At 37.2% G+C, this 230,686-nt stretch carries 237 protein-coding genes, 1 tRNA gene, 2 pseudogenes and 4 riboswitches (2 of these 244 only partly in view); of the genes and pseudogenes, 65 read left to right on the top strand and 175 right to left on the bottom strand.

All coding sequences use genetic code 11. The annotated features are described in order from the left end of the window. Both ACQKN3_RS04780 and ACQKN3_RS04775 read right to left on the bottom strand, forming a co-directional pair. A protein-coding gene (locus tag ACQKN3_RS04780) for a GDSL-type esterase/lipase family protein (RefSeq protein ID WP_251687807.1) crosses the window boundary here: on the bottom strand, positions 1–724 show its 5' portion. It extends 188 nt beyond the left edge of the window; only the first 724 of its 912 coding nucleotides appear in the window; its start codon is at positions 722–724; its stop codon lies off the left edge, out of view. 156 nt (positions 725–880) lie between these two features. After that, positions 881–1,726, bottom strand: coding sequence for a DegV family protein (locus ACQKN3_RS04775; protein WP_251687805.1), 846 nt, complete (start codon positions 1,724–1,726; stop codon positions 881–883). Positions 1,727–1,923: 197 nt separating this feature from the next. Between ACQKN3_RS04775 and trhA the strand changes: the two genes are divergently transcribed. Continuing rightward, positions 1,924–2,568: a PAQR family membrane homeostasis protein TrhA gene (trhA, locus tag ACQKN3_RS04770; RefSeq protein WP_251687803.1), complete on the top strand. Its 645-nt coding sequence runs from the start codon at positions 1,924–1,926 to the stop codon at positions 2,566–2,568. 53 nt (positions 2,569–2,621) lie between these two features. Here trhA and ACQKN3_RS04765 read toward each other — a convergent pair whose 3' ends face one another. The 3 genes from ACQKN3_RS04765 to ACQKN3_RS04755 form a co-directional block, all read right to left on the bottom strand. Beyond that, entirely contained in the window at positions 2,622–3,092 is a 471-nt protein-coding gene (locus tag ACQKN3_RS04765) for a dihydrofolate reductase (RefSeq protein ID WP_251687801.1), read from the bottom strand. Positions 3,093–3,104: 12 nt separating this feature from the next. After that, positions 3,105–4,082, bottom strand: a complete 978-nt coding sequence (locus tag ACQKN3_RS04760; protein WP_427709780.1) for a thymidylate synthase — start codon at positions 4,080–4,082, stop codon at positions 3,105–3,107. A gap of 236 nt (positions 4,083–4,318) precedes the next feature. Next, positions 4,319–4,510: an ABC transporter permease gene (locus ACQKN3_RS04755; RefSeq protein WP_251687797.1), complete on the bottom strand. Its 192-nt coding sequence runs from the start codon at positions 4,508–4,510 to the stop codon at positions 4,319–4,321. Between the two features lie 437 nt (positions 4,511–4,947). Between ACQKN3_RS04755 and ACQKN3_RS04750 the strand changes: the two genes are divergently transcribed. Next, positions 4,948–5,289 (top strand): DUF378 domain-containing protein, encoded by a 342-nt coding sequence (locus ACQKN3_RS04750; RefSeq protein ID WP_251687795.1) that lies wholly within the window; start codon positions 4,948–4,950, stop codon positions 5,287–5,289. Between the two features lie 656 nt (positions 5,290–5,945). Here ACQKN3_RS04750 and ACQKN3_RS04745 read toward each other — a convergent pair. Further along, complete coding sequence (locus ACQKN3_RS04745; protein ID WP_427709778.1) at positions 5,946–6,539, bottom strand: YpjP family protein; 594 nt, start codon at positions 6,537–6,539, stop codon at positions 5,946–5,948. A 671-nt stretch (positions 6,540–7,210) separates the two neighbouring features. Here ACQKN3_RS04745 and ACQKN3_RS04740 point away from each other — a divergent pair. Next, positions 7,211–8,266, top strand: a complete 1,056-nt coding sequence (locus tag ACQKN3_RS04740) for a nucleoid-associated protein (protein WP_427709776.1) — start codon at positions 7,211–7,213, stop codon at positions 8,264–8,266. 65 nt (positions 8,267–8,331) lie between these two features. On the opposite strand, the gene ACQKN3_RS04735 is transcribed toward ACQKN3_RS04740, so the two are convergent. The 4 genes from ACQKN3_RS04735 to rsgA form a co-directional block, all read right to left on the bottom strand. After that, entirely contained in the window at positions 8,332–10,128 is a 1,797-nt protein-coding gene (locus ACQKN3_RS04735; RefSeq protein ID WP_427709774.1) for a M3 family oligoendopeptidase, read from the bottom strand. Between the two features lie 123 nt (positions 10,129–10,251). Next, a complete protein-coding gene (cls, locus tag ACQKN3_RS04730; RefSeq protein WP_427709772.1) occupies positions 10,252–11,700 on the bottom strand; it encodes a cardiolipin synthase in 1,449 nt (482 codons plus the stop codon). Positions 11,701–11,923: 223 nt separating this feature from the next. After that, entirely contained in the window at positions 11,924–12,553 is a 630-nt protein-coding gene (locus ACQKN3_RS04725; protein WP_251687784.1) for a hypothetical protein, read from the bottom strand. Between the two features lie 150 nt (positions 12,554–12,703). Continuing rightward, positions 12,704–13,735, bottom strand: a complete 1,032-nt coding sequence (rsgA, locus tag ACQKN3_RS04720; protein WP_427709770.1) for a ribosome small subunit-dependent GTPase A — start codon at positions 13,733–13,735, stop codon at positions 12,704–12,706. 365 nt (positions 13,736–14,100) lie between these two features. On the opposite strand from rsgA, the gene ACQKN3_RS04715 reads away from it, so the two are divergent. The 6 genes from ACQKN3_RS04715 to ACQKN3_RS04690 all read left to right on the top strand — a co-directional run bounded on the left by ACQKN3_RS04715 (position 14,101) and on the right by ACQKN3_RS04690 (position 17,492). Next, complete coding sequence (locus ACQKN3_RS04715; RefSeq protein WP_251687780.1) at positions 14,101–14,616, top strand: GNAT family N-acetyltransferase; 516 nt, start codon at positions 14,101–14,103, stop codon at positions 14,614–14,616. A gap of 9 nt (positions 14,617–14,625) precedes the next feature. Continuing rightward, the gene (locus ACQKN3_RS04710; protein WP_427709768.1) at positions 14,626–15,228 is read left to right on the top strand and encodes an FMN-binding negative transcriptional regulator; all 603 of its coding nucleotides are present in this window, start codon (positions 14,626–14,628) and stop codon (positions 15,226–15,228) included. A 133-nt stretch (positions 15,229–15,361) separates the two neighbouring features. After that, entirely contained in the window at positions 15,362–15,889 is a 528-nt protein-coding gene (locus ACQKN3_RS04705; protein WP_427709766.1) for a YceI family protein, read from the top strand. A 115-nt stretch (positions 15,890–16,004) separates the two neighbouring features. Beyond that, positions 16,005–16,550, top strand: a complete 546-nt coding sequence (locus tag ACQKN3_RS04700; protein WP_251687773.1) for a DUF5412 family protein — start codon at positions 16,005–16,007, stop codon at positions 16,548–16,550. A gap of 5 nt (positions 16,551–16,555) precedes the next feature. Then, complete coding sequence (locus ACQKN3_RS04695; RefSeq protein WP_427709764.1) at positions 16,556–17,227, top strand: HAD hydrolase-like protein; 672 nt, start codon at positions 16,556–16,558, stop codon at positions 17,225–17,227. Between the two features lies 1 nt (position 17,228). Continuing rightward, positions 17,229–17,492, top strand: a complete 264-nt coding sequence (locus ACQKN3_RS04690; RefSeq protein ID WP_427709762.1) for a translation initiation factor 2 — start codon at positions 17,229–17,231, stop codon at positions 17,490–17,492. Between the two features lie 56 nt (positions 17,493–17,548). On the opposite strand, the gene ACQKN3_RS04685 is transcribed toward ACQKN3_RS04690, so the two are convergent. The 7 genes from ACQKN3_RS04685 to ACQKN3_RS04655 all read right to left on the bottom strand — a co-directional run bounded on the left by ACQKN3_RS04685 (position 17,549) and on the right by ACQKN3_RS04655 (position 24,061). Further along, the gene (locus ACQKN3_RS04685; RefSeq protein WP_427709760.1) at positions 17,549–18,232 is read right to left on the bottom strand and encodes a hypothetical protein; all 684 of its coding nucleotides are present in this window, start codon (positions 18,230–18,232) and stop codon (positions 17,549–17,551) included. Positions 18,233–18,437: 205 nt separating this feature from the next. Beyond that, on the bottom strand, positions 18,438–19,172 hold the full coding sequence (locus tag ACQKN3_RS04680; RefSeq protein ID WP_427709759.1) for an alpha/beta hydrolase: 735 nt from the start codon (positions 19,170–19,172) through the stop codon (positions 18,438–18,440). Positions 19,173–19,181: 9 nt separating this feature from the next. Further along, entirely contained in the window at positions 19,182–19,967 is a 786-nt protein-coding gene (locus ACQKN3_RS04675; RefSeq protein ID WP_427709757.1) for an ABC transporter ATP-binding protein, read from the bottom strand. A gap of 6 nt (positions 19,968–19,973) precedes the next feature. Next, on the bottom strand, positions 19,974–21,002 hold the full coding sequence (locus ACQKN3_RS04670) for a FecCD family ABC transporter permease (protein ID WP_427709755.1): 1,029 nt from the start codon (positions 21,000–21,002) through the stop codon (positions 19,974–19,976). Beyond that, positions 20,992–22,002: a FecCD family ABC transporter permease gene (locus ACQKN3_RS04665; protein WP_427709753.1), complete on the bottom strand. Its 1,011-nt coding sequence runs from the start codon at positions 22,000–22,002 to the stop codon at positions 20,992–20,994. The genes ACQKN3_RS04670 and ACQKN3_RS04665 overlap by 11 nt, the downstream gene beginning before the upstream one ends. Before the next feature lie 131 nt (positions 22,003–22,133). After that, positions 22,134–23,132 carry an ABC transporter substrate-binding protein gene (locus ACQKN3_RS04660; RefSeq protein WP_427709751.1) on the bottom strand — a complete coding sequence of 333 codons (999 nt, stop codon included), beginning with the start codon at positions 23,130–23,132 and terminating at the stop codon, positions 22,134–22,136. 119 nt (positions 23,133–23,251) lie between these two features. Then, positions 23,252–24,061 (bottom strand): helix-turn-helix domain-containing protein, encoded by an 810-nt coding sequence (locus tag ACQKN3_RS04655; RefSeq protein WP_427709749.1) that lies wholly within the window; start codon positions 24,059–24,061, stop codon positions 23,252–23,254. A 239-nt stretch (positions 24,062–24,300) separates the two neighbouring features. On the opposite strand from ACQKN3_RS04655, the gene ACQKN3_RS04650 reads away from it, so the two are divergent. Next, entirely contained in the window at positions 24,301–24,639 is a 339-nt protein-coding gene (locus ACQKN3_RS04650; RefSeq protein WP_427711589.1) for a GlpM family protein, read from the top strand. A 79-nt stretch (positions 24,640–24,718) separates the two neighbouring features. Here the strand turns inward: ACQKN3_RS04650 and ACQKN3_RS04645 are convergent, their stop codons facing one another. After that, positions 24,719–26,071 (bottom strand): TraB/GumN family protein, encoded by a 1,353-nt coding sequence (locus tag ACQKN3_RS04645; RefSeq protein WP_427709747.1) that lies wholly within the window; start codon positions 26,069–26,071, stop codon positions 24,719–24,721. 321 nt (positions 26,072–26,392) lie between these two features. Between ACQKN3_RS04645 and ACQKN3_RS04640 the strand changes: the two genes are divergently transcribed. Continuing rightward, complete coding sequence (locus ACQKN3_RS04640; protein WP_251687755.1) at positions 26,393–26,866, top strand: YusW family protein; 474 nt, start codon at positions 26,393–26,395, stop codon at positions 26,864–26,866. Between the two features lie 129 nt (positions 26,867–26,995). Here ACQKN3_RS04640 and ACQKN3_RS04635 read toward each other — a convergent pair whose 3' ends face one another. Next, a complete protein-coding gene (locus ACQKN3_RS04635; protein WP_427709745.1) occupies positions 26,996–28,789 on the bottom strand; it encodes an S-layer homology domain-containing protein in 1,794 nt (597 codons plus the stop codon). Between the two features lie 259 nt (positions 28,790–29,048). Between ACQKN3_RS04635 and ACQKN3_RS04630 the strand changes: the two genes are divergently transcribed. Beyond that, positions 29,049–31,556 carry a sensor domain-containing protein gene (locus ACQKN3_RS04630; RefSeq protein ID WP_427709743.1) on the top strand — a complete coding sequence of 836 codons (2,508 nt, stop codon included), beginning with the start codon at positions 29,049–29,051 and terminating at the stop codon, positions 31,554–31,556. Between the two features lie 66 nt (positions 31,557–31,622). On the opposite strand, the gene ACQKN3_RS04625 is transcribed toward ACQKN3_RS04630, so the two are convergent. Genes ACQKN3_RS04625 through ACQKN3_RS04615 form a run of 3 tightly spaced genes read right to left on the bottom strand, consistent with a single transcriptional unit; the run spans position 31,623 to position 36,365 of the window. Continuing rightward, positions 31,623–33,437, bottom strand: coding sequence for an ABC transporter substrate-binding protein (locus tag ACQKN3_RS04625; protein ID WP_427709741.1), 1,815 nt, complete (start codon positions 33,435–33,437; stop codon positions 31,623–31,625). A 19-nt stretch (positions 33,438–33,456) separates the two neighbouring features. Next, positions 33,457–34,953, bottom strand: coding sequence for an ABC transporter permease (locus ACQKN3_RS04620; RefSeq protein WP_427709739.1), 1,497 nt, complete (start codon positions 34,951–34,953; stop codon positions 33,457–33,459). A gap of 14 nt (positions 34,954–34,967) precedes the next feature. Continuing rightward, the gene (locus tag ACQKN3_RS04615; protein ID WP_251687749.1) at positions 34,968–36,365 is read right to left on the bottom strand and encodes an ABC transporter permease; all 1,398 of its coding nucleotides are present in this window, start codon (positions 36,363–36,365) and stop codon (positions 34,968–34,970) included. A 170-nt stretch (positions 36,366–36,535) separates the two neighbouring features. Here ACQKN3_RS04615 and ACQKN3_RS04610 point away from each other — a divergent pair, with 170 nt between their 5' ends. Next, positions 36,536–38,272: a dipeptide ABC transporter ATP-binding protein gene (locus tag ACQKN3_RS04610; RefSeq protein WP_427709737.1), complete on the top strand. Its 1,737-nt coding sequence runs from the start codon at positions 36,536–36,538 to the stop codon at positions 38,270–38,272. A gap of 52 nt (positions 38,273–38,324) precedes the next feature. On the opposite strand, the gene ACQKN3_RS04605 is transcribed toward ACQKN3_RS04610, so the two are convergent. The 13 genes from ACQKN3_RS04605 to ilvD all read right to left on the bottom strand — a co-directional run bounded on the left by ACQKN3_RS04605 (position 38,325) and on the right by ilvD (position 53,481). After that, positions 38,325–39,452: a Ger(x)C family spore germination protein gene (locus ACQKN3_RS04605; protein ID WP_251687746.1), complete on the bottom strand. Its 1,128-nt coding sequence runs from the start codon at positions 39,450–39,452 to the stop codon at positions 38,325–38,327. Further along, complete coding sequence (locus tag ACQKN3_RS04600; protein ID WP_427709735.1) at positions 39,427–40,542, bottom strand: GerAB/ArcD/ProY family transporter; 1,116 nt, start codon at positions 40,540–40,542, stop codon at positions 39,427–39,429. Before ACQKN3_RS04600 ends, ACQKN3_RS04605 begins: the two co-directional genes overlap by 26 nt. Then, positions 40,539–41,882 carry a spore germination protein gene (locus ACQKN3_RS04595; RefSeq protein ID WP_427709733.1) on the bottom strand — a complete coding sequence of 448 codons (1,344 nt, stop codon included), beginning with the start codon at positions 41,880–41,882 and terminating at the stop codon, positions 40,539–40,541. The genes ACQKN3_RS04600 and ACQKN3_RS04595 overlap by 4 nt, the downstream gene beginning before the upstream one ends. 226 nt (positions 41,883–42,108) lie before the next feature. After that, complete coding sequence (locus ACQKN3_RS04590; RefSeq protein WP_427709731.1) at positions 42,109–42,237, bottom strand: hypothetical protein; 129 nt, start codon at positions 42,235–42,237, stop codon at positions 42,109–42,111. 80 nt (positions 42,238–42,317) lie between these two features. Continuing rightward, positions 42,318–42,884 (bottom strand): ABC transporter substrate-binding protein, encoded by a 567-nt coding sequence (locus ACQKN3_RS04585; RefSeq protein ID WP_427709729.1) that lies wholly within the window; start codon positions 42,882–42,884, stop codon positions 42,318–42,320. Between the two features lie 123 nt (positions 42,885–43,007). After that, on the bottom strand, positions 43,008–43,598 hold the full coding sequence (gene leuD, locus ACQKN3_RS04580; protein WP_427709727.1) for a 3-isopropylmalate dehydratase small subunit: 591 nt from the start codon (positions 43,596–43,598) through the stop codon (positions 43,008–43,010). Positions 43,599–43,610: 12 nt separating this feature from the next. Then, on the bottom strand, positions 43,611–45,020 hold the full coding sequence (gene leuC / locus ACQKN3_RS04575) for a 3-isopropylmalate dehydratase large subunit (protein ID WP_427709725.1): 1,410 nt from the start codon (positions 45,018–45,020) through the stop codon (positions 43,611–43,613). Positions 45,021–45,090: 70 nt separating this feature from the next. Continuing rightward, the gene (gene leuB / locus ACQKN3_RS04570; protein WP_251687735.1) at positions 45,091–46,191 is read right to left on the bottom strand and encodes a 3-isopropylmalate dehydrogenase; all 1,101 of its coding nucleotides are present in this window, start codon (positions 46,189–46,191) and stop codon (positions 45,091–45,093) included. Between the two features lie 126 nt (positions 46,192–46,317). Beyond that, positions 46,318–47,862, bottom strand: a complete 1,545-nt coding sequence (locus tag ACQKN3_RS04565) for a 2-isopropylmalate synthase (protein ID WP_251687733.1) — start codon at positions 47,860–47,862, stop codon at positions 46,318–46,320. A 1-nt stretch (position 47,863) separates the two neighbouring features. Beyond that, positions 47,864–48,877 (bottom strand): ketol-acid reductoisomerase, encoded by a 1,014-nt coding sequence (ilvC, locus tag ACQKN3_RS04560; protein WP_079526917.1) that lies wholly within the window; start codon positions 48,875–48,877, stop codon positions 47,864–47,866. A 228-nt stretch (positions 48,878–49,105) separates the two neighbouring features. Next, the gene (gene ilvN, locus ACQKN3_RS04555) at positions 49,106–49,621 is read right to left on the bottom strand and encodes an acetolactate synthase small subunit (RefSeq protein ID WP_008403681.1); all 516 of its coding nucleotides are present in this window, start codon (positions 49,619–49,621) and stop codon (positions 49,106–49,108) included. Beyond that, positions 49,618–51,363 (bottom strand): biosynthetic-type acetolactate synthase large subunit, encoded by a 1,746-nt coding sequence (gene ilvB / locus ACQKN3_RS04550; RefSeq protein ID WP_251687731.1) that lies wholly within the window; start codon positions 51,361–51,363, stop codon positions 49,618–49,620. Before ilvB ends, ilvN begins: the two co-directional genes overlap by 4 nt. A 447-nt stretch (positions 51,364–51,810) precedes the next feature. Next, positions 51,811–53,481: a dihydroxy-acid dehydratase gene (ilvD, locus tag ACQKN3_RS04545; RefSeq protein WP_251687729.1), complete on the bottom strand. Its 1,671-nt coding sequence runs from the start codon at positions 53,479–53,481 to the stop codon at positions 51,811–51,813. Positions 53,482–54,155: 674 nt separating this feature from the next. On the opposite strand from ilvD, the gene ACQKN3_RS04540 reads away from it, so the two are divergent. Both ACQKN3_RS04540 and ACQKN3_RS04535 read left to right on the top strand, forming a co-directional pair. Beyond that, positions 54,156–54,698, top strand: a complete 543-nt coding sequence (locus ACQKN3_RS04540; RefSeq protein WP_427709720.1) for a cysteine hydrolase family protein — start codon at positions 54,156–54,158, stop codon at positions 54,696–54,698. Between the two features lie 171 nt (positions 54,699–54,869). Beyond that, positions 54,870–55,127 (top strand): GlsB/YeaQ/YmgE family stress response membrane protein, encoded by a 258-nt coding sequence (locus ACQKN3_RS04535; protein WP_251687726.1) that lies wholly within the window; start codon positions 54,870–54,872, stop codon positions 55,125–55,127. A gap of 58 nt (positions 55,128–55,185) precedes the next feature. Here ACQKN3_RS04535 and ACQKN3_RS04530 read toward each other — a convergent pair whose 3' ends face one another. Then, entirely contained in the window at positions 55,186–55,869 is a 684-nt protein-coding gene (locus ACQKN3_RS04530; RefSeq protein ID WP_427709718.1) for a lytic transglycosylase domain-containing protein, read from the bottom strand. A gap of 141 nt (positions 55,870–56,010) precedes the next feature. Here ACQKN3_RS04530 and mscL point away from each other — a divergent pair, with 141 nt between their 5' ends. The 3 genes from mscL (at position 56,011) to metC (ending at position 58,862) form a co-directional block, all read left to right on the top strand. After that, a complete protein-coding gene (gene mscL, locus ACQKN3_RS04525; protein ID WP_427709716.1) occupies positions 56,011–56,403 on the top strand; it encodes a large conductance mechanosensitive channel protein MscL in 393 nt (130 codons plus the stop codon). Between the two features lie 183 nt (positions 56,404–56,586). Continuing rightward, on the top strand, positions 56,587–57,702 hold the full coding sequence (locus ACQKN3_RS04520; RefSeq protein WP_251687719.1) for a methionine biosynthesis PLP-dependent protein: 1,116 nt from the start codon (positions 56,587–56,589) through the stop codon (positions 57,700–57,702). Further along, a complete protein-coding gene (gene metC / locus ACQKN3_RS04515) occupies positions 57,699–58,862 on the top strand; it encodes a cystathionine beta-lyase (RefSeq protein WP_251687717.1) in 1,164 nt (387 codons plus the stop codon). The genes ACQKN3_RS04520 and metC overlap by 4 nt, the downstream gene beginning before the upstream one ends. Before the next feature lie 55 nt (positions 58,863–58,917). Here the strand turns inward: metC and ACQKN3_RS04510 are convergent, their stop codons facing one another. Beyond that, positions 58,918–59,655, bottom strand: a complete 738-nt coding sequence (locus ACQKN3_RS04510; RefSeq protein ID WP_427709713.1) for a DUF4362 domain-containing protein — start codon at positions 59,653–59,655, stop codon at positions 58,918–58,920. A 240-nt stretch (positions 59,656–59,895) separates the two neighbouring features. Here ACQKN3_RS04510 and ACQKN3_RS04505 point away from each other — a divergent pair, with 240 nt between their 5' ends. Both ACQKN3_RS04505 and ACQKN3_RS04500 read left to right on the top strand, forming a co-directional pair. Continuing rightward, positions 59,896–60,834 carry a ring-cleaving dioxygenase gene (locus tag ACQKN3_RS04505; protein WP_251687713.1) on the top strand — a complete coding sequence of 313 codons (939 nt, stop codon included), beginning with the start codon at positions 59,896–59,898 and terminating at the stop codon, positions 60,832–60,834. Positions 60,835–60,847: 13 nt separating this feature from the next. Then, entirely contained in the window at positions 60,848–61,903 is a 1,056-nt protein-coding gene (locus ACQKN3_RS04500; RefSeq protein WP_427709711.1) for an LLM class flavin-dependent oxidoreductase, read from the top strand. Positions 61,904–62,052: 149 nt separating this feature from the next. Here the strand turns inward: ACQKN3_RS04500 and ACQKN3_RS04495 are convergent, their stop codons facing one another. From ACQKN3_RS04495 to ACQKN3_RS04430, 14 genes are all read right to left on the bottom strand, one after another. Next, complete coding sequence (locus tag ACQKN3_RS04495) at positions 62,053–62,967, bottom strand: 3-hydroxyacyl-CoA dehydrogenase (RefSeq protein WP_427711587.1); 915 nt, start codon at positions 62,965–62,967, stop codon at positions 62,053–62,055. Between the two features lie 134 nt (positions 62,968–63,101). Continuing rightward, entirely contained in the window at positions 63,102–63,635 is a 534-nt protein-coding gene (gene ssuE / locus ACQKN3_RS04490; protein WP_427709709.1) for an NADPH-dependent FMN reductase, read from the bottom strand. Positions 63,636–63,647: 12 nt separating this feature from the next. Then, on the bottom strand, positions 63,648–64,970 hold the full coding sequence (locus tag ACQKN3_RS04485; protein ID WP_251687704.1) for an LLM class flavin-dependent oxidoreductase: 1,323 nt from the start codon (positions 64,968–64,970) through the stop codon (positions 63,648–63,650). Between the two features lie 11 nt (positions 64,971–64,981). Continuing rightward, complete coding sequence (locus tag ACQKN3_RS04480; protein ID WP_427709707.1) at positions 64,982–66,109, bottom strand: LLM class flavin-dependent oxidoreductase; 1,128 nt, start codon at positions 66,107–66,109, stop codon at positions 64,982–64,984. Positions 66,110–66,121: 12 nt separating this feature from the next. Beyond that, complete coding sequence (locus ACQKN3_RS04475; protein ID WP_427709705.1) at positions 66,122–66,493, bottom strand: chemotaxis protein CheY; 372 nt, start codon at positions 66,491–66,493, stop codon at positions 66,122–66,124. Positions 66,494–66,508: 15 nt separating this feature from the next. After that, positions 66,509–67,807 carry an O-acetylhomoserine aminocarboxypropyltransferase/cysteine synthase family protein gene (locus tag ACQKN3_RS04470; protein ID WP_251687698.1) on the bottom strand — a complete coding sequence of 433 codons (1,299 nt, stop codon included), beginning with the start codon at positions 67,805–67,807 and terminating at the stop codon, positions 66,509–66,511. A gap of 15 nt (positions 67,808–67,822) precedes the next feature. Then, positions 67,823–68,314, bottom strand: coding sequence for a redoxin domain-containing protein (locus ACQKN3_RS04465; protein ID WP_427709703.1), 492 nt, complete (start codon positions 68,312–68,314; stop codon positions 67,823–67,825). Next, positions 68,311–68,664 carry a FixH family protein gene (locus tag ACQKN3_RS04460; RefSeq protein ID WP_251687694.1) on the bottom strand — a complete coding sequence of 118 codons (354 nt, stop codon included), beginning with the start codon at positions 68,662–68,664 and terminating at the stop codon, positions 68,311–68,313. The genes ACQKN3_RS04465 and ACQKN3_RS04460 overlap by 4 nt, the downstream gene beginning before the upstream one ends. Next, positions 68,661–69,431, bottom strand: coding sequence for an ABC transporter permease (locus tag ACQKN3_RS04455; protein WP_251687692.1), 771 nt, complete (start codon positions 69,429–69,431; stop codon positions 68,661–68,663). Before ACQKN3_RS04455 ends, ACQKN3_RS04460 begins: the two co-directional genes overlap by 4 nt. A gap of 13 nt (positions 69,432–69,444) precedes the next feature. After that, on the bottom strand, positions 69,445–70,515 hold the full coding sequence (locus ACQKN3_RS04450) for an ABC transporter substrate-binding protein (RefSeq protein WP_427709701.1): 1,071 nt from the start codon (positions 70,513–70,515) through the stop codon (positions 69,445–69,447). A 12-nt stretch (positions 70,516–70,527) separates the two neighbouring features. Continuing rightward, positions 70,528–71,403 (bottom strand): ABC transporter ATP-binding protein, encoded by an 876-nt coding sequence (locus ACQKN3_RS04445; protein ID WP_427709699.1) that lies wholly within the window; start codon positions 71,401–71,403, stop codon positions 70,528–70,530. A 4-nt stretch (positions 71,404–71,407) separates the two neighbouring features. Continuing rightward, positions 71,408–72,547, bottom strand: coding sequence for an acyl-CoA dehydrogenase family protein (locus ACQKN3_RS04440; protein ID WP_427709696.1), 1,140 nt, complete (start codon positions 72,545–72,547; stop codon positions 71,408–71,410). A gap of 259 nt (positions 72,548–72,806) precedes the next feature. After that, complete coding sequence (locus ACQKN3_RS04435) at positions 72,807–73,025, bottom strand: hypothetical protein (protein WP_251687684.1); 219 nt, start codon at positions 73,023–73,025, stop codon at positions 72,807–72,809. Between the two features lie 22 nt (positions 73,026–73,047). Further along, positions 73,048–73,416 carry an SLAP domain-containing protein gene (locus tag ACQKN3_RS04430; RefSeq protein ID WP_251687682.1) on the bottom strand — a complete coding sequence of 123 codons (369 nt, stop codon included), beginning with the start codon at positions 73,414–73,416 and terminating at the stop codon, positions 73,048–73,050. Positions 73,417–73,527: 111 nt separating this feature from the next. On the opposite strand from ACQKN3_RS04430, the gene ACQKN3_RS04425 reads away from it, so the two are divergent. After that, positions 73,528–73,911 (top strand): SET domain-containing protein, encoded by a 384-nt coding sequence (locus ACQKN3_RS04425; RefSeq protein WP_427709694.1) that lies wholly within the window; start codon positions 73,528–73,530, stop codon positions 73,909–73,911. 21 nt (positions 73,912–73,932) lie between these two features. Here the strand turns inward: ACQKN3_RS04425 and ACQKN3_RS04420 are convergent, their stop codons facing one another. Continuing rightward, positions 73,933–74,682, bottom strand: coding sequence for an alpha/beta hydrolase (locus tag ACQKN3_RS04420; RefSeq protein WP_251687680.1), 750 nt, complete (start codon positions 74,680–74,682; stop codon positions 73,933–73,935). A 156-nt stretch (positions 74,683–74,838) separates the two neighbouring features. Here ACQKN3_RS04420 and ACQKN3_RS04415 point away from each other — a divergent pair, with 156 nt between their 5' ends. Next, on the top strand, positions 74,839–75,402 hold the full coding sequence (locus ACQKN3_RS04415; RefSeq protein WP_427709691.1) for a copper resistance CopC family protein: 564 nt from the start codon (positions 74,839–74,841) through the stop codon (positions 75,400–75,402). Next, positions 75,399–76,478 (top strand): copper resistance D family protein, encoded by a 1,080-nt coding sequence (locus ACQKN3_RS04410; protein ID WP_427709689.1) that lies wholly within the window; start codon positions 75,399–75,401, stop codon positions 76,476–76,478. The genes ACQKN3_RS04415 and ACQKN3_RS04410 overlap by 4 nt, the downstream gene beginning before the upstream one ends. A 61-nt stretch (positions 76,479–76,539) precedes the next feature. Here ACQKN3_RS04410 and ACQKN3_RS04405 read toward each other — a convergent pair whose 3' ends face one another. The 6 genes and pseudogenes from ACQKN3_RS04405 to ribE form a co-directional block, all read right to left on the bottom strand. Further along, positions 76,540–77,265: a TspO/MBR family protein gene (locus ACQKN3_RS04405; protein WP_427709687.1), complete on the bottom strand. Its 726-nt coding sequence runs from the start codon at positions 77,263–77,265 to the stop codon at positions 76,540–76,542. Positions 77,266–77,376: 111 nt separating this feature from the next. Continuing rightward, the gene (locus ACQKN3_RS04400) at positions 77,377–78,009 is read right to left on the bottom strand and encodes a LysE family translocator (RefSeq protein ID WP_251687672.1); all 633 of its coding nucleotides are present in this window, start codon (positions 78,007–78,009) and stop codon (positions 77,377–77,379) included. Positions 78,010–78,337: 328 nt separating this feature from the next. Then, positions 78,338–79,534: a DUF2812 domain-containing protein gene (locus ACQKN3_RS04395; RefSeq protein WP_427709685.1), complete on the bottom strand. Its 1,197-nt coding sequence runs from the start codon at positions 79,532–79,534 to the stop codon at positions 78,338–78,340. Between the two features lie 239 nt (positions 79,535–79,773). Next, positions 79,774–80,238 (bottom strand): 6,7-dimethyl-8-ribityllumazine synthase, encoded by a 465-nt coding sequence (gene ribH, locus ACQKN3_RS04390; RefSeq protein WP_427709683.1) that lies wholly within the window; start codon positions 80,236–80,238, stop codon positions 79,774–79,776. A gap of 18 nt (positions 80,239–80,256) precedes the next feature. Continuing rightward, positions 80,257–80,865: pseudogene (ribB, locus tag ACQKN3_RS04385) on the bottom strand (3,4-dihydroxy-2-butanone-4-phosphate synthase); the annotation flags it as partial. A 15-nt stretch (positions 80,866–80,880) separates the two neighbouring features. Then, positions 80,881–81,516, bottom strand: coding sequence for a riboflavin synthase (gene ribE, locus ACQKN3_RS04380; protein ID WP_427709681.1), 636 nt, complete (start codon positions 81,514–81,516; stop codon positions 80,881–80,883). Positions 81,517–81,636: 120 nt separating this feature from the next. Next, a riboswitch (FMN riboswitch) is annotated at positions 81,637–81,771 on the bottom strand. A gap of 98 nt (positions 81,772–81,869) precedes the next feature. After that, positions 81,870–82,006, bottom strand: a riboswitch (FMN riboswitch). Positions 82,007–82,328: 322 nt separating this feature from the next. On the opposite strand from ribE, the gene ACQKN3_RS04375 reads away from it, so the two are divergent. From ACQKN3_RS04375 to ACQKN3_RS04355, 5 genes are all read left to right on the top strand, one after another. Continuing rightward, complete coding sequence (locus tag ACQKN3_RS04375) at positions 82,329–83,012, top strand: VC0807 family protein (RefSeq protein ID WP_427709679.1); 684 nt, start codon at positions 82,329–82,331, stop codon at positions 83,010–83,012. Between the two features lie 106 nt (positions 83,013–83,118). After that, a complete protein-coding gene (locus ACQKN3_RS04370; RefSeq protein ID WP_427709677.1) occupies positions 83,119–83,499 on the top strand; it encodes a group-specific protein in 381 nt (126 codons plus the stop codon). Positions 83,500–83,506: 7 nt separating this feature from the next. Further along, on the top strand, positions 83,507–84,022 hold the full coding sequence (locus tag ACQKN3_RS04365; RefSeq protein ID WP_427711585.1) for an RNA polymerase sigma factor: 516 nt from the start codon (positions 83,507–83,509) through the stop codon (positions 84,020–84,022). After that, positions 84,006–84,254: a hypothetical protein gene (locus ACQKN3_RS04360; RefSeq protein ID WP_427709675.1), complete on the top strand. Its 249-nt coding sequence runs from the start codon at positions 84,006–84,008 to the stop codon at positions 84,252–84,254. Before ACQKN3_RS04365 ends, ACQKN3_RS04360 begins: the two co-directional genes overlap by 17 nt. A gap of 45 nt (positions 84,255–84,299) precedes the next feature. Next, positions 84,300–84,503 carry a transcription initiation factor TFIIIB gene (locus ACQKN3_RS04355; RefSeq protein ID WP_251690010.1) on the top strand — a complete coding sequence of 68 codons (204 nt, stop codon included), beginning with the start codon at positions 84,300–84,302 and terminating at the stop codon, positions 84,501–84,503. Between the two features lie 377 nt (positions 84,504–84,880). Here the strand turns inward: ACQKN3_RS04355 and ACQKN3_RS04350 are convergent, their stop codons facing one another. From ACQKN3_RS04350 to ACQKN3_RS04325, 6 genes are all read right to left on the bottom strand, one after another. Continuing rightward, complete coding sequence (locus ACQKN3_RS04350; RefSeq protein ID WP_251687660.1) at positions 84,881–85,060, bottom strand: hypothetical protein; 180 nt, start codon at positions 85,058–85,060, stop codon at positions 84,881–84,883. Between the two features lie 16 nt (positions 85,061–85,076). Further along, a complete protein-coding gene (metE, locus tag ACQKN3_RS04345) occupies positions 85,077–87,347 on the bottom strand; it encodes a 5-methyltetrahydropteroyltriglutamate--homocysteine S-methyltransferase (RefSeq protein ID WP_427709673.1) in 2,271 nt (756 codons plus the stop codon). Positions 87,348–87,509: 162 nt separating this feature from the next. Further along, a riboswitch (cobalamin riboswitch) is annotated at positions 87,510–87,689 on the bottom strand. 360 nt (positions 87,690–88,049) lie between these two features. Continuing rightward, the gene (locus tag ACQKN3_RS04340) at positions 88,050–88,661 is read right to left on the bottom strand and encodes an SCO family protein (protein WP_427709671.1); all 612 of its coding nucleotides are present in this window, start codon (positions 88,659–88,661) and stop codon (positions 88,050–88,052) included. Positions 88,662–88,767: 106 nt separating this feature from the next. After that, entirely contained in the window at positions 88,768–88,908 is a 141-nt protein-coding gene (locus ACQKN3_RS04335; protein ID WP_251687655.1) for a YvrJ family protein, read from the bottom strand. Between the two features lie 63 nt (positions 88,909–88,971). Continuing rightward, a complete protein-coding gene (locus tag ACQKN3_RS04330) occupies positions 88,972–89,193 on the bottom strand; it encodes a DUF2922 domain-containing protein (RefSeq protein ID WP_251687653.1) in 222 nt (73 codons plus the stop codon). A 30-nt stretch (positions 89,194–89,223) separates the two neighbouring features. Further along, the gene (locus ACQKN3_RS04325) at positions 89,224–89,442 is read right to left on the bottom strand and encodes a DUF1659 domain-containing protein (protein ID WP_251687650.1); all 219 of its coding nucleotides are present in this window, start codon (positions 89,440–89,442) and stop codon (positions 89,224–89,226) included. Between the two features lie 164 nt (positions 89,443–89,606). On the opposite strand from ACQKN3_RS04325, the gene ACQKN3_RS04320 reads away from it, so the two are divergent. After that, entirely contained in the window at positions 89,607–90,041 is a 435-nt protein-coding gene (locus ACQKN3_RS04320; RefSeq protein ID WP_413078878.1) for a DUF2621 domain-containing protein, read from the top strand. Between the two features lie 51 nt (positions 90,042–90,092). Here ACQKN3_RS04320 and ACQKN3_RS04315 read toward each other — a convergent pair whose 3' ends face one another. From ACQKN3_RS04315 to ACQKN3_RS04275, 9 genes are all read right to left on the bottom strand, one after another. Further along, positions 90,093–90,584 carry a CcdC family protein gene (locus tag ACQKN3_RS04315; protein WP_079527013.1) on the bottom strand — a complete coding sequence of 164 codons (492 nt, stop codon included), beginning with the start codon at positions 90,582–90,584 and terminating at the stop codon, positions 90,093–90,095. A 125-nt stretch (positions 90,585–90,709) separates the two neighbouring features. After that, positions 90,710–91,420, bottom strand: coding sequence for a cytochrome c biogenesis CcdA family protein (locus tag ACQKN3_RS04310; protein ID WP_427709668.1), 711 nt, complete (start codon positions 91,418–91,420; stop codon positions 90,710–90,712). A 215-nt stretch (positions 91,421–91,635) separates the two neighbouring features. Then, complete coding sequence (locus ACQKN3_RS04305; protein ID WP_251687646.1) at positions 91,636–92,013, bottom strand: hypothetical protein; 378 nt, start codon at positions 92,011–92,013, stop codon at positions 91,636–91,638. Positions 92,014–92,127: 114 nt separating this feature from the next. Continuing rightward, positions 92,128–92,760: a hypothetical protein gene (locus ACQKN3_RS04300; RefSeq protein ID WP_427709665.1), complete on the bottom strand. Its 633-nt coding sequence runs from the start codon at positions 92,758–92,760 to the stop codon at positions 92,128–92,130. A 144-nt stretch (positions 92,761–92,904) separates the two neighbouring features. Next, the gene (cbpA, locus tag ACQKN3_RS04295; protein ID WP_251687642.1) at positions 92,905–93,546 is read right to left on the bottom strand and encodes a cyclic di-AMP binding protein CbpA; all 642 of its coding nucleotides are present in this window, start codon (positions 93,544–93,546) and stop codon (positions 92,905–92,907) included. Between the two features lie 94 nt (positions 93,547–93,640). Beyond that, positions 93,641–94,972, bottom strand: coding sequence for a dehydrogenase (locus tag ACQKN3_RS04290; RefSeq protein WP_427709663.1), 1,332 nt, complete (start codon positions 94,970–94,972; stop codon positions 93,641–93,643). 15 nt (positions 94,973–94,987) lie between these two features. Beyond that, entirely contained in the window at positions 94,988–95,611 is a 624-nt protein-coding gene (locus ACQKN3_RS04285) for a serine protease (protein WP_427709661.1), read from the bottom strand. A gap of 122 nt (positions 95,612–95,733) precedes the next feature. Further along, positions 95,734–96,921 (bottom strand): NAD(P)/FAD-dependent oxidoreductase, encoded by a 1,188-nt coding sequence (locus ACQKN3_RS04280; RefSeq protein ID WP_427709659.1) that lies wholly within the window; start codon positions 96,919–96,921, stop codon positions 95,734–95,736. A gap of 35 nt (positions 96,922–96,956) precedes the next feature. Beyond that, positions 96,957–97,385: a DUF1641 domain-containing protein gene (locus ACQKN3_RS04275; RefSeq protein ID WP_251687634.1), complete on the bottom strand. Its 429-nt coding sequence runs from the start codon at positions 97,383–97,385 to the stop codon at positions 96,957–96,959. 538 nt (positions 97,386–97,923) lie between these two features. Between ACQKN3_RS04275 and ACQKN3_RS04270 the strand changes: the two genes are divergently transcribed. Further along, positions 97,924–98,763 carry an aldo/keto reductase gene (locus ACQKN3_RS04270; RefSeq protein WP_427709657.1) on the top strand — a complete coding sequence of 280 codons (840 nt, stop codon included), beginning with the start codon at positions 97,924–97,926 and terminating at the stop codon, positions 98,761–98,763. 62 nt (positions 98,764–98,825) lie between these two features. Here the strand turns inward: ACQKN3_RS04270 and ACQKN3_RS04265 are convergent, their stop codons facing one another. Then, entirely contained in the window at positions 98,826–99,209 is a 384-nt protein-coding gene (locus ACQKN3_RS04265) for a winged helix-turn-helix transcriptional regulator (protein WP_251687630.1), read from the bottom strand. 109 nt (positions 99,210–99,318) lie between these two features. Between ACQKN3_RS04265 and ACQKN3_RS04260 the strand changes: the two genes are divergently transcribed. Both ACQKN3_RS04260 and ACQKN3_RS04255 read left to right on the top strand, forming a co-directional pair. Then, on the top strand, positions 99,319–100,542 hold the full coding sequence (locus ACQKN3_RS04260; RefSeq protein ID WP_427709655.1) for an MFS transporter: 1,224 nt from the start codon (positions 99,319–99,321) through the stop codon (positions 100,540–100,542). 196 nt (positions 100,543–100,738) lie between these two features. After that, complete coding sequence (locus tag ACQKN3_RS04255; RefSeq protein WP_427709653.1) at positions 100,739–101,539, top strand: M15 family metallopeptidase; 801 nt, start codon at positions 100,739–100,741, stop codon at positions 101,537–101,539. 85 nt (positions 101,540–101,624) lie between these two features. On the opposite strand, the gene rarD is transcribed toward ACQKN3_RS04255, so the two are convergent. From rarD to ACQKN3_RS04240, 3 genes are all read right to left on the bottom strand, one after another. Continuing rightward, a complete protein-coding gene (gene rarD / locus ACQKN3_RS04250) occupies positions 101,625–102,551 on the bottom strand; it encodes an EamA family transporter RarD (protein WP_427709651.1) in 927 nt (308 codons plus the stop codon). Positions 102,552–102,637: 86 nt separating this feature from the next. After that, a complete protein-coding gene (locus ACQKN3_RS04245) occupies positions 102,638–104,404 on the bottom strand; it encodes an ABC transporter ATP-binding protein (RefSeq protein ID WP_427709649.1) in 1,767 nt (588 codons plus the stop codon). Beyond that, positions 104,394–106,157 (bottom strand): ABC transporter ATP-binding protein, encoded by a 1,764-nt coding sequence (locus tag ACQKN3_RS04240; protein ID WP_427709647.1) that lies wholly within the window; start codon positions 106,155–106,157, stop codon positions 104,394–104,396. The genes ACQKN3_RS04245 and ACQKN3_RS04240 overlap by 11 nt, the downstream gene beginning before the upstream one ends. Positions 106,158–106,431: 274 nt before the next feature. Here ACQKN3_RS04240 and ACQKN3_RS04235 point away from each other — a divergent pair, with 274 nt between their 5' ends. Then, positions 106,432–107,010, top strand: coding sequence for a copper resistance CopC family protein (locus ACQKN3_RS04235; RefSeq protein WP_251687616.1), 579 nt, complete (start codon positions 106,432–106,434; stop codon positions 107,008–107,010). A gap of 62 nt (positions 107,011–107,072) precedes the next feature. Here ACQKN3_RS04235 and ACQKN3_RS04230 read toward each other — a convergent pair whose 3' ends face one another. From ACQKN3_RS04230 to ACQKN3_RS04170, 13 genes are all read right to left on the bottom strand, one after another. After that, the gene (locus ACQKN3_RS04230) at positions 107,073–107,807 is read right to left on the bottom strand and encodes a glucose 1-dehydrogenase (RefSeq protein WP_251687614.1); all 735 of its coding nucleotides are present in this window, start codon (positions 107,805–107,807) and stop codon (positions 107,073–107,075) included. A 76-nt stretch (positions 107,808–107,883) separates the two neighbouring features. After that, positions 107,884–108,516, bottom strand: coding sequence for a TetR/AcrR family transcriptional regulator (locus ACQKN3_RS04225; RefSeq protein WP_427709644.1), 633 nt, complete (start codon positions 108,514–108,516; stop codon positions 107,884–107,886). A gap of 123 nt (positions 108,517–108,639) precedes the next feature. After that, on the bottom strand, positions 108,640–108,828 hold the full coding sequence (locus ACQKN3_RS04220) for a hypothetical protein (protein WP_008403793.1): 189 nt from the start codon (positions 108,826–108,828) through the stop codon (positions 108,640–108,642). Positions 108,829–108,843: 15 nt separating this feature from the next. Then, positions 108,844–110,040 (bottom strand): class I SAM-dependent rRNA methyltransferase, encoded by a 1,197-nt coding sequence (locus ACQKN3_RS04215; RefSeq protein ID WP_251687610.1) that lies wholly within the window; start codon positions 110,038–110,040, stop codon positions 108,844–108,846. Between the two features lie 154 nt (positions 110,041–110,194). Continuing rightward, positions 110,195–111,190, bottom strand: a complete 996-nt coding sequence (gene bioB, locus ACQKN3_RS04210) for a biotin synthase BioB (protein WP_427709641.1) — start codon at positions 111,188–111,190, stop codon at positions 110,195–110,197. Between the two features lie 249 nt (positions 111,191–111,439). Continuing rightward, the gene (locus ACQKN3_RS04205; protein ID WP_427709639.1) at positions 111,440–112,681 is read right to left on the bottom strand and encodes an ABC transporter permease; all 1,242 of its coding nucleotides are present in this window, start codon (positions 112,679–112,681) and stop codon (positions 111,440–111,442) included. Then, on the bottom strand, positions 112,665–113,567 hold the full coding sequence (locus ACQKN3_RS04200; protein WP_251687605.1) for an ABC transporter ATP-binding protein: 903 nt from the start codon (positions 113,565–113,567) through the stop codon (positions 112,665–112,667). Before ACQKN3_RS04200 ends, ACQKN3_RS04205 begins: the two co-directional genes overlap by 17 nt. A 218-nt stretch (positions 113,568–113,785) precedes the next feature. Then, positions 113,786–114,196 carry a VOC family protein gene (locus ACQKN3_RS04195; protein ID WP_427709637.1) on the bottom strand — a complete coding sequence of 137 codons (411 nt, stop codon included), beginning with the start codon at positions 114,194–114,196 and terminating at the stop codon, positions 113,786–113,788. 21 nt (positions 114,197–114,217) lie between these two features. Further along, positions 114,218–114,364: a hypothetical protein gene (locus ACQKN3_RS04190; RefSeq protein ID WP_427709635.1), complete on the bottom strand. Its 147-nt coding sequence runs from the start codon at positions 114,362–114,364 to the stop codon at positions 114,218–114,220. A gap of 38 nt (positions 114,365–114,402) precedes the next feature. After that, positions 114,403–114,660 carry a hypothetical protein gene (locus ACQKN3_RS04185; protein WP_427709633.1) on the bottom strand — a complete coding sequence of 86 codons (258 nt, stop codon included), beginning with the start codon at positions 114,658–114,660 and terminating at the stop codon, positions 114,403–114,405. A gap of 13 nt (positions 114,661–114,673) precedes the next feature. Continuing rightward, the gene (locus ACQKN3_RS04180; protein WP_427709631.1) at positions 114,674–115,120 is read right to left on the bottom strand and encodes an aspartate aminotransferase; all 447 of its coding nucleotides are present in this window, start codon (positions 115,118–115,120) and stop codon (positions 114,674–114,676) included. 115 nt (positions 115,121–115,235) lie between these two features. After that, positions 115,236–117,128 (bottom strand): N-acetylmuramoyl-L-alanine amidase, encoded by a 1,893-nt coding sequence (locus ACQKN3_RS04175; protein WP_427709629.1) that lies wholly within the window; start codon positions 117,126–117,128, stop codon positions 115,236–115,238. Positions 117,129–117,430: 302 nt separating this feature from the next. Continuing rightward, a complete protein-coding gene (locus tag ACQKN3_RS04170; protein ID WP_079527068.1) occupies positions 117,431–117,667 on the bottom strand; it encodes a hypothetical protein in 237 nt (78 codons plus the stop codon). Positions 117,668–117,891: 224 nt separating this feature from the next. On the opposite strand from ACQKN3_RS04170, the gene ACQKN3_RS04165 reads away from it, so the two are divergent. After that, positions 117,892–118,518: a LysE family transporter gene (locus tag ACQKN3_RS04165; protein WP_427709627.1), complete on the top strand. Its 627-nt coding sequence runs from the start codon at positions 117,892–117,894 to the stop codon at positions 118,516–118,518. A gap of 92 nt (positions 118,519–118,610) precedes the next feature. After that, on the top strand, positions 118,611–119,840 hold the full coding sequence (locus tag ACQKN3_RS04160; RefSeq protein WP_427709625.1) for an MFS transporter: 1,230 nt from the start codon (positions 118,611–118,613) through the stop codon (positions 119,838–119,840). Positions 119,841–119,886: 46 nt separating this feature from the next. Here ACQKN3_RS04160 and ACQKN3_RS04155 read toward each other — a convergent pair whose 3' ends face one another. Beyond that, the gene (locus tag ACQKN3_RS04155; protein WP_420820144.1) at positions 119,887–120,150 is read right to left on the bottom strand and encodes a YqhV family protein; all 264 of its coding nucleotides are present in this window, start codon (positions 120,148–120,150) and stop codon (positions 119,887–119,889) included. Positions 120,151–120,344: 194 nt separating this feature from the next. Between ACQKN3_RS04155 and ACQKN3_RS04150 the strand changes: the two genes are divergently transcribed. After that, on the top strand, positions 120,345–121,595 hold the full coding sequence (locus ACQKN3_RS04150; RefSeq protein WP_427709622.1) for an MFS transporter: 1,251 nt from the start codon (positions 120,345–120,347) through the stop codon (positions 121,593–121,595). Between the two features lie 96 nt (positions 121,596–121,691). Here ACQKN3_RS04150 and ACQKN3_RS04145 read toward each other — a convergent pair whose 3' ends face one another. Both ACQKN3_RS04145 and ACQKN3_RS04140 read right to left on the bottom strand, forming a co-directional pair. Then, positions 121,692–122,585, bottom strand: a complete 894-nt coding sequence (locus ACQKN3_RS04145; RefSeq protein WP_427709620.1) for a stalk domain-containing protein — start codon at positions 122,583–122,585, stop codon at positions 121,692–121,694. 55 nt (positions 122,586–122,640) lie between these two features. Next, positions 122,641–123,444 carry an N-acetylmuramoyl-L-alanine amidase gene (locus tag ACQKN3_RS04140; protein WP_427709618.1) on the bottom strand — a complete coding sequence of 268 codons (804 nt, stop codon included), beginning with the start codon at positions 123,442–123,444 and terminating at the stop codon, positions 122,641–122,643. A 190-nt stretch (positions 123,445–123,634) separates the two neighbouring features. Here ACQKN3_RS04140 and ACQKN3_RS04135 point away from each other — a divergent pair, with 190 nt between their 5' ends. Further along, the gene (locus ACQKN3_RS04135) at positions 123,635–124,561 is read left to right on the top strand and encodes an EamA family transporter (RefSeq protein ID WP_427709616.1); all 927 of its coding nucleotides are present in this window, start codon (positions 123,635–123,637) and stop codon (positions 124,559–124,561) included. A 313-nt stretch (positions 124,562–124,874) separates the two neighbouring features. Here the strand turns inward: ACQKN3_RS04135 and ACQKN3_RS04130 are convergent, their stop codons facing one another. Together ACQKN3_RS04130 and ACQKN3_RS04125 are read right to left on the bottom strand one after the other, a co-directional pair. Beyond that, on the bottom strand, positions 124,875–125,894 hold the full coding sequence (locus ACQKN3_RS04130) for a serine hydrolase domain-containing protein (protein ID WP_427709614.1): 1,020 nt from the start codon (positions 125,892–125,894) through the stop codon (positions 124,875–124,877). 287 nt (positions 125,895–126,181) lie between these two features. Next, positions 126,182–127,060 carry a helix-turn-helix domain-containing protein gene (locus ACQKN3_RS04125; RefSeq protein WP_427711583.1) on the bottom strand — a complete coding sequence of 293 codons (879 nt, stop codon included), beginning with the start codon at positions 127,058–127,060 and terminating at the stop codon, positions 126,182–126,184. A gap of 191 nt (positions 127,061–127,251) precedes the next feature. Here ACQKN3_RS04125 and ACQKN3_RS04120 point away from each other — a divergent pair, with 191 nt between their 5' ends. Next, positions 127,252–127,935 (top strand): VOC family protein, encoded by a 684-nt coding sequence (locus ACQKN3_RS04120; RefSeq protein ID WP_427709612.1) that lies wholly within the window; start codon positions 127,252–127,254, stop codon positions 127,933–127,935. Positions 127,936–127,966: 31 nt separating this feature from the next. Here ACQKN3_RS04120 and ACQKN3_RS04115 read toward each other — a convergent pair whose 3' ends face one another. The 9 genes from ACQKN3_RS04115 to ACQKN3_RS04075 form a co-directional block, all read right to left on the bottom strand. After that, positions 127,967–128,536 carry an AAA family ATPase gene (locus tag ACQKN3_RS04115; RefSeq protein ID WP_427709610.1) on the bottom strand — a complete coding sequence of 190 codons (570 nt, stop codon included), beginning with the start codon at positions 128,534–128,536 and terminating at the stop codon, positions 127,967–127,969. Positions 128,537–128,566: 30 nt separating this feature from the next. Next, the gene (locus tag ACQKN3_RS04110) at positions 128,567–128,971 is read right to left on the bottom strand and encodes an HIT family protein (RefSeq protein ID WP_427709608.1); all 405 of its coding nucleotides are present in this window, start codon (positions 128,969–128,971) and stop codon (positions 128,567–128,569) included. A 57-nt stretch (positions 128,972–129,028) separates the two neighbouring features. Beyond that, positions 129,029–129,529 carry a DUF402 domain-containing protein gene (locus ACQKN3_RS04105; protein WP_427709606.1) on the bottom strand — a complete coding sequence of 167 codons (501 nt, stop codon included), beginning with the start codon at positions 129,527–129,529 and terminating at the stop codon, positions 129,029–129,031. A 147-nt stretch (positions 129,530–129,676) separates the two neighbouring features. Then, positions 129,677–129,886, bottom strand: coding sequence for a hypothetical protein (locus ACQKN3_RS04100; RefSeq protein ID WP_251687572.1), 210 nt, complete (start codon positions 129,884–129,886; stop codon positions 129,677–129,679). 418 nt (positions 129,887–130,304) lie between these two features. Further along, complete coding sequence (locus ACQKN3_RS04095) at positions 130,305–130,496, bottom strand: DUF6366 family protein (RefSeq protein WP_427709604.1); 192 nt, start codon at positions 130,494–130,496, stop codon at positions 130,305–130,307. A gap of 60 nt (positions 130,497–130,556) precedes the next feature. Further along, positions 130,557–131,156, bottom strand: coding sequence for a protein kinase (locus ACQKN3_RS04090; RefSeq protein ID WP_427709602.1), 600 nt, complete (start codon positions 131,154–131,156; stop codon positions 130,557–130,559). Between the two features lie 100 nt (positions 131,157–131,256). After that, a complete protein-coding gene (locus ACQKN3_RS04085; RefSeq protein ID WP_427709600.1) occupies positions 131,257–131,616 on the bottom strand; it encodes a DUF4440 domain-containing protein in 360 nt (119 codons plus the stop codon). A 45-nt stretch (positions 131,617–131,661) separates the two neighbouring features. Next, positions 131,662–132,447 carry a GNAT family N-acetyltransferase gene (locus tag ACQKN3_RS04080; protein ID WP_427709598.1) on the bottom strand — a complete coding sequence of 262 codons (786 nt, stop codon included), beginning with the start codon at positions 132,445–132,447 and terminating at the stop codon, positions 131,662–131,664. An 86-nt stretch (positions 132,448–132,533) separates the two neighbouring features. Next, entirely contained in the window at positions 132,534–133,796 is a 1,263-nt protein-coding gene (locus ACQKN3_RS04075) for a M48 family metallopeptidase (RefSeq protein ID WP_427709596.1), read from the bottom strand. Between the two features lie 160 nt (positions 133,797–133,956). Here ACQKN3_RS04075 and ACQKN3_RS04070 point away from each other — a divergent pair, with 160 nt between their 5' ends. The 4 genes from ACQKN3_RS04070 to ACQKN3_RS04055 all read left to right on the top strand — a co-directional run bounded on the left by ACQKN3_RS04070 (position 133,957) and on the right by ACQKN3_RS04055 (position 135,751). Next, positions 133,957–134,178 carry a hypothetical protein gene (locus ACQKN3_RS04070; protein ID WP_251687559.1) on the top strand — a complete coding sequence of 74 codons (222 nt, stop codon included), beginning with the start codon at positions 133,957–133,959 and terminating at the stop codon, positions 134,176–134,178. A 124-nt stretch (positions 134,179–134,302) separates the two neighbouring features. After that, a tRNA-Val gene (locus ACQKN3_RS04065) sits at positions 134,303–134,375 on the top strand. A 365-nt stretch (positions 134,376–134,740) separates the two neighbouring features. Then, positions 134,741–135,304: a GNAT family N-acetyltransferase gene (locus tag ACQKN3_RS04060; protein WP_427709594.1), complete on the top strand. Its 564-nt coding sequence runs from the start codon at positions 134,741–134,743 to the stop codon at positions 135,302–135,304. A gap of 228 nt (positions 135,305–135,532) precedes the next feature. Then, positions 135,533–135,751 carry a DUF3923 family protein gene (locus ACQKN3_RS04055; protein ID WP_427709592.1) on the top strand — a complete coding sequence of 73 codons (219 nt, stop codon included), beginning with the start codon at positions 135,533–135,535 and terminating at the stop codon, positions 135,749–135,751. A 391-nt stretch (positions 135,752–136,142) separates the two neighbouring features. Here the strand turns inward: ACQKN3_RS04055 and ACQKN3_RS04050 are convergent, their stop codons facing one another. The 7 genes from ACQKN3_RS04050 to ACQKN3_RS04020 all read right to left on the bottom strand — a co-directional run bounded on the left by ACQKN3_RS04050 (position 136,143) and on the right by ACQKN3_RS04020 (position 143,288). Continuing rightward, positions 136,143–136,727, bottom strand: a complete 585-nt coding sequence (locus tag ACQKN3_RS04050) for an inositol monophosphatase family protein (protein ID WP_427709590.1) — start codon at positions 136,725–136,727, stop codon at positions 136,143–136,145. Positions 136,728–137,144: 417 nt separating this feature from the next. Beyond that, positions 137,145–137,525 (bottom strand): hypothetical protein, encoded by a 381-nt coding sequence (locus tag ACQKN3_RS04045; RefSeq protein ID WP_427709588.1) that lies wholly within the window; start codon positions 137,523–137,525, stop codon positions 137,145–137,147. 596 nt (positions 137,526–138,121) lie between these two features. Next, on the bottom strand, positions 138,122–138,583 hold the full coding sequence (locus ACQKN3_RS04040; RefSeq protein ID WP_427709586.1) for a GNAT family N-acetyltransferase: 462 nt from the start codon (positions 138,581–138,583) through the stop codon (positions 138,122–138,124). Positions 138,584–138,941: 358 nt separating this feature from the next. After that, entirely contained in the window at positions 138,942–139,280 is a 339-nt protein-coding gene (locus ACQKN3_RS04035; RefSeq protein ID WP_427709584.1) for a YunG family protein, read from the bottom strand. A gap of 327 nt (positions 139,281–139,607) precedes the next feature. Beyond that, positions 139,608–140,225 carry an HAD family hydrolase gene (locus ACQKN3_RS04030; protein WP_427709582.1) on the bottom strand — a complete coding sequence of 206 codons (618 nt, stop codon included), beginning with the start codon at positions 140,223–140,225 and terminating at the stop codon, positions 139,608–139,610. 427 nt (positions 140,226–140,652) lie between these two features. Next, a complete protein-coding gene (locus ACQKN3_RS04025) occupies positions 140,653–141,960 on the bottom strand; it encodes a sensor histidine kinase (protein WP_427709580.1) in 1,308 nt (435 codons plus the stop codon). Between the two features lie 557 nt (positions 141,961–142,517). After that, positions 142,518–143,288, bottom strand: a complete 771-nt coding sequence (locus ACQKN3_RS04020; protein ID WP_427709578.1) for a MerR family transcriptional regulator — start codon at positions 143,286–143,288, stop codon at positions 142,518–142,520. A 281-nt stretch (positions 143,289–143,569) separates the two neighbouring features. On the opposite strand from ACQKN3_RS04020, the gene ACQKN3_RS04015 reads away from it, so the two are divergent. Continuing rightward, on the top strand, positions 143,570–144,070 hold the full coding sequence (locus tag ACQKN3_RS04015; RefSeq protein WP_427709576.1) for a hypothetical protein: 501 nt from the start codon (positions 143,570–143,572) through the stop codon (positions 144,068–144,070). Between the two features lie 297 nt (positions 144,071–144,367). Here the strand turns inward: ACQKN3_RS04015 and ACQKN3_RS04010 are convergent, their stop codons facing one another. Continuing rightward, positions 144,368–144,757, bottom strand: a complete 390-nt coding sequence (locus tag ACQKN3_RS04010; RefSeq protein ID WP_427709574.1) for a VOC family protein — start codon at positions 144,755–144,757, stop codon at positions 144,368–144,370. A gap of 535 nt (positions 144,758–145,292) precedes the next feature. Between ACQKN3_RS04010 and ACQKN3_RS04005 the strand changes: the two genes are divergently transcribed. Both ACQKN3_RS04005 and ACQKN3_RS04000 read left to right on the top strand, forming a co-directional pair. Further along, the gene (locus tag ACQKN3_RS04005) at positions 145,293–145,499 is read left to right on the top strand and encodes a helix-turn-helix transcriptional regulator (protein ID WP_014823680.1); all 207 of its coding nucleotides are present in this window, start codon (positions 145,293–145,295) and stop codon (positions 145,497–145,499) included. Then, positions 145,496–146,176: a hypothetical protein gene (locus ACQKN3_RS04000; protein ID WP_427709571.1), complete on the top strand. Its 681-nt coding sequence runs from the start codon at positions 145,496–145,498 to the stop codon at positions 146,174–146,176. The genes ACQKN3_RS04005 and ACQKN3_RS04000 overlap by 4 nt, the downstream gene beginning before the upstream one ends. A 275-nt stretch (positions 146,177–146,451) precedes the next feature. Here the strand turns inward: ACQKN3_RS04000 and ACQKN3_RS03995 are convergent, their stop codons facing one another. After that, positions 146,452–147,216 (bottom strand): VOC family protein, encoded by a 765-nt coding sequence (locus tag ACQKN3_RS03995; RefSeq protein WP_427709569.1) that lies wholly within the window; start codon positions 147,214–147,216, stop codon positions 146,452–146,454. Positions 147,217–147,270: 54 nt separating this feature from the next. After that, positions 147,271–147,816: a PadR family transcriptional regulator gene (locus tag ACQKN3_RS03990; protein ID WP_427709567.1), complete on the bottom strand. Its 546-nt coding sequence runs from the start codon at positions 147,814–147,816 to the stop codon at positions 147,271–147,273. Positions 147,817–148,390: 574 nt separating this feature from the next. On the opposite strand from ACQKN3_RS03990, the gene ACQKN3_RS03985 reads away from it, so the two are divergent. The 3 genes from ACQKN3_RS03985 (at position 148,391) to ACQKN3_RS03975 (ending at position 151,811) form a co-directional block, all read left to right on the top strand. Further along, positions 148,391–149,533: a winged helix-turn-helix domain-containing protein gene (locus tag ACQKN3_RS03985; protein ID WP_427709565.1), complete on the top strand. Its 1,143-nt coding sequence runs from the start codon at positions 148,391–148,393 to the stop codon at positions 149,531–149,533. A 95-nt stretch (positions 149,534–149,628) separates the two neighbouring features. Next, entirely contained in the window at positions 149,629–150,900 is a 1,272-nt protein-coding gene (locus ACQKN3_RS03980; protein ID WP_427709563.1) for an MFS transporter, read from the top strand. A gap of 470 nt (positions 150,901–151,370) precedes the next feature. Further along, a complete protein-coding gene (locus tag ACQKN3_RS03975; RefSeq protein ID WP_427709561.1) occupies positions 151,371–151,811 on the top strand; it encodes a hypothetical protein in 441 nt (146 codons plus the stop codon). 306 nt (positions 151,812–152,117) lie between these two features. Here ACQKN3_RS03975 and ACQKN3_RS03970 read toward each other — a convergent pair whose 3' ends face one another. Continuing rightward, positions 152,118–153,452 (bottom strand): MATE family efflux transporter, encoded by a 1,335-nt coding sequence (locus ACQKN3_RS03970; protein ID WP_427709559.1) that lies wholly within the window; start codon positions 153,450–153,452, stop codon positions 152,118–152,120. A 29-nt stretch (positions 153,453–153,481) separates the two neighbouring features. After that, a complete protein-coding gene (locus ACQKN3_RS03965; protein ID WP_427709557.1) occupies positions 153,482–154,627 on the bottom strand; it encodes an FAD-dependent oxidoreductase in 1,146 nt (381 codons plus the stop codon). A 143-nt stretch (positions 154,628–154,770) separates the two neighbouring features. On the opposite strand from ACQKN3_RS03965, the gene ACQKN3_RS03960 reads away from it, so the two are divergent. Next, positions 154,771–155,394: a TetR/AcrR family transcriptional regulator gene (locus ACQKN3_RS03960; protein ID WP_427709555.1), complete on the top strand. Its 624-nt coding sequence runs from the start codon at positions 154,771–154,773 to the stop codon at positions 155,392–155,394. Between the two features lie 436 nt (positions 155,395–155,830). Here the strand turns inward: ACQKN3_RS03960 and ACQKN3_RS03955 are convergent, their stop codons facing one another. The 6 genes from ACQKN3_RS03955 to ACQKN3_RS03930 form a co-directional block, all read right to left on the bottom strand. Then, entirely contained in the window at positions 155,831–157,480 is a 1,650-nt protein-coding gene (locus tag ACQKN3_RS03955) for a catalase (protein ID WP_427709553.1), read from the bottom strand. A gap of 380 nt (positions 157,481–157,860) precedes the next feature. Then, positions 157,861–158,166, bottom strand: a complete 306-nt coding sequence (locus tag ACQKN3_RS03950) for a cAMP-binding protein (protein ID WP_427709551.1) — start codon at positions 158,164–158,166, stop codon at positions 157,861–157,863. Positions 158,167–158,288: 122 nt separating this feature from the next. Continuing rightward, entirely contained in the window at positions 158,289–158,921 is a 633-nt protein-coding gene (locus ACQKN3_RS03945; RefSeq protein WP_427709549.1) for a histidine phosphatase family protein, read from the bottom strand. 284 nt (positions 158,922–159,205) lie between these two features. Continuing rightward, complete coding sequence (locus ACQKN3_RS03940; RefSeq protein WP_427709547.1) at positions 159,206–160,222, bottom strand: LLM class flavin-dependent oxidoreductase; 1,017 nt, start codon at positions 160,220–160,222, stop codon at positions 159,206–159,208. Between the two features lie 6 nt (positions 160,223–160,228). Further along, positions 160,229–160,513 carry a DUF3219 family protein gene (locus ACQKN3_RS03935; protein WP_427709545.1) on the bottom strand — a complete coding sequence of 95 codons (285 nt, stop codon included), beginning with the start codon at positions 160,511–160,513 and terminating at the stop codon, positions 160,229–160,231. 39 nt (positions 160,514–160,552) lie between these two features. Next, a complete protein-coding gene (locus tag ACQKN3_RS03930) occupies positions 160,553–160,708 on the bottom strand; it encodes a hypothetical protein (protein ID WP_251687487.1) in 156 nt (51 codons plus the stop codon). A gap of 193 nt (positions 160,709–160,901) precedes the next feature. Between ACQKN3_RS03930 and ACQKN3_RS03925 the strand changes: the two genes are divergently transcribed. The 3 genes from ACQKN3_RS03925 to ACQKN3_RS03915 all read left to right on the top strand — a co-directional run bounded on the left by ACQKN3_RS03925 (position 160,902) and on the right by ACQKN3_RS03915 (position 164,962). After that, a complete protein-coding gene (locus ACQKN3_RS03925; protein ID WP_427709543.1) occupies positions 160,902–162,155 on the top strand; it encodes a flavin-dependent oxidoreductase in 1,254 nt (417 codons plus the stop codon). 94 nt (positions 162,156–162,249) lie between these two features. Further along, entirely contained in the window at positions 162,250–163,623 is a 1,374-nt protein-coding gene (locus tag ACQKN3_RS03920; RefSeq protein WP_427709541.1) for an MFS transporter, read from the top strand. A gap of 148 nt (positions 163,624–163,771) precedes the next feature. Continuing rightward, complete coding sequence (locus tag ACQKN3_RS03915) at positions 163,772–164,962, top strand: cupin domain-containing protein (protein ID WP_427709539.1); 1,191 nt, start codon at positions 163,772–163,774, stop codon at positions 164,960–164,962. A gap of 55 nt (positions 164,963–165,017) precedes the next feature. On the opposite strand, the gene ACQKN3_RS03910 is transcribed toward ACQKN3_RS03915, so the two are convergent. From ACQKN3_RS03910 to ACQKN3_RS03895, 4 genes are all read right to left on the bottom strand, one after another. Continuing rightward, positions 165,018–165,392: a hypothetical protein gene (locus tag ACQKN3_RS03910; protein WP_427709537.1), complete on the bottom strand. Its 375-nt coding sequence runs from the start codon at positions 165,390–165,392 to the stop codon at positions 165,018–165,020. Positions 165,393–165,877: 485 nt separating this feature from the next. Continuing rightward, positions 165,878–167,788, bottom strand: a complete 1,911-nt coding sequence (locus tag ACQKN3_RS03905) for a PTS fructose transporter subunit IIABC (RefSeq protein WP_427709535.1) — start codon at positions 167,786–167,788, stop codon at positions 165,878–165,880. Positions 167,789–167,800: 12 nt separating this feature from the next. Then, the gene (gene pfkB / locus ACQKN3_RS03900; RefSeq protein WP_427709533.1) at positions 167,801–168,703 is read right to left on the bottom strand and encodes a 1-phosphofructokinase; all 903 of its coding nucleotides are present in this window, start codon (positions 168,701–168,703) and stop codon (positions 167,801–167,803) included. Beyond that, the gene (locus ACQKN3_RS03895) at positions 168,700–169,455 is read right to left on the bottom strand and encodes a DeoR/GlpR family DNA-binding transcription regulator (RefSeq protein WP_427709531.1); all 756 of its coding nucleotides are present in this window, start codon (positions 169,453–169,455) and stop codon (positions 168,700–168,702) included. Before ACQKN3_RS03895 ends, pfkB begins: the two co-directional genes overlap by 4 nt. 169 nt (positions 169,456–169,624) lie before the next feature. Here ACQKN3_RS03895 and ACQKN3_RS03890 point away from each other — a divergent pair, with 169 nt between their 5' ends. Together ACQKN3_RS03890 and ptsP are read left to right on the top strand one after the other, a co-directional pair. Next, on the top strand, positions 169,625–169,888 hold the full coding sequence (locus ACQKN3_RS03890) for an HPr family phosphocarrier protein (RefSeq protein WP_251687480.1): 264 nt from the start codon (positions 169,625–169,627) through the stop codon (positions 169,886–169,888). Next, a complete protein-coding gene (gene ptsP / locus ACQKN3_RS03885) occupies positions 169,888–171,573 on the top strand; it encodes a phosphoenolpyruvate--protein phosphotransferase (RefSeq protein WP_427709529.1) in 1,686 nt (561 codons plus the stop codon). Before ACQKN3_RS03890 ends, ptsP begins: the two co-directional genes overlap by 1 nt. A 163-nt stretch (positions 171,574–171,736) precedes the next feature. Here the strand turns inward: ptsP and ACQKN3_RS03880 are convergent, their stop codons facing one another. Then, positions 171,737–172,108, bottom strand: coding sequence for a hypothetical protein (locus ACQKN3_RS03880; protein WP_427709527.1), 372 nt, complete (start codon positions 172,106–172,108; stop codon positions 171,737–171,739). A gap of 181 nt (positions 172,109–172,289) precedes the next feature. Between ACQKN3_RS03880 and ACQKN3_RS03875 the strand changes: the two genes are divergently transcribed. Beyond that, on the top strand, positions 172,290–172,475 hold the full coding sequence (locus ACQKN3_RS03875) for a histidinol-phosphatase (RefSeq protein WP_427709525.1): 186 nt from the start codon (positions 172,290–172,292) through the stop codon (positions 172,473–172,475). 192 nt (positions 172,476–172,667) lie between these two features. Beyond that, on the top strand, positions 172,668–173,297 hold the full coding sequence (locus ACQKN3_RS03870) for a LysE family transporter (protein WP_427709523.1): 630 nt from the start codon (positions 172,668–172,670) through the stop codon (positions 173,295–173,297). On the opposite strand, the gene ACQKN3_RS03865 is transcribed toward ACQKN3_RS03870, so the two are convergent. Continuing rightward, positions 173,279–174,634 carry an amino acid permease gene (locus tag ACQKN3_RS03865; RefSeq protein WP_427709521.1) on the bottom strand — a complete coding sequence of 452 codons (1,356 nt, stop codon included), beginning with the start codon at positions 174,632–174,634 and terminating at the stop codon, positions 173,279–173,281. The two genes, ACQKN3_RS03870 and ACQKN3_RS03865, sit on opposite strands and share 19 nt — an antisense overlap. A 301-nt stretch (positions 174,635–174,935) precedes the next feature. Here ACQKN3_RS03865 and ACQKN3_RS03860 point away from each other — a divergent pair, with 301 nt between their 5' ends. Next, positions 174,936–176,414, top strand: a complete 1,479-nt coding sequence (locus tag ACQKN3_RS03860; protein ID WP_427709519.1) for an aldehyde dehydrogenase family protein — start codon at positions 174,936–174,938, stop codon at positions 176,412–176,414. A gap of 590 nt (positions 176,415–177,004) precedes the next feature. Beyond that, positions 177,005–178,435 carry a carbon starvation CstA family protein gene (locus tag ACQKN3_RS03855; RefSeq protein WP_427709517.1) on the top strand — a complete coding sequence of 477 codons (1,431 nt, stop codon included), beginning with the start codon at positions 177,005–177,007 and terminating at the stop codon, positions 178,433–178,435. 164 nt (positions 178,436–178,599) lie between these two features. Here ACQKN3_RS03855 and ACQKN3_RS03850 read toward each other — a convergent pair whose 3' ends face one another. From ACQKN3_RS03850 to ACQKN3_RS03825, 6 genes are all read right to left on the bottom strand, one after another. Beyond that, positions 178,600–179,049, bottom strand: a complete 450-nt coding sequence (locus tag ACQKN3_RS03850; RefSeq protein ID WP_427709515.1) for a YtxH domain-containing protein — start codon at positions 179,047–179,049, stop codon at positions 178,600–178,602. Positions 179,050–179,376: 327 nt separating this feature from the next. Beyond that, complete coding sequence (locus ACQKN3_RS03845; protein ID WP_251687475.1) at positions 179,377–180,576, bottom strand: MFS transporter; 1,200 nt, start codon at positions 180,574–180,576, stop codon at positions 179,377–179,379. A gap of 134 nt (positions 180,577–180,710) precedes the next feature. Then, on the bottom strand, positions 180,711–181,874 hold the full coding sequence (locus ACQKN3_RS03840) for an acyl-CoA dehydrogenase family protein (RefSeq protein WP_427709513.1): 1,164 nt from the start codon (positions 181,872–181,874) through the stop codon (positions 180,711–180,713). A 148-nt stretch (positions 181,875–182,022) separates the two neighbouring features. After that, on the bottom strand, positions 182,023–183,015 hold the full coding sequence (locus ACQKN3_RS03835) for a VOC family protein (RefSeq protein WP_427709511.1): 993 nt from the start codon (positions 183,013–183,015) through the stop codon (positions 182,023–182,025). 59 nt (positions 183,016–183,074) lie between these two features. Continuing rightward, a complete protein-coding gene (locus ACQKN3_RS03830; protein ID WP_427709509.1) occupies positions 183,075–184,646 on the bottom strand; it encodes an MFS transporter in 1,572 nt (523 codons plus the stop codon). Positions 184,647–184,657: 11 nt separating this feature from the next. Beyond that, entirely contained in the window at positions 184,658–185,524 is an 867-nt protein-coding gene (locus ACQKN3_RS03825; protein WP_251687467.1) for an alpha/beta fold hydrolase, read from the bottom strand. Between the two features lie 188 nt (positions 185,525–185,712). Here ACQKN3_RS03825 and ACQKN3_RS03820 point away from each other — a divergent pair, with 188 nt between their 5' ends. Then, positions 185,713–187,506 (top strand): V4R domain-containing protein, encoded by a 1,794-nt coding sequence (locus ACQKN3_RS03820; RefSeq protein ID WP_427709506.1) that lies wholly within the window; start codon positions 185,713–185,715, stop codon positions 187,504–187,506. 158 nt (positions 187,507–187,664) lie between these two features. Here the strand turns inward: ACQKN3_RS03820 and ACQKN3_RS03815 are convergent, their stop codons facing one another. Beyond that, complete coding sequence (locus tag ACQKN3_RS03815; protein WP_427709504.1) at positions 187,665–187,880, bottom strand: hypothetical protein; 216 nt, start codon at positions 187,878–187,880, stop codon at positions 187,665–187,667. 448 nt (positions 187,881–188,328) lie between these two features. Between ACQKN3_RS03815 and ACQKN3_RS03810 the strand changes: the two genes are divergently transcribed. After that, complete coding sequence (locus tag ACQKN3_RS03810) at positions 188,329–188,634, top strand: DUF5658 family protein (protein WP_353056552.1); 306 nt, start codon at positions 188,329–188,331, stop codon at positions 188,632–188,634. Positions 188,635–188,733: 99 nt separating this feature from the next. Here ACQKN3_RS03810 and ACQKN3_RS03805 read toward each other — a convergent pair whose 3' ends face one another. From ACQKN3_RS03805 to ACQKN3_RS03730, 16 genes are all read right to left on the bottom strand, one after another. Then, positions 188,734–188,994 carry a small, acid-soluble spore protein, alpha/beta type gene (locus tag ACQKN3_RS03805; protein ID WP_427709502.1) on the bottom strand — a complete coding sequence of 87 codons (261 nt, stop codon included), beginning with the start codon at positions 188,992–188,994 and terminating at the stop codon, positions 188,734–188,736. 72 nt (positions 188,995–189,066) lie between these two features. Further along, positions 189,067–191,430 carry an EAL domain-containing protein gene (locus ACQKN3_RS03800; RefSeq protein WP_427709500.1) on the bottom strand — a complete coding sequence of 788 codons (2,364 nt, stop codon included), beginning with the start codon at positions 191,428–191,430 and terminating at the stop codon, positions 189,067–189,069. Between the two features lie 323 nt (positions 191,431–191,753). Continuing rightward, a complete protein-coding gene (locus ACQKN3_RS03795) occupies positions 191,754–193,277 on the bottom strand; it encodes a class I adenylate-forming enzyme family protein (RefSeq protein WP_427709498.1) in 1,524 nt (507 codons plus the stop codon). A gap of 247 nt (positions 193,278–193,524) precedes the next feature. After that, positions 193,525–194,121, bottom strand: coding sequence for a CAP domain-containing protein (locus tag ACQKN3_RS03790; RefSeq protein WP_427709496.1), 597 nt, complete (start codon positions 194,119–194,121; stop codon positions 193,525–193,527). 188 nt (positions 194,122–194,309) lie between these two features. Beyond that, a complete protein-coding gene (locus tag ACQKN3_RS03785) occupies positions 194,310–195,815 on the bottom strand; it encodes an S-layer homology domain-containing protein (protein ID WP_427709494.1) in 1,506 nt (501 codons plus the stop codon). A gap of 669 nt (positions 195,816–196,484) precedes the next feature. Continuing rightward, complete coding sequence (gene glpK / locus ACQKN3_RS03780) at positions 196,485–197,978, bottom strand: glycerol kinase GlpK (RefSeq protein ID WP_427709492.1); 1,494 nt, start codon at positions 197,976–197,978, stop codon at positions 196,485–196,487. Positions 197,979–197,998: 20 nt separating this feature from the next. After that, positions 197,999–198,796 (bottom strand): MIP/aquaporin family protein, encoded by a 798-nt coding sequence (locus ACQKN3_RS03775; protein ID WP_427709490.1) that lies wholly within the window; start codon positions 198,794–198,796, stop codon positions 197,999–198,001. Positions 198,797–198,966: 170 nt separating this feature from the next. Then, positions 198,967–199,533 (bottom strand): glycerol-3-phosphate responsive antiterminator, encoded by a 567-nt coding sequence (locus ACQKN3_RS03770; RefSeq protein WP_427709488.1) that lies wholly within the window; start codon positions 199,531–199,533, stop codon positions 198,967–198,969. A 113-nt stretch (positions 199,534–199,646) separates the two neighbouring features. After that, positions 199,647–201,290, bottom strand: coding sequence for a glycerol-3-phosphate dehydrogenase/oxidase (locus ACQKN3_RS03765; RefSeq protein WP_427709486.1), 1,644 nt, complete (start codon positions 201,288–201,290; stop codon positions 199,647–199,649). A 219-nt stretch (positions 201,291–201,509) separates the two neighbouring features. Continuing rightward, entirely contained in the window at positions 201,510–201,713 is a 204-nt protein-coding gene (locus ACQKN3_RS03760) for a zinc ribbon domain-containing protein (protein WP_008403962.1), read from the bottom strand. Positions 201,714–201,836: 123 nt separating this feature from the next. Continuing rightward, positions 201,837–202,256 (bottom strand): DUF4279 domain-containing protein, encoded by a 420-nt coding sequence (locus tag ACQKN3_RS03755; protein ID WP_427709484.1) that lies wholly within the window; start codon positions 202,254–202,256, stop codon positions 201,837–201,839. Positions 202,257–202,324: 68 nt separating this feature from the next. Further along, a complete protein-coding gene (locus ACQKN3_RS03750; RefSeq protein ID WP_427709482.1) occupies positions 202,325–202,798 on the bottom strand; it encodes an NUDIX domain-containing protein in 474 nt (157 codons plus the stop codon). Positions 202,799–202,825: 27 nt separating this feature from the next. Next, positions 202,826–203,386, bottom strand: a complete 561-nt coding sequence (locus ACQKN3_RS03745; protein WP_427709480.1) for an NUDIX hydrolase — start codon at positions 203,384–203,386, stop codon at positions 202,826–202,828. 188 nt (positions 203,387–203,574) lie between these two features. After that, positions 203,575–204,432 carry a PhzF family phenazine biosynthesis protein gene (locus ACQKN3_RS03740; protein ID WP_427709478.1) on the bottom strand — a complete coding sequence of 286 codons (858 nt, stop codon included), beginning with the start codon at positions 204,430–204,432 and terminating at the stop codon, positions 203,575–203,577. Between the two features lie 115 nt (positions 204,433–204,547). Beyond that, complete coding sequence (locus ACQKN3_RS03735) at positions 204,548–205,843, bottom strand: NCS2 family permease (protein WP_427709476.1); 1,296 nt, start codon at positions 205,841–205,843, stop codon at positions 204,548–204,550. Positions 205,844–205,951: 108 nt separating this feature from the next. Further along, a riboswitch (purine riboswitch) is annotated at positions 205,952–206,051 on the bottom strand. A 110-nt stretch (positions 206,052–206,161) separates the two neighbouring features. Continuing rightward, a complete protein-coding gene (locus ACQKN3_RS03730; RefSeq protein ID WP_427709474.1) occupies positions 206,162–206,866 on the bottom strand; it encodes a CPBP family intramembrane glutamic endopeptidase in 705 nt (234 codons plus the stop codon). Between the two features lie 86 nt (positions 206,867–206,952). On the opposite strand from ACQKN3_RS03730, the pseudogene ACQKN3_RS03725 reads away from it, so the two are divergent. Beyond that, positions 206,953–207,225: pseudogene (locus tag ACQKN3_RS03725) on the top strand (MerR family transcriptional regulator); the annotation flags it as partial. Between the two features lie 9 nt (positions 207,226–207,234). On the opposite strand, the gene ACQKN3_RS03720 reads toward ACQKN3_RS03725, so the two are convergent. The 5 genes from ACQKN3_RS03720 to ACQKN3_RS03700 form a co-directional block, all read right to left on the bottom strand. Further along, positions 207,235–207,924 (bottom strand): polysaccharide deacetylase family protein, encoded by a 690-nt coding sequence (locus ACQKN3_RS03720; RefSeq protein ID WP_427709472.1) that lies wholly within the window; start codon positions 207,922–207,924, stop codon positions 207,235–207,237. A 75-nt stretch (positions 207,925–207,999) separates the two neighbouring features. After that, positions 208,000–208,422, bottom strand: a complete 423-nt coding sequence (locus tag ACQKN3_RS03715) for a DUF4181 domain-containing protein (protein WP_427709470.1) — start codon at positions 208,420–208,422, stop codon at positions 208,000–208,002. 25 nt (positions 208,423–208,447) lie between these two features. Further along, the gene (locus ACQKN3_RS03710) at positions 208,448–208,996 is read right to left on the bottom strand and encodes a GNAT family N-acetyltransferase (RefSeq protein WP_427711581.1); all 549 of its coding nucleotides are present in this window, start codon (positions 208,994–208,996) and stop codon (positions 208,448–208,450) included. Between the two features lie 54 nt (positions 208,997–209,050). Continuing rightward, the gene (locus ACQKN3_RS03705; RefSeq protein WP_427709468.1) at positions 209,051–209,602 is read right to left on the bottom strand and encodes a GNAT family N-acetyltransferase; all 552 of its coding nucleotides are present in this window, start codon (positions 209,600–209,602) and stop codon (positions 209,051–209,053) included. Between the two features lie 47 nt (positions 209,603–209,649). Continuing rightward, positions 209,650–210,186 carry an AAA family ATPase gene (locus tag ACQKN3_RS03700; RefSeq protein WP_427709466.1) on the bottom strand — a complete coding sequence of 179 codons (537 nt, stop codon included), beginning with the start codon at positions 210,184–210,186 and terminating at the stop codon, positions 209,650–209,652. Between the two features lie 100 nt (positions 210,187–210,286). On the opposite strand from ACQKN3_RS03700, the gene ACQKN3_RS03695 reads away from it, so the two are divergent. Beyond that, on the top strand, positions 210,287–210,757 hold the full coding sequence (locus tag ACQKN3_RS03695; protein WP_427709464.1) for a DinB family protein: 471 nt from the start codon (positions 210,287–210,289) through the stop codon (positions 210,755–210,757). Positions 210,758–210,882: 125 nt separating this feature from the next. Continuing rightward, positions 210,883–211,155, top strand: a complete 273-nt coding sequence (locus ACQKN3_RS03690) for a YesK family protein (protein ID WP_427709462.1) — start codon at positions 210,883–210,885, stop codon at positions 211,153–211,155. Positions 211,156–211,288: 133 nt separating this feature from the next. Here the strand turns inward: ACQKN3_RS03690 and ACQKN3_RS03685 are convergent, their stop codons facing one another. From ACQKN3_RS03685 to ACQKN3_RS03675, 3 genes are all read right to left on the bottom strand, one after another. Beyond that, positions 211,289–211,489: a phosphate starvation-inducible protein PhoH gene (locus ACQKN3_RS03685; RefSeq protein WP_427709460.1), complete on the bottom strand. Its 201-nt coding sequence runs from the start codon at positions 211,487–211,489 to the stop codon at positions 211,289–211,291. 354 nt (positions 211,490–211,843) lie between these two features. After that, positions 211,844–211,969, bottom strand: coding sequence for a hypothetical protein (locus ACQKN3_RS03680; protein ID WP_427709458.1), 126 nt, complete (start codon positions 211,967–211,969; stop codon positions 211,844–211,846). A gap of 56 nt (positions 211,970–212,025) precedes the next feature. Next, the gene (locus ACQKN3_RS03675; protein WP_427709456.1) at positions 212,026–212,640 is read right to left on the bottom strand and encodes a kinase; all 615 of its coding nucleotides are present in this window, start codon (positions 212,638–212,640) and stop codon (positions 212,026–212,028) included. A gap of 170 nt (positions 212,641–212,810) precedes the next feature. On the opposite strand from ACQKN3_RS03675, the gene ACQKN3_RS03670 reads away from it, so the two are divergent. Beyond that, entirely contained in the window at positions 212,811–213,215 is a 405-nt protein-coding gene (locus ACQKN3_RS03670; protein ID WP_427711579.1) for a DUF4440 domain-containing protein, read from the top strand. Positions 213,216–213,256: 41 nt separating this feature from the next. Then, positions 213,257–213,706, top strand: a complete 450-nt coding sequence (locus tag ACQKN3_RS03665; RefSeq protein ID WP_427709454.1) for a histone acetyltransferase — start codon at positions 213,257–213,259, stop codon at positions 213,704–213,706. Positions 213,707–213,768: 62 nt separating this feature from the next. Here ACQKN3_RS03665 and ACQKN3_RS03660 read toward each other — a convergent pair whose 3' ends face one another. The 16 genes from ACQKN3_RS03660 to ACQKN3_RS03585 all read right to left on the bottom strand — a co-directional run. After that, entirely contained in the window at positions 213,769–215,568 is a 1,800-nt protein-coding gene (locus ACQKN3_RS03660; protein ID WP_427709452.1) for a prolyl oligopeptidase family serine peptidase, read from the bottom strand. 213 nt (positions 215,569–215,781) lie between these two features. Continuing rightward, a complete protein-coding gene (locus ACQKN3_RS03655; protein WP_427709450.1) occupies positions 215,782–216,387 on the bottom strand; it encodes an ABC-2 transporter permease in 606 nt (201 codons plus the stop codon). Continuing rightward, positions 216,380–217,246 carry an ABC transporter ATP-binding protein gene (locus ACQKN3_RS03650; RefSeq protein ID WP_340718554.1) on the bottom strand — a complete coding sequence of 289 codons (867 nt, stop codon included), beginning with the start codon at positions 217,244–217,246 and terminating at the stop codon, positions 216,380–216,382. Before ACQKN3_RS03650 ends, ACQKN3_RS03655 begins: the two co-directional genes overlap by 8 nt. 5 nt (positions 217,247–217,251) lie before the next feature. Then, a complete protein-coding gene (locus tag ACQKN3_RS03645) occupies positions 217,252–217,623 on the bottom strand; it encodes a GntR family transcriptional regulator (protein WP_340718555.1) in 372 nt (123 codons plus the stop codon). 391 nt (positions 217,624–218,014) lie between these two features. Then, on the bottom strand, positions 218,015–218,629 hold the full coding sequence (locus tag ACQKN3_RS03640; protein ID WP_427709448.1) for a TetR/AcrR family transcriptional regulator: 615 nt from the start codon (positions 218,627–218,629) through the stop codon (positions 218,015–218,017). Positions 218,630–218,670: 41 nt separating this feature from the next. Further along, entirely contained in the window at positions 218,671–219,840 is a 1,170-nt protein-coding gene (locus tag ACQKN3_RS03635; protein ID WP_340718558.1) for a thiolase family protein, read from the bottom strand. A gap of 84 nt (positions 219,841–219,924) precedes the next feature. Next, positions 219,925–220,323 (bottom strand): MaoC/PaaZ C-terminal domain-containing protein, encoded by a 399-nt coding sequence (locus ACQKN3_RS03630; protein WP_427709446.1) that lies wholly within the window; start codon positions 220,321–220,323, stop codon positions 219,925–219,927. Continuing rightward, entirely contained in the window at positions 220,320–220,769 is a 450-nt protein-coding gene (locus ACQKN3_RS03625) for a MaoC family dehydratase N-terminal domain-containing protein (RefSeq protein WP_008403997.1), read from the bottom strand. The genes ACQKN3_RS03630 and ACQKN3_RS03625 overlap by 4 nt, the downstream gene beginning before the upstream one ends. 17 nt (positions 220,770–220,786) lie before the next feature. Then, positions 220,787–221,551, bottom strand: coding sequence for a 3-oxoacyl-ACP reductase FabG (fabG, locus tag ACQKN3_RS03620; protein WP_427709443.1), 765 nt, complete (start codon positions 221,549–221,551; stop codon positions 220,787–220,789). A gap of 100 nt (positions 221,552–221,651) precedes the next feature. Continuing rightward, positions 221,652–222,653, bottom strand: coding sequence for an MBL fold metallo-hydrolase (locus ACQKN3_RS03615; RefSeq protein WP_427709441.1), 1,002 nt, complete (start codon positions 222,651–222,653; stop codon positions 221,652–221,654). Between the two features lie 66 nt (positions 222,654–222,719). Further along, complete coding sequence (locus tag ACQKN3_RS03610) at positions 222,720–224,342, bottom strand: ABC transporter substrate-binding protein (RefSeq protein ID WP_427709439.1); 1,623 nt, start codon at positions 224,340–224,342, stop codon at positions 222,720–222,722. A gap of 37 nt (positions 224,343–224,379) precedes the next feature. Continuing rightward, positions 224,380–225,219, bottom strand: a complete 840-nt coding sequence (locus tag ACQKN3_RS03605; protein ID WP_082990822.1) for an ABC transporter permease — start codon at positions 225,217–225,219, stop codon at positions 224,380–224,382. A gap of 110 nt (positions 225,220–225,329) precedes the next feature. After that, the gene (locus tag ACQKN3_RS03600; RefSeq protein ID WP_427709436.1) at positions 225,330–226,277 is read right to left on the bottom strand and encodes an ABC transporter permease; all 948 of its coding nucleotides are present in this window, start codon (positions 226,275–226,277) and stop codon (positions 225,330–225,332) included. Next, on the bottom strand, positions 226,274–228,313 hold the full coding sequence (locus ACQKN3_RS03595) for a dipeptide ABC transporter ATP-binding protein (protein WP_427709434.1): 2,040 nt from the start codon (positions 228,311–228,313) through the stop codon (positions 226,274–226,276). Before ACQKN3_RS03595 ends, ACQKN3_RS03600 begins: the two co-directional genes overlap by 4 nt. A gap of 32 nt (positions 228,314–228,345) precedes the next feature. Beyond that, complete coding sequence (locus tag ACQKN3_RS03590; RefSeq protein ID WP_340718566.1) at positions 228,346–229,893, bottom strand: long-chain-fatty-acid--CoA ligase; 1,548 nt, start codon at positions 229,891–229,893, stop codon at positions 228,346–228,348. An 81-nt stretch (positions 229,894–229,974) separates the two neighbouring features. Continuing rightward, positions 229,975–230,686, bottom strand: the 3' portion of a protein-coding gene (locus ACQKN3_RS03585; protein ID WP_427711577.1) for an MFS transporter. The gene runs 500 nt beyond the window's last position; the window shows 712 of its 1,212 coding nt (coding positions 501–1,212); its start codon lies off the right edge, out of view; it ends in the stop codon at positions 229,975–229,977.

Genomic DNA, 230,686 nt, shown 5'->3' with positions numbered 1-230,686 from the left:
TGGCAGCAAGCTTTTCGATTTCACCATTCCACTCCGAAATAATCGGATCGAAAGGTGTAATCTCATCGACTACGATTGAAAAAGGATTGTAGAACCCAACTAAAATAATCGGCGCATCAGGATTTACTTTACGAATTTCTGCAATGACTTCTTCGTAGCGCTCAGCAAATTTGGGCAATTCCTTATCAAACATAGACTTTTTCATTGAAAATAAATTCTTTTTTACAATTTTCATTACATCATTACCGCCGAGCGTAATCGTGATCAGATTTGCTTTTTGCAGTTCTTCTTCATAGTGGCCCCGCTCAAGTAAACTTAACAGCTGGTCACTGCGTCTACCGTTTTTACCTCGGTTATCGAGTTCCACTTCCTCTACCATCGGCCATTTTTCCAGCTCCTCCTGTAGGCGAATTGTATAGCCATAATCCTGGGTTTCGTCTCCAACACCCCTTGTTAGCGAATCACCTAATGCTAAATAAAAAACCGATTGTGCATCTTCTTCCTTACGATCAGACCAGTCTAGTTGAAATACATCATTTATAATATCAAAAAAGCTCGTATTGATTGTTTCTTCGTTTTCGGCTTCTTCTTCTGATATAGACAAATCATTATTATCATTGGATGAATTGTCGGATTGTTGTGCTTCTTCTATTTGTGGGTCAATTGTAACGGAGCATGCGGACAAGAAAATGACAGCTAATGATGTGAGTACTAACCGCCACATGCAACTTCCCCCTTTTTATTTTGTTATTTCATTATAAAATATTTTCCTCACCTTTAGGAATGATTTGCCTATAAAAATAGTGATATATTTGAAAATATTTTTAAATTTATAAAAAAAGTAATTCTAAAGTTAATATTCTTTAGAATTACCTTTGATCTATTCTGTATAATAAATAAAGCCGATTGCACCTTCACCTGTATGTGTACTAATAACCGGTGAAGTAAAGGCAACTTCAACTTGTCCTGTATAACCTGTTGCTTTTACCTGCTCGATCAACGGATTCACTAACGTATCCATTGCATTCGCATGAGAGATGGCAACACCTGCCACTTTTTTACCTTTAGTATCCTTTTCAAATTCACTCATTAAATATTTCACCACTTGCTTATAGCTGCGCGGTTTTGCACAAATCGTCACTTCCCCAATATCTAAGTGACCAATTGGCTTAATATTCAATAAAGAACTAACGACTGCCTTACCTTTTCCGATTCGACCGCCTTTAACCATGTTCTCCAACGTGTCCAATGCAACAAAAAGACGTGTGTTTTCACGTACACGATTCACACCAGCAACAATTTCCTCCAATGTAGCACCTGCATTACGTAGACGGATCGCTTCACGAAGCTGGAATGCCAACCCGAAAGCAATATAACGCGAATCTATTACGGTTACGTCAGAATCAGTCATTTGTGAAGCTTGATTGGCTGACTGATATGTACCGCTCATACTCCCTGTCATATGGATTGATATAATTTTTGAACCATCTTTTCCAAGTTCATCATATAACTCTTTAAATATACCAGGAGACGGTTGAGAACTTTTCGGAAGTTCTTTTGCTGTTTTTAATAATTTAATAAATGTATCCGGTTGCAAATTTACACGATCTGTATACGTTTTATCATCAATTTGAACTGTTAGTGGTACTACATGAATTCCATGTTCCTGAATTTCCGCGTCTGTTAAATCGCAAGTTGAATCTGTTACGATATGAATTTGACTCAAAGAAAACACATCCTTTTTCTATCTTCCTTACTATTATAAAGAAATCATATTTGTTTACCAATATGACATTTGTCATTGAAGAATGACCCAGTTTATCACTATTTTCATATGACATATAGCAGTATAACATCATGACATCCATCTATCACGAATATTTCGCTAAAGAATTATACTAATATAAAGGAGCGTGATGACTCATGCACAATTTAGACGCATTTGATTATAAAAACTGGAAAGAAGAACTTTGGAATGCCATAACACATGGTGTAGGACTTGCCATTAGCATACCTGCATGCATTCTATTAATTATTCATTCAGCAGCTAACGGCACAGCAGTACATATTACTTCCTACGCTATTTTTGGCTCATCCTTGATTTTACTGTTTTTAATGTCGACATTATTACATAGTGTTCCGGAAAAATATAAACGGTTCTTTTCAATACTGGATCATTCTTCAATATATATATTGATTGCTGGTACTTATACCCCGTTTTTACTTGTAGCAATCGGAGGTGTGACAGGCATTGTCATGCTGTGTATTATTTGGTTTATTGCAATATTAGGCGTTGTGTTCAAATGTTTGTTCATTCATCGATTCGAAAAATTATCATTGGTGCTTTATATTTTAATGGGCTGGCTTATCATTTTCGCCATTCGACCATTATATGCATATTTGACGTTTGATGGTTTTATGCTAATGCTTATTGGCGGTCTGCTATTTACATTTGGCGCAATTTTTTATGCATGGACCCGCCTTCCGTACAATCACGCGATTTGGCATTTATTCGTTATTGCAGGCTGTGGATGCATGGTGGCTTGTGTATATATGTATCTGATATAAAAGAAAAGGACATGCTGAAGTTTTGATTCAGCACGTCCTTTTGTTTTTAACAGCTATTTTTCGTAAATACAGTACTGGAACGTATATCCATCTTCGGACTCGATAGGCTCGAGGCATGAGATCTTCTTCCAGTCATCGTATGACGGAAAATAAGTATCCCCTTTAAAACTATGGTTGATGAATGTAATATATAACCGATCGGCAATGGCCATCGACTGCTCAAATATTTGGGCACCGCCAATGATCATCACTTCTTCTTCACCTTCAACTAGCGCCAATGCTTCTTCCAGGTTTCCTACTACTTCAATTCCTTCTGCTGTAAAGTTTTCATTTCGAGTAATGACAATATTTCGGCGTCCCGGCAAAGGTCGTCCAATTGAATCGTAGGTTTTACGGCCCATAATCATCGGTTTTCCCATTGTCATTTCTTTAAAGTATTTCAAATCACCCGGTAAATACCATGGCAAATCGTTTTGATAGCCAATTACCCGGTTTTCATCATGCGCAACGATTAATGAAATCATCGTGCCCCCCCTTTATACTGCAATCGGTGCTTTAATTGTTGGATGCGGATGATAGCCTTCAAGCAAAATATCTTCCATTTCAAAATCAAAGATCGATTGCTTATCTTGATTTAACTTTAAGATCGGCAATTGCTTCGGCTCACGAGTAAGCTGTTCTTTTACTTGTTCAAAATGGTTTGAATAAATATGGGTATCGGCCATGCTATGCACAAACTCACCTACTTCAAGTCCACATTCATGGGCAATTAAATGCGTCAGCAATGCATAGCTCGCAATGTTGAAAGGCACCCCTAAAAATGTATCTGCACTGCGCTGCGTAAGCATACAGCTCAATTTACCCTCAGCAACGTAGAACTGGAACATCACGTGACATGGCGGTAAAGCCGCTTTACTGCCCTTTCCTCCAGCATCGATCACATCTTCCGGGTTCCATGCATTCACGATAATACGACGCGAATCCGGATTATGTTTAATCAAATCGATTGCATCTTGCAATTGATCTATCGATTCACCCTCTGAAGTTGTCCAATTACGCCACTGTTTCCCGTAAACATTACCCAAATCTCCGTATTTTGAAGCAAATTCATCATCATGTAAAACACGTTCACAAAATGCAGAAAGTTCTATTTGATACTGTTCATTAAACGCTTCATCAATTAGGGAGCGTCGTCCAAAGTCACTCATATCAGGTCCGCTGTACTCTTCTGATTCTACCCACTTTTTAAATGCCCATTCATCCCAAATATGGTTGTTGTTCTGAAGTAAATAGCGGATATTCGTATCACCTTTAATAAACCAAAGAAGTTCACTTGCAACGAGTTTAAACGGTACGCGCTTAGTCGTTAAAAGCGGAAAGCCTTCCTGTAAATTAAAGCGCATCTGATAGCCGAAAATGCTGCGTGTCCCTGTTCCTGTACGGTCAGATTTATCGGTCCCGTTGTCCAAAATATATTGCAATAAATTTAAGTATGTATGATCTGCATGTACCATTGTTTTTCACTCCTAAAGAATGTTCTCCGTTTATTATATAGACTTATGGTGAGAAAAACACGTCAATCTGCAAAATCGCTCGAAAATCCTACTGAGCGAAAATTTACTAATGATTCTAAAATAATATGTATAAAAAAGGGTACAATAAAAGGCGCTACTCGTATTTCGTCTGCTGAGTAGCGCCTTTAGTCAAATGTGTCTAAGTCATCGTATAGCTCAATCGTTTGCGTCAATTTTTATGTTGCCTCCCTAAGAATTGTTTTGTTGTTTTCCAGAATTTGAATCATTTGCAGTAAAATTTTGTCCTCAATTTTTTGAGCACCATTTACTTCTTTTGCAATAATTTTCGTTAATTCCAAAATTGTATTTACGTCGAGCTTATGTTTTTCCGCTAATTGGAATGCTCGCCCTAACTGACCGGTTATCATCGGCAGTCCTCCTTTTTACTATAGTATACAAATATTATACCTCGAGTTACATAAAAATTCACCTTTAATTTTTAAATTTTTGTAAATTACACAAAAAAAATTAAGGTCCTTTTATCAACCGCATAGTAATATTATGATAAATCGCCGGATACTCTATTCCCAACGTTAAATAAATAACTTTCGCTTTATTTATTACGAAATCAGAACTATATATTTCCCTCTTTGTTGCTGCAGATATTATTTCCTATTTTTAATTATTTTTATTTTCAAAGGGACATTTTTATTCGTATTTTGATACATTTTCTTTTTAAAAAAAGAAGTATAAACAATCGGTTCCCGGGAAAAATACGAGCAGAAATAGATACTTGAATTTCTTTTGTATGTGTTTTTTACATACCGAATGAACTTCTTTATCTAAAATAAAGGAGATGTTTTAAATGGGAGCATTATATAGAATTGCCCTCGTACTTGTAATTATTGGAGCAATTAACTGGGGACTTATCGGCTTTTTCAAATTTGATTTAGTCGCATCATTATTCGGCGGTCAAACTGCCGGGTTATCACGGATTATTTATGCACTTGTCGGTCTTGCCGGTCTTGCATGTATTCCTCTGTTAATGAAAAATCTTGACGAAGAAGACAATGCAACCGTTACTCATACAAGAGCAACGAACAGACCGAATTATAATATGGAAGCTGGTAAGGAAGCCGATTTCTCAGAATATGCAAAGCAAAAAAACAAAAACAACAATAACAATAACGACAATAAAGAGAAGTAATTCAGAAATATTAACAAAAGCAAAGCACAAGACCAGGCGCTCGATAATGAGTACCTGGTCTTTTAGCTTATTCGGTACTTTAATCTTGGGATTAAGTAAACTTATTTAAATAAAGTTCTTCTCTTCGCATATTTTATAATACTTAAAATAAACCTGTTAATATCTTTATCCATCCAAAGATAGAGGTCCATAATATAATGCTTAAAATCAGGCCATTAAATAAACCTAAGAAAAATCTGTTTTCCAAGATTACCACTCCCTAAATTAAAGGTTGGCCAATCACAGATTATTTAAGCTTTGATCGCTTATGTTTCTTTTGGCAAAGGATGGAAGAATAAGCACCAAATTTTGGAGCTCCTTGCTAAAACTTTAATATGGAATCTCCCTTTTTCGTGGAAAAAAAAGTGTATTGTTGATAATTCATCAGTAATCGTTTATCGTTTTTTGGAAATAACCTTCCAAAAGTTGTATAGTGTAAGGAGAGATTAAATTTAACGAGGTGAAATTATGAGTTTTTGGACATGGGTAGCAATCATTATTGCATTAGCTAGCGGAATTTTTGCCGCTAATTCCGGAAAGAAGAAAATCGAAAAATAGAATAAGAATTTTTAAAGCTTTAAAAAAGCACCCGACCAGTTGGCGGGTGCTCTATTTTGCTATGATAACCACTTAGGCGGTGTGTTTTTGCTCCAGTAAATCTCGCCAAGGTCGTAATGCTTTGAATAGTTGTCTTCAAACGTATGATAGTGGAAATTGTAATAGTAGCCATCAAAAGGACGGTTCTCTGTTCGCACATGGAAGCGGATTACGTCTGTTTTTGATTTGCTGTCAACAATGTGGAAGATTTTTTCTGAATAATCTCCACTCGGTTTTTCGGAAACCGTTAAGTTACGCAGTTTTTCATCACCAACTCGTTCCACAGTCATTGCAATAGCTTCTTCGATTTTCGGGAAAATATTCGTTTCGAATTGTTGTTCAATAACCGGTCCGACTTTTGTTCCAAATTTTATGTATGATTGTTCTTTTGCAGCAGACACAAAGTCATCTGTAGTTGGCAGCGGTTTTTCATCAACGATAATATCATCCAACTGATAGGCAGCTGAAATATGGTTGTCGCTTGGACGATCCAATGCCGATTTGCCATGCCGGTCTTCATCAAAATTGGCCCAAATTTCATGCTTTGGTGTAATTAAACCAAACGATAATAACGCAACGGAGACAACAAGAGATTTGTAAATCCATTTTTTCAAGTCTATCACCCACTTTTATTATGTATAATTTAAAACGCTCTTCTTAATATATACGAATATTATAACAAATAGTTTCATCTTTATTGTAATCATTGTACAATAAAAAAGGAAGATATTGTAGGTTATATTAAGGGAGGTTCTAAAAAATGGACATTGTTATGGGTCTTGGATTATTACTAATGCTTGGGTATATGACTTCTTTATGTTTCACGGACTAATATTTTTTTAATGTGCCATCCAAACCGATTTGGATGGTTTTTATTCGGAGAATTGGACAAGGGGCCCCCAAATATTGGGGACCCCTTTAGTATTTAATAGATAGATTTATAAATAAATGAAAGTCTCAACCCGATCATCCGGGGAATTTATATTTATTCGGAGTGCACAACTCCAGTTTTAACCGCGGTAAAATTCTACTAATCTCTTCTAACTTAAGCAACATAGTCCCAACCTGCTACTATGTCCTTGCAGCCCTGAAGCTTGCGCCAGTGTGAATAAGTATCTTCAAAAACACTAGCAGAAATGCCAATTCATTTATAGCACTATCTAAAATAGCACAAAAACAATCATAACACATATGTTCGCGTTTGTAAACTGAATTTGAGTCCGTGCAAATTTTCATGATGTCCGCTATACTTGAAAAATCGGAATTTAAAAGGAGTTATGTAAAGATGAATGAAGTTGAAACAACATTATCAATCCAAATGAAACGGATGGCTGTTACATTGCTGGATATGCAGCAAAGCCGTTTTGTATCTGCAAGTGAGACAATGGATTTATCCGCACTTCAATCTGAAGTGTATAATCAGTTCTTTGAATCATACATAGATGCAACGATGAATAGTCCGAAATCTGTTGCATGTAAATTTTTAGACCGTGACAATGATATTCTGACTAAAATGAACCGTTATGTAGAATATCCTGATGATACCCATTTCTTATCGCTAGCCAATGATTTATCAAATAAACTGTATCAAATTATGCAAACGGTATCGAACAGTAACGGCTCGGTCTTTGTCGCGCATATCGAACTTATTGGCGAAGACTATATTCTACTGTTAAAGCTGGATCCAAAAGACGCGGTACAGATTGATTTGGAAACACTGCATTTGAAAACAATCGAAAATATTTTGCCTGATGCATCGAGTCGTGTACAAAAATGTGCACTCATTCGAATGAATTATGATCCGCTCGAAGAAAATGTTTATGTATTGGATAAACAATCGGATGGCGAACCGGCGAAGTTTTTCATGGAAACTTTCTTGCAGGCCACTCCGATCGCGTCCGACAAAAAGAAAACAAAAATGCTCATGAAGGAATTATATGAGAAAATCGCGGAATCGATCAATGAAGAGGAGACTCTCCACCTACAAAGAGCGATTGACGAGGAATTTGAACATGGCAAATATATTGAACTAGACGCATCGGTGCATAATATTTATGAAGCAATTGCACCACCTGAGAATCGGGAAGATTTCGTTGAACAAGGTGCCAAATTGTTTATCAATGAATTCACCGACCGCAATCCAGACTTCACGCCTACATTCGAAGTGAAACGGGATGATTTGCATGTTGTTTATAAATCGGCAGAAGGTGAAATTCTCTTCCGTTATGATAAAGGATTGGACAATATTGATGTAAAGCATGATCAAGTAAGCGGTACGTATACGATTACTATACGTGATGCGGATACAGTAGGATTTACGCTGCACAAAAAACCGCTATAAGTTTAATAAAAGTATAATAGAACATAAAAAGGGGCTGTGTGTTTTGCACTGCCCCTTTTTTCAACCTATTTCGATGTTAACGCAATAAATTCCTCGACATCTTTTTCGCAAAGTGAGATTCCTTTTAACCAGAAATCTTCTTTCGTAATGTCTTCGCCTAAATGCTTCATTGCCAATTCTTCAACTGTCATGATCGCTGTGTCACGCAACAGAGCCATATACTTCTCTTCAAAGCCTTTACCTTCTTCTTTTGCTTTCGCGTAAATGCTTAATGAGAATAAATAACCAAATGTGTACGGGAAGTTATAGAACGGTACACCTGTAATATAGAAGTGCATTTTTGATGCCCAGAAATGCGGATGTGTTTCCCCTAACCCGCCTGCATGTGCTTCAATTTGAGCTTCTTCCATCAGTTCGTTCAAGCGTTTCGTTGATACAATGCCTTTTTTGCGCTCATCATAAAAACGAGTTTCAAACAAGTAACGCGCATGGATATTCATAAAGAAAGCAACTGAACGCTGAATTTTATCTTCCAGTAACGCAATCTTTTCCTGTTCAGTTGTTGCTTCTTCAACTGCTGCATCTGCAACAATCATTTCTGCGAACGTTGAAGCTGTTTCAGCAACATTCATTGCATAGCGGCGGTTCAATGGATGAACAGGGCGCAGTGCATACGAATGGAAAGCATGTCCCAGTTCATGTGCCAGTGTGGAAACATTTGACATCGAGCCGGAGTAAGTCATGAAAATACGAGATTGCTCTGATAACGGCATTCCTGTGCAGAAACCGCCTGGACGTTTATTATCACGGTCTTCCGCTTCAATCCACCCGTCTTCAAACGCTGTACGTGCAAAGCTTTCCATTTCTGAACCAAAGCGGCCGAAATGCTTCAGGATAAACTCAGCGCCTTCCTGATATGACATTGTAGCTGTTGAATCCGTGACCGGTGCATCAAAGTCAAACCAGTCTAAATTCTCTGTACCTAACAGATTTGCTTTATGCTGCAAATAACCTGCAAATGTCGACTTACGAGATGTAATGGCACCCCACATCGCATCGATTGTTTCCTGTTTCATGCGGTTAATTTGTAGCGGCTCTTTTGTTACTGAGTCCCAGCCGCGCTTTTTATAAACGGCTAACCGGAAACCTGCCAAGTGATTTAATGTTTTTGCAAAGAACTCTTCACGCTCTGTAAACACTTTTTCCAATGCTTCAAATGCCGCTTTTCGCACTGTGCGGTCTTTATGCGAACTTAAATTGTTCGCTTGTCCAACTGAAAGTAATTTCTTTTCGCCGTCCACTTCTACTTCCACTTTAATATCGCCGATCAGCATGTTATAAAGCTGGCCCCAAGAACTGTATCCATCAACACCTAAAGTTGAAATTAGCGCTTCTTCTTCTTCGGATAATGACTCTTTCGATTTTTCGCGCCATTCCGTTAAGATGAATTCGAATTGAGCCAATTCTTCTGTCTGCAATAATGCTTCGAAAGTTGACTGTTCGATTTTACCCAATTTTTGATTGAAGCTTTCCAGAATCGGCGATGAATTTGCCGCTATCCCTGATAATTGGCCTTGCAATAGTAATGCATCACGATCCGTCGTGTCTTGTGCAGTTAAGCAAGAAAGCATCGCCCCTGCCTGGGAAATATGCAGCATTACTTCTTTGATGCTTTCCAATACCGATTGGATTTCTAATGCAGCATCACTGTTTTGTGGTACTTCGAATTTGTCGATTTTCTCTTTTAATACTTCCAGTTTAGGTGTCAAACTTTCAATATGCTCGATTAATTGTGAAGAAGCACTACCACCAGGGAAAAAAACATCCAAATCCCAAACTTCAGGATATTTAACATTTACCATTCTATTACCTACTTTCTGAATTTTAGTTCAATTCTTATTTTACTAAAAAATAAGTTAAAGTGCTCGAAAATATTTCGGATTTAGAAATAAAAAAGCTAGCCTTGTAACCGGCTAGCTCTAGCATTATAAAATCGGTGATAATAAACGCGAAACGGATTCCCGAATTTTCGTCCAAGTTTTGCGTGCGTCGTATTGCTCCTTCGTTAATTCAAAACTGTTCTTAATATCTGCTTCGAACAGCTCTCTGCATTGTATCGCTAAATTTGCATCATATAGAATGGCGTTAATTTCAAAATTCAGGCTAAAACTTCGGACATCTATATTAGCCGTACCAATTGTCGCCACTTCATCGTCAATGACAATCATTTTTGCATGAAGGAAGCCCTTTTTATAACGGTATACTCGACCGCCAACTTCCAATAAGTCGCCGCTGTATGCTGAATTGGCTCCATATACGAAAGCATGATCGGTTACTTCGGGCGTCATTATGCGCACATCAACACCTGATGAAGCAGCAATTTGAACCGCATGCATAAATGGTTCGTCCGGTACAAAATATGGTGATTGAATATAAACATACTTTTTGGCACTTAAAATCATTCGGATATAACTGTTTTTAATTGATTCAAAGTCCGTATCAGGACCGCTCGACACAATTTGAACAGGTGTGTCTGCATCTACGGTAAACGTCGGGAAGTACCTTTGTTCGATTTCAGTCAGCTCTTCTTTTCTCGCCTGGTACCAGTCAAATAGAAAATGAGCCTGCATATTATAAACAGAATTACCTTCGATTCTCAAATGCGTATCGCGCCAATACCCGATATCGTCATCCAGACAGGCATATTCATTCCCGACATTAAACCCGCCGATATATCCGACCCTTCCGTCAATAATAATAAGTTTCCGGTGATTCCTAAAATTAATACGTGGATTAAACAGCTTAAAATACGATGAAAAATACGCTTCTACCTGCCCTCCGGCATCCGTTAATTTTTTCAGATCCTTTTTGCGTAATGTACGTGAACCTAAATCGTCGTACATCATCTGCACTTCAATGCCTTCTTTCGCTTTTTTGACGAGCGCATTGAAAATACTTTTACCGACATCATCCATTTTATAGATGTAGTACTGAATATGAATGGTCTGTTTTGCATTTTCGATATCTTCTATGACCGAACGGAATTTTTCTTTCCCTTCCGACAGTATTTTGACATCATTTTTTGAACTCAATAAAGAATGGTTATAATCGACGTTCATCTTAATTAAGGCTTCATGCTTTTTTGTAATAGCATTCGGAAAATCGTATGTCCCTTCTTCCAACGCATTCTTTTGATCCTGGAATGATTCCAGTGTTTCCTCCTGCTGGACCGCATGCCACCTTACAAAATGTTTCTTCTGTAAATTCCGACCTATTAGTAAATATAAAATAAAACCAAAAATCGGTAAGAAAAAGAGTACAAATAACCAAGCCCATGTAGATGATGCGCTTTTTCGGCTGATGAATATTAATACGAGGGCAAACAATATGTTTAATACAAATAAGGTGACGGTTAAAATACCAGTGACTGTCATGAAATTCATCTCTTTTCATTATTTAATTATTAAGAGAAAGCAACTATTAAATGTTATAAATTACTAGTTTTTTCTACTATTTTACTATTCCCTGTAAATCTGCATTTAAGACATGCAAATGCATATTTTAAAGGAATCGATTCACTTTTCGGGTGAGATTTGGAACTACAGTGAAAATGAAAATACCGCTTACCTGATAAGTAAGCGATAACATGGTTCAATACTATTTTCCCCACTCATGTTCCTGTTTGGCCTTCTTCAAACTGAAATATAATGAGTAACGTTGTAATCCTTTAGCACCCTCAATTGCTTTCGCTGCGGATTGATCAAATAGCTCAATGTTATTTTCTGCTAATGCTAATTGGGCATCAACCGCATCGTTCATCCACACCTTCTTTAATGGGTAACTTTTTGCCAAGTCTCGATTACCTAATAACGCTGCAATACTGGCCTTTCCATATAGACCATTTGGTGTATCCAGCAGTTTGTCTGCAAATTGCTCCGCACGTTCAAAATCATTAAGACGGAGTGCCCGGTTCATTTCATATGTATGTTTAATAACAGGTTGCTTGTAATGTGCGATAATGCGATCCATAGCCCCGATTTCTTCTTCTTTTGTCCCGTTTTCTACGGCAAGGATATAATTTAGCATTGGGTCTTTTTTATGCTTTTCGATGTATTTTTTTATTTTCAACAGATTCGTCGAAGCAAATGCAATGTAATACATATAGCCGATGGAACAAAGTGCAAATAGGACAATAATAGATATACTTACAGAGAATGGCCAATCCAACATAGCACTGATTAGCCCTACTGTTACCCCTAAAATAATGACATAAATCCAGTTAATCAATTTTTCACTTCCTCTTCTACTTCATTCATTATAGCTCAATCTTCATTACAATCAATGACTGTTCAAATTTCCCGGTTACATAAAAAAGCAGATGCACAAAATAAGTGCATCTACTATAAATTATCTCATTTTCTTTATGCTTTTTGATAGTTACTTCCATTTACGTTTTTCAGCAAGCTGGGCATCCGTATTCGCCTTTTTCTCAATATAGGCAAGTTCCCGCTGCAGTTTAAAAAAGCTCGTCAATCGTGCAGCATCAAGTTCTCCTTTTTCAACTGCCTGCAATACAGCACAACCGGGTTCATTTTTATGCTTACAGTCGCGAAATCTGCAGTTTTCTGTAATCTGTTCAATATCGGAAAAACTTGCAGTTAGACTGTCCCCCTGATCCCAAAGCTGTAACTCCCGCATTCCAGGAGTGTCAATCAGGCAAGCACCGGATGGTAAAACAACAAGTTCCCGGTGTGTCGTCGTATGGCGACCTTTTGCATCATCTTCACGGATTGTCGACACTTTCATTTGTTCTGTGTTTAATAAAGCGTTTGTAAGTGTTGATTTCCCTGCACCGGAAGAACCGAGTAATGCGGCAGTTTTCCCTTCAGTTAACAGCGCATGTAATGAAGCGATTCCTTCACCAGTATGCGCACTCACCGTCATAATATCCACACCGAAAGCAACCGATTCAATTTCTTTTAAATACGGTGTGACATCCTCGCATAAATCCGCTTTCGTTAATACAATAGCCGGTGTTGCCCCTGAATCCCATCCAGCAACTAAATAGCGTTCTAAACGGCGTATATTGAAGTCATCATTTAAACTCATAACAAGTAATATGAGATCAACATTTGTTGCCACAATTTGTTCATCGACTTCTAGACCTGCCATTTTTCTTGTAAATTTGGATTTCCGATCAAATAAATAATGAATAATGGCACGTTCTTCTCCCGGCATTTGTTCAATAACGACAAAATCGCCTACAGCCGGGTAATCTTTTCTTGAAAAGGCGTGGTATGCAAAGTTTCCGGATACCGTTGCCAAAAATTCGCCCTGTTCTGTCAGGACACGGTAAGAGTGTTTATGTTCGAGTATGACGCGTCCAACAAGCTTTGTCGTCATATCAATCGATAATGTTTGTAGTTGTGTTTCAAAAAATGCTGTAAAACCTAATTGTTGTAAATTCAATGGAATTGCCTCCTAATGGTGTATGGTAGTATTTTTGTTTTTTAGGCAACAAAAAAACCTTATGATAGCAATTTTGCCGTCATAAGGTTTCATACGCACAGTTAAGAAGTGTGACTCTTCTCTATTAGAAGGCACTTTTGTGGCGAATGTCATATGACAGGCATAATTGCATTGATTCAATCTCATGTAATTTAGTCATATTCATCACCATCTCTCTCCATTAATTATTCCAACTATAACAATAGATAGAATGTTTTGTCAATACTTTTCTTAACTATAATTTACCAAATTATCGGTTTACATCTCTTTAAAAGATTGGGAAAATGTAAAGCGAGGGTTAAACGCAAATATTAAGGAGTTTTTTAATGAACATTCAACTAATACAATGTACTAACGAAAATTTAGACGCTTTACAAACAATCAGCCGGGATACGTTTTACGAAACGTTTCATGAGCAAAACAGCGAGGAAAGTATGACGGCTTATTTGAACACAGCTTTTTCAGCAGAAAAACTGACAGCTGAGCTTGAAAATAAACACTCATTATTTAAGTTACTGTTTGTAAATGAAGAGCTGGCAGGTTATTTAAAGGTCAATACAGATGAAGCACAGTCCGAACTGTTAGGGCCGGACACTCTGGAAGTGGAACGGATTTATATTTTAAGCTGTTTTCAGAAACTCGGTTTAGGGAAAGTATTGATGGATGATGCGATCAAACTGGCCAATGAAATGAATAAAAACAAAATATGGCTCGGTGTGTGGGAAAAAAATATGAACGCCATTGCATTTTATGAAAAAGCGGGCTTTGTAAAAACAGGCTTCCATTCATTTTTCATGGGTGAAGAAGAACAAAACGATTTTATTATGACAAAACATTTGTGAGGGAAAATGATGTATATTCCAAAGCAGTATCAGTTAACAGATGAGCAAAAGATTCATCAGATTATTAATGAATATAGTTTTGCGACAGTTGTTTCCATTCATCAAGGGGTACCGAAAGCCACTCATTTACCGCTCTTTTTATGTGAAGATAGCAAGTTTCTTTACGGCCATTTTGCACGTGCCAATACACAGTGGAAGGATATTCTCAATCAACAGGTGCTCGCGGTTTTTAATGGCCCCCATAGCTACATCTCCTCTTCCTGGTACGAAACAAAAGATTCAGTACCAACGTGGAACTATGTATCTGTCCATGTAAAGGGGTTTATCGAAATGATGGAGGACGAGGAAGAAATCCGGAGATCTCTTCACCATTTAATTGAAAAGTATGAAACTCCGAATAGCTCCTATGATGTAAATGATGTTGACTCCAAATATATGACCGGCTTATTGAAAGGCATTGTGCCGTTCAAATTACGAATAAGCTCCATTGAAGCTGCGGCAAAATTGAGCCAAGGTCATTCGAAAGAACGCCAAAAACTTGTCATCGATGAATTACTAAAACGGAATGACGGTTTTGATGAAATTATCGCTAAATTAATGCTGGAAAATTAACATATTATAAAAAGTTGGAATTATTTAAATAGTCTTGTATTTCAATTGACACCTATACCCTAATATGGTAAATTTATCTCGAATTCAAGGTAAAGAATTTCTTGGGTTTCATAATAGTTGGGAGGAATTTATCATGGCAAAATGGCAAATCGATCAGGCACACTCAACAATAGGTTTTGAAGTCAAGCATATGATGGTGTCGAAAGTTAAAGGTCAGTTTACGAATTATTCAGCGGATGTAGAAGTTGATAATTTAGAAGATTTAACATCGGCACAAATTGAAATTACTATCGATACGACAAGTATTAATACAAATAATGAAGATCGTGACAACCACTTAAAATCAGCGGAATTCTTTGATATTGAGCAATTCCCTGACATTAAATTTAAATCAACAAGCATCACAAAAGACGGTGACGACTATAAAGTCTCGGGCGATTTGACAATTAAAGATGTAACAAAACCGGCCGTATTTGATGTGGAATATGGCGGTAAAGGAACTAATCCATGGGGTGTTGAAGTTTACGGTTTTGAAGCGGAAACGAAAATTGACCGTGAAGAATTCGGCCTTACATGGAATGCTGCACTAGAAACAGGCGGCGTTTTAGTCGGCAAAGATATTAAAATTAAAGTAGAACTTGAATTAAACCCAGCACAATAATTATTCATGAGCAGCCGTAGCTATTTTGGAAACGGCTGTTTTTTTGTGCAACTTCCCATTTTATATAGCGTCAAATATTAAAACATTATTTTCCAGTTAGTTAAGAGGTGCTTTTTTGCGGAATTTTTGGTCTGCCATTACGATCTTCAGTCTATGTCTTGCCTTTATCGGGGTTTGCTTTTATTTGATGAGTACAACATTATGGACGTTTTCCTATACAACACTTATTGTTGTTGCCCTCCTTTTTGTGCTCATTATATATGCACTACGGCAGGAATATAAACAATTGTCACGCTTAAAGAAAGTGGTTGCGTTTTTCGTAAATACTATCTCCATTTTATTTGCATCGTTTATTATTTTATTTTTCTCTTTAAAAATCGTTGTCTATTCATTTGGCGGGACTGAACATCTGTTTACATCCTATTCACCGAATATGGACTATTCATTGGATTTTTATGCTTTCGATGCAGGAGCAATGGGATCATTTGGTATCCGTGGAGAACTTGATGGTCCTTTTGGATTTAAGAAACAGGTTTATTATGAAAGACATGCCGAAAAAGCGAATATTCAATGGCTGACCAATGAGATTGTCGTTATTAATGGACACGAAATCAATTTAAAAAACGGAGAATCATTCGGCTATAAAATTAATACGAGGTGAAGTTAATGCAAACAGCAATTATATTTGATATGGATGGCACTTTATTTCAGACAAATCTTATTTTAGAGCCGGCGCTCGAGCGTACATTTGAGTATTTACGTCAAAATAATCTTTGGTCAGGTGCTGCTCCTATCGAGCAATACCGAAAAATAATGGGTGTACCGCTTGAAGTCGTTTGGAAGACGTTGTGTCCCGATCATTCCGATAAAATTCGTGAAAAGAGCAATCATTTTTTTCAGGCATCACTTATTGAAGAAATCCGACAAGGTAACGGTGCCCTTTACGAAAACGTATTGCCGTCACTTCAATCGTTGAGTGAATATTACCCATTATTTATTGCCAGTAATGGCGAAACGGCTTATTTACAAGCAATTATGTCTACATATAATTTAGAACGTTGGATAAAGGGATGCTATAGTATTGATATAATTCCATCAAAAAATAAATCCCAACTTGTTGAACGAATAATAATGGAACAGAATATAGTCAGCGGTTTTGTCGTTGGTGACCGCGCATCCGATATTAACGCAGCGATTGATAACAATTTAATAGCAATTGCAGTGAACTTTGATTTTGCTCAGCTTGCAGAAATAAAAAAAGCCCATCATATCGCTGAACAATTTCCTCAAATAATTGACATTATGAACACCTATCGAATACGTTCAGTGGGGGGATAACATGTTAAACTCGACAAGAAATTCGGATTTGCTTAAATTAAGCAGTATATTTGCGCTCATTGGACTACTATTAATTTTTTTTAACGGACGAATTGCCAATTCACTTAGCTCTATTTGGATACAATTTCTTGGTGGTATGTCAGATACGAATGAATACATATTTATTAAAACAAGCTATGCCAATGCATCTCTTGTTGTCGGCGGGATATTATTGAGCATCAGTTTAGTCGCAATGCTATTCAGCTGGTATCAGCTTAGAAGCTAAACAAAAAAGCATCGATTTTAAATTCGATGCTTTTCGTGCGTATAATGATATGAAATTTATTTGTTATTACTTTTATATTTTTCATGCACTAATGTTTCCTGAACCGGTTCGTCAGGTATACGATTGTACGATTCTTTCTCGGTCTCTACATTCATTTCTTGTTGCTGATTGCCTTCTACGTGACTGCGTTCATTATAAGATTTCATCACTTCGTCATTGCGTTCATCTGGTAAACGGTTATAGGACTCTTTTACGGTTTCAACAGGTTTGTCCGTATGTCCGTTCCCTTCCACATGACTTCTCTCATTATAATTTTTCATATCTTCATCATTACGTTCATCCGGCAAACGGTTATAGGACTCTTTCACCGTCTCGGCGGTTGTATCCTGCTTAATGTTATCTTCTACATGGCTTCGTTCATTGTAGTCTTTCATTTTTGCTTCATCACGCTCATCCGGTAAGCGGTTATACGATTCTTTATTCGTTTTCAGGCTTTTTTTTTCCTCGTTCCCTTCGACATTACTGCGTTCATTATACTTCTCCATTTTTTTATCATCACGCTCATCCGGTAAACGGTTAAACGATTCTTTATTCGTTTTAAGCAATAAATCATCTTTCATTGATTCGTTTTGTACATTTACATGATTCGTTTCATCAAATTTTTCTACTTTCTCGTCTTTACGTTCATCAGGTAAGCGGTTATATGATTTTTTATTTGTTTCAGATTCTTTGTTTCCCATTTTGCATTCCTCCTACTATATCCATGTAGCTAACGATGTATGAAGCGTGATAGTCATCTCTTCCCGTAAACAACTACATAAAAACATGTTGTGCAAATGGCCCGCTGTTTTATTTAACATAAAAGGCGGTTCTATGGATTTGAATTAAACTAAAAGAGTTCAATTAGTTATAAAGCAGCCGGTTCGTTCCACCTACTTAATTCATTTAATCATCTGATTTTAAAAATCGCAAAACCCGACTCATCGTAGTTGGAATGACAGATGCGTGATTTTCGCTTTCTGCTATATAAAATTCAAAGTTAATCCATTTCTCAGAAGCCATTGCAACAAATTTCTGCGCATCATCAACCATATCGCCCTCTTTACCTCCGACTCCTATGAATATAGGTGCTTCAATAGGATTTTCCACTTGTCGAATTGTCCGAAAAAGCTCATGATTATTCCACCAAATCGATGGACTTAAAGCTACATATTTATAAAAGCTGTCCGGATAAATCAAATAACTCCACAAGACAAATAATCCGCCTAACGAGTGTCCATACAGCGATATTTTCTGATCGTCAACTGCATATTTTTCCTGAAGCATCGGTACAATTTGCTGCAAAATAAAATCCAAAAATTGTACTGCTCCTCCAGCCGGAAGCTCCTGCATCACTTTCCCCCTGCGAACAGGAAAATGATAATGAAATGCCGGTGCCGTGAAATCATAAAATCGCTGTTTTGGAATATCCTTATCATCATGGCCGATACCAACAATAATTGCAGGATCAACTAATGTTTTTTTCCTGTTTCGCAACTGCATTGCCATTGTTTCGTACATCAGTTTACTGTAGCGTGTTCCATCCAACACGATGATTAACGGAAACCCTTCTGCGGGAGGTATTTCATTCGGTACGTAAATGTCCAAAATATAAGAATAGCCATTGTACTTTGATTGCATTAACTTCACCTATTTCATTAAATTATATGAAAAACAGACGGGTACCTGATGTTCATGATCAACCATAATCTTAGCATCAATCTGGAATACATTTTTTAATATGTCGGCTTTCATTATTTGTACGGGTGTGCCTGTATGAAGCACTTCCCCCTTTTTCATCGCGATCAGTTCATCTGAAAATCTTGCAGCATGATTCAAATCATGGAGCACCATAATTATCGTACAGCCAAACGTTCTATTGAGTTGCTGAACTATTTCAAGCACTTCCAGTTGATGTGCCATATCCAAGTATGTCGTCGGTTCGTCCAACAATAAAATATCGGTCTCTTGCGCCAAAGCCATCGCCAGCCACACACGCTGCCGTTGCCCACCTGAAAGTGCTGCGATTTCCCGATTTTGGAATTCCAAAGTATTTGTGACTTCCATCGCCCAATTGATTTTTTCGTTGTCTTCTTTCGTAAGTCGTCCAACATTTTTCCGGTGAGGATAGCGTCCATACGAAATAAGCTCATGTACTTTCAACTGTCCTGGTGCTGCCGGAGACTGTACGAGTAATGCCAGCTTTTTTGCGATTTCCTTAGTAGACATCTTATTCATGTTTTCATCCTGCAGAAAAATTTCGCCACATTCCTTTTTTAATATACGGCCGATTGTTTTTAATAAAGTAGATTTACCGCAGCCATTTGGTCCGATAATCGTCGTAATCTTACCTGTTTGAATGCTCACATTTAAATTTTCGATAATTCTTGTATTCTCATAACCTGTCGTTAAGCTTTCAACTTCAAATGCATACAATATATCTCACCCTTTCGATTTTACAAGTAAATACAGAAAATACGGAATCCCGACAAGTGATACGACTATCCCAACCGAGAGCTCTACAGGTGAAAAGACCGTTTTTGCTACATAGTCTGAAAACACAAGCAATACAGCCCCTATAAAAAGACTTACCGGCATCATATAGCGATGATGAATACCGACTAGCTGTCTTGCGATATGCGGTGCCATTAAACCAATGAACCCTATGCTTCCCGAAACTGAAACACAGGCACTGACAAGTCCGACACTTGCAAGCATTAGTTTAATTTTTTCTTTCTCAATACTAATTCCAAGACTAGTTACCGTCTCTTCCTCCAATTGAAAATAGTCGAGCAAATAGGTTTTCCGGTAAATATAAACACCTAAAATAATCAGCCATGGGAGCATTGCATTGACAAAATACCAGTTGGAATTATAGATCGAGCCATTCATCCAAATAGCAGCGGCCTGATAATCCCCTTCATCCATTTTCAGTGACCAGAATAAAGTAACTGCACTAAAGCCGGTGTTAATGGCAATCCCTGTTAAAATCAGCCTTTGCATATCCATTCGTCCATGTTTATATGAAATGACCAATATTATTGCTGCAGCTATTGCTCCTCCTACAAAACCAAAAATCGGAACTATTAATATTTTTACAAGGCTGTTTATTTCCACATTAATAAGTTCCATATGGAAGAAAAACATGAAAATAACAATTGCACAGCCAGCACCGGCGTTAATTCCGATAATTCCCGGATCAGCAAGCGCATTTTTTGTAATCCCCTGAAGTACAACGCCAGCCATCGCAAGGCCCATACCGACAAGTGCAGCCGTAATGATTCTAGGCAGCCTAAAATCAAAAATGACTAAATCAAATTGTTCTGTTGAATCAATCCTCAGTAAAGTTTTAAATACTTCAGGTGTCGTCATCGTGAATACGCCACTTGTTAAATGGATATACATTGCAAATAAAAGCGTAAAAAACAGTGTGCCCATTATAAACAGCCATTTTGTTTTATTAAGCGGCATATTTTTCCCCGCCTTTACGTCGTATTAAATATAAGAAAAACGGTACCCCGATTAATGCCGTTACTACTCCAATCGGCGTTTCAAATGGAAAATTGATGTACCGGCTTAAGAGGTCACAGCCTGCAAGGAAAAAGGCACCCATAACAGCCGAACAAGGAATGATTACACGATAGTCGACGCCCACAAGCATTCTTACAATATGAGGTACGACTAATCCTACAAAAGCAATTTTTCCAACTAGAGCTACAGCAGTACCCGTCAAAATAGCAACAGCTAACATACTCAATACCTTTACTATTCTTGTGTTTTGCCCCAATCCGACCGCAACATCTTCGCCAAGTGCTGTAATTGTCACAGCGCGCGCCAATGAAAGGGCCAGTAATAGTCCGATCATTCCAATTGGAACACATAAATAGATTAATTCCATTTCTACCATATGTACTTTCGAGTTATACCACATTGTAATCGTTTGTGAAATTTGATGATACATCGCAATGGCAGTTCCGATGCTGCTTATAAATGTACCGATTACCGTACCGATAATTGCCAGTCGAACTGGAGATAGCCCGTTTTTAATTATGGATGCGAAACCAAATACAAGTGCACCGCCAAAAAGTGAACCTAGCATAGAAAGGAGGACTAAATTAAAACTTGAAATCCCTGGCAAGAAAACAAAGGCCATCGTAATGAAAAAAGCTGAGCCGTCCGTTACGCCCATAATTGATGGAGACGCAAGAAAATTTCGTGTAATCCCTTGCATAATTGCACCTGCTGTTGCTAAAAATGCACCGACAAATAAAACAGCGAGCGCTCTTGGTAACCGACCAGACCATATGATTTGGTGATCTATATTTTCTTTGTCGTAACGGATAAATGCATCATTAATAGTTTCAAGAGAGATTGATTTTGTACCCATCGAAATCGACATGATTGTCACAACAACAATCAGAACAGGCATTATTGATGAAAATAAAATGAAATGCCGGTATGAAAAATTCAAAAATATAGGCCTCCTTTTATTGATTAAATGAAAGAGGCTGCCCGGAAAAGTCTTTCCGGTACAGCCCTTTCACAGAAATATTGTACAGTCTGTTCTACCTTCTCTGAAGCTGTCTATTGAATAATTCGTAATTATTTTAATACGTTTTCATTAAATGCTTTCAGGAAGTTAATTTTTGACCAAGCTGTCCCTCCCTGTGCCATTGCATCTATAAGATTAACATGTACATTATTTGTTTTAGCAGCAGTTGTACTGTTAAATATGGGATTATCTAAAATCTCTTGTAATAACTCAGGAGTATCCTTATTTTCATCATCGGCAAATTGAAGGAAAATCATATCCGGGTTCCACTCTGCCAATGTTTCATATGTAATCGTTGTTTGTGCTTCAATTGAATTCAATTCTTCTGGCACTGAAAAGCCAAAATCTTCATAAATAGAAGGGTTTAAATATACTCCTGCTGGATAGACCGACAAACCGCCACGTACACGGATGATAACAACCTTTTTATTTTTCAGCTCACTGTTGGAAATCGATTCTTTCGTACTGGCTATTTGCTTATCATAGTCATCCAGTGCTTTCTGTGCTTCTGATTCTTTGCCGGCTAATTGGCCAAATAATAATAAATTTTCTTTCCAGTTTGTAGAAATATGAGAATAAGGGAATGTCGTTGCTATTTTGTTGTAATTCGACATTTGTGCTTCATCCCATTTGCTCGTTCCTATAATTACATCAGGGTTTAAAGAAAGCATGGCCTCTGTACTCGGTTCTTTTTTGGACCCGACAACAGTTGCTCCTGCCAAATCCGCCTCCAAGTATTTAGGAATTGACGTGCCATCAGTAGAAATAACACCTGCAGGCTTTACACCGAGTACTGCAGCATCTTCCATCGCTTCCAGACTTGCTGTAATAATTGTTTCCACATTTTCAGATACTTTGTAGTCGCTTCCTAAATAAGATATTTTTTGTTCTGTTGCTTCATCTGCAACAGGTTTTTCTTCATTTGAAACTTGTGCTGTCTTATTTTCTGATTCAGCTGCAGATGACGAATCCACCTCTTTATCCGCATTGCATGCAGCAAGCATTAATGCAATTGCCCCTGCACTGATTAATGTACGATATTTTTTCATCATTTTTCCTCCCGCTTAACCGATAATGATTATCATTATCGTCTCATTTACAATGTCGATAATATCAAACGGTTGTTTTTACGTACATAGAGTTTTTTACAAAATGCATGGATTTTTGCTTAAACAGTTAAATATTGCTTACGGAAATTTGTCGGTGTCATGTGATATTGCTTTTTAAAAACTCGGCAAAAGTAGAATGCATCTTGGTAACCGATTAGTTCAGCAATCTCCTTAATCGGAATTGATGTGGTACGCAGCAATTCCCGGGATTGTTTTAATCGGATCTCCGTTAAAAATTGAATTGGTGACATGCCTATTTGCTTATCAAACAAATAGGCAAATCTTCGACGATCACACCCTACCGCCTCCGCGATCTCTGCTATTGTTATAGGTAAATTATAATGTTCGGATATAAATGTAATCGCCTGGTCCACTACATTGTTTGAAGTTTGTATTTTTGCGCAAATAACAATAAATTCCACCAACTGCATAAACAGAGACTTACATTTCAGCCGGTTCATATCGCCCGGTATTTTTTCGAAATAGATCAATTGATGGACTAAATAATCCAATTTATGATGATGACCAGTAGCGATTTCAAAATGGCCTATATCCAATGAAATAGGACGGTTTAACATTTCATAATGCAGTACCGTATAATGCCATGGTTCCTTACTTGTAACTTTAATATCAATAGCCATATTAGGTCCGGCATGGAGGATTACCCCTTTATGTATAGCGTATACTTCCCCATTCAGTGAAAAATCTGCACTACCCGACAGAGTAATAACGAGTCCATTTAAACATGGGGCTGTATTACGATTGTGATCATGTACATTGGGATCTAAACTAGTTACAAATAAATCAGTATATTGAATCGATGTGTTTGCAAAATATTTTATTAAATCGTTCGTTTGAATTCTCCTCACCCCTTTACCATTGCGGTAATGATAATCATTTTCAATAAGGGTACACTACTATGACTAGAAAATTCAACATATTCTTACAACTCGAGAGAATTAATGCAATTTTTTATAAAACTAAATGGAAAATCTACCTAGTAAATCTCGTTTTAATTAATAAATTCTATTTTCCGAAAATGAGATTGATAGATTCAATTCGATGATTTATAGTTATTGTATTTTAATGGAATTGAGGTATGCGAAACGTGTTTTATGTCATTCAGTTTATTCTTGGTGGTACAGTTATGCTGTTGGCTTCTTGGTTAAGCAAATCGAATCTGCACTTTTTGTCCGGTATTATAACATTGCTTCCGATCTTAACGTTGCTCAATATGCGATTGCAAATGAAAAATATGACGGAAGACACTTTTCATATTGTCCAGCAAAACGCCATTTTTGGTGCTGTCGGCATGGTGTTATTTACTGTACTTGTTTTTTATTTGTCGGGTTTATGGAAGCCTAGTTATGCTATTTTAGGAGCACTTTCGGTTTACATCGTTTTCATGGTTGCCGGAAGACCTGTGCTAGGGTTATTAAATGCTTAGTAACAGTTTTATTATGAATTCCCAAAAATAAAACGCATGGAGCAGCTACTTTCGTAACCAGCCCCATGCGCTTTTAATTTTATTGATAAAATGGTTTTACTTCATAACCGCTTTGTTCTAAATGATAGCGAATATTTTTATCGACTAAGAAGTGACCTGCGCCAACAACGACAAAGAATGTCCCTTTTTGTTCTTCCAATACATCAACAAGCTTGGCGGCCATATCTGCATCGCGTTTACCAAACAGCATCTGATTGAACTCAGATGTGTCCCCTTCCATTTCAGTTAAGCTTTCCGCAAACTTTTCCACATCACCTTTGAACCAATTCGTGAACCAGTCTGCCATTAACTGAACATCTTCTTCAGACTGTTCAGTTGGCTCCAAAATTCCGTCAAGTGCGGCTACTAACGATTCTTCCTGTGCTTCTGGCGATAATGCTTCAAACATATCGACTTGTGCATTGATACCTTCCAGCTCATAAATAGGTTTTTGCTGTAAGTAAGCTGTTAATAAAAACTGCATATCTACTCCATGCATCGCCATTTCTTCTGCTGTTAAACCAAATGCCCCATCCATCATCATCGACGAAAAATTATTTGAAAGCAGCCATGGCTTTTGTATTTCCAGCTCTTCTATTGGCATTTCTAGCTGTGCTGCAACCTTTTGAAGTTTCGCATACGTTTCTTCACTTACAACATCTTTAATCGTACGTCCATCATTAAACATTGCCTTTTCAATATAATAATCCATCCCGGTAGGATCTAATAAATTCGCCTCAACAAAAAGACCGTCCGACTCATCAAAGGCTTTTGTTAATTTTTTATGCATTGGGTACATATCCGGTGTTCCTACATGAATTGATCCAAGCATATACACTTTTGTATCTTCATCTTCCACTATCCATGCAACACCTTTCGCGCCGGCATTTGCCTGCTCAAATGTATCCTGGATTAGTCGTACGGCGAAAATAACTGCATGTTGTGTTGTAGCTTTTTGATCGAGCATCAAGCCCTTTTCCGAGCCTTGTAAAATTTTATGTTTCTGCATATATGTAACAGCATCTTCTACTGTATCTAATTTGTATTGTCCGACAATATTATAAAGACGGTTAATAACATCACCGCGTGTGCCACCACCTTTTATCGGAACTGGCTTAAATTCTTCATTTTTATCCAAATTTAAACTTGCAATTTTTAGTGCAGTTAGCTCAATTAATGAATCTAAACGCTCCGTTGTAATCGCTGTACGGAACCCATCATAGTACCATTCGATCGGGAAAATTCCGTATTTCTCACCTTCATTTAATGTACCGAGTGCCCAGCTGCTTATATCAGGTGTTACTTCCTCAGCTTTAACGGCAGGCATAATCGATGTTAGCATCAATGTAGTCCCCAATGTTGTAGCCAAAACGGTTTTACTCATCTTTTTCATTCAAACATCCTCCTGCATTAGAAAGTCATTTCCAATTGGTTTTATGAAATAAATTGGAGAGACAATGGAGAAATTCAGTTTAAGTTCATTTTCCATTAAAATCTATTTCACGTGATAAGTGTAACATAAATTTATTTAAATATAGAATATTTTGGCATTCAATTATTTATTGAAGTACCTATTTTATTTTCAGCTAATGATTCGCTATAGACAATATGACATAAACAAAAATAACTATATTTTTCAAAATAATATTAAATTGATTAATTTTTATTTTATCGGGTATTTTAACAGTAGTTACAAGAAAGGTGGTTTCAATTAATGAAAAAATTTGCATTAATTTGCGCATTGAGTACAACTGCATTGTTAGTAGGCTGTGGTGACAGCGAAGAAGCAACAAATTTGCCTGAAAATGCGCCGACAGAACAAAATACAATGAATCAGACAAGTACTGTAACCGAAACTTCTGATGCCCCATTTAACTTTACTCACTTTGATTTGGATATCCAGTATGCGGATGATAAGAGTTATGAAGTGAGTTATGAAAATGAAGCATCCCGAGCAGAAGCACAAATTGAAGATGAAGTTAACAAAACAAAATTAGAAGGTAATGAAGCAACGAACAAATTGGTCCCAATTTTCGAAGGATTTACATTCGATAAGGATACACCAGATGATGAAGTAATTGATGAAGTACTTCAAAAATTCGAACAACCCGACAGCTTTTTGGAAGTGGAAATAGAAATTAAATTTGCTGATGGTACAGTAAAAGAATACCGTCGTGTAGCACAGTAATAATATATAGGGTTGGGACAGAAGCTGAAATTTATAAATACCTAAAAAGGCCGTTTATCTCCCAGAGAAAAACGGTCTTTTTGGCTTAGGTCCTACCCATTTCATTTTTTAACTCTTAATTTGATTCAATTAAATCATCTTTGCGATCTGTAATGTTTTGTACAATACTTTTGCCATTTGAGAACGCGTCAGTTTTCCATTCGGATCAAATTGGCCATTCTCCTTACCACCAAAAATGCCCAATTCATATGCGGCTGCAACAAAATAACGATCAGATGTTGAAAGCTGTTTAAAATCAGTAAATGGAATTTTATTTAAAATTGGGTCTGAAAATTGAATCCCTGCATATTGAAGCAATCGTACCGATAAAACAGCCGCTTCTTTTCGTGTGACAACTTTTTCAGCATTAAAGTAATTTGAATTTGGTTGCTCTAGTATTCCCGCTTCCAACAGCGCTACTATTGAGCTTTCATACCACTTCCCATGTACATCTTGATATGTAGAGCTTTCATTTGTCGTAATATTCATCGAACGAGCAATCATAGCAGCGTATTGTGCTAATGTTACTTTGGCATTCGGTTTGTAATAGCTGCCCTCTACTCCTGATACAATTTTACGTTTTGCCAACTGCTCAATTTCATATCGATGTCCATCTGCATGAATATCAAAAAATCGCACTCGACTATTTAAAGCTGTAAACTGTGCGGATGTTTTCGTTTTTATCATAAATTTATTTGCTAGTTTTCTGTATGGCGTTGCTATATACTCGCCACCTTCATGCAATCGCACAATTGTTGCTGATGAAGGCAAGCCTTTTACCTCTATATCAATATAGGAAGAAAATTCGAAGCTTTCATCATACATATTTGCGGTAAACAGTATGGATTCTTCATTCATTTCTTCAATTGTCATTGTCAAAACATCACCATTATTTGTTTTTTGCACCGCGTCTTTCGGGATTGAGAGTGTAATAGTATCTGAAACAATTATTTTTGTGTTTGTATAACGTTTCATTTTGGAAACAGGCATTACTACCGTGTACAATTGATCTTTTTTTGTAACTTCTATGTTTGTCGAATACTCGCTTTGCTTGTCCTTTTCATCCTCATGATAAGGGTCCCAACCAAAAGACGTATTGCGTTGTACTTCTTCTATATACAGTAAGTCATGGTAATTGGAAACAAAGGTTTGCTGTAAAGTAGTTAACCCGTTGTACCTTACACGTACGGATGCTACTTGTTCCTGTGAAGAGCTTGTCGATAATTTGGAAATTTCATTTATTACTTGCTGTGCGATTGTACGATTGTTTGTTGGTGAAAAATAAGTCTCATACTCTCGCTTTTTCTCATTCATAAGTGGTGTTAACAACGTTCGAAAATCATAAGGCAGTAATTGATACTCCTGCATGGTAGTTTCATAATTGTAAACATAACTGCTGTCCTGTACAGATAATTGTTCAAGTTTTAGTTGTACTGCTTTCATTTTTGTCATGTTTTCCATATAATTTTGAAGCTGTAAGTATAAATAATTTGGGATTATCGCTTGTTGAGTAGTCGTCAATGAATGGTAATACCGATTTGTTTCCTCTATATCGCGCAAGAATGTACTGTTTCGTGCAGAGATGGCAGCGATTTTATTTGAAAACGTCGTCAGCACATATTGATGATCATAATCACTTCCTAAATAATAGAAAAGTGTTGTCGAATTGCGGACTTGGTTTTGCTGATAATTCGATAATAAATAATAAGCATTTTTTGCCTCATTTAAATAATAATCGTATGTAGTGTTATATGGATTAATCTGATCAATGAGATTTTCCGTATTTTCGACTTGCCAGTCATATGCAGCATCTATGAATGCAGGTGCGGTAACGATGATAGCTGGAATTGTAAAGAGTGCCATATATTTTGTTGTTTTTTTCATACGTATAAACTACCTTTCTTTTATAAACTGTTAAAATCAGTTTAGCACGAAATACCTAGTCGTTGTATATTTTTCCAGATTTTTTTAAATACTCACATTACCTACATTTGGTTAAGTTTTATGATTAAATATATTATAATATCCAAAAAATAGTATTTTTTATCAGATAGTATTAAATTATATTGACAATTTGGTGTTATGAACATGAATCATTACGTATCAAAGAAATGGATTTTATAGATGGATGGTGGAAAAATTAATGGAAAATGATATGAACTATCATAAATTCAATCAATTATTTTTAGATCGAAATCTCAATCAAGAAGTGAATAAAGATTTTTTCAATTATTTCACATCTCTTACGAATAATCATCCGAATATTGTCATTGTATTATCTAAAATTGGTAAAGTACTTTCATTAAATGATAATAAACTCCATGCTTTACTTGGTAAGCCAATAGTAAATGACGAGGACTTCCAACAGTTTGTGTGGGGGGATAACTTAGATTTACTCGAAAATACATTTAATAAAACATTACAAGGCCATGCTGAAAAATGTAGTATTGAAATAAAAAATAATCTTAATAAAACTTTATTTCTCGATCTGACTTTTATTCCGATAATCATTGAAGAAGATGTTGTCGGTGTTTATTTGATCGTTACCGATAATACAGATAAAACGGTGATGAAACAGGAACTGATGTTATGGGAAAATCACTTGAACTATGCTCAGCAAATAGCTGAAATCGGAAGCTGGGAATATTATTTCAATGAAGATAAACTTATTTGTTCCAAAAATTTTTATAATATGTTCGGCATTGATTATCAAAAATATATAAGTATTGAGGAGCCGTTCAAGCAAATACACCCTGAAGATTTGAATATATCTTTACAATATTTAAAAAAATCCATTAGTGACGGCGAAAATTATACGCATAAACTGCGGGTTTATCATAGAAAAACAAAAGATTTAAAACATTTCAAAGTACATGCAGAAGTGTTTTGGGAAGAAGGAAAACCAGCTAAAATCTTCGGAATTATTAAAGATGAAACCTATCAAACATTGCTGAAGAAGCAGCTGATCGAGCAGAATGAAGGCTATAAATCGATTTTTGATAATTTGACATCAGGCATTTGGATGCGAGAAAAAATAGGAGGTAAATTTCTTTTCGCTTCGAAAGGATTGGAAGACATATTAGAGATCCCCCTTTCGACCCTATATGAGGATTCAAAAGCTTGGTTTAACATGATCCAACCCGTCCATCTTTCGGAGTTGGAAAACGGTAAAAAGAAAATGATGAACGGGCAAAGTTTCCAGTGGATTTATCGGATTAATTCCGGAAAAGGTAATACAAAGTGGCTGCTTGAAGAAGTTGTGCCCCGTCTTAATGATCATGGCAAGATAGCGAATATATTCGGTTTAGTTACAGATATTACTTATGAAATAGAAAAGGAACATAAAATAAATTACTTATCCAACTACGATAATCTTACAGGTCTGCCAAATCAGCAAAGTCTATTTAATAAATTGGATCTCATGTGCGAAAGTGATGACCCATACGCCATTTTTTATTTCGATCTGGACCGCTTTAATATAATCAATGATTCACTCGGCTATTTTATCGGGGATGAAACATTAAAATTCGTTGCAGACCGTCTTGAAAAAATAATGCCTAAAGACAGTTATCTTGCACGTTTAAGCAGCAATGATTTTATTATGATCATAAGAAATTTCGAAAATAAAAAAGAAGTGCTTCAATATGCCAAAACGGTCATCAAAAAAATTAGAGAACCGTTCACTATTCAGGATTACGAGTTAAACATCTCGACTAGTATCGGCATTACCTTCTATCCTGAAGAAGGCAGGGAAAAATTGACCCTTTTGAAAAATGCTCACACGGCACTTTATAAAGCTAAAAAGGAAGGGAAAAGTACTTATCAGCTTTCATCTGAAGAAGAGGATGTATCAACTTATAAAAAGTATGCTTTGGATCGCGATATGCGAAAAGCGATTTCAAATGAGGAATTTGAGTTACATTTCCAGCCGCAAGTAGAAACGAGCAATGGTTCTCTTTGCGGAGCCGAAGCACTAATTCGCTGGAACCATAAAGAATGGGGATTAGTGTCCCCTGGTGAATTTATTCCGCTTGCGGAAGAAAATCATATGATCAACGGGATAACTGATTGGGTGATTGAAAAGGTGTGCGAGCTTCTTAAAGAATGGAAAGAAAAAGGACTGCCGATCATTCCGATAGCAATTAATATCCCACCCATCCGATTTATGAAAAAAGGATTGTTTCAACATGTGAAAACACAGTTGGAACATTACGGCATTGATCCGTTCTATTTGGAATTCGAAATTACAGAAGATACATTGCTAAATATAGAATCGAGTGTGTATTCAACGATTCAAAGCTTAAAAGACCTCGGGATTCGAATCGCGGTTGATGATTTTGGTACCGGCTATGCATCTTTAGCCTCGATTCGAAAGTTTAAACCGAATAAAATTAAAATCGATAAAATATTTATAGATAATATTAATAATGAAGACAAAGTAGATAACGGGATTATTTGCGCTACATTGCATTTAGCGAAATCGTTGGAGATGAATGTAGTTGCTGAAGGTGTAGAGGAGTTTGAACAGCTTAAATTTCTTAAAAAAAATGACTGTGATGTAATTCAAGGATATCTATTTTCCAAACCCCTTAAGAAAGAAGAGTTTGAAAACATCCTGAAAGTCGGCTATTTATCACCACAAGTTTCATAATCAATCATTTACTGTATTTAAACAAATAAACCGAAGCAACTTTCATAGCTGCTTCGGTTTTTAATGTTATTTTGATTCGTTATATGCTTTTAAGAACTCTTTTACTTTTGCACTGTCTGCATCCAGTTTTAAACCTGTGTCAATTAAAGGTGAAACTGTTGATACAGCCGGCTTTTTCTTACCTTGGTAGTAGCTGATGAACTCTTCTTGATTGATTGAGTGCAGAACTGCTTTACGTAAGTCTGCAGATTTCGCAGTTTCACGACCGCTTGTATTGAACAATAAGTAAGAAACGGCGTTACTGTCAGCTGTTTTTAATTCTAAGTTTTCATCGCCTTCAACTACATCTGTTTTCGTTTCAGGAACTGATTGTAATACGTGGATTTCACCATTACGTAATGCTGATAGTGCACTGTCATTATCCTGGATGAAACGAACGCTGATGTTTTCAATTTTCGGCTCGTTTTCTGTTCCCGCCTGGTATGCAGGGTTTTTCACGAATGTTGCTTCATAGTCATTTTTCTTCACTAAAATATATGGACCTGATGCTGCTAAATGGTTTGCATAGCTTGCGCCTTCTGTAACTGTCGATTGATCACCGTAAGCGATATCCGTATTAGGATCATAGCTTGCTACATCAAATGTATTTACTGCAGTTACCGCAGCTTCAGATACAATACCGCCAGATTGGTGCGCTAAGTAGTTTAATACTTGCGGGAAAGGATTTGGCGTTGTTAATTTAACAACTTGGTATTTACCTGCTGCATTGTCTACATCTTTTTCATCTGTCACTACTTCAGAAATCGCTGCAGGCAGCTCATCCGATAATTCTTCTAAAACAGACTTGCCATCTGCTGTTTTCACTGATTCTAATGATGTAATATCCGATACGATTTCAACTGTATCAATATTTTCATGGATTGAATATGTGCGGTGATCCGGTACCGATGTTTCGTCTTTTGCACGGTTTAATGAGAATACAACATCTTCTGCTGATACTAAATCCCCTGTATCAACTGCTTTTTCGCCTTCCACTTTTGCAAAGTTAATATCATCGCGCAGTACGAAATAATATTCTTCATTGTTTTCAGCAATTGCATGGTCGTAAGAAAGTGAGCCATCTGATACGACTTCATCCGTATCTGATAAATTCACTAAACGAACATACATATTTGTGTTCAATGTATTGATCGAGCCATCGTTTGCCTTAACCGGGTCAAGTGAAGTCAATGATGCCAATGCTTGGTGAAGTACCAATGTTTCTGATGCATTTTTCCCTTCATCATTGAATGAAATTGTTTCCCATGCTTGAGCACGTGATTTTGGCAGACGTACTGTATCCGGATTAACTTCCGCTTTATAAATACCTTGGAATTTTTGAGAAATATACAATGGCGCGATATAGGCATTGTCGAATACTAAAGCCTGTTCAAGCTCTTTATATTTATCCTTTGCTTCATCACCAGTTAATGTACTCGCTTCATCGATTAATTTATCGACTGTTTCATCTGAAGTACGGCTGTAGTCCCCACCCGTTTTGAATAAGCCACGTACTGCATAGTCTGGGTTACCAGTTACAGTCGTCCAGCTTGAAATGGCAATGTCAAAGTTGCCCGCATCTTGCTGTGCTGTGAATGAACCGTAATCCGGTTGGATATTCAATTTCACATCGAAACCGTTCTTCACTAATTGGTCACGCACGATATTCATGTCCTGCTCTGAAGAAGCCATACCAAGTAATTCGATGACTGGCTTTGCCCCAGCCGTTTCAGTAGTTGCTGAATCGTTTTCTTTTACATCTGATTTTGTTTCGACACAGCCTGCTAATGCTATTGCTGCCACCGTTGCTGTTGATGCTAACGTAAATAATTTTTTATTCATGAAAAATTCCTCCATAAAGTTAATTAGATTTTGGGTCCAATGCGTCACGCAGTCCATCGCCGAAAAAGTTAAACGATAAAACAAGCAGCATAATACATAGCCCCGGGAAAATCGCTAAATATGAATGTGATTCTAAATACGTACTTCCAACTTTCAAAATATTGCCCCACTCCGGTATATGTGGTTCGATACCTAATCCGAGGAAGCTTAAACTACTAGTTGAAATAACAGCTCCTCCGATTGTTAATGTTGCTTTGACAATCATAGGCGCCAACGCATTTGGAACAATATGCTTGAAAATAATCGAACGGTCATTTGCCCCTAATGCGCGGGCGGACTCAACAAATTCATAGTTTGAAATCTGCAGAACATTCGCACGCATCGTCCGCGCATAGGTCGGAATGGCACCCACACTTAATGCGATAATCAAGTTTGTCGTATTCGCGCCAAATGCGGCAATGATTGCAATTGCCAGCAGAATTCCTGGAATCGCATATAAAATATCCAATGCACGCATAATAATATTGTCGGTATTTTTTCCGTAATAGCCGGAAATCGCACCGAGCGCCCCGCCAATTATTGCCGGGATGATTGTTGCACAAAAACCAACTATTAATGAAATTTGCGCACCGAACACAATGCGGGAAAATAAATCCCTGCCGAAATTATCTGTACCTAATGGATATTCAAGTGTCGGTGTTTGCAGCAATACCGCATAATTGTTTTCAACCGCAAAGTCATAATCGAATGTCCATGAGCTGACAACAGATAAACTGAACATGAAAACGATGAAAAACAGGCCAAATACTGCCATCGTATTACGCAGGATCTTATTCCATGTAATTTGCCATTTCTCTACTGCGGACGGATCTGCATTTCTTGCTTTACGAATTAACGTAATACCGAGTAACAGCGAGAAGAAATTGCCTGTCAATGTTGGGATAAGCAGTACTATTCCAAGCGGCAGCATCCATTTCGGCGCTGTATCAATTGTTACAAACTTCGCGATTAACACAGCCACTGCTAAATACAGCAATGCCAGTAGGATAAATGCGCCCATTGCAAGAACAAATGTATCCACTACATATGGTTTGAACAAATTTAATCCCGAAATCAGGATAATGAATATTTGCGTCATAAAAGCATAAACAGCAAAAGTATATTCTGCCGTTTTGTTTTTCGATGCGAGCATAAAACCGAATCCAGCAGCAAATACATTCCCGACAAAAATCGTAAGTATCAACGGGATACCAAGTAGGCGTGTACGCTTTGTCAGTTCCCTGTGCTTTGCTAAATCCTTCTTAATAAGCAGTGATGTAAGCCATACATATATTGTTGTACCAATATAAATCGCAAAAAATACAACTACATAAGGCCGCCATACACCTTCTGAAAAATTAAAACTATAAAGTAAAAACAGCAATGAAAAAATCGCAGAAAAAGCAATGGTAAACTGTGCATTTACATACTCTTGTGTTATTTTCAACAGCAGTTTTACGTCTGATATAAATTTCACGTCGTTACCCTCTCCTAAGATTTTTTCATTTTCGAACGAATTCTCGGGTCAAAGAAAGCGTATAAAATATCGATCAGCATGTTCACAATGGAAATGGTGATTGCAATATAAACAACTCCACCCAAAATTGCCGGAATATCCGGAATAAACTGCTTGTCGACAATATAACTTCCTATACCGCTAATATTAAATACTTTCTCTGTTACTGCCGCACCGCCGAGCATTCCGCCAAACAACAGTCCAATAACTGTAATAATCGGAATCATCGCATTACGGATTGCATGCTTAGTAATTACTTTCCGTTCACTTAACCCTTTTGCTTTCGCTGTAATAATATAATCTTCATGGATTACTTCCAGCATACTTGATCTGGTCATACGGGCTATCGATGCAGTGATCGATGTTCCCAGTACAACAATCGGCAGAACGAGCGACATCCAATTGCTCGGATTATACGTTGCCGGGAACCATTTTAATTCAAGCGAAAACGTTAAAATAAAAATCAACCCTTGCCAGAAACTTGGAATCGATAAACCGATCAATGCGATTAACATAAATACATAATCGATAAATGAATTCGGACGTACTGCCGAAACAATACCGACCGGAATTGCAATGGCAATCGCCATCAGTAATGAAAACATTGCGATTTCAAGTGTTACCGGAAATTTGTTTAATATGCTTTGCGTGACATCTTCCTTTCCGGCAAAAGATGTTCCTAGATCGAATGTGAACAGGCCTGACAGTGAATGCCAAAGCTGCACTAAATAAGGCTGATCCAACCCGTATAGCTTGTTAAAGTTTTCGACTTGTGCAGGAGTTGCCTCCACCCCAAGCAAATTGCGGGCGGGATCAAACGGTGAAATATACAAAATCGTAAACACGAGTGTCGCCACCCCAATGATAACGAACACACTTTGTAATAAGCGCTCAAAAATAAAGCGAGCAAATGGATTACTCGTAATGAGTAGTAAAACATACATCAAAATACCGGGAATTATCGTAATCAGTAAAAAGTTGGGACGTTTTAATAGTGTACTAAAATAATTTTTGTAGGAGTTTTCCACTACTCCATTTAACGCAAGTCTTTTTTCAACTTCCCTATCCAACTTTTGCTGAGCAAGCGCTTTCGCCGTTAGAGTGATCGTTTGCTCATCGACCTTTTGATTGAAAAACTGAGCTTTTGTCCGTTCCTCTACTTCATATTGCTTATGCCATTCGAATACTTTCTCGTCTTCTATTAATTGTCTCTTCACATTCATAGCTTTTTCCGCATACGTTGATTTAGATCGATTTACTAAATAGAACGGAATTGTAAAAATGTGTACGAGCAGACCGAGCAGCACGAAAGCAAAATAATAACTTTTTTTCGAAGCATTTTTTTGAAAGCTTTCAAAAAATAAATGCTGCATGTAACTAAAGCAGCTCCTTTCTTACCAATTCTTCCCACCATTAAAAAGGTGTAAAGAATCTTCACACTTTTAATATTGTATAATCCCTACCTGTATAGTAATGTATTATGTAGAACGAACATTCAGAAGTCAATGAAATTATTTTATTTTTATTAAAGGATGAGCATTTTATGAGTAAAAAGTTGCTTCAAGTAAAGGATTTACGTGTATCTTTTATAACTGGCGAGCAGGAATTCGAAGCCGTTAAAGGCGTAAGTTTTCATGTAAATGAAGGTGAAACAGTCGGAATTGTAGGAGAATCCGGTAGTGGTAAAAGTGTAACGGCCCGTTCAATTATGCGTTTACTTCCTTCCCCTCCTTCGTTTTTAAAGGATGGAACGATTGAATTCCAAGGAAAAAATTTAATTACCCAAACGGAAAACCAAATGGAAGCAATCCGCGGAAAAGACATTAGTATGATCTTTCAGGACCCGATGACCTCAACAAACCCTACTATTCGTATTGGAGACCAAATTGCGGAAGGTATCATAAAGCATCAAGGACTTTCAAAAAAAGAAGCGTATATAAAAACAATTGAACTACTAAAATTAGTCGGAATAAAAAATAGCGAAGAACGTTATAACCAATACCCCCATGAATTCAGTGGCGGAATGCGACAACGCGTTATGATAGCAATGGCATTAGCATGTAATCCTTCCCTTCTTATTGCCGATGAACCGACAACAGCGCTTGACGTAACAATCCAAGCACAAATTTTATCTTTGATGAAGGATATGCAACAGCGATTTGGTACGTCTATTATATTGATAACTCATGATTTAGGTGTCGTAGCGGGAATGTGCGACCGGGTTGTTGTTATGAAGGAAGGCGAGGTCGTCGAACAAGGTACAACGGAAGAGATTTTTGCCAATCCGCAGCATCCTTATACAAAACGACTATTAAACGCTTTGCCTAAGCTTCATGAACCGAAACAGCCAAAAGAACTGCCCAACTTGTCGCCTGACTTGAATATTAATGTGCCGTTAGTCGAAGTTAAAAATATATCCAAACATTTTGAATTAGCAAAAGGCAATGTATTAAAAGCTGTGAACGACTTATCGTTCCAAATTTTCCCGGGTGAAACATTAGGGCTTGTTGGTGAATCAGGTTCCGGAAAATCAACAACCGGACGTACGTTATTGCAGTTGCATGAGCCAACAGACGGTGAAGTTCTTTACAAAGGTGTACCCGTTAGTCGCTTAACGAAAAATGAACTGAAAAGTATGCGACGTCATATGCAAATTATTTTCCAGGATCCATATTCAAGTTTAAACCTGAGAAAAAAAATACTGGATATTATTGGGGAAGCATTGGATGTCCATAAACTGTCCCCTTCCAAGGAAGCACGCCGGGCAAGAGTGGAAGAATTGTTAGAGCTTGTTGGTTTGAATAAGGAGCATGCACTTCGCTATCCGCATGAGTTCAGCGGCGGTCAGCGCCAACGAATTGGAATTGCACGTGCACTTGCTGTGGAACCACAATTTATCGTTTGTGATGAACCATTATCCGCGCTTGATGTATCCATTCAAAAACAAGTCGTGGATTTATTAAAAGATTTGCAGCAGCGACTAGGTTTAACGTATTTATTTATTGCACATGATTTGTCGATGGTGAAGCATATTAGTGATCGTGTAGCTGTTATGTATGGGGGAAAAATTGTTGAGCTGGCAGAAAGTGAAGAGCTGTATGCCAATCCGCAGCATCCTTATACGAAAATGTTGCTAGACTCGATTCCCATTCCGGATCCGGCTATCGAAAAACAGAAAAAACGTCATGTTATGACAGACGAGGAACTGGCAGCAAACCGGTTCGATGTAGAAAACACAGAGCTTGTTGAAGTTACAAAAGGCCACTGGGTAGCTATTTAACAGTAAAAAGACTTCAAACAATCGATTTGAAGTCTTTTTTTATACCTATTGCTTATTGGATTGATCCGGTACTTTTTATTCCTGGCTTAACAGTTAAGTTGACTTTAGCTTTTTTATAGGCCTCCATCCATTCTTCATCGGTCATGCGCCGATTATGCAAAACCTTTGCTTTGTAATCGATGCCGAAACCTAAAGGATCGTAGCCATTTTTTTTCATCTTCGTTATAAATGCCGTAAATTTCTCTTCCGATTCCTTCTTCAATTCCTCATTATACCGTGGAAGATCTTTATTTATCATTGGTTTATGAGATTCTGCTATCGAGCCGTATAAACTAATATTAATAGCAAGTTGGATTTCAGACGGATTTTTAATATCTACATGATATTTCGATTTGACCGTATCGATATTGGCAATGAAATGATCTCCGTCCTCTTTAATAAGTAAATTCGCGTGTTTTACACTTCTTGAAAGCATATTATAAATCGATGTATCTAAAGAATCCAATTCTAATGGCTCTTTATTCAATGCAAGCAATAGGGATTTGTTAACTTCGAAATGCTGATCTTCCTGATTTATTTCAATGATCGGCAGAACACTATCGATTCCACTTTCTTTTATATTTCTTCTGAATTCAAATAAGTGTGTCGTCACAATATAAGGTGTTGTCGTACCATTACTGTCAAAGTAGTTAAACAATTCCGGATAGGCCGCCGATTCCCCCTGCGGAATCATTTTAATAATTTCTTCTGCATTAGGACGCCCGACTGCTATCCAGGAAATCATCTGTATATCAGGTCTGCGCAGTAAAAAGTCCAAAATCTCCTTATTTTTATTATCTTTTACTAATTCCTCACCGAGAATAATTAGCTTTGAATGACCAAATTCAAGCTCCTTATCTGAATAGGATTCCATCATACGAATTGCTTCTGAAAGAGTTTCTCCATTTTCCGATAAATAGGAATACTGAGGTTCTGTTGCCTCATTAAAAGATCCGGTCGGTTCATATAACTTCAATGTAACTTTGTACGGTTTCTCCTCATCATCAGAAACATCCAATGCGATCATTGCAACAAATACACTTTTATCAATGTCTTTAAATGCGCAGCCCGATAATAGAACACTTCCTAGTACAACAAACAACAGAATCGTTCCTTTAATTTTCCGGGGAAGACTCTTCATTTTTCATCCTCCTGTTAATGTAAGTAAACAATAGGATCATGCCTGGAAAAATAAAAACCAAAACATCATAAAAATAACTCGAATACTGAAAAAGCTGATATTCAGTTAATACGGTTACAAAGTATAAAGAGATGGCAACAAAAATAGGAAGCGGCAAAAAAATCCCGATAACTTTATCTTTGTATTTAATTTTTTCCAGCTTAAATATAAATTTCAAAAACTCTACTGCCGCATGCCAGTGAATAAGTATGCTTAAAAAAGCAATCCCTAAATAAAACAGTAAAAACATGAATAACACACGTTCAATAATAAAATAATCCATCCTGATCGAATCAGTCGTCGATATCCACGGATAGACTAAATCATTAATTCCTTCAAATCCATTAAAGCCTATCGGTATGAAATACGTTGTAAATAAAGTCCCGATCGATATTAAAACGATAAACATAATCTGTCTAAAGCCAAACTTCTGTTTATCCGTAAAAAATCGATTGAATATAAATAGATTGGCAGCACCCAAAAATAAAAAAAAGCAAGCAGAAAATGAATGCCAGTTTGGTAATTGATTAATATATAAAGCCGCTTCCCTAACAAAATCCCAATTCAAGCTTTTGCTGCTGTATGCTTTAAAAAATATGAAAAGTATTAAAGGACTTGTTATAATCATAATCATCTCAACGGTGTACATTATACGGTCTGTTTTTAAGATACTGCCAAAAATTACCGATAATATAAGCGTCAGGCAAATTAGAATAATCGGCATTTCGGGACTTAAATAGCGAATTAGTAAGAATGTAAATGTTATTAGTGTAATAAGCCCGGCTACAAACCATAATACAGCAAGTAGAAAAACGAAAGGCAGGTAAAACCATTTGGAAGTAGTCTTTTCCAGCAGTTCAGGTAAAGTTTTACCTGGATACTTTAGAAAAAACTTTGTATATAGAGTGACAAGAAGTACCCCTGCAGCTATCGATAGGAGCATGGAAATGATAGCACCATCATTATGATAATGGAGAAGTATAGCAGGTACAGACGCAATAATGTTCGCAACCATATTAATGCTAATTAAATAGTAATAAAACCTGCTCATATTTTCTCCCCTGCCTTCGTTTTACTTGTCTTCTTTTCGTTAAATTTCAGATACGGTTCACCAAAGCTGTCGATACTCACTAAATACATAATCATCGCGTAAAGCGCTAACGTTAGTCCCGCCAAGCCGAGTAATGTTGCTGCAAGGATGAAAAAGAAGCGAATTACGCGTATGGTAAATGCCATTTCATTGATCGGAATAACAAAAGTTGATATTGCTACCGCCGACACAATAATAACCATAATATCCGATGCAAGTGATGCTTCTGTTACAGCCGTCCCTAAAATTAAACCCCCAACGGTAGTAGCCGTTGCACTGATAGTTTTCGGCAGCCGAATACTCGCTTCCAGCAGCATTTCCATAAAAAACAGCATGAACAATACTTCTACAAATGAAGAAAACGGAACCCCAATACGGCTTCCTGCAATTGTCAGAGCAAGTTCGGTTCGGAAAACTTCCGGTGCAAATGAAGTAATACCGATATATAAGCCCGGTAAAAGGAGACTAATAAATAGCCCGGTATAACGAAGGAATTTAAGGAAAAACGATATATAAAACGAATGGTAATTATCCTCCATCGATGTCATGAAATCGAAGAAATATACAGGGGCAATCAATGCTTGCGGGTTACCGTCCACTAATAATATTACTTTGCCTCCAGCCAAGTTATAGACAATCCTGTCCGGCCGCTCTGTCATAATTAATTGTGGAAATAACGAATACTTTTTATTGTTGATATAGTTACTTAGCTGAACTGTTGATGTAATGACCTGCTTATCTACTTGCTGCAGTTTTTCCGTGATAATGTTTAGGGCATTTTTATTTACTTTTTCTTTGTCATAAATGATAGCCAGTTTATGATTGTTTACTTCTCCAATCGTGGAATATTCAACATACAATGTCGGCTGATGGTAATCGGATCGAATAATATTAATATTGGTCGCAATATTGTCGCTAAGTGCCAGCTGTGAACCATGAATTGTTGTTTCAACTGATGCTGTATTCGTCTGATCATTGAAAGAAAATTTCAGGTCCAGCAAATAAAACTTATTCTGTATGAAAAGGACCACATTGCCGTTAAGCACTTCAGTTTTCAGCTGCTCCTGCGACTTACTGTCCTGAAATTGGGGCAAGGCTTTTAAATATCGAATGTATTTCGTTTCTGATTGCATTTCAAAATAAGGTTTGATCACAATTTGTTGAAGCAATCCCACATCGATAAGCGGCTTTATGTAAAATAGCTCGGCTTTCTTGTTTTCATCTTCCAGCGTCTTCATCGTTAATTCATTTGTATCTTTGAATTGTTCATTAATCCACTTAATGTTCTCTTCCGAAGACATAGTATTTCTCCAATCTCAGCTAAACTTTTTTATAGAATGTCCAATATGAGAAATAATATTCAGGAAAGGTTAAATTTGGTTAAGATACAACTAAAAGAGGTTCATACATAACCCCAAAAAAGCTATTCTTCTCTGAGAGAAAAATAGCTTTTTTTCTGAGCATTAAAATTGATTTCCATTCCGGGACGCTTTCCGCGGGTGTGGCCTTACACGAACGTCTCAGGCGTCAGTGCTCCTGACGCTTCGCTTTCGTCGCAAAATAAATTTTGCTATTCCCGCTGGAGGCTTTGCTTGTAGCGAAAGGCGTAGCCGTCAGCTGGTATTTTAACAGTGCGAAAGGTGATACCGTCAGCACGAACACTCGCCCTCCATTCCAATCAATTTTAAATTCTATCCACAGTATTTCTATTTCTACTGTTTCAACCTCTTGCCAATTTATTGTTTACTTGCTTTTAATAAGCGGTATGCATCCATATTAATTGTTTTAACTGGGCTGATATCTTCCATAATTTCCACTACATCTATTAGCAATGGTGTTAAATTTTCTTCGATAAATTCCTTTTTCACCGCATCTGTTACTTCGATTTCCAAGTTATCCATTCGGATTAGCAGTTCATCGCACATAATATGCAATACTTCTTCTTCGCGGTAAGTTGGCGTATCGTTCAAAATAAGCTTCGCTCGCAAATCCAAATATTTATACCAGTAATCCCTTAAGTCCAGCTGTTGCTTATTTTTATATTGCTGACGCTTAAAACTATTCGGATCCGTATTATTCGTCAAAGTAAGCAGTCTTTCCATTTTATATTCAATAGTGGACTGATTTTCGTTAATTTTCAGTTGTTCGGCTTCTGAAATTCTTTGTTTCTTTTTCTCTTTAGAAAATTTTATGATTTTTTTAACCGCATAATACAATACAACTGCTCCAACGATAAACATCCAGTAGCTAATAATAAATCCAATGATAAATATTATGCCTATCCAAATCCATACATTTTTCATTGATACACTCCCGATACTTAAACAATTTGAAGAAAATTATAGCATCGGAAAATTGCCACAACAACCGGTAAAATAAGACAAAGCCTCTTGCTAAGGGTGAACCCAAAGTAAGAGGCTTGTAGATTAGTATGCTACTCGGTTTTTCTCGTATGCTGCAATTTGCTCTTCATACTGGAATGTAAGAGAAATTTCATCCCATCCATTTAATAACATTTGTTTATAATATGGATCGATTTCAAATGAATACGTTTTGCCGTAACCTGTAGTAACTGTTTGCTGTTCTAAATTAACTTCAATTGCCTGTGCTTCTGCTAAACCTTTTTCTAAAATTTCATCACATTCGTTTTCCGTTAATTTAATCGGTAAAATACCGTTTTTGAAGCAGTTATTATGGAAGATATCCGCAAAACTTGGTGCGATGACAACTCGGAATCCGTAATCAAGGATAGCCCATGGAGCGTGTTCACGAGACGAACCACAGCCAAAGTTATCTTGTGCCACTAAAATTTCAGCGTTTTTATATTCCGGTTTATTTAATACGAAATCCTCGATTGGATTGCCGTTTTCATCAAAACGCCAGTGATAGAATACGAATTGTCCGAATCCTGTACGTTCGATTCGCTTTAAAAATTCCTTCGAAATAATCTGGTCTGTATCGACGTTTTTACGATCAAGTGGTGCATAGATACTATTTACAATATTAATCGGTTTCATGCTGATCTCTCCTTATGCTTCCTGCTTTTGTAGCTTACGAACATCGACAAAACGTCCGTGAATTGCAGCTGCTGCTGCCATCGCCGGTGATACAAGATGTGTGCGTGCACCTGCACCTTGACGTCCTTCAAAGTTACGGTTAGATGTAGAAGCACATCGTTCACCCGCTGGAATTACATCTTCATTCATCCCTAAGCAAGCAGAACAGCCTGATTCACGCCATTCAAAGCCAGCATCAAGGAAAATTTGATGTAGACCCTCTTCTTCTGCCTGGCGTTTTGTCGACCAAGAACCAGGAACAACAATCCCTTTAACCCCCGGTGCAAGCTTTTCACCTTTTACAATTTCAGCGGCTGCACGTAAGTCGTTAATACGGGAGTTCGTACAAGATCCGATAAATACATGTTGAATTTCAATATCTGTAATTTTTTGGCCTTCTTGTAAATCCATATACTTCAGTGCTTTGTTTAAAGCGGATCTATCAGTTTCATTGTCATAATCAGCAGCAGTAGGAACTGTTTTCGAAACGCCGACACCCATCGCTGGATTTGTACCCCATGTTACAATCGGTTCAATATCCTGAGCATCAATTTCAAGGACAACATCATATGTTGCATCCGCATCAGAAGCAAGACTTAACCAGTATTTTGCCGCTTCCTCAAATTTTTCACCTTGAGGAACATGACGGCGACCGCGTAAAAATTCAACTGTCGTATCATCCGGTGAAATCAGGCCTGCTTTTGCTCCTGCTTCAATTGACATATTACAGATTGTCATACGCTCTTCCATAGAAAGCTTGCGGATTGCTTCACCTGTATACTCTACGATATGTCCTGTACCGACACCGATTCCCCATTTTGCAATGATGGCTAAAATGATGTCTTTAGCTGTTACCCCAATACCAAGTTCACCGCTAACACGGATTTCCATTGTCGGCGGTTTTAATTGCCATAATGTTTGTGTCGAAAGTACATGCTCTACTTCCGATGTACCGATTCCGAATGCGATTGCACCGAATGCACCGTGAGTTGCTGTATGTGAATCACCGCAAACAATTGTTTTACCAGGCTGTGTAAGACCTAATTCCGGTCCAATTACGTGAACAATCCCTTGATCCGGATGACCGATATCCGCTAGTTCGATACCGAATTCTTTTGCATTTTCAGCAAGTGTCATAATTTGTTTTTTTGCGATTGGATCGTTAATCGTCGGCAGGTTTTTTGTAGGTACGTTATGATCCATTGTTGCGAACGATAGATCTGTACGACGCACTTTCCGTCCTGCCAGGCGTAGTCCTTCGAATGCTTGAGGACTTGTAACTTCATGAATTAAATGCAGGTCGATATAAAGTAAGTCCGGTTTTCCTTCTTCACGATGTACGACATGCTGTTCCCACACTTTTTCAATAATATTTTTCCCCATAGTTCTCACCGTTCCTTAACCATATATAGTGTTGATTAAAAACCAACTACTTTTCTTTTTATCTGAATTATTAGTTATATGAAATCATAATGCTGTCTGATACGAAGCTTGCATCGATTTCGTTTAGTACTTTTTCTGTCCATTCTTCTGTTGACAATGTACGTGTATGTTCCTGAGCTAAATCGGCTGTGTAGTAGCCATCTTCGAATACGGCTGCAACAGCACGCTCGATTTCTGCAGCTTCTTCTTTTAAGCCGAATGAATATTGAAGCATCATTGCTACTGAAAGAATGGTTGCTGCCGGATTCGCAACACCTTGGCCTGCGATTTCAGGAGCTGAACCATGTACAGGCTCATAAAGCCCAAAATTATCGCCGCGAATTGATGCAGAAGGTAATACACCAAGTGAACCCGTAATAACAGAAGCTTCATCACTTAAAATGTCGCCGAATAAGTTTTCTGTAACGATGACATCATATTGACCAGGGTTAGTAATCAGTTTCATAGCCACTGAGTCAACTAAGTTGTGTTCTGTTTCTACATCTGGGTACTGCTTTTTCTTTTCTTCTACAATTTCACGCCATAAACGGGATGTATCCAGTACATTTGCTTTATCTACCGAGCAAAGTTTTCCTCGGCGTAAACGTGCTAATTCGAATGCATTTTCGACAATACGTTCGATCTCTTCACGGGAATACACACATGTATCAATAGCACCTGCATCTGTTTTTTTACGTGGCTCTCCGAAGTATAGCCCTCCTGTTAATTCACGGACGATCATTAAGTCTACATTTTCCGCAACTTCACGCTTTAATGGAGAAGATGCAAGTAAACTTGGGAATGCTTTCACAGGACGTAAATTCGCAAATAAATCAAAGTGCTTGCGGATTTTTAGTAAACCTTTTTCCGGACGCAATGCTGGCGGGTTGTTATCCCATTTCGGACCACCTACTGCACCTAATAAAATGGCATCACTTGCTTCACACATCGCAATTGTCTCTTCCGGTAATGGATTATTGTACTGATCAATTGCAGCTCCGCCGATTGCCGCATAGTTTAAATGAAATGTATGGTTAAAACGTTTCCCGATTACTTGTAATACTTTTACTGCACTTGCAACAACCTCTGGACCAATGCCGTCACCTGGTAGTACTGTAATTTTCTTTTCCATTTGTAAAACACCTTTCTTTCTACGTGAAGTAACTTGATGTAGAAGCGCCACCGATTAAGATGGCGCTATTGTTAATATAAAGAGCTTAAAGTTGTATTCCTTTACGGGAACAACCTTATTATTCTGTTAAACTGTAATTGCCTGTTTATCGCGTATTTGCTGTTGGATCAATTGTCTGTTTACTGCATTTAAATACGCTTTTGCGCTTGCTTCCAACACATCTTGTGCTGAATCACGTCCTGTTGATGTATAGTCGTTATATTTCAAATTAATGACCGCTTCTCCAAGTGCATCGCGTCCTTTACCGACTGATTGTACTCGGTAGTCCAAAATATTGACTTTACCTCCAACAAGCTGTTCAAGTGTATTAAAAATGGCTTCGACTGAACCTGACCCTGTTGATGCGATTGTTTTTAACTCACCTTCAGGAGTCATAACTGATGCAGTAGCTGTTGGAATATTTTCTGTACCATATTGAACTTGAACGGATTTAAGTTCAAATAACGGAACATCTTCTATTGAAACTTGCTGCTCAGTTAAAATCGTTGTTAAATCTTCTTCTGTCACTTCTTTTTTGCGGTCCGCTAATTTTTTGAACTCAGCGAAAGCTTTGTTCAGTTTTTCATCAGACAGCTGGAAGCCCATTGTTTCAGCACGGTCACGGAATGCTGCGCGGCCTGAATGTTTTCCTAAAACTAATGGGATATCGTCTTCACCGATCAGTGCCGGTGAAATGATTTCGTATGTCTCAGGATTTTTAAGTACACCATCCTGGTGAATACCCGATTCATGTGCGAATGCATTTTTACCGACAACCGCTTTGTTCGGTTGAATGACTACATTTGTTAAACGGCTAACCATCTGTGATGTACGTTTAATTTCTTTTAAGTTCAAGCCAGTTTCAACACCGTAGAAGTCATTACGAATATGTAGAGCAACACCGATTTCTTCCAATGCGGCATTTCCTGCACGTTCACCTAGACCGTTAATCGTACATTCTACTTGGTCTGCACCATTTTCGATGGCTGCCAATGAATTTGCAACTGCCATTCCTAAATCGTCATGACAATGGGCAGAGAATTTAATTTTTTCTGCACCGATTACGTTTTCACGTAAATAACGGAATAAAGCGCCGTATTCTTCCGGTGATGCGTAACCAACTGTATCTGGAATATTAATCGTTGTTGCACCAGCTTTAATAACTTCCTGGCAAATACGAACTAAAAATTCTTTGTCTGAACGGAAACCATCTTCTGCAGAAAATTCTACAAGCGAGAATTTTTCTTTTGCATACTTTACCGCAGTAACAGCTTGCTCAATTACTTCATCTGGGTTTTTTTTAAGCTTATATTCCATATGAATCGGACTTGTTGCGATAAATGTATGAACATGTGGCTGCTCAGCATGGCGAATTGCTTCCCAAACTGCATCGATATCGCTTTTCACAGCACGTGCTAAACCTGTGACGATTGAATTCTTCACTGTTTTTGCGATTAACGATACCGCCTCCAAGTCACCTGGAGATGAGGCAGGGAATCCCGCCTCAATGATTGTGACACCTAAACGCTCTAGTTGTTTTGCGATTTCTACTTTCTCTGCTGTATTTAAATTAATACCAGCCGATTGTTCTCCGTCGCGCAATGTTGTATCAAAAATGTCAATTTTTCTCATATTATTTCACTGTTACCTTTTGTTTTCCTTGGTTGATGAATGGCATCATAGCACGTAATTTTTCGCCAACTTCTTCGATTTGGTGGTTTGCGCCAGCTTCTTTGAATTTTGTATATTCAGGACGACCATTTTCGTTTTCAGCGATCCAGCGTTTCGCAAATGTACCATCTTGGATATCAGTTAATACGTCTTTCATACGAGCTTTAACTGATGCGTCGATAATACGTGGGCCTGAAACATAATCGCCCCACTCTGCTGTATCAGAAATTGAGTAGCGCATTGTTGCCATACCACCTTCGAACATTAAGTCAACGATTAATTTAAGTTCATGTAATGTTTCAAAGTAAGCTAATTCTGGTTGGTAACCTGCTTCTACTAATGTTTCGAAACCTGCTTTAACAAGTTCAGTTGTACCACCGCAAAGTACTGCTTGCTCACCGAATAGGTCAGTAACTGTTTCTTCAGCAAATGTAGTTTCAAGTAATCCGCCACGTGCTGAACCGATTCCTTTACCGTATGCAAGAGCTAAATCACGAGCTTGACCTGTCGCATCTTGGTGGATTGCGAATAATCCTGGTACGCCAGCGCCTTCAGTGAATTGACGACGCACTAAGTGACCTGGGCCTTTTGGAGCTACTAGGAATACGTCTACATCTGCTGGTGGTTGAATTTGACCGAAGTGTACGTTGAAACCGTGTGCGAACATTAATGCTTTACCTGGTGTTAAATGTGGTGCGATTTCAGCTTCGTATACTGCTTTTTGACGCTCATCCGGAAGTAGGATTTGGATTACATCTGCTTCTGCTGCTGCTTCTGCTACTGATTTAACTTCTACGCCATCTTCTTTTGCAGCGTCATATGATTTACCTGGACGGATACCTACTACTACATCAAAACCTGATTCTTTTAAGTTAAGCGCATGAGCATGGCCTTGTGAACCATAACCGATGATCGCGATTTTTTTCCCTTGTAATACTTGCTCGTTAATTTCGTTTTCATAATACATTTTTGACATTTTCATTTCCTCCAATTAATTGAATGTTTTTTTATTTTGTAATTCGGGCTTCAGATGACATCCTCCACCCTGTTTAAAACCAATTGAGTAATGTTGTATTCCGTTGCGGTGGACGCTTTCCAGGGGCACGGCTCGAGCCTAAAGTCTCTCCCTCGTGCTTATCCCCTAGGAGTCGCCACCTCCACTACATACAACGTATCCATCTTTGACATAAAATTGGCCGTTTGCTTATTTTAAAATCGATAATTGCGGGCTTTCGATTTTTTGTGCTTCACGGATAGCTGCTGTTGCACCTGTACGTGTTAACTCTTTAATGCCATATGGACGAAGTAACTCGATAAATGCATCGATCTTTTCCGGGTGACCAACTACTTCATATGTCACGACATTTTTTGATGTATCGACAACTTGCGGACGGAATGGCTCAACGATTGCATTCATTTCCAGGCGCAAGTTTGGCGGTGAAACTACTTTAATAAGCGCCAGCTCACGAAGAACGATTGCTTTTTCAGTAATATCATTTACTTTTAATACATCAATTTGTTTCGAAAGCTGTTTGATTAATTGTTCGATTTTATTTTCATCTTCAACATGGACGATGAACGTCATTTTCGAAAAATTAGGCTGCTCCGTATGACCTACTGTAATCGATTCAATATTGAACTGACGTTTCATTAATAAGCCAGTCACTCGGTTCAATACGCCGCTTTGGTTAATTACTGTTACTGTCAGCACTCGCTTCATGGCTTCATCACTCCAATCATTTCATGTAACCCTTTACCAGGCGCAACCATTGGGAATACGCTCACAAGTTGCTTCACTCGGCAATCAATAACAACCGGTTCGTCTGAATTGATCGCTTCGTCAAAGATCGCTTCCGCTTCAGATATATTGTCAATCCGGTAGCCTTTAATGCCATATGCATCGGCAAGTTTTACGAAGTCCGGCTGGATAGGCATTAAACTTTGTGAATAACGCTCATCATAGAATGTTTCCTGCCATTGACGTACCATTCCTAAACAGCTGTTGTTAAGGATTACTACTTTTACTGGCAAGTTAAATTCTTTGAGTAATGCAAGCTCTTGATTTGTCATTTGGAAGCCTGCATCTCCTACAATCGAAATAACTTTCTTCTCAGGTTTCGCAAACTGTGCACCGATCGCTGCCGGGAAACCGAAGCCCATCGTTCCTAAACCGCCTGATGTTACCCAGTTATGCGGATTATTTAAATGATAGTATTGGGCTGCCCACATTTGATGCTGTCCAACATCCGTTGTGATAATCGCTTCTCCGTCCGTCAATTTATGAAGGATCTCAATTGCTTGCTGCGGTAATACTTCTTCTCCTGCATCTTCATACCAAAGCGGATATTTATCACGGCTATCATTTAAGTAATGGATCCATTCTGTCGTATCCGGTCCTTGGAAGTCTTTTTTCAACAGTGCAAATAGTGCTTCTTTTGCATCCGCAACAATCGGAATATCAGTTGGTACATTTTTTCCGATTTCTGCCGGATCGATATCGATATGGATGATCGTAGCGTTCGGTGCGAATGTTGCTAAATTTCCTGTTAATCGGTCATCAAAACGTGCACCGATATTAATTAATAAGTCGCATTTTGTAATCGCGTCATTTGCCGTTGCATATCCGTGCATCCCAGCCATTCCATAGAATTGTTTGTGCTGTCCGTGAATGCTGCCTAAACCAAGCAATGTATTAATAACCGGTAAATTATATTTTTCAATAAATTCTGTCAATTGTTCACGTGCATCTGCGAATAATACACCGGCACCTGCTAGCACTAAAGGTTTTTTAGCTAAACTTAATGCTTGAATTGCCTTTTGGATTTGAAGATAATTCGGTTTTGTTGTCGGTTGATAACCCGGTAAATAAATATCTTCCGGAGCTTTAATTTCATCCAGGAACACTGTTTGTGAGATATTTTTCGGGAAGTCAATGACAACCGGTCCTTTACGTCCTGTGTTGGCAATATGGAATGCCTCTTTTACGATACGAGGGATATCCGCTACGTCCTGCACCTGATAGTTATGTTTTGTGATCGGTGTTGTAATTCCCATAATGTCCGCTTCCTGGAAAGCATCTGTACCGATTACGGATGTCGCAACCTGCCCTGTAAAAATAACTAACGGAATCGAGTCAATCATCGCATCGGCAATACCTGTAACGAGGTTTGTCGCTCCCGGTCCTGATGTTGCAATTACTACACCTGGTTTATTCATAACACGTGCATATCCTTCTGCCGCATGAATCGCACCTTGTTCGTGGCGTGTCAGAATGTGACGAATCGGGTTACGGTAAAGAGCATCGTAAATTTGTAAAACTGCCCCACCCGGATAACCGAAAATAATATCAACATCTTGTTCATGCAGTGCCTGCACTAAAATATCCGCACCGTCTCTCGGTTTTGTTACTTGTTGTTCTTCGGGCTTTTCGATTTCTTGATTTACTGAAACGTTTGCACTCATAGTAATTTCTCCTTCCTTTTTCAAAACTTTATATATGAAGTCATTTTTTAAAATTTGATAAAAAGAAAAAGCCTTGTTCTCCGCACGCAAAAGAAAACCTCTTACGTAGGGATGAAAAAGACTTTTCATGGTACCACCCTCATTTATAACATCGATGAACATGTGCTTCTATAAGAAACAGTGTCCACCTAGTTACCTCGCGAACCGCCTGAGCCTCTTTATTTCAAAATTCCCATTAGGAAATTTGTGCAACTAAACAAAGAGCACGGTTCATTAATAACGAGCAATTCGAATATGCCCGGAGCTATCTAATAGCGAATGCGTTTAACAGCTCACTCCGAGGGGATGTCGGATATAGTTGTATCGCCGGCTTCCACCACTACCGGCTCTCTGGTAAATACAAGACTCTATATCCTTTAACCTCATCAACGTTTTAATATATTCAGATTATATTTTCATTACGCCGCCTTGGGAAGCATTTGTTACTAATGCAGAGTAACGTGCCAACCAGCCGCGCTTAATTTTTGGTTCAAATGGTTTTAAGTTTTGACGACGCTCTGCAAGAAGTTCGTCGGAAACTTGTAAATTAATTGTTCTGCTTGGCAAATCAATAATAATTGTATCGCCATTTTCGACTAATGCGATCGGACCGCCTTCAGCCGCTTCCGGAGAAATATGGCCGATTGAAATGCCGCGTGATGCACCTGAGAAACGGCCATCTGTAATGAGTGCGACTTTCGTTCCTAGCCCGCGCCCTTGAATCGCAGAAGTTGGTGCCAGCATTTCCGGCATACCTGGCCCGCCTTTTGGACCTTCATAGCGAATGACAACTACATGTCCTTCACGTACTACGCCGTCATCGATTGCCTGCTGTGCTTCTTCCTGTGATTCGAATACAATCGCTTCGCCTGTAAAGGTTTTAATAGAAGGATCAACCGCACCGACCTTAATTACCGAGCCTTCAGGGGCAATATTTCCGAATAATACGGAAAGTCCGCCTACAGCACTATATGGATTATCTTTTGTGCGAATGACACGATCATTCGTAATTTCATAGTCTTTCACAAGCTCTCGCATTGAAACTCCTGCGATTGTTGGTCTGTCAGGGTGAATTGCCCCTGGAATTTTTGTTAATTCATTAATAATCGCCTGAACACCGCCAGCTTTTGCAATGTCATCCATCGAAATGTCCGATGCCGGCATAATTTTTGCAATGTAAGGAACACGTTCTGCTACTTTATTAATATCTTCAATGTTGTAGTCAATTTCTGCTTCATTGGCGATTGCCAGTGTATGAAGCACTGTATTTGTAGAACCGCCCATTGCCATATCAAGAGCAAAAGCATCATCAATCGCTTCTTTTGTAACAATGTCGCGTGGTTTTACATCTTCTTTAATCATGCGTACTAAATGTTTCGCTGCTTCGTAAATCAGTTCTTTACGTTTTTCGCTTGTTGCAACGATTGTACCGTTACCCGGTAATGCTAATCCTAGCATTTCCATTAAACAGTTCATTGAGTTAGCTGTGAACATTCCCGAACAAGATCCGCATGTTGGACATGCATTGTTCTCGATATCAAGGAGCTCTTCAGCCGTCATCGTACCTGCCTTATGTGCACCGACCCCTTCAAAAACACTCGTTAATGATAATGTTTTACCTGAAGAAGAAGTACCTGCTTCCATTGGTCCTCCTGATACGAATACTGAAGGAACATTTGTACGAACAGCTGCCATTAACATACCTGGTGTAATTTTGTCACAGTTTGGTATGTAGAACACTCCGTCAAACCAGTGTGCGTTAATTACCGTTTCAGCTGAATCGGCAATAATCTCACGTGATGGTAATGAATAGCGCATCCCTATATGACCCATTGCAATTCCGTCATCGACTCCAATTGTATTGAATTCGAATGGAATTCCGCCTGCTTCAATAATGGCCTCTTTTACTACGTCCGCGAATTCTCGCAAATGGACATGGCCTGGAATAATATCAATATAAGAATTACATACACCGATAAATGGCTTTTCTAAATCTCTCGCCTTTACTTTACCTGTAGCGTATAAAAGACTACGGTGTGGAGCTCGGTCCACTCCCATTTTAATCATATCACTTCTCATTTTAAACGCCCCTCAACGTAATGCTTTTACTCTAGCTGTATTTTTATATGTTCGATTTTTCATATAAATTTCGAATATTCGAAATTTTATAATCAGAAAGTATCGAATGTTTTACACCTTGCAAGCTCACATCAAAATGTCGCTTGAGTGATGTGGTGTACTAAATTGTTGTTATCATAGTACGAAATGAACTAGAACGTCAACACTATTTTTTGAATTTTTTATACAATTCAAAAAGTCTGAATTTAATGCAATCGCTTTCATCCTTATTGATGTTGCTTTTTTACTCTTTCGTCACACTTTTTATAAAAATTGAATTTTTAAAATTTTTTGTACATAATTATTGAGTCCGAATCTTTTTCTCCATAAAAAAGAACCTAGCACCTATTCAGGCTAGATTCTATTAAGTATCGTAATCTATTAGAGTAATAATAATTCAATAGCAAAATTCAAAATGATTAAACTGTGGATTCCTACAAAAATTAACCCTTGACGGTCCAGCTTCTTCTTTATTGCCATATCCATATTAATCACCCCATTTATTTGATAACCTAACTATACATCATCAAACATTAAAAATCAAAATATTTAGAATGTTTAATTAATTGTTTTACCTACATTTTTTCATTAACCATGGCATAATAACGTTACAACTAATAAGGAGTGAAATACAGATGAAAAAAGCTTTAATTGTAATTGATTACACGTATGATTTTGTAGCGGATGATGGAAAACTGACTTGCGGTAAACCGGGACAGGCAATAGAAAATAATATTAGCACTTTAATAGAACAGTTTATTGAACAAAATGATGTTGTCGTATTCGCTAACGATTTACATGTGGAAAACGATCCATATCATCCAGAATCAAAATTATTTCCGGCCCATAATATTGTAGGAACTAAAGGTCGTGAACTTTATGGTTCAGTAAAAGATCAATATGAAACATACAAAGATCGCGTCATTTCATTTGATAAAACCCGTTATAGTGCTTTTGCAGGGACGAATTTGGATATTTTACTTCGTGAACGCAATGTGGAGGAAGTTATACTTGTTGGAGTATGTACTGATATTTGCATTTTGCATACCGCAGTGGACAGCTATAATTTAGGCTATAAAATTACGATTCCTGAACATGCCGTTGCGAGTTTTAATGAAATCGGTCATAAATGGGCACTTGGTCATTTTAAATCATGTTTAGGTGCATCAATTATATAAAATTAAATACATTACCTAATTACTATTCAATATAAAGTAATTTTACTTCCATAATTTCCGGATCTGCTTAAAAACTTCCAGCTAAAAAAATGTTTAACCTTTTGCCTGATAGGAAATAAATAACTAGATGCAATTATTATTCAATAATTTTAAACAAAGGAGTTGGAAAGTATGATGAGTTTCATTTGGTTTTTAATTATCGGAGGTATTTTAGGTTGGTTAGCGGGTGTCATTTTAGGTAAGGATGTACCTGGTGGCATTATCGGTAACATTATTGCAGGTATTGTCGGATCATGGATTGGTAGCATGATTTTAGGTAACTGGGGCTGGAAAGTTTCAGATTTCTATGTATTCCCCGCATTAATCGGTGCCATTGTTTTAATCTTTATCGTAAGCTTTATCATGCGCTCTATGCGTAAAGCGACTTAATTGGAAATCTGCATCTGGAATAATCAGCAAAAAGTGTGACATTACGTCACACTTTTTTTTATTTGTCCCCTTCAAGAGCAATTTGTTTCAACTGATTGCCGTAATCCCGGTACAGCTTATAGTAGTATAAAATGTCTTCCACATAATCATCACTATGATTATACTGAAAAATCGCTTTTTTCAATTGCCCATCATTTACACCGGCAATGGATAAAAATTTGGCTGCACTGAATACGGCATCTTCTATATCAAATGGATCTGCTATACCGTCGCCATTCGCATCTACCCCATACCCCCCATATTTTTTTATGATCGCTGGATTCGTTTTATCATGATCCGGGATGTCCCCCAGCCCTAAATCTTTGCAGGAAGGATGTTGCCAGCCGACAAATGTACAAGGCATAAACTGAAAGTGTCCTTCTGCGCCAACCGGTGAAATAAGTGTTTTCATTGTGGAAAAACGGGTTTCTACGCGGTGATGTGCTGCCAAAAGCGTCCATGGAACACCGTATTTCTGTTCGGCTGCGACGTAAACAGGGATATATTCGATTGGAATTTCCAAATCAAATTGTTCCTGAATTTGCTGGTACACTGTTTTATCAGTAAATGGCCAACCACGGAGTTGCTGCCAGCTGAAATAAGCGACAATATAAACTATTAAAGTGATGGGGATAAGCAAAATAATTAATACTATTTTAGTTTTTGGAGAGAGTAAAGGGTTCTTTTTCTTGCTTTTTGCCATATAAGCCACCAATCTTTAAAACGAAATAATGTTGTTAACTTTCATTCTACTAAAAAAGCAGGTAATTTTCACTGTTGAAAATTAGAATATCAATGTATAAAATTAAACTTTGTTTAAAAAAGATAAAAGGAGTTTTATATTATGTGGAAAGATTTTAAAGAATTTGCGATGAAGGGCAATGTTATCGATTTAGCGGTTGCAGTTGTTATTGGTGCAGCATTCGGTAAAATTGTTACATCATTGGTTGAAAATATTATTATGCCACTTGTCGGTATGCTTACAGGCGGAATTGATCTGACAAACGAATGGAAGTTTGGACCAGGTGAAGCACAAGTTGCGCTAGGCGTATTCGTTCAATCGATTATCGATTTCATTATTATCGCATTTGCTATTTTTATGGCTTTACGATTACTGACGAAACTGAACCGTAAAAAAGAAGCACAAGTTGCCGAAGAACCGACACCGGAACTGGATGCTAAAGAAGAACTGCTGAAAGAAATCCGTGATTTATTAAAAAAAGAGCAATCTAAATAAAAATATCTAATCCTAGTTTACAAATCAAATGTATTCTAGGATTTTTTATATTTTAATTCAATTAATCCCCTATTCTACTTAATACTCGTTTCTCCTATTGTCCCTTTGATCTGTTCATGATAAATTGATGTAATACTCGATTCATTCGAAATGTTTAGTAAATTCATGTAAGGAAGTGTATTCATGTCACAACGTTCAATTGAAACAAAATTAGTACAGCTCGGAAATTTAAGTGATGCCAAAACAGGTGCGATCAACCCGCCGATCTATATGTCGACAGCATATCAGCATACGGGCATTGGTGAATCGACAGGCTATGATTATACACGTACAAAAAATCCAACTCGTACAATCCTTGAACAAGGAATCGCAGAGCTGGAAAACGGCGATGCTGGATTTGCCTGCAGTTCCGGAATGGCGGCAGTACAACTTGTCATGTCATTATTTAAACCTAACGATGAATTAATCGTTCCGGAAGATTTATATGGCGGAACATATCGTCTATTCAAAACATTTGCGGAAAACTATAATATTAAACCGGTTTATAATCCGTTTACTAATGTTGAAGAAGTTGAAAGGTTAATCAATGAAAATACGAAAGCATTGTTTATCGAAACTCCGACAAATCCGTTAATGCAGGAAATCGACCTTGTGGAATATGCGGCTTTGGCGGAAAAACACAACTTATTGCTAATTGTTGACAATACATTCTATACTCCTTATTTCCAGCGTCCTCTTGAATTAGGTGCACATATTGTTTTACATAGTGCAACAAAATATATTGGCGGACATAATGATGTATTGGCAGGTCTAGTCGTAGCAAAGGGTGCTGAATTATGTGAAAAGTTAGCATTCTACCATAACGGGATTGGTATGGTGCTTTCGCCGATGGATTCATGGTTGCTCATTCGCGGACTGAAAACATTGCATTTACGTTTAAAACAGCATGATGCGAATGCAAAAAAAGTGGCGAAATACTTAGCCGATGAACCTCTCGTGACAGATGTACTGTATACAGGAAAAGGCGGTATGCTGTCTTTCCGTGTCAAAGATTCGTCAATGGTCAACCCGTTTTTAAAAGGTATCAAACTGATCACATTTGCAGAAAGTCTTGGCGGCGTTGAGAGCTTTATTACTTATCCTGCTACTCAAACACATGCCGATATGCCATATGATGAACGTGTTGCACGAGGTGTTTGTGACCGATTACTCCGATTCTCGGTAGGTATTGAAGAAGCAGAAGATTTAATCGCTGACTTAAAGCAAGTTTTCGATTCGTTACGAGGTGAATTTGCATGACAAACCGCATTGAAACAGCATTAGTTCATGGGGCGATCCGTGAAGGCTATGCCGATAAAAAAGGTGCTGTGAACGTACCAATGTATTTATCATCGACTTTCCATCAGGAATCGATCGATGAATTTGGTGAATATGATTATGCTCGTTCGGGAAACCCGACACGTGCCGCATTGGAAAAAGCGATTGCCGAACTTGAAGGCGGTAATCGAGGTTTTGCATTTGCAACTGGTATGGCAGCTGTATCAGCTTGCTTTATGATTTTATCTGCAGGCGACCATATTGTCATTACCGAAGATGTTTACGGTGGTACGTACCGTTTCGTTACAAAAGTATTGCCGCGCTACGGGATTACCCATACATTTGTGGACTTTACAGATACTGAAGCAGTAAAAGCAGCTGTACGTCCTGAAACGAAATTAATTTATATGGAAACACCTTCGAATCCTACATTAGGCATCACGGATATTCGTGAAGTAGTTGAAATTGCAAAACAACACGGTGCACTCACGTTTTTAGATAATACGTTCATGACACCGCTACATCAAAAACCGCTCGAATTAGGTGTCGATGTTGTGATTCATTCCGCAACGAAGTTTTTATCAGGACATTCCGATATAGTAGCGGGCCTTGTAGTAACAAAAGATGAAGCGCTGGGCAATGAAATATATTTCGTTCAAAATTCATTCGGTTCTGTACTAGGTGTGCAGGATTGCTACACATTAATTCAAAATATGAAGACGACGGCTGTACGTTTTAACGAGGAATCACGTGTTGCAATGCGCATCGCACAATTTTTACATGCACATCCGTTAGTGGAAAAAGTCTATTATCCTGGACTCCCTACTCACCCGGGGTTTGAAATTCATGCAGCACAGGCAACTTCAGCGGGTGCGGTCTTATCGTTTAGTTTACCGAATTATGAGATTGCAAAAGCTTTTGTCGAAGCGATGAAAATTCCGGTATTTGCGGTTAGTCTTGGTGGTGTTGAATCAATTTTATCGTACCCTGCCAAAATGAGTCATGCAGCGATGGAGCCCGAAGAACGTGCAAAACGCGGAATTACTGATGGTTTGCTGCGCTTTTCAGTCGGATTGGAAAATGAAGATGATCTGATAGAAGATTTTACACAGGCATTGGAAATCGCCAGTAAAATTAAATAGTTTGAAGGCCGACATAATTTCCTGATACGGATTTTGTCGGCCTTTTGTTATGTGCTTATTCACTTATTACCGATAATAAATTGATTTCAAAGCCTCCTTCACATGATTTAAAATTATAATCAGTTAAAGAACCTGTAACATCTTTACTTAATTTATCACATGTATAATTTTCAATATTTTTACTTCCAAAATTATCTTCTCGATTATCGACTTCGATTTTATATTGCCCTTCTTGAAAATCAACTTTCCAGTAAATTGGTGCCCCCTCAATCGTATAGCGCGTCATCTCCAATGATGTTTGTTTGTTTTCGTCGGTAGCTTTTAAAAACTGATGGAATAACTCCAAATTTTCCACCTGACCATGTTGATCAATTACACGATTCTTCCCCATTATGTTTTGTTGAAGCAAATCTTTAAAAGGTTTTCCGAATTTCCCTTTTAATTTACCAAACCCCTCTGATTTAAAATTGCTCATTATAGTCATCGAGTTGTCTTCTTCAAACCAGATTTGATATTCGTTAATACGTTCGGGCATGTTTTGTTCAACTTCAATAAATAGACTTAAAAGAAGATCTTCATGCGTTGCCATTTTAGCTTCAGTATTCGGCTGCCAATCTACTTTCGATAAATAACTACTGATTTCTTCCAGTTCTTTTGGATCGTGTATTATTATTTCTTCGGCAGCTGAGTTTTTAACGTTAATGACGGCCCATTCAAGCGTTTCTGATAGCTGCCCATTATCATTACATCCGACTAATAGAAGCAGCAAGCCAAATGCGAGTAATCCCTTCAATAAATCCCCACCTCTAACTGATTATTTTTTATACAGAACAATTTTTGAATTCTATTATTAATAGACGTATAAAAAGGTAAATAGTTACAATAAATATTTATTTCGAATTCGAGATATTTTCCTTGTCGTCGAATTAGTTGAGTAGTAAAGTAATAGGAAACAAATTTCTTGATTAATTGCCTTTTTGAAATGTTGTTCAATGAAGATACAGCACTGTAAATAATTATTGGAGGAATGAACATGTATACAATTCCAGGACATCATCATATTTCGATGATTACAAAAAATGCACAGCAAAACAACAAATTTTACCGAGATATTTTAGGATTACGCCGTGTTAAAGTGACGGTCAATCAGGATGACACATCAATGTACCACCTTTTTTATGGTGATAAAACAGGCAGTCCGGGTACAGAGCTTTCGTTTTTCGAGATTCCGTTAGTTGGACGCACTCACAGAGGCACAAATGCCATTACAAAAATCTGTTTGATTGTACCAAGCGTCGATAGCCTTCAGTATTGGGCAAAACGTCTGGATGAATTTGGCGTTAAACATGAAGACATTACAACATTTACAGGTCGCCCTGCCCTCCTTTTTGAAGATGAAGAAGGTTTACGTTTGGCACTTATAGCTGCACCAAATACGAAAGCAGGACATTGGGAAACGTATGAAAAATCCCCTGTTCCGGTTCAACATCAAATTCAAGGGATGGGAACTGTTGAAATAACCGTGAAGAATAAAGGAAAACTGGTTCGAACATTAACAGAAATTTTTGGTTTTGAATTGAAAACGCAAGATGAAACAACTGCCCTGCTCCAATCAATCGGTGATGAAATGTTTGGGGAGATATACATTATCGAACAGGAAGGACCTTCGGAAAAACCTGGTCGCGGCAGTATTCACCATTTGGCCATCCGTGTGAAAAATGATGAAGAACTGTCGTATTGGGATGAGCAAGTAAAAGCTCGAGGTTTTATGTCCTCGGGTATTGTCGACCGCTTTTATTTTAAAAGCTTATATTTCCGTGAATCGAATGGAATCTTATTCGAAATTGCGACGGATGGACCAGGATTTTTACGCGACGGCGATGTGACATCGCTCGGTGAACAATTGGATTTACCGGATTTTTTGGAACAACAGCGTGAAGAAATTACAGCAAAATTGAAGCCTATTTTATAAGGGGGCAATAATCATGGAACAATATCGAATCAATGAAAAAAGTGGGATGGAGTTTGGACTATATACGTTAGGTGACCACATTCCAAACCCTTTAACAGGGTCACGCATCCCTGCGCAGCAGCGCATTCAGGAAATCATCGAAGCGAGCCAATTAGCGGAACAGGCAGGAATTGATGTATTTGCAGTCGGTGAAAGTCATCAGCAATATTTCACTACACAGGCTCATTCAGTCGTACTCGGTGCAATTGCACAGGCAACGAAAAGCATTAAACTGACAAGCTCTGCGACCGTGTTAAGCGTAGCGGATCCAGTCCGTGTTTACGAGGATTTTGCGACAATCGATCTAATTTCGAATGGCCGTGCAGAAATCGTTGCAGGTCGCGGTTCACGGGTCGGCGCACATGAACTGTTCGGGGTCAGTCTACGTGACTACGAGGAAATTTTTGAGGAAAAACTCGCTCTGTTAAAACAGTTAAATGACAATTCGGTTGTAAACTATAACGGAAAATTTCGTCCGACTTTAAAGGATGCACATATTTTACCTCAGCCTTTAAATGGTTCGATTCCGATTTGGAGAGCTGTTGGCGGTCCTCCCGGCAGTGCGATAAAAGCCGGCTATATGGGCATTCCCATGATGCTGACTACTTTAGGCGGACCTTCGATAAACTTTAAAGCTTCTGTTGATGCATACCGCGAAGCAGCAGATCGCAGTGGTTTTGATGCAGCATCTTTACCGATTGCAACGACGAGTCTGTTTTATGTTGCGGAAACGGAAAAAGAGGCGGTCGATGGGATGCACCCGCATTTAAGCAGCGGTTTCCAGGCGATTCGCGGTCAAGGCTATCCGCGCTGGCAAGTGGAACAGGCACCGCAAGTGGAAGATGCACTCATGGTCGGCAGTCCGAACCAAATAATCGAAAAGATACTGTACCAATACGAATTGTTCGGCATGCAACGCTTCATGGCCCAAATCGATTTTGGCGGTGTACCGTTTGACAAAGTAATGAAAAATATCGAACTGATCGGTAACGAAATCATCCCAGCGATTAAAAAATATACGGCGAAATAACATAAAACCCATCCATTTTCTTTGAATTAAATGGATGGGTTTTTGCGATAATACCTATACAGAATCAGCATTCATCCGGTTCAACAAAAAAACCGTGAAGTATGAATTCCTTCACGGGATAGAATTGGTTGTTATCCATACTTTTGGTATTAATTCGATTTTAAAAAGTCTGGATCCATATAGGCCGGATTCGGGTATTTGTAGAAACCTTCGCCTGTTGAAACGCCCATTTTACCATGATCAATCATCTCGCGTTTAATTTTTTCTGCCACTAGTTTTGCTGCTGGATCATGTTCTGCGCGCATTAAGTTTAAATTATACGGTGTCTCCATCCCTACGATGTCGTATATTGCAAATGGCCCGCGTGGTGATCCTGTTGAAACCATCCAGTTTTTATCGATTGTATGCGGATCTGCGATATCTTTTACCCAAAGCTCCATTGCCGCAGATAAAAATGGTACTAATAATGAATTAAGAATATAGCCAGGCTGCTCTTTTTTCAGCACAAAAGGAATCATGCCGATATTACGTGCAAAATCTGCCACTTGTTCAACATACTGCATATCTGTTCCAGGATGTCCCATTACTTCCGCCGTATTGTTTTGCCAAATAGAGTTCGCAAAGTGTAATGCCAGGAACTTTTCCGGGCGGCCCGTAAACTCGGCAAATTGACTTGGTAATAATGTTGAGGAATTGGAAGCAAAAACTGTTTTTTCAGGTGCCACTTTTCCAAGGTTTTCATAGAAATTCTGTTTGATTTCTATACGTTCCGGCACTGCTTCAATAACGATATCTGCATCTTTTGTTGCTTCTGTTAAATCAGTGTAAAACTGAAGACTGCCAGACGCTTTTTCAGCACGGTCAACGTCTTGAAAATATTCGCCATATGTTGTTTTTAATGTGGCCATTCGCTGTTTTGCCTTAGTAATTGCCTCTTCATTAATATCATAAACATTTACTTCAAATCCGAAAAATGCGGATTGGAATGCAATTTGACTACCTAAAACACCGCTCCCTGCAATTGTTACCTTTTTATACTTCATAGGAACCTCTCCTTTTAAAATAAACTCAATCCACAGAGAGTATTCCCGGTTTTGCCGTAAATGAAAAGCAGTTACTTCATAAATTGACAATGAGTTAGAGTTATTCATTCAATAAAAAACCCCCGCGAAGGAAATGACACTTCGCGAGGTTCATTTTATACAGTTACTTTACTTTTAGGTGCAACACTTTCCCACACCTTTTCGATGCGTTCTTTTGCTGCTTCCTCTATTGTAAAGCCATTGTCAGATTTCGTTACTTGTGAATCAACGATATAAATCGGACTAGAAATTGTAGTCGCCCCTAAAATCGAAAGGACCGGCTTCAATGAATATTCCAGTGCCAATAAGTGTGCGATTGACCCGCCGATTGCAACTGGTACGACAATTTTGTTTTCCAGCCCTTTTTGCGGCAGTAAATCGATGAATGTTTTCAAAATGCCAGTATAGGAACCTTTATAGATCGGTGTAAGGAAAAATACGATATCGGCCTCTCCTACTTTGACAATTTCTTCAGCAATCGCTTCACTCGCATAGTTTGCAGTAATTAAGTCTTCTGCAGGCAACTGATGAACCTGAATTGTTTCATGAGAAATGCCCTGCTGCTCAAGCAATGATTCAATTGATTGCTGAACGCCTGTTAATCGGGATGTCACACTGTTTCCCCCATTAATTAAAATCGCTTTTGTCATGATTCACTCCTCCTAAATATTTTGTAAAGTATAACGGGATGGGACTTGTTTTAACCCTAAATTTTCACGTAGTGTCTTACCTTCATATTCTGTACGGAATACCCCGCGCTTTTGAAGCTCCGGAATAACTAAATCAATAAAATCGGTAAAACCGCCCGGGAAATACGGAGGCATTAAGTTGAAGCCATCCGCAGCTTCCTGATCTACCCACTCTATTAACTGATCAGCTATTTCACTTGGTGAACCGAAAATAATGCGATGACCACGTGAACCGGCGATACGTAAATACAGCTCACGAATCGTCAGATTTTCACGTTCCGCCAGTTCGATAATCAGCTGCTGACGGCTACGGTTACCGTTTGTCGGAGGAATATCTTTTGGCAATGGGCCATCCAGGTCATGTTGTGACAGATCAACACCTAAATAGTCTGCTAAAAAGTCCAGGCCAATTTCCGGTGTAATTAACTGTTGCAGTTCCTCATATTTGGCATAGGCCTTTTCTTTCGTTTCCGCCACGTAAATCGATACGCCCGGCATGATTTTAATATCATCACGGTCACGGCCTGCAGCAACTGCCTTGTCTTTCAGTTTTTTATAAAATTGTTGTGCGTCTTCAAGGGTCTGCTGTGCTGTAAAGATAACATCCGCTTGTTGTGCAGCAAGTGTCGTACCGGCTTCCGATGATCCTGCCTGCACTAAAACCGGTCTTCCTTGAGGCGGACGCGATGAATTTAACGGACCGCGTACAGCGTAATATTCACCTTTATGGTTTAACGTGTGCAGCTTCCCTTTTGTAATATATTCACCCGTCTGTTTGTTGCGTGCCAATGCATCATCTTCATAAGAATCCCATAATCCTTTAACTACTTCGACAAATTCTTCTGCCCGTTCATAGCGTAGAGAATGATCCAGATGCTGATCCTTATTAAAGTTGCTCGCTTCTGCTGAATAGTAACTTGTTACAATATTCCATGCAGCACGCCCGCCGCTTAAATGGTCAAGCGATGAAAACTTACGTGCGATATGGAATGGCTCATTGTATGTTGTTGAAGCAGTAGCTGTTAAACCGATATTTTTAGTCACTGTTGATAAGACACTTAGTAATGTAAGTGGTTCAAAGCGAACTTGTTCTGCCGGGTGTGAAAGCTCGTTAAAAGATAAACCATCACTTAAGAACAGCATATCCAATTTCCCTTGCTCCGCTTTTACAGCAACTTCTTTAAAAAACTCGACATTTTCGCTTGCGTCAGCCTGTGCATCCGGATGACGCCATGAAGCGATATGATGCCCTGTACCCATTAAAAAGACGCCTAATTTCATTTGTTTTTTCGTCATTTACGTACCTCCTAAACTAACTGTTCTTCGCGTTTAGCCAATATTTCATGAACGAGTGGAATGACCTTTTCGCCAATCTCTTCAATTACTTCCAAGTGCGGGAAACCGCGTAACAACACTTTGTCGAAGCCTAAATCAACGAACTCCACGATGCGCTCCGCTACCTGCTGTGGCGTACCGACAAGCGCAATCGAGTTGCCGGATAACACTTGTGTTAACCCTGCCCAAATATTCGGTGCGATCACGAAATTATTGTCTTTTGACTCAAGCATCAACTGATGAAGGCGACTCACACCTACTGCTCCGTTGCTTACTGTATTAGCATGTTTTGCTTCCAATACTTCCGGGTCCACTTGGCTAATAATTTTGTTAGCATTTTCAAACGCAGCTTTTTCTGTTTCACCCAATACAACCTGGAATGAAACACTGTATGAAAGATCGCGATTTTTTTCTTTTGCCAGTTTAACTACCGTTTCCAGCTCTTCTTTTGTCGTTTCCAATGTTTCGCCCCAAAGCATGTAGACGTCAGCCACATCTGTTGCGACATCTTTTGCAATCGGTGATGAACCACCGAAGAAAATCGGAGGTGCATTTTTAACAGGCAATGGTAAGTTCGCTCCTTTTAATGTGTAGAACTCGCCATTATAATCAAACGTTTCCCCGTTAAACAGGCGTTTTAAAATTTCAATATACTCACGTGTACGCTTGTAACGATCAGTATGTGATAAGAAGTCCCCGTCATTTTCTAGTTCCTTTGGCGCTCCGCCTGTTACGACATTGACAAATACACGGTTATTCGTCCAGTAGTTGACTGATGAATACTGTTTTGCCAGTTGTGTAGGCGCAGTAGACCCTGGTCGAACAGCAATCAGGTAATTCAATGTCTTCGTATGTGCAGTCAAATGCGATGCGGCAACCAATGAATCTACACAGCTTCCGCCAATCGGTAACAATAATGTCGAGAAGCCTGCTTTTTCAGCAGCCTGTGCCACTTTTGTAATATAATCTACAGATGGTTCACGATCCGAATCAACACCGACACCTGACCATGTTTGTGCACCTTTATTTGACGTTTGGTTTCCTACATATTCACTATCGCCTGAAGTTGGCGCCATCGTAATAAACTCTACTTTTGTCATTTTAATTCCCCCTTATTTTGTAACCGGTGCACTTGCTACTACTTCATCAGCCGGTAATTCGTTTGATTGTTGAATTGTGCCTGATTTCAACTGTTCTGCAACCTGTGCAAATAATTGATTTGCCGGAATGTTAATAAACGAAATTTGCTCTTCCTGTGCTTTTTTGTAAGATAATTCGCAGAAAGTTTCAGGCGGTGCAACAAAAGTTGTCGCCCCCAGTTCAATTGCTTTACGTAATGTTGCGCCACGACGTCCTTCTGTTAAATCAAGTGCCGGATTACGCAAATCTTCTACAGTATGGTCCTGCTGAATAATACGTAAAATTGTTCCTTCCACAATCGGTGTTACTTTACCTTCATCATTTACTACAACTGCAATCGCCATGTTAAAATCCCCCTGTTATTTTGTTATTTGAGCAACTTCGGCAGCTTTCTGTAAGCTTTGTGCCAAGTCGTTTTTAATATCTTCAATGTCTTCCAAACCAATTGATAAACGGATCAAACCCGGTGTTACACCACTTGCCAATTGCTGTTCCGGTGATAGTCGTGAGTGCGATGTACTTGCCGGATGGATGACAAGTGACTTCGAGTCGCCAACATTTGCAACATGTGAAAGTAGCTGAACATTATTAATAAATGCCTTCGCTGCTTCTAGTCCGCCTTTGATACCAAAGCTGAATATTGATCCCGCCCCTTTTGGTAAATACTTCTCTACTAAATTGTTTGGATCATTTCCAGGTAGTGTCGGATAATTTACCCATTCCACTAAATCATGCTCTGCTAAATATTCAGCAACTGCCTGTGCGTTTACAACATGCTGACGAACGCGCACTGCCAGTGATTCAAGACCTTGAATAAAAAGCCATGCATTGAATGGTGATAATGTGGCGCCTAGATCATGCCCCAGCTCAAAACGTGCCTTCGTAATGAATGCTTTTTCTCCAGCAGCTTCAACAAATGAACGATTGCCAATTAATTCATTCGGTTCCACGAAGCTTGTGAATCGAGGCGCTTTCCATTCAAATTTACCGCCATCAATTATCGCACCGCCTAATGATGTTCCGTGACCGCCGATAAATTTCGTTGTAGAATGTACAACGATATCTGCTCCAAATTCAATCGGTTTTGATAAGTAAGGTGTCGCAAATGTATTATCAACAATAAGCGGGACATCATGGCGATGGGCTACTTGTGCCAATCCTTCAATATCTGCAATTTGCAAACTCGGATTGCCAATTGTTTCAGTGAATACGGCGCGTGTTTTATCATTGATTGCTGCTTCAACTTCCTGTAAGTCAGATCCTTCGACAAAGCGTACCGTTACACCGAAGCGAGGCAAAGTCTTAGAAAACAATGTATACGTGCCGCCATAAAGGGCGTTCGTTGCTACAATTTCATCGCCTGCCTGTGCGACAGTCAGTACAGCAATTAAGATTGCCGCCTGTCCGGAAGCGACCGCAAATCCTCCGACACCGCCCTCCAATGCAGCAAGACGCTCTTCAAATACAGCATTTGTCGGGTTGGCATTTCGCGAATATAAATAGCCGCTTTCCTGTAATTTAAACAAGTTTGCCGCATGTTCCGTGTCATCAAATACATACGAAGTTGTCTGATACAGCGGAACTGCACGCGAGCGTGTTACCGGGTCAACTGTCTGACCTGTATGGAGAGCGATTGTTTCCTGATTAAAAAATGTCATATGAAAGATTCTCCTTTAATAAAGAAATTTTTGGGTATGTGTAAGCAATTCTTGTTCTGTCAGTTCACCTTTTACGGTGTGTACTACTTTTCCATCTTGCAAAAATAACGTCGTCGGCAATGTTAAAATTTTATAGTTTTCTTTCAGCTGCCCTTTACGGTCTAACAGAATCGGAAAAGGCAAATCGAATTTCGTTAAGTATTGATTGACCAGCCTTGTCGGTTCTTCCACATTGACTGCATAAAGCTCAATGTTATGTGACTGAAGTGTTTCATACGCCGCTTTAAAGGCGGGCATTTCCCTTTCACATGGGGGGCAGTAAGTTGCCCAGAAGTTAAGGATATAGTTGCCTTCATCCGGAATGGCAAATTGCTCACCGGAAGTTGACTGGAGCACAATTTCCTCGGTTTTCGCTTCTGCCTTCTGTTTGGACGTATTTGAAATAATGGCATAGCTTAGTGCGACTATCAGGACCGCGGATAATGATAACTGGATCCATTTTCTCAATTCAGCTTCACCTCGATTTCAGGCATTTCGTGCTGTTCCCCATAACTAACATGTGAAATCACTTTATAAGTGCCGGTACCGTCAAAGCTCGTTTCGATCGTAAACTTCCCGTCCCCGCTAGTATCTGGTGTCACGGAACCAATGGCATTGCCGGTTGGATTGATCAGTTCGAATTCAATTTCCACATCGTTTTGAATTGGTTCACCGTTGTACGTTACGGTTGCTGTGATCGTTACAGGTTCGAATGCTTCGAGCTCAGATTTACTGGCATTTAATGTTACATCGAGCGTTTCATTTGCTTGTGCACTACAGCCGGTAAGCAGTAGCACTGTAAGTAAAAGTCTTTTCATTTACCATCAGCCTTTAAATTTGTCCAGAACAGCAGGCGTTTTTTTAATTTTTCAAATGCAATCATGATAGCGACAATTATAATACTGTTAAAAATAATGCCTGCAAGCACGTAATGATATTGTGAGAAGTCACTGTAATACTGGATGAAAAAGCCCATTCCTGATGAAGCACCGAACATTTCGGCGATCGTTAAAATCAGGAAGCTCATACCAAGTGATGTACTCGCACCACTTAAAATATGGGGTGCACTTGCGGGCAACACGACTTTCAGTAAAAACGTTGGTCCTTTTAAACCAAGAGATTTCGCATTGTCAAGATAATGCTTTTCAATCAGCAGTACGCCATGAATCGTTCCTAAAAATACTGGCCAAAATGCGCCGATAAAAATAAGAGACATCGAAGCTGTTTGGAAAGTCGGTAAAATTGCAATGACATATGGTATGAACAGCGTTGGCGGAATCGGACTTAGTGCATGAAAGTAAGGCATTAATATTTCACGTGACCGTTTGTTCAATCCGAAAAACAGACCGCCTACAATACCTGTCACTAAAGCTCCGAAGAACCCTGGTATCAGTAGTTTCATCGAGCTCACAACACCGGTTAATAGCTCCCCGATTTTCGCGGAAAATGACTCAACGACCGTTAGAGGCTGCGGGAATATTACCGGATTGATCCATGTCGCATATTTTGTGACAAGTGCCCAAACCGCAATAAATATTATTCCTATCAAAATAGTAAGATTATAGCGTTTAAAAAATGTGAGCATTCCATCCCACCCCTTAAATGTTTTGTTCATTAAAACGAACGAGCTGATCTTTGTAATAAGCATCATCCGGATATTGTTCGATTAACTCAGTTAATGCTTTTTCGTATAGATCGATATTTACATATTTGTTTACATCAATATCATCCACATTTTCAACATAGCCGATTTCTTTCATTTGCTCCCACATTTGAACCACTTTCTCTCTGCTTGGATCAGAAGAATAATTCGAGTGGCTGTCGTTTACAATCGTATTAATTACTTTCTCATCGACTTTCATATACTCTTTCGCTGCAGTTACTGCTGATTGCGGATCTTCAATCTTTTTACGTTCAGCGCGAATAAGTGCCTTTAAGAAACGTTTATATGCTTCCCCGTCTTCTTCCGCCAATAATTCCGAGCGTGTTACAACACGACAGCATACATGCCCTTCCTGTAAATCATTGCTCCATGCAACTGCTTCAAGACCCATATCAACTGCTTGTGCGTAGAATGAGTTTGCCGATACTGCAACGTCCACTTTTCCTGATGCTACCGCTTCAAGCAGCATACTACCTGTTTTGAATTCAACAATTTCCAGATCTTTTTTCCAGTCGATACCTGCATCTTCAAGCGCAGAACGGAAAACGATATCCGATGTAAAGATCCTGATCGTTCCAACTTTTTTTCCTTTATAGCTTTCAAGTGAAGTATATTGCCCCGCGTTTTCCTTTTTCGTTAAAATCGGGTGTCCGCCCTCCAAATGCCCTCCAATAATGGAGAAATCCGAGCCGTTTGCGATAAACGTTAAGGGGCCAGCTGTACCGAATGTTAATCCGACATCAATTTTCCCCGCCTGCAGTGCATTCAGTCCGTCTGCCGAGTTTGCAAAGCCAACACGATTGACCGTAATATGTTCTTCTTCAAAATAGCCTTCCTGATGAGCAATGTCGACAAGTGTTCCACCTGCAGACTGACTTAAACCAACCGTGATTTCATAATCGTCAGAGGCTGCCCCTTTTGAAATTTGTTCATCATCTCCGCATGCAGCAAGTAAACCTACTGTTAAAGCGAGTGAAGCGATCCATTTCTGATTTGTTTTTTTCATTCAACGATCCTCCTATATTCCTGCGCCATCTGCTATTTCTGTTTTTAAACTATTGACGATCTGTTCGTTCATCTCATTTAAAAGGGATTCACGAAATGCACGGAACTCCTTGTTTTCAAATAGTTTTTGACGATCCGTCCCTTTTTTCTCAATTGGTACTTGAATGCTTTTCGTCACCGCCCCGTTTTTCCCGGGAGCAAAGATGACAATACGGTCCGCCAAATAAATGGCTTCGTCAACATCATGTGTAACAAATACGACTGTACGTTTTTGTTCGGCACTAATTTGAACAAGCAGATCCTGCAGTTGAATACGTGTGACAGGATCCAAAGCGCCAAATGGTTCATCCATCAGCAGTAAATCCGAACCGTAGCTTAATGCACGCGCAATGGCTGCACGCTGTTTCATACCACCTGACATTTGGCCAGGATATTTTTTTACGGCGTGCCCTAAATGGACAAGTGTCAAATATTGCTCTGCGATGTGTGCCAGCTCTTTTTTCGGCATTTTTTTATTACGCTGTTTTAATGCAAGCATGACATTCGCCTGTGCCGTCAGCCATGGAAATAAGGAATAATCCTGGAAAACGACTCCGCAGTCAGGGTGAGTTTGCTTTACGGATTTACCGTTTATTTCGATATTGCCATTTGAAAATGGTTCAAGCCCTGCCATCATTCTGAGCAATGTACTTTTCCCGCATCCGGAAGGTCCCATAAATACGAGAAACTCGCCATCTTGCACTTCAAGCTGAATATTGTTTAAAATTTTTGTCGTCGCATCATAACTGAAATCGATATTCTGGACTTTAATCTTCGTTTTTTTCTCTGTACTATCTTTCGTAGATATAGGGGTTTGTTGTGGCACTGGACGTTCCAATAATTGAACCATGTACTCACTCTCCTAACAGAAATTTTCTACCTAATGATTGGATCGATGTATCAACCGGAACATGCAGTGTCATCGTCCGCAAATTACGCCAATAGCGGTCAAACCCATAACGGCCTGCAGTAGCGCGGCTACCCATCACTTCGAAAATTTTTGATGTAATATCGAGCCCTACTTGCGTTGTGAAGATTTTCGCTGTTTGCAATGCATCATCAAGATCACTGCGATGCTTAGGGGTAATCTTTTCAGGTTCATCCCAAAGCTCCTGTAATAATTGATCCGCTTTTTTCACAACCAGGGCTGCTGCTTCTACCTGTACGTAAAACTGGCCGTAATGATGCTGGATAATCGGATCTTCAATCGCCGAAGTCTGTGTAACGGCGCGCGGTCTTGTTTGCTCTCTTGTATATGTAAGCGCTGATTGAAGAGCACCTTCTGAAATCCCTAAATAAACATGGTTTAAAATAAATGTAGCGATATTCAGACGCAGCTGTGAAAACTCGCTTGCGTAAAAGCCTTGCTGCAACACTTCTTCATCATGTACTTCAACATCGTTGAAAAGAATCGTTCCACTGTCTGTCTGGCGTTGCCCCATATTGTCCCAATCGCCTTTTATATCTACACCTATCCGTTTACTAGGAATAACGACCAATAATGGCTCATCCTGCTCTTCTACTAACGCCGTTACTAATAATACATCCGAATCGACACTACCAGAACAGAACGTTTTTACGCCGTTTAACAAATAGCCTGTTGTTGTTTTTTCAGCCTTCAGTTGAATAGCCACCGGGTTGAACGCATTCCCCCAAAAATAATTGTGCTTGGCTGTTTCGCGATAATAAAATTCCTTTTGCTCTTGTGAACCACATAAATGCGGTGTAACAAGATTGATAAAATGATAGCCTATAACATGTGCCAGTGAACTATCCGCACGTGCAATCGTCCGAACGACTTGAAACACATCATACCAATTCCCACCTAAACCACCGTATTCTGTCGGAATTAAAAGTTTCAAAAGTCCGCTTTCGCGAATTAGATCTCGCTCAGTTTTAGCATTGCCTCCAATTTTATCTCTTTCTACTGCTGTTTGTTCAAACTGTTCGGCAAGCTTTTCCGCGATTTCATCAATATGTGCAACTGCTCCCATAACACCTCTCCTTTACTAGTTATAGAATTTTCTTGCAATTCAGTATTCTTAATTCGTTAGTTTACAGATGCATGTATTTAAAGTCAATAGTTAATTTGAATAATTCATACTGGAATAGTATGCTTTTAGCGAATTAACGTAAAAAACCGCATTTATTTGTATTTTTTTACAAATTAATTGTGTGATTTATAGGGTGATTTCGAAGTTAGAAGAAGAAAAAACCACTATTTCCATAGCGGTCTTTTGGTTTTTGGCATGTTTAGTAATGCATGACTTGATAATAAACAACAATTTGATAAATCGCCGGTACAATTAATGCAATCGCCAAAGAGATGACTGCACCCCACTTCGATTGTGTCATTAATCGATCATTGTCGATTTTCAAGTGCTGTAAAAATGACAGTGTAAAATATAACGCACTGACTAAAAAGATAGGGGTTACGAATGTGAGCCAAATTCCTGCATTCATTTCATGCATCGATTCCTTCACCTCAATCTCATTATATTTCAATATCCATCTGTTTTATTTCTGTGAATTGAAAATTAATACTTTCGTCGAAAATAAAAGTCCACGGCATTGAACAATAAGGAGGAATTTCAAGTGCATCCATTGTAAAATTTTGAGCAATTTTCCCCGCTTCTGTTATAATACTTACTTCCCTATTATGGAAATTAAGTTGTTGATCAGTCCGGTTATGAATAAGCGTTGTAATGAGCAGCTGTTTTCTATGATTCATGGCCGTTCGAATTACGTAACAGGAAATATGCTCATCCTGTTCTTTTGTTTTTTGAAAAGCTTGTTCGATTAATAATCGGTCCTGATCTGAAATCGTTTTATCCCATGCAGCTTCAAATTGCAGTTTTTGCATGAACTTCACCCCTTCAATGAATAATTTATGTAAATAAGCAATAAAACAACCTTTCTTCTATAATACATGTTACAGTAGGAAAGAATCTTAAAAGTTAGAAGGCGAAAAAATATGATCGAAGTAAAGAATTCCCCGATAAGTGATGGGGAATATAATCGCGGTATTTTTGCGATTAATGCAATTCCTAAAGGAACGTTATTCCACCAAGCACCGGTACTAAGCTATCCAAATGAGCAGCATGAACATATTGAAAAAACAAATCTTGCAGATTATGCGTTTGAATTTGGCATTGGCCGTTCTGCACTCCTATTGGGCTACGGAATGCTATTTAATCATTCATATGAGCCGAATGCCACGTATGAAATTAATTTCGACAATGAAACATTCGATTTCTTTGCTTATAAAGATATTGAAGCCGGTGAAGAGATTTTTATTAATTATAATGGCGATGTAGATGATAATGACCCACTATGGTTTAACAACGAAGAAGAATAACAAGGGGGAGCTGTCTAAAAATTAGACAGTTCCTTTTTCTATTCCTTCGATAAAGCGAATGATATCTTCCGTCAGTAATTGGCGTTCTTTTCCTAATGTAATAAGATGACCACTGTTATCGTATTGTTTTTTCGTAATGACGTTGCTAATTGCATTCTTTTCAATCATGTCAATGCTTTGATGGAAAACCGGCTCGTCCAGCATACCTTTTGCCAAGAAAAGAGGCTGTTTCAGCAAATGAAGCTGTTTGCCTGTTTCAACGATAAACTGCTGCAGCGCAATCAGTTTTCCGGCAGGTCTTGGGAAGTGATTATCTAAAAACGCTTGCAGTTCCTGTTCAGAGCTTCCTCTATTTTGTAAATACCTCTTGGAATAATAGACGACACGCTGTTCCAAACCTTCCACTGGCCGCTCCAATACTGGTGAAGAAATAATACATAAAGCTTTCACTTCAGGGAATTCATTTGCCAGTCTTATTCCAAGTACACCACCTAATGACTGGCCAATTACTGTAATCGCTTCATATTTTTCATCGATTAAAAACTGTACTGCTTGTCTGCTATGTTCCCATACGCGTTTCATAGAACTTGCAAATAATTGTTCCGGTGATGCTCCGTGCCCTGCCAGATTTGGCGCATAACTCGTATACCCTTTACTATGAAGCATTTTTGCCAAATAGTGCATCTCCTTCGCATTGCTCGTAAAACTATGTAAAAGCAGAACGGCCTGTTTATGTCCTTTTAAATAAATATCCTCGACAAACTGTTGCATATTAATCCCCTTTTCATTTGTGACAATATTATAGCATAATAATTCTCTGTTACTGTCATTTCCTCAAGTTTAAAAAGCGGAAACAGTGCATTTGTTTTATTGTTCGGCTACAATATGGTTGAACAAAAAAACATATGAAAGGAGAATCATATTAATATGAGAACAATATTATTATCGATTCTTGCTGCACTATTTTTAGCTGTACCGAGCGCAGCAGCACATACGTATTTAGACACGACTAATCCCGAGGATGGAGCAGTTGTAACTGAACCGTTGCAGTCGATTGAACTTACATACGCCGGGAGAATTGAAGCAGGCAGTACATTTAACGTCATTTCAAGTAACGGTGAAGAAATAGAAACAGTATCGATGGATTTAGTCGATGGTGTATTGACGGGTACTTTTGAAACTCCATTACCAAATGATGACTATACCGTTGAATGGAATAGTATTAGTGCAGATGGCCACCCATTGTCAGGTCAATTTTCCTTTACGGTTGATGCACCTGTAGCAGAAGAACCGGCCGAAGAAGAAGTTACAGAAGAAAATGAAGAGCAAGCGGAAGTAGACGAAACGGTAGAAAACAACGTAGCGGAAACAACTGCGGCAGATAATGAAGAAACATCAAACGATACATTACTATACATCGTTGGAGCCCTTTTACTTCTTATTATATTAGTAAGTATTTTCACTATTGCAAGACGGAAAAATACAAAATGATGTCATTGACAATTTTTAGTCAATTTTTACTTTATGTAAGTTTAGCTCTTCTTATGGGAACATTTATCTTATACTGTATCCCTGAAACAATTCGCCCAAAAATCGATATTTCAGCCAAGTGGCTTATTGTTAGTGCGGTCATTTTGCCGATTGTCACATTTGTACCGAATATTCAATTGCTGACAATTTTGACACCACAGTTCGGCTTCATCGAATCATTGGGCATGCTCCTTTTGAAATTTAAAGTTGGCCATTCATGGCTCGCGGTCGTTGGCTTTACGATTATTTTGCTTATAATGCTTCGCCAGTTTATGAAAAAACCTTCGAAGCTTATATCGGTCATGTCAATTTTTATTTTAATCGCCATTATGGCGGCAATTGGCTATATTAGTCATGCAGGTTCGATGACAGGCATTGTCGGATCGGCATTGGATTTTGTTCACCTTCTAGCTGTCAGTGTATGGCTCGGCATCTTAGTTCTGATGAGCTTTTTCTCAAAAGATGCGCAAAACTGGGATGCCTTTCTGAAGTGGTTCTCCCCCGTGGCACTCGTAGCTTTTACGGCAGTTGCATTAACAGGTGTCCTTATGACTGACACAATCGTGCCGGGCTATGTGACAAGCTGGTCGAGCAATTATGGACAGTTTTTATTCATTAAGCATGTTCTGCTCGTACCTTTGACTGTTATTATTTTGGCAAACAGTCTGCTCATTAAACTGAAGATGGACAAGCCATTATTTGAACCGCGTACGTGGGTACGAATCGAAACAGTTTTGCTCGTAATGATATTATTCATTACAGCGCTCTATAGTGAACAACAGCCCCCGAGTTTTTATGTTCAGGAAATTTCTCCGTTTTTTGAAATGTTCTACCGTAGCTCGATTGAAGCTGGCATGCGCGGGTATTTACAAATGACGGGTATCGGGTTAGGATTTTTCCTGTTGACTGCACTGTTCATCGCTCTTGTCATCGTAAGTTATATTAAACAGCTGCCGGTTGTTGTATCGGCTGCCATGACTTTTGCGCTGGCATTATGTTTTTACATGGGCTTTATGTCGATTGTGTTCTTTAAATAACGTCAAAAAATAAAGGGTTGTAGTAAAAGTCATTTCCGACTAATACTACAACCCTTATTCATTAGGCGAGCCTTTTTGTCTTCATACGCATATAGCGAACAAGCGCCGCGATGATTAATATTACTGTTAACACTATTGTACCGTTCTGCATTGTTGGCTCATCTGTTTTTACAGCAATACCGATGAGTGCCCAAACGATAACAAGAGTAAAGAAAATATCTTTTGAAACAGCAACCGCCAAATAACCGAGAATGACCGCAACCCCGACAAGTACGAGTGATCCGATCACCTCTGATATCCCCAAATCGACTCCATGATGTTTTAAGACATAGCTTACATTAGCGATTGTCGCTACGGATATCCACGCTAAGTAAAATGAAAACGGAAAGCGTTCTGAAATACCTTTTTCCGTGTTTTTATACTGCAGGTAAATCGCAATGAGTGTAAATAACAAAAAGAACATTACAATAATGGATAGTATAAATTGTTCATAATGCCAGCTGAACAGCCAAGCAATATTAAATATACAGCTGATGATAAATAAAATACCTACTTTTCCTTTAAAACGATTGTCTTTCACTTTGCGGTATATCGTAATCAGCCATATGACAAGCAGTACATAAATTAACGACCAAATAGAAAATACGTAGCCTGCTGGTGTAAATAACACTTCTAATCGATTCGTAATTTCTGATGCCGTTTGCCCGTTTAAAGGCAGTGTATTGGATAGCGCATTTACTACGATTACAGCAATCATGGCTATCCACATTGTAATATACAAGCCCATTTTTCATCATCCTTTTTTCTAGAATTAGGGAACTATACCCTTCTTTAAAAAAGAATAAGCGGTAAATGGGCTATTGATTGTAAAGGTAATGTGATTTATGCAAAGTTATTTTTAAGTCTGCTTTTCAAAGGCAAGTTTGATCCCAAAACCGATAAGAACAGCTCCAGTCAACGTTTCGATTACCGATTGTGTAGCAGGTTTTTTCATGAAATTGCGGATTTTGTTTAATAAAAAAACATAGAGCGCAAACCAAATAAATGTTAAAACAATATAGATGATTCCCATCGTCAAAAATGGCCAAAACGGTTCTGCGCCTTTAGATAGGAATTGCGGTAAAAACGTAAGGAAAAATACTGCTACTTTAGGGTTGGTGATATTCGTAATGAGTCCCTGCTTAAAATACGAATTGCCTTTAGCTTCAATTTCCGGAATGTCCGTCAATTCCTCTGAGTCAGCTTTTTTAGCACGCATGCTCATCAATGTTTTTATACCCAAATAGCATAAATAGGCTGCTCCTACGTATTTCAACACTGTAAATGCCACGGCAGATTTTACGATAATCGCCGATAGCCCTGCCACCGCTGCAATTGTATGGACCGTTAATCCTGCGCAAGAGCCGACCATTGTTTGAAATCCGCCCTTTTGTCCGTTAACGATTGTATTTTTCGTAACGATCGCTGTATCAGGACCCGGCAATACAATCAGAAGAACACACGCAATGATAAAGAACACAACATTCTCCATTTACTCACCTTCATTTTCTGAATTTTTAAATATGGTAACATGTTCATCTGAATGAAGCTAGGGGAATTTATAGTTTAATGGATTGCTTTTGTATCGTTAATTTTATGTATCCCGTTAAATTTTGTAATCAGTGACTTGTTTTATTAGAAGAGTTTTATGTTTATTAGAAAACTTCATCTGTTTATTAGCATTTTCAGAATCTTTATTTAAACATCTAAGTACGATATTAGAACAATTGCTAAATATATTAGAAAACCGATAACTTATTAGAAAATGTCAAATCGATATTAGATGATTTATAATTTTATTAGAAAATCTGGATCAGCAATCAGTTCTCCGTTAACAACCTAATTTTCTCGGCAGCATTCCCGATAATGACATCCGCCTCAACTTTCCCCGAGTAGTCTATATACATGACCACCTGTTCTTTTACGAAGATGAATTCTTTGTTTTGGTCACTTTGGCGCATAAGTAATTGATCAAATCCGTCATGCTCTCTTTCCGTAAATAATTCTGCTTCATCATCAAACGTATGCTCAGTGATTAAGTCATCAACCAATGGTGCAACAAGGGAGTGAAAGCTTAACCGGTAAATTTCAGCCGAGATACCAGGGTTGTAACTGTTGTTCGGGTCAGACCATTGCCCTTTCTTTTCAATAAAATTTTCCTTCATTTTATATTGCACAGGAGCAACTATACTCCAGTTTTCCCAGTAACTGTTTCTCCAATCTTCTCCATCAATTATAAAAACATCACGTTCAAGATGTGAAGCATTTTCGATTGCTGCAAGCCTGACAAACGGCAGTGTTGTATCTTCTTTTGGTAATGTAACCGTACCTAAATGCAACAACTGGTAAAATGGAATGCAAACGGCAATTAATGATATAGCCAAAGTCATTACATAAGTTATTATGTTATTACGATAAAAATTCTCCCATGGTCTTGGCCGACCATCAGAACTCCCCTCTTTCAAATCGCGTTGTATGCGTGCAATACCTAGTAGCCCCATTCCCATTGAGAATAAGTAAAATATGTTTAATAAATAAAGAAACATCGTGCCAAACAAATTGCCTTCAATTAATGTTAATATTGGTGTATCGTCTGTAAACCAAAGGCTGCCTATAAGCCAAAAAAGAGCTGCCAAAGCGAATAATATAAAGATGAAACTTATCAATGTCTTCTTGAAAAGAGCATTTGCCACAGTTATTTGCTCTTCCCGATCTATCGGAGGTTCACTAGCTTTACGATCAACCGGTGCCGCAAATACGTGAAAATTGCGGTCACTTGCAATATAATCCCAGCCGCTTTCTTCAAATAACCGGATTTTTTCACTCGATATATATTTGCTTTTCGCCAGTTCCAGCCGGTAATCCATTCGTTTGCGATCCCCTTTTTTAAACTTCGCAAAATGTGTGCCAATCTCATAAAAATGCAGCCCTTGCTCGGACATATCCGAAAACCAGCTTTCATGTTCCTTAATACGCCAATACTGCCCGGGTCTTATTCTGCGTACTATTTCTGCCATCGCTCTCCCTCCTCATATGTCTGACCTAACAATAAAATAGAAGGGAATGTTTGTAAATAAATAATTAGAATCAGCAAACTATTTCAGCACTCTCTGACGCAATAAAGAATATTGAAAATGTTCACAGTAAAAAGGCAACCCTACCAATGCAGGATTGCCTATTACACCGCTTAGAACTAACTTTCCGCAAGCAGCAATATTTTCTGAGCTGCATTTTGAGTGGCGTGCACTAATCTTTATTAAAACATTTTATTCAAGTTCGCCATTTCAATTGCAGACATTGCGCTGTCGTAGCCTTTATTGCCTGCTTTTGTACCAGCACGTTCGATTGCCTGTTCGATATTTTCAGTTGTGACAATGCCGAAAATTACCGGTACGCCTGTGTCCAACCCTGCTTTGGCAATTCCTTTTGCCGCCTCGTTACATACATAATCGTAATGTGTAGTTGATCCGCGAATGACCGTACCTAAACCGATTACTGCATCATAATTATTTGTTTCAGCCATTTTTTTTGCAACAAACGGTACTTCGAAAGCACCTGGAACCCATGCTGTATCAACGTTTGCTTCATCAACACCATGACGTTTTAAGCCGTCAATTGCACCGCTTAATAATTTATCATTAATAAATTCATTAAAGCGCCCTACGACAATTCCGATTTTTAGATCTGTTCCGACTAATTGTGCTTCAAATGTTTTTCCCATTTTAATTGCTCCTTTTTATACCAATACGGTAGTTAATTTTATATATTGAACTAAGTCTTCGATTGTAATAAATTTCAGGTTATGTTTTTGTGCAATCTTTTCGAGCTGTGGCATGCGGGCCATTGAACCATCTTCGTTCATAATTTCACAGATGACCGCAACTTCATTCGAACCGCATAGTTTCGCCAGATCAACACCTGCTTCCGTATGCCCGCGACGTTCCAACACGCCTCCCTGTTTAGCAATGAGCGGGAAAACATGGCCGGGACGATGAAAATGCTCCGGTTTTGTTGCAGGATCCAGTAATGCTAACATCGTTTTAGAACGCTCAAATGCACTTATACCTGTCGTTGAATGGATATGATCGATACTAATCGTAAAAGCTGTTTGATATGTATCGGTATTGCTTTGCACCATTGGATGAAGGGAAAGCTTTTCTGCAATTGCAGATGAAACTGGTGTACAAATTAACCCTCTTCCATAAAGCGCCATGAAATTAATATTTTCCGGTGTAGCGAATTCTCCTAACACAAGAAAATCCCCTTCATTTTCACGGTTCTCGTCATCTGACACAATAATAATCTCGCCGTTTTTCAATGCCTGAATTGCTTCTTCAATTGTATTCATTTTGTCACCACTCCTTTAAAATCCTGTACGTTGCAAAAAGTCCATTGTAATTGTACTTTCCGTTTGATTTTGTAAATGTTTTTTTACATATTTTCCGATTAGATCTGTTTCAATGTTCACAACATCTCCCGGCTTTTTAAAGCCTAATACAGTCTGTTCATACGTATGAGGGATTAAGGAAATGGTAATGAATGTGTCCGTCACATCAAAAATTGTTAAACTCGTGCCGTCCACTGTAATTGAGCCTTTCTTAATACATTCAGCAACCAAATGCTTTTCCATTGCCAAATCAATATAAACTGCATTGGCAACAGGTCTTTTCCGTTGTATTGTTGCAATTCCATCAACATGGCCCGATACGATATGTCCACCGAATCGACCATTTGCCGACATTGCCCGTTCTAGATTGACAGGCATCCCAGCAGTTAATTGCTGTAGGCTTGTTGCTTTGACGGTTTCCGGCATGACATCTGCCAAAAATACGGTCGGCGAAAATTGTTTCACTGTCAGACAGACACCGTTAACGGCAATGCTGTCCCCGAGTTGAACATCCTCTAGAATTGTGCTTGCGCGAATGGCTAGTTCCATCGCTTGTGTGGATTGGCTGACTGTTTCAACCGTTCCAAGTTCTTCAATGATTCCTGTAAACATCCTGCTCACCTCTTTTTAAGATTAAAAAAGAACCCCGATTGAATTCGGAGTTCGATGAGAGGAAAATTGAGCATCATCAAATAAGCTTCTTGAAGTAAATTTTCAAAAAACTGCTGACATTGCTTCCTTCTCCCATCCAGACTGTAACTGTCGGCTTTGGACTTGCACCAAATCCTGCACACATAAGTGGCTCACGGGCTTAGAGATAAACTCATCACCGTCGATTGGGAATTTCACCCGACCCCGAAGGAAATTATTTTTTTCAAATAAAATAAAAAAACCCGTCACAAGGTGCGACAGGAAAAGTGTATAGCAAAAAAGCACATTTAAAATCAAATTTTTAAAATGCGTTGCCATTCCTTCTCCCATCCAGACTATAACTGTCGGCTTTGGATTTGCACCAAAATCCTGCACACATAAAGTGGCTCACGGGCTTAGAGATAAACTCATCACCGTCGATTGGGAATTTCACCCGACCCCGAAGGAAATTATTTTATTTGAAAGTTATTGTAACATAAATAATTTAAAAAGCTAATAGTATTTTAGCACCTACTTACTTTTTGTTCCATCAATCCTTTTACCTCTATCCCCTCTGTTAAATTATAAAAATTTTGAAACTTTACTAAAGATAATACGTAGAAGAATATACATAATATTACATAAATTAGAAAGGAGTTATTGCAAGCTTTTTTTAAGTGTCTTTCGTTTACTTGGTTGCTTTTTTTCGTATAACTATTTCATAAAATATAGTGTCGGATAATCTTTAGTAATATAAAAAAACAAATACTTTTTTAACGGTAATGGAGGCTTTTATGGCGAATAATTCACAGTCGAATAAATATCTTATCTTTCTAGAGCTACTGTTTTATGCAGCATTACCTTATGTAATCTGGAAGTTTGGGCGAGAGCCTTTTGGTGACTATGCCGCAATGCTGCTGTCCACTGTTCCCGGGATAATTTATACGGTTTACCGCTTTGCTAAAGACCGGCAATTCAATGTGACAGGCCTGTTTATTTTAGGCTCAATGCTTATAGGTACAGCGGTCGATTTACTGTCGGGTTCAGCGGAGCAGATGATTTGGAATAACGTTTATTTAGGTCTTTTTTATACGTTGCTCTATGTAATTTTATTCATCGTAAAACAGCCTTTTTCCCTGTATATTGCAGTTGATTTTGCTTATTTGCAAGGACATGCACGAAAGGAAAGTAAAGCATTATTCTTTCAAAAAGGGATCTTCCGATGGTTTCAGCTGATCCAGGTTGTCTTCATTATTCGAGGACTGGTTATGGCAGGAATTACGGTCTTCCTGCTTCGTAAATATGGAATTGACAGTTATGGTGACATGCTTATTTATAAACGGGTAGCGAGTTGGGTGTTTTCCGGAATTTTAATGGGGATGTTCTTTTACATTAATGTTGTTGTACAAAACTATATGAACCGATTACATGAAAATAATCTGCAAAAGCGGCAGGAACCGGAAATTGTCGCAGAATAAATATTAAAAAATTTTTGAACCTTTTTCCTCTCCTGTTTGTATAGTCAGTGAATGCATCAAAAGTTGCAGCTTGTTATAAAATTTAACTAAGTAAGGAGAAATCGATATGGGGATTGGTTTTAAAATTTCGTTAATTGTGAGTGCAGTTGAAATGGTTGTATTATTTACGATTTTGATTCCGTTTTTTAGAAAACATATTATCAGGGAAGGTAAAAAAATTAATTATGCGAAAACAACCGTTTATTTACGCTGGAATATATTTGACACGATTACTCTGATTTTAGCGGTTTATACGATTATCTGTGTGCAAGTTTTGAACATTTTACTTTCATCCGGTGAAACAATTGAAAACCCTTATGTTCAGTTTTTTACGAACCAGGCACAGGCATGGGTCATTGTAATGGTTGTGTATTTGGTCATGCGCATATCGGCTACACTAAAAAGTATTAAAGCACGTTTCGGTGACGTTTATGATAGCGAACAATGAGCAGTTGATGATCGCGTTTCAAATTGGCGATTCGGAAGCGTTGGCACAACTGTACGACCAGTTGCATGAGCCGCTGTTCTGTTTTTTGTACCGTTATACAAAAGATGAGCAATTGAGTGTCGATATTGTTCACGACAGCTTTGAAGTGCTGCAATCAAAAAAATTTCAGTATGAACAGCAACGTGGTACGGTAAAGTCCTTCTTGTTTCAGATTGCCTACCGCCTTATGATCAATAAGCTGAAAAGGCGCAAACGATGGCAGACACTCCTGCCTTTTCTCATCCCTATTCAGAAAAAAACGCTGCAAACCGAAGACACACTCGTCATTCAACAAGCGATTTCCAACTTGCCGGATAAACAGCGGGCTGTAATTTTGCTTGCTTACTATGAAGATTTGCCGCAAGAAGAAATTGCCTTAATATTGGATGTTCCGATCGGTACGGTAAAATCACGGCTTCATCACGCTATTAAAGCTTTAAAGGCTGAATTAAAGGAGGATTTCCAACATGAACGAGGAATTTAAAAAGGAAAAAGAGCTATCCGGTTTGCTTGATTCCTATAAAATCGACATACCTGTGACAAAACTTGCAAAAAAGCAGTCACCATTTCAAAAGTTTATTCGCTATCTTGGTTCTCCGACGAAAGATCCATTTGAAAAATGGACAATTCAATCAAAGGGCTATCTGTTTTTTAAAATTTTCCCCGTTTCCCTTGGTTTGTTTTTAGCAATTTTACAGGGATTCCTAATGAACTAATGGTAATTCCTTTGCTGGCTACCTAACTATGAAAGGGTGATAGAAATGAAGAATACGACAACCGTAAAAGAATGTCCAAAATGCGGCTGCTCTGAATTAGGGAAAGGCAAACATAGCGGGTACAGTGTTATGTCACCTGTCAATAAAATGAGCTTAGGTTCCAATATCGAATATATTATTTGTACACAATGCGGTTTTATTATTGAAGGCTATGTCGTAAAGCCTGAGAAATTTAAAGGAACATTTTAATTCGATATCGGGATTACAAATAGAGGGTGGGACATAATCCAAAAATGCAATTTTTCTCTTAGAGAAAAATTGCATTTTTTTGCTGAGCGTAAAAATTGATTTCCATTCCGGGGCGCTTTCCTCGGGCGTGGCCTTACACGAAAGTCTCAGGCGTCAGTGCTCCTGACGCTTCGCTTTCGTCGCAAAATAAATTTCGCTATTCCCGCAGGAAGCTGTGCTTGTTGCGAAAGGTGATACCGTCAGCACGAACACTCGCCCTCCATTCCAATCAATTTTATAAAATATCCGTTTCTTAATAAGGTTTTTCTCCTTAGTTTATGAAATTTCTACTTCTGTCCCGGCCTCATTGTATTTTCTACCTGTTTCTAAAGATCACTTCAACCTACTAATTCCGCTTTTACAAAATAATATGCTTTTTGAATTTCCTTTTCATCCGCTGGGTATGACGTCATCAACTCATCACGTAACTCTTTAAGGCTTTTTGTATTACTTTCTGTAAAGCCATTCATTACAGCCGTCAAAAACACGGGGTTGTAATTTCTTTTCATTTGACTCATAGTATCCGCCCCTTCATTAATTCAACAGTTTTAGTCGCTCTTTTGCGGCCACCATATTTTTCAATGATGCAATCGTCTCTTGCTCCGTGCGAGTTTTCAGTCCACAATCGGGATTGATCCAAAATTGTTCTTTTTCGATCACTTCTTTACTTTCTCCGATAATAACGGCCATTTCTTCCACTGTTGGTATACGGGGGCTATGAATGTCATATACACCTAAACCGATGCCCAGTCTGTACGGTGTCTCTTTTAGTATTTTTACCAGTTCTCCATGGCTTCGTGATGTCTCAATCGAAATCACATCCGCGTCCAATGATTCAATTACATCAATAAAGTCATTAAATTCACAATAACACATATGTGTATGAATCTGGGTCGTATTCCGCACACCGCTTGTCGCTAATTTAAATGCATTTACACTAGATTCGATATAAGCCCGATGTTGATTTTTACGGATCGGCAGCCCTTCTTTTAATGCAGGCTCATCAACTTGAATAATATTGATTCCTGCTTTTTCAAGCGCATATACTTCTTCCCTTAATGCCAGGGCGATTTGATAAGCAACTTCCGAGCGGTTCAAATCATTTCGCACAAATGACCAGTTCAATATTGTAACGGGTCCTGTCAGCATCCCTTTGACCGGCTTATCCGTAAGTGATTGTGCGGCACTTACTTCCCTTACCGTCATCGGTTCCGTCCATTCAACATCTCCGTAAATAATAGGCGGTTTAACACAACGTGAACCATAAGAAACAACCCAGCCATTATTCGTAAACGCAAAGCCATCCAATTTTTCACCAAAAAATTCGACCATATCTGTACGTTCAAATTCTCCATGAACAAAAACATCAAGACCAAGCTGCTCCTGAATCGCAATCCATCGTGCTGTTTCGTTTGCATTAAATGCTTCGTACTCCGCTGTTGTAATTTCCCCTTTACGCCACAAACTGCGATTTTTCTTAACTTCAGCCGATTGCGGGAAACTCCCGATTGTTGTTGTCGGGTAATCCGGCAACTGTAAAAAGGCACGCTGCAGTTTACTGCGCTTGTTGTAGTTATCTGCTCGTTTAAAAGCTTCCTGTGTTAGTGCGTTCACCTTGTCATGTACAGCTTGTTTCCGTCTTGATTTATGCTGCGCCAATGTGCGGATTGCTTTTTGACTTTCTAAAATTGCATGTTGATAAGGACCTTCCAACTGAAGTATTTTTCCTTTAATCATTTGCAGTTCCTTTATTTTTTCATCGGCGAATGCTAAGACGTTTTGCAGCTCAGGTACAACCCCTTTTTCTCCTGCTGTTGTAACAGGCACATGCTGGAGGCTGCACGATGTTTGTAGATGGATAGGTGAATATGGTACGTAGGAACGAATTTCCGCTACTAGTGCCAACTGCTTCTGCAATTCGGCTCTCCATATGTCACGTCCATTAATAATTCCTGCATATAGAACTTTATCTTTTGGGAAAGTAAATTTTTTTAACGATGCTATATTTTCAATTTTTCCATGAACAAAGTCCAGTCCAAAGCCATCGACTGGCAAATTAATCATTGTTTCATAGTCGGATAACGCTTCAAAATAAGATGTGCAGATCGTTTCAACTGTAAGTCCTTTTAATACTTGATGATAGAAATGCTGAACTAATGCAATATCTTCGGAAGTAAGGTCTTTTGTAAGGCTTGGTTCTTCAAGCTGGATTGTCGTTGCACCACTTGCTTCTAACGACTGAAGCAACTCTTTATACACAATCACCAGCTGCTGAATATAGTGTTGTTTTTGTTCTTGGCCAACACCTTTTGTCAGTTTATAAAATGTAAATGGACCAATAATTGTCACACGAGGGGACATGCCGAATGCTTCGATTGCCTCCTGGATATATTGCGCGTAAACATTGTGCTGCAATGCGAGTTGTTGTCCCTCATATTCCGGTACAATATAGTGATAATTCGTGTTGAACCATTTCGTCATTTCACATGCCACCACATTTTCAGCTCCACGGGCCATTGCAAAGTATGCCGTAAAATTATGCTGCAAAGAAAGATAATCATAACGCGATGGAACCATATTGAACATTACAGCCATGTCCAGCATACGGTCATAGTATGTAAAATCACCTACTGTTAAAATATCCAGCCCTAAATCTTTTTGTTGATATAGCTGAGCAAGGCGTAAGTTTTTCATTTCCTGTTCATAGCATTGCAAAGTCAGTTGTTCTTTCCAAAATGCCTCTGTCACACGTTTCCATTCACGATTTTGTCCAATATACGGGTAACCAATTACTGCTGTTTTCATAAACAATTCCTCCTTAAATTTGTTACATAAAAACCAAAACCCCTCTTTCTAAGTGAAAGAGGGGTGTGAATGTTTAAGAGATTGACAAAAGAAACCTTTGTAAACTCAAAGGTTGTTGTCTCACTATCGCACAAAATCACCACCTATTTCCACGTAGGTATTGGCGTGTACTAGTTTCCGGCAGGTCTCCTGGCTCATCATCAACGTTCTTGTGATCCTTCCCATCAATAGACAGTGGTTGAATATCACGAACTCCGATTTACAGTTGCGGGACAGCACCAGACTTTCACTGGTTTCCCTTTTCAGCTTGTTCTCACAAGCACCGTAACTTACACAGTATGTAATTTTGTATACTATATCACAGAATTTGAGTTTTGAAAATTCTTTTTATTTATTGCTTTATCAATATAATGGTTGAAACAATTTGGGTTGATGCATTGTGCTTTTTATTAGAAGGAATTTATTTATTTTAGCACTTTTGCAGGTGATATTAGAAAATTTGGCGTGCTTATTTGCTAATCAAGAACTGATATTAGCATATCAAGCATATCCAGTTCCTTTGTTAGAAGATCCGCAACTTATTAGAAAATTTGTAGTTTTATTAGCACAATTTCAATTTTATTAGAAAAGCCCTCACTCCACAAAAAAACTTGCTTAAAAAGCAGCTACACTTTTTTCGCAAGTTAATCTTACATTTCACTATTATTTTAGACGCTCGTCAATGAGTGCCTCCATATCACTAGCAATCGTTTCATATGGAACACCATCTTCTCCTGTGCCATAACCTGAATAGTTTTTCACGGCAATTCCTTTTTCATCTACTAGGAAAAATGTATCAGCGTGGATAACTTGGTCGTTTCCTTCAATTGACTGAACAGGTGTTTTAAATGAGTTTCTGCCAAACTGCTCGATAAATTTTTGATCGTACCCTGTCAGCATATGCCATTTTGATTCATCTACCGGTTTATGGCGCGATAAATATTCTGTTAAACGCTCCGGTGTGTCGTAGTCCGGATCTACTGAAAACGCGACAATTTTATAATCTTCCAGCCCTTTTTTCTCAAGGTGATCTTGTACTCGGGTCATATTCATTGTCATTGGCGAGCAAATGGTTGTACAGCTTGTGAAGATGAACATTGCCAGCCATGGTTCCCCTTTTAGGCTTTCCAGTGTCACTTCTTTGTTACGGTGATCGGTCATCGTAAACCCGCTAATTTCAAAGTTGGTCGTCGGTTTAAACTGATAATTGCTGCATGCAGTGAGAACTGTTGCTGCCAAGAGCATAAGTGCGAATACTATTTTTTTCGTTTTCATTTCTCTCTCTCCACTCTTTGAACATTACTCTCATCTTACCCAATATTTAGTATATTCTCAATAGTTATCGGAAGAAAGGAAGTGTGTCAACATTGTGAAGAGTTTTTCATGCTCTGTCTGCAGGATGATGTAATGATACGAGTGCTGTATGAATCGCTTCAAGTTTTGTTTCTATCCGATACAGTAAATAAAAAGAAATAAAGATCGGAAATGTTACTTCCTGAAGAATTGCTATCCACTGCTCCATTAAAATCCCTCCTTTTTTCATTTGAAAAGGCCGGCAAAGCATCACACTTCACCGGCCTTGCTTTTAGCTATTCAGTTCGATTGCTGTGACATTACGTTCAACGATGCGAGCTGATTTTTTCACATTGTACAAAAATCCGTCCTTCGAAAACACTGCCTGATCAATAATTGTTTGCATCGCAGCATTCACTTCAGCCTCCGTTAAATTCGGCTTCGGATCATTAATATTAATCGTCATCGTATCCCCTGCAATGTTGGCAAATGTTAATTGTAAAACTTGTGCCATGTGATCACCTCCAATTCATGATAATGTTAATTAAGCGGTAATACTGTCTTTTTGCGTTTTCACAGATTCAATATAATTGTAATCTGTTAAGCCGACGATTGTTGTTGCAACAGTGTATAGTTGCTGAGCTGTCGCATTTCTTTCCAAGTTACGGAATGTGGAACTTTTAATAATCGGCTCATTAAATTCATCAAGGCCTGTCTGATAAAATACTGTCAATGTTGCAGATAAAAATCCGAATTCGTTCATGTTTATCACCTCCTTGCCCTATATATGTCATGATTTACCGAAAAAAGGGACAATGACGATGAAAAATTTTACAAAACCTTATATAATAGACAATAATGAGGTTTATCACCAGTAGTTTAGTAGAAGGAATTTCATAAACAATATTTAGTAATGAGGTGAACATTGTGGGCTTAGATGGCTGGTTTTTATGGTTTATTTTATTTTGGGTTGTAGTATTGATTTCGCTTATGGGGATTGGCGGCTTTTTTATGTTCCGCAAGTTTTTGAAGGCCCTGCCGAAACAGGACGGAAAATCGGATCTAGATTGGCAAAACATATACTTAGATAAAACGATTCATCTTTGGGGTGAAGATGAAAAACAATTACTTACCGAGCTTGTCAGTCCTGTACCAGAGCTATTCCGCCAAGTTGCCAAAGAAAAGATTGCCGGTAAAATCGGTGAAATTGCACTGAATGAGCGTGCCTCAAAAATCGATTTGGACTTAATTATTCGTGGCTATATTATTGCTTCGCCAAAACGCGACCATAAGTTTTTACGTAAAAAACTCGATGAAATGAAAATTGATACAACGAATTATGACCATTTATTTGAGGCATAGACGAAAAGAAGACTGTCTTTAAAAGTATAAAACTTTTAGAGACAGTCTTTTCTATGCGACAATATGCGATTTTTCAAGCTTCTTATATTTAATAAGCATACCGATTCGCCACGGCAAAATCATCGAGAACGCCAAGATGAAGAACATACCGGCAAGTTCACCGACATCGAATGTTTCGGCAAATATTAATTTTAAAATAATACGTAGTACTAATAATCCCACTAATATGAATGGAAATGCTTTAGATTGCTTCATATAAATTGCGCCGTCTCGCACTTCGAACTTCGACGTTAAGATTAATACAGATGAAAATAACAAGCCTAGTGCGGCCGCTTCTACTATTTGAATTGGCGCTACACGAAACTCCTCAAAAATAAACATCAGCGCGCCTGTTGACATCGCAAAAGGCGGAATGAGTATTTTTTTCGTGGATACCGGCTTTTTTTGTGCACGCAGTCTTATGAACATAACAAAAGAGCCCATTATGACTGCCATAATCGTCGAACCAATTAATAAATAGTGAGAAGGTATACTGTCGAACATCATATTCCTCCTCTTGCATGAACGTATGTAAAATTATCGTGTAAACAAGATAATATGGATCATGCACACTTTTTCACTTATGTTACTTCCCTTAGTATAGCACGGTCTGAATAAGCAGGGAACTGTTAGAATCCTTTAAAACCATCGAAAATCGGCAAGAGAAGATTAATAATGTAAGTCAATCCGTCAAAGAACAATAAAATGCCGACCGCGATCATAATATAGCCGCCAACTACTATGATTTTTTGGCTATGTGTGCGAATCCAGTTCATTCGTGAAATGAAGAATGATAATGTAAAGAATGGGATTGCAAAGCCTAAGTAATATGCGACCATATACAACATTGCCGAATCAGGGTTCGTACCGCCAAGCGTAATAATCGCTGCCAGTATCGGACCTGTACAAGGAGTCCATCCAGCTGCAAAAGCTAGACCGATCAGCACCGAGCCGAAATAACCGGATGGTCGGTTTTTGAACTGGAACTTGCGGTCTTTCATTAAAAAGTCAATCTGCAGAAGACCAACAATCATTAAACCGAATGCGACAATTAAAATAGCGCCGACTTGACGCAGTAGATCCTGGTACTGGAAAAAGAAATCTTTCGCTAATGATGTTCCAAATCCGATAGCGATAAATATAATCGAAAACCCAAGCAGAAAAAATAAAGTATGTAAAATTGCGCGTTTTTGCATCATCCCTTTTTCGGTTTTCAGCTCATCGAGTGTCATCCCGGTTATATAGGATAAAAATGCAGGATATAGCGGTAGCGTACATGGTGAAATAAAACTTAAAAACCCGGCACCGAACGCTAAAAGGACATTTAAATCTGTAGTCATGCTGCTTCATTCTCCTTAACATTGATACCTTCATCGTATCAAATTTCCCCATACATTACTTGCTTTTTTAAATGAATATTTTTTGTCAGTGATTTGTGGGTAAGGTAAAAGATAAATGTGCGAAAGTGCCGCGTTATTTGTATTTGAAAATAAATGCTCCTTCTTTATACATGGAAGGGCTCTATCGCACATTTGAGAAAGGAGGGGTGATTTTATTATCGAATCATATCAATAATAAAAAGACTGGAATAAATAACCGAGGTAAACAAGACCACTATTGAAATAGTAATTAGTTGGAATTTTAGCGACCAGCGCCATACACATTCCTTAGGATAGCTTTTTTTCCATCGAAGTGCTGCTTTAAAGTTAATAAACCAGCAATGCAATGTTACAACGATGGAAGGTACCGTATACAGGGCAATCAACAACAAAGACTGCTGGAATACGTTTGTCGTATATTTTCCGTAATTAATCATGAAGTATGGAAGTACGAACCAGAATACGGATGTAAATACTAATACGACAGCCGCCAAAAAATGCAGCCATTTATATTCGCTGTGTGTTTGCCTGTAATGTTTTAATGCTGCCTGCATGATCATCACCTACTTTTTTCACTTACTATTCCGTTTTTTGTCGAAAATGAAACCGGAAAAATGTAGTAAAATGAAAAATTCTGCCTTTATCTATAAAGATTAAGGCAGAATTATTTATAACGAAGCCGAAGATAATTCGAAAACTTCTCTGTTGGACCGTAAATTCCATTCAGGTTCGAAGCGCTTCACAATCGCATTCTTCAATTTATTCATCGCTTTTTCGTTCTCCATTGGATAGATTGCAAAATGTACATCGCTCGCAGGCAAAAGCTGTGTTATCTTTGCGTTAACATGGCAATGAGTAGATGTTCCATCCCGATAGCAACCTTTTGCATATATACTGCCAATATGCTGATTAAAACGCTCTTTAAATGTTCTTGCACATACACCGCAAAATTTCAGTTCATTGTTCGCAATAATTGTATACACACCCCGTTTCTTCAATAAATCCTCTTCACCACTGACGACAAACCGAGAATATATAAGATCACCGTAGTTATTCAAAAACTGCCTGTAAAAATGATTCCCTTCTTTTTTTAGCGCCTTTATTGCTGTCCCGGCCGGCTTATCCTTTAAGTGTGTTTGTTTGTTAACAAAGTCATATAAGTGCTCATATTTCTTTTGTTTCGCAAGTTCGCCAAGCGTCTTTTTATCAAAACTCTCGTATAAGTCGGCAATTCCCTGTTCTAGTACAATTATCTCGATTTTAGTGAACTCTATTTTTTCCTCGTTTATTTGGATAAACATTATTGTTCTCCTTTCAGAAAATCCCCTTTTTACATACATTTCTATATAAATCAGCAAATCCCTCTTAATTTTTCCGATTTCTGTATTAGTACACAATTAATTAAAGAAAAAGCGATTCGCTCTATTGAACGAATCGCTTTATAACTAAAAATTTTCTTTATCAAATACTTCCAAATCAATAATACGGGCACCCTGTTTTAAGATGGCTGCCTCCAGCTCGTCCACTGTCGATTGTTTCGCACCTTTTGCCAGAGTAATAATCACTCGACGTAAATAAGTCGTATCATCATCAAGAGAGAACACACAATGCAGTGGCCACACCTTTTTAACCGCAGTCAGAACTCTAATTAAGATACCGTCTGTGTCCGGCAATGCAATTGTAATGGCACAGCTTCCTGTACGGTAGCCCCACGCCTCTTCCAGCAACTCAAATACTTTAGAATGAGGTAAAATACCGGCAAAGTTCCCTTTCGTGTCAACAACGGCCAAATAAGGCAATTGTTTAATTGAATGGAATACTTCAAAAAATGAACTGTTTTCGTGGACGAAAGCATCCGGTTCTTCAGTAAGTGCTTTAACCGGGGCTTTCATGTCGCCTTCTTTTAATTTATATTCGAGTACTTGGACTTTATAAATATTTCCGACGAATTTTTCCCCCGCTTCATCCAATACAGGGATGCATCTGTAGCCGTTGTCATTTAACTGACCGAGAACGTCTTTGATAGGATCCGTCTCTTTCACATAACTTACATCTTTTTTCTTTACATATCTTTGTTTCACTAACATGGCATTACCTCCTTGATGTTCTACTCTTATTTTAAAGGTAGTCCTTCAAATACGAAAGTAATTTTTAGAATATTTCGTATTTTACAGTTAAATCTTATTTGTAAATTTCATAATAAATATACGCATATGCTAAATCAAGGCATTTTTGGTAGCTCGGTAAATTATTTTCTTTATTATTTACCGATGCAAAATAGATGGCCTCCAGTACGCTTTCGTTTTTCGGGTAATGTTCACGGATTTTATAGAAGACCTTTGCGCACAATGTATCGGTACATTTTTCAGATAGCTGAATAATATAGCCGATTGTAGATTCATCAAGGCGTGTACTCGTTATGATGACCTCTTTCATCTCTTTCATCATTTCTAGATTGATTAAATGGATGATTTCATTTAACTTCTCTTTTTCAGACTCCACCACTTTACAATCAACTAGTACGAGCGTAAACCCTGCATCTTTTGTCGATTTTAATAGATATGTACCCGCGAGCTGAAACTGCTGTAATGGCGATATAAAACTTTTATCCAATTCAAATTCGTTAGTTATTGACGTTTTAATATATTTTTCCATATAGCGTTTATCTGTTTCAATTTTGCGGTAAAAACGCGCTTGGTACTGCTCCATCTTTTTTAGAAGAGTTTCTTCATTTATCAGCTTATATGATTGGGTAATATATTTATAGCACTCCTGCACTAAATCCTTATGGCTGTTGGCTTTCATACAAAGAAGGAGCACCTCATGAAGTACTTCTATTGCACATTCAAATCGGTCATTTTCAAAAAGAATTTTTCCCCTTAGTACACGGACATGCAAATCTATACGAGAAAACTTTTCGAATGGGTACTCTTCAAAATAGTCATTAAATAACTTTTTCGCATACTCCACTTTACCAATCTGCAGGGACAATTCAATATGAGTGATAAAACGGACGAGCAAAAACCTCTCATCTTCCGGGTTCCCCATCTTTAAAAAAACAGCTGGAATCTTGCTAATATCCCAAAAGATATCTTTTGGTAATTCATCCATTTGTGTTGCATAATAATTATTCATTGCAAGTGACAGTAATGAAAAATTTTCATCTTCCAATGCGAAACTGCTCGCCAGTCTGTAATATTTTTTTGCCTGTTCAAAATCAATACTGAAATAATAGCAATGTCCAATGACCAAATAGAGGCTTGCTAAACACCCTTTTAAGTTCTCTTTTATATGCTGTTCAGTGTCCAATAACAATTGTAAAATCTTCATATTGCTATTGGCTAATATAAAAGGCTCACTATCAAAACGAAGGAAGGCATTCACCTTTTCAATATTTGCCTCTACTACTAATGTTTCTAACATTGCTATATATGCCTCATAATGTGCATCGATTGATGAAAATGTTTGTGAACGATAATGATCAAGTTGCAATGACTTAAGTTGCTTCCCCATCGTTATATCCACCTCCTACTTTTTCAAAGATAACGGTTCGTACAGCTCTCGTTTAATAATTGAAAATTGATCCATAAAACGAATGACTTTATATTTACTGTCAGCATATTTCGTTTCGTTGTCTACCAGGTAATCACGTAAACTCTTTATAATTTTTGTTTCGATTTGGACGAGTTTTTTTGGATAATGTTCGTATTCATAGAAGCGATCATGAAATAATTGCTTCGAACTGTTTTCAAACTTCATATATAAATCATATTGTTCTTTTGGTAATATTCCGAGTACTTCACGCAAATAATCCAAAAATAGATTGACGGTCATTACCGAAGCCATTAAAGCTTTAGTATACGACCCAACCGTGGCTTTTTTCAGTCGTTTAAATTTCGAACTTATTAGTACTTCATTCAATATAAAATTACGAAGCAAAAAAATGAGTGCATGCTCTGAATTGATGACCGGCTCTTCTTCAAAATAAAAGTAAACCCAAACATCGCTTACAATGTATTTCGCGAAAGATAATTGCGCAAAGTCATGGCGGATTAAATGGAAGAAATAGTCGTAGTGTTCGAGCAGGATTAATTGTTCGAGCTGCTGTTCATTTAAAATAAACAAAGAATTTGATGTATCAAAATCTTTCATCTTCACACCTCTTTCTCGACATTTACTACCATTATAATAGTTTTTTGTTAAAATTTGTTGTTTTTTGCAGAAATAAAAAGACATACCCGAAAGAAAGTGACTTTCGGGTATGTCTATATTAATTAATATGCTAGGCCAAATAACGCTTTAATATGAGTCATATAGCGGATATTTGAAGCTTCTTTCATTAATGAAGCTGGTAAACCTACTAATTGAGTATTGTTTGCCCCAACTGTAGCAATACCGTCTTTGCGGCCTAAAGAACCTAACGTACCTGAGTTAGTAAATTTGAATTCTTTTAGGTCAGCACCTTTAATTTGTGCAAAAATATTGTAACCAGCAATTTCACCTTGCTGCCATGCTACTTGAGCAGTTGGCGCATAGGTTGGACGGTCACCTGGGTTTGGAATATGTGCTGAAGCATCACCAATAACAAATACTTCAGGATGTGAAGTAGATTGTAAGAAGTCATTGATTGTTGCTTTACCGCGATCTGCAGCTAAACCTGATTCTGCTACTAATGGAAGTGGAGCAACTCCACCTGTCCACACTAATGTGTTTGCAACGATTGGCTCACGGTCTTTTAATTGAATAACATTACCTTCAACGCCAGTAACAGGTGTTGATGTAATGAATTCTACACCGCGTTTAGATAATGACTGAGTTGCACGATCGATTAAGTTTTCTGGGAATACCGGTAAGATTTTTGGACCTGCTTCAACTAGTTTAATTTTAAGATCTTCAAATTTAACACCGTATTTCGCCGCAACTTTAGGGAAGTGGTCTACGATTTCACCAACAAGCTCAACGCCTGTTAAACCGCCACCGCCGATAACGATTGTCGCATCTGCTTCGTCTTTTGTTGTTGCATATGCTTTAATGCGTGCTTCGATATGCTCGCGAATTGCATTAGCTTCATCAACTGATTTTAATACGAAAGAGTTTTCCTCTAAACCTGGGATTCCGAAGAAACCAGTTTGGCTACCTAGAGCAACAACTAATGTATCGTATTGTAATGTTTTGCCGTTTGAAAGTACTACATTTTTGCTTTCAACGTTAAAGCTGTTTACTTTTGCGATTTCCAAGTTGATGTCATAACCTTTGAAAATCTTTTCAAGTGGCAATGCTACAGCACCTTCAGCAATTGTACCGCCAGCTAAACGGTGTAATTCAGTAATGATTTGATGTGTAGGGAATTGGTTTACAACTGTAATACGCGCTTCGTCTTTATTTAAATATTTACGAGCTGTTTGTGCTGCTAATACACCAGCAAATCCAGCACCTAAAATAACGATTTCTTTAGTTACCATATTAAAAATCCTCCAATAAAATTAGATTATACAAATTATTTCATTTGTTTACGTTCAGATGCTACTTGTAAAAATGCATTAGCAAAACGTAATGCCCCTTGAACTTGTGGGTCTTTTAACATTTTTAATAAGCCGAATACGCCTACTGTTTCATTGTTAACTTCAGCACGGTCTTTTGCTTCGATCGCTGTTTGTGCCAATGATTTTGCAGTACCAACGACTGGACTAGCCATTTCTGTTACAGCAGCAACTGTATCATTTTTTAATGTTTCGTCAGTTGCAACACTCGTCGCGAAATCATATGCTTTTGTTAATAATGTAGTCATCTCAGCCAATTTCGGTAAGTTATCTACTAAAGTAGTTAATGAAGCTTGTACCTCTGGCTTTAGTAACTGGTCTAATACATCTAATTGCTCTTGTGTAACAGCCATTTTTTCTACCTGCTGATTATTCATTTCTGACATAATAACTCTCCTTTGCCATCACTTAATATTATTTTTTTTTCGAAAATTTTATACCGATTGTAAAAACTTTCACATACCATTCAATAAGCAACGATAGCACAAAGATTCGTTTGTTACAATTAGAAAACGGAAATAAACGACCGAAAAACTTAATTCAAGAATATTCTGTTATATTATTATTTAAAAAAATTTTGTTTTTATGTATTTAGCGTATTTTTGTGTATTTTATAATAAAAATTTCCCTTCATTATTTTTAATATTGGAATTATTTAATAAGTTGTTTCTTATCATTATTAAAGGTTAATTAGGTATTTATATGATAGAAAACAAAAATTCTTTACTAGTAAAAGTGATTCGCCCCCTCCTCTATTTCCCACCATGTTATTTTTCTAAAAAAACTTACTCTCCAAACGGTTGATTTGACTCAATAGGAACCTCCACGTTGCTATGAAACGAAAAAGTGCGTACTTTTTTTAATTTTTAACTGGATCCATAATAAAAAAGCAACGAAATACTTATTCAATTGGAGGATCAATAAATGATTACTAGTTTACAGGATACAATCAAATTAAATAATGAGGTAAAAATGCCAGCAATGGGCCTTGGCGTCTTTCAGGTGGAAAACGACACAACAGTAGAAATTGTTAAAAATGCGATTGAGCTAGGTTACCGCAGCATTGATACAGCCGCTATTTACGGAAACGAAGCGGGTGTTGGCGAGGGCATTAAATTAGCACTGGCCTCTACCGGGTTAAATAGAGAGGACTTATTCATCACATCTAAAGTTTGGAATGCCGGATTAAATTATGAGGAAACTGTTTCAGCTTACGAAGAGAGCTTGGAAAAATTAGGGCTGGACTATTTGGATCTATATTTAATCCACTGGCCAGGTAAAAATAAATTTGCCGAGTCTTGGAGTGCTTTAGAGGATCTGTATATAAAAGGTAAAATCAGAGCAATCGGTGTTTGCAATTTCAATATTTCGCATTTGCAGGATTTAATGAAAAACGCTCGGGTAACACCAGTCATTAACCAAGTTGAGTTTCACCCGCGCTTACAACAACAATCATTACGTGCATTTTGCAAAGAGCACAATATTCAATTGGAAGCTTGGGCTCCATTAATGCAAGGCGGTCTACTCGAAGATCCGACGATTGCAAAGATTGCCGAAAAGTATGGAAAATCAAATTCACAAGTTATTTTACGTTGGGATATTCAAAATAGAGTTATCACGATTCCTAAATCCGTTCGTAAAGAGCGGATGGCGCAAAATGCCGACATTTTTGACTTTAGTCTTACTGATGAAGAAATGCAGATTATTAATGCGATGAATTTAGATAAACGGGTCGGTCCGGATCCGGTAGTTTTTGATTTCTAATTTGAATGGAAGATTTGAAGAGACGAAAAGCCTCAAGTTTTTTGAGGCTTTCATTATTTTCATTAGGATAGTTTTTGCTCAGCAATATCATCATCACGCTGCATAAGAAGAACTTCTTCACCATTCTCTTTTAATTTATCGATATGTTTCTCCCCCCACGTGCAAAGTAAGTTGAGCACCGGCTCCATCTCGTGTCCATATGGGGTTAAGGAATATTCCACTTTCGGCGGTACTTGGTTGTACACCTTACGATTAATTAAACCGCATTGCTCAAGTTCGCGTAATTGGGACGTCAGCATTTTCTGTGAAATGCCGGGAATTAACCGGCGAAATTCATTCGTCCGGATTTGACCATGGTGATTGAGGTGACATAGAATGACTGGTTTCCATTTACCCCCAATGACTTCGAGTGTTGCTTCGACACCAATATTATAAACTTTTTTCATTTTGAAACCCCCAGTATTATCAAAAGTAACTAAAAGTACTGTACATGCTTTTTTTGTATGTATGAATAATACTATACCCTATAAAATAAATCAAAGGAGTTATTTTAATATGTCTACATTAAAAACACCAAACGCCAGATTAACACTTCTTGCGTTAGCAATCAGTTCGTTTGGTATCGGTTCCACAGAATTTATTAGCGTTGGATTGCTCCCGCTTATCACAAATGAGTTTGGTATTACTTTAAGTACTGCAGGATTAACAGTATCAATCTATGCATTAGGCGTTACAATCGGAGCACCAATTTTAACCGTTTTAACATCCCGGCTTGACCGTAAAAAGGTGCTGCTGATCGTAATGGTACTTTTTATCGTCGGTAATTTATGGGTAGCGATAGCACCAACATTTACTTTACTGTTGATCGGACGCATTATTTCTGCTTTTGCCCATGGTGTATTTATGTCGATTGCGGCGGTTATAGCTGCTGACGTTGTGGCACCAAACAAACGGGCAAGTGCCATCGCTTTTATGTTTACAGGATTAACTTTGGCAACTGTCAGTGGAGTACCTTTAGGAACATTCATTGGCCAAGTAACGGATTGGCGGCTATCATTCATCTTCATCGTCGTTATTGGCATAATTGGGTTAATCAGCAATGCATTCCTTGTACCAAATAATTTAACAAAAAGTAAACCGATTTCATTAAGTGATATTGGAAAAGTATTAAGCAATTTCCGTATGCTATTAATTTTATTTATTACAGCAATGGGTTACGGAGGCGTATTTGTTGTTTACACATATGTGTCCCCTATTCTTGAAAATCAAATGGGCTACTCCCCTCATGCGATTGTCGTAATATTAGTTGTATACGGAATTTGTGTCGCTATTGGTAATACAATCGGTGGCCACTTTGCAAATATTAATCCACTGCGTGCGATATTCATCTTCTTTATTGGACTAGCCTTAACGTTACTTGGTGTATACTTCTCATTTGATTCCAAAGTAATTGGGCTCGTAATGGTATTAGCAATGGGACTGTTTATGTTTATGAATGTGCCAGGCTTACAATTGTATGCCGTTCAGCTATCCGAAAAATATGTACCAGCTGCTACTACAATGGCTTCTGCTTTAAATATTTCAGCTTTCAATATCGGGATTTTCCTCGGTTCATATGTCGGCGGTTTGATTGTACATTATCAGTCACTGGACAATACTCCCCTATACGGATTTTTAATGGTAATCATTGCAGCAAGTATTACATTAGTTTGGATGATAGTAGAAAACAAACAAAATGTTTGTACTAAGAATGAATTCTCGCCATTTTTCAAAAATTAACATTTATAAAATATGATAGAAACCTCTCCTAACATTAATGTTTGAGACGGTTTCTATTTTTGTTTATAATTCCATATGGAAATATTCAAAAGGAGCTCAATCAACCGTATTTTCGTAGTTCTTCGGAATATCTCCACAATTTAACCTTCAAAATTCCATTATATTTGCTATGCTTAGATTGAAGGAGCGTTATTTAATGAAAAAGATTATTTTTATACTGATTTTGGCCGTTATTGGCTTTCAATTTTTTACGACTGAACAAGTTGGTGCTCCCGACTTACCTCAGCAGCTTTCACTAGCATCGTACTCCGTCTCAAACGGGGATCTTGTCCTTGTTAACCGGGACATCGCATTACAGAATGAACCAGGCAACTTAGCCACCATTCCAGATGATATTGCTGAAAATGTAATCGTCAATTCAGAGTATTTTCTTGAAGAACAGGCTATTGCACCACTCAAGCAATTATTTGATGCGGCAGCGAAGGATGGAATCGAGCATTTCATAATCAATAGTGCCTATCGCAGCGGAAAACTTCAGAAACAGCTTTTTGAACAAATCGGTGCCGATTATGCCCTGCCAGCCGGCTATAGTGAACATCAGACGGGCTTATCGATTGATATTGGTTCGACTGTCGGCAAAATGGAGAATGTTGCAGAAGGAAAATGGATGGAAGAACATGCAGCGGAGTTTGGCTACATTCTACGCTATCCTAAACACAAAGTCGACATTACCGGTATTGAGTATGAACCTTGGCATTTCCGATACATAGGCTTGCCCCATAGCGTGATGATGACGCAGCACGACTTCGTTTTTGAGGAATATATCGCTTATCTAAAAGAGAAGCAATTTTATAAAATGAAATTAGATAATACAACTTATTTCGTGCATTATACCGATAACAAAACATCTGTTAACACACTTGAATCAAACAACATCAAAGTATCGGGTGATAATGTCGGAGGATATATTATTACTTCCGTATTGGAGGAAATATGATAGGCGTTCGTTAATGTTAATGGGATAAATAAAAAACGACCATTTGCAAGTTGCAAAATGGTCGTTTTTCATTTTTATTGCTAGATTATACTTTAACTTCATTCTCTTTATTATACGTTGCATGTTGTTTTCTCGCTTCGAGCACTTTGGATGCCGAAAAGATAAATACTGCCAGCCAAATACATACGAAAGTGATGAATTCTGTCAGTGTAAAAGGCTCCTTGTATAAAAAGATGCCGAGCATTAAGCTGATCGTTGGTGCCAAAAATTGAATAAAGCCCAATAAATATAGTGGAATTTTTTGCGCACTTTTTGCAAATAGTACAAGTGGCACGGCCGTCACGATCCCGCCGCCCATTAACAATAGATTGGTTTTCCAGTCCACATGCATAAAGGCAATTTCCGACGTATTCATTAAATAAATGTATATTGCAACGGCAATCGGTAAAACAAACAATGTTTCGATTGCGAGTCCGCGTGTCGCATCGAGCGGAATCTGCTTTTTAATTACACCGTAAAAAGCAAATGTCAGCGCCAGCGCCAGTGATACCCAAGGAATCGTTCCGCCTAATATCGCCTGATACCCTACCCCAATGGCCGCAATGATAACCGCTACTGCAGTTGCCCGGGAAATTTTCTCTTTAAAAAAGATCAATCCGAACAATACGGATATAAGCGGATTAATATAATAACCTAAACTTGTCTGTAGTAAATGTCCATTGTTTACTGCCCAAATAAAAATTCCCCAATTGAGTGAAACAAAAACCGATGCTATGAACAGTAAAAAAAACTGTTTCTTATTTTTCCATAGCATTTTTATATCTGCTATCATCTGTTTGTACTGACAGATCAGCAACACAAACAGAACGGTGAATACAAAGGACCAAATTACACGTCCCACTAATATTTCTACACTGCCCACATGCTGCAGCTGCTTCCAGTACAGGGGAATGATTCCCCACATTAAATAGGCGCCGATTGCTAATAAGACGCCCTTCTTTAGTTCTGACATTGGTGCACCTTCTAATTTTTGATACTCTCATTATAGATGTCCATACTTGAGAAGTAAATAATTGTAGCTTAATAGTGACATTAAAATTATTCCACTATACCATTTTGCAGTAAGTACATTTTGTGATATAACCCTTTATGTGCGATGAGTTGCTGGTGTGTACCACGTTCAACGATCTCACCTTTATGCAATACTAATATTTGCTCGGCATCCTGAATTGTTGAAAGTCTGTGGGCGATTGCGATCGTTGTACGGCCTTTGCGCATTTTTTCCAATGACTGCTGAATGCCGACTTCTGTTTCGGTATCGATCGCTGCCGTTGCTTCATCGAGTACAAGGATTTTCGGATTTGTCGCAATTGTCCTCGCAAAAGCCACCAGTTGGCGCTGACCGCTTGAAAACGTTGAACCACGTTCTGTTACACGGCTTTCATAGCCATCCGGAAGCGATTCAATGAAATCATTTGCCTGCACAAACTCTGCCGCTTCCTTCACCTTCTGTAATGTTAGATTTTCATTATACAGTCGAATGTTCGAATCAATCGTTCCGTAAAACAGGAAAGGATCTTGCAGTACAAGCCCCATTTTTTCTCGCAGTTCCCTTTGTTCGTAATCTTTGATCGACTGGCCGTCAATTAAAATTTCACCGCGCTTAAACTCATAGAAACGCATTAGGAGATTGATAATTGAACTCTTTCCGCTGCCGGTATGCCCGACTAATGCAACCGTCTCCCCTGGATTGACCGTGAATGAAATATTTTTCAGCACGTCTTGTTTGCCGTCATAGCTAAATGATACATTTTTAAATTCGATTTGCCCTTTTGAAACTTGAACCGGCTTGTTTTGCTGTGCTGGCTCGAGCTCTTCATTATCTATCAGCTCAAATACACGGGATGCCGCTACAATCGCTTGCTGGAACAGTGCGAGACGTTCCATTACTTGATTGATCGGATCAAAGAAACGGTTCATATATGTAATGAACGCATAAACAACCCCGACTTCCACTGCTGTTTCAAATGATGTCCATCCAAAGTAAAACAGTAAAATAACGATTGCTGTAAAGTACACTAAGTCAATAATCGGACGAAGCAAAAGACTGTTCATTTTCGTATTGGCCATCATTGACTGGAAATGCTCTTCATTGACACGGTCAAATTCGTCATTGAAACGAGGTTCTTGACGGAAAGCCTGCACGATACTCATTCCTGATAATGTTTCAGAAAGTTTCGCATTAAGCTCACTCAGTTTTTCCCGCATGCGCATATACACAACCGAACTCATTTTGCGGTAGAGCCAAATAATATACATAATGACCGGCAGCAAAAGCAGCATGTAAAATGCTAGCTTTGCATTTAGGAAAAACATCGCAAAATACACCCCGACAATTAAAAACGCCGCCTGTACAAAGCTGATGAGTACCGACACGAACATATCTTTAATCGCTTCCGTATCATTTGTTGCCCTGGACACGATTGAACCGGCCGGAACCTGATCAAAATAGCGCATGCCAAGTCGGTGAATTTTTGAAAACACATCAATTCGCAGTTGTTGAATAACTTTTAGTGCAAGCTCCTGGAATTTAATATTTTGATAATATGTGATAATAACGTTCAGCAATTGAATAATAAAGTACCCAACCCCGAGTGTGACGATTGGGGTCATATCAAAATTGCCGATCATTAAATGGTCGTCGATATAGACTTTGATCAAATACGGACCGATAATATCTCCGAGCACGGTTAAAACAAGAAGAAACAGCGCAATGGCCAATATCTTTTTATGTGGCTTTAAATACGTAAAGAGGCGCTTTAAAACGAGGCGCTGTTCTTTACTTGAAATCGTCTCATTCGCCATCGTGGTCACCCCCCTGTTCCACTAACTGCTCAAGTTGCTGTAACTGGTACATTTCATAATAGCTTCCTTCTAGTGCCATTAACTGTTCATGGGTTCCTTTTTCAATAATTGTACCTCCATCAAGAACGATAATGACATGTGCCTGCTGGATTGCGCTTAAACGGTGTGATGTAATAATCGTTGTCGCATTTTTCCGCTCTTCTTTTAATGAATGCAAAATCGCTTCTTCTGTCCGCGCATCAACCGCAGATAAAGAATCATCCAAAATGAGCAGTTCAGGTTTCATAAGTAATGCTCTAGCGATGGAAATACGCTGTTTCTGTCCACCTGAAAGGGATACCCCTCGTTCTCCGACAATCGTGTCATAACCATCTGTAAAGCTCATAATATCTTCATCAATATTTGCAAGTGCCGCCGCTGCACGAACTTCCGCCATGCTTGCACGTGGATTGGCAAAGGCAATATTGGAATAAAGTGTTGCCGAGAATAAAAAATGATCTTGCGGTACATAACCAATCGCCTGACGCAGAGAACTTTTCTTATAATCATTTATATTGTGTTCACCAAATTGTATTGTTCCTTCATATCCTTCAAACTCACGAAGCAACAGCTTTAAGATCGACGTCTTCCCCGCACCTGTTTTACCGACGATTCCGAGTGTTTCGCCGTGTTTCAGCTCAAAATGCACATCGTGTAATGTCGGTGCTGCATCTCCCGGGAATGTAAATGAAGTGACATTGAATAGAAGATCTCCTGAAGGATTTTCTTCAATTGCGTCAACCTTGTCATCGATTTCAATCGGGGTATTTAAAATGCGTTCGATCCGGTCATATGAAACACTGCCTCGCTCGACAATATTGAACAGCATTCCAATTGCCAGCATCGGCCAGATCAGAATACTTAAATACGTCGTAAAAGTAACTAAATCACCGACTGTCATCGCATCTTCCAAAATAAATTTCGTCCCGAATCCAAGGCTTAGCATGAAACTTAACCCGACAACAAAGCTGATTGTTGGGTCAAATAATGAATCGACTTTTGCTACACGCATATTTTTTTCCACAACTTCATCGGAAAGCTTCGTAAAATCCGTAACGTCCTCCTGTTGCTGACCAAACGTTTTCAGTACTTTCATTCCGCTGATACTTTCCTGAGTTTTATCGTTTAAATCGGAAAATGCAGCTTGGGCATGACGGAACCGCTCATGCAGAAGTTTGCCGTAATAGCTCGTCGATAAGGCTACTAGCGGCATCGGAATGAGTGCAATTAATGTCAGACGCCAGTCAATCGTGATTGCCATTGCCAAAATGACAAAGCCCCCTGTTGTAAGCGAGTCAAATAATGTTAAAACCCCGCCTCCAGCTGTTTGCTGTACTGCACTTATATCATTTGTTGCATGTGCCATTAAATCCCCGACACGGTTTTTTTGATAAAATGACGGAGACATTTGTGTAAAATGGCGATGGAGCTTCTCGCGTAATGTTCGCGCCAACAAGTTAGACGATCCAAAAATCATTTGACGCCAATAGTAACGCAGTATGTACATGGCAATTGCTACACCGATAATGACAGCGAGCCATTTAAATAGGCCTGCTTTTGTTAATGTCCGTGCTCCGATCTCATCAATAGTAAAGCCAATAATTTTCGGTGGCACGAGTTGCAGGATGGCTACTAGTACAAGCATTAGAAGTCCGACTGTGTATTGGTATTTTCGCTCTTTAAAAAACCAACCTAATTTAAGAAATACCTTCATTCTTTCACCCTCTTTTTTTACTCAAGTTCCACCATTTTACCAAATATTTTAATTTTCCGATATATTTCACAAATATTTTTTTCGGATTCCGAATTATTTTTCTGATAAAAAGTTTACTGATGATTGTAACGGTTTTTGCATTTATATTTTCGCATTCAATATTTCTGTATCTTTTTGTCCATACTACAATCAATACTCCATTTACAGCAGATTTATTTTAATTTTTCTGCAGGAATGGGAACTGCTAAATGAATATCGAAAGGAAGTTTTTTTATTGAGGAAACAATTATTATTATCGTTTGTTGCTACATTTTTATTATTTGTACCGGGAGCATTCGCACATACACACTTGGTATCAACAAATCCTGCAGAAGGTGAGTCGGTTAACGAAAATATAAAAACGATTGATTTAACGTTTGAAGGAAAAATTGAAGAAGGCAGTCTATTTAAAGTAATAGCAAGTGATGGTAAGGAGATGGCGATTCATTCTATTTCTGTAAATGATGGAGTTCTATCCGGAATTATGCTTGATCCTCTTCCAAATAACACTTATACCGTTGAATGGGATAGTATTAGCGAGGATGGCCATCCGTTATCAGGTTCATTTTCATTTGCAGTAAATGCGCCTGCGGAGACAAAGAAAGAAGAGGATAATGCAGCTGATACAACTGAAAAAATTGCAAACGATGTAGATTCACTTGTCGATACATTAAAGGATGAAACGAATTCAGATGATAATGACGAAGGATCATTTTGGACGCTCGTTATTGTCATTACGCTGATTGTACTTGTGCTGGCAGTGATAACGATGTACAGCTATAAGAGATGGTTAGTTAAGAAAACGAAAAAATAAAACAAATAAAAACTGCACTCTAACTGTTTAAAAGTAACAATTAGAGTGCAGTTTTTTACAAATTACTGTGCTGTTATTCCGCCATCTACTACAAACTCTGCACCTGTTGAGTAGCTTGACTCGTCAGATGCTAAGAAGACTACTAATTGAGATACTTCTTCTGGTTGCGATACGCGTTTCAGCGGGATATGTTTAGCAAATTCTTCAATCGCAGCTTTTGCATCTTCCTGCATAATCATTGGAGTTGCAATAACACCCGGGTGTACTGAGTTTACACGAATACCCATTGGCGCCAAGTTTAATGCAGCTGCTTTCGTCATACCACGAACAGCAAATTTAGTATCTGTATAACCTACAGCACCACCAACTAAGCCATTGATTGACGAAATGTTGACGATTGAACCTCCACCAGCTTTCATCATTGAAGCCGCTACTGCTTTCATACCTAAGAATACAGATACTTGGTTAATATTAACGATTTTCATGTATTCATCTAAAGACATTTCCAGCATGTTTTTGTTCATCGAAATACCTGCATTGTTTACTAGTACGTTTACAGGACCAAATGCTTCTTCTGTTTTCGCGATAACAGTTGTCCAATCTTCCTCTAAAGTAACATTTTGTTTTACGAAGATAGCATTTCCCCCTAATTCTGCAGCAAATGCTTTCCCTTTTTCTTCATTTAAATCTGTTAAAACTACTTTTGCACCTTGTTCTACAAATGCCTTTGCATGGGCAGCACCCATACCTTGAGCAGCACCTGTAATAATTGCAACTTTACCTGTTAATCGAGTCATCAAAATCATCCTCCTAAAAATATGATAGTTAACTATCACTATCTTAATTTAACAATAACAATGTTTGATCGGTCCGTCAATTTTTAGTCGCTATAAATTGTAAAAACATCTTCTTAATAAGTTGTAACTGCTTTTTAGGATCTAATTTCACAGGTAGATCAGGGTCATGCTCGGTCAAATAGGATTCTACAGTAAAATAACTTATATTTTGTACGACAGTAAACACATACTCCGGAATGTCAATGCCAGCTCGGATTGATTGATCTTCCATTCCTTTTTTTGCAATAGAATACAATACATTGGCCATTTCTCTTCGAATATCTAGAAATTCCTTGTACTCGTACGTCTCTTCAGATATCGGTTTATATGCTTCGAACGCTTTAAAAAACTTCACGAATTGATGCTCCGAATCATCGATTAACTCAATATAATAAGTTAATATCCGTTCAATTTGTTCATAAGCGTTCATTGGTTCATTTGCAATGTGCTTGATAGAATTTGTCATTTCCCTAGTTATTTCATTATTGATTGCTAAAACGAGCAATTCTTTATTGGCAAAATAACGATAAAATGTCGCAATACCAATACCTACTTCATTTGCAACGTCCTGTAATTGAACTTGTTGAATTCCGTTATTTAACATCAATGTTTTTGCTGCCTGAATGATTTGTTCCCTGCGCTGTTGTTTTCTTTGTTCTCTAATGCTCAATAGTATTCCCCTCAATTTTACATATTATAGCTGTATTGTATCATGATTATGTACGCTTATTTTTATAGTAAGATCAAAAAAAATACACCACAACAATTGTATTCAATCGTTGCGATGCGTATATTAGCGTAAACGTTCCAAGTCCTGATAATCTTTCATATATGGGCCATCTTCTGCCACAGCTGAATGGTACAGCGCTTTAACGGCGAAGTTTTTTTCCAGTCCCATTTCCGATTTCAGTTTTTTCAGTTCGTCATGCAGTTCGCGATGCTCGTTGATTAATTTCAGCATCGTTGTTTTATTGTATTTCATCTAATATCACTCCGATTAGTTCATCACTTGAATGATGACTACTTTTAAATAATTGAATTCCGGGAAATTATGCGGCACCGTGAAATCTTCCGGCAACTGGTGCTCTTCTAAAATTTTATAGCGTGCACCATAATCTTTAAACGCTTTGTCGATAAATGTTTTGAACTTTTTCATATTAAAGCTTGCATTGTTTGTCGATGCGATAATAACGCCACCATCGTTTGTAATAGTTAACGCATCCTTGAGCAATTTCGGATAATCTTTTGACGTACTGAACGTCATTTTTTTCGTCCGGGCAAAGCTTGGTGGATCCAGTACAACGACATCGAATTTCAAGCCTTTTCTTGCTGCATAACTGAAATAGTCAAATACATTCATCACTTTAATATCTTGTGATTCATAGTCGATTCCATTCACACTGAATTGCTCAATTGTTTTCGGCAAGCTGCGTTTAGCCAGATCGACACTCGTCGTACCTGATGCACCGCCTAAAGCTGCGGCAACCGAAAACGCACCTGTGTACGAGAATGTATTTAGCACCGTCTTATCAGTTGAATAGCGGTCACGTAATGCTTTGCGTACATTTCGCTGATCCAGGAAAATTCCTGTCATTGCCCCATCATTCAGATCAACCGCAAAATTCATGCCGTTTTCCTGAACGATTAGCGGGAATTCGCCTTTTTCACCGGATACATAATCATCCTGATCAATATATTGACCATTTGTATCAAAGCGCAGTTTTTCATAAATACCGCGTGTATTCACTGCCGCATTCAATGCTTCATAGATATCATTACGGAATGAATAAATTCCTTCACTGTACCAGCTCACCATATAAAAGCCGTTAAAGAAATCAATTGTCAAACCGCCAATGCCGTCGCCTTCACCGTTAAACACACGGAAAGCAGTTGTATCTTCAGAGGCAAAAAAGTCTGCACGTTTTTCAGCAGCTTCACGGATTTTTTTCGTAAAGAACTTCACATCAATTTGCTCTTTTTCTTTACGAGTCAGTACCCAGCCGATTCCCTTATTTTGAATCCCGTAATAGCCAGTTGCAATATATCCGCCGCTTTTATCAACTAAATGAAGAAGACTACCTTCTTCAATCGATACTTCCGGCATTACAACAGTATCTTTTAAAATTAATGGATTGCCATTCGTCAAATCCTTAATCGCTTTACTTTCTACTTGTAGTTCTGTTTTTTTTCTCATGCTTTCATCCTTACTACTGTTTTTCGTTCATAAAAAAGAGAGACTTGTTATAGATACAAATCTCTCCGTACAATATAAGTTTACTACGAATGCTTGCGAATAGCTACTCGCATGTTGAGTTGTGCTTACTTTTGGATGAACTCTCGTATACAGCCTACTTTTGAAATGCTGCTTGCTTCTCATTAATTTCAATTTCAAAGCCTAAATCTCTGATTAATGCATAATCCGCATTTTCCTCTTGCCCTTCTGTTGTTAAATAATCCCCTACAAAAATACTATTTGCGGCATACAACCCAAATGGCTGTAACGAACCTAAGTTGATTTCACGTCCTCCAGCAATTCGTATTTCCTTTGTTGGATTAATGTAGCGGAATAAGGCGAGTACTTTCAAGCAATAGCGGGGATCCAGCTCCTTTGTACCTTCTAGCTTTGTACCGTCAATTGCATTTAAAAAGTTGATCGGAATGGAGTCTGCATCCAGTGCATGAAGTGCATAGGCAATATCAACAACATCCTGTTTCGTTTCACGCATCCCAATAATGGCCCCCGAACAAGGTGACATTCCATATTTTTTAGCAATTTCAACTGTATCGACCCGATCTTTATATGTATGTGAAGTTGTAATATAATCGTGATGCTTTTCGGATGTATTCAAATTATGATTATAGCGGTCGACTCCAGCTGTTTTTAATTGTTCGGCCTGTTCATCTTTTAGCAGCCCTAAACAAGCACATACTTTTAAACCATATTTTTCTTTAATTTCCTGAACCGCTTCACTTACAACCTTTACATCTTTACGTGTCGGTCCGCGTCCACTCGCAACAATACAAAACGTTCCAATCTGATTTTCAAATGCTTTTTTAGCTCCGGCAATAATTTCTTCTTTTGTTATAAACGGATATTTTTCAATTGGTGCAGTGGAAATGGATGATTGTGAGCAATAGCCGCAGTTTTCAGGACAGTAGCCACTTTTAGCATTCATAATCATATTTAGTTTTACCTTTTTACCGTAATAGTGTTTCCGAATAAGGAAGGCCCCTTGCATTAATAGCAGCAATTCATCGTCTGGTGCATGGACAATGGCTAACGCTTCCTCATTCGTAAGTATTTTTCCTTCGAGAACTTCTTCAGCTAATTGAACCCAATTCATTAATACTTCCCCCTATTGATCAGTTCGATTTATTTTATAATCATTAAACAACTGATTTAAAATTCTTCGCTTTTGTTAACCTTTAATTTTATAAGGTTAACGTAAATATAAAGTAATCACCTTTTTACGTCAACTATATTTTTTATTAGGTTAACTTAAAAGATGATTTTGTTAAGGGAACGTATAAAAAAACTCCCCATTAAAAGGAACAGTTTTCCTGTCCACATAATGGGGAGCATATTTTAAAAGTTACGTTGTTACTTTAAATACTGTTTTCATTTTTTCAATAATTCCGCCTGATGAATATGTCAGTACACTTCGTTTGTAGAATGACAGACTTAAGAAGTATAGTGTCAGAACTGTCACAACTAAAAGAGCAAAGCTAATGATTGGTTCAATGGCATTCATATCCGTCGCACCTAAACGCATCGGCATAACCATACCTGATGTAAACGGTATGTACGAGAATACTTTAATCAGCATTGTATCCGGGTTACCCATACCTGTCAGCATTACGTAGAATCCTACAAGTGTCAGCATCATTGCCGGCATCATTACTTGCCCTGCCTCTTCTACTTTTGACACTAGGGAACCGAATAATGCGCCAATAATTAGATACATGAAAATCGTTAAGAATAAGAACCCGATAATATACAAGAAGTAACTGATCGATAATGAATTAAGCAGATCGGTTACAATTGACCATTTGTTTCCGCCATCCGAAAAGCGAAGTAATAATAATAGGCCTCCGAATAGAATGACGAATTGGGTAAGTGCGACTAAAAATACACCGACAATTTTTGAACGGAAATGCACTTCAGGCTTCACGCTCACTAATAACATTTCCAGTGCACGAGACCCTTTTTCCGAAGCAACATCTGTTGTAATCATTGATAAATACGATGCGACAAAAATATAAATAATAATCCCAATCGCATACGAAACCCAAACACCCGCCATTTTTTCTTCTGCAGATTTACCGTCATCCGCAGCTTCATTCAATGAATTTAACGTAATGACCGGTTCTGACGATAAAAGTAGCTGTTGCTGTTCTGGTGATAATTCCATTTGGCTCATCGCATACAGCTGACCTGCTGCACTTAGCGCACTTTGGAAATCTTGCTGGTCATTTAGCGGAAGCGGATCATATGATTCAATTTTCGCCGCTAGTTTGCCCTCTGCATCTGATAAGGTAAAGGCAGCATAATAATCTCCATCTTTCAATTTATCCGCGATATCTCCCGATTCAACATATACATATTCCACATCATCGGTATCCTGCAGTACTTGCGCGATATCAAAATCAGTTTCATTTACAACAGCTACTGTATCGGCATCCCCAGAGAAAATGAGGTCTTTGATTTCAGACCAGAACATAAACCCGCTTAGCACAACTAAATAAAGCAATGTTGTTAAAATAAAGGACTTCGATGTAATTTTTTGTTTATATAACTTTTTAATGAGCACTTTAAATTTAGACAAGGCCGGCACCTACTTTCTCTTTGAAGATTTCATGCAGGGATAAATAATCTAAACTGAATTTTTCGATGTAATTGCCGTTTGAAAGCAGGTCAAAAATTTCAGGTGCATATTTTTCATCTTCAAGGGTCAGTACTGCCTGTGAATCCCGTTCCATTTTGACATGATTCACACCTGGGTAGTTGCTTAATACTTCAAAAGATTTGTCAGTACGTACAGTCAGTTTCGTTTTACCGTACTGCTTTTTCAGATCAAGCAGCGAGCCTGAAAACAGGGATTCCCCGCGCTTTAATAAGCATAAGTGATCACAAAGCTCCTCAACGTTATCCATTTGATGACTCGAGAATAAAATTGTCATACCTTGGTCGCGCAAATACAGAATTGCATTTTTCAGCAGCTCCATGTTTACCGGGTCCAATCCACTAAACGGTTCATCAAGAATTAAAAATGCCGGTTTATGAATAAAGCTGGCGATTAATTGGACCTTTTGCTTATTCCCTTTCGATAGAGTCTCGGCTTTTACATGTCGTTTTTCTTCCAGATCAAAGCGCTCGATCCAAAAGTCGATATCTTTTTTCAGCTCGTTTTTATCCATTCCATGCAGCTCGCCGAAAAAGTAAAGCTGCTCTTCCACTTTCATTTGCGGGAAAATACCGCGTTCTTCCGGTAAATAACCTAAAAAGTCACGGCTTACCGATTTAATCGGCTGCCCATCCCATGTAATGATACCTTCTGTTGTATCCTGTAAATCCAGAATCATTCGAAATGTAGTCGTTTTACCTGCGCCGTTTTGTCCGATCAAGCCGAATATTTCGCCTTTTTCAATTGTAAAGTTCAATCGGTTTACCGCAACAAAATCACGGTAACGTTTCGTCACATCTTTCAGTTGTAACACCATGAGCGTACCTCCTGTTTATAAGAACTAGCGAAATTCCATTATATAGCAATTATTCGGATTATAAAATGAGTAAAAAAAATATGTAATAAACACAGCATATAAAAATACTTAACAATTTCATTCGCCACTATGTTTATGTACGGAACAGAACAAGAAAAGATTCATTATTACGAAAAAAACTTAGTAAGGAATTTATCCATACTAAGTCCATAAAGAAGTTATTTAAATTTTTCTTTAAAAGTAGGGCTCAGTTCGCTCCATACATCGAATTTGTTTTTATCCAAATCATAAAAGACAAAGTTTCTTCCGGCATGCCCTCGATCTTCAATCTCACAGACTTTTACACCGCTTTGCTGAAATTCTTTATGCAATTTTGCTAAAGCGTGTAATCCATCAACTTCAAATGTTATTGAAAAACGTTCGTTTCCATTTTTATCTTTAAAATTGGCAGTGACATTTTCATTCGATTTCACTAGAAAGAAACTTTGATTCGCAAAGTTTAATATGGCTTTATCCGTGTCTTTGTAACTTAAAGCCGCTTCCAAGTTCTTCACATACCATTCAGCAGATTGATCCACATCCGTTACCGGTATGTAAGTTGTTCCGACTCTCACTAATTTATCGCCCATTTTTCTTCTCCCTTTTAAGTTCTACGCAATGATTGGTAAATAGATTTCTACTTCTTCCCCTTCGCTGACAGGGTGATAAGTTTCGATAATATAAGAATCAAGATCTCTTTTAAAATCTTGCGCTGTTCCCCAATTCAGCAAATTTTCATGAAGTTTATCCAACTCCATTATGTTCCCTCTTGTCGTGATATAATGGTTATTCGTCTCTAAATAATCCATTCCTGTCGGGATCTCTTCACTCTCTCGCGAACGATAAGTCCTACATAGAAATTACCTGTCGTATGATCGGCACTCTTTTTAGGCTCATATAATGCAATTTCACTTTCAGTCGGGAAGTCGATCTCACTAAAACGGCTTAATAACCCTTTTGCAAGCAATGGTACTTCACTTCCAAAGTTTTCATACACCCCACTGCCCATTAAGCCAATCAACTTGAATTCTTTTTTTAACATTTTAAATGTCAATTAAATCACCGCATTATTCATTATTTTTAATCCACTCTTCCAGCAATTTACGGTCAAACGGTTCATTTAATTTTAGATAACCGGTTGACCGTAAATTTGTTCCCTCTTTTTCCCGTTTTACTCTATCATTATCGTAAATCGTATAGGTGACCGTCTTCCCGAGCGATTGGTCGGAGAATTTAATTGTATAATAGGATGTGGTTTCTTTTACTTTACGTACCCTTTCGGATGGCATTGTCTCCAGCATAAGGTAAAGTTCACTTACTTCATCCATATTGTAAGAAACTGATGAATCATTTGATGGATATTTAGCGACTGTGACCTTTGTTAATTCTTTACTGTCCACTGTATGCAATTCATCGAACCCTTTAGAAAACTGGTACATTTCATATTGATTCCACAAATAATAAACACCTAAAATAAATCCAATTAATAAGACTATTTTTATTGAATGCTTCATTTCATCCCCCAATATGCAAACGTTAATTTTAATAAATTTTACCATATTTTCCTTTTAACCTTAAATAAAAATGGCTTAGTCCTTTTAAAAGAACTAAGCCATCAAACAGCATATTTTATTTTCTGTAGTAATCAACAATCCCGTTGTAAATAGATTGTGCATAGATTTCTACATACTTATCATTGATTAATTTTTTACGATCTTCTGCATTGGAGATGAACCCAAGTTCGACTAATACAGAAGGAATGATCATATTGCGTGTCACATAATACTGTGCTTCTTTTACCCCTCGGTTTTTCATATCCGCATTTTTGACGATTTCATTATTGATATACGTCGCAAGCTTTTTATCCTCTTCATACTGATCACCTGTTGTAATGCTGTAATACGTTTCCGTACCTTTCGCACTTGTAGATGTCGCTGAATTTACGTGAATGCTTACATAAACTTCACCGAACTTATCCTTTGTAAATTTCACACGTTCCTGAAGGGATGGATACGTATCTCCTGAACGTGTAGTAAATACTTTTGCGCCGTTTGCTTCAAGTTTTTGTTTGACAAGATTGCCTACTTTTAAAACGATCGCTTTTTCCGTACTACCTGAGTTCACAGCACCTGGATCTTTACCACCGTGCCCTGGGTCTAAAATAATAATACGGTCTTTGATAGGGCTGCCTTTTTCGTTTACTAGTTTAATATACGATTTGTGCACATATCCTGTATCTTTGCCCGCTGTCACCTTTGCCCAATAGCCATCAATGGAATGAACCGCAATTACTGATCCTTTTGATAACTTTTTAATTGTGGCTGATGATCCTGAAGCCGATTTGCGCATGTTTAAACTTGCAACCGTTACCTTGCCTGTTGTGCCGGATGTAACGACAGGATCGTTATTGTCGGAATCCGTTTCTGATGGTGGCGGATTCACACTTGAACCACCAACATCCGTTGTGCTATTTTTTACAATATAGCCTGGAATTCCACCTACTGTTGTTAAATAATAACCGTCAATTTCTTTATAGACTGACAATGTTGAACCGGCTGAAATTTGTTTAATTTTTTTCGATGACGATGTCGGTTTGTAATACAGATTTATAATTGTATTTGTCTTGACAGCTTTAATTGATGGTCCAATGGCACTGCCGTCTTGTTCAAGGAATTTAGCATATGATTTACTGATATAACCGTAATAACCTTGATAAGAAACTTTTAACCAATTACCTTCCACAGCATACACCGATAACTTACCGCCCGAATTTACTCTGCCAATCACTGCACTTGATGTTGTCGGCTTTGTACGAACATTTAAGCCATCTGTTGTTATTGAAACAAGACCAATTACTTGTTTCGTATCAACGGAATCAAGGTGTTCGGGTAAGGCTAGTCGGAATTCATCGCTTTTTGCTCTTGCGATAAATGATGCAAACTGTGCTCGTGTTACCGAGCCTTTTGGCATATATTTGCCGTCACTACCTTTTGTAATCCCATTATAGTAGATTGCTTTAATATACGGAGCATATGTATTCGAATTCGATACATCTGGGAAGTACACCGGTAAATCTTTATAGTCACTAACATTTAAATTAAATGCGATAGATAGAACGTGACTCATTTCTTCACGAGACAAAGTGGCATTAGGAGAAAATTTCCCTGATGTTTTAGTAAATAATCCAAGTTGACGTGCACGTTCGATGTATGTCGATTGTTCTGTCCCGACTTTAACATCTGTGTACGAGGAATTACTTACTTTTAGTGGACTTTTACCTGCAGCAATGACTGCCATCTTGGCAGCTTGTGCACGCGTCACACTCATGTTGGGTTTGTAGTACGTTTTGCCCTTTTCCTGATATCCTTTAATTGCCCCTAGGCTAATTAAATACTGGATCTCGTCGTAAGTGGCATCGGTTGTCGCAACATCTGCAAATACTACTTTAGCTGATGTCGGTGTAACAGCTAGTGTACAAACGAGGAAGATTGCAACAACCAATGTAATCAATTTTTGATTCATTGTTCCCTATCCTTTCATAAGCTGTCCACCTCATTGTATAGTACAAAACCGGAAAAAAATAGAGGTAAATCCATATTTAATGTCAAAATCTTGTTACAGTCTAGTTACAAAAAGATTACATTGCATAATAAATTAGGTTTGTAAAGTGGAAGTAAGGGGTAAATAGTCTATTTAACATTGTTGTAATAGAGCGAATTATCGATGTTTTGTGATGGGTAAAAAAAAGAATCCTGTCCGTAATATTTCGGACAAATGGATTCTTTGTAAGTCTATAATTTTTTTATGAATTCGTCTTTTTTTTATTAGAAATTGATAGAAAATTGTTTTGCGATTGTACGAATCTCTTCAATTTTTTCCGGTTTTAAGTATTCCATCATTTTTGGAACAAACTGTTCAACATCCTCTTTAGTAAATGTACCTTCATCCTGCTTTTTAAAATTTTCAGCAAGTAAAGCTTTAGCTTCCTCCATCTTGTCCTCTTTTACTCGTTGTAAAATAAAGTTCGAAAACATTTCCTGCATATTTTTATCTATTTGCATAATGACTGCCTCCCTATAATTTAAATATCATCATTACTTTAAAATTATAACAATAAATCCATTTAATAATCTATTTATTGAATATAAATCTAAGTAAACTTCCTCCCCTTAATCGCTGCAAATAAAATTCCTCAAAATAAATAATCAGCTCAGCCTATTACTAGTCCTAAAAAACCCCACCATCGAATAAAATGCACAAATATGTAATTAATGGAGGACATTTTATGAATTCAATATTTACCTATATCTTTTTAGGCATAACGATGGCCGCTACATTTGGACCTGTGAAGAACGTCCTTTTAAATACAGGTTTAAAGAACGGGTTCTTTCATGCCTGGTTTTTCAGTCTTGGTGCTTTGACTACTGACATTGTCTATATGTTCGTCGTTTATTTTGGAGTGGGAAAATTCATTGATTCGATACTTTTACAAACAATACTATGGTCTTTTGGGTGCTTTGTTCTTTTGTATACAGGGATAGAAAGCTTACTCACTCTACATAAAATTGAGATGAACTCTAAAACCGGCAAAATAGTTAGATTGAGACATTCGTTATTAGCTGGATTGTTAATGTCATTGTTAAATCCGATAACAATTCTTTTTTGGCTGGGGATATATGGCTCCATCCTCGCAAAAACAGCGGGTATCGCTTCTGGATTTGACATCATAATAATAAGCAGTGCCATATTGCTCGGCATTATATTAGTTGATTTTCTATATTCATTTTTATCCAGCGTCGCTCGCAAATTATTATCCATTAATCTATTGAAAACTGTAACGGTTATTTCATCTATCTTTATGATTGGATTCGGAATTTACTTTGGAAAGCAGGCTTTTCATTTGTTATTTTAATTATTGTAGCTTAGACAAAAAAGCCTTGCGTATAAAATGAACACGAAAGGAAACCATACCTAAATAAATATAAAATTAGCCGAGGTGTGGTAATGGATAAAAACAAGGGACATGTAAGTATATGGTGTATTGTAAGTCTGACTTCTATTCCTCTCATCATGACTTTAGGAAATTCAATGCTTATTCCAGTGCTCCCAATACTAGAGGAGAAAGTCGGAATTACATCATTTCAATCGAGCATGATCATTACAAGCTATTCAGTCGCAGCAATTTTTCTTATTCCAGTAGCAGGCTATTTATCTGACCGCTTTGGCCGGAAAGTCGTCATATTACCGAGTCTGATCTTAGCTTTAATTGGCGGACTAATCGCAGGGTTTGCTTCATGGAAAATGGATGACCCTTTCACAATGATTATTATCGGCAGGATCATTCAAGGTATAGGTGCTGCCGGAGCGATGCCAATTGTTTTACCTCTTGTAGGTGACCTTTATCAAGATGACGATGAAAAAATCAGTTCAACTTTAGGGATAATAGAAACTTCAAATACGTTCGGAAAAGTATTGAGTCCTATTTTAGGCTCAGTTTTTGCTGCTATATTATGGTTCCTTCCGTTCTTTTCTATATCAGCACTCAGTTTAATTTCCATTGCACTTATATTCTTCTTTGTTAAAGTACCTAAAGATAAGGATGAACCTTTGAAGTTTAAGGAATTTATACGTAATACAAAGGAAGTTTTTAAAGACGAAGGAAAATGGTTGTATACGGTATTCCTTAACGGTGTCCTTGTTATGCTCATATTATTCGGCATGTTATTTTTCTTATCAGAAAATCTGGAAAAAGTTCATGATATTAAAGGGATTAAGAAAGGTTTTGTACTGGCCATCCCGCTTTTACTTCTCTGTATTTCTTCTTATATTTCCGGTCGGAAAATTAAAGGAGATTTAAACAGAATTAAGAAAATTATTATATTTTCCTTGATTGCAATGTCTGTCAGCATTATCTTTGTCGGGTTCACAAGCAAAAAACTCATCCTTTTGCTGATTGTCACAAGTATAGTCGGAATAGCTATCGGTGCTCTATTGCCCGCGCTTGACACCATTATTACGGATAATATTAGAAAAGAATTACGTGGTACTGTATCCTCATTCTATAGTTCCGCGAGATTCATCGGTGTTGCAGCAGGTCCGCCTATCATGTCACTTGTCATGAAAGAACACCTCAATATTAGCTATATTACTGCAGGTATATTAGGATTTATTCTTCTATTTTTCGTTATAAAGTTTATCAAAGTAGAGGATATTGAGCCAAAAGAAACAACATAGAAATAAGGACCTAACAGCAATAGCTGCATAGGTCCTTTTTTATGTTTCATGCAGATTTCAAACTAAAAAGTATGAGGGAAATCCCGCAGAAAAGACATATTATTCGTGTCAGCGAAATTTTTTCTGCCAGGCCAAGCAATGCTAGTGCTGTTGTCACAATTAAGACAACCGGACCGACCAGGGCTAGTAGCGTATTAATATAAAAGGCTTTTTCTAAATCATTGAATTTAAACATTAATGCAGCTGCCGTTAATTCTATACTTCCGGACATAATTCTTAAAGCAATAATAATAATGAGTGCCTTATCCATAAATGTAACCACATCCTTGCTAGTGTTGTTACCTAACATATGCAATCGAACCTAGAAATATATTTATAAAACATATGGAAATCTTTAGTTAGCAAAAGTCCGTACAATATTATCGAAACAATCTGAAAATATAATTTTACATATGATCCATTTCTATTTAAAATTAAAATATAGTAAATAAAGGCGGTGTTCAGTTGAAAAAAATTCATTATAGCTGGATTATTCTAGCTATATCATTCTGCTCCATTATTGCCGCCGGGATTGCGATGGCGTCATCCGGGGTTTTCTTAACTCCTTTTGAAAAAGAGTTTGGCTGGGATCGTCAAGTGATTTCTCTAGCCTTTGGAATCAGCTTGTTTTTATACGGATTTGCTGGACCATTCATGGCTGCATTGCTCCAAAAATTCGGATTAAAGAAAATGATGCTTGCTTCAATGGGGACGTTACTGACTGGTCTTCTATTAATTTTCCTGATGAATCAATCATGGCAACTGATCATTATTTGGGGTGTAATTATCGGACTTGGCTCCAGTCTGTTTTTAACAGTTTTAAGTCCATATGTAGCGAATCACTGGTTTAAAGAAAAAAGAGGACTTGCAACAGGGATTCTGACTGCGAGTACGGCAATGGGCCAGTTAATACTCCTCCCTGTATTAGCCACAATTATCGAAAATTACTCGTGGCGATGGGCAATTGGTTTAATTATAACGATTAGTTCCATAATGTTTTTCCTTATCTTTTTATTTATGAGAAACACACCGAAAGAAATCGGCATCCTTCCATTTGGTCAGACAGAGGATGTAGAGGTCGCGGATGATCAATCAAAAGGCAATCCCATTGTTCTCGCATTTAAAGGGTTGGCCGATGCTGTACGCGCTAAAGAATTTTGGTTATTGGCAGGAAGTTTCTTTTTTTGCGGCTTTTCAACAAACGGGCTCGTCGGGACACATTTTATTTCATACTGTATCAGCTTCGGCATACCTATCGTGACTGCGGCTTCCTTGCTATCATTTATGGGCGTTTTCAATATGGTAGGAACAACACTTTCCGGTTGGCTGTCCGATCGTATTGATAATCGCTGGCTACTGTTTTGGTATTATTTGTTTAGAGGTGCTTCTCTTGTCTTGCTGCCTTTTGCGTTAATGGAAGGCAATCTGACTTGGATCCTTGTTTTCACTGTATTTTACGGATTGGATTGGGTGGCGACTGTACCGCCGACCATCAATCTTTCGAGACAAATATTTGGAGTACATAAAAGCGCGATTATTTACGGGTGGATTTTTGCATCTCACCAAGTAGGTGCCGCAACTGCCGCATATGGTGGGGGTATGTTATATTCCTATTTTAATACTTATACTTGGGCATTTTTTATGGCCGGTGTCTGCTGTGTCATGGCAAGTTTATTTGTAATATTAATAAAGAAACAGCCTCGCTTTATACATTAAAAACATGGTGCTTTGAGTTTTCAAAGCACCTTTTTAATATAAAAAATGGCTAAAATCCATATGACGAATGAATTTTAGCCCTTGCACTATTTAATTTTATTTCAGTAACTCTTTAACAAAATCATATTCTACATATGTTTTGTTTTCTTCCAGTAATGCTGGTGCAACGTCAAAATGTTTAAGTGCACGGTTATGGCCATATGTTTTCTCGCCACGTGTAATTGTGTACGACAAAGCATTTTTTGAAATGACCGCGCCATTTCCTGTTGAAGTGACTTTAAAGCCAAGTTCTTCTGTGACAATGCGTAACGGCACCATGATTTTGCCATCGACTTCTTTGTAATCTTCCCCAATTATTTCCTGTATTTCTGGTGCTATTTCAGGGTTTTCTACTTCTTCTTCAAGTTTTGGGAATACAATGATTTTTTCTGGTGCTGCCTGTGCTGGAATACTCTTTGTTGTTGGTCCGTAAAATACAATTGCGCTATAGTTTTTCAATTCCTTTGCAGACACTTTTTCGCCTTTTGAATTAATAATGACCGATTCCTCATTTAAATTCAGTTTTAACTTTCCATCATCACTTAAGAAGTTATCATCAAATTGTGTGATCTTTGCTGAGTTGGCAGTATCATCTTTTTCCACAATCACTACAGGTGGTGCATATTGCGGAGGATAGATTAAGATCATTGGCTGATCCGCATAAATTGAAAGTGAAATCGTATCACCAATTTTCAGTTCCACTTCATTGCCATGTTCATCAAAAACAAGTGTTTTGTCATCTACATAGAAATTGAACACATTGTTTTCAAGTTCTGCCGTAAATAATTTGGCATTTCCCCTCTGTTCGACTGCAGTAATATTCCCTCTGTGCTGGATAAATGTCCCTGCTTTTTCCACTTCTTCAGTCCCTTCTGTTGTTGGCTGATCAGCGTAAGCAGTAACGGTTCCAAGTAGCAGTACAGATAATGCTAAAGGTGCAATTTTTTTCATATAGTTCCATCCTTTCGGTAATTTCACTACATTAGTCGATTTAAGGGGGAAAAGGTTACATATTCAAGTTATTTTTTTGATATTGCAATGTTGTGAGCGCAATATAATCGTATAACGTTAATTTACCCAGATCAAAGTTTTCCAACCATAATGGCTGAAAAGCGCCTATTTGTACACCTTGTTTAAGTTGTTCACGTACAGCTTCTTTTTCATTGAAAATTGCTTCCACTTTTTGCTGTAATGCCTTGCTCGTAATCGTTTGCGGGTCCGGTATTGGTGCCGGTGGTGTCGGTTTTACTGGTGGTGATGGTGTCGGCGATGGTGGTGCCGTATTTGGAAAATAGCTTTTCAATGTCTCGGCAATTGCTTCAATTATTTGGTCTTTATTGGACCGGTATAACTTTACATCTTGCTCCGAATTGACAAAACATACTTCTATGAGAATGGCCTTTTTCGTTGTGCCATTTAAAAATGCCAAGTTCTTTCGCTGTTTTGCCCCGCGATTTTTAAATTTTCCTGCTTTCGCAATTTCGGTGCTCATCTTTTGCGCAAATGATGATATAGAAGGATTTACATACAGCACTTCTGTCCCGATCCCTTCTTTTTGCTGTGTTGGTGCAGAATTAAAATGAATGCTGACATCAAGTTCGCGCTGTGATGCATTATGCTGCTTCACTAAATACGTCAAATTTTGCTGCTGGCTTTTAGATTGTTTATCGATAATTACGTTGACCTTCACACCTTTTTGCTGTAATTTTTTCCCGAGTTCCTGCACAAGCGAGGCAGTTTCCTCTCCTTCATTCATGTAACCTGATGCGCCTGTCCCCTTTCCGTAGTGACCTGCACTAATTGTTAACATCGTTATTCACCTCCTTTTTCTATCTATATGTCCGTTTGTGTACCGAAAAAGGGACATCGCGGTTTTTTATTATATTAAAATAGCAGTTAGTTTTTTAACACATTGAAAGACAGTCGTTCAAATAGCGATATAGCAATTCGAATAATAATTCGTTACAATGAAGTAATTATACATAATGTGAGGGTTTGGCATGAAAAACAAACGAATGATTGGCTTTTTATTAGTTGTGTGTGGCAGTTTTTTCTGGGGTATCGGCGGAACGATGGCACAACAACTGTTTTCTCTTGGCATTGAAGTGAACTGGCTTGTGTCAACACGCCTTGTCATTGCCGGTATTCTTCTTTTAATTGCCCAGGCAATATTTAAAGATCGGGGGCAAATTTTCAAGATTTGGCGTGAGAAACGAAATGCATTCCGCTTACTCGTTTTTGCGATTATTGGAATGCTGGGGGTTCAGTATACATATATGGCTTCGATTAAAGAAGGCAATGCAGCGGTCGCAACATTATTGCAATACTTGGCACCGGTCATGATTATTATTTGGGTAACGGTGCGTGGCCTGTCCAAATTCACGAAAAAAGATTCGGTAACAATTGTGCTAGCTCTTAGCGGAAGCTTCTTTTTATTAACAAACGGTTCACTTTCCGCATTTGCTGTACCGCTCCCTGCAATTATTTGGGGGTTATTGTCCGGTGTGACGTTGGCATTTTATACACTCTATGTCATTCCACTATTAAAACGCTTCGACTCGCTTGTCGTTGTTGGCTGGGCGATGTTTATAGCGGGATTGACAATGAGTTTTGTGCAGCCTCCATGGGATGTGGATGTATCGGTTTGGACAAGCGCGACAGTATTTTATTTAGTAATTGTGATTATTTTTGGCACGATGCTGGCATTCTGGTTTTACATTGAAAGCCTACAAACTCTTACCGCGAAGGAAACAAGCCTGCTTGGCAATATTGAACCGCTGACTGCCGTGCTGGCAACAGTTTTATGGCTGAAGGAACCGTTCGGCGGATTCCAGTGGCTCGGAACTTCACTGATTTTGGTGATGATGATTTATATAGCGTTGAAGGCGGATCGGGAGAAGGTTGAGGATGAGGCAGTAGACGTTTGATAGAGGAAGTGCTCGCATGGAGTGTGCGGGCGCTTTTTTTCCGAAATCTGCGGAAGAATTCGGAAGCGTATTTGAAAACTGTGGTAAGGGGTGTGATTTTCAAGTTAGTTTCCGGGAAATATTAGGGTTTGATGAAGCTGTTTTGGTTTTTATTAGAACATTGGCGACTTTTATTAGAAGAGTTGAACCGGTATTTGAACATTTTGATGGTTTATTAGAATATTGAACGATTATATTAAAAGATCAGAGCTGGATATTAGAAAACTGTACCCCCAAAATAAAAACCAACTAGCCCCAGCTAGTTGGCTCAAAACTAAATGTTTTCAATTTCCTTAAATACGTCAAAAGCGCCTTCACTTTTATTCGAACAGACGACACTAACCAAACCACTTTCCGGATAATATGCTGAGTGGAAACTTACGCCGGGGTCATAGCCCATCACATGGTATTTCGAGATACAATCTTCCTTCTTATCAATCCATACACCATAGCCGTAAAAACGGTCATAATCATCATCCGTATTTATATATGGCGTTAACAATTGCTGCGTTATCGCTTCGCCTAAGAGTTCAAATTTCATCAATGCTTGCCAGAAGCGATGCATATCTTCCACAGTGATAAAAGCTCCGCCGTCCGCCCCTCCTTTTACGGGAACAGAGTAAATATTCGATTTCCATGAGCCGTCTTCCTCATCAATATAGCCGAGTGCCGTATTTCGAGGCAGTGCATCCAGTTCAAAGTATCCTGACTGCTCCATTTCTGCACGCTTGAATATATTTTCCGTCACATAAACATCAAAGTCTTTGCCACTCACCTGTTCAACGACAAGACCGAGCAGTATATAGCCTGCATTATTATAATGGAAGCGCTCGCCTACTTTAAACTTCATCGGTTCAAGCTGGAACAACGGTAAAAAATCAAGGCCGTTTCGCATCAAATACATCGGCTGACTTACCCATAAATCCGCAAAATCCTCCATTACTTCTTCGTCAAAGTAATCCGGGATTCCGGCTGTATGTGTTAACAGATGGTGGATAGTTATTTCCTCATCGAATCGGGGAAATGGAATGTCCAAAATATCGGATAACTTCGAATCAAATGAAAGCTGGCCCTTCTCTGCAAGCTGACAAATCGCTACTGCTGTAAAGATTTTACAACCGGAAGCAATCCCGAATCGCGTTTGCTCATTATTCAAAATGCTATGCGTACGATTCGCAAAACCGTCACTATGTTGCTGTAATAAAACATTATTTCGTTTTACTAAAACATTGCCTGAAAAATTAACTTCATTCATAACTGCTATTACTTTTTCGTTTAACATATTCATTTTCATCTTACTTCCCTTCAAATTTGAATGAGTTCAGATAAAAACTGGTTAACTAATATTTCCGGAATGGTATTTTCGGAATAACAAAACTTGGCAATTCCATTTTAACATAGTAGCCATTGTTCCATATATAAAAGGTTCAAATAAAAAAGGATCGCTTTTAATAGTCCCCAAAACACCCCTCTGTCTTGTCCATTTCACTTTTAGTTTACATAAAATGCTTATCGTCTGCCTAAGAAATAAGAAAAAAAACGCAAATCCACTTACACTGGAAATGCGCTTAATTTCTATTATTACTCATTAAAATCTAAATTACTTGGTTGTTTGGGCAAATGTTCAACGTCCAGCATATTCGTTGTCGGCACTTTTTTCGTTACTTCTTCAAAACGGAAGCCATCAGCCCATACCTTTCCCTGCCCTATAAGTAAAACGCCAAAATAAATAGAAGAACTTTCTTCCGGAACATCTAATACGATTGAATAGTGGTTCCAATTTGATGTTCCATGTATCGATCGATTGTCCATATTGTCAAATTGAATAGTATCTCCCATGGCATTGTCAATTCGAAGCCAAGCCCCGCATTTAAAAACATTCTCTGTTTTCAGGAAACATGAAAGCTTTAACCGTTTCCCCTTATAGTCATCCGCTTGAAAACCTTGCATCATTGTAGCAAAGTACTGCTCCTTTATATCACCTTTAGAATAAAGTAGTCCTGATTTTGTCCCTGTATGAAAAACATCTGAATCGACCGTTATTTCATATAACTCAGGGTTCGATCCACTTAAACTCCACCCTTTAACTTCTTTACTTTCATTCATTTCTTTTTCCTCCTCCATCATTTGTACGGATCGCATAAGCTTTCGGTATTTTCCCGGTGGCAAGGTGTACATTTCCTTAAAAGCTCTAGTAAAAGCTTCCTGTGATTGAAAATGAAATATGATGGCAATCGTCAATATAGATTCATTTGAATGCAGAAGAAGCATTGCAGCGGTAGCTAATCGCCGCTCACGAATATATTCACCAATTGACTTACCAGTTTCATGCTTAAAAATGCGCAATAAATGATATTTTGAATATCCAATGACTGATGGGAAAGTATCAAGTTGAATTTCTTCAGTTAGATTACTTTCAATAAATGAAATGACTCTTTGCGTTACTTCACTGTAATACAACTTGCTCACCTCACAATCATCATAACGAATGTAGAGAAGAATTTTTTGATAAATCTTGCTCAAGTTTTATATCCATATTTTAACATAAACTTTCGCATGCGATAGAAGCGAAAATTCAGTCTATTTAACGATTCGTATTTGACGAATACATGGTAATTTAGAGTTATCACAGATTGAGAGAAGGAAATGTTATGAAAATTAAACATGTTGCGATGTACGCTTCAAACTTTGATGCAACAAAACAATTTTATTTAGATAACCTGCAATTCCCTATACTTTCAGAAGAACTGAATCGCTTTACAATGAATGTTGGAGAAACGTCAGTCACTTTCATAGAGGCTCCTTTGAATGAAAAGCCATTCTATCATTTTGCTTTTGATATCCCTTCAAATCAATTTGAAGAAGCGAAAGAATGGACTAAAGGAAAAGTAACATTATCGCAAGAACAAGGTGAAGATGAAGTTTACTTTGAAGGGATTGATGCGAAATCGATTTACTTTGAGGACCCTGCAGGAAATATTGTAGAATTTATTTGCCGCCTTTCAGATGCTAAACAAAGTGCGGTACCGTTTACCGCTTCATCTCTTCAAAAGGTGTCGGAGATGAGTATTGTCGTAAAGGATAAATTAAAATCAGTATCAGCGTTTCATGAAGTATCTATTTTTGAACGAGACCATAAAGAAATTACGGCAGAAGGTTTAACATTTATGGGGGCACGTGAAGATGCATCCTACCTTTTATTCGTAAATGAAGGCCGCACATGGTACTTCTCAAATAAGAATGCTGATATTTTCCCAGTTGAGGTTTTATTAACGGATGGAGTATCGTTGAAAATTGATGAAAATCTGGAATTGGTGAGTTCAAATCGAGTTTGAAAATGCTCACTATAATAAAACGAGCTTGGTCCTACAAGCTCGTTTGTGCAATATGTATTTTACTCTTAATTACTAAATCCATATCATTGTCATCCTTAACGACAAATAAATGATCGGCCTCCTGTTCTGTTGGATCCACTATATCTTCTTTGAGAGATTCTTCGTGCTGTCTAACAAGCAGTTCATCAAAATTTTTAATTGGACCCCTAAATATATTTGTACTTCTTTGACTATGTTTTACTCTGGAATGGAGTACATCATACGATATATCAAAGTGAACCAATATCCTTACAAAATCTTCAGCTGGGAATAAATCCTCAAGTAAATACTTTCGACCTTTGAGGCTTCGATTCGAGTTGCAAATAATAAAATGAAAATCTGTATGTTCTTTAGCATAATCGACCATTAACTTAGAGAGTGAATGTTTAAGTATATTTGGTCCTTCATCTCGTTGTAACTTCTTATAATAAGTATTAAGAAATTGAGCGTGGTTATCCTGGTCGACTACAAAAGAATTGATTAATTGTTCTTCTAAAGCATGAGCAAATGTAGTTTTTCCGGAATGGGTTTTGCCCACTGTTATAATTACTAATCTTTTCATAGTTAAAACCTCTTTTATTAAACTTTAATATTATCCATTTCCCCTTCTATTCGTCTCACCTTTAAACATGTACCGGATGCCTTTACCTGCAAGCGGTTCATCTGTATACCTTGGTAAAACATGAAAATGAGCGTGAAAAATATGCTGTCCTCCAATTTCTCCACAATTCCACCCCAGATTATATCCTTGAGGTTGGTACATCTTATCCAAGTAATCTTTGACATCTTGAAGAAGTGTATATGTGGCATTCCATTCATCAATTGTTAAGTCAAACGCAGATTCTCGATGGATTTTAGGTACTATTACGCCAGAACCTTCAAGTTGGATTCCTTTCTGTTGGGATTGTTCTAGTTGTAAAAACCAACAATGTTCATTGCTTAAAATAATATTTTGAGTTGGCTCTAATTCTGGATGACAAAATATACAATCATTCATTCTGTTTCACACATCCTCACTAATTTACTATCTTGTTCTGAAATAGTTTAGCGTTTATTATGGTTTTAAAATAGAAGGAAATTCTTTTATAAAAGGAAAGTTCCCTTCATTAACTTCTACTTTCAATCGTTCTAATGCCATGATTGCTTCTTGTTTTAACTCTTCAGGGTACAGATATTTTATACTGTTTTCTTCAAATTCATCTTCGTCCACAACTTCCCAATCGTGATTTTCCCTTTTTATAAAATCTAAATCCAAATCTACAAAACAAAGCTCGTTTTGATTTAAAATTGAAGGCATTGCGACATTACAATATGCTGAAACAACGGCCCCTTCTTGAACTTCCAACGCTGCGGTAAACCATTTATTGAAAGGAAAATATTCTATTGACGTATTATTAATCGTGTAAACTTCATTTTTAGAATGATGCACTAACTTCCTTCCTGATTTGCATAAAACAAGTATGTATTCAGGTGTAGTTTCTAGTATTTCCCCTTCCCATTCATAATGAGGAATATCTGGAAACTTCAACGCTTTAATTTTCAAGATATTATTCAAATAACTCTCCTCCGAATACATTTTAAATTTATCACACTAAGTATTTTAACTCCTATTCATATTAACATAAATTACCAAACTGAATTTATGACATTTTTGGAACTAAAAAAGCATTACCCGTCTCAAGGTAATGCTCCTCATTTTAAATCAAATATTATCATTTTTCTTTTGATGAATCAGTTGAATTAACTGATCGATTTTTTCATTTTTTTCTTGATCCAATTTTTGTTTCATTTCCATAAATTTTATCGCTTTGACAATAAAATAAATCACAAAAATAATGATAACTAAGTTAATTAGAATTGGTAATAACCCGAACAAAGCAAACACGCCCATACCACCGCCATCATATAACATTTCCATCACTCCATCTCGATAGATCCTTTTATTATATCATTAAATAAAGTAGAGGTATTTATTAGCATAAATCTGTTCGTTCACTTCAATATAAATAAACCGACCAGTATTAACTATTTTATATTTATCTCCACGACATTCCATATAAAACGATGTAGAAAGTAAGCTACTCCCCCAAAAATAAGAAGTATCAACTCGATTTTGATTAAAGACACCTGTTCCATAAGAGGGGTATGCGTTGAGCGATTCGCTGAAAAAATTGACCACCAGCTCGGATCTGGATATTGATGTGAAATCCCAATCCAGAGCAGAAAAAATAGCAAAACTAAAAACCAATAGATTTTCATCTAAACCACCTTTAAAATACTTTTATGTAAGATTCCAAAGTTTGTATTCCTCGGTCTATAAGAATGCGCCTTTAGTTGAAAAATGTTAAATAAATTACAATAGCGATTACTATTATAAGAAAAAGAATTCCTGTACCTTTCCACCCTAAATCCCCGATTAAATCTTGAAGGCCGCCACCATGCATAGCTGCCGGATTTCTCTTTAATTCTTGTTGCCTTAATCTTTCTCTTCTTGCTTCTGGAGTTTCTTGATCTTTATTCAATATAGATTCCTCCTACAAACAACACTTGTTTACGTTTTAACATAATTATCCAGTATAAAATTAATAATCTTTTCCACAAGTCATACAGCGATTATCTGTATCTTTTTCTCCATACATCCGAAGTTCTTTTTCTATGTTACAGACACGGCATTTTTCAAATCGTATTTGAGGCAATGTCCCAGCCTCTGCTAATGGGACCCATTGTTCTTCATATAATTTTTTTGTCATTCCATAGTCAATTAAAACAAGATACCCCTCTTCATTTAGCCCGTAATTTCCACTATCTTTAAAATCAAAGCCATCGAGTTCTTGATCGATGACTTCGATTGCGGTTTTTAAATCTTCCATTATTCTTGGGTCGTTCTCTAAATCAATATCGTAAGAGCAGTGATTGTGTAGAGGGAGTTGTTCATAAAAAGGCTGAACGACATATTTCTCACTCAAAAAAAGAATTGGCGCAATATGCTTCTCCAGCCCCTGCATTTCCAATGATTTGTACATTTGATCCTCATTTTTACTTTGGGCGTACCCGATTGGGTGTAAAAATGTTTTTATGACAATATCTTCGAAACGATAAACTTTTCTCGTTGAACCGATTCCTATCATGTCAGCTTGTTTAAGCAAACCTTCTATGTTTTCTACTACTTTAGAAATATTCAATTCTCCATCCCCGAATCATCTATGTATTTAGTTCCAGCTATTGCAACTACTGTTTTAAAAAATTAAGCGCTAATCCTTTAAAAAGAATAGCGCTTGAAAACTATAGTGGGATTTTTGTTCCTTGATGGAAATGCATTTTCCACTGTCCATTAACTAATTTCCAAATTGAGCTCCTTAGTGAATGCTGGTTGTTTAGCTCATTATAAATTCGATAAGTTGCTAGAACGATTTCATCAGACATTAAATGTATTTCAAAATCACTCATTGTCATTTTTACAATTCCAAGAGTCGCTGCGCTAATTTCCTCATCTTTGTACAATACTTTCCCTGAGCTTCCAAATTCAAAAAAATTGTCTGAAAGTAAGTTCGTAAGCTCCTCTTTTGATGTCCGAATTTCCGGTAACAACAATTTGTTTTCTAATTGAAATAAATGTCTTTCTAATATTGATTTATTCTCCACTTTCCAATCACCTTTTCTGTTCATGTTAATGTAAAAAGTATTATCCTAATCTGGTACAGGAATACTAGGTGATTGGCAACCATAAGAGTATGCTAGACAACTAAAACCAGACTTTTCAAGGATCGGTTTACTCATCGGACTGGCATCAACTGTCAGGAAAGAATACCCCTTCTCATAAGCTTTTTGTGCACGAACAGCCAAGAGTTTTGAATAATAACCATTGCCTCTGTATTGCGGAAGCGTTGAGCCTCCCCATAAGCTGGCAAAGGACGAATTATTCTCTAAGTACATCCAAGCAGCACTTACAAGCTGACCATCTACATAAATCCCATAAATATATAGCGAGTCCGGACTATTTTGCTTATCTCTCCATAGCCTTTCCCCAAGCTCTGTATGGGATTCATTCCAGATCGCCTCTTCTAGCACAATAACATCATGGATGCCCTGTTCATCCGTTATTTCCTTTACTGCATGCAGATCGTAATTTGTAAGAAAAGGATGACTTTCCGATAATTTCACGACCATGAGTGCTTCTTGATCATCAATCGTAAATCCCTCTTGTTTAAGTAATTCAGTCAAATTATCAGGTTTGTCATAGCTGTACACTTTCCATTCGAAACTTTGCTTAAGGTTCCCGAAAAAAGTTAGCTCCTTTCGAATTACTTCTCTTGCCGACCTTTCATTTACATTAGAAGCTAATATAAATCCGCTTTCGTTAAATTTTGAAATGTGCCGAACAACATGGTCGGTTTCTTCCCTTATAAATCCTGGTGTTACAGCTTCTTGGCGCAATTCTTTGTGAAAAAGTGAAATCCATTCGTTTTTGTCCATAGCCAGTTCCTTTCAACGCCTCAAATATTTATTACAAAAAATTGAAGCGTTTATAGATATAGTAAACTAATTATACATGTTTTTATTTAATCCTCATCAACTTCTTCTGCAATTTTATCGATTCTTTCTAACATTGGCGGATGTGTGTAGCGGAACCATTTCACAAGTGCTGGCGGGTTTACTTCACTAAGACCGGCTTTCGTCAACTGTTGAAACGATGAAATCGCTGCTTCAGGGTTTTCTACAAGCTCAATAGCAAATTCATCTGCACGAATTTCCTGATAACGTGAAATCGCATTGGACAATGGGCTAGAGAAGAAAAGTAAAAATGATGAGATTAACAAAAATAACGGCAATGAATTTAAATTGCCCATTTCTTTAATTTTCAGGATCGGTCCGTAACGACGAATCATCCAAGGCATGATTTTTGCGATCAGCCAAAGTCCAATGAGCGTCATAAATATATAAACCGCGATGTTAATATAAATATCCTTCAGCAAATAATGCCCCATCTCGTGCGCCATGATAAACAGGATTTCATCATGGGTTAACCGGTTTAATGTCGTATCCCACAGCACAATCCGGGAATTGTCGCCGATTCCTGTCACATAGGCATTTAAAGCATTCGTTTTCTCCGACATATTCACTTCAAACACATGGTCTGATGGAATGTCCGCCTGCTCAGCGAGAGATAGAATTTTCGTCTCTAATTCCTTGTCTGTTAAAGGCGAAAAATCATTGTAGATCGGATCGATGACGACAGGTTGAATAAACATTAGAAAGATTGAAAACGGTACAGTCAAAGCCCATGCATAGAGCCACCATTTTTTGGGGCTTTTTCTGATAAGCCAATAAAGAACTGCTATCATGATGACCGACATCCCAAACTCCAGCCAAAAATCAATTATATTTTCCCGCATCCATGAGGAGAAAATCTGCGTACTGATCCCATAGCTTTTGCTAAGCGTATAGCGGTAATAGTCCATCGGGAATTGGAGGATGAACAACAGCAAGGAAAGGTAGAACAGATACATTGTTGTTCTGAATATGGACCATTTAAATTGTTCTGAACTCCATTTCTCAAACAAACGTGAAATTCCCGTAATTAAAATAACGAAGTAAAGCAGCCATTCCAACGGCGTCGTGATAAAGAACAGGAAATTTCTTACTTTCGATAACTCCTCACTTAATAACAGCTCCTGTGTTGTAAGAAAAGTGCTTGGATCTGCTGCCGTTCCTTGAAGAGCGGCTGGAATCCCACTATTTTGTCCATGGAAAAAATACAAATACATTGCGACAACATACAGTCCAAATGCAAAAACAGCCAGTAAACCCCATTTTTTTGTCATTCCTTCTACACCTCAATTCATTCGTTACCATATCCTATTATTGAAATGTGGAAATCATTTCTATCGAGTTGGTCAATTTCAATTTTTGATGGTTCTATACATCTTGGAATCTTCATAAATTGACTCAATTTAAAATCGAATTAACAAGGAGCGCTTAATCATGTTGTTTGCTGTTCATTATTTGGAAAATAATACGCCTGTCCTAAGCCAGTGTTTGGAACGTATTCCTGAAGTAGATGAGGATTTAAAAATAAAAGGTCGTAAAGGAAAGGTTGTAAATGTTGTTCAAATCGAAGAGAGTAAATACCACGTCTATGTCGTCCTGGAAAAAGTAAATAAAAAACAAGCTTTATTAAAAGACGATAAAAAGAAAAGACGTTGATCTATGGGGAAATTGTAGGATTCAATAAAAATAAAAGTAAAAATATAACAGTTTTCTATATACCGCTCCCTCTGAAACTGCTATAATAACAGGTAAGAACATTGTTATATATGTTCCTTATCACGGTCTTGTAGCTCAGCTGGGAGAGCACCACCTCGACAAGGTGGGGGTCGCAAGTTCGAGACTTGTCGAGACCATTATTTCAAGTGCCTGTAAACGTTGGTATATCAGCGTTTACGGGCTTTTCATTTTTGAGAGACTTTCTCCCTTACGCCTGATTTTTTGGATTTGTCCGCAATTTGGCTACTACACTACATTGAATAAGTGAGCGTCATATTCGTCTGGTTTATGACCTTACGCAAAAGATGTTAACAAACGACGCGTTGGGAATGTTTCGTTCTATATTATTTTTACAGAATTAGGTAAATATGCTATATTTATAGGGATTTTATATAGAAAGGATTGATTAATATGAAACAGGTAACAAAGGTGATTGAAAAGTAGATATATCTTCTCTTTTCAAATCTCAAAGAAACGAAAATAATTGAAAAGAGGATAAGGAATGTACTCAAATAAAGAATTAACAATACGACCAGTAGTCGAGGAAGATTTATTTCGCTTGTGGGAACTCATTTATAAAGATGAAAAGCCCGAATGGAAAAAATGGGATGCCCCTTATTTCCCACATCATCCGAAGCCATATGAAGAATTTTTGTTATCAAAAGATGAATGGATTGGTGATGACGATAGCTTCTGGGTAATTGAAGTAAATGGAATAGTTCGTGGGATTATCTCTTATTATTGGGAGCATAAGCCCTCAAAATGGCTTGAAATAGGGATAGTATTACATGAAGCAGGCTCATGGGGAAAAGGCATAGGTACACGAGCATTAAAATTATGGATGAATCATCTCTTTACAACAATGCCATTAGTTCGTGTAGGTTTTACAACGTGGTCTGGAAACGAAAGAATGATTCATGTAGGAGAAAAACTTGGTATGCAGATGGAAGCACGCATTCGTAAAGTCCGCTATCATGAAGGTGTTTATTACGATTCAATTCGTATGGGTATTTTAAGAGAAGAATGGGAAAATGCTATGTTGCATACAGAATACATTAAAATCTAATTAAACCTTCCCAATGAAAGTTGGGGACACATTAAAAAGGCACGAACGTTTTAAAACAATGTTTATTGCCTTTTTGTATGAATCATTAGCTCGTGCTGCATTTTATACAGATGATGCAAACCATAGATGGAACGGTGTTTTGAGATTGTATATTTATATTTTGAATAAAGAATTATTGCAATTATGATTTATTTCTTTTCGTAGATTTATTTACAGGGAGGAATAAAAATGATTAAAAAAATATGGTGGACGCTTACAGTTTTTTGGATTGTCGTATTTGGCGGTCTAGCTACATTTATTTATATTAGAGAAGTAGATGCTACTGGTGTAGTCCAAACACCTGAATTAAAATGGTTTTCTCTAGCATTGTTAGGTGCTTTATTTATTTTCATTGCTATATACCATCTCATATTTTTATTTATTATTAATAAAAGAGCATCTATATAACCATACACATAAAGTAAAAAAACTTTCTCAAATCAAAGTTTGGGAATACAGAAGAAAGACGTGAATGTTGTTATATCAACATTCATGTCTTTTCTATTGAAATGAGGGTACTCTCTTCTAACATTCTCTTAAAAAATCTTATTCAACAATATGGCCCTTTAACGGGAAATCGCGATCTTCATAATGAATAATCGCGTTCGAATGTTAAACATTAATTTATCCACGGTTCATTAAATTAATAACTTCTACATGCAAATAAGCAATTTATAAAAAAAGAAGGTTCCACACATTGGAATACCTTCTGTAGTATAAGTTTTAAATTTTGTAACATTTTCCTCATTAAAGTAATTAATTCCAGATCCTTCTTTTATCTAGAATTTATTATCTATTTTTAGACAATATCAATTAATGCTTTAGTATGGCTTAATCCTTCACTTACCATATTTAAGAAATACTCTTTATTATCTGGATGGCAAGCAATTAGATACGGTTCATTGCTCATACCTGTAAATTCATTTCCTTGAAAGTCAATTACAATTCCTCCAGCTTCTTTTACCATAAGTACGCCAGAATACAAGTCATCGCCTTCAGAATTATAAATGATAATTCCGTCTATATCACCTTTAGCAAGCATACACCATTGCAGCGTTGGAGCCCAAAGCCTCATCATCCTTTTACAATTTACATCGATATATTGTCGTAGCTTAACAGCTTTATCTTCATTCTGAACTCTATGCCCCTGTATCCAAGCAATAATAAATTTTTTAGGATTATCTTTCTTTTTAATTTTTAATTCTACATCATTACAGAATGCACCATCGTTCAAACTAGATGTAAATAACCTATTAACCAAAGGTTCGTATATAACTCCAAGAACTGGCTCGTGTTTATACAAAAGCGTTATAGAAGAAGAAAATACCGGTAATCCAATAGCAAAATTATTAGTACCGTCTAATGGGTCTATTTGCCAATTCATAAATAATTGCCCATTTTAATACTAGAAAAAAACAGCAATTTGTATTCAGATTGCTTGTTGTTCTTTTTTAATAAATACTTTAAAATATCATTTTTCCACAATGGGATGTATGTTTTTCTTGATGCTAACCATTTCTGTAAAAATGCTACACTCAAAGAAACCTTCGATATGTTGATGTAATAACACTTCGAAGGTTTTGTTTCGTTTCTTAAGTATCATTAACATTTCTTGAAAGATAGTTATTCAACAATCTGGCCCTATAATTGAATTTAGCACTTTTCTTATTCAAGAAAAGCGCCGCCATTTAATTATATTCCATTTATAAAGGTGAAAAGGAGTTATCAGTAATTGCTACTTATTCTCTATAAAATGTATCCAACTAAGTGTAGTGTTTCCAAATAAATCCTCTTGGAGAAGTTACTTATTCTTATAATTTATGGCCTCTTTAAATTCTTCGCTAGCTCTGATATTGTAAAACATATTTCTACTTTTTATGTTCGCTATTGTTCCTGTTTTTGTATGGTCTATCCACAAATAATATTCACCATCGCTTAGTTTGATTTTATATTGCGGAACTATTTGGTTATCTACTTCACCAAATTCTCTAGCCTTTTTAAATGTTTTCTCTATAATTTTAATATTCTTCACATCAGATATTAATTGTAATGTATCTGGTTTTTCTTCTTCAAAATTAATTAATTCTTGAATTTCTATAGTGTTTATTGTTTCTCTAGTGCTGTCACAACCTACTAACCACATAGTACAAATAATTACAAATAAAATTGTCTTTATATTCATCTTACGTTCACCTCTTTTGTTATTTTAATTTTACCTATATACTATTCGGATTTATTGTATCAGTAAAAAATTCTATATTTCCCCATTAAGTCCTTCTTCAATAACTAAATGCTGTGTTAGTTGAACAAAAAAGCTAGCAAAGTATCGTTTAGTAACTCCCCTTAACAGATTGCTATTCCACAATATGGCCCTTTAAAGGAAAAACGCGATTTTCTCATTGAAGAATCGCCCCCGATCGTATTATTAGGTCAGCCAGAAATTATTTCTGGTTGACCATTTTTTATATCGATATAGGAAAACGGTAGCCGGGGTAGAACGTTCGCGACCGTGGGGCAAAGACCTCGTCCGCAAAAAAGTTCACCCCCTACTTGTAGAAACATGTTTGAGGCTGGTTGGGACAGTGATCTCGTATAACAAGCGAAGCTATGACACTACAAAGGGGATATAGGGGTTCTAACCCCCAAGACTTGGGCTTGCTACAATTAATGTTACAAAACCAGGGCTTGGGGACATCTTATCTTTATATATAGTAATGGCGCCCGCTCAAAAAAGCTGCGAATCGGTTGTAGATAAAAAAACTGATTTCACTAATCCTCTCAGAATAAGAAACTCATCACAATTAATTCACCCTTAGGCCCTTGACGGCGCACACCGTAATCCTTAAATCCACACTTCTTATAAAGATATTGTGCAGCTGTGTTTGCAACATTAACTGCAAGTACGATTTCATTAATATGAGGGAAATTCTTTTGTACATATGCGGGTAGTAACTGCAATGCATGCTTTGCATAGCCTTTCCCTTGTTCATTAACCGCTGTTGAAAAAGCACGTACTAAAATCGCATTACAATTATCCGAATATGGTGCTACTCCTTCCTGCTGATGTAAATCAAAATATGTCACAAGCTTTCCTTCAACTATCGCTAATATAGGTGTTCTGCTATTACTGGCCAATTTTACACATTCACGTGGGTGTCCTGTAAATTTTAGCTGGCTTTCAACTAATTGATATTCGTTAATTAAATTTTGGTATGATTGAATGAATGATTGTAATTTCAAGATTAACGCCTCCAGATAAGAACTTATGTTTCTAACGTATCTTTCCGTATTTAATATCGCAATATTTTTTGGAATTATGTGCCAAATAACGCTTTGGTGCGTTTCATATTTTTGATTCTACACACAAGTTAAGTTAGGATTACCCCAGAAAAAATGTTCCTCAACAATATGGCCCGATTTTTGAATAACGTGTTTATCAATAAGGGATTAAAAATAACGAAATAAAAAGAAGACCGTTGTCACACAATGGTCTTATACATATGTATTGTAGGGGTGGTGGGACACTACCGCCACTGTATCGGTTTATACCTTAAGGAATGCTGAACATTACATCTTGATTTGTTCAACAATACAGCCATTAGTATAATAAGGAGTCTAAAACCTTTTGTTTTAAATAAGAGTATTGGCCTTCATTAGTATCTGCATATGCTTCATCTCTATTAGAGGTAATGTCCATATATAAAATTCCTTCTCTAAATTGGGAAGCTGTGAAATCATATCTTTTGTTATTAATAAAATTATAAAAGTGCCACCCATCAGGTAGTTTAGTTTTTTTTATTTCACCGCCCAATAAATCATTTACAACCAATGCAGTAACTCCACACTGCCCCGCCGAGGGAGTATCTCTGCTCCATTTTGTACTTGATTCTACCGACCAAGATTTAGACAAAGCATTCGCCATTCGAGCTATTTCCATATTAATTCTCCCTCCCTTTCATAAAACACCCATTTCCCTTCCATTACCGTAAATGTTAAATCACATTTTGAAGCCAGTGCCTACTGGTTAATCTTAAGATAATCTTCTTGAAGAATTCCCCATACAGCACAGTCCTTTATATTGATATTTTAAATTACGTATCATATGTTTAATAATTCCTTCTTGTACCATCCCTACAATAGAATAACTTACCTTACAATTTCCAGTGGAATTGTCAAAATTATATAAGTCGATTTCTCCAATTAGTTCATCACTTGATTTCAATTCAATTCCCAATTACAAAATTCCTTGGTTTTATCACCATCACTAGAATATACTTAAAAGTTCATCAAAACTTTCAATTTCATTATCATATTGACTTACTTGCCCAAATCCGTATTTAGCAAATATAAAAGGAATTTTAGCAAATCTGGCTGCATTTAAATCACCTTCCGTGTCACCTACATACACTGGATTTAATAAGTTGTTTCTATCAATCACTAATTTAATATTTTCACCTTTTGACAGGGCTGTTCTTCCATGACTTTCAAAATCCATAAAATACTTTTCAAGTTTATGATATTTGTAAAATGATTCTATGTAGCCATCTTGGCAGTTACTAACAATATATAGTTTATATTTTTGAGAAAGCTCTTTTAGGACATTTTCTACATTTGGATAGAGGACTCCGCCGTGTTTTTCTAAGAAAGATTGTTCTAATTCGCAACAAACTTTTACTAGTTGTTGCCGCTCCGTATAACTTAAAGCGGGAAAGAATTTTCTACTTATTTCATTCATCTGTAATCCCATTGTACCTTCAAAGTCTTTCCTAGTTAATTGACTTATTATTTGGTTATTGTTTCTTATAACGCTGTTCCAAGCATTGAGTACTGTGTCAATTGGATCCCAGAGAGTGCCATCTAGATCAAAAATTACACTATCCAATTAAATTTCACTTCCCTCTAAACTAGTTTAAAAACTAACTTTGCTACATCCTAATATTACCATTTTAAAATCGATTTATATAGTTGCTTTTTAAATGACTTATTTTGATAATTGGTATTGAAAAATTTAGCAAATCACTTTTGATACATACGTTATTCAACAATCTGGCCCGTTTGTTGAAAAAAGCAAAGATCAAATTTAAGTACTTATATCCTTGTTCAAAAATATGATTTGACAGAACTGATTATATTTGAACCTTGAGTTACATTAAAAGCCACCTGATTTTAAATTAGTAATAGCTTATACAGAAACCCCTACCTATCCAGACAAAAAGTTGTAGCAGCGCTAGACACAGCTTAAAAAGCTTCTTTTCCACTAAAAAAGGCTATGGTACGTTTTTTGAATTTGTACCATAACCTTTTACTATTTATTTAATAGGGATTTTCACAATCGCTCTTGTCTCTTTTTCATTTATTGTATCAAACGTAATCGTTCCATTGTATTTATTAATTGTTTCTTTAACAATAAACAAACCTTGTCCTCTAACTCTTCCTTTCTCTACTTTTTTCGTAGAGAAGCCTTGTTTATAAATTTGATTTATGTCAGGTTGCTTTCGCCCAGCATTCGTAATGGAAAACGTATAATATAACTCGTCTGCTTTACAGCTAACTGTAATTTTACGTAGTTCCTCTGGCAACTCCATTGTCGCTTCTATCGCATTATCAATTATGTTCGATAATATATTGATTAAGTCAATTGTTTTTATGTTATCAAATGGATTATCATCAACGGTTATCTGTATATCAATTTGTTGATTTTGACAAGTTAGTTTTTTTGTTTGCAGTAATATCGCTAAACCTGGGTGATCAAGATTCAATTTAATGGATTCAATTGTCTGTATGTCTTTAGACAAAGAATCGACATACTTTGTCGCTTGATCTACCTCACCTATATGCAGAAAGCCATGTAAAACCTGGATATGGTTAATATAATCGTGCCTTAATGATGAGACAGAAGCAATTAACGTTTTAATTTCCTTTTGATATGTATCCTCCGTAGTTCCAACTTCTTTTTGATACCACTTTTGTAAAAGTAAGAAAGAAATAATAACAATAATAACAAAAAGTCCACTGAGTACTAATATAAAAATATTACTATTAATAACTGTTTCTGTAATCCCGTCAAGCGTCTCCGTACTAATATCAATGCCAAGGTAGCTAATGATTTCCCCATTTTCATTCATAACAGGTGTACCAACCGTTATATAATGATGATCATATTTCGTATCTTCTAGGATCCCTGTTACAAATTGCCTTCCTTCCTCATACGCTAATTTTACTTGGGCTTCCGGTACAGTACAAACTTCACCTATTAGAAATTCATTTGGATTATCCTTGTTTTCAGGATAACCTACAATTAATGCTTTCGATGTAGTAGGATTATCTATTTCCAGAGTATAGACGTATAATACACCTAGTTTTTCTCGGGCATCATTCAAATAATGCCGTATTGTCCAATAATCTTCATCACGATTCCGTTCTTTTAAAAATCGCTCATACGTTTCCAGATCAATCGCCTTTGCAATGGATTTGGCAGCTTCAAGATTTTGGTTAGCAATCGCCTCTTCCACTGTATCTTCAATCTTTATATAGGAAGTATACATACTTATTCCAATAAAGAATATGACTAATATTATAGATAACACTATTATTAGCTTTAATTTAAAACGTTTCATATCAAAATAATCTTCCTTACTATTAAATACAATATTTTGCTGTAAATTAAACAATTAAATTATTTTCCTGAAATTGAAATAGCCCTTCCCACCGACTGTTGAAATAAGGGCTATTTCATTTAATTTCTTTATTCTTTGTACCAATAAAAAACACTTCAATACCATTAAGTCCTTACCTTTCAATTAGTAATCTGTTATAAAATCTATAATTATTACTATTAATTCGATATAAAGGAACAAAAAACAGTATAAACGTTCTAAATGCTTTTGTCCAAAAAACTTTAATATTACCAGGAATGCAATTATTTACTTTTTTCACAAAGTTACTCCATTTTTTATAGAATCCTGCTATTTATATCCTCAAACATGGTTGGTAACCTTTCATAAATAAAAATCTACAACAATAGCGGTATATACTGGCTATAAGAAAATCCAAACAAAAAAATCCTAATTTCTCGGTTAATAACTGAGAAATTAGACTTTAGTTACTTCATAATGGAAAATCAAGTGTGTTGTTTTAAATGAGATAGACCATATAATTCAAGAGTATTGCTCAACTATTCCATTTCTTCTTGCTGAATATAATATTCTATCGCTTGATCAAACCATTTTTGTTCATCTTCCGTAAAAGGAGAAGGTGTCATATTTTCAAGTTCTTGAATATCAAGTTCTCCTTCTATATTCGTATCAGCGAGTTTTTGCATCAAATCCTCACCAAGAAATGAAAAAAATTCTTCTACATAGTTCTTAATCATTCGTTGTACTTTCGGGTCTTCTACGGGTTTACCATATAATTGTTTCACCTCTTTAGACACTTGAATAAACGTTTTATCTAAAGAGATTTTATCTTCCTCCGATTTCTTTTCTAACTCTTCCGCGATATCCGTTAACATATGGCGATCCATCCATTCTTCTTGTATATGTTGAATACGCATACCGTGAATAAGGTTTAGTATTAAGTTACTATCCACTGATCCCTCTTCCTCAATTAACCTAATTACTCTATTAATAGATTTCATTGACTGTTCGATTTGTTTTTTCTTTTTTTCTAAAGCTTGAAAATGGAGGGACAAGCTTTCGTTTAAATCAACGGTAAAGCTTGTTTTATTTAATAAATTTTTTATTTCATCCAGACTATATTCTAGGAATTTTAAACTTAGAATTTTTTGTAATATTATAATATCTTGATAATTGTAAATGCGATGCCCTGAAGAAGGATGCTTTTCTGGTCGTAATAAACCAATTTCATCATAGTAATGTAAAGTAGGAATAGGTACTCCTGTTTTTTCCGAAAACTCCCCAACAGAAAACTTGTTATTGTTATTCATCAAAATTCCCCCCAACAAAAGTATAAGTTCATTATAAATCCTCAAGTAACTTGAGGTTCAATGGATAAATTTGAAATTGAAATATTACTTTCTTCCCAAAATTTTGTTCACTAATTTTACGCTCCAATAAATAAAGCACTTTCCTTATTCAAGGATAGCGCCTATGAATTGAAGAAGTTATTTAATTAGAAATCTTTATGCCATTCTTCATCTAAAATGACACCTTTTTTAATGATAAGGTATTATTAGGGCTGATACCTATTTGAAGGGAGAATTAAACGATGTTTTCAATTGATAAATATATTGTTTCAATACAGACTAATTTAGAAAAACATACAACTACATTAGTTAAAGAACTGGAAAAAATTATTTCTTACAAATTTGATGATGCTGTTGATTTGGTAGATTTTTCTGTATTTACAGATCCTACAAGATTTGAACTATCTATTATGATGTTTTCGATGGATAGGAATGCAAATGAAGTATTTGGTGAAAACCTTACAGATAAAATTTTTGCAGGAAGTGTTGAGGTTCTTGGAGTCACGTCATATTATCAGTTGCAAGACAATCAACAAGATACTTTTTGGGATTTCTATGATCAAAATGATGAAGATTTGGCTATTGAGGAACAACAATTATTTACGGAGTGGTTTATTGGATGCTGGGAGAAAGTAGGTGGAAAAGAATTTAACTTACCTGTTTATATTGGGTTCCATGACGAAACATCTTCATATGACTTGCAGAATGCAAAGTTTATAGAGGATGAGGAAAAATGGATTTAGGAATCACTATACATAGCACTTATTTAAGAAAAGCGCCCGATTGTTTATTAGGGTGGCATCATATTTAACCATTTATATTCTTAAATACCCCCCACTTTGATGACTGTAACTGAATAAAGCACAATTCAAGAATTGTGCCTTATTGGGGAAGATATTTTTCAATTAAAGCCACTAATTGAAGTATACAGGTTTAAACAAAACCTAAGGTATGTTATTACAGCACTCCTTGAGTTATTGTAATGCCTCAAAATTTCACTTTGGGGTGTTATTTTTTATGTATGAATATTAAATCATAAATTATATACCTTGATTATTACGCAACTCTATAATAGTTCCTTCTGGTGCTATTAATTTACAGAGTTCACCATTTTCAACATGGTAAATTATCTCTTCATTTTTCTTAATAAAATTTAAGTTCATGCTTTGTAATCGGTCAACTTCTAAAGATAGGTTTTCAACCCAAATGCAAAAATGAACAAGACCTTCACTATTTAAATTAACTTTAGTCAATGTTCCCCCTTGTTTACTTGTTTGTAATTCAATATAAAAATCACCTAATCTTAACCACGAATTATAATCACGCCCCTGAAAATTAGGGGATTCTTGAACAACTTCAAATCCTAAAGCCTTTGTATAAAATTCGATTGTTTCAAAATACGAATTTGTCTGTATACATAAATGATGCACGTAGCTATTCCTCATTAGATTCCAATCCCTCTATTCCCATAAATTTCAACAAGTCAATTTTTCCTTTTAGTTTAATCTAACCTATAATATTTTTCCACATTTATCCTAGCGCTAAAACAGCAATTGAAACCTACTACATTTAATTTACATTAACAAATAGTAAAACCCGTTCAGAGCATTTGAACGGGTTTTAAAAGTTTACATTTGGTAACCTGCTGTTCATAAGCAGCCAAATTCAGCCCCCATTTAATTAAATGGGGATGATTGGCGTCAGTTGGGTACCTTGCATAAAAAGAAAGTTATTCAATAATATGGCCCTTTAACGGAATAACGCGATCTTCTTATTGAAGAATCGCGCCGGATTGTTGTATAAGGATGACATAGAACTAATTTATTTACTATGTTATGCAAAAAGATGTTACCAAACGACGTTAGAGAGTATTTTTTCAAACCAAATGACAATGATAGGTTTCTTTTTGACTATTATCATTGTCATTATGACTTTTATCATTTACAATTAATTTGAGGTGATGAAATGAAAAACAGATTAAAGGAGTTGCGTGCTAGAGAAAGTATGAATCAAACTGATTTAGCTAAAAAGGCAAAGGTCTCTCGCCAAACAATTAGTCTGATTGAAAGAAATGAATATATGCCTTCTTTGTTAATCGCCACAAAAATCGCTTATGTATTTAATGAACCCATTGAACAAATTTTTATTTTTGAGAAGGAGGAATTAGAATGATCTTGTTAACATCTGCATTAATTATTACTATTTACAGCCTACAACAATTGTGGGTATCCCATTCCGTTATTTCTACAACTGAAACGCTTTTATTTCTTTGCAATATTAGTAGCGGATTTTTATTAGTTTTTGCAGCTACCTATAATATCAAAATATCACGTGCTTTGAGCTATCCATCTACCGACAATGAAGACACTTTTTTTGATTCTCTTGAACGAAAATATTATCGAATCCCAAACTCAATCATAACAGCACTGGTCATTGCTTTTATAGCAACTGTTATAGGCTTTATTTTTTTACGAGACGGACATCCGCAACTTGTATTAACTTCATTAATTATTGGTGTTGTTTCATTATTGTTCTCCATGTCAGATTCAAAAATGGCATCTATAATTTTCCCGAATTATTCGCCGCCTGTACCAAATACAAAGGAGCCTATTTTAGATTCCTTAAATATGTACGATGACGGTCAAAAATATGTATTATTAAAATCGTTATATAAATTATATTTCCTTATCATATTTCTACTCGTCTTACTTATTTTCGGACTCATGTATTACTCTATTTTATCCGATAATAACCAAACTGTAAGTATTATTGGAATCGGTGTGATTTTATTGATCAGCTTAACGATCTTTACAAGTAGTTTGAAACCCCAGAAAACCATTAAAAAATAAAGAATCAGATTGAAAGATTATTAAATTGTTACAATATAAAAGATTATTGACATAAGAAAAATCGGTAAATGCTGTTACAACAACGTTTACCGATTTTCTAACACTTCTCCTTAAAAATGTTGCTCCACAATCTGGCCCTATAACGGAAAACGCGATCTTCATATTGAAGAATTGCGCCCGATTGTGGAATATCGTTTTTTCGAATTTTGTATTCTCATAAAACATTCACAAAGCGTGTTTTAGATTTTCTCCTTTTCCGGAAGGACATATCAATCTCAAAAATTCAGTATTCTTAGGTTTTCTATCAGTAACGGGGTTAATACTTTACCCTTAGAATTAAGTAACACGCGTGTTTCTATAGTCTCGCTAATATAAAAATGTATTGACTGATCATTTTTAAGTGGAATATTAAGTTGATTGGTATCTTCTTTAATACAGTAGAACACATTTTTTAACCATTCGAAGTCTCGACTTGTAAACGGGCCGAAAAATTGGACTGATTTTATTCCATCTATACCATTAACTTTACTATTTGGTACCATTCGCTTACGCATTTTCTCTTCAATTTGTGGAGTATCGACTTGCTGAAAACCTAATTGAAATGGTAATTCGTCAAAATACGGGAGATATGCATTTTGCCACTTAGCAGAAAAATTAATTAGTTTAAAGAAAAAAGGAAAACTTATTCTTTCAGGATTTGATATGCCAAATCTTTTCAATAACTCCGTAGTTTTTTCAATATTATTTGTTTTGAGAAATAGTCCAATGACACCTCTGTGACCATAATTATACTTATCAACCCAGTCTTTGATCCAGCCACCGCCATCTTTCGATTTAATATAGATAAACTCGAAATATTCATCTCCTATCCATAAATTAGAGGCTTTGAATCCTTTATTTCCTTTTCCTTTTGCTGGTATATAAGGTAATCCTAACCGATTAACTTCCTCAATAAATTGAATATTTTTTTGATATTTCTCATCGACATTTACCACAATATGGTCGATAGAAAATGGGTTTATTTTAGAAACCTGTTCCATATAGTTCCTCCTTATATAGTCAACATTGAATATATTGTTAAAAATAAAACCGATTTAATCGGAGTTATTTTCTTTTTTTATTACACCAATAACACTTTCAATCAACTGACTCTGCAATTCAATTGTTTTTATCATGTGATTGATCACAATTGAGGATAGTTCAGATAACTCGCCGTTAGTCGCAATTTCTTTCTGTTTCTTTCCAGCAATAATTTCTTTTTTTTCTTTGTTTAAAGCGCTCATATTGTTCTGAAGTATAGAAATCGCAGACTGATGATCTAATTGATACGCAAAACCAATCCCTGAATATAAATCGCCATTGTAAAGAACGGGTGAGTATAGGGCATCTTTTATAAGTGATTGTTGATAATCTTTACCCTTTTGGGTAATTTTGAATTCAGAACGTTGCCGATTGCCTGTCATTTCAATGCTTGAAATGATGATATATCCTTCCTTTTCCAATTTCTTGATTGCATTATAAATCGAACCAGGTAATACACCACTCCACCGTTTGGCATCAGTATTTTCAAGTATTTGTTTCATCTCATAACCTGACATGGGGCGTCGATTTAACAGCTCTAGTACCAATAACTTAATCATTTTATCGCTCCTATATTCAACGTTGAATATATTATCATATAAGATCACTGAAAATGTCAACATCCCCAATCTTTTACATTATGAAAGAACCATTATAAGAATCATTCTTATTTATTCATTAGTAAATCAGTGCTGCTTTATTGGATATTTAGTAGTTCAAAAAATGTTGGACTGTTTCAAACTTCTGTTAATATTCACACAAATAATCCGTTTAAATAAAATTGTTATTCCACAATATAGCCCTTTAACGGAATAACGGGATATTCTTATTGAAGAATTGCGCCCGTTTGTTGAATAACTGACAATTTAGTACAGTTACTTCATCCATAACTTATTTCCTCTCCTATTTATGCATAATAAGATTAGAGTGTATAACTATATAATAGGATTTTCCAAAGAAATCTCCATCTCGATAGTTTAGTCCAGCTGTACCAGACTCGCATATTTTTAAAGTAAAAAGAACGGCAATCCCTTACATTTAACGACACCGTTCTTTTAAGGTATATTTAATGAGAAAGAGGTACCATGTTAAAATCAATTATAAAAAATTATCCCATTTTGTTGAGGTGAAAGAATGGAGAAGATCAAGTTTTCCAATATGGGTTTTAAAGTAACATACCGTTCCGAAGAAATAATTTTTTTACCGAGGGAATATCGATTATTTAAATTTTTATATCAAAATCCTTACCGAATTTTTTCAAGGGAAGAACTCTTAGACGCTGTTTGGCCAATGGAAGATCCAGTCGATAGAACTGTAGATGATCATATTTATAGAGTTAGAAAAAAAATTGAATACCTTTCATCTGTTGTTGAAATTGAAACAATCAGAGGTCAAGGATACCTTCTGTCATTGAAAGAGGTACATGAAAGTCCACTATTAAAGGATAACGAGGTATCCACACAAGTTAAAAACCTTTTTCACAAATATCATCGCTACGGACAGGGAGATGCCCTAAAACTTTTAGAAGAAAATCAGAATGTATTCGGCTTCCACATCGATTTACCGAACCTCCTTTATCTCCAATTCATGAAAGGAGATTTCAGCTGGTTCCTTGAGGCACAGGAAATTACTTTTTGGGAAAAATGCTTTTATTTATTACATATCTATTCATTTATTGAATTAGATAAGATGAAATGCCTAGATTACTTTACGTGTGCTTTATCTGCTGAAGAAATACCTGAATATCAACGCTTAGAAATGAAATTGTTAAGTCGTCTATCATTATTAATTTACACAAAACAGCTCGATGAAGCAGCTACCCTTCTTCATCAATCTAAAAAAGAGATTGATGAAAAAAAAATCGAAGGATTCATACCGTTGATCTTTATTTCAGAACTATGTCTTGCCTTACTTCAAAAGGACCTTCAAAAGGTAGAGGTAAGGATGGAAGAAACGAAAAAATACCTCGTAAATTATCCTTATCTAAGAGAAATTGCGAATTTTTCAATTGTTAAAGGTATTTATTGCCTTCTTAAAAATAATGAATCCAAAGCTGAAGATTATTTTGATAAAGGATTTCAACTACTCCAGGAGGCTAAATTCATACCTGGGGTGTTAATGAATATAAATATGATTCTGTTTTACTTAGACGAGTTTGGATTGCACGGAAGACTACAAACTTACTATCGTGAATTAAAGAAAAAGTATCTACAAGAGTACAAATTAAATGAATTACATAGCAAAATCGAACTTCAGTTAAAATATCACTTAAAATAATTGCTCCAAATTTTTTTATTTCCGTTCCTCTGATAGTCCTCTGATAATTTCTCGTTATGCTCATTATTAAAGACACTATCGTAGGAGGATTATTTATGAACAAAGAAATATCAATATGGCGCAATGGCAACTTTATTAAATTCTTTTCTGCTAACACTTTAGCCAACTTAGGAAACTGGTTTGATTTTGTTGGGGTACTTATCTTATTCAGGTATACATGGAAGGCTGACCCGATGCTGATTGCTCTGATCCCTATCATGTATGCCATTCCTAGTATACTTTTAGGACAATTTGCGGGCGTATTTGCCGACCGAAGAAATAAGAGAAAAATCCTTATCTATTCTAACTGGTTTCGTGCAGTATTAACTTTGTTGCTTGTCTTTACACCTACGCCCTGGCTTGCTTTGCCAATCCTGTTTTTACGAAACACTGCGGGAGTGATAAGCCTTCCTGCACAGCAGGGATTGATGAGAAATATTGTTGAAGAAAAAAACATCATGCAAGCAATTACTATTAATGGTAGTCTGTTTCAATTGGTTAAGGTGATTGGCCCGTTATTGGGAGGTTCAGTGGCTGGAATATTTTCTCCGAATGTTTCCGTTGCAATAAATGCTATAGCTTTCACTATATCTGGAATACTCCTTACACGAATCAAGGTACAAGAAATCGAAACAAGTGTAGAAATAGAAGCTACACAATCAGGGTTTCTAGGTTCTTGGAAGGAAGGTTGGCAGATTGTTTTAAATAGCAAAATTCTTTTGGCAAGTATCATATTTGGGATTTTTAGCGTCCTCACAATACAAATGATTGACGCACAGATTGTAACTTTGTTCAGTGAAGTGTTCCCTAGCAAACCTGAATTTACAGGCTGGGCAATTTCAGCTATTGGCATCGGATCGCTCTTTGTGGTCATACTTCTAAACAAACTTAAAAAAATCTCTAAATTTGGTTGGTTTTTCGGTACCGGAAGCCTTCTAATCGGTGTCATGACTTTAGGTTTTGGGTTCCTATCGGACTTCAATTTCATAGTACTTGCAATCTTTCTTTCTATTATTGGCGGGATTGGAAATGGGTTAACTTTTACTGCCGTAAATTACATTATTCAAACTGAACCACCCAAGGAAGCTATAGGAAGGGTTACCGGTATAATAGATTCCTTAATGAGTATCCTTTTTATTGCCGGACCGCTTCTCGGCGGGCTATTAATAACACAATATGGAGTACTAACCGCCTTTAAAACAATCGGTCTGGCACTTTCCATTATTGGTATAGCTGGTATATTTCTGCAAAATCTCATTTGGAAGCAAAACAAACCTGCAAAAGTACAAATTGAAGTTAAAATTAAAGAGGGAAATGAATCGTTTTGAAGTGTAGGAATGTTTTTAATAAAATGACCTGTACCGGGTGCAAACACAATTTAGACAATCAACTATTTTACTAACTCCAACCAAGCGACAGCTTCACAATGTTTAGAGTATATAAACACATTTAGTTAATTATATAGATCTGGCTCCTATTAAGCGTGGTTTTAGGAGTTATTTAATTATTGAAAGGTACCTTTCATAAAAGAACGTTATTCAATAATATGGCCCTTTAACGGAAAAACGCGATCTTCTTATTGAAGAATCGCGCCCGATTGTTGAACAATGAATGATCTTAATTTTATGCGTTCACAAGGTTAAGAATAACATTATTCCCTAACAACGCTTTGGGAATCATTAAAGGAATTTATTGGCATTTTCTAGAAATATAATTATATCGATTTAGAAGGTGTCTTATACTTTAATGACGTAATTTAGTGGAATAAGCCGTCTTTAAAAACACAAAGGAGGCATGTATGAAAAAGGTATTAATTTCTTTATTAGCCGTAGCTGTGTTAGTAGGTGGACTGTATTTTGCATCTAACTCTGAACCACCTAAACCAGTCATAACAATAGAAAATAAGACTGTAAAAGTGGCACAAGGTTCTTATTGTTGGAACGGGCTTATTAACGCACAATGTGTTGATAAGATTTCTCCACCTGATCTGATTAAACATCACGAAATTAAAACCGTTGTTGTATCACCTGGAGCTGAATTAAAAATAAAATTTAATCGTAAACCACTAGAGAATACGTTAAACGCATCTATATGGTTCAGTAACAATGAAGTAGAAAATGCTCCATTAAATGAAAATGTATTATCAGTTCCAAAAGAAAAAGGTGTTTATATTTATAGTATTTCTGCATATTGGGAAAAGGGAAGTTCAAGTTATGTCTTTATAATTGAAGTTAAGTAAGTTTTTCACTTAAATGTACTTTAGTGAAAAAGTATTTACAATGTATACATAAATAAATCTAATAACGTTTCCAAATCAAAGTTTGGGAGTGCAAAAAGGGACAAGCGTTGATGTGACAGCGCTTGTCTCTTTTTTAGAGTAACTTTGTTTATACAAATTTTTATACTTCCCTATTGCTGAAAATGGTACAATTCGTCTTCAAGAATTGCGCGCGATTGTTGAAGAGCATATTTTGTTTCCCAAACCTCTCACTCGGAGACACCTCCCTAATATATATAGCAAGGTACAAAGCTATGCTGCTACTCTTTAGATCAATGTTTGCTTTACACGTTTTCGTACAAACATCACAATGACAATAGCCATTGTTAATTCCGCAAATGGCATCGTTAGCCAAATCCCATTCACGCCAAATACTTTTGGTAAGACAAACAAATAAATTAAAAATACTATATAGCTTCGCATCACAATAATAACAGTTGCTGACCATACTTTACCAACCGATTGGAAATACGTCATGTAGACGAAACTTATCCCAATAAATAAGTAACCAATAAAGAATAGACGAATTCCTTCAACCGCTAGTTGAACAATCGCTGGATCATCCACCCCGAATAATTGAACAAGCTGCGGTGCAAGTAAATAGCCGATGACAAATAGTGTGACACCTAAAATCAATGCTGTTTTTTCCGCTAAAGCAAGTGTCTCCTTTAGCTGTGCCTTCTTTTTCGAGCCGTGATAATAGCTTACCATCGGTTGCATGGCCGTCTCAATGCCAAAGAACGCTAAAAACATGAAGCCGTGTAAATAGTTGATAACCGAAAAGGCTGTAACTCCTTCTGTTCCAAGTGCCGCAACAACGCTTAAATTGTAGCCAACAACTAACACAAAGGCACCCGATTCAGCTAATAAACTTGGAAAGCCAATCGCAAGAATACGTCGACCAAGTGGCAATGACCAGTTGAATCGCCATTTATTAAGTACCACTTTTTTGTTGAAGAAGTGAGGTACGAATACGAGTACCCCGACAACTCCACCAAGAATTGTTGCAAGTGCCGCTCCGTAAACACCCATGTTTAGTACAAAAATGAATACATAATTTAGTATTACATTGACAACAGATGTTAGCCCAAGCGACACCATGCCAAGCATTGGACGTCCATCATTTCGGATGAAAATGCTAAGGAGTTGCTGTAACCCGAGCACCCATCCAAGCGCAAATAATACACCTAAATAGTCCGTCGTCGATGCAAGTGTTTCCTCATTTGCTCCAAGCCAACCTGCCACTGTTTGTAAATTTAAGTAACCTACAATACTAATAGCGCCTAAAATAGCAGTGAAAATAGCCAGCGATAGCGTAAAGCTGCTTCTTGCTTCATCAGCCATATCTTCACCCATTGCCATTGAAAAATTCGTTGCGCCGCCAATACCGATCCATAGACTAATTGCTAAAATAATCGTGAAAATTGGTGCCGCTAAGTTCACACCTGCTAGCCCCACTTCTCCTACACCATGCCCAACAAAAATGCCATCGAGTAGCAGGTTGATAGACATAAGTAGCATACCGAACACTGCTGGAAAGAAGAAATGGAAAAATAGCTTTTTCACCGGTTTATTCATTAAATCTTGCTGTAAAGTTTCCATAACTCTGATGTCCTCTTTCTATTAGTAGACTATTTTTCCCAGCTTACATCAATTCCTACATCAAATAATGCATAATTGTCTGCATTGTCTAGTTCAAGTGATTCTAAAAGATTTGCACTATGATATACTTTCTCCGCTCGGTCTTTACGTACCTCCTGGAATTGGGCAAAGGCTTGCACATAGTCATTATCACGTAAAAGCTTAGCTAACACCATTGCATCCTCTAATCCAAGTGTTGTACCCATTCCTGCGTTTGGATCTGCTGTATGCAGGGCATCTCCTATTAATACGGCACGCCCTTCTGAATACTGCTGCATTAGTTCAATGCGGAATAATGACTTCGCAATTAAATGATCCGTACTTTCCACTAGCTGCTGAATCGGCATTTCCCAACCTGCGAAACGCTCACCAAGCTCTTTACGAAGCTGTTCGATTGGCTTTTCATCAAACGCTGCCACTGACGGCTGCTCCGGCTCCGTAGTAATAATCGACCAAGAAATTGCCTCGTCTGTTGGATGATGTTTTGCTACGAAAAAGTTAAAGTTCTCATGGAAATACATGAGCGCTGCATCCTGGGCAAAGTACTGCTTAAGTTCGCCTAGTTTGTCATTTTCCACAATCGCATACACACCTGTTTTCCCTAAATAGCGCAACTCTTTTTCTGGGAAGAGCTGCTGGCGAGTTTTAGAACGTACACCATCTGCTCCGATTAAAATAGAGCCAATCGCTTCTGTACCATCCTCGAATTCAACAACAACCTGTTTAGTGTCCTGTGTTAACTGCTTTAATCGCTTATTAAACTGAACGTCGATCCCTTGTTTTTGTACTTCTTTATATAAAATCTCAATTAAATGGTAACGTGTAATATTCACAAATACCGGCATATCTGCAAGCTCGCCCTCTAGCTCTTCTTCCATTTCACCTAATACCGAGTTGTTGTCTTTATCGAGCACAGCGAAATCCGTTAATGCATGACTATTGTTCATGAGCTCCTCTCCTAAACCTAGTAACTCCATCATCGCAATGCCGCTTGGGTGCATGACGAAGTGACCTCCCACCTTTCCATATATTTTTGCTTGCTCATACACGACACTTTCAATATTTGCTTTTTTCAAAAATAACGACATTGCCAACCCTGCAACGCCTCCACCAATAATGATTACTTTTTCATTCATTTCAATCGCTCCCTTCGAAAAAAACAATAACATTATTCGGACGAACGGTCAATTAAAATGAATGAATATCATTACTTACTAAATTTGATAAAAAATTAACAAACCTTTGTCCGATTAATTCGCGTTATAAAATAGAATACGCTATGATAGAGATTAAAAAGGCAGGAGAGATAATGAGTAGACCTATTGGAGTAAATAGTGAGGATACGAAGCAATTCATTGTTGATATAGCAACAAAATGCTTCGAGCAAAAAGGCTATAGTGCCACATCAATGGCCGATATTAAAAATGAAACAAATATGAGTAAAGGCACAATCTATTACCATTTTAAAAATAAAGAGGAATTATATTTATATTGTATTCAACAAGTTTCCAATGAATTTCTTCATAATTGGACTATGATGTCTAAAACTGAACATTCAGCTGAAAAGAAGCTTTATATTTGGGCAAATTTAAATAATTTAGTTGTGCAAAAACCAATTATGAACACATTGCATGAATATTTTGTGGCAACAAATAAAAATAACTATGACGCCGTTATAAAATTGTACGAGCCTGAATTTCAAATAGTGAAAGATATTTTGGTTGAAGGTATTGAGAGTGGTGAATTTAAAAATGATTTACAGGTAGATGATATTACAGTACTTTTATTTAATTTTATGACTTCCCTTGACCATCTCGATTTATTCGACTACAGCACCCCACAGAAGCAAAAAAAAATTTATAGATTAGCAATCGATCTAGTATTACCGGGCCTGAAAAAGTAAGCATACTTAAAATTAATAGTAATGACTTCAATTCAAATGAATAACGGGAAAGATAAAAAGTAAATGCTATAATACAAATTTTACTTATTCTTAATATCAAACTTATTGGTGTATTGTTATTTCTAAAGATAAATAAAGCGCCAGAAATTTATATTACATTGACCACACCTAAACAAAAATAAAAAAGACAGAGCATAAAAAGCCATTTTACTCGGTTTCTCTGCGAATAGTTTGGAATTTGAATACAGCCATGATTTCTGCAATAATTGCAACTACAACACCGCTGCCAGTCGCAGTTAAGATAAAAGACTTAAGCCCGGTTGGTTACCAAACTTAAGTCTTTTAATTTTACATGATTGCATTTTTTAACTTTTAGTCAAATCAAGGAATAGTTTATAACTATTCCTTTTGAATGTATAGGTGTTCTTTTAAATCATTAATACGGGTCTGCTTCATGGCTTTTCTTCACTGCATCTTTTGTTGCCTCATTCGCAGCGATCGTACCCTGACCATATTTAGAAATCCCTGACTCTCTGCCCGGTAATTTACCTTCCTGAGCCATCTTTTCAATTTCTTTCATTTTCTTTTCAGTCGCTTCCTTCACACGGCGGCCGTAATCTTCATCAGCCTGTGTAAAGTGATTAAACATCGCTTCCTGAATACGCTTGTCACAGATTGCCAAAGCATCCGATAAGTTATTTATAAGCTCATCACGTTCCCAGTCTTCAAAACTGCGGTACGTTTCACCTGCTTGGCCATAGTTATTCGGGCGATCAATAGGCTCACTCATTAATGCCGCATTATAAGACGGTTGATGTGGTGGATATGCTTTATCCCCTGCATCACGGTAGCCCCCAATCATTGACGGTTCATAATTGATATGTGGGCTTTCGCCGGATTCTTTCGGATCACGAGTATCCATCTGACCACGCTGCTGATTTGTACGAACCGGTACCTTTGGTGCGTTGACTGGCAATTTCAAATAGTTTGAGCCTACACGGTAACGCTGTGTATCTGAGTAAGAGAATGTACGTCCCTGCAGCATTTTATCATCCGAAAAGTCCATACCGTCTACTAGAACACCAGTACCGAATGCAGCCTGCTCGATTTCTGCATGAAAGTCTTCCGGATTACGATTAAGTACCATTCGACCTACAGGCAGCCAAGGAAACTTATCTTCTGGCCAAAGTTTTGTATCATCAAGTGGATCAAAATCCAATTCTGGATGATAGTCGTCCTCCATAATCTGAACGAACAGCTCCCATTCTGGATACTCACCACGTTCAATTGCTTCATACAAGTCCTGAGTAGCGTGTCCTACGTTTGTAGCCTGGATGGAGTTTGCCTCTTCTTGTGTCAAATTACGGATGCCCTGTTTTGGTTCCCAGTGATACTTCACAAGTACAGCTTTCCCTTCTTCATTAACCCATTTATATGTGTTAACCCCTGAACCCTGCATATGGCGGTATGTCGCTGGAATCCCCCAAGGTGAAAATAGGAACGTAATCATATGCGTCGCTTCCGGTGAACGTGAAACAAAATCAAACATACGCTGTGGATTCGGTACGTTGGAAGCCGGATCTGCTTTAAAAGCATGAATCATATCAGGGAACTTCATCGCATCACGAATAAAGAAAATCTTTAAATTGTTACCTACAAGATCCCAGTTACCATCTTCCGTATACATTTTCACTGCAAAGCCGCGCGGGTCTCGTGCAGTCTCAGGCGAATCCTTTGCACCTGCCACGGTAGAAAAACGCACCATAAGTGGCGTTTGTTTACCGGCACCAGAAAAGAGTTTGGCGCGGGTATATTTTTCTACAGGCTCATCTCCCACCTTACCGTAAGTTTCAAAATAACCGAAAGCACCTGAACCACGTGCATGTACTACACGTTCAGGAACTTCTTCACGGTCAAAGTGTGAAATTTTTTCGATGAAGTGGTAATTTTCTAAAGTTGCTGGTCCACGGTTACCCACCGTACGGATATTCTGGTTGTCCCTTACAGGATGGCCTTGACGTGTTGTTAGAATTTCACGTTCCCCATCTTCTTTTTTTGCAACATGTTTGTCTTTGTTCTCTGCCATAATATAACCTCCTAAAAATACTTCACTTATAAACATTAATAAAAAATACTACAACACTATGCTTTATACCCGATTTCCTCAGTATATATTCAAAGAAATGAAAATTATCCAGAGTATAACCTGTACTGTTAATTCATGGGGCACTTTAAAACAGGCTATTGAAGTATTAGGAGGGTTGAAATAGAAGCTAAAAATTTAGAGTTTTTATGATAAACAGTACAGTGAGGGGTTTAGCAGTAAGGGATTCGTGCATGTTAATGATTTTAAAAATAAAGAAATCCCTTAAAACAAAAGCATAAGCTCTTAATTTAAGGGATTATAAAGTTTTGTTACGCTAAAGGAAGAATTGCCTTAAGTCACTATTCATTTACTTACAATAATTACCTTGGCCCATTTCGATCTAAAATGGCGGATGTGTTATCTTCATGTAGGTTGTTCAAAGTTGTTGTTGTACTATCCCTTGCATATACATCTTCTTTTCCTAAAGGGATATCTGTAGTTTGAACTTCTGACGCCTGTGCTAATAATGCTTCGCTATCGTTTTGCGACATACCAAATGCTTCACTTATTAGTTCAGCTCCAGTTTTACCTAATGCTTCGCTATCGTTTTGCGACTTGCCAAATGCTTCACTTATTAGTTCAGCTCCAGTTTTACCATGACTCGCCTTCGAAACGTTATTCCCCATATTCCCACCTCCTATATATAGAATGTGTGATGGTTCATTATATATGTAAAATATATAGGAGGTTTCATTTGCCAATCATTATAAAGTATACTTAAAAACCGAAAATTTCAAAAAGTTTAAAATTATTCTGATTCATTTTTAAAATGAGAGATATCACCAATCACCTTAAAATTAAACTGTTCCCCATCCCATTTAAAAATTGTAAGACTTGTTCCATGTATAAAAGGAGGGTCCCACATTTTATCAGTTGAAATGTCCATAGTAAATGACAAGATGGCCTTTATGACTACTGCATGTGTAACAATTAATATATTTCCGTCACTGTTGCTGGAAATAACTTTACTTAAAGCCTCTTCAACTCTCCTTTTAAAAGTAATTAGTCCTTCTCCGTTGTGAGGTTTGTGATTATACATGTGAGGTATATGCCAAAAATTATGATATTCATTTTTATAATTGTCTACAGCTTCAATTTCATCTTTAGTTTTGCCTTCCCAATCGCCAAAATTCATCTCTTTTAAATTTTCGATAGTATAAATAGGAACATCCTTATCTGATTTTATGTAATTGGCAGTTTGAAGAGCTCTCTCCAGTGGGCTTGTATATATTGCGGAAAAATCAATATTTCTTAAACGATCTCCTAACATAATAGCATGTTCAATTCCCTTGTCTGTAAGCTGTGAATTTTTTGAACCCTGTAAACGATTTTCTATATTCCATTGAGTCTCCCCATGACGAGTAAGGTAGATATTTAGCATATGTGTCTCCTTTAATTAATACTTCCATTGACTTTTTATATAAGCATACCCCACACCTTAAATAGATGGTATAACTTAATAGCTGGACTAGCAGCAAAATTTTGTAACCGAAAGAAAACAGTATGTGAAAATTATTTATTACACTAAAATCAAGCAAGGCACTCTACGAAATTATATCGTTGGGTACCTTGATTTTCAGCTTTAAGAGACCGTTCATTACTAATTTTCACTTATGATGGCTATAATTAGTTTTCAGGGGATTCAACCTCCTAGCCTAAATAGGGCTATTTTAAGCGTTTCTCATCTGAAAAAACTTCTTTCGCAATTAATTCATAGGATTGGATTCGATCTTCAGGTAAATATGTGATTGTATTGATCATCACTTCATCTGCTTCGTATCTTGTTTTCAACTCATATAATTTCTGCTTCACTTCCTGAGGATTACCAATAATTATTTTTTGTCTAACTTTTTCCAATGTTTCTTTATCTTTTTCAGTGAGTTTATATTGCTGAGCATCACTTAAAGAAGGAAACCCTTGTTGGCTTTCTCCTTTTTCCATTTTTAAAGACCAAATGAGAAAGCTTGCTGCAACTACTTCGGCTTTTTCCGTTGTCTCTGCACAAATAACGTTAACAGTTAGGATGACTTGTGGTTTTTGTCCTTCTTTTCTTGGTTTAAAGCGATTAATATATTCCTTGATAATAGCAGCTCCATCTTCATCGCTCATAAAATAACCGAAAGTATACGGCACACCATTTTCCGCTGCGAGTATAGCACTTTTCTTTCCAGTCCCAAGGAGCCAAGGGATTGGCGGATTTTCAGGTATAGGAGAAGCCGATAACTTTGAATATTCGCTATCAGTTGGAAAATCATCATCTAAAAAATGAAGGAGGTCTCTCAGTAACGAAGGAAAGTTCCCGACATTTTTTATAAAGTTACCGGACAAAGCAGTCATCGCTTCAGCGGATCCACCTGGCGCTCGTCCAATTCCTAAATCAATACGATTTGGAAAAAGTGTCGCTAACGTATTAAAGATTTCAGCAACTTTAAACGGTCGATAATGAGGCAATAAAACAGCGCCAGATCCTATCCGAATTCGATTCGTGTTTGCCCCTATGTAGCCTAACATCACTTCAGGTGCAGGGCATGCCAGTCCAGATAAATCATGATGTTCGGCAATCCAGTATCTTGTATATCCCAGTGCTTCCCCTGCCTGCGCTAATTTCATTGACCAATTTAACGCATCCTGAGGAGTTTGATTTGAAGGGATTGGTGATTGATCCAATATGCTTAATCTCATGATATTTCAGTCCTTTTCTTCCACTAACGTCAATTTATACTGTCCTACCTGATCTTTTTCATACAAATTTGTAATAGAAGTGGAATAGTTATAAATCGCCCCTCTGAACATTATCTCTTTTTCAGGAATCTTAACGTCAAATGTTCCTTTGTAAAGTAACATTGCGATGTCATGATATTCTTCACTTGTCACGTCAAAAATGACTGAGACTTTATAGAGCTCATTTACTTTTTCTTCTTCATAGCTATTTAATTGAATTACTCTTTCATCTAACATTATTTTACTGACCAAAAAATCACCCCTTATTAAAATATCTATATAACGTATAATCTATTCGTTGCAAAAATCTACAAATTTTTTAGCCTGTATTAAGGACATTCCTGTTTGTTCTCTCACAAACTTCACTGCTTTAACTTCACCGACTGACTTTATTTTCTCTTTTACTAAGGCAATCAGTTCCTCGTTATAGATTTTAGTATAGTCCATTTTTTTCGCTCCCTTATGTATTTTTAGAGTTACTAATTCCATTATACTTAAAAATTTAACATAAATATCTTTTAATTCCGACAATATTCTCTATCGTGACTAGCTACCAAATCAAACATATGCAATAATGTAGAAATAGTAAAAATAATTAGAAAAAATAGATTATTCTATTTTCCTTGATGGAGGGATTGTTTTGTCAACAATTAAAACAGCGATGATTGTCGGTGGGGGTATTGGTGGACTCGTTACAGCACTTAAACTTCACCGTACAGGCATATCTGTAAAAGTATTTGAAAGTGTAGAAACAATTAAAGCACTGGGAGTCGGCATTAATCTGTTACCCCATTCGGTTCGCGTGCTAACAGACTTAGGTTTAGCAGAGGAACTAGAACAGACAGGCTTACCGACAGCCGAGTTAATGTATGTGAACAAATTTGGGCAAAAAATTTGGCAAGAAGACCGCGGCATCAACGCTGGTTACAAATGGCCACAATATTCGATTCACCGTGGACGCTTACAAATGCTCCTGTTAAAGACCGTAAAGGATCAATTAGGTGAAGAAGCCGTTTTAACAGGTCACCATTTAACATCTTTTGAAAATGAGAAGGATGGCGTCGCTGCTCATTTTGAAAATAAAAAAACAGGTGAATCACTAGGTACATATCGTGCAGATATTATGATTGCAGCAGATGGCATTCATTCCGTTGTACGAAAATTCTTCTATCCTAACGAAGGACTGCCAAAATATAGCGGACGTATCTTATGGCGTGGGATTACAGAAGCAACACCTTATTTAACAGGTCGTTCAATGATTATGGCTGGTTATCAGGACCAAAAATTTGTTGCCTACCCCATTTGTCCAGATACAGCTGCTCAAGGAAGTTCTTTAGTCAATTGGATTGCGGAATTAAATGTCGAGACAATGCCTGATCGCGCAGATTGGAACAAAGAAATTGATAAAGAAAAATTTGCGCCTGCCTTTAAAAACTGGGACTTTGGCTGGCTGAATGTACCAAAAATTATTGAAGAAGCAGAAGCTGTTTATGAATTCCCGATGGTTGACCGTGATCCACTGCCACAATGGACATTTGGACGTATCACCTTACTGGGCGATGCGGCACATCCAATGTATCCAATCGGTTCAAATGGTGCATCTCAAGCCATTTTAGATGCGGATGCCCTTGGACAAGTGATTGCGGAACAACAAGATCAAGATGCGGTGACAACATTAAAAGCATATGAAGCACTGCGACGAGAAGCAACAGCGAATATTGTTTTAACGAATCGCCAAAACGGTCCAGAAGTGGTGATGCAGATTGTAGAAGACCGTGCACCAAACGGCTTTGCTAACTTAGATGATATAATTTCAGACACAGAACTTGAAGAAATTGCAGTTCGCTATAAGAAGATTGCTGGTTTTGACCGCGAAACATTAAATGCCAAATAGAAGAACTAAATTTTTTTGCGCGTCACACTTTAGTGCACAAACGCGTTGAAGCGTTTGTGCACTAAAGTACTTTCTAAAAAAGAGGTGTTAATCAATGAGTGCTTTACATATAAACGAAGTGATTGATAGGAGTCGCTTTAGCGCCTTCCATCTCTCCATTATCTTTTGGTGCTTTTTTATTATTCTTATGGATGGATACGATGTAGTCATCTATGGATCGGTTATCCCATCTTTAATAGAAGAATGGGGGATTTCAACTGTTACTGCGGGGGCCATTGGGAGTTATTCAGCCGCTGGGACAGCAGTAGGAGCAATTATTTTTGGACTTTTAGCCGATAAAATCGGCAGAAAAAAAGTAATTATCATTTGTACTGTAATGTTTAGTCTCTTCACAGCAATATCTCCTTTTGCAGGAGGTCCTGTCCTATTTGCCATCCTTCGCGTTATTGCGGGTCTTGGACTAGGAGGCGTTATGCCGAACGTCATTGCGCTATCTACGGAGTATGCTCCTAAAAAAATTAGAGGGGCCATTGTTTCATTTATTTTCTGTGGCTATTCGATCGGGGCGATTGCAGCAGCTTTATTCAGTAAGTCTCTATTACCGACAGTGGGCTGGAAACCAATTTTCTGGATTGCCGCTCTTCCACTTTTAGCATTGCCATTTCTAGCAAAACAGCTTCCAGAATCGGCAAACTTCCTTTTAGCGAAAGGAAAAGAAGCAGAAGTAAAGAAAATCCTTGGGAAACTCAACCCTGAAATGTCATTTTCTCAAGACGTAGTACTAGCAAAACCAGCAGCAAAAGCACCAGGCTCTCCACTTGTGAAGCTTTTTGAAAATAAATTAGCACTTAGTACGGTCATGTTTTGGATATCTTGTTTTTCTTGTTTCGTCCTTATCTACGCGATGAACGTATGGCTGCCAAAACTAATGGTTGAAGCTGGCTATAGTTTAAGTAATAGTCTTTTGTTTGTTGTTGCTTTAAATATGGGAGCTATTGTAGGTACGATGGCGTTTGGGCGTTTAACGGATAAATTTGGCTTTAAAAAAGTAATGGTACCACTCTATTTCGGAGGGGCACTTGCACTAGCTGCGGTTGGATTAACAAACAACACAGTACTTGCGTATGTATTAATTGGGATTATTGGCGCAGCATCAATTGGTGTGCAAAATATTAGCAATGCCTTTGTATCACAGTTCTATCGACCAGAAATTCGTTCAACCGGTGTGGGAGCGGCCATGGCATTTGGACGAGTTGGCGGTATTTTCGCACCAACATTTGTAGGAATTCTCTTAACAATGAACCTGTCTGCTCAAATGAACTTTACACTTCTTGGCACAGCCGCTCTTTTAGGAGGAATCGCTATTTTATTTGTTCAGGAAAAACATGCTTTTTATCGCCCAGGTGAGGCTATGGAAGCAGAAAGTTCTTCTCAATCATCAACGGCTGAAATTACCCATTCCGTTTAATTTCAGATAAATTCACATGCACCAATGGCTATCTGATTTTTTCAGATGGCTTTTTGCAGTCTTTTTTCAATGACGGTTTGCAGTTCTAATTTCTCTTATTTCATCGTACACTTGCCATGATGCATATTCTTTAATAGGAGGTAAAGATTTGTCTGAACCATTTGAATTCAAGGTATCTGCAGACAAAATTCCACAACCGATACGTGAAGACGGAGCAGGTGCTACTGATCCTGGGCCACGTGATATTTTACGCGCATTAGAAAACCCAAATATGCTTGTACCGCCGGAAACGGATGCGGGAACGGTGCCAAATCTACGCTTTTCTTTTTCTGATACAAATATGACCTTAAAATTTGGTGGCTGGTCGAGACAAATATCGATGCGTGAGCTGCCGGTGGCTACGACGATCGCTGGTGTTAATATGCGTTTAACTCCCGGCGGCGTAAGAGAGCTACATTGGCATAAAGAGCTAGAATTTTGTTTTATGACTGTAGGTAGAGCAAGAATTACAGCGGTCGATCAAAACGGAAAAAACTTTATTGCCGATGTAGGAGTGGGTGATTTATGGTACTTCCCTCCAGGTATTCCCCATTCCATTCAAGGACTTGAAGAGGGCTGTGAATTTTTATTAATGTTTGATAATGGAATGTTTTCAGATTTAGATACGTTCACAATTTCCGACTGGTTTGCCCATACCCCAAAAGATGTTCTATCTTCTAACTTTGGGGTACCAGAGAGCGCCTTTCGAAATATTCCAAAGCAGGAAAAATACATTTATCAAGGTGAGGTTCCTGGTCCTATTGAGGAAGTGGCAATTCCAGATCCATTCGGCACAAGAAATTTCACACATAGTTTGCTTGGTCAAGAGCCAATTCTTTCACCGGGAGGATCAGTTCGTATTGCAGATTCAACAAATTTCCCAGTGGCACAGGAAATTTCAGTGGCGCTCGTTGAAATTCTACCAGGGGCAATGAGGGAACTACACTGGCATCCAAATAATGATGAATTCCAGTATTTCTTATCTGGTCAAGGTCGTATGACAGCATACGCCGCTAACGGAGTAGCACGGACTTTCGATGTGAGGTCAGGAGATGTAGGCTATATCCCTTTTTGCTATGGACATTATATTCAAAACACAGGCAATGAATCCCTTTGGTATTTAGAAGTATTTAAAAGTCCTAACTATGCGGATATTTCATTAACACAATGGATGGCGCTAGTTCCTAAACAAATCGTAAGCAGCAATTTAAATGTAGGACCAGAATTAATGGACTCGTTACGTAAAGAGAAATGGGCTGTTGTTAAATTCCCTGGGTATACTTATCAAGATTTTGAGTAGTTCATACACAAAGACGGTTTAGAAATATCTCTAAACCGTCTTTTTCTAGTTACATCTATTTTATTTCAATCGCCAAACGCAAATTCGAAATAACTCCAATAAGCAATACTATCGAACAAACCATTTTTTCAAAAGGCGTTCCGAACAATTGTTGTATAAATCCAAAGGACCAAAGTACAACAAAAAACCAACATATAAAGGTTATTCCTCTTTTGTATTTATTTAATTTAATTCTCCCGACAATCAATGTAAAAACTACTCCAATAATAGAAATAACGATATTTATAACAGTTATTGGTAGCTGTTCAGCGAATGATTCAGACCTTCCGCCATTAACCCATGTGAATGGAATAATTTTGCTTAAAATAAGAAGGTGGATTAAAATCGTCAAAGAGTAAAAAATAATCCCCATAAATACAGCAGTTTTCATATTAATTTTCCTGAGTTTTTCTAAAATAAATTCACCTCAATTCTTCCTGCTTTCATTTTATTAATCCAGTAATATACTATGCCTATAAATAATTATTTTATTTTTTAGTAAGACATTAAACGAATCGGTTCATTTAGTGCCTTTTGAGTTAACATAGCGTCAATTTGGAGCGAATCTTATTAATGCTACAACAGATAAAGCAGAAAATATAAAAAAAGAGTAATACAGACCAGCTGTTTACTCTCTAAATGAAGAAATTAATATTATTTTTAAACATTCACAAGCTTCATCTCGAATTTAACTCAATTGCTCATAAGCCTCTTCAAATTCACGGTTAAACATATCTTTAAATTCCAATGATTTGAAAAACGGAACATCCAATCGAGAGTTTACTATGAGTAAAATTACTTTTAATGAACATCAACGCATAGGAAAATTGAAACAAATTCAAATGATTGCTTTGATATTGAAAGTGCCTCCTATTATTAAGCCTTTTTCTTAAGTAATCCAATCGAAACAGCTGCTACTGCTGAACCTATCAAAATTGCTGCTAAGTAAAGTGCTGCTTTCCCAAGACCACCGTCTACAAGACCCATTACGAAAATACCACCATGCGGCGCGCGTAATGCGATGTCAAACATGATTGTTAATGCCCCCGCGATTGCAGAACCAAGTACAAATGAAGGAATCACACGAACAGGGTCTGCTGCCGCAAATGGAATGGCACCCTCGGATATAAAGCATGCTCCAAGAACATAAGCCGTTTTCCCTGCCTCACGCTCTTGCTTCGTGAAACGGTTTTTAAAGAATGTTGTTGCTAAACCTACTGCTAATGGAGGGACCATACCGCCTGCCATTACTGCAGCCATAATGTTATAGTTACCGCTTGCCAGCATCGCAATTCCAAATGTATATGCGGCTTTATTGAGTGGACCACCCATATCAACTGCCATCATCCCGCCTAATAATAAACCGAGAAGAATTGTATTCGTACCACTTAACCCTTCTAGGAAACTAGTAAGCCCCGTGTATAACTTTGTAAGCTGAGGGTTTACTAGCATCATCGCAATACCTGTTAATCCAATACCAAACACCGGCAGAAATAAAACTGGTTTTAATCCTTCAAGCTGTGAAGGTAATTTTTCGAATACCTTTTTAAGACCCAATACAATATAACCTGCTAAGAAACCAGCAAGTAAACCACCTATAAAGCCCGAGTTAGCCCCTGCATCATTTGTCACGGTAATGGCCAACAAACCCCCAACCATACCAGGTGCAAAACCTGGACGATCGGCAATACTCATTGCGATAAATCCGGCTAATACTGGCACCATTAAGAAGAATGCGTTACCGCCACCGATTGTGTTAAGCATTGCTGCTAATTCATTGTACGAAGGGTCGTTCGGATTCGATGAGTTAATGCCCCAAAAGAATGAAAGTGCGATTAAAATACCGCCACCCACAACAAATGGAAGCATGTTCGATACGCCATTCATCAAGTGTTTATAAAATTCGAAACCGCCCTTTCCCTCTGATTGCTCATCTGAAACTTCTCTGCCACCTTCATGCTTATATACCGGCACATCGCCAGAAATTGCACGGTCGATTAATGCATCTACCTCGTAAATGGCTTTACCTACTTTTGTTTGAATGACTTTTTTACCATTAAAACGTGCCATTTCAACTTTTGTGTCGGCTGCTACGATAATTACGTCTGCATCTGCAATTTCTTCTGCTGTTAGACGATTTTTTACACCGCCCGAACCATTTGTTTCCACCTTCATTGCAACATTTTTTTGTGCTGCTGTTGTTTGAAGCTTTTCTGCCGCCATAAATGTATGTGCGATACCTGTCGGGCATGCTGTTACAGCTAAAATACGCTTGCCTATTGTAGTTTCTATTGGCGTCGTTGCTTCTACTGGAGCATCTTCTGCCACCTCGACACCTTCTTTTGCTTCAATTGCTGATAAAATCTCTTCTTTTGTCGAAGCTGTCATCATTTTTTCGTTGAATTGTGGGTCCATTAAAAATGTTGCAAGTTTTGATAACGTTTCTAAATGATCATTATTTGCACCTTCATTTGCCGCAATCATGAAAAACAATTTTGCTGGTTGACCATCTAGGGAATCATAATCAACCCCTGCTAATTGGCGCCCAAATGCAATCGCTGGTGCAGAAACTGCTTCTGACTTTGCATGTGGAATGGCTATGCCTTCCCCAATACCTGTTGAACTCTGTGCTTCTCGCGCTTGTAAATCCGCAACATACACTGCTTTGTCGCTAACTTTGCCGGCATCTACTAGTACTTGTGCTAATTCTTCAATGATTTGATCCTTTGTCGCTGCTTGTATGTTTAATTTAATCGTGCTTGCGGTTAATAAGTTTGTAATTCGCATAAAACTATCCCCCTAAAGTTTTTTAACAATCACCTGTTTTACTAGAGCTAAGACATCCTGCTGCTTGCATAAATCTAGTTGAAAGGCTGTTGCACTCCCCGCTGCAACGCCATGCCTGAACGCCTGCTGCCAGTCCCCCGTTTTACAATACATCGCGATTGTAGCCGCTACGACTGAATCACCCGCACCTACAGTATTTACAACCTTGCCCCTTGGTGCAACTGCATAATACACATCCTCGGCACTAACAAATAAAGCTCCATCGCCCCCAAGTGATACGATGACATGGTGTACACCTAATTCAATGAGCTGCTTCGCATAAGGAATCGCTTCGTCTACCGTTAATAAAGTAGTATTAAAAAGGTCGCCAAGCTCTTCTAAATTTGGCTTCACCAATACAGGTCGATACGGGACGATTTCATGCAACACCTGACCTGCAATATCTGCAACAAGCTGGATACCTTTGCTAGAAAGTATATTGAGTAACGCTGTTAAATCAAAACCAGCTGGTACTGTGCCTGACAGGACAAACCAGTCATTTTCTTCTAATAACTCTACCTTCTTCAATAATTGCGCATACATATCACTTGTAATTATCGGTGAAGGACCATTAAGCTCGGTCTCTACATCCGATTTAATTTTCACATTGATACGCGTAATTTCATTTGTCTCTATGAAATCGGTCCTGATGTTCTGCTCCTGCAAAATTTGCTTTAAGTAAGCACCTGTAAAACCACCAACATAACCGAATGCCGTTACTTCTGTTTGAAGTCTGCTTAATACGCGTGCAACGTTAATACCCTTGCCGCCCGGTAAATAATTCACTTCAGCTGTCCGATTTAATTTCCCTGTTTCGAAATGATCGACATAAGGCGTGTAATCAATCGCTGGTGCAAACGTACAAGTATAAATCATGCGCGCAACACCTCCGTTTTTCTATCGATTTGCTCGTATTCTGCATCTGTTAATCCTGCTGTAATTAAAATTGCTTCATGTAAATCGCCGAATTTCACAAATTGACTAAGTCCAAATTTCGAACGATCGGCAACAACATATGCCTGCTTTGACTGCTTTATCGCAAGTTGCTTTAGTGTCGCTTCCTCTAAGTCTGCTGTTGTATAGCCTTGCACCTCTGAAAAGCCATTAGCCCCAATAAAGGCCCGGTCAAAATAATATTCCTGAAGCTGAGAAATTGCCTTAGATCCAATGATAGCTTGCGTTTTCGCCTTCACCTGACCGCCAATGATAACGGTTTCAATATTTTGTTCGATTAAAAGTGGCACATGCATTAAACCATTAGTCACAACTTTAACCTGTTTATTCGCGATATGAGGTATAAGATGTAATATCGTAGAACCTGCATCTAAATAAATACATTCACCGTAACGAACATGCTGTGCTGCAAGCTGCATAATTTGCTGTTTTTCAGCTAGCGATTCAACAGACTTTTCAAGTAAGCTTTTTTCACCCAGCATCGGGTTTCGCAAAGTAGCTCCCCCGTGAAAACGATCAATGAATTGCTTCTTATCAAGCTCAGTTAAGTCACGACGTATTGATGATTCCGATGAATGAGTAAAATCAACAAGTTGTTGTAAGGTAGCTGTACCATATTGCCGCAAATAAGCTAAAATTTGCTGTTGACGTTCTGTAAAAATAATCGTATTCACCTTCTCACTAAACACCATAAAAATGTAAAATATGGAGTTTTTATTGGTTTTAAGTTGATTTTAAACGAAAAATTCTGTAAAATCAATCACATATCATTCACAAACGTTCAAATTGTTAATGTTATACCAACAAAACAATCAAATTCATTCAAATATGGAGGTTTTTATTATGTCACAAAAAACATTTACAATCAAAAGCAACGAAGGTTTACACGCACGTCCAGCTAGTGCGTTGGTAAAGGTTGCATCCGGTTTCTCTTCTGAAATTTACTTACAATACGGTGAGAAAAACGTGAACTTAAAATCAATTTTAGGCGTTATGTCACTTGGCGTACCAGCAGGCGGAAATATTACAATTACAGCAACTGGTTCTGATGAAGAAGTAGCTCTACAACAATTAGACGCAATTTTAACAGAGCAAGGACTGATTTAATGAAAATCCAAGGAATTGCCGCTGCAAGTGGAATTTCGATTGCAAAAATCGTAAAATTTGAGTCTGTTGCAATACTTGACCAAACAGAAATTGGCACAACTGATCAGGAGTTAGCTAAGCTAACGCAAGCAATAGACGATTCAAAAATCGATTTACAGCAGCTTGAAGCCCAAACAGCTGAACGTTTAGGAGCATCTGAGGCAGAAGTTTTCGGTGCACATTTACTTGTATTACAGGACCCTGAATATATTGGTGCGATTGAAGCACTTATTCAAGAGGGAAGCGGTGCTACACAGGCGATTGAAGCGGTTCAAAATCAATTTATGGCGCTTTTCTTAGCACTTGATGATGAGTATATGAAGGAACGTGCAGCGGATGTAAACGACGTTTCTCAACGATTAATGCGTAAAGTTACAGGTACAAATGAAAGCGTTTCCGATTATATAGAACCCACTATATTAGTGGCCCATGATCTAACACCTTCAGATACAGCAAAATTGAATGCAGAATTCACACGTGGATTTATCACGGAAAAGGGTGGTAAAACTTCGCACTCTGCCATTTTCGCACGCTCATTGCAAATCCCGGCTATCGTCGGTGCTACTGGCATCATGTCTGAAGTGCAAAATGGTGATATCGCGATTATGAATGGTGAGACAGGGGAAATTTTCATTAACCCAACGGCCGAGCAACTTGAACATTATGAGGCGCTTAGCAAAGCACAACTTGAAAAACGCCAAGGTTTACAGGCTTTATTGCACGAAAATACAGTAACGAAAGATGGGCATCATGTCGAACTTGCTGCAAATATTGGGAGCTTAGACGATGCTAAGAAAGCACTTGAGCAAGGTGCAGAAGGCGTTGGCTTATTTCGAACAGAATTTCTGTATTTAGAGCGAGACACTGCGCCTACTGAACAAGAACAGTTCGAAATTTATCGTGATGTTTTAACTGTTATGGGTGAACGCCCAGTCGTGGTACGCACACTTGATATCGGTGGCGACAAAGCGATCCCTTATTTAAATATGCCAAAAGAGGACAATCCATTTTTAGGCTTACGTGCAATTCGTTTATGCTTCGCAAACGAAGAACTATTCCGTACACAGCTTCGAGCATTACTACGTGCGAGTAGCTTTGGTAACTTAAAAATTATGTTTCCGATGATTTCGTCGATCGATGAATTCCGACAAGCTAGGCAGTGGCTGGATGAGGAAAAAGAAGCATTAATTGAACAGGATGTAGAAGTAAGTGACTTCGAAATCGGCATCATGGTTGAAATTCCGAGTGCAGCAATTTTATCACCTGTTTTTGCTAAAGAAGTTGACTTCTTCTCAATCGGCACAAATGACTTAATCCAATACACATTGGCAGCTGATCGAATGAATGAAACCATTTCACATTTATATGAACCATTCCACCCTGCAATTGTCACGCTTGTGAAACTTGTAATTGATAGCGCCCATGCACAGGGGAAATGGGTTGGCATGTGCGGTGAAATGGCCGGAGACTTTGCCGCGATTCCTTTACTTGTAGCACTTGGTCTCGATGAATTTTCAATGAGTGCCCCATCGGTTTTAGCTGCGCGCAAGCAAATTAACAGTTTATCGAAGGATGCGCTACAAGAAAAATTACAGCAAACATTCCAGCAATCTACCGCAGAAGGCATACGCGCTATTTGGCATTAAACAAATCAAACCCATCTCGGTACATTTGTGTACCTGGATGGGTTTTCAATTTCATGAACAATTAGTGTGGTTTTCGAATGAAAATACTGGACCCCTACTCAGGATATTTCGAGCTTATGATTTCTTGACGAATCATATCATTAAGGTTTTTAGCTTGGGGACTTTACTTTCTATCTGCCGGTGTCAGGTACTTCATTCCTAATATACGTTTCATCTCTTCGCTCACCCAGTTGCGTAAAGCAATGTTTCCATAACTTCTTGTTTCATCATATCCCCTAAACAATATAAAATAGTAGGTCATATAATCATCAGATTTTTGCTTTTTAATTTTACATCCTTTCTTATATAAAAAGTCCCTTAACTTTTTAAATTCATGAAAGGTTTCATTTATTTTGGAATCGTACCACTCTTCCAGTACGTCCCTCATTTTTAATTCGGAAATGCAATCTCTATCACGCTCGAGTGTTTTTAAAAATAATTCCAGTACAATGTACCGGTGAATGTCATCGCTAAGTTTCATGAATTCTTTATGCATATAGACCACTCGCTTTACTGATTGATGGATATACCGCTATTTCTATCCTATACAAGAACACTTGTTTGTATGCGTTAATTATTGAATTTATCCATCTGGAGGAAAAACTTTCAATCGAATAATTGAGTATTTTTCATCGCTGTTTAAGCCATTCTAACTTTTGTTAAGGAGGTGAACAGCTATGGAAAATAATAAACTTAATATTAAACGTCAGCGAAATAACAACAACAACAACAATAATAATGAATTTGAATTCGGTGAAGATTTCAACTTCGAAAATTTAAATAATCAAAATCAAATTAATCGCAACAATAATAACAACAATAACTTCAATAAGAATAACAAAAATAATAACAAGAATAAGTAATAATACGGACTCCCTTTAGTGGAGATTGTATTATTATAACGATCCCCCAACATATATATATTAACTAAGCAGCCCTTTACCTCCCCACTGGTAAAGGGCTGTTTAATTATTGAAATAAAAATTATTTTTATAGTTGTACGAGTCCCTCTATCTGAATAAGATGCACAGACATCATTTTAAGGAGGACGTTTATTGAACTCAATAGCTGCTTACATTTTTTTAGGTGTATCTTTAGCTGCGCCTATCGGTCCTGTCAACGCAGCGCAGCTTGATACAGGGATAAAAAACGGGTTTTTTCATGCACTTATTTTTGGCATCGGCGCTTTAACCGCCGATATTTTGTACATGATATTGGTTTATTTCGGAATTGGCCAAGTGATTGAATATTCCCCAGTAAAAGTATTTCTTTGGTCATTTGGCTGTTTTGTACTTACATATACCGGGATAGAGAATTTACTTTCTCTGCATAAAATTGAGTTAGCTTTAAAATCCAACAAAAAAACTACTCGTCTTAGACAGTCATTATTAACAGGCTTTCTCATGTCATTATTGAATCCGCTCACTATCCTTTTTTGGCTTGGAATCTATGGCTCAGTTCTTGCAGAAACAAACAAAGTCAGTACGGAAAATCAAATAATTATTAATAGCCTTGCCGTCATCATTGGAATCATGTTGTGGGATACGATAATGGCCGCTATCTCCAGTGGAGCCCGTAAATTATTATCTACCGGGTTTATAAACATCATTTCCATCATCTCATCGTTTGCAATGATTGGGTTCGGTATTTACTTTGGGATTCAGGCTTATAACGCATTATTTTGAGGTTCTTCCTTCTTCCATCGTTTTCGCATAAATAAGACGATACTCCCTATTACTGCGAGAAATACTAAACTGATAAAAAATCCTGGACGACTTGTCTGATGGAATAGTGTTCCGCTAACCGCTGAACTGATTAGTAATATTCCAATAATTCTTTTCACTTTATCGAAGGTAGTCGTCTCAACCAACCTCGGGTATATGAATAAAATAAAGAGCCAGTTATAAAGTAGCATTAATGCCGCTGCAGTCGTTATATATTCGTATACTTTGTCCGGCAGTAATAAAGACGTAATGATAGAAAGTACAAGCCCCAAAGTTGTTAAAGCAATTGCAGGCAATGGCATTTTGAGCTTCTTTTTCTTCTGTTTACTGAAGATTTTAGGAGCGTCTCCGTCCTCTGATATTGTCACAAGTATTGTCGTAACTGAGAACAAGGATGCAGACATGGTTGAAAACCCGGCAATAATAATAGCTGCTATAAATACATGAGGGAAAAATTCAATATTATGGGCACCTGATAAAGCCTCAACAAACGGACTCTTGCTCTCCTTGAACTTATCATACGGCTTCAGTAATAGAGCTAATATAAGTGCCGTTACATAAATAATTCCAAGCAGCCCCAGCATCACTTTACCCGATTTAGGGGCATCCTCTTTATTTTTAAGATGAATCGCCATTATACTCATTACTTCGATTCCGCCATGGGCATAAAACGCAAATATAAGAGCGCTCCAAAACCCGATGAAGCCTTTCGGGAAAAATTCATTCACGGATTGCGGGATGTCAGGAGTTGACTTTCCACCAATTACTCCTGTCAGCGCTAATATTGCAATGATTATAAACATAAAAATAGCTGCAATTTTCATCACAGCAAATACGCTTTCCAATTTCCCAAATGCTTTCGCTCCTATAAATAGAACAATGAGACCGAGAACCGCATAAATTGCTGCGAATATCCACAATTTAATATTAGGAAACCAAAACTTAGTTAATAATGAAATTGCGGTAAGTTGGCTACCAATAATTAACATTTCTGAACACCAGTAAACCCAACCGCTGCTAAAACCCGCCCAACGTCCGTATGCTTTTTTCGCATAGGTACGAAAAGATCCTTTCTGTGGATCAGATGCAATCATTTTAGCAAGAGCCTCAAAAACAATATACGTAGCAGTAGCTGCCATTATAAAGGCTAGAATAACAGAAGGACCTGTCATTTTAATCGCTATACTTGACGCAAGGAAAAAGCCTGTACCAATCGTACAACCTACCCCAATAAGCGATAACTGCCACCAAGTAAGATTTGCTTTTTCATCGTTAGCACCCGACGCTTTTTTTCCCATTTCTTCACCTCCACATGAAAATAGCCTTCCACAAAAAAGTGGATTTATGTGCTATTGAGATGATGAAAGCACTTCTAATAAGGTAATAAGTTGGTCATTCCTAAAACCCTATAATTGTATAAAAAGAGTGAGTGTTGAGTAGAATGAATTCGCTTAATACTTTCTTGTAAAATTTTGATACGACAATTGGAGTTGATATTAATTAAGGTAATTTCTAGTATGAGCAACTATCTTGAAGAATGACTTAAACAGGAATAATATAGTTATTGTAACTTAATCTCACTATTCGGAGGGGTTTAATATGAATAAAGCACCAATAACAGTTAACGCTATTATTAATGGCGAAAAAATACAAACAGATAAAAAAATTACGCGTGAAAATCCAACACACCCTGAGCAAATTGTTGGTTACGCTCCAAATAATACGAGAGAGGAAACAATCCAGGCAATCGACGCGGCATATAAAGCCTTTAAAAATTGGGCTTGGAGTGATGTGGAAGATCGTATCGCAAGAATGCAACGTGCCATTCAGAAAATAAAAGACGCAACACCTGAAATCGCTGAGTTATTATCTCGCGAACATGGGAAAGCGTTATATGATGCCCAAGGAGAAATTGCTGTTTCACTTATGTGGATGGAATTTGCCGTTGATAATGTGAAAAAAGTGACAGCTCCCGAGGACAGCAAACATGAAACTGGTCGAACAATTATTACACATGACCCAATCGGTGTTGTATCAGCGATCACGCCTTGGAACTACCCGATTTCTCTTTCAACAATCAAAATCGCTCCTGCTTTGTTAACAGGTAATACAATGGTATTAAAACCAAGTCCATTCGCTCCTTTAGCGGTAAGTCGTGTAGCCGAAATCATTGCTGACGAATTCCCTGCAGGTGTACTGAACTTAGTTAACGGAGATGCAGAAGTTGGAATTGAACTTACATCTAACCCGAAAGTTGCGAAAATCGCTTTTACAGGTGGTACAAATACTGCTAAACATATTATCAAAGCAGCATCTGAAACGATTAAAAAAATGACCCTGGAACTTGGCGGTAATGATGCAGCAATCGTATTAAATGACTTTGATGTTAACGATGAACGTGCATTACGAAGAATGGTTATTGCCAACTTCCTAACAGCTGGTCAAATTTGTATGATTGCAAAACGTGTCTATGTCCACCGTTCAATTTACGATGCGTTTGTTGAAAAATATATAGAAGCCGCGAACAAATGGATTAAAGTAGGCGACCCATTCCATCCAGATGTTACAGTCGGTCCAGTAAATAACAAAAACCAAGTAGAATATGTAAAAAGTTTAGTGGAAGATGCCAAAAATAAAGGGGCAAAAATTATTCCATTAGGAACAATTCTAAACCCTGAATTAATGGATAACGGTTACTTCTTACAACCGACACTCGTGTTAGGTGCAGATGTTCATGACCGTGTAGTAGTGGAAGAACAATTTGGCCCTACTGTTCCAATCCTTCCATATGACGATGAAGAACAAGTTATTCAATTACACAATGAAAGCATATACGGTTTAACAAGTTCTGTTTGGGGCGAAGAAGAACATGCTATAAAAGTGGCTCGTCGTATTGAAGCAGGTACAACGATGATTAACACTGCCGCAATTCAAGGGTTAGATGTTCGTTTCCCATTTGGCGGAGTTAAACAATCAGGCGTAGGTCGCGAATACGGATTAGATGGCATCAAATCTTATACAGAAACTCATGTCATCAACCTGCCAAATGACTTAGAATTACCTTATATTCCTGAATAAAAGTATTTCAATAGAAAAGAGCATTAATCCCCAAATGGTTAATGCTCTTATTTTTGTCTATTTACTTATCTGTGCCCTGTGCTTTCAGGATCTGATATGGGACATTTAATTTTAAGCACCCTGGCTTAACCCATTACTGCTACCCTTCACTTCTTCGCCTGCTTCTTTGACTTTCCCTACAGTCTTAGCTTCATCACCAATTTCTTCTGCAATTTTGCGTATGCAGGGTATGGAACATCAACGAAATATGGGGTTGATTTTATTAATGGTGATGGATGAGGATATGATAAGCATGCACAGCCATTTTCAGAGAGGTATTAGCGAATTTTCCATTTTTACTGGAAATCCAAAAGATTATTTCCATTTTTATCAATTTATTACGAATATTTATAAATCTCTATCCAAAATTATTTAATTTTTATTATATTTTTATATAACAGTTTTCACTACATAATGTTTGTTTATCTATATTTTATTTGCATATTTACACTTTTAATCAATACTTATACTGAATTTTCTAAATATTGTGTTTACAAACGTAGTCTTCCATTACTATAATTTGAGTTATCAGAAATATTGGAGGAAGATATATGTATACACTTCTTGGTTCGATTACTCTATTAATTGTAGGGTATATCATATATGGAAAGTTTATTGAAAAGGTGTTTATTGTTAATGATGCAACGCCGACCCCAGCTTATACAAAAGCGGATAATTTAGATTATATGCCCATGCCTGCCTGGAAGGGCTGGATGATTCAATTATTAAATATCGCAGGGCTTGGACCTATTTACGGTGCCATTGCAGGTGCACTGTATGGACCCGTTGCCATGATTTGGATCGTATTTGGTTGTATTTTTGCCGGTGCCGTTCATGACTATTTTGCAGGGATGTTATCATTACGTCATGGAGGCGCACAATTCCCGGCACTTGTTCAACGTTATTTAGGTAAAGTAATGCGTGTCTTCACTGATATCGTTTCAGTAGTATTAATGGTTTTAGTAGCAGCTGCCTTTACTGCTGGACCAGCTGCTGTTCTTTCGTCAAAATTAGGAATTACATTTATGACAGCACTTATTGCGATTTTCATCTACTTCTTATTAGCAGCAATTTTACCGATCAATCAAATTATCGGTCGTATTTATCCAATATTTGGTGCAGTTTTAATCATTATGGCTGGTGCGGTATTAGTATCACTACTCACTTCAGGTATTGCGATTCCTGAAGTATCTTTAACTAATATGCATCCGAATGATTTACCGGTTTGGCCATTATTAATGATCACGATTTCTTGTGGCGCAATCTCTGGCTTCCACTCTACACAAAGCCCGATAATTTCAAGAACAATCAAGAAAGAATCGGAAGGTCGTAAAGTCTTCTACGGTGCCATGATTGGTGAAGGTGTCATCGCATTAATTTGGTGTGCGGCTGGTATGAGTTTCTATGGCGGTACAGAAGGATTATTACCAAAAATCTCCGAAATTGGTGCAGGTGGTGTAGTAGACGAAATTTCAATTGCATTACTTGGTACATTTGGTAGTATTTTAGCAATATTGGGGATTGTAATTTTACCAATTACAACAGGTGATACTTCATTACGTTCAGCACGCATGATTGTGTTAGACTTTTTAGGCTCTCGTTTTTCAAAAAATAGTACAACACCAATTTTAGCAACAGTTGCAGTTGCAGCACCCGCATTTTTCCTATCAACAATTGATTATCAATTCTTATGGCGTTATGTAGGGATGACGAATCAAATGGTTGCAACAGTTATGCTATGGGTTGCAACATCGTATTTATTGAAATCAGGCAAGTTCCACTGGATTGCAGGTTTACCAGCCCTATTCATGACCTCTGTCGTATTTGTATACTTAATGGTAGCGCCAGAAGGATTTGCGCTTGCTTATGAAACAGGTGTCGTCATTGGTTTAAGCTTTACAGTCCTAGTTTCTTTCATTTATATTTATCAAATCTTTAAGCATAAAGCTTTTACAAATCCGGTATTTTTAACAGAGAAATAAGGGATTCAGACTTTTGCTAACATAAAATCTCGCATTTTTATAATTCCTAAAAATGCGAGATTTTTGTTTTGAGAATATTTTCGATTTTATACTAAATGAATTCAAAATCTAAATTAATTTTACGTTAATCATTTAAAATTTCACGGAAGCTAAGCACCTTGGCTTTACCCATTACTGCCACCCTTCACTTCTTCGCCGGCTTCTTTCACTTTCCCACCGATGTCTTTTAACTCCGTTGTAGCTTCTTTGGCATGTGAAAGAATTTCACTAGACTCGTCCTTTACCATAGTAACTGGGAGAATAATATTCTCGTTTACTTTTTCATAAAGATTTTGAGCATCGCTTATAGCGTCCTTCAAAACGGAAGAAGCGGATTTCAGTCGCTCTTGCAAGTCATCCTTTACTTCTGAAGGATTGTTTTTAACTTGGCTGTACATATCCATTGTCGAATCCTTCATATTTTTGGTTGTCTCAGTTACTTTATTTCTTGTATTTGAGTCAAGCATTGAAAGCGCACCACCAATAACTGCCCCGATTACCATTCCTCTTAAAAGCTTACCATTATTATCATTTTCTGTTGTTGTCGATAAATTGTTATACGAAGTTTGTGTCATAATGAATGCTCCTTTTTGTTTGAATTTGTTAACTTATACGTTAGTTGCCCGATATTTTTCTCATTCAAACAATTAATTCTTTCTTTTATTCACTAAATTCCCTTCGTAGAGGGCATTAATAAAATCTGTATCGTCCTCTGTTACTGCATCTGATACGTTTGCTTATGTAAACGCCTGTTCTGGATTAAAAATTAAGCAGTTTGCGTCAGAGCCAACAAACATCGTATTTGCATTTGTAGGTAACGATTGCTTACCTTTCAATCGGGCGTTCATTATTACATTGGGCCTTTTTAGTACTTCTTATTCGATTCATTATTTTAATTCATATTAGAGAGAGTCAACGGCCGGCTCTGTTGTATTTGATTTTTTTAACGACCAAATATAAGTTAATGCAAAACAACTTAATAAAATGAACGTTCCAAAGATATACGGGGCTTCCATTTTCCAATCATATAAAATACCTGCACATATTGGACCAATCATATTTCCTAAACTCATATAAGCATTATTTACCCCTGCAGCAAATCCTTGTCCATCCCCTGCCATTTTACTTATTATGGTGTTCACAGCTGGACGAATCAACGTAGCAGCAATAGCATTTAAACTGGCAACAGTTAAAATGATGAAATATCCACTTACATAAATCAACAAATATAACGTCACTGCAGCTAACATTAAATTAACCATAATAATTTTGACTTCACCAAAACGTGCAAAAAGCTTATTGATAATAAACAACTGAATAATTACACCAGCGACCCCACTAACGACTAGAATCGTTGAAATTAAAAACGGTGAATAATTAAATTTATCATTCAAGAAAAGGGACATTGTCGCTTGAATGTTAGCAATTCCAAAACTAAATGTGAACACAACAACCAAAAACACAAAATACGGTAGTTTTACTGAAAGTATCATTTGTTTAAATATATTATCTCGTGGGCTTTGCGTTAGAGATGAAACCCTTTCCTTTTGCTGTGGCAGCATGTAGAATGTTAAAATCGCTGTAATAAATGCAATCATCCCTGCGAAATAAAACGGTAAGTCTAAGTTAATTTCTGCTAAGCCACCGCCAATTCCCGGGCCAATTGTAAAGCCTAAACTAATTGCAGCACCAACCAAGCTCATCCCTTTTCCCCGATCTTCTAGAGGAGTTATATCCCCCACATATGCTAAAATCGTTGGCATGATGAAAGCCGCACCGATACCGCTCATAAACCGTGAAACAAATAAAACCCAGAGCTCGTCCGTATAACCAAATAATACTTGTGCTATGCCGTAAATAATGAGCCCTGTAATAATAATATTTTTGCGACTATAGCGATCTGAATAATTCCCAATAATAGGAGAAAAAATAAACTGTGATAAAGAAAATGTGGCTATTAAAAAACCATAAATCTGACCCCGTGCGCCAAATACTTCTAAATAAGCAGGCATTACAGGAACAATCATGCCGATGCCACCCATTGTAATAAACATATTAAACATTAGTAAATAGAGGATCGGTTTATAATTACTATTCGTCATAGCATCATTCCTTATTGACGTATTAGAAAAATAGATAAGTTGTAAACATACTCAGAGAGCTCATTGAGTATATCTACAACTTACTTCCTAGCGTATTTTTTATCGACTTCATGGAAATGATTGATGCTTTTACGCTATCCCAATACTTTTGTTGGATAATCAAATAAATGTTTTCCATATACATCAATAGCATCTTCATATAGCGATGTAACATGTGTCCCAATTGCAATTAAGTCACGTGTAATCATTTCAACCGGATGTCCTTTAATTAGAGCAAAGGCACCTAAAGTTAAGGTACATTTAATGGAGATATCAATACAAATTTGAATAATTTCTGCACGAATCGCTTTAAATTCACTTGGATGCACATATCTGTCCGATTCAAGCATCTCAATGTATGTTTTCATTAAGCTTTTCGCTGAATGCAGCTTAACCATCAGAGTCGCTAAAACTCGTTGGCTTCGTGGACTGGCTCCTTCATTTTCCCCTGACATTCTGACACGACCTTGTGAAGCTTTTTTAAATTCATCTAAAGCACGTTCTGCGGCACCAATAGACATTGCAGGGAACCCAACGAAGAATGCCGGATGGAACGGTGCGTTATAATATAAATAATCTTCATCATAATCTTCAAAATCCGGTTCGCGTTTATGACCCATCTCTTGTAAATCAATAACTAAATCTTCTGGTACAAAAACCTTGTCGACAATAATCGTATGACTACCGGAACCTCTTAACCCCATTGAATCCCAGTTTTCAATAATTTGGATATCCTTAGTATTTATTACAAAGCCGGCCATTGTTTTTTCAGTCGAGCCTTCTTTTTGTAATAAAGCTCCAACGCCAACCCAACCCGCATATTTAATGCCACTTACGAAATTATATTTCCCGCTAACGAGATATCCACCTTCCACTTTTTCGATTTGACCGATTGGGGCAAATATGTCCGCAAGTAGACCTCCAGACTGTACAATTTCTTTTTGACGATGTTCAGGTAAATAAGCTACCCATGCATTGTGTAACGAAAAGAAATAAGTAATCCATGCAGCCGATAAATTATAGTATCCCACTTCCTTCACCATATCTGCAAAAGTTGTGAAATCAATTTGAGGACCGCCATGACGTTTTGGTAAAATTAATTTGGAAATTTCCTCTTCACGAATTAGATTAATAATAGTTTCTGAAATAGTTGCGTTACAATCAGCTTGCAGTGCCTCAGCTTCAGCCGCTTCCCCTATTCTTTTAGCACTTTCAATTAAAGTTTGACGAATATCCTTACTTTGAATTTCTACATTCATATTCATTACTCCTTTGCTCAATTTTAGTTGAAACCCTTATCCTTCTCTCTAAATTTACTTTTCAAATTACAAGAGGGAGTTGTCCGAATTCCAACTTGATATACCTGCCAGGATTATTGATGATTAATAATAGTATAGGAGTAGTTACTTATTCCACACTTGTTAATAAACGACCAGCTGTCAATGTAGATTCGTCATCTTTCGGATTTGATAAGCCCGACTGTTCGCCCCAGTATGTGAAGCCAACTGCCATTTCATCAAATGACCATTTAACCGGCTCCCAATCCGGCTCGAAAATCAGATAGCCATTAGAGAATATTTCCAGACGTACACCGCTCCCCGGATCTTTTACATAAATATACATTGCTTGGGAAATACCGTGTTTGCCAGGTCCAACAAATTTAATTTCATGCTCACACAATATATCTGCCGCTCGTAAAACATCTTGCGAATTATCTAACCAATATGACAAGTGATGCAGTTCATGGGGTGTTTTTGCTCCAGGTGTTGACATAACAGCAACGTCATGCACTAAGGGTGTTACACTCATCCAGCCTGAAATTTGCTTATCATCAGGTGATACCAGATACTCGCGCATTTTAAATCCAAGCTTTTCTGCCAAGAAATCAGTTACAATTTTTGAGTCCATGGACGTAGCTAAATTCACATGATCGATACGACGTGGAGAAATACCTCGTGCCCAAGCTTTGTATGTTTGATTTTTCAACACGGCCTTTCGATGTAACTCTGGTTCCGGCTTCTCCATCTCAAAGTAAATTTCGAAATTGTGACCACTTGGAAGTTGAAAACGGATTGCATCACCTTGACCTGTTTCAGTTCCTGCTGCTACTTCTTCTACTTCGACCCCTGCCTCTCTTAAAAGAATGGCGAAGTTGTTTACATCTTCTTTTCTTTTTGCCTTCCAGCCGATATGATCTATACAAGATTCCTCACCAGCTGTAATAGATAATGTGTGGTGTTCGAAATCACCCCAAGCTCTTAAGTAATGAACACCATCCACTTCAACAGTTTCTTCTAAACCTACAATATCTTTAAAAAACCATAACGATTTTTCTAAATCTGTAGACACTAGTGCTACATGACCTAGCTTTGCAATTTCTGGTGCATAGTTGAATTTCATCGAATTCCTCCCGTTAATTTATATTTCTATATATTTACTGATAGCGCTTTCATAAATTCCTATACTTCCTCTAAAACCGTGTTCTGCTGTACATTTAACTCAGGTACTTCAACCGACATTGGTTTTAGTTTCAATAAACCAAGACTAATTAATGCAATGACAATAAATAATGCAAGGTTAATAATGCCTAATGTTTGAATACCGGCAGCTACACTTTCCATGTTCGCTGTTGACAGCAGCTCAGTGAATTGAACATTTGCCTGCGCTAAAATAGTATCCAATGCCATTGGAATTTCACCTGTAGTTTTTGCTTCGATTAACTGTACCGTTTGCTCGGCATTCAATCCCAATTCTGTTGCAGATGCTGTAATAGCACTATCAAATCCGCGGGAAGTTGATAACCCGTAGATTGTTAATCCTAACGTTGAACCAATTGGTAATCCCAGATCTTTAAATAGTGTGAATGTACCTGTACTGACACCTTTCTTATCTTCTGGTGTATAGTTGATAACGATTTTCATTAACGAAGCATTTAACAGGCTTGAACATATACCAACAAAAGCCATTACTGTTAAAATTGTCATTAATGAAGAGGTCATATCGACACGTAAATAAAGAACAATACCAATAAACCCAGAGATAATTGATAGATATACAAGGTATATTGGATTAAAACGATCCAATAAGTAACCTATGAGAGGGGATATTACCATAGCTGTTGTAAATAATACAGTTGTAATCATCCCTACCTGCAGTGCAGAAACATTCGGGTTATCTGCTGCCAAGAATGTTAACGACATTAATATGCTTAACATCATAAAATTTTGTACTGCAATCAAAATTGAAGGAATATAGACGCCCTTCATTTTGAGTAATTTTAAATCGACCGTAGGATTTTTTTCTTTCTTTTGCATTTGCAGGAATACCAAAAGCACAATTACAAATGTGACGGCTCCTCCAATTAGCCAACTCACGCCAAAATTTGTATAAATTAAAGGAAGGCCAACAAGCAGTGTAATAGCCGTCATAAAGATAGTTACACCTTTATAATCAAGCTCAGATTTTTTACCTCTTTCACTCTTTGGTACAAATAAACTTATGAGAAGTAAACCGATCAATGATAAGAATGCGCTTACAGCATATACCGATCGCCAGCCCCATGTTTCGATTAGAGCCCCTGAAATTGCGCCTCCTGTGCCGGTTGCAATATATGAGAAGAGCATAAATAAACCAATGGCCTTACCTCTTTTTTCTGTTGGAAACAACTCAGGTATATAGGCAAAAACATTCGGGAAAATTAATGCATAACCAACACCTTGAAATAAAGCCCCTATTAGATAAAATGATACGTGCGGTGTAAAAACTTTAAGAGTTTGTGCCAGGACAAAAATGATTAGACCCGCAACAATTACTTTCTTCCTCCCTATTTGATCGCCCAAACGACCAAATAATGGTGACAAAGCAATTGCAGCAGCACTAGCCAATAAAGTTAAAACACCACTATTTGCAACACTAATTCCAAAATCGGCACTAATATAAGGTATCGCTGGTGTACTAAAAGCGTTTGCTTCCAGAGCAACAAATATCCCGAGCAACAGGACTATATAGATAAACCATGAATTTTTCCTCATCAATTCACCTCTTATTTAGTTAATTGTACTTCTGAAGCTTGACTAAAGAATTGATTAACTAACTGGATGAAACGGTCGAACTTTTCAATTTGTACCCAATGACCACATTCTTTTAATAACACAAGTTCTGCATTTGGAAGATGTTCAAGTACCGATAGGCTAGAGCTGTGTGGTACAAAACGATCTTCGTAACCATGAATTAATAGCACTTGTTGCTTGATGCGGCGCAGTGCACTTGGTGGAATCGTTAACTCATGTGGTAATGTTGCGAATAATGTAGGATATAGTTCACGAGTTTCCGGTTGCATAATATTTTCATAACGCATTTTCACAATTTCCTCTAATTGGTCGCCAACAACGGACTCATCATACATAAACCAAGTAATTAAATTTCTAAATGCCTGAATTGTTGGATCTCTAAAGAATTGTGTCATACGAACAATTTCTGGTGTTGGTCCACTATTCGGTGCTCCACCACCGCTTCCCATTAAAACGACTTTATCAAATCGGCTTTCATCATACATCAACGCATTTAACGACACTACTCCCCCCATTGAATTCCCTACTAAGTGAGCCTTTTCAATATTGTTATAATCCATAATTTCAAGTACCTGTCTTACGCGAGCAGTAGTCCATTCCCAAAATGTGATCTTTGTGTCTTCCGGTAAATCTGTTTTACCAAACCCAATCATGTCGGGTGCAATTACATGATACGTTTCACTTAATTTATTCAGGACGCGACTCCAGTTTGACTCGGAATTTGCGCCTGGACCTGAGCCATGTAAGAATATAATAGTCTCACTATTTCCGACACCACCTTCACAGTAAAAACTATTAAAACTACCCGTATTCACTTTTTTCGTTTCATAACTACCCATCTTTTAAAACCCCCTAAATTTTTTAACGCCGTCACGTTATTAACTTTAGATTAACTATTTTTTTTTACGAATTTAAGAGTATTTTTCATTTTTATTTTTAAATTTTCTGATAATTTTCATTGTACTATTTCAAGACTCCATTAAAATATAACTAACGACGTTTTGTAATTAAGAGGGGGAGCATGATATTGGTCATTAACACATCAAATATATCAACTGATTTAATTATTACATCACAAGGTTTTGGAGTATTAAGGAAGGCTTTAATCGAAAATATAGGAGTAAAAAGAGCAAATTCCTTTTTATTTCATTTCGGAAGAGATTTGGGTGTTTCTAAAGCGGAAGAATTAATGCGCAACTATTCATCTGTCGACGATTTAATAACACTTGCTTCTGAAGTCCACCGAAATCTTGGTCATATATCCGGTATTGAAGCACTTGGTAAAATTACGAAGTTAACTGATGGCACACTGGAGTTTGAAGAAGTATTTGGAAAATGGTTCGATTCATTTGAAGCAAAATTGCATCTCGAGCATTTTGGGTTATCTTCACAATGTGCTTGTTTTACGCTTAGTGGATTTGCTAGCGGCTACTTATCAACGATTTACAATGAAGATGTTTATGCAATCGAAACAAAATGTCAATCGATGGGTTATCCTGATTGCAGCTTCGAAATCAATTCGAAACGATATTGGATGGAAAAAGAGCCTGACAATGAAATTCTCAAACAAAATCCTACAATTTTCGAGGAGCTCTCTTTAACTTATGATAATTTACTTCATCAAAAAAGAACGTTAAATAAAGTATTAACTTATCACAGTCAATTAACAGATTGTGTTGTGAAAGAAGATAGCTTAAATCATGTATTGTCAACAGCATATGACTTGCTCAACATCCCCATCATTATCAAAAATATTCACAACAAACTCGTAGCGGTAAGAGGCATCACAGAAGAAGAATATGCGAGAATAAATACGTCTCCCAAAAATAAAACAACACTTAACAGGCATAATGAAACAATTTATAAAAAAATTGGACCCTTTTATGAAATGACGACCCCGATTAACTTAGACCAAAAAAAATTTGCCACTTGTTCTTTTATTTATAAAGAAGATCAGGCAGTCGATGATAACGATTATTTATTTTTAGAACGGTTAGCTTCTGTAGCGACTCTTTGCTTCATGAAAGAAAAAATTAGTTTCGAAACGACTGAACGGCTGAAAATATCCGTCTTAGATCAATTAATTAATCAGCAACACGCTTCCCTAAATGAATTCGCTTCGCATCTTAATTATATTTCGAACAATATTGAAGGACCATATTATATCCTTAAAATAAAATTTGTTGACCCTAAAAATCAGTATTTACTAATTGATTCGTATGATCAATTGTTACAGTTCTCCCAAGCATTCAAATTCTTTTATATTGATGCGTTACTTACGCTTATACAAAACGATATTGTAGTTCTGATTTACAATGGAAAACCAATTGATTTATTAACTAACGAGTTAATAAAGGTTCTTAACCAAATTCAAAAAAATAACCCTACCCTACAATATAAAATAGGTATTAGCATACAATCTTTATCTTTAACGAACCTCCCACATTATGTGAAACAAGCAAACCATGCTGTTAATTTACCGCGTAAGAAAACTATCATTACGTATGAAGAACTTGGTATATTGGGTAACTTTTTAAGTAATACAGATCTCGATACAATTAAACAAATAGCTATGGAGGAACTGAAGGACTTATTAAAAGAAGGCAATGACGAACTTCTCTATACCCTCTATAGATATTTAATCAATGGGAAACACCTTGAAAAAACAATGCAGGATCTATCACTATCAATGGGTGGACTTCAGTACCGAATCAGGAAAATAGAAGATATAACAGCTAAAAATTTAAAAGAATTTTCAACAGCTTCGTATTTATTATTATTAATTGAATCCTTAATTACACTTGGAGAATTAAAATGGTGAGCAGTAAGTTGGGTCTGGATGGTCGTGCAAATCTTTTTTTTTCAAAATCATATATCCAATAACACGTTTATCTACAAAAGCACAATTCTTTTTTCAAGAATTGTGCTGCTTAGTATGTAATTATTTCAAAGCTCGTTTATGTAATTTAAACTTATGTATTATCGAACACTACCTCGCCATTTTTGTAAATGCCCTTCTACCGCATGAGTGTTATTAACAAGATCCAATATTTCTGAACTCATTGCTACCTCTTTTGCTGCCACTACTCTTTGATCGGATACAGGTACTTCTACTTTTTGATTGTTTTTCTTTTCTGCAATAGTATTACCTATCATTGCTTTGATTGTATGTGCTTCTATACTGTTTACTTTCATGTGACGTTAGTTCCTCTCGATTACTATCTTTTTCTTAATATTCCTATTTTTAAATTATAGCCTACTATATGACTTTTCTCTCAGTTATTTCTGTGTATATTTTCTCACTTATGTATACTTTTTAAATAATCCATTAATTATTTAGGTTATATATACTACCTCACGGAATTTATATTACCAATTTTACGTAATATTTTAATCCAAAAGAAATGATATTCAGCAGTATCTTAGACGGTCCCTAATCCGCTCTTAAAATGTAGCCAATTAATATAATGTATAAAACTCGTATTGTTCATTAACTTTATATACTTCCTCATATACCCCTCCCCTTTCACTCCAGTTATATAAACAGTATAAAAATAATCACTTTGGTAAATGCTTATCTAAAGTTGGAGAGATTTAGAAGAACGTAGACAAGGAGAGCTTGCTATTCGAGCAATGAGTGATTATGAAAAACTTGTTCAATATCAAACGTATGTTGTTGGTTATTTTATTATTAAATCTAATTGATGGCATTTGTACGGCTTGGGGACTCAGTAATGAATGGATTGAAGAAGCGAACCCGCTGATGAGTTCGTTTTCGCCCTTAACAATCCTCGGAATAAAAGTCGCCTTATCTGGTGCCATGTTGTTACTGTGGAAATCAAATTTCCCTACAAGATTAACGAATGTTTGGCGAGTAGTTCTTACTTTCGTCATGTTCTTATATACTGGGATATTTGTTATGCACATGACATGGATTTCATTGTTGTAGTAAAATGCAGATTAGTTGAGTACTTAAAATGAAATCGTCTTCTAATAAAGAAAAGTGCTGCAAACCCTTAATACTAAGGAATTTGCAGCACTTTTTAATTTATTGTTCTTTTTTTAAACTTTCTTGTGCCATTTTAATAAGCTCCTTAACCATGCTACCACCAATTTTCCCGCCTACTTTACCAGCTTCAAAAGAAGTAAGTTTGCCGTTATATCCTTCTTTTAGAGGGATACCTAATTCCTTAGCTACCTCTAGCGCTGTCACTTCAGGGCTGCTAGAACCGGTTACTTTCGCTTTTAATAGATCCAGCTCTTGTTTAGCTTCGGGTACAAGAATTTTATTTCGATTCTTCTTTGCCATAAGATTGCTCCTTTTAAGCTAGCATAGGCATATAAAAGCAAAAAATACTGGCAGATAATGTTAAGGATTACTTCACTTAATAAACGAATTCTCAAATTCTTCAATCGGACATGGTTTGCCAAAGTAAAAGCCTTGAATATATCGGCAATTTTCTCCTAGAAGGAAATCTAATTCTTCTTTTGTTTCAACACCTTCAGCGATCACTTCTAACTTTAATAGTTGCGCCATTTTTATCATGGCCGATGTAATAGTGGCGTTTTCTGGATTGTAGGAAATATCTCGGATAAACGATTGATCTATCTTAACCCCATCTATTTTAAATATCTTCAAATAGTTGAATGATGAATAACCCGTTCCAAAGTCATCGATATAAATTTTAACGCCCATTTCTTTTAAATCCAACAGTGTTTTCTGAACATTTTCTTCATTGAGCATGATCGAATTTTCGGTAATTTCGATTTCTAACCATTTGCCTTCTAACTTGTATTGTTCTAATAATTCACTGATTTCTTCAGCAAACCCTTGCTGTAAAAATCGCTTAGAACTAATATTTACACTTATCGGAACAAGCGGCAGCCCGGCATTTCTCCATGCAACTAATTGTTCACAGACTCTTTTCTTCATCCATTTTCCGATTGCTATTATTAATCCTGTTTCTTCAGCAATCGGAATGAATAGTCCTGGCGAAATTAAACCATGTTCAGGATGATTCCATCGTACAAGGGCTTCTGCACTCACTATTTTCCCTGTTAATGCATCTACTCTCGGTTGGAGATAGGCAACAAATTCTTCGTTCATAATTGCTTTCCTTAAATCTCGCTCCATCACGAATGACTGGTAATTCGCCTGGTTCATCGATGAATCATAAATTTGATACATATTTCGACCAAACTCTTTCGCCTTGTAAAGTGCAACACCCACCCTTTTCATCAATTCAGTTACATTGGCATCATTGGAAGGATAAAAGTCAATTCCAATACTCGCGGTTAAAAGTAATTCAGATTCTTGCACATAAAAAGGATATTTTAAGCTTTCTAATATGTTTTGGGCGATTTCAATTACTTCATCTCTCGTTTCAAAGTTCGGGCAGAGAAGCATTAATTCATCGCCACCCATTCGGGCTACATGATACTTATCTTTATAAGGATTGGTGTTCAATCTTACTGCGATTTGCTGTAATAATCCATCACCTACAGCATGCCCTAACGTATCATTAATCGATTTAAATCGGTCCAAATCTAAAGACAATATCGCCATTTTCTTTTTATTTTCTTCTGCCTGTTTTAAAGAATCCTGAATTTTTTGTTCCATCCATCGACGATTTGGTAAACCTGTTAATTCATCATGATGGGCTAAAAATGCATTGCGTTCTTGCACAAGTTTTTCTTCTGTAATATCTTTCCCGATTGAATAGATTACGTCTATTTCATTATCCATAACCATTGGTACTAATGTTACATTTAAAAATCTTCGTTGCCCGTTATTCTTAACTTCAAACTCAAAAAATTGAACTTCTCCTTGTAATGCCTTTGCTAAGTAGGCTGCAATAACTGGGCGTTCTTCTTCAACAGTAACATCGATAATACTCATTTTTCCAAACACAGTTTCCTCTATTCCGAGTAGTTCCAATGTTTTCGCATTCATATGTACAATGGTACCTTCTTTATCCAGCATTGTAATATATTCATGACTGTAATTAATTAAAGACTGGTATCGTTCTTCATTTACTTTTAATTGCTTTTGAACCTCTCTAAATTGAGAAAAATCGTGAACCGTTCCAACGATTTCTGTTACTTCCCCGTTATGTCGGATGGGTTCGATATCGACGAAAATAAGTTTGCCGCCTAACTCTATCTCATACTGTACTTTCTTACCTTTGAGCGCTTTTGTATACATTTTTTCTTTTATTTTTGCAATGTCTTGGTCAAATACATCAAAAGGTGATTTGGATAAAATCAGCTCTGCACCCGCGCCAATTTCAGCCATCAGTTTTCCTTCTGACAGGATATATTTCAACGTACCATCCTGTTCTTTTCTTACTTTAAAAATACCATTTTGAAGGTTTTGAAATGTCCGAATAAAATTCAGTTTAAACTGTGATTCCATCTGTTTATTTTCTGTGACATCCGTTTGAAAACTAACGAAATAATACGGCTGCCCTTCCTCATCAAGGATTGGCACAATGATTTCAAATACCCAGAAAACAGTGCCATCCTTTGCTCTATGTTGAATTTCACCGCGCCAAGTATAACCGCTCCTAATCGTTTCCCATAGTTGAATGAAAAACTCTTCAGAATGAAATCCAGAATTGACTATTCGATGGTTTTGTCCTATAATTTCTTCCTTTTCAAATTTTGAAAGTCGGCAAAAATTACTATTCACATAAAGTATTGTGCCGTCATAATCTGTAATCGTTATATTTGTTGATTCATTCATAGCATTTAAAATATCATCCAGCATTTTGTATACAATGTTAGATTCCTTGATTTTTTTTGAATCAAAAGAGGAAATGAAAAAATCGCTAATTTCCTCCCTAATATTTGATATTTTTTTATTAACACTCATATCATCACCTATTGTTTCGCAATATTTCTAATTTAAAATATTATTCTTTATTATTTTACTTAATTTAACCTATTAATGCATTAAACAATTTAGTAATTTATCATATTAAACATTACAAAAAAAACTGTACCTCAATTGTCAAATGTTCCTAACAATTGGGGTACAATCCATATGCACTCTATATTATGGCACTGTTAAGTGATTATTTTTTCTTTCCAGTTTTCTCGTAATTGATATTTTAATATTTTCCCTGATACATTTCGAGGTAAAGATTCTACATATATAAAATGACGCGGCAGTTTATAACCTGCTAAATGACTGCGGCAATAGGCTATAATATCTTCTTCATCTATCTCAATCTCTTCCTTTTTAACGATCACAGCTGTTACTACCTCGCCCCATTTCGGGTCAGGTAAACCGATAATTGCACATTCTACAATTCCAGGGTAACCGTTTAAGATTTGTTCCACTTCAACCGAATAAACATTTTCACCGCCTGAGATAATCATGTCCTTCTTTCGGTCTACAAGTGTAATATACCCTTCGTCATCTATCGTCGCCAAATCACCCGTTAAAAGCCAACCATCTCGAAATGTTTGCGCTGTTTCCTCCGGTTTTTTATAGTATTCTTTCATAACTGATTCTCCGCGCATAATGAATTCTCCCACTTCACCAGGCAATACATCTTCCATATAACCATTTACTACACGAACGTCCAGAAAAGTCATTGCTTTTCCACTCGCACCAAGCTTTGTCTTATGTTCTTCAGGCGTTAAATAAACCCCTCCAGGTCCACCTTCCGTTAAACCACAGGCATTATAGAACTGGTCTGAACCTAAATACTCTACAGCTTTTTCAATCATACTTGGTGACATCGGTGCCGCTCCGTACACATAACCCCGAACTGTTGATAAATCATACGAACCTTTTGGAACCATGAAAAAGGCGTTGTACATAGCAGGTACACCGAAGAATAGCGTTACTTTATGCTGTTCTATCACCTTTAGCGATTCTACAGGATGGAAGTCGCGCATCATGACAACTGTTGCACCGGCAAAGAAGCAAGATGTAAGAACCATATTCAATCCTGCCGAATGGAATGCTGGCGCAACTAATAAATAAACGTCATCATGGTTTAATTTCATCATGACCGTTTGCGCACTATTTAAATTTGTGACGTTACCATGTGTAAGCAGTGCCCCTTTTGGCTTGCCTGTTGTCCCTGATGTATACAAAATTTGCGCAGCATCTTCAGCAGTAATTGGCAAATCCGGATTTTCGGTTTGTGAAGTATAGATATCTTTTATAGAGACAATTCCTGCTTCAGCATCCCCAACACTGTATATGACCGGTGTTGCAGTAATATCGGCAATGGCGTTCTTAACTAATTCTGTTTGATCCACATCTGTAATAATAGCGATTGAATCAGATTGCTCCACAATATAATTAAGTTCTTTAGCCGTTAAACGAAAGTTAATTGGAACAATGACACCGCCTGCTTTCATAACGGCATACGCACAAATGACAAACCAATGGGAATTTTTCAAAAACAGACTGACTTTATCGCCTTTTTTTAAACCTTGATTAATGAACCCGTTACTATATCGATTAATTTCATCGTTTAATTCTTTATAGGTGTACGTGTAATCCCCAAATACTAATGCTTTTTGATTTGGCATTCTACTTGCGTGCGATAAAATCGGTTTGATTAAATCCAAATACTCATCCTCCTAATACTTTCTTTGGAATAATATATTCTCCCGATTTTTATTTATAACTTATATTCTATAATATTTTTCGAAGGTACTTTCATCTCAATGTTCTAGTATAATTCGCTACATTTGATGCTAATATAATCTCGCAAAAATAGGAAAACGAGCGCTGACTCTTTTTACAAAAGTCGCGCTCGTTTTTGGATTACTTTTTAATTGAAGATAATCAATATTTCTATGGTTTTAAATAGCTTTATTTCTTAATAAACATTTGTGTCCAGTAGTTACCATCTTCAACGTAGCCTACACCAATATGCGTAAATTTCGCATCCATAATGTTTGCTCGGTGGCCTGAACTATTCATCCATGCATCCATTACTTGCGCAGCCGATTTTTGACCTTTTGCAATGTTTTCACCTGCTGCTGTATAGCTGATACCGAATTTTTTCATCATATCAAATGGTGAGCCGTATGTAGGGCTTGTATGGCTGAAGTAATTTTTGTCGTGCATATCTTGTGATTTATATTTCGCAACACGCGCTAGCTCCCAATCAATTTTAAGTGGTGCTAACCCTTGCTGTGCGCGTTCTTTGTTTACTAGACTTACTACTTGCTCTTCTACTGCTTGTTGTTCATTTTCTGAAATAGTAATTTTATCTCCGACATAGATCATATCCGGATTTTTTAATGTAGGGTTTAAAGCAATTAATTCGCTTAGTCCGATTTGATTTTTAGAGGCAATCTTCCAAAGCGTGTCCCCACTTTTTACTGTATAAGTAGCTGCAGATGCAGTAGCTGGTAGCACAAATAGCATCATACTAAAGAACAACACGATACTTTTTTTCAACATTATTAAATCAATCCTTTCTAGATGTCTGTTACAAGCTTACTAGAGAATTGTGGTGATTTCATTAGGGAATGAATGGCGCTTCTTTTGCAATTCCATAACAAACATTACAAATGTGACAATTTCACTGTAATTAACCTCTGTTAAATAAAAAAACGACATGCTGCGCATGCCGGTTTTTCAATGGATTACTAATGTTCCGGTTCCATTGACTTGTAAATACTTACATTCACAATGGAGCCGATTCGCTCAACCTTTACATAAATACCTAGCCAGACAATTATATAACAGTCTGTACCATCACAAGATTTTTCCGTTATTTTATGCTCGAAATCAATATCGACGATCCCTTCCTTCTGTCCGGACGCAGTGGCACGGAACACATTAGTTCCTGGATCTCTAGTAACTGTCACCATTTGCTCAGCATTTTTTGTTCTGGTTGTATGTTTGCCTATATTGTTTTTGGCCCCCATATCAATTAAATCAGAAAGTTGTTCTTTAACAACTTTGATATCATAATTGAAGCTGGTCTGATTCGGTTTAGCTTCGATTCCATACCTCACTTCTTCTCCATTTTTAAAATAAACGGTTGCAATAAACTGACCTTGCTGTTTAATATCAAAACAAACCGAATAGCCATATTGGCAATCTTCGAACTTTAGACTTGAAGACACATGTTTACCATCCATTGAATAAAGAGTTATTTTTTCGACATCTTGACTTGACCGATTTCGTGATTCATCAAAAACTGATAACTCTACTGGAGTAGCATGGGAGGTATCTTTTTCCTCCAACGTCGGTTTCAATTCGCCTTTCTCTTTTTTTATATGAACATAATATTTTTTATTGACAGTTTTGTTTGCCTTTAATCCCCGGACAATTAGCGTACCCGTACCTTCTTTCAATGGTACTATCTGAATTTTATCTTCAGTTTTGCCCGAAGTTAGCACTTTACCTTTCACCAGTATCCCGTGAAATACGGCAGAATCAATTTTTTCATCTTCTATCCATTCTATCTCTTCCAAATCGATTTCAGCTGGCCCTATTGTCACCATTGGCGGTTTCAAATCTTCCGTAGCTTTCAGCATTTTTGCAGCTTGTCCCCTTGTGATAAAAGCATTTGGACTGAATTTGTCAGGGGACGTCCCACCAACAATGCCGAACTTATAAAGGATTAAAATATTATCGGCATGCGATCGTAAATAGTAATACGGTATAACATCTTTGAATGGGTTGACCATATCATGCCCCGATATATTATAGCGTGGCATATCGAACGCTTTGACAAGTATTGAAGCCATCTGTCCCCGTTTGATAGGATCGTTCGGCCCATATCGTCCATCCCCGTAGCCGCTGATTATCCCATGTTCAGCCATTGCTGCAATCGACTTATAGTAACCGTTTGAAGTTGTGACATCTTCAAAACCCGGATTCTTTACGTTGGAAGTGTCCAAGTTGATCATCTTCGTAATGATAGCGGCTGCCTGTCCTCTTGTAATCGTGTTGCCGGGTTTAAACGTATCATCGGGATACCCTCCAATAATGTTTCGTTCTGCCAATTCATAAACAGCTTCGGCGTAATATTTTGAGGACGGTACATCTGAAAATTGCTTAGTTGATGCGGCAAATGTGCTGGCTAAAACGAGGTTACACGCTATAAATAGTACCGTGAATATGGTCGTTAATCGTTTCTTCATTCTCTCGCTTCCTTTCGTTTCGTAAATTTTATTATCCATTTCCCTGATTTATAGGGTTTCACTCGCTTCTACTGGTAACCTGACTGTTTTTTACGTAATTTTGGCAGCGAGCAATTTCATCTTATTTTTTTACAGAGTCTTCCCCCAATCAGTAATATGCTGTACTGACGGAAAAAATGGAAATTAGTTTCACTTTTTCAACCTTTTTAAATTGGAGGAAAGAATCATATCCAATTAGATTGTATGGAAAAAAGCGCTGATTCCTTTTACAAAAACCGCGCTCGCTTAATTTGGTATTTGCTATACCCCATAGCATCATTATTTTCATCTAAATAAAGGATAAATGCCTACTAGTTATTTATAGAACAAAAGCGCTAAAGCGCCCGTTCAACTCCGACATTCATTGGAGGGCAGGACGCAAAAATAAAGGCTTCACCACTTTTGCACGAAAGGGACCTAATGATGCGAGGAGTTGGCGCTTTAGCCTAGACGTAGACAGTCGTTTCGTTCAAAGTGTTCCACCATGCCCAAATCTAAAATTCCCTTAACAACAAAAAACTGTATGAGCAGCTAATTCGCTACCCATACAGTTTTATGCTGACTATTCATTTGAAGAGCTCATGTTGCAAGAGTACCATGCAATATCCAAACGAATACCTACCCACCCGACTATTTAAAAGCCTGAGCTGCCTTAACCGCTTTGCCCCAGCCTGTGTATAAATCTTCGCGCTCTTCTTCGGCCATCTCAGGCTCAAATTTGTGGTCTAAATTCCAGTAGTTCGAGATGTCATCTAATGTTTCCCAATAGCCTACAGCTAAACCGGCCAAGTATGCTGCGCCTAAAGCCGTTGTTTCGTTGACAACCGGGCGATCCACCGGCGCATTTAATAGGTCTGACTGGAACTGCATTAAAAAGTTATTTTTCACTGCGCCGCCGTCTACACGTAGCGTACTTAACGGAATTCCTGAATCCGCTTCCATTGCACTTAATACGTCGCGTGTTTGATATGCAAGCGACTCAAGTGTAGCACGTACGAAATGCTCTTTTTCTGTACCGCGCGTTAAACCGAATACTGCACCTCGCACATCCGAATCCCAGTAAGGAGTACCTAATCCAACGAATGCCGGCACAACATACACACCTTCTGAAGATGTTACACGAGCTGCATATGCTTCACTTTCCTCAGCTTTACGGAACATACGCAAGCCGTCGCGCAGCCATTGGATAGCAGAGCCCGCTACGAAAATACTTCCCTCGAGGGCATACGTTACTTTGCCGTCTAGGCCCCATGCAATTGTCGTTAATAAACCATGATCAGATTTTACTGCCTTTTCACCTGTGTTCATTAACATAAAGCAACCAGTGCCATATGTATTTTTCACCATTCCTTGCTCAAAGCAAGCTTGCCCGAATAATGCTGCTTGTTGGTCGCCCGCGATACCTGCGATTGGAATTTCCTGACCGAAAAGATTATCCGCATCTGTATGACCGTAAACTTCTGAAGATGATCGCACTTCTGGAAGCATCGAAGCTGGAACTGTTAAAATATCAAGAAGCTCTTCATCCCACTTCAAATCGTAAATATTGAACATTAATGTTCGGGATGCGTTTGAATAATCCGTTACGTGCACTTTACCGTTCGTTAATTTCCAAATGATCCAAGTATCGATTGTACCGAATAAAAGATCCCCATTTTCCGCTTTTTCGCGAGCGCCTTCTACATTATCTAAAATCCATTTCACTTTTGTCCCTGAGAAGTACGCATCAATAAGCAAGCCTGTTTTATCTCGGAACATATCATTTAAACCTCGCGCTTTTAAAGCTTCACAAATTTCAGCTGTTTGTCGCGATTGCCAGACAATTGCATTGTAAATCGGATGACCTGTATGTTTATCCCATACAACCGTCGTTTCGCGCTGGTTTGTAATACCAATCCCTGCAATTTGACTTGCGAGTATATTTTTCTCCGATAACACAGCCGCGATACATGAAAGCACGGAAGACCAAATTTGTTCCGGGTTATGCTCTACCCAACCTGATTCCGGGAAATATTGCGGGAACTCTTGCTGTGCTGTATGAAATACCGTACCATTTTTATCAAATAAAATTGCACGTGAACTAGTTGTACCTTGGTCTAGCGCCATCATAAATTTTTCTGTCATCTTCAAATCCTCCTACTCTTCTACTCTTCTACAGTCGATACTGTCATTTGTGCAGCTACGAAAATCGCTGCTACTACTACACTGAAAATCCAGAATAATGTTGCATCTGCTCCATTCCAGATGAAGCTGAAAAATACTGCTCCGTAAACACCGCCGATAATCGGGGCAACTACAGGTACCCATGCATACCACCAAGCTGAATCTCCTTTACCTGGAATCGGTAAAAGCGCGTGTGCAATACGTGGACCTAAGTCACGGGCCGGGTTAATTGCATAACCAGTTGGACCACCCAATGCCATACCAATAACAACAATTAAAATACCGACTAAAAATGGATTTAATCCTGAAGTAATTTCGTTTGTCCCTAACGCTAAAATCCCTAATACTAATGCGAATGTGCCGACCATTTCAGCAATCATGTTTGAAGGAATATGTTTTACTGCTGGAGTTGTTGCGAATACGCCAAGTTTTGCCCCTTTGTCTTTTGTACCTTTCCAATGCGGTAAATAAACAAAGTACACTAACACAGCACCTAAAAATGCTCCAATTAGTTGAGCAACGATAAACATTGGCACATCTGCCCATGCAAAGTTGCCAATTGTTGCAAGAGCAATTGTTAATGCCGGGTTTAAGTGTGCCCCGCTAATACCTCCTACTGCATAAGCTGCCATCGCTACGGCAAAGCCCCATGCAAAAGTGATTACGACCCAACCGCCACCTTGACCTTTTGATTTGTGCAATGAAACACCTGCTACAACGCCGCCACCGAATAATATTAGCAGCATCGTGCCGACTAACTCGGCTGTAAATGTTGACATTCCATAACCTCCTTAGCTCATGTATATTCCGTTAATAAAATACTTAGAAGAAAAAAAGTCCGCAAGTAACAATTGTTTTACGAATTTACGTAAAACAATTGTACATGCGGACTCCTTTACTCAACCACGTATTTATCGACTTAGTAATCATAATAGTTTGAAATTATTCATTAGTCAACAACTTTTTGGAAACGTTTCCACAATTCTTTATTGGAGGTAGTAATGGCAATTGCCCCTGCATCAAATGCCTGCTTAATTTGCTCATCCGTTCGAATTAAGCCCCCTGTAATAACAGGAATACCTGTTTGCTTAGATACTTCCTCAATCATTTCCGGGATAACACCTGGAAGTAATTCAATAAAGTCCGGGGCCGTTTGTTCAAGGAGCGAATAACTTTTTTCAAGCGCAATTGTATCAATTAAAAAGACACGTTGAATCGCCAATATACCACGGGATTTCGCTTTTAAAATCATATTGGAGCGTGTAGAAATAATGCCTGCCGGGCGAATATCGTTACATAAATAATCCGCGGCAAAATTATCTGTCTTTAAGCCATGAATTAAATCCGCATGAATAATTAATTTTTTTCCATGACGATCGGCCTCTTGTTTTAGCGAGCGTAGATGGCTTAAATGCACTTCAAGCAATACAATATATTCGAATTCACTTTTTACTACTTTATCAAACTGTTTAATTGTTCGGGCAGCAGGAATAATTTTCTGATCATTAAACGGCATAACATCCTCCTAAATTTAGAAATCTGTTTATATTAATAGGGCTCATCGGGTGCGTTAATTCAAATCTCCCACGCATCCGATGAGCCAAAATTATATCACAATATTATTTTACATTATTTTGCGGTTGTTGCACGCTTAATTTCAATGTTTAACAGTTCTGTAAACTCCGCTAATTGGGCATCTGTCCAATTTAACTCCCGAGCCATATGTGTAATGACTGCATCTTTATGTGCCAATACAGATGCGATATTAAAGAACATATTACCAGTACGGCGCACAAAGAAATCGACAGGTGTCGTTACAAGTTCATGCTCGATGCCATATTGCAGCTGAGCAAATAAAGCTTTAGGCATCATGTCGTTTGCTTTCGCCACATAGCTAAATACTTTTTCAACATTCGAGCCGTAATACTGAGCCAAATACGCCGCTTCTTCTTTTGTTAGGCCCGCTTTCACACCTAACTCTGTCTTTTTCGAAATAAACGTTTGGATATGTTTTGAGCCGCCTACTTCACCACCAGAAATCGGGATGTTTTTTGTAATACAAGGTTTGCTCTCTACACCAAATTCCGCTTTTAAGCTCGCTGAAATTTTATTTACAACTGCTTCCGCCATTTTACGATAGCCTGTTAATTTACCGCCCGCAATTGTAACTAAGCCTGAAGCCGATTCCCAAACTTCATCATGACGGGAAATTTCTGATGGTCCTTTTCCTTCTTCATGAATTAACGGACGTACACCAGCCCAACTTGATTCAATATCCGCATCCGTCACTTTTACATTCGGGAACATATAGTGAATGGCGTTCATAATGTAATCGCGATCGGATTGTTCGATATCCATATTACGCGGATCCCCTTCATAAAACGTATCAGTCGTACCAACATACGTTTTACCGTTACGCGGAATCGCAAATACCATGCGGCCATCCGGTGTATCAAAATATACAGCCTGCTTTAATGGAAACTTCAATTCATCAAATACGATGTGCACACCTTTTGATAAAATTAAGTGCTTTCCGCTTGTTTTGCCTTCAATGCTACGTACGTCATCTACCCATGGACCCGCCGCGTTCACGACTTTTTTCGCATGAATTTGAATTGTTTCATTCGATAGTAAATCTGTCGCTTCAATGCCGATAATCTTTTTCGCATCATTATATAAAAAGCCTGAAGCTTTCGTATAATTCGCTAAAACGGCACCTTTTTCAATCGCGACTTTTGCAACTTCAATTGTTAAGCGTGCATCATCAGTCCGGTATTCAACATAAACACCGCCGCCTAATAAATCGGCTTGCTTTACTAGCGGTTCTTTTTCCAATGTTTGCGCACCATTTAACATGTAGCGGCGCTCTGATTTTTTTACCCCCGCCAGGAAATCGTACACACGTAAACCAACAGATGTAGAGAATTTACCGAATGTACCACCTTTATGGAACGGTAATAACATCCATACAGGTGTTGTTACGTGCGGACCATTTTCATACACGATCGCACGCTCTTTTCCTAACTCGGCTACTTCTTTAATTTCAAATTGTTTTAAATAACGTAAACCGCCGTGTACTAATTTTGTTGAGCGGCTTGACGTACCTGCAGCAAAATCCTGCATTTCAACTAATGCGACTGACAAACCGCGCGTAATGGCATCAAGTGCAATCCCTACACCTGTAATACCGCCTCCGATAACTAAAACGTCATATTCCTTGCTCTGTAAATCATTCATGATGACTGAACGCTGTAATGATGAAGCTGTTGACATAATAATTCCTCCTTAAATGTAGACAAAAAAAGAGAGACCTTAAAGCACCACACAAATATCGCTTTGTGCGTTCTTTAAGGTCTCTCTTTAACTCAAACCGGTCTATTAACTTGACCTTATCTTAACGCCACAGAAGAAAAAATGCAAGACATTTACATTATTAGTTCTGGATTTCGATCATTTAGGATCCGCTAAGTCTAAAAAACTACATTTAACTTTTTAACCAAAGAACAGGTCAAAAATATTCGAGGCTGAAGACGATTTTTTATTATAGAACTCTGAATATCCACAGTTATTGCAGTAAACGACTATAAACTGATTGTGCTGAACATCAAACATTTTGGATAACCCTGTACCGGTCATCGCCACTTCCTTCTTGCTCGCATCCTTACTTCCACATTTTATACAGCCTTTTTCAGACATATATTTTCCCCTCTCCCACTAAACGATTTGTTATACTTTCATACGGAATCGAGTTGAAAAAAGTTTCAGTAATTACGATTCAACACAATAAATGGAATCCACGCTATCCTTAAAAACGCCTTTCTAATCGTTGTCATGATAAATATCGAATTCAAATTCCCCATTTACTTGATTGGCAAATTCAATTGCCTTTTTATTCATAACAAGCTCACGAGTCTGCTGACAATTAAAACAAATAACCGTAACTAATTTACATTTCAAATTGTAATTATCTTTATACTTTTTAATAATCTCTATTGAGTTATATAGTGTATTTATAATGGTATGAATTTGTTCCTCTGGATGGTTTGTCATTTTATAATCTAGCCCATACTCCCATGCAGTTTCAAATCTTATATGTTCTGTTTTACCTCGAATACATTCCTCACCTTTTCTGTAAGCTTCTGTTGGAATGATTCCTATTTCTCTAGTGAATTCCTCCACAGGGAAATCCTCTCCAAATAAAGTGAAGTATGCCCTCGTTTCTGAACAATAATCTTCCATTATAAAACAACTCAATTTTATACTCTTATAAATTTCAAAGGACATTTTTTATTGACTTACTTTTACTTTTATAAAAGCTTCTCCAACTGATAATCCTCAATCAATTCAATATTTCTTCTATTATCAATATAGTTCTTTATTTGCTGTATTATATTAGGCAGCAGCAGGATTGAATCCAATTCCTCTATAGGAATCCACTTCACTCCTGTTTGATAAAGGTCTGGATATTCGGGTAATTTGGGGATCGAACCATTCTTTAAAGTACATTCAAAAATAAGGTGTAGTCCATGTTTGGCATTCTCATCATAATCTCCGGATTGCTTATGTGGGGGAAACTCATAAATTAATGCTAACGGTCCAACTTCAACTTCTGCAGTAGTTTCTTCAAACACTTCTCTTGCGACACCCTCTATTATTGTCTCCCCGGGTTCAAGTCCCCCACCCGGTAAATTGTAATGTATCCCATTATCATCATACTCCACTAAAAGTACAGAATTATTTTCGATGATCAATGCTGTACATCGTATTCTTACATGTGACATTTCCCCACCTCATTTTCTTCTATATATTTAGATAGTCACTTGTTTTTCCATAAGGTACATTTTAGCCATTGTGTAAGCATGCGCTGTGAACAGTTGAGTGTTAATCTGCTTTGACCTAATTAAACTGGTCATTTCATTAAAATTAATTATTTTAATAGTAAGAATTTCAGTATCGTCTAAATCTTGTTCAAATTCCTTAAAAGCATCTAACAAGAGAAAAGTAATGACCTTGTTATTTTGCGTTGCCGGGTTAACCATGAATTCCCCCAGAAGAATAGGCTTGCTTTCTGAAATAAAACCGGTCTCTTCCCTTACTTCCCGGATTATTGCTTCCTCGTATGTTTCATTTTCTTCTATTTTCCCAGCAGGGACTTCAAGGTAAAATTCATTGCCAGCATAACGGTACTGTTCAACAAGGACCATCTCGTTTTCCTTAGTTATAACGACGGCGTTTACCCAATCAGAATATTCGTTTACATAATAATCATCTATCACAATACCATTAGGAAGCTCGCATTCGTCTTTTCGAATATTGCCGAAAGGACTATTATGTACATACTCTGATTTTAAAGTTTTCCATTTATCCATAATTACCTCCATAGTTTACGCCAAAATCTAGGCTATTAAATTAAGTTTTCCACTTGCTCTACCTTTTAAATATTAACATAATTATCCAAATAACACTTGATTTTTCATTCTCATTTCATCATAAAACGAGCATGATCCTTGTAGTAGGTTCATGCTCGTAAATTAGATATTAATATTTGCTAAAGTCCTTAGTAAATTTCCCCTTTTGTCAGTATAGTCGCATTCCCGCCTACCATAACTAATGGGTTATTTTTATTTACCAATTTTGTAATAATGCGAGAAGGTCTATCCATACTGTATCCTTGAAGAAAAATGTATTCTTCGTTAAATTCATTTAACACATTATGATGAAAAAGATAATAAGTTAAAGCTCCGTTTGAAGTTCCTGTTGCGGCTTCTTCGTCAATCCCATAGAGCGGGCAAAAGTTTCTACTCATTGCTACCCCTTCTTTTGTATCAAGCGTAAATGCATGGACACCACCTACTTTATTGACCTTTGTAAATTCAGTAAGAGCTTTAAAATCAGGTTTTAGCGCATTTAAAACTTCATTTGTTTTTATAGGCAGCATAATATCCCAGAGCCCCGTGCTTGCAGCTTGAGGAACCAAGTTAAAATCTGCACTTCCTATTTGGCTTTTATCAATATTAAACAGGTCCGCTAAATACTCATAATCATCAAATGTTTTCCCTAGTTTAGGTTTAGCTTGCTCCATCATTATTAATGATTGATTGACCTCAACAGATAGTGTCCCAGCTAGTGTTTCCATCATATATGTATGGTTATTTTCAACTGCCTTATTTTCCAACAATGCTTTAAAAGAAGCAATTGTAGCATGTCCGCATAATTCTACTTGTGAAGTCGGTGTAAAAAACTTTATCTCAAATGTTTGAGAATTTATTTTTTTAATAAAAGCTGTCTCTGAAAAGCGAACTTCCGCAGAAAATTTTTGCATAAACTCTTCGTCTAAATCTTCATGGATTACTACACCTGCTGGATTTCCGCCAAATTTTGTTTCTGTAAATGCATCAATTACGTAATATAACAATTTTAATTCACCCCTCTATATAATATTTAATTTCCTAAAATAATTATAATTTAAAAAGACATAGGTTAGCTGAATGAACTAACCTATGTCTTTTATTTCATTTATTTAGAAACTCTTATACAATAAATGCAAAGTATGAAAGGAATAACAGGCAAAGCACATACATAATCGGATGCACTTCTTTAGCACGCTTTTGTGCGATTAGGCAAATTGGATAAAGTACAAAGCCTAACCCAATCCCAATAACTACACTAGAAGTTAGTGGCATCATAATAATTGTTAAAAATGCCGGAATAACGATTTCTAACTTTGTCCAGTTAATTCGACGGATTTCCATAGCCATCAATGCACCGACAATAATTAATGCGGCGGATGTTACTTCCACAGAAATAACGCTAACAAGTGGTGAGAAGAATAATGCAATGACGAAACATGCTGCAATAACTACTGATGTAAAGCCGGTTTTTCCTCCAACAGCAATACCAGCAGAAGACTCAACACTTGTTGCAGGTGTTGATGTACCTAATACAGCTCCAATTACACCGGCAGCTGAATCGGCAAGTAACCCTTTTCCGATATTCGGAATTTTATTGTCTTTCATCATGCCTGCTTGGCTTGTTAGTCCAATTAATGCGCCTGCTGTGTCAAAGAAAGCGACAATTAGGAACGTGAAAATTACTGTCAGGATTTCCGCTGTAAAAATTTCATCTAAATGACCAAACACAACACCAAATGTTGGTTCAAGGCTAGGAATACTACCAACGATTGAAGATGGTACTTCAATTTTACCAAACAGCATGCCTACGACTGTTGTAATGACCATAGCGTAGAAAATACCGCCGTTAATACCTTTTACTAACATAATGATTGTAAGGAAAATACCTAGAATTGCTAATAACGTCATCGGTGAAGTTAAATCGCCAATCGCCACAAATGTATCTGGATTACCAACAATAATGCCACCGTTTTTTAATCCGACAAACGTGATGAAAAATCCAATCCCTGAAGCAATCGCGAACTTTAAATCACTTGGAATAATGTTAATAATTTTTTCGCGAATTTTAAATAAACTTAAAATCAAAAAGATGATGCCGGCAACAAAAACACCTGTTAAAGTAACTTGCCAATCAATCCCCATTCCAATACAAACTGTAAAAGTAAAGAATGAGTTTAATCCCATACTCGGTGCAATCGCGATCGGGAAGTTCGCAAGTATTCCCATTAGCAATGTACCGATAATTGCAGTTAGTGCAGTTGCAGTAAATACAGCTCCATGATCCATACCAGATTGACTGAGGATAATGGGGTTGACGATCAAAATGTAAGCAATTGATAAGAAGGTCGTAATCCCAGCAAGTGTTTCCGTTTTATACGAAGTACCCCGTTCTGCAAATTTGAAAAAGTTTTTCATGTTGTAATCTCCTAGTTGCTGTAATGTTAGCAATTAATTTATTATCCTAGAATAAAAAAAGCTTTGACCACGAATGGCCAAAGCTTCTCTACAAAATGGAATAAAAAGAATTTAATTCCCATTCCTTGTAGTCAGCTATTATCGGTAGCTGGTAGAAACTTTCAAGCCATCTTCTTGAATTTATACAAGGTATATAATATTTTCTAAAAACAATAGTAGAATAATATCAAGTTAATTTTAAATCGTCAATAGAATTAACAACAATATTTTTTTGTTTTATCAATAAAAAAATATTCAAAAAAGAGCAAAAAATCAGCACTAGCCTAAACTTGTCAATAGAACCATAATACCATTCGTAATACCATGAATCATTACGGATGGCCAAATCGAATTCGTCCGTTCATATGCTAGCGCAAAAATAATCCCGCTAAAAAAATTGACTGGCATTACATTATAGGCAGGAATATGTACAATCGTAAAAATTGTGGAGCTGATTAAAATCGCTCCAAAAAATCCAATGCGCGTACGCAACCATCGATATAAAAAGCCACGGTAAAATAGCTCCTCATAAATTGGTGATATAACGGCAGCAGAAACAAAAGCGATAAGAACTTTCAGGAAAGTCACATTCTGTTGTAATGATTCTGTTTTGCTATTCTCCCAGGTATTCCCGATAAAACTAGTAAGTATAACAATGATGACCGAGCCAACGAGTAAAATGACAGAATAACCACCGATAATTTTCCAGTCTTTCACTTTCATTCTCGTTAGTCCTACTTCACGCCAAGAAAGCGCTTTTGGATGGAGCGCAACAATATAAACACTTATTATTAAAATAATCGCTATTGTCAGTCCCATGAATGTCCCAGCGTATAAATCATTATTGAGCCATTGTGAATAGATCGGTGAAACAACGCCCTTTAAAAAGCCAATAACGAAAATAAACTCCAGTAACAATAATATAATAAATTCTTGACTGCCCCAAGGATCCTGTACTTTCCAACTGTTTTGATTATTTCCCATCCCTTTCCCCTCTTCCTTTAAATGGTATAATGTCACTATATTGGATTACGTTACGTAACCTGCAAGCATTTTTAAGGAGGAGTGACATGAAACGATGGACTACAGGGGAAGTAAGTAAACAACGAAATATATCGATTCGAACATTGCGCTATTACGATCAGATCAAACTTCTTACACCTAGTTTTAAAGATGAACACGGAAGGCGATACTACTCGGAAGAAGACTTGTTTCAATTAGAGAAAATTATTATTTTAAAGTCCCTTTCACTTCCGTTAGAGGAAAAAAACCCATATCTAAGATTATGGACTAATCAAAGTTACAGGCCTGAAGTATTTAATATTTTTATTTCCCACTGTAACACTAAAAAATCATCGTTCTTGAAGTTCATTCACTGTTACAAATTGATACCCTTCGCTCGTAAGTTCCTTTAAAATCTCTTCAACTACTTGTATTGTCCCACCGGTTTGATCATACATTGGATGCAGCAAAATTATTGAGCCCGGTTTAATGTTTTCCAATACATAATCTACTTTATCATCAACGCTTGTGTAATATGTTTCCGGCTCTAAAGAACACATAATAGTCTCCCTGTTGTGCTGATTTAAATAATACGGTAACCCAACAAATTTTTTCCCGTAAGGTGGGCGAAAGTCAATTTCCCCCTCATACCCAATTCTTCGAATTAGTTCATCTGTTTTTTCTATTTCCTCTTCAATAAAAGAAGGCGATTTTAAAACCATTCTTTTATGCGAATACGTGTGATTCCCAATTTGATGTCCTGCTTCAACTAATTTTTTTGCTTCTTCAGGATGCTTTTCAATTTCATTTCCGATAAGGAAAAACGTAGCTTTTACTTTGTATTCATCCAACAAAGGCAAAAGCTGATCCACATTCTTGGTCGGACCGTCATCAAATGTTAAAGCAATAACCTTGTCTTTTGTTTCCGCTTGGTAGGTCAACCCTCCAAAAAATTGAAACGTTCTTAATTTAGTAACTTTGAACATCCCTGCAAATAAAAGAGCCATTAATATAACTGCAATTATTAATTTCTTTTTCATCTTCGGTTCCTTTCTTTAATAACCTTTAAGCAAAACCTGTAGAAATATATGCTACTTTAGTAAAACAAGCACTTACTACCATACCAATAAGCCAAAAAAGTCAGTCGAAAACACTGCGAGTAAAAACAACGAAATAACCCCTAATTGTACAGCCGTAAAAATGTAATCATTTTTGTTTTTTGCATATCTCTTCTCCATAACAATTCTGACAAGTTCAGTTACCACAATAAAACCAAACATTAGAATATGCGTCTGTAAAAACCAAATGTGCTTTGAAGGATCGCGGTTAACATTAATGAAAAATCCGAATAACACAAAAACAATAAAAGTAATTCTGATGGCCCAATCAATTTTTTTATGTTGTTCATTTACATGGTTATAGGAGAAGAATTCTTTCTTTTCAACGTTAAGCCATTTTCTTAAAAACTTATTAATAAAAAATAGTACAAGTCCAAAAATTGACGATATTAAAATCAAATTTGTTAAAACATTTCCCACGATTTTTCACCACCTAATTTTCACTTCACAACTGCGCATTGTTTTCGAATTCTTCTTTTAATAACCCATAGTAGGTCAAATCATAAAACTGTCCGAAGCTTGATACATGTTGCTTTAATGTGCCTTCATATTTCAAACCAATTTTCTCCATTACCTTCCATGAACCAGTGTTTGATGTAAATGAAGCTGCAAATATTTTATTTAATTTAAGCTGGTTAAAACCATATTCCAACAATGCTTTTGCTGCGTCGGTTCCGTAACCATTTCCCCAATACTCTTTTCCAATCCAATATGCTAATTCTCCTCTTTGATACGGTATGGACAAATTTAAATTAATCAGGCCAATTAACAGTTTTGTTTCTTTAATAATAATCGCAAACATGACAATCTTATTATTTTGTTCTGCAGTTTGGATACTTTCTATAAATTGAGAAGCAGAACCTTTAGGATATGGATGAGGTATATTTAATGTAGACTTTGCTACATCATACTCTCCTGCCAATTCTTCAATTCTGTCTGAATCATCAAAAGTTAATGGTCTTAATAGTAATCTTTCAGTTTCCAATTTGTGCATCAACATCCCTACCTTCTCTTTATATTTTGCTAGATGTTATATTAGATTTATCCCTTACTTCGAATTTATATAGTAAATAAGATGATCTTTCCACTCGTCAAATTCGAAAATAAATCCTTTTCTTATACATTCAAATTGCAGGCCAACACTTTCTGCTAACTTAATAGAAGGAAAGTTATCCAAATTTATGTGTGCTTCGATCCGATGATAATTCAGTTTATCAAAAGCTAGTGTAATAGCAGCTTTTACAGCTTCCTTTCCATATCCTTGTAACCAAAATTGATTGTGGATGGTGTAACCAAATCTTGCCCATTGAAATTCATCCCTTAACATTGTGGAAAAATCTACTGAACCAATATGCGCAAGATCCTCTTTTCTGAAAACCCCAAATACATAAACTTTATCTTCTGAAGCAAGCCTTTGATGACGATCCACCAAATCTCCAAACCAATCTTTTGTACAAATGCTCATATCTATATTACCTTCATCGTATTGATGCTGTGATGGCAATCTATTTTCAAATGCGGATAACCACGATGTGTAATCACCTTTTTCAAGGGGTCTAATCACAAGTCTATCCGTTTCTATGAATACATTAAATTTCATCAAATAATCACCTCAATTTCTTCTACATCTTGCTTATTTATAAGGCCCTAGTTTAATTTAAATTTGGGATTGCTTATTATTTCATTGACTACGTATGTAATATCATCAGGGGAACTATCGGTTGTATCAAATATGTATTTTTCCTTTATTCCTGATTCAATGAACTCTTCTATTAAAATCACACATCGTTCACCCATTCTAGCGCCTGGCACCCTCATACTATCCCTAGTCAATAAAGTCCCCATATCGGTCCATAACACTACATAAATCACTTCCACATTTAAACTTTTAAGATTTTTGCTAACCCACTCTGCTTCTTTAGGGAAGGTTACATAATCAATGATGACGTCTACGCCATACTTAATAAAGTTCTTTGTGAGACTCAATATGTTATCCCAAATCAATACTTCTTCTGATCTATCCCATGGGTTATTTCTTCCGTTAATGTGCATATGACTAACATCATCACCAGAAATATAGGCACTGTTCTTAAATTTTTTAATCAGTTCTTTTGAAGTTGTTGATTTTCCTACCCCAGCAGGACCTGAAATAATGTAGACCTTATTTGCCGCTTTTTTATTCATTCGTTCAACTCCTAAAATGAGAATTAATCTCCAACAACGTTTCCCATTATACCCATTTAAGTTATAATTTCCTTATTATTCTACTAGAATGAGGTGCGAAATGTTATCTTTATTTAAATATAATTGGCAAGTACGTGAAGATTGGTTCAATTGGTGTGAATCATTACCGGAAGAAGAATTTCATAAAGAACGGGTTGGTGGTATGAAAAGTATACGAGAAACACTTACCCACATAATAGATTGTGAGTTGCTCTGGTTGAATTCATTAGTTGATGAAAAAGTAGTTTTTGAAAGGCGACAACTACTTACACAATTGAATGAGATCAAAGAATATTCGACTTTTGTCCAAACGTTTACTGAACAGTTCATTGAACAACTTCCTTCAGACTATGAAAATAAACTTATAGAAGTACAGCGACAAGACGGTTCAATATTAGAATTTACGCAAAAAAAGATTTTCGCTCATATAATAACGCATGAGATACATCACATTGGGCAGCTATCCGTTTGGGCTAGAGAAATACAGCGAAAGCCGATTTCTTCGGATTTAATCATTAGAATTTTTGAGTAATCCATTAAGCATTGTCCCTTTGCCCTTAAATAAATGGAAAATTTATGTTAAAATTTTTACAGGATGGACTTTAGGTATATAACAGTCATGTCAGTTCGTGGAAAACATAACAGGGGGGTAATTGAGTGGATGCTTTGATGTTAGACGGATGGACTCCTTTATTGTTGTTAGGAATTTTGTTTGCATTTATGATGTTTTTTATTGGGCGGAAAGTTTCGAAAAATATATTACTTTTAACCTCCGCTATAATGAGCCTACTTTGCTTCGGGTTAATACTTTTTAGCATATTGGTTGTTGGTGGTTGGGAAGGTATGGGTCTAGGCTTCTTTGCTATCACTATTTTTATAGGCGTTTGGATAGGTACTATTTTTGGGATTATTTATCAAAACACTAAGTAAGGGCTTTAGTAGACTATGCATATTAAACGCTCAGGTATATATAAATCCTGAGCGTTATTATATTTTCTGAACTTGTCATATTTATTCCTACTATCATATATCTTCCAAATCTTCTTTTTATATATTGCAGTTTTTAAAGCAATCGAGGCATTAGCCACCATGCTACAATATAAATGCTCAATACTCCCCACGCTACAGTTGCTATTATCCACCTAATGATTATTGGAGTAGCGGAACTATCGTGAATTTTATCTTTCAAGCTCCTCATTTTAATTGCACATACAATCATCCCGGTGACGATGAGTACAATAACCAGGATTGATAATGCATCCATAATTTAACCTCCAATCATCCTTGTTCGGTTGAATTCAGCTATGAAATCGCTGAAGTGATTCCAAAATTATACCTTACGATTTTTAATGAGTCGAACCATTATCCATTTGTTGAAGAAGCACAGGCGTTTACCATTCTTGTAGAAAGAAACTTCGATACGCTTAGAATGTATAAATCTTTAATCAAATAAGAAATAATTTAGTAATAATAAAATTAGTGCTAAAGCAGAAAAAGAAAACAAAGCTATATCGGTTTTACTTATCTTTTTATTTTCCATTAATCATTACCTTCTTCTATAATATTTCGAACACAAAATCTTCTATTCATGTGATAACTATAAATACTTCTGTACGTATCATAGCCAATCTTTCACATATGCAACTAACCCTAATAATCCACCTATTCCAGCCCCAATAAATACAGGAATAACATAACTCGACATTTTTTGCGCACTACTCTTTGAATAAATTTTTTCTTTCATTAAATGTTCTCCCCTTTATCAACTTATACGTTCAAATTCTACGAAAGTTTCAAAATTCAGATAAATTTTTGGATATATTGAGCTCGTTCCATAGGTTTTTGTTTTTCCAAATAATATTCTTCTGCAGGCCAATATCGTTTCGTATATTTGTTTACTCTTTCATCTATATTCCCAATATATGTATCTCGTTGAATTACACGTGCGTACCTCATTTCTTTAGGACAATCCAAGAAAACGATGTAATCATAAAAACTTTTCCATTCCTCCCGTAAAAGAAAAATGCCTTCTATAATTACTATGCTGCATTCAGATAAATTAATCGTATGGTCGTAATGAGTATCCTCTTCCTTTTGATAAAAGGGCAGTTTTAATGATGAAACATTTTGTCGTATTTTTAGAAAGAGCTGTTCCGTCAAAAATTTAGTGTCCCACTGTAATTGATAATACTCAAACCATTGCTCATGCCCTGTATTATACCGCTTGGATCTTTCAACAATATGGTCATCAATATGAATTACAACGACATTTTTTAAAATACGTTTAAGATATTTTACAAGTGTAGTTTTGCCAGCACCCGATAAGCCATCTATAGCAACGGTAAAAGGCCTTTTTTCCATATGCTTTTCATATTCTTCATTTATTTGACGAATTAAATTATCTAAGTAGTCCATTGAATGAAATCCTTTCAGCTGTTAGTTGAAATTTCTTAAAATCGTTGTGCATATAAATATTCCTTTTTATTACCATGAAGGTTTGAAGATATCTTCTAATTTAGAGGATTTAAATTGAAAAATCTAGAAATAAGTTAAGGTGTACATAAAAAAGTTAGGTGGTAATTGTGATGATAGAGAATTTAAAAGAGCATTTACAGCAGTTAGAGGAAAGCCATACCGGATTAGAAGTTAGAAGGAGTATAGAAAAGCTTGATGCAATTTTAGCAGATGACTACTTTGAGATTGGCAGCTCCGGTTATATTTATGATAAAAAAGAGTGTCTTGAAACGGGTGTTGTTTTGACAGATATGAAGCTGTACAACTACGAAATCTATCCGCTCGCTCATGACATTGTCTTAGCTACTTATTTTTTAGTCGATACAACGAGAGAAAGAAATACACTGCGTAGTTCAATATGGAAATTGATTGATGGGCATTGGCAGCTCTATTTCCATCAAGGAACAATCACGCCTCTTCAATTAACTAGTTTTACTAGCAGTTCATCAACAGATAATTTGAATGTATCCAAATGATGAGAAGGTGGCTATGGGCAATCTCTATCGGTGTCATTGTTTTGGGTTGGTTTGTTTTTGATATGTGGCAAGAGTCTAGCAGAGATGCCATTATAGGAACAGCTTTGAGTAGTAATATTGATACGATTTCAGTAAGAGATACCAAAACAAATGAAGAAATTTTAGTATTTACGGATTCGGATTCTGCTTTTACTCCTATGGTTGAAATCTACAGGTTCCCCTATGTACAGTTGGAACGGCCAGATAATAAGATATTTAAAGAAGAGCCACTGCTCGAAATCGAATACTTACAAGAAAACGAAGTCAAGTATGTAGTGAGGGTCCATCAATTTAATAGTAAGCCAGCACTAGCACAGCAATTGGAAGACAGTTACATGTATTCTCCGGGAAATAATGATAAAGTGTATCTATTTGAAGTGAAAGGCAATGATCAGCTATTAAAACTGAATGACGGCTTAAAAACGCTAATCGATATCATTACTTCTAAGTAAAAAACAGCGACAATCACTCTTGTATAATGATTGTCGCTTATTATAATTTTATCTAGTACTAGTTATGCTTTCACTTTAGATTCTACAAATTGGCTGAAGAATGAAAGGATTTTTTGGTAAACTGCAATTTCATTTTCTTTTTTAGAGAATCCATGACCTTCATCTTCAAGAAGCATATATTCGACTTCACGCCCTTTATCTTTCAGCGCCTGCACAATTTGATCCGACTCCTCTTTTACAACTCGCGGATCGTTTGCTCCTTGGATAACGAGCATTGGTTTTGTCATTGTCTCTAAATACGTAATCGGAGAATATTCGATAAATTTTTCTTTGTCTCTTTCTGGATTTCCTACCCATTGATCCATCATGGGTTTCCAGTCTTCCGGAACCGAATTGACAAATGAAAACAAATCCGATGGTCCAAAGATATCGACTACCGCTTTGAAATAATCCGCATGACGTCCGTGAAGCAGTAAGGCCATATAGCCACCATAGCTTCCACCCATCAATAAAATATTACCCTTTTCTGCATAACCCTTATCAATAAGCCAATCCAGACCTGCGACATTATCAAGTCGCGGACCATATCCCCAATCTCCGTTTACCATTTTCGTGAAAGCTAATCCATAACCTGTTGATCCACGGAAATTTGGCGCAAATATACTATAGCCATTATTTAAAAAGAACTGGAACGAAGCTCTAAAGAATTTTCGCTCTGCAGCTTGTGGACCACCATGTGGCCAGAAGATGATTTCCCCATTATCATTTTCCTTTTTCGCTTTGAAGAATAAAGATTCAATTTCCAGCCCATCAAAAGAAGGATACGTAATAACTTCAGGCTCCACTAATTCGCTTTGGTCGACACCCGGAACTGCATATTGCGTAAGAGGAATCCATTCATTATCTGTCAATCGGTAAATATTATCCGGTTTAGTAGCAGTACCGCCTAAAACATATAAATTTCCTGACTTCGTGACAACAAGCTTATCGATCGTGCTACATGGCGTTTGTATTTTCTGCCACTCATTTGAAGACAAATCATACATGTATACAGTATCTTCTACACCTTTTTCACTGACAATATATAAGCGCTGTTTATGTTGGTCATATTTCAGAGTAGTGAAGCCTTCATTCTCAATATCTTTTACTTTAATAAATTCATTTGTTTCTAAATTATACGAAGCTAAGTATGTAAAATCTGCGTTGTAGTCCGTTAAAAAATAAACAAGATCATCTGTTGCGAAACATGCATCACTAACCGTGTGCTGAGAATCGGTAGAGGGTGTCAGCAAAGTATGGTTGTTCTCCCGTTTTGCATACAACAGTGTATGTGTATTTGAATACGCCGTCATATAAAGGAGCGTTTCTTCATTCGGGCTTAAACCAACGTTTAACGTAGGTGTCGTTTTTCCTTCTAAGACTAATTCTTCCTCCCCTGTCTCCAGGTCATATTTATACGTATTCAAAAAAGAAGGATTTCCTTTTGAAGAAGTGTAGTAAAGCTTTTTCCCGTCTTCTGAAAGGATCATTCCAGTATTGCGTGTTCCTTCTTCATGAATAATTGGTTGTAATGTACCGCCATGAAGAGGCAACCCGTAAAATTGTGTATTTTCATTGCCATCGTCATCAAAACCAGCAAGGATGAATCGTCCTTGTTTATCATACAGAAGACCTTGGCAGCTCTGGTTATTGAATGTCAGCTGTGTCGGGAATGTACCAGGCAGATTCATTGCCCATAAATTATACTTTCCGCTTAAATTTGTACTGAAAATGAGTTGACTTTCATCTGGACTTACCGCAAAATCTCTTATTGAAAATGTCCTTAAAAACTGCTCTGCCCCTGGTTTAGGAAATGAAACCATATTGAATACTCCTCCTTTATAATAAAAAACTGAATTAATACTAAATTACCATAAATATACTATTAGAGAAACAAATAAGTAATTCGCAAGGAAATTGTAAGCATTAATTCCTAATTACCAACTAAAAAAGCAAACCCGCACGATGCGAAGTTTGCTCTTTGAATTGCTAATGAATTATTTAAATTTCACATTCAGTATGGATAGTATCTTTACTTATAACGCCTTTCGCTGGTAAATGCTGTTGGTAACCAACCAAGAACCAACATAGAGTGTGATGACGACAATTGTTGCTCCTGTATATAAAGCAAGGGTGGATAAATTAATAATAACATCCTTTATAATGGTCAATTGGTCTGTTAAAAATAACACAATAGACGGTCCGACTGCTGTTAAAAGGAGAAAACTAATCAATACAGCCGGAAAAATATAACCTGGTTTAAATAAATAAAATAATGGGAAGGTAAAGGAAGCAAATAATAAAAATAAACTACAGCCAATCGCAATGTGTGTTAGTGTAAAAGGTTTATTGAAAACAAACAATGTGAGACTTGTCACACCAATTGCTAAAACCATATAGATAATAGCACCGATATAGCGTGATGCGATAATTTCCGAACGTGTATAAGGTAAGGAATTTAACAATATGTTCGTCTCTACTTTTTCATCGTAAGCATATGTGTTAAAGGGAATAAGAATACTGGCAACAAGAAAGATCATAACTGGATTTGCTTCCATTATAATAAAGAAAATGACACAAGGAATAAAAAGTAATAGCTGTTTTTTCTGTAATATGACATCACGTCTGATTAGATTAAACATGTTGTATTCCCCCTTTCAAGTAATACATGATCTCTTCCAGCGAGGCTTGATCAATGGCAACGGTGTCTCCGAAAATTCTTTGTACTCCTTTGATATCATCCGTTAATGCTTCAAATCCTGTTAATGCACGGTGAACATGAATAAAAGCCTTTTCAGTGTCGCGATCCAGAAGTTCCAATCTTCCTTTAACAAGTGCATAGTTTTCAACTACATCAAGAATAGACTGATTAAATATTAATTCCCCCTTCTGAATGAGAGCGATATAATCTGCAATACGGTCTAAATCGGATGTAATATGTGTGGAGAAGAAAATGGTACGATCTCCATCCACCATTAACTCCTGTAAAAGCTCCAAAAGCTCTCGTCTAAAAATGGGATCTAAACCTGCTGTTGGCTCGTCCATAATAATAAGTTCCGCATGATGGGATAGTGCTATGGCCAATGATGCCTTCATTTGCATTCCTTTTGAAAATGTCTTTATTTGTTTATTCAGCGGCAATTCAAATTTTTCCAAGTATTGATGAAATAGTGATTCATCCCAGCGTTTGTATGCAGGGCCCACGATGCGCTTTATATCTTTTAAGTTCAGCCCTTCAAAAAACACATTGCCATCGTAAACAAACCCAATGCGCTCTTTAATCGCCTTCTCATGATTCATGTAATCCAAACCGAAAAGCTTAATTTCACCGACATCCGGTCTTAATAGATTCATCATCATTTTTATCGTAGTCGATTTACCCGCACCGTTTGCCCCAATAAAGCCTGTTATAAAGCCTTTCTTCACTTCTAAATTTAGATTTTTAACAGAAAAACCTTTAAACTTTTTCGAAACATTTGTAAGTTCAACAACATTCTCCATTCAAATCACTCCTCATATAAAATTTTTAATAAGTCTTGTAATTCTTCAAGTGAGATGCCAATTTCTCTGCTATTCGTGATGACCAAGCTCATTTGCTCCTCAATGACTTTCAATTTCTTTTCTTTTATGACTTCTAAATTTTGCTCTGCAACAAAGGACCCTTTTCCGACAATCGAATAGATAAAGCCCGCCTTTTCTAATTCCTCGTAAGCACGCTTCGTTGTGATTACACTAATTTGCAGTTCTTTGGCAAGATTACGCATGGAAGGTATTGCTTCCCCCTCATGCAATTCACCTGCTAAAATGGCGGATTTAATCTGATTTGTAATTTGTTCATAAATTGGTTCCTTAGAAATGTTTGAAATAATTATTTGCATGCCAATCCCTCATTTTTACTTATTAAAAATCAATTAAAATTGTGTTCTTTATTACTTGTTTTAACAGTTAAGCCGTAATATAAAATGTGAAACATCCAAATAATCACAAACCTTTTTGTATAATGTATATATACTATAAGCACATTATATACATACCTCCAATATTAGTTCAACCATTTTTTGTAAACATAACTTGTTGCCACTGTAAAAAAATCTATAAAAAAGCCACATAACCTTGTTTTCACAATGTCTGTGGCTAATTTTTTAATTTACAAATTTTGAACGGATAAAAAAAAAGAGTAACACAGATGCCTGTTTACTCTTTTGCTCGTAATTTGTCCATAAATTTCTTTTCGTGCATTGGCTAATATTTCTATAATTATATTCCCTTTTAAAAAATACTTCCGCTGAAGTTTCCATTCTTATATCCCGTAGTGTTTGTAGCTTTATTTATTCCATTTAATATCATTTCCATATAAGTACTCACAAGCTCTTCTTCTGTTACTTCTCCATCCGGATTATACCAATTATATGAACGGTTAACCATGCCGAGGATGCCAAAGATAACAATATCACTTCTAAGATCTTCCCTGAATTCTCCTTTTTCAATACCTTCATCAAAAAGCTTTTCGAGATTTATACGAAACTCTTTTCGGTAATCATTGATTAACTTTAATTGCTTATCATCCAGATGCCGAAACTCCCGATGAAATACTCTTGCGCTCTTACCATGTACTTTAATATTTTTTATAATTAAATGAATTAATTTATTTATTTTTACTATACTGCTTAGATATTCATCATTTAAAATCACTTCTTGTTCGGCTAATAACTCTTTAATATAATTTAAGTGAATATCCATTAATAATTCCTGTTTACTTTTAAAGTAATAATAAAAGGTACCCTTTGTCACACCGATCGTATCAATAATATCTTGAATGGAAGTTTTGCTGAACCCCTTTTTATCAAAGAGGTCTATACTTTCTTTAAGAATTCTTCCGCGCATTTAATTTACTCCTCAAGTCATTATTTTTTTACAATTTTAGTTCACTCCCTTTCGATTACTAAAGAGATTCCTTGGCCTCCACCGATACAAGCTGTAATAAGGGCGAATTTCCCAGCCGATCGTTTCAATTCATATACAGCTTTTGTTATTAAAATTGCGCCTGTTGCACCTAATGGATGCCCATGTGCAATTGCTCCGCCATTAACATTTAGTTTTTCCGGATCTATTCCCAATTCCCGGTCACAGGCGATTACCTGTGCAGCAAACGCCTCGTTCAATTCAATAATGTCCATATCGGATAAAGAAAGATTCAACTTCTCTAATAATTTTTTCGTTGCCGGTACGGGACCAATTCCCATGATATTAGGGTCTACTCCTGCAACGGTTGATCCTTTAATCGTGGCTAATGGTTGAATCCCTAATTCATCAGCCTTCTCTCGAGACATAATGACCATTGCTGATGCTGCATCATTCAGTCCGGAACTACTGCCTGCTGTGACTGTTCCATCTCTTTGGAAAGCCGGCGATAGCTTTGCCAATGCAGCTAACGTTGTATTTGGACGCGGATGCTCATCTTTGTTAAAAAGAATCGGCTCACCTTTACGAACAGGGATACTAATTGGAACTATTTGTTCATCAAAACGCCCTTCATTAATTGCAGTTGCCATTCTTAGTTGACTTCTTAATGAATACTCATCTTGTTCCTTTCTTGTAATATCATATTTTTTTGCAAGGTTTTCTGCAGTAGTTCCCATGCCCGGGTTTCCGATTTCTTCAGGAGCAAGTAATGTTTTACGATACCTTGGCGGGATTGAACTGTATGCTTGTTCTGGACGCTCATATTGATATGGTGCGCGGCTCATGCTTTCAATCCCCCCGGCAACATATATATCACCTGCACCAGATTGTATCGCTTGGGCAGCTAATGCAGCTGCATTAATACCTGAACCACATTGCCTGTCTATGGTTAACCCCGGTATGTTGACAGATAAACCGCCCTGTAAAGCTGTTAATCTAGCAATATTGCCGCCACCACTTAAAACATTTCCTAAAATCACATCATCTATCATTTCTGGATTAAGATTCACTCTCTTGATTGCTTCTTTAATTACTTCCCCTCCATACAGATGAGCAGGAAGACTTGCTAATGCCCCACCTTGTTTTCCAATTGCCGTACGAACAGCTGATACAATGACAGCATCTCTTTTCATATATGGTCTCCTTATTATCAGTTTATATATAAAGGATTTGCCCCTGCCCCTATCCTATTTGAAATCGAGACAAACCCTTTTTAATTAATAACGTTCAAATATTAATTTTCCCTTAACCACAGCTTTTTGATGCTGGTTTATTGCTTTCACATCAAAGATTAGTGATTGATCCACTTTATCCACTAAATCGGCTTTTAAAGTAAGAACGTCATTTAAAAACACCATTCCTGAAAATCGAATATTATAATCTTTTATATAGCCCTCTTCATAATAAGCCGTAAACAGCTTCGAAAGATTGCCCATCGTCCACATACCATGAGCAATAATTCCTGGTAGACCAGCTTTTTTAGCTTCTTCATCAATTGTATGAATCGGATTAAAATCACCGGAAGAACCTGAGTACTTGATTAAATCCATTCTCGATACTGGTTCTAGTATCGTTTCAAGAGATTCACCTTTTCTTATATCTGCTAAAACTGTCATACGTTTAAGGACCTCCTTACCGTTTCCGTGATGATTGTGATTGACTCTTCAGTGAATATTAATCTTCCATCTCTGTCTTCACCATACCGTGTCATCTTCAGGAAGCCCATTTTTCCGGTGCTGCCTTCTTTTTCATAGTAATCTTCTATTTTCGAGTAGCAATAGACTTCCTCTCCAACCAAAAGAGGTCGTTCATAATGATATATTTGTTCACCATGTATTAATCCTTTTAACGGTAATTTGAGACCATCGATATAGCCAGATCTTAGTACCCTTGGAAATGTAGGGGGAGCAATATTTGTACCATATCGTGATTGTTTACCAATCTCTTCATCAGTATAGATTGGATGATTATCTCCAATGGATTCAGCAAATCTTCTTACAAGCTCTCTTTCGATCACATTTCTCACTTTATTTGAAGTTAGTCCAATATACTCTGTATACAAAACTTCATCCCTCCTCTTTAATTTGTCGGTCCGCCAGCCACATAGAGTACTTGCCCGTTTACAAATGAGGAATTTTCATCGGCAAAGAAAGCAACTGCATTTGCGATATCTCTAGGCTTTCCAACTCTGCCAACAGGTATTTTACTGGCACCTGCCTTTAGGAAATCTTCAAAAGGTACGCCGATTCGCTCTGCAGTAGCTTTCGTCATATCTGTCTCGATAAAACCAGGTGCAACTGCATTTGTAGTAATGCCAAATTTCCCGAATTCTCTCGCCAGTGTTTTTGTCAGACCTTGCAACCCAGCTTTAACCGTTGAATAGTTTGCTTGGCCGGGGTTCCCTAATGCTGAAGTTGAAGAAATATTAATAATTCTTCCATACTTCTGCTGAACCATGTATTTTTGTGCTGCACGCGTTGTATTAAAGGCACCTTTTAAGTGAACATCGATTACCTGATCCCAGTCATTATCTGTCATTTTAAATAGTAAGTTATCGCGGATAATACCTGCATTGTTAACCAAAATATCAATTGATCCATATTCCTTCATTACCTGTTCCATCGCGGCCTCAACTTCATGTGAATTCACAACATTTGCCTGTAGAGCTAAAATGTCGAATCCTTTTTCTTTAAATTCAGACTGTACATTTAGTAATGCTTCCGTATCAATATCAATTATGGCTATTTTTGCTCCTTCTTCAGTAAAAGTTTCTGCAATGCTTTTCCCTATACCGCGACTACCACCAGTTATAAATGCAACTCTATTTTCAAATCTTCCAGTCAAATAAATTCCTCCTGCCTTATCTACTAAAATTTTGTGTCTTAACATTTTATTAGTAGTTTTAAAGAATTATTCAGATAAACGAAACATTATGCTTTTTTCACTAATTATTTACTAATCGGTACTTAAATACTCCATTTTGTTTTTCTGAAATGACAATATTCCGTTCTTCTAATAAATCCAGTACACTTATAATTTCAAACAAAAATGTAATTACAGCTTTCTCATACCTTCCCCGGTACATGTCTTGTATAATTTCAAATCCGGTTGCAGCACCATTTGCTTTTTTTAGTGTATTAATCACACGACTTACACGATGTTCTATATTGCTTATATGTCCGTCAATTGCTCCATTTAAATCGGAAATAATCGGGCCATGTCCTGAAAAGGTAAAGTTGGCAGAAAGTTTCCTACACTTTTCTAAATTTTTTAAATATTGGATTAAGGGTTTTGCACGCTTATTTCCGGGTTTAGGTGCATCCATCCACATTCCACCATGGACCCCTTTGATAATGTGATCTCCACAAACGAACAGTTGCTCATCTGCGCAATAAAAAGAAATATGATCCTGTGAATGACCTAACGTTTCTATAACTTGAAATGAGGGTAAACCCGGTACCATGTCTCCCTCCTCTAGTACCTCATGAACAGATGCATTTTGGAAGTAATCCCGATGTCCCTTTCGAAACGCTGACTTGATAGCCATATCTTCTGTTAAACCAAATTCTATGAATAAGTTGTGAAAAAATTCAGAGCTCCATTCTATATAGCTTTCATCCTTTAAAATCATTTCAGTATCTTTATGCGCAAAAATCTTAATAGTAGGATTCTTCTCTAAAATCCAGTCGACAAGACCTGTATGATCATTATGGTGATGTGTTAATACAATTTGTTCAAGATCGGTTATTTCAACACCTAGTCGATGCAGGCCATTATTGAGATCATCCCACCCCTGTTTATTTTTTAGGCCGGCATCAATAAGGGTTAACTTCTCTCCAAACACAACATATGAATTTACCGGACCAATCGGGAAGTTGGTTGTTAACTCTATTTTTTCTATCCTTTGCAAAGTACTCATTCCTTCTTTTATCGGAATTTTTCTCACATACCTTCCATGTGACGATATATTTTTAACACAAATAGTATCCAACCTTCTAAAATGATTAATATGTTATTTATCCAACCAAATATCTTTAAAATAGCCGTATCCGTAGGAAGCATGCGGATATGAATCTCTGACATAAGGCTGTATCGGAGTCTTCGTATAATAAGTAGTGATTGGAATTGGATTGACTACATTTTCTAAAACATAGCGTTGAATATCATAGACATATTTTTTTCTTTCCTCTACATCCAGTATTGTTCTCTGTTCATCAAGCATTTTGTCTAATTCAGGGTCACTGATGTTATACCAGTTTCTGGAACCATTTGTGTGTAGTTGTGTACGAAGCCATTCATCCGGCTCCTGGAAATATGTTTGGTAGCCTACACCCATGTCATAATCGACATTCGGCCATTTTTCCGAAAAGTAAGCAGCATATTCAACCAACTCTATTTCGACATTAATACCCACGTTTCTTAAATCTTCCGCAACCCATTGTGCGACACGCACTAGTTGTTCTCCGTAGCCATTCGTTACCATCATGGTCGTATCAAAACCATTTGGATACCCAGCCTCTGCCAGTAGCTTTTTTGCCTCTTCTGGGTTATATGATAATAATTTTTCTCTCTCTTCTAAAGGTAAGGCCCAATCACCTAATGAAGGATTGACTGGTCCACTCGTTTCACCGCCGCCGTAGATAGCCTTAACCATTGATTTTCGGTCAACAGCCATACTAATGGCTTTCCGTACCCGTAAATCCGTAAAAGGTTCTCTTTCCATATTCATATACAACTGTTCCTGCGTAGCAAACAGAGCTTCAAAAATTTTGATATTTGGATTTGTTTTTTGTAATTGTGTTATTTCTTCAGGGGATAGTCCACCTATAGAATCTGCCTGACCTGTACGAAATGCTGCTATCCGTGAGCCCTGTTCCGGTACGACTTTATAAATAATTTCATCTAAATACGGTTTGCCTTCTTCATAATAATTCGGATTTTTTTTGTAAGTAGCCTGCACGTTATCTTCCCATTTTTCTAACACAAATGGACCTGTTCCAATGGCGTCAGTTGCTAAATCAACTTTCCCATCAATCGCTTCCTTAGGTAAAATCCACATGAAATGGTTTGCCATGAAATTTAAAAACGGAGCAAATGGCTGTTTTAATGTAAAGACTACTGTTTGATCATCTTGCGCCACGATACTTTCTACTACAGATAATAATGCTGCTTGATGACCAGGCAAATTGATGATTCTTTCCATTGTCGATACAACGTCCTCTGCCGTTAACTGTCTGCCATTTACCGGCTCTACATCATGCCAATATGCCTCTCGAAGATGGAACGTATAAGTCTTTCCATCATCAGATACTTCCCAACGCTCTGCAAGATCCGGCACAACATTATAATCTGTATAAGCAGCATCCGGTCCTGTTTCATAAGTAACTAGCTTGTTATAAACTAATCCTGCAAGCATATGTGTATAAATTGATGACTGACGATGAGGATCGAGCATATCAGGATCTGCAGGTGTAAGAATGGTATAGGTTCCACCACTTTTCGGTGCGGTTGACCCACCTCCATCATTGTCATCTGGCTTTTCATCTGATGATTCGTTAGCGGAGCAAGCACTAATTACTAGTACTAATAATCCTAAAACGAACACATAGATTATGGATTTCAGTTTTTTATCCATAAGTATTTCCTCCTAAGGGAAAATTGTTATTAACTGCCTAAGACATTTTAGGATCAAGGAAATCCCGAAGTGCATCTCCAAATAAGTTAAATGCCAAAACTAGTATACATAAGGCTAAACCAGGGAAAAGCACGAGCCATGGTGCACTTTCCATGTATCTACTCGCATCACTCAACATTAACCCCCAGGATGGATTCGGTGGTGGAGTTCCTATTCCAAGAAAACTAAGTGATGCTTCAGCAATAATTGTTTGACCAAAAGCAAGACTTGCCATGACAATGATTGGTGCCATCATATTTGGCAATCCATGTCTCATAATGATTCGAAATGAACCTGCACCGACCGAACGAGACGCTTCTACATAATTAGATTCACGGATTCTCATCATTTCCCCTCGAACAATCCTAGCAAAACGAGGTATCTCGATAATCACCAAAGCTATAATTACATTCTGGATGGCAGGTCCCAATAAAGCCGCAATAAACAAAGCAAGAATTAAAGCTGGAATTGACATAATTGCATCCATTATTCTTTGAATTACTAAATCGATTACCCCACCAAAATATCCAGAAATCATTCCAATTAATGTTCCTAATACAATTGAAATAACAACTGTTACAATTCCAACAAGTAACGATATTTGTGAACCAAAAATTAGACGACTAAACACATCACGTCCTAAATCATCAGTGCCCATCACATGTTGTGAGTTTGGTGCTGCCAAAAATGCTGTACGATCTTGACTAATTGGGTCAAACGGTGCAATGAAAGGTGCAAATACAGCGACGGCGAAAACTAAAAGAATAATTAAAAGAGATATAAAGCCAATTTTTTGTGTTTGAATAAAGCGTTTACAATCCTCTTTAAATTTTTTCAAGTGTATGTTCCTGCTCGCCTTTATACTCTCTTTTGGCAACTCAGAGTCTATTTGTATTTGAGACAAATGAATCACTTCCTTTTCTTGAAACAAGAATATTGAGGCATTTTTTATTTAGTTCTAATTCGTGGATCTACCCAACCGTACATCACATCCACTATTAAATTTACTAATAAAAACATCGCTCCAAAGACCAGTACGGTTGACTGAACAACTGGATAATCTCTCACTAATACAGTTTCAAAAATCAAACTGCCTAGACCTGGGAGTGCAAAAATTGATTCCAGTACTACAGTTCCTCCAAGCAGATATCCAATTTGTAAACCAATTAAAGTAATAACCGAAATCAACGAGTTTCTAAGGGCATGTTTGAATATTACAACCGCTTCTTTCGCACCTTTTGCCCGCACCGTTCTGATAAACTCCGAATGCAGTACTTCAAGGACAGCCGATCTTGTCATACGAACAATACTGGCACTCAGTGTAATTGCTAGACAAATTGCGGGTAAGAACATTTGCTGTAGATTAACAATAGGATTTTCTGCGAATGATTGATAACCAAGTGGTGGAATCCAATTGAAAGACAGTGATAATACAGTTAATAAGATAAGTCCCAGCCAGAAGCTTGGAATAGATAATCCTCCAATTGAAATTACTTTTAAAAAATGATCTATAAATGTATTTCGTTTAACAGCGGAAATAACTCCAATCGGAATACCGATAATGATGGCTAAAACAATTGCCATTAGCGCTAGTTGTATAGTTACGGGAAGTCTGTCTAATATAATCTGGGATACTTCCTTACCTGACCAAAGAGAACTACCCAAATCTCCTTGAAGCGCATTTTTACCCCAATCTATTAGTTGACCGAAAACACTTTTATCTAGACCCATTTCAGCTTTCAATGCAGCCATTTGTTCAGTTGTTGCACCAGAGTTAGCCAACTGAAGGGTCACAACGTCACCAGGTACCGCTCTCATAATAATAAAAATGAAGGTTGTCATAATTAATAGTACGAATATCCCAAAAATTAAGCGCCTAACAATATAGTCAATCATATGTGTGACACCTCCTTATAGAAATGACAGGCAACAGTATGACCTTCTGTAATGTCCATTAGTTCAGGTTTTTCTATTTTACAAAGATCCATTGCAAAAGGACATCTCGTATGAAATTTACAGCCACTTGGAGGATTTGATGGACTTGGTACTTCACCACTTAGGATAATTCGATCTGGTTTAATATTCGGATTAGGATTTGGCACAGCGGAAATAAGTGCCTTTGAATATGGATGGAGCGGTTCTGTAAATAAAGTTTGTGAATCGGTCACTTCTACAATTTCTCCTAAATACATGACAGCTATTCTATCTGAAATATATTTGACTACCGTTAAATCATGAGAGATAAATAAATAAGATAACCCTAGTTTCAACTGAAGATCTTTTAATAAATTTAAAATTTGGGCTTGAACAGAAACATCTAATGCGGACACAGCCTCATCACAAATCAGAAGTTCTGGTTCAGTTGCCAAAGCTCTTGCTATACCAATTCTTTGCCTTTGACCTCCTGAAAATTGATGAGGAAATTTATTCATATCATTTTTAGATAGCCCTACAATTTCAAGCAGCTCTCCTACCCGTTGACGCTTTGAACTTCCTTTTGCTAGATTGTGCACTTCTAATGGTTCCCCAATAATATCGAGAATGGTCATCCTCGGATTTAGAGAACTATAAGGATCTTGAAAAACAAATTGAACCCGCTTCCTCAGAACTTTTTTCTCTTTTCTATTAATATTTGATAATTGTTTTCCATCAAAACTTACTTCCCCATCCGTTGAGTCAATAAGACCTGTTATTAATCTTCCAACAGTTGATTTACCACAGCCGGATTCACCTACAAGACCAAGAACTTCACCTTTGTGAATATTCAGTGTTACACCATCCACTGCCTTAACGTGTCCGATTGTTCTTGACAGTATTCCTTTTGTGATAGGAAAGTATTTTTTTAAGTCTGTTACTTCCAATAAATTCTTTTTACTGATTAAATGTTGATTGAGCTCAAAGACTGGCTCATTTTCTTCCGTTAAAATTGGCCCCTCCCAATTTCCTGTCAGGTTAGGATCTGCAATCCAACACTTGCTTTCTCGACCATTTGCTAATTTAAAAAGTGGTGGTTCCTCACTTTTGCACTTATCAGTAGCAAAAGGACATCTTGGATGAAATCGGCAACCAGCTGGAATTTCTGTTAAACTTGGAACATTTCCTTTTATCGTGAGCAGTTTTCGTTCTTTACTTGTATCAATTTTTGGAATACTTTTCATTAATGCTTCTGTATACGGGTGTTGAGGTTTATTAAACAAATCCTTCACATTCGACTGTTCTACAACCTGCCCCGCATAGACAACAACTACTTTATCCGCCATTTCCGCTACAACACCTAAATCATGTGTAACAAGGATAATCGCTGTTCCAAACTGGGTTTGCAAATCTTTCAGTAATTGCAGAATCTGTGCCTGGACAGTCACATCAAGAGCTGTTGTAGGTTCATCTGCAATAATTAAACTAGGTCTGCATGCAAGAGCTATGGCAATCATTACTCTTTGTCTTTGACCACCCGATAATTGATGTGGGTAGGCATTAATACGGCTCTCAGGGTCCGGAAGTCCAACTAACCTTAATAGTTCTAGTGCTCGTTCCTGCAATTCATTTTTACTAAGTGTTTCATGAATTTTAATCGTTTCGGTAATCTGATCACCGATTGTGTATACAGGGTCTAAGCATGTCATCGGATCCTGAAAGATCATGGCAATTTCATTTCCTCGAATTTTTCGAATTTCATCATTACTTATATTTTTTAAATTTAAATTATTAAACAGGATTTTCCCGGAAGTAACTTCTCCATTACTATCCAACAAACGTAAAATTGAAAGTGCCGATACGCTTTTACCAGAACCTGATTCACCTACGATTGCAACTGTTTCACCTTTAGCAATATTAAATGAAATACCATCAACAGCTTCTAGGTTACCTTTTCTTGTCTTAAAAACCGTCTGCATTTCCTCTACTTGGAGTAGTGTGTCATTTTTCCCAGTCATTCGAATGCCTCCTTTCAATTAAACTACTTATATTAATCTAATATCAGGTTAGCAAATTGTTCTCTCAGCTTAATTTTCATGATTTTCCCAACACCATTTTTCGGAAGTTCCTGAATGAATTCAATATGACGAGGTGTCTTATATTTAGCTAAATTTTGTTGGCAGTATCCGATTAATTCACTAGCACTTACTTCTGCATCCGGCTTTTTCACAATACAAGCAACAATTTCTTCACTCATTTTTTCGGAAGGAACACCAATCACCGCAGCTTCCAAAACAGCTTCATGTTTAACTAGCAATTCCTCTAAATCCCTCGGATAAATATTAAATCCGCCTCGAATAATTAAATCCTTTTTACGATCTACAATGTACAGATAGCCTTCATCATCCACTTTTGCCATATCCCCTGTATGAAGCCATCCATTTTGTAGTGCCTTTTTTGTTTCTTCTTCATTTTTAAAATAACCAGGCGTTACATTATCGCCTTGTACTAATAATTCGCCGACATCCCCAACTGGTACTTCATCCCCATCTTCATCCACGATTTTAATGTTTACACCTGGCATTGGTACTCCTACAGAACCTTCTTTAATCGGCATATCATTACGTTGTGTAGCAACTCCTGGCGATGCTTCAGAAAGTCCATACGCATCTCTTACCTCAGCCCCAAATTTTTCTTTAAACTTATGACGTAAGCTAACTGCTAGTGCAGCAGCCCCCGATCCAACTGTTTCTAAACTAGATAAGTCATATTTATAGGCATTCGGATGATAATACATCGCATGCACCATAGCCGGGACAGCAGCAAAGGATTTCACTTTAAATTTTTCAATAACCTTAAATACCTCTTCGGCATCGAATTTATCAAAAATAACAACTGAGCTACCTAGCAAAAACATACTGTTCATAATGCCAAAACCATAAATATGGGCTAGAGGAAGTACACCTAGAGTAGTACTTCTTATTTCGTCCTCCGCTCTAAGTTTTAATCCTGACATTGAATTTGAGTAGAGATTTCTATGCGTTAACATAACTCCCTTCGGTATACCTGTAGTGCCGGATGTATAAAGGATGACGGCAACATCTGATTCTTTTAACTCTAAAGGAGTATTTTCATAAACTGATATATTAGAAAGGGCTTTTTTCCATTCAATGATTTGAAACTCTTCCTGTATATCTTCCTCTCTTGGTTGATCAATGCAAATAATCTTCGGTTTAACAGATAAATCACTGGATGCATTTTTTAATTTTTGCAATAGAACAGATGATGTAATAATAACTTTTGCTTCAGAATTCTTTAAAATAAAGTTGATTTCATTTTCATGTAAAAGATACATAGCTGGTACAATGATGCCACCAACTCCTAATACTCCTTGGTAAGAGAAAATAACTTCGGGACAATTTGGCATACAAATTAACACCCGATCTCCTTTTTCCACTCCGAGAGAATGGACAAGACTAGAAACTTTCTTACAAATAATTTCCGTTTCAGTATTTGTATAAGTTTTATCATAGAAATACAGAAGGTTATACTCACCAAAATTCTCAATATTTCCACCCAATAATTCAGTTAGTAACATGTTACCCTCCTAACTTTTATTTACTATTTTCATAGTATTTTTCGCATTAAAGCGCTTACATTTTAAGACCAATAGTTTCGATTATGAGTTACTAGTATCTTTGTGTAGAGATATTTCAATTTTTTGTTGGTAAGTTATCAAAAATGCAATACCTAATAGAATTACTGTTATGACAGCAGAAGTTATAAATGGAGCCGATACGAGATATATGAATACCCAGCCCCCCCAAAGAGGTCCAAGTATTCTCCCTAAACTATCCATTGATTCTTGGAGGCCTAATGTAATACCTCGCCCCATCTCAGTACGTTTTGATAACATCGCTATAGTAGTCGGCCGAACCAATGATTGCCCAAAACCAGTAAAAACACATCCTAAAATTGCTACCCATATTAATGGCGCAAAACTAATTAAACAATAGCCAATTGCCGTAAAGGATAAGCCAATTTTTGTAATCGTATCTTCATCCCATAATTCATAACATTTTTTTAGTAAAAAGAATTGTACCAAGACAGAAGTTCCAGCTTGTGCGCTAAAGGCCATACTTACAAAGATTGGGGTAGCTTCAAATTTTGCTATTAGATAATATCCAAGTAGACCGAAAAAACTCGAAGCTGCAATGGACAATCCAAGTATGATCATATAATGATTCCAATATCCGTTTTTCGTAACCATTGTAATAGATTTCCAAAAGGAAACTGTTTCATTATTGCCTGCAAAAGTATTCTGAGTTTCTTTATTATCATTATTTATCGAATCTCGGATGTAAAAATGGGCAAAAGGTAGAGTTATTAAA

Origin of the sequence: Solibacillus sp. NPDC093137 (assembly GCF_050280445.1) — a bacterium.
Classification (GTDB): domain Bacteria; phylum Bacillota; class Bacilli; order Bacillales_A; family Planococcaceae; genus Solibacillus; species Solibacillus isronensis_B.
This window is presented reverse-complemented; position numbering and strand designations above follow the sequence as displayed.

Bases quoted from the DNA above. Each gene is read 5' to 3' on its own strand.
- trhA (WP_251687803.1), top strand. From the start codon at position 1,924: ATGCACAATTTAGACGCATTTGATTATAAAAACTGGAAAGAAGAACTT.
- ACQKN3_RS04765 (WP_251687801.1), bottom strand. From the start codon at position 3,092: ATGATTTCATTAATCGTTGCGCATGATGAAAACCGGGTAATTGGCTAT.
- ACQKN3_RS04760 (WP_427709780.1), bottom strand. From the start codon at position 4,082: ATGGTACATGCAGATCATACATACTTAAATTTATTGCAATATATTTTG.
- ACQKN3_RS04755 (WP_251687797.1), bottom strand. From the start codon at position 4,510: ATGATAACCGGTCAGTTAGGGCGAGCATTCCAATTAGCGGAAAAACAT.
- ACQKN3_RS04750 (WP_251687795.1), top strand. From the start codon at position 4,948: ATGGGAGCATTATATAGAATTGCCCTCGTACTTGTAATTATTGGAGCA.
- ACQKN3_RS04740 (WP_427709776.1), top strand. From the start codon at position 7,211: ATGAATGAAGTTGAAACAACATTATCAATCCAAATGAAACGGATGGCT.
- ACQKN3_RS04735 (WP_427709774.1), bottom strand. From the start codon at position 10,128: ATGGTAAATGTTAAATATCCTGAAGTTTGGGATTTGGATGTTTTTTTC.
- cls (WP_427709772.1), bottom strand. From the start codon at position 11,700: ATGACAGTCACTGGTATTTTAACCGTCACCTTATTTGTATTAAACATA.
- ACQKN3_RS04715 (WP_251687780.1), top strand. From the start codon at position 14,101: ATGAACATTCAACTAATACAATGTACTAACGAAAATTTAGACGCTTTA.
- ACQKN3_RS04710 (WP_427709768.1), top strand. From the start codon at position 14,626: ATGTATATTCCAAAGCAGTATCAGTTAACAGATGAGCAAAAGATTCAT.
- ACQKN3_RS04705 (WP_427709766.1), top strand. From the start codon at position 15,362: ATGGCAAAATGGCAAATCGATCAGGCACACTCAACAATAGGTTTTGAA.
- ACQKN3_RS04695 (WP_427709764.1), top strand. From the start codon at position 16,556: ATGCAAACAGCAATTATATTTGATATGGATGGCACTTTATTTCAGACA.
- ACQKN3_RS04690 (WP_427709762.1), top strand. From the start codon at position 17,229: ATGTTAAACTCGACAAGAAATTCGGATTTGCTTAAATTAAGCAGTATA.
- ACQKN3_RS04685 (WP_427709760.1), bottom strand. From the start codon at position 18,232: ATGGGAAACAAAGAATCTGAAACAAATAAAAAATCATATAACCGCTTA.
- ACQKN3_RS04680 (WP_427709759.1), bottom strand. From the start codon at position 19,172: ATGCAATCAAAGTACAATGGCTATTCTTATATTTTGGACATTTACGTA.
- ACQKN3_RS04670 (WP_427709755.1), bottom strand. From the start codon at position 21,002: ATGCCGCTTAATAAAACAAAATGGCTGTTTATAATGGGCACACTGTTT.
- ACQKN3_RS04660 (WP_427709751.1), bottom strand. From the start codon at position 23,132: ATGAAAAAATATCGTACATTAATCAGTGCAGGGGCAATTGCATTAATG.
- ACQKN3_RS04645 (WP_427709747.1), bottom strand. From the start codon at position 26,071: ATGAAAAAGATGAGTAAAACCGTTTTGGCTACAACATTGGGGACTACA.
- ACQKN3_RS04640 (WP_251687755.1), top strand. From the start codon at position 26,393: ATGAAAAAATTTGCATTAATTTGCGCATTGAGTACAACTGCATTGTTA.
- ACQKN3_RS04635 (WP_427709745.1), bottom strand. From the start codon at position 28,789: ATGAAAAAAACAACAAAATATATGGCACTCTTTACAATTCCAGCTATC.
- ACQKN3_RS04630 (WP_427709743.1), top strand. From the start codon at position 29,049: ATGGAAAATGATATGAACTATCATAAATTCAATCAATTATTTTTAGAT.
- ACQKN3_RS04625 (WP_427709741.1), bottom strand. From the start codon at position 33,437: ATGAATAAAAAATTATTTACGTTAGCATCAACAGCAACGGTGGCAGCA.
- ACQKN3_RS04615 (WP_251687749.1), bottom strand. From the start codon at position 36,365: ATGCAGCATTTATTTTTTGAAAGCTTTCAAAAAAATGCTTCGAAAAAA.
- ACQKN3_RS04610 (WP_427709737.1), top strand. From the start codon at position 36,536: ATGAGTAAAAAGTTGCTTCAAGTAAAGGATTTACGTGTATCTTTTATA.
- ACQKN3_RS04605 (WP_251687746.1), bottom strand. From the start codon at position 39,452: ATGAAGAGTCTTCCCCGGAAAATTAAAGGAACGATTCTGTTGTTTGTT.
- ACQKN3_RS04600 (WP_427709735.1), bottom strand. From the start codon at position 40,542: ATGAGCAGGTTTTATTACTATTTAATTAGCATTAATATGGTTGCGAAC.
- ACQKN3_RS04595 (WP_427709733.1), bottom strand. From the start codon at position 41,882: ATGTCTTCGGAAGAGAACATTAAGTGGATTAATGAACAATTCAAAGAT.
- ACQKN3_RS04585 (WP_427709729.1), bottom strand. From the start codon at position 42,884: ATGAAAAATGTATGGATTTGGATAGGCATAATATTTATCATTGGATTT.
- leuD (WP_427709727.1), bottom strand. From the start codon at position 43,598: ATGAAACCGATTAATATTGTAAATAGTATCTATGCACCACTTGATCGT.
- leuC (WP_427709725.1), bottom strand. From the start codon at position 45,020: ATGGGGAAAAATATTATTGAAAAAGTGTGGGAACAGCATGTCGTACAT.
- leuB (WP_251687735.1), bottom strand. From the start codon at position 46,191: ATGGAAAAGAAAATTACAGTACTACCAGGTGACGGCATTGGTCCAGAG.
- ACQKN3_RS04565 (WP_251687733.1), bottom strand. From the start codon at position 47,862: ATGAGAAAAATTGACATTTTTGATACAACATTGCGCGACGGAGAACAA.
- ilvC (WP_079526917.1), bottom strand. From the start codon at position 48,877: ATGTCAAAAATGTATTATGAAAACGAAATTAACGAGCAAGTATTACAA.
- ilvN (WP_008403681.1), bottom strand. From the start codon at position 49,621: ATGAAGCGAGTGCTGACAGTAACAGTAATTAACCAAAGCGGCGTATTG.
- ilvB (WP_251687731.1), bottom strand. From the start codon at position 51,363: ATGAGTGCAAACGTTTCAGTAAATCAAGAAATCGAAAAGCCCGAAGAA.
- ilvD (WP_251687729.1), bottom strand. From the start codon at position 53,481: ATGAGAAGTGATATGATTAAAATGGGAGTGGACCGAGCTCCACACCGT.
- ACQKN3_RS04540 (WP_427709720.1), top strand. From the start codon at position 54,156: ATGAAAAAAGCTTTAATTGTAATTGATTACACGTATGATTTTGTAGCG.
- ACQKN3_RS04535 (WP_251687726.1), top strand. From the start codon at position 54,870: ATGATGAGTTTCATTTGGTTTTTAATTATCGGAGGTATTTTAGGTTGG.
- ACQKN3_RS04530 (WP_427709718.1), bottom strand. From the start codon at position 55,869: ATGGCAAAAAGCAAGAAAAAGAACCCTTTACTCTCTCCAAAAACTAAA.
- mscL (WP_427709716.1), top strand. From the start codon at position 56,011: ATGTGGAAAGATTTTAAAGAATTTGCGATGAAGGGCAATGTTATCGAT.
- ACQKN3_RS04520 (WP_251687719.1), top strand. From the start codon at position 56,587: ATGTCACAACGTTCAATTGAAACAAAATTAGTACAGCTCGGAAATTTA.
- metC (WP_251687717.1), top strand. From the start codon at position 57,699: ATGACAAACCGCATTGAAACAGCATTAGTTCATGGGGCGATCCGTGAA.
- ACQKN3_RS04505 (WP_251687713.1), top strand. From the start codon at position 59,896: ATGTATACAATTCCAGGACATCATCATATTTCGATGATTACAAAAAAT.
- ACQKN3_RS04500 (WP_427709711.1), top strand. From the start codon at position 60,848: ATGGAACAATATCGAATCAATGAAAAAAGTGGGATGGAGTTTGGACTA.
- ssuE (WP_427709709.1), bottom strand. From the start codon at position 63,635: ATGACAAAAGCGATTTTAATTAATGGGGGAAACAGTGTGACATCCCGA.
- ACQKN3_RS04485 (WP_251687704.1), bottom strand. From the start codon at position 64,970: ATGACGAAAAAACAAATGAAATTAGGCGTCTTTTTAATGGGTACAGGG.
- ACQKN3_RS04480 (WP_427709707.1), bottom strand. From the start codon at position 66,109: ATGACAAAAGTAGAGTTTATTACGATGGCGCCAACTTCAGGCGATAGT.
- ACQKN3_RS04475 (WP_427709705.1), bottom strand. From the start codon at position 66,493: ATGGCGATTGCAGTTGTAGTAAATGATGAAGGTAAAGTAACACCGATT.
- ACQKN3_RS04470 (WP_251687698.1), bottom strand. From the start codon at position 67,807: ATGACATTTTTTAATCAGGAAACAATCGCTCTCCATACAGGTCAGACA.
- ACQKN3_RS04460 (WP_251687694.1), bottom strand. From the start codon at position 68,664: ATGAAAAGACTTTTACTTACAGTGCTACTGCTTACCGGCTGTAGTGCA.
- ACQKN3_RS04455 (WP_251687692.1), bottom strand. From the start codon at position 69,431: ATGCTCACATTTTTTAAACGCTATAATCTTACTATTTTGATAGGAATA.
- ACQKN3_RS04450 (WP_427709701.1), bottom strand. From the start codon at position 70,515: ATGAAAAAAACAAATCAGAAATGGATCGCTTCACTCGCTTTAACAGTA.
- ACQKN3_RS04445 (WP_427709699.1), bottom strand. From the start codon at position 71,403: ATGGTTCAATTATTGGAACGTCCAGTGCCACAACAAACCCCTATATCT.
- ACQKN3_RS04440 (WP_427709696.1), bottom strand. From the start codon at position 72,547: ATGGGAGCAGTTGCACATATTGATGAAATCGCGGAAAAGCTTGCCGAA.
- ACQKN3_RS04435 (WP_251687684.1), bottom strand. From the start codon at position 73,025: ATGCATGAAATGAATGCAGGAATTTGGCTCACATTCGTAACCCCTATC.
- ACQKN3_RS04430 (WP_251687682.1), bottom strand. From the start codon at position 73,416: ATGCAAAAACTGCAATTTGAAGCTGCATGGGATAAAACGATTTCAGAT.
- ACQKN3_RS04425 (WP_427709694.1), top strand. From the start codon at position 73,528: ATGATCGAAGTAAAGAATTCCCCGATAAGTGATGGGGAATATAATCGC.
- ACQKN3_RS04420 (WP_251687680.1), bottom strand. From the start codon at position 74,682: ATGCAACAGTTTGTCGAGGATATTTATTTAAAAGGACATAAACAGGCC.
- ACQKN3_RS04415 (WP_427709691.1), top strand. From the start codon at position 74,839: ATGAGAACAATATTATTATCGATTCTTGCTGCACTATTTTTAGCTGTA.
- ACQKN3_RS04410 (WP_427709689.1), top strand. From the start codon at position 75,399: ATGATGTCATTGACAATTTTTAGTCAATTTTTACTTTATGTAAGTTTA.
- ACQKN3_RS04405 (WP_427709687.1), bottom strand. From the start codon at position 77,265: ATGGGCTTGTATATTACAATGTGGATAGCCATGATTGCTGTAATCGTA.
- ACQKN3_RS04400 (WP_251687672.1), bottom strand. From the start codon at position 78,009: ATGGAGAATGTTGTGTTCTTTATCATTGCGTGTGTTCTTCTGATTGTA.
- ACQKN3_RS04395 (WP_427709685.1), bottom strand. From the start codon at position 79,534: ATGGCAGAAATAGTACGCAGAATAAGACCCGGGCAGTATTGGCGTATT.
- ribH (WP_427709683.1), bottom strand. From the start codon at position 80,238: ATGGGAAAAACATTTGAAGCACAATTAGTCGGAACAGATCTAAAAATC.
- ribE (WP_427709681.1), bottom strand. From the start codon at position 81,516: ATGTTTACAGGAATCATTGAAGAACTTGGAACGGTTGAAACAGTCAGC.
- ACQKN3_RS04375 (WP_427709679.1), top strand. From the start codon at position 82,329: ATGGCGAATAATTCACAGTCGAATAAATATCTTATCTTTCTAGAGCTA.
- ACQKN3_RS04370 (WP_427709677.1), top strand. From the start codon at position 83,119: ATGGGGATTGGTTTTAAAATTTCGTTAATTGTGAGTGCAGTTGAAATG.
- ACQKN3_RS04365 (WP_427711585.1), top strand. From the start codon at position 83,507: ATGATCGCGTTTCAAATTGGCGATTCGGAAGCGTTGGCACAACTGTAC.
- ACQKN3_RS04360 (WP_427709675.1), top strand. From the start codon at position 84,006: ATGAACGAGGAATTTAAAAAGGAAAAAGAGCTATCCGGTTTGCTTGAT.
- ACQKN3_RS04355 (WP_251690010.1), top strand. From the start codon at position 84,300: ATGAAGAATACGACAACCGTAAAAGAATGTCCAAAATGCGGCTGCTCT.
- ACQKN3_RS04350 (WP_251687660.1), bottom strand. From the start codon at position 85,060: ATGAGTCAAATGAAAAGAAATTACAACCCCGTGTTTTTGACGGCTGTA.
- metE (WP_427709673.1), bottom strand. From the start codon at position 87,347: ATGAAAACAGCAGTAATTGGTTACCCGTATATTGGACAAAATCGTGAA.
- ACQKN3_RS04340 (WP_427709671.1), bottom strand. From the start codon at position 88,661: ATGAAAACGAAAAAAATAGTATTCGCACTTATGCTCTTGGCAGCAACA.
- ACQKN3_RS04335 (WP_251687655.1), bottom strand. From the start codon at position 88,908: ATGGAGCAGTGGATAGCAATTCTTCAGGAAGTAACATTTCCGATCTTT.
- ACQKN3_RS04330 (WP_251687653.1), bottom strand. From the start codon at position 89,193: ATGGCACAAGTTTTACAATTAACATTTGCCAACATTGCAGGGGATACG.
- ACQKN3_RS04325 (WP_251687650.1), bottom strand. From the start codon at position 89,442: ATGAACGAATTCGGATTTTTATCTGCAACATTGACAGTATTTTATCAG.
- ACQKN3_RS04315 (WP_079527013.1), bottom strand. From the start codon at position 90,584: ATGTTCGACAGTATACCTTCTCACTATTTATTAATTGGTTCGACGATT.
- ACQKN3_RS04310 (WP_427709668.1), bottom strand. From the start codon at position 91,420: ATGACTACAGATTTAAATGTCCTTTTAGCGTTCGGTGCCGGGTTTTTA.
- ACQKN3_RS04305 (WP_251687646.1), bottom strand. From the start codon at position 92,013: ATGCAGGCAGCATTAAAACATTACAGGCAAACACACAGCGAATATAAA.
- ACQKN3_RS04300 (WP_427709665.1), bottom strand. From the start codon at position 92,760: ATGTTTATCCAAATAAACGAGGAAAAAATAGAGTTCACTAAAATCGAG.
- cbpA (WP_251687642.1), bottom strand. From the start codon at position 93,546: ATGTTAGTGAAACAAAGATATGTAAAGAAAAAAGATGTAAGTTATGTG.
- ACQKN3_RS04290 (WP_427709663.1), bottom strand. From the start codon at position 94,972: ATGGGGAAGCAACTTAAGTCATTGCAACTTGATCATTATCGTTCACAA.
- ACQKN3_RS04285 (WP_427709661.1), bottom strand. From the start codon at position 95,611: ATGAAAGATTTTGATACATCAAATTCTTTGTTTATTTTAAATGAACAG.
- ACQKN3_RS04280 (WP_427709659.1), bottom strand. From the start codon at position 96,921: ATGGTAACTAAAGAAATCGTTATTTTAGGTGCTGGATTTGCTGGTGTA.
- ACQKN3_RS04275 (WP_251687634.1), bottom strand. From the start codon at position 97,385: ATGTCAGAAATGAATAATCAGCAGGTAGAAAAAATGGCTGTTACACAA.
- ACQKN3_RS04270 (WP_427709657.1), top strand. From the start codon at position 97,924: ATGATTACTAGTTTACAGGATACAATCAAATTAAATAATGAGGTAAAA.
- ACQKN3_RS04265 (WP_251687630.1), bottom strand. From the start codon at position 99,209: ATGAAAAAAGTTTATAATATTGGTGTCGAAGCAACACTCGAAGTCATT.
- ACQKN3_RS04260 (WP_427709655.1), top strand. From the start codon at position 99,319: ATGTCTACATTAAAAACACCAAACGCCAGATTAACACTTCTTGCGTTA.
- ACQKN3_RS04255 (WP_427709653.1), top strand. From the start codon at position 100,739: ATGAAAAAGATTATTTTTATACTGATTTTGGCCGTTATTGGCTTTCAA.
- rarD (WP_427709651.1), bottom strand. From the start codon at position 102,551: ATGTCAGAACTAAAGAAGGGCGTCTTATTAGCAATCGGCGCCTATTTA.
- ACQKN3_RS04245 (WP_427709649.1), bottom strand. From the start codon at position 104,404: ATGGCGAATGAGACGATTTCAAGTAAAGAACAGCGCCTCGTTTTAAAG.
- ACQKN3_RS04240 (WP_427709647.1), bottom strand. From the start codon at position 106,157: ATGAAGGTATTTCTTAAATTAGGTTGGTTTTTTAAAGAGCGAAAATAC.
- ACQKN3_RS04230 (WP_251687614.1), bottom strand. From the start codon at position 107,807: ATGACTCGATTAACAGGTAAAGTTGCAATTATTACAGGTGCTGCTCAA.
- ACQKN3_RS04220 (WP_008403793.1), bottom strand. From the start codon at position 108,828: ATGAAATACAATAAAACAACGATGCTGAAATTAATCAACGAGCATCGC.
- ACQKN3_RS04215 (WP_251687610.1), bottom strand. From the start codon at position 110,040: ATGAGAAAAAAAACAGAACTACAAGTAGAAAGTAAAGCGATTAAGGAT.
- bioB (WP_427709641.1), bottom strand. From the start codon at position 111,190: ATGAATTGGGTTCAATTAGCTGAAGAAGTTCTCGAAGGAAAAATACTT.
- ACQKN3_RS04200 (WP_251687605.1), bottom strand. From the start codon at position 113,567: ATGGTGTTACAACTGAAAGATGTGACGAAACGTTACCGTGATTTTGTT.
- ACQKN3_RS04195 (WP_427709637.1), bottom strand. From the start codon at position 114,196: ATGGGCGATAAATTAGTGAGAGTCGGAACAACTTACATACCGGTAACG.
- ACQKN3_RS04190 (WP_427709635.1), bottom strand. From the start codon at position 114,364: ATGGAGTTGGATAAACTTCATGAAAATTTGCTGAATTGGGGAACAGCG.
- ACQKN3_RS04180 (WP_427709631.1), bottom strand. From the start codon at position 115,120: ATGAAGCATTCAATAAAAATAGTCTTATTAATTGGATTTATTTTAGGT.
- ACQKN3_RS04175 (WP_427709629.1), bottom strand. From the start codon at position 117,128: ATGAATCAAAAATTGATTACATTGGTTGTTGCAATCTTCCTCGTTTGT.
- ACQKN3_RS04170 (WP_079527068.1), bottom strand. From the start codon at position 117,667: ATGCAAATAGATAAAAATATGCAGGAAATGTTTTCGAACTTTATTTTA.
- ACQKN3_RS04165 (WP_427709627.1), top strand. From the start codon at position 117,892: ATGAATTCAATATTTACCTATATCTTTTTAGGCATAACGATGGCCGCT.
- ACQKN3_RS04160 (WP_427709625.1), top strand. From the start codon at position 118,611: ATGGATAAAAACAAGGGACATGTAAGTATATGGTGTATTGTAAGTCTG.
- ACQKN3_RS04155 (WP_420820144.1), bottom strand. From the start codon at position 120,150: ATGGATAAGGCACTCATTATTATTATTGCTTTAAGAATTATGTCCGGA.
- ACQKN3_RS04145 (WP_427709620.1), bottom strand. From the start codon at position 122,585: ATGAAAAAAATTGCACCTTTAGCATTATCTGTACTGCTACTTGGAACC.
- ACQKN3_RS04140 (WP_427709618.1), bottom strand. From the start codon at position 123,444: ATGTTAACAATTAGTGCAGGTCACTACGGAAAGGGGACAGGCGCATCA.
- ACQKN3_RS04135 (WP_427709616.1), top strand. From the start codon at position 123,635: ATGAAAAACAAACGAATGATTGGCTTTTTATTAGTTGTGTGTGGCAGT.
- ACQKN3_RS04130 (WP_427709614.1), bottom strand. From the start codon at position 125,894: ATGAAAATGAATATGTTAAACGAAAAAGTAATAGCAGTTATGAATGAA.
- ACQKN3_RS04120 (WP_427709612.1), top strand. From the start codon at position 127,252: ATGAAAATTAAACATGTTGCGATGTACGCTTCAAACTTTGATGCAACA.
- ACQKN3_RS04115 (WP_427709610.1), bottom strand. From the start codon at position 128,536: ATGAAAAGATTAGTAATTATAACAGTGGGCAAAACCCATTCCGGAAAA.
- ACQKN3_RS04110 (WP_427709608.1), bottom strand. From the start codon at position 128,971: ATGAATGATTGTATATTTTGTCATCCAGAATTAGAGCCAACTCAAAAT.
- ACQKN3_RS04100 (WP_251687572.1), bottom strand. From the start codon at position 129,886: ATGTTATATGATGGCGGTGGTATGGGCGTGTTTGCTTTGTTCGGGTTA.
- ACQKN3_RS04080 (WP_427709598.1), bottom strand. From the start codon at position 132,447: ATGGACAAAAACGAATGGATTTCACTTTTTCACAAAGAATTGCGCCAA.
- ACQKN3_RS04075 (WP_427709596.1), bottom strand. From the start codon at position 133,796: ATGACAAAAAAATGGGGTTTACTGGCTGTTTTTGCATTTGGACTGTAT.
- ACQKN3_RS04070 (WP_251687559.1), top strand. From the start codon at position 133,957: ATGTTGTTTGCTGTTCATTATTTGGAAAATAATACGCCTGTCCTAAGC.
- ACQKN3_RS04060 (WP_427709594.1), top strand. From the start codon at position 134,741: ATGTACTCAAATAAAGAATTAACAATACGACCAGTAGTCGAGGAAGAT.
- ACQKN3_RS04055 (WP_427709592.1), top strand. From the start codon at position 135,533: ATGATTAAAAAAATATGGTGGACGCTTACAGTTTTTTGGATTGTCGTA.
- ACQKN3_RS04050 (WP_427709590.1), bottom strand. From the start codon at position 136,727: ATGAATTGGCAAATAGACCCATTAGACGGTACTAATAATTTTGCTATT.
- ACQKN3_RS04045 (WP_427709588.1), bottom strand. From the start codon at position 137,525: ATGAATATAAAGACAATTTTATTTGTAATTATTTGTACTATGTGGTTA.
- ACQKN3_RS04035 (WP_427709584.1), bottom strand. From the start codon at position 139,280: ATGGAAATAGCTCGAATGGCGAATGCTTTGTCTAAATCTTGGTCGGTA.
- ACQKN3_RS04025 (WP_427709580.1), bottom strand. From the start codon at position 141,960: ATGAAACGTTTTAAATTAAAGCTAATAATAGTGTTATCTATAATATTA.
- ACQKN3_RS04020 (WP_427709578.1), bottom strand. From the start codon at position 143,288: ATGAATAACAATAACAAGTTTTCTGTTGGGGAGTTTTCGGAAAAAACA.
- ACQKN3_RS04015 (WP_427709576.1), top strand. From the start codon at position 143,570: ATGTTTTCAATTGATAAATATATTGTTTCAATACAGACTAATTTAGAA.
- ACQKN3_RS04005 (WP_014823680.1), top strand. From the start codon at position 145,293: ATGAAAAACAGATTAAAGGAGTTGCGTGCTAGAGAAAGTATGAATCAA.
- ACQKN3_RS04000 (WP_427709571.1), top strand. From the start codon at position 145,496: ATGATCTTGTTAACATCTGCATTAATTATTACTATTTACAGCCTACAA.
- ACQKN3_RS03995 (WP_427709569.1), bottom strand. From the start codon at position 147,216: ATGGAACAGGTTTCTAAAATAAACCCATTTTCTATCGACCATATTGTG.
- ACQKN3_RS03990 (WP_427709567.1), bottom strand. From the start codon at position 147,816: ATGATTAAGTTATTGGTACTAGAGCTGTTAAATCGACGCCCCATGTCA.
- ACQKN3_RS03985 (WP_427709565.1), top strand. From the start codon at position 148,391: ATGGAGAAGATCAAGTTTTCCAATATGGGTTTTAAAGTAACATACCGT.
- ACQKN3_RS03980 (WP_427709563.1), top strand. From the start codon at position 149,629: ATGAACAAAGAAATATCAATATGGCGCAATGGCAACTTTATTAAATTC.
- ACQKN3_RS03975 (WP_427709561.1), top strand. From the start codon at position 151,371: ATGAAAAAGGTATTAATTTCTTTATTAGCCGTAGCTGTGTTAGTAGGT.
- ACQKN3_RS03970 (WP_427709559.1), bottom strand. From the start codon at position 153,452: ATGGAAACTTTACAGCAAGATTTAATGAATAAACCGGTGAAAAAGCTA.
- ACQKN3_RS03965 (WP_427709557.1), bottom strand. From the start codon at position 154,627: ATGAATGAAAAAGTAATCATTATTGGTGGAGGCGTTGCAGGGTTGGCA.
- ACQKN3_RS03960 (WP_427709555.1), top strand. From the start codon at position 154,771: ATGATAGAGATTAAAAAGGCAGGAGAGATAATGAGTAGACCTATTGGA.
- ACQKN3_RS03955 (WP_427709553.1), bottom strand. From the start codon at position 157,480: ATGGCAGAGAACAAAGACAAACATGTTGCAAAAAAAGAAGATGGGGAA.
- ACQKN3_RS03950 (WP_427709551.1), bottom strand. From the start codon at position 158,166: ATGGGGAATAACGTTTCGAAGGCGAGTCATGGTAAAACTGGAGCTGAA.
- ACQKN3_RS03945 (WP_427709549.1), bottom strand. From the start codon at position 158,921: ATGCTAAATATCTACCTTACTCGTCATGGGGAGACTCAATGGAATATA.
- ACQKN3_RS03940 (WP_427709547.1), bottom strand. From the start codon at position 160,222: ATGAGATTAAGCATATTGGATCAATCACCAATCCCTTCAAATCAAACT.
- ACQKN3_RS03930 (WP_251687487.1), bottom strand. From the start codon at position 160,708: ATGGACTATACTAAAATCTATAACGAGGAACTGATTGCCTTAGTAAAA.
- ACQKN3_RS03920 (WP_427709541.1), top strand. From the start codon at position 162,250: ATGAGTGCTTTACATATAAACGAAGTGATTGATAGGAGTCGCTTTAGC.
- ACQKN3_RS03910 (WP_427709537.1), bottom strand. From the start codon at position 165,392: ATGAAAACTGCTGTATTTATGGGGATTATTTTTTACTCTTTGACGATT.
- ACQKN3_RS03905 (WP_427709535.1), bottom strand. From the start codon at position 167,788: ATGCGAATTACAAACTTATTAACCGCAAGCACGATTAAATTAAACATA.
- pfkB (WP_427709533.1), bottom strand. From the start codon at position 168,703: ATGATTTATACTTGTACGTTTGCACCAGCGATTGATTACACGCCTTAT.
- ACQKN3_RS03890 (WP_251687480.1), top strand. From the start codon at position 169,625: ATGTCACAAAAAACATTTACAATCAAAAGCAACGAAGGTTTACACGCA.
- ptsP (WP_427709529.1), top strand. From the start codon at position 169,888: ATGAAAATCCAAGGAATTGCCGCTGCAAGTGGAATTTCGATTGCAAAA.
- ACQKN3_RS03880 (WP_427709527.1), bottom strand. From the start codon at position 172,108: ATGCATAAAGAATTCATGAAACTTAGCGATGACATTCACCGGTACATT.
- ACQKN3_RS03875 (WP_427709525.1), top strand. From the start codon at position 172,290: ATGGAAAATAATAAACTTAATATTAAACGTCAGCGAAATAACAACAAC.
- ACQKN3_RS03865 (WP_427709521.1), bottom strand. From the start codon at position 174,634: ATGGGAAAAAAAGCGTCGGGTGCTAACGATGAAAAAGCAAATCTTACT.
- ACQKN3_RS03860 (WP_427709519.1), top strand. From the start codon at position 174,936: ATGAATAAAGCACCAATAACAGTTAACGCTATTATTAATGGCGAAAAA.
- ACQKN3_RS03855 (WP_427709517.1), top strand. From the start codon at position 177,005: ATGTATACACTTCTTGGTTCGATTACTCTATTAATTGTAGGGTATATC.
- ACQKN3_RS03850 (WP_427709515.1), bottom strand. From the start codon at position 179,049: ATGACACAAACTTCGTATAACAATTTATCGACAACAACAGAAAATGAT.
- ACQKN3_RS03845 (WP_251687475.1), bottom strand. From the start codon at position 180,576: ATGACGAATAGTAATTATAAACCGATCCTCTATTTACTAATGTTTAAT.
- ACQKN3_RS03840 (WP_427709513.1), bottom strand. From the start codon at position 181,874: ATGAATGTAGAAATTCAAAGTAAGGATATTCGTCAAACTTTAATTGAA.
- ACQKN3_RS03835 (WP_427709511.1), bottom strand. From the start codon at position 183,015: ATGAAATTCAACTATGCACCAGAAATTGCAAAGCTAGGTCATGTAGCA.
- ACQKN3_RS03830 (WP_427709509.1), bottom strand. From the start codon at position 184,646: ATGAGGAAAAATTCATGGTTTATCTATATAGTCCTGTTGCTCGGGATA.
- ACQKN3_RS03825 (WP_251687467.1), bottom strand. From the start codon at position 185,524: ATGGGTAGTTATGAAACGAAAAAAGTGAATACGGGTAGTTTTAATAGT.
- ACQKN3_RS03815 (WP_427709504.1), bottom strand. From the start codon at position 187,880: ATGAAAGTAAACAGTATAGAAGCACATACAATCAAAGCAATGATAGGT.
- ACQKN3_RS03810 (WP_353056552.1), top strand. From the start codon at position 188,329: ATGAAAAACTTGTTCAATATCAAACGTATGTTGTTGGTTATTTTATTA.
- ACQKN3_RS03805 (WP_427709502.1), bottom strand. From the start codon at position 188,994: ATGGCAAAGAAGAATCGAAATAAAATTCTTGTACCCGAAGCTAAACAA.
- ACQKN3_RS03800 (WP_427709500.1), bottom strand. From the start codon at position 191,430: ATGAATGAATCAACAAATATAACGATTACAGATTATGACGGCACAATA.
- ACQKN3_RS03790 (WP_427709496.1), bottom strand. From the start codon at position 194,121: ATGTTGAAAAAAAGTATCGTGTTGTTCTTTAGTATGATGCTATTTGTG.
- ACQKN3_RS03785 (WP_427709494.1), bottom strand. From the start codon at position 195,815: ATGAAGAAACGATTAACGACCATATTCACGGTACTATTTATAGCGTGT.
- glpK (WP_427709492.1), bottom strand. From the start codon at position 197,978: ATGACAGAAAAATTTATGATGGCGCTAGACCAAGGTACAACTAGTTCA.
- ACQKN3_RS03775 (WP_427709490.1), bottom strand. From the start codon at position 198,796: ATGTCAACATTTACAGCCGAGTTAGTCGGCACGATGCTGCTAATATTA.
- ACQKN3_RS03770 (WP_427709488.1), bottom strand. From the start codon at position 199,533: ATGCCGTTTAATGATCAGAAAATTATTCCTGCTGCCCGAACAATTAAA.
- ACQKN3_RS03765 (WP_427709486.1), bottom strand. From the start codon at position 201,290: ATGTCAACAGCTTCATCATTACAGCGTTCAGTCATCATGAATGATTTA.
- ACQKN3_RS03760 (WP_008403962.1), bottom strand. From the start codon at position 201,713: ATGTCTGAAAAAGGCTGTATAAAATGTGGAAGTAAGGATGCGAGCAAG.
- ACQKN3_RS03755 (WP_427709484.1), bottom strand. From the start codon at position 202,256: ATGGAAGATTATTGTTCAGAAACGAGGGCATACTTCACTTTATTTGGA.
- ACQKN3_RS03750 (WP_427709482.1), bottom strand. From the start codon at position 202,798: ATGTCACATGTAAGAATACGATGTACAGCATTGATCATCGAAAATAAT.
- ACQKN3_RS03745 (WP_427709480.1), bottom strand. From the start codon at position 203,386: ATGGATAAATGGAAAACTTTAAAATCAGAGTATGTACATAATAGTCCT.
- ACQKN3_RS03735 (WP_427709476.1), bottom strand. From the start codon at position 205,843: ATGAAAAACTTTTTCAAATTTGCAGAACGGGGTACTTCGTATAAAACG.
- ACQKN3_RS03730 (WP_427709474.1), bottom strand. From the start codon at position 206,866: ATGGGAAATAATCAAAACAGTTGGAAAGTACAGGATCCTTGGGGCAGT.
- ACQKN3_RS03720 (WP_427709472.1), bottom strand. From the start codon at position 207,924: ATGAAAAAGAAATTAATAATTGCAGTTATATTAATGGCTCTTTTATTT.
- ACQKN3_RS03710 (WP_427711581.1), bottom strand. From the start codon at position 208,996: ATGCACAAATTGGAAACTGAAAGATTACTATTAAGACCATTAACTTTT.
- ACQKN3_RS03705 (WP_427709468.1), bottom strand. From the start codon at position 209,602: ATGAAATTTAATGTATTCATAGAAACGGATAGACTTGTGATTAGACCC.
- ACQKN3_RS03700 (WP_427709466.1), bottom strand. From the start codon at position 210,186: ATGAATAAAAAAGCGGCAAATAAGGTCTACATTATTTCAGGTCCTGCT.
- ACQKN3_RS03695 (WP_427709464.1), top strand. From the start codon at position 210,287: ATGTTATCTTTATTTAAATATAATTGGCAAGTACGTGAAGATTGGTTC.
- ACQKN3_RS03685 (WP_427709460.1), bottom strand. From the start codon at position 211,489: ATGGATGCATTATCAATCCTGGTTATTGTACTCATCGTCACCGGGATG.
- ACQKN3_RS03680 (WP_427709458.1), bottom strand. From the start codon at position 211,969: ATGAAAGAAAAAATTTATTCAAAGAGTAGTGCGCAAAAAATGTCGAGT.
- ACQKN3_RS03675 (WP_427709456.1), bottom strand. From the start codon at position 212,640: ATGGACTACTTAGATAATTTAATTCGTCAAATAAATGAAGAATATGAA.
- ACQKN3_RS03670 (WP_427711579.1), top strand. From the start codon at position 212,811: ATGATAGAGAATTTAAAAGAGCATTTACAGCAGTTAGAGGAAAGCCAT.
- ACQKN3_RS03660 (WP_427709452.1), bottom strand. From the start codon at position 215,568: ATGGTTTCATTTCCTAAACCAGGGGCAGAGCAGTTTTTAAGGACATTT.
- ACQKN3_RS03655 (WP_427709450.1), bottom strand. From the start codon at position 216,387: ATGTTTAATCTAATCAGACGTGATGTCATATTACAGAAAAAACAGCTA.
- ACQKN3_RS03650 (WP_340718554.1), bottom strand. From the start codon at position 217,246: ATGGAGAATGTTGTTGAACTTACAAATGTTTCGAAAAAGTTTAAAGGT.
- ACQKN3_RS03645 (WP_340718555.1), bottom strand. From the start codon at position 217,623: ATGCAAATAATTATTTCAAACATTTCTAAGGAACCAATTTATGAACAA.
- ACQKN3_RS03640 (WP_427709448.1), bottom strand. From the start codon at position 218,629: ATGCGCGGAAGAATTCTTAAAGAAAGTATAGACCTCTTTGATAAAAAG.
- ACQKN3_RS03635 (WP_340718558.1), bottom strand. From the start codon at position 219,840: ATGAAAAGAGATGCTGTCATTGTATCAGCTGTTCGTACGGCAATTGGA.
- ACQKN3_RS03630 (WP_427709446.1), bottom strand. From the start codon at position 220,323: ATGACAGTTTTAGCAGATATAAGAAAAGGTGAATCTCTTGAAACGATA.
- ACQKN3_RS03610 (WP_427709439.1), bottom strand. From the start codon at position 224,342: ATGGATAAAAAACTGAAATCCATAATCTATGTGTTCGTTTTAGGATTA.
- ACQKN3_RS03600 (WP_427709436.1), bottom strand. From the start codon at position 226,277: ATGATTGACTATATTGTTAGGCGCTTAATTTTTGGGATATTCGTACTA.
- ACQKN3_RS03595 (WP_427709434.1), bottom strand. From the start codon at position 228,313: ATGACTGGGAAAAATGACACACTACTCCAAGTAGAGGAAATGCAGACG.
- ACQKN3_RS03590 (WP_340718566.1), bottom strand. From the start codon at position 229,893: ATGTTACTAACTGAATTATTGGGTGGAAATATTGAGAATTTTGGTGAG.